The organism is Thalassospira alkalitolerans (genome assembly GCF_002115745.1).
Classification (GTDB): domain Bacteria; phylum Pseudomonadota; class Alphaproteobacteria; order Rhodospirillales; family Thalassospiraceae; genus Thalassospira; species Thalassospira alkalitolerans.
Genome location: NZ_JFKB01000004.1, coordinates 1 through 230,686, shown reverse-complemented (window position 1 = coordinate 230,686; position 230,686 = coordinate 1). Strand labels below are relative to the sequence as shown.

The following is a 230,686-nucleotide window of genomic DNA, read 5'->3' as shown; positions in this document are numbered from 1 at the left end:
GATGAAGTGACCTTTATCACCGGCAAGGACGATCTTGAGGCCGGTGTTCGGGAATTATGGTGCGATCACTGGAAACTGATGATCGTAACGTCCGGCCCAAAAGGCAGCCGTTTCTTTACCCCGGATTTCGAAGGGTCAGCCAAACCGTTCAAGGTTACAGCGGTTGATGCAACCGGGGCAGGGGATGGCTTTACCGCCGGCTTCCTGTCACGCTTACTCAAAGACCCGGAATTGCTGAAATCGGCGAAAAAGGTTGAGGCTGCCTGTCGCTTTGCCAATGCGGTCGGCGCGATGACAGCCACCAAACGCGGTGCGATTGCTGCCCTTCCGACCGAGGCAGAGGTTGCACAATTCCTGTCAGTGAACTGATTGTCCGGTTACAATTCATTTGATGGCAGTTTCAGCCCCCGGAATTGCCATCAAAATGCCCCACAAACCGTCCCACAAATGGTCGTATCGGCGTGTTAGTGTTCTGACATAACGTCGGTATTATTTGCTATCTGTTTGAAGCCGAGGGTGGAATGTCCACAGAAAATATGACGACCTGTTGGGATAAGCTTGATCAATTGGGGGCGGAAGTTTCCAAAAACCTGAACTTGCGCAAGGCCTTTGCCGATGATCCGGCGCGGTTTGACCGTTTTCAGGTCGCGCTTGATGATCTGTTTGTCGATTATTCGAAAAACCTGATCACCGATGATGTGATGGCAGCCCTTCGTGAATTGGCCAAGGCCGCACAGGTTGAAAGCTGGCGCGATCGTATGTTTGCCGGTGACCGGATCAATGTCACCGAAAACCGTGCTGTTTTGCACACGGCGCTTCGCAATCTGGATGGTGATCCGGTGATGGTCGATGGCCACGATATCATGCCCGATATCAAGGACGTGCTGGCACGCATGAAGGCTTTTGCCGCGCGTATCCATACCGGCGATTGGAAAGGCCATACTGGCAAGGCAATTACCGATGTGGTCAATATCGGGATTGGCGGATCGGATCTTGGCCCTGTCATGGTTAACGAGGCCCTTCGTCCGTATCATATCGATGGTATTCGCTGTCACTTCGTGTCGAATGTTGATGGCGCGCATATTGTTGATACGCTTAAAGACCTTGATGCGGAAACGACACTTTTCATCATTGCATCAAAGACCTTTACCACCGATGAAACCCTGACCAATGCCTATTCAGCGCGGGACTGGCTGATTGGGCTGCTAAAGGACGAGGCCGCGGTTGCCAAGCATTTCGTGGCCGTGTCGACCGCCCTTGATAAGGTCGCCGCCTTTGGCATTGATACTGATAATGCGTTTGGTTTTTGGGATTGGGTCGGGGGCCGTTACAGCCTTTGGTCGGCCATTGGATTGCCGATCATTCTAGCCGTTGGTTATGACAAGTTTGAAGAATTGCTGCGCGGTGCGCAGGCAATGGATAACCATTTCCAAACCGCCCCGATTGATCAAAACATTCCGGTGACTCTGGCGCTGATTGGTGTTTGGTATCGCAATATTCTGGGGGCATCCAGTCAGGCAATCCTGCCCTATGATCAACATCTGTCGCGCCTGCCAGCCTATTTGCAGCAGGCGGATATGGAAAGCAACGGCAAGTCGGTTACCCGCGATGGCAAGCCGATCTTTTACGAAACCGGCCCGATCATCTGGGGCGAGCCCGGAACCAATGGCCAGCATGCGTTTTATCAGCTGATCCATCAGGGGACTGAACTGATTCCGGTTGATTTCATTGTGGCGGCCAATGCGTTGCATCCACTGGCAAACCATCATGACAAGCTGGTGGCGAATTGCTTTGCCCAGGCCGAGGCCCTGATGCGTGGCAAGACCGAGGCCGAAGTCCGCGATGAACTTTCGGGTACCAACTTAACCCCGGCCGAGATTGATGTTCTGGCCCCGCAAAAGGTTTTTGCCGGGAATAAGCCGAGCAATATGATCCTGTATAAACAACTTGATCCCTTCACCTTGGGACGTTTGGTTGCGATGTATGAACATAAAATCTTTGTTCAGGGCATCATTTGGAACGTCAATTCCTATGACCAATGGGGGGTGGAACTGGGCAAACAATTGGCCAAGGAATTGTTGCCGATGGTGCAGGCCACGCAAAGTGGCGATGCCCGTGATGCATCCACGGCCGGTTTGATCAAGCAGTTGCAGGCATTGCGTGGTTAATCACCACACGTGATGCAGACGTCAATCATTTGGGGGCGGTGGCGGCTATCGCCTGGCACCGTCTTTATCTTTGTTTACGCATTCTTTTTTGCCATGGGGATCAACTGGTCAGAGTTTCGATCATGGCATGTGCCGCGCATTTTCCGCTGCGCCATGCGGCTTCGACCCGTGCGCCAAGGCACCAGTCACCTGCGGCAATTATTCGACCCTTCATCCCGGTTAAATGGCTTTGGCCAAGCGGTGTTTCCGTTCGGGCATATCGCCAGCGATGGGCGTCGATTGATATGATTTCGGGAAGTCGGCTGCCACATATATCGCGAAATTTTTCCAGTAAGCGCGATGCGACACGTTCGTTGTCGTCTTCCAGATTGTCACGGGACCATTCTGTGGTGGCGTGCAAAACCCAAAGATCCGGTGATGGTCTGTGGGGCAGATTATTATTATTGTCGCTTCGCGCGGCCCAACTGATGGCAGGGTCAGGATGGACCATGGCGTCAAATACCGTGGGTAAAGGGTTGGCAAATGCGATCATTGCTGACCAGCAGGGAGCAATTTTAACGTTATTGATGACATCAAACCGCGGGCTTAAGGGCTGTAACAGTTCGGCGGCTTGAAGGGCCGGTGCAGTTGCGATTACACCGTCAAAAGGACCAAATTCCTGACCAAGATTATTATGCAGGACAAATTCACGGGGGCCACGTGGTTCAATGCTATTGATGTGGTGACGGGTGCGAATTTCAAATGAGGTCAGAAGGGGCGTGACCAGCTTGTTCATTTGTGGCGCGCCCTGATACCAAATGTCGGCGGCGGTGTTGCCATCCGCAATCGGGCGTGGCGTCTGTTGTCTTTGGGCTTGCTGGCCGTGATACAGGTTGGGCCGCCAGTCGCGCGCTGAATTTTGGCTTACGGCATGGCGCAGGAAGGCACGGAATGCCGGATCACGTGCCGTCACATATTGGGCGCCATGGTTGAAATTGCCAAATTCGGTTCGTCGGGTCGCAAGCCGCCCGCCTGTGCCGCGGCTTTTTTCAAAGACCGTCACATTGATGCCAATGCCATGCAGGGTCGATGCTGCCTTAAGGCCAGCCATGCCCGCACCGATCACGGCGATATTGATCGTGGCCATTCTTGCTGTTTCCAACTGATTTTCGTGAACGGTTATTGCTTTAGGTTGATTGTGGCTGTTCAGAGCATAGCGGGGTTCAGGAAATTTATGAAACTGTCACGGCGTCGTCATCAAACTGTTACGGCTTGTTTGCAGGTTGTCAGCCACGGTTAATTCAGTTTTCAGGGGGAACTATGCGTTATTCATTAATGGCGACTGTTGCGATGTCTGTGCTTCTTGGGGCTTGTGGGACAGCGGCGACGTCAAAGAACGTTGCGATGGGGCTTGATACGGCAACACCGGCGGCCAAACCGCTTTCGATCCTTTCAATGGGCGAATATCGCACCGGCGTGTTTGATGAAAGTGCGGCTGAAATTCCGGCATTTGATCCGGTGACCAAGCGTATTTTTGTTGTGAATGGTGGGGATAAGGCCATCGACATTCTTGATCTGTCGAACCCCAATGAAATCACCAAAACCGGTTCGCTTGATCTGTCGAACTGGGGCAAAGCCGCCAACAGCGTTGCCGTTCATGATGGCGTTGTGGCTGTTGCTGTTGAAAACAACGACAAACAGGCCGTTGGCAAGGCCGTGTTCTTCACGACCGATGGTGATTTCATCGCGGCGGTTACGGTGGGCGCCTTGCCTGATATGATCAAATTTACCCCGGATGGTAAATATGTTTTGGTTGCCAATGAAGGCGAACCAAATGATGCCTTTGACAATGATCCGGAAGGCAGCGTTTCGATCATTCCGGTATCGGGTGATGTGGCCAAGTTAACGGATGCGGATGTTCGTAACGTTGATTTCGCCTTTTTGAATGATGCGACGCTTCCATACGGCATGCGGGTATCGAACCCGGGCACGTCAAGTGTTGCACAGGATGTTGAGCCGGAATATATCGCCGTCTCGAAAGACAGTAAAACGGCCTATGTGTCGCTTCAGGAAAATAACGCTGTTGCGATCCTTGATATTGCAACCGCCAGCGTGATCCGTGTTGCCGGTCTTGGGTTCAAGGACCATTCGGTCAATGCGTTTGATGCCAGCGACAAGGACGGCAAGATCAATATCCGCACCTGGCCGGTGATGGGGATGTATATGCCCGACACCATTGATACGATTGAAATCGATGGCAAAACCTGGGTGCTGATCGCGAACGAAGGCGATTCCCGCGATTATGATGGCTATAGCGAGGAAACCCGCGTCGGCAAGTTGACCCTTGATCCGGTAGCATTCCCGAATGCGGCAAGCTTGCAAAAGGATGAAAACCTGGGCCGCCTTAAAACCACCAAGGCACAGGGCGACATTGACGGCGATGGCGATTTCGATGTGATTTATAGCTATGGCGCGCGGTCGTTCTCGGTTCTCGATGCGGGTGCCAAGATGGTCTATGACAGCGGCGATCAATTCGAACAGTATATGGCCGCCAATTATGGCAATGTTTTCAATGCCTCGAACACTGAAAACTATAGCCGCGATAACCGTTCGGATGACAAGGGGCCGGAACCCGAAGGTCTTGCATCGGGTTACGTCAATGGAACGCCTTATGCCTTTATCGGTTTGGAACGTCAGGGCGGCTTTATGGTCTATGATTTGACCAATCCGGTTAATCCGCAATTCGTGACATATCATTCTGATCGTCGATATTCCGGAAGCCCGGAAGCCGACACCGCGGGTGAACTTGCCCCGGAAGGGATGCTGTTTGTTGATGCCAAAAACAGCCCGACGGGCAATGCAATGTTGATCGTCGCATCCGAAGTATCGGGAAGCACCAAGGTTTATGACCTGAAATAGGTCACCTAACACGTTGGGGAAGAAGATTTTCTTTAGGAAAGCCGGGGGTTTTAACCCCGGCTTTTTCATTTATCCCCGGCATTGGGTAAAATAGTTCAAACCCGGGACAATATGCACTAAACTCCGCGCGACAGTCCGGTCACGGACCTGTCGGATCCAAGGGAGGCGGAGACTGAGTACGCGGCGTGAACCCCATATTCTGGTTGTCGATGACGATCAGGAAATCCAGAAGCTCCTTAAAAAATTCCTGCTGCAGCACGGGTTTCGTATCACCACCGTTTCTGACGGCGGCGAGATGCATCGTGCCTTGCGCGATTGGAATATTGATCTGGTCATCCTTGATATCATGTTGCCCGGCGAGGACGGTTTTGCGCTGTGCCGTGACGTGCGGCGCAATTCCAAGGTGCCGATTGTAATGCTGACAGCGGTTGGCGAGGATACAGACCGTATTCTTGGCCTTGAACTTGGCGCCGATGATTATTTGACCAAGCCGTTCAACCCGCGTGAATTGCTGGCGCGTATTCGCGCCGTATTCCGCCGGTTTGAAACCGGGACGGTCACACAAGTCCATCATGAAGAAGTGACCAGCCAGAAGATCCTGTTTGCCGACTGGACACTGGATATCGGATCACGCGAACTGCGTGATCTTGATAATGTCGCGGTGCATCTGTCGACCGGGGAATTTTCGCTTTTGCTTGCATTGGTCAAGCATAACAAGCGTCCCTTATCCCGTGAACAGCTTGTCGATATCGTGCGGGGTCAAAGTTCAATCCCGTTTGATCGCAGTATCGATATTCAGATCAGCCGTTTGCGCCGCAAGATCGAAAAAGATGTCAAAAATCCCAAGTTAATCAAGACCGTGCGTGGCATTGGTTATCAGTTCTGTGCTGATACAAGGACGGTTTAGATACCGGGATCCGATCCATGACAGATCATAATGGTGCGTTTTTCGAATATATGCGGCGGTTTAAACCCCGGACGCTGGGCGGGCGCATTTTCATGATCATGATGGTCGGCGGATTAATCATCGCCGGTATCAGTTCTATAGCATCGAGTTACATTATCGAACGCAGCGAACGGATCAGCCGGGCCTATACGCTGGGTTTTACCATTCGCGAACTTATCCTGATTGCCGAAAACCCGGATTTGCATGGCAACGTCATCGATATTGCCGCACGCGATGGATTGACGGTGCGTATGCTGCCGCAAGACGATATCGGCACCATCCTTTTATTCTCGCGACCGGCCCAGCATATCGCCATGCCGGCACGTTTGGCCGATACCGGCTGGCCGACATCGGTAAAGGTGCATTTCCGCCGCGGGCGACTTGGCGCAGAGCAGCGTGATCTGATTGAAACGGCGGAAAACCCCAGTTTGTTCTTTGCCGGATTATCGCGTGAAATCGCACGTCAGGGGTTGGAAGCCCGGGTTGAAATCATGTTGCCGTCCGGCATGCGCATGTTGTTATCCCATCCTGTTCTATGGTCGGATTATTCATCGCCATCGATGGTTTTTGTGATGTTTATGGTCGGGGTGATTGCTGTTTTGGCGGTGTTCGCAGCCTTGGCCGATCTTTTGGCTGGTCCATTCAAGAATTTGGCTGAAATCATCATGCGCCAGGGTGACGAAGTTGACGGTCCCCCGGTCGAAGAACGCGGCCCGACCGAGGCCCGTTCCATGGCGGCGGCCTATAACGGGCTTCGTGAACGGATTTCAAGCATGCTGGGCGACCGGACCCGCATGTTGGCCGCGATTTCGCATGATTTGCGCACCCCAAGCACGCGCCTGCGGTTACGCGCGGAATTCATCGAGAATGACGAGTTACGTGAAACCGTGCTGCGCGATCTTGATGAAATGGACGGGTTGTTAAACGATGCGCTGGATTTCCTTGGGGACTGGATTCACAAGGAAGATGAACAGACGGTTGATTTTACATCGGTCCTTGAAGCCATCTGTGATGATTATGCCGATCTTGGCCGACCGGTTAGTTTCGAAGGGCCACAGCCGCTGCGTTTCAGTTCGGTTCATACGGTTTTCGGCGGCGGGGACGAAGCCCATTCCTTTGGCGACAAGCGTAGTATCCGATTGACGTGTCGCCCCGGAACACTCAAACGGGCCTTTACCAATCTGATCGAGAACTCCCTGAAATATGGTTATCGCGCCTTTGTCAGTCTTGATGCGACGGCCGATACGGTTCTGATCTCGGTCCGGGACGAGGGGCCGGGCATTGCCGAGGAATATCAGGAAAGTGTCTTTTTGCCATTTTTCCGGGTTGAGGGATCGCGCGCGCGCAGCACCGGGGGCAGTGGCCTTGGTCTGTCGATTGTGAAAACTGTGATTGATGCGCATGACGGAACCATACGGCTGCGTAATTTGCCGCGGCGTGGTTTGGAAGTTACCATTTCCTTGCCACGGCGGGTTAGCCGCAATTAAAAAACGATCCGGAATTAATTCCGGACCGTTTTATTCTGTTTTAGATCGTCTGATTACCGACGGAAACAGGCGGGGCAGGGCAAAAAACCGTACCCCAGATAGAAGAACGGCGGGTGGCCCCCAGAACCACCCGCCGATCAGATCAGATCCGCAGTTCCGTTGCCGGATCAAACAGACTGATCTGAGACATATCGGCCGAGAATGTCATTACCTCGCCCGGATGCGGTGCCCGGTCCGGGCGGACACGGGCAACAATTTCCTTACCGCCGATTTCAACAACCGTCATGGTGTCGGCACCGGTTGGTTCGATGACTTCGACCTTGCAATCGAAATTGACATATTGGCTGTCAGGCGCATCTGAACCGGTGCGTTTATGCGTCAGACCTTCGGGGCGGATGCCGAAAACGACGTCCTTGCCGATATAGGCCTGATAGCTTTCCGGTGCATCTTTCAGCGGCAGAACGATTGGATCGTTGTCACGCTTGATCGATACGGCCAGACGGCCATTGTCATTGATCAGGGTCGCATTGATGAAGTTCATTGACGGCGAACCGATGAAGCCGGCAACAAAGATGTTGTTCGGGCGTTCATAGATGTTCTGCGGCGTATCAAACTGCTGCAGGATGCCGTCTTTCATAACCGCAATGCGCGATGCAAGGGTCATGGCTTCGATCTGGTCATGGGTCACGTAAACGATGGTCGAACCCAGACGCTGATGCAGTTTCTTGATCTCGGTGCGCATGTCGACACGCAGCTTGGCATCAAGGTTTGACAGCGGTTCGTCAAACAGGAAGATATCCGGATCACGAACCAGCGCGCGGCCCATGGCAACACGCTGGCGCTGACCACCCGAAAGCTGGGATGGCTTGCGATCCAGCAGGGGTTCGATCTGAAGCAGTTTGGCAACATCGGCAACAGCCTTGTCGCGGTCTTCATTCGAAACACCACGGATTTCCAGGCCAAAGGTGATGTTCTTGCGCACCGTCATATTCGGATAGAGCGCATAGGACTGGAACACCATGGCGATGTTACGGTCTTTGGGGTGGACATCGTTGATCACGCGATCACCGATGCGGATTTCCCCGCCGCTGGAACCTTCCAGGCCTGCAATCAGGTTCAGAAGGGTAGATTTGCCGCAACCCGACGGACCGACCAGAACAAGGAACTCGCCGTCTTCAATAGCAATATTGATTTCTTTGAGAACCTCGACGGGGCCGTAGGCCTTACGAACTTTATCAAGGGTGAGTGATGCCATTTGCTTATCCCTTCACCGAACCGGCGGTCAGGCCGCGGACGAAGTATTTGCCGGCAAGAACATAAACAAGCAGGGTCGGCAGGCCGGTCAGCAGGGCTGTGGCCATATCAACGTTGTACTGTTTTACGCCGGTAGTTGTGTTGACGATATTGTTGAGTGCGACAGTCATCGGTGCGTTGTCGCCAGAAGCGAACGATGCGCCAAACAGGAAGTCGTTCCATATCTGGGTAAACTGCCAGATGACCGACACCACGATGATCGGGGTCGAAATCGGCAGGATGATGCGCCAGAAAATGGTAAAGAAACCGGCTCCGTCGATGGTGGCGGCCTTAACCAGTTCATCCGGGATCGACACATAATAGTTCCGGAAAAACAAAGTGGTAAAGCATAGGCCGTAAACCACATGGACAAGGACCAGACCCGAAGTCGAACTGGCAAGGCCAAGTTTCCCAAGGACCATTGACATCGGCAGCAGCACGACCTGGAACGGAATGAAGCAACCAAACAGCAGCAGGGCGAATACGATATTGGCACCCTTGAAACGCCATTTGGTCAAAGCATAACCATTGATCGCGCCAAGGAAGGTCGAAATCAGGACCGCCGGAACTGCCATTTTGACAGAATTCCAGAAATAGATCTTGATCCCCGAACATTCCACGCCAACACAGGCTTCATTCCAGGCATAGGTCCATGCATCGAATGTAATGACGCGCGGCAGGGAAATCAGCGAGCCTTCCCGGATTTCGCTAAGCGATTTCAAAGAGGTCGAAATCATAACGAAAAGTGGGAAAAGATAGTAAATCGCGAACAGGGTCAGAACGAGATAGAGCAACCCGCGCAGAATGGTGTTTTTCCAACCTGTGTCGTGGCTGTAATGCTGAATATCAGCCATTTTTCTTGCCTCCGCGCAGTTCGGAATACAGATACGGCACAATGATAGCCATCACGGTCGCCAGCATCATCATGGCACTTGCGGCCCCAATACCCAGCTGATTGCGCTGGAAGGCCATCGTGTACATGAAGGTTGCCGGAAGATCGGATGAATACCCCGGGCCACCGCCGGTCAGCGCAATAACAAGGTCGAAACTTTTAACGGCCAGATGGGCCAGAACGACGATTGCACTTAGGAAAACCGGGCGGATTGACGGGATGATAATGCCGAAATAGATGCGGGGCAGGCTGGCGCCATCCATATAGGCTGCGCGAATGATGTCTTGATCGACGCCGCGCAATGCCGCAAGGAACATTGCCATGATAAAGCCCGATGCCTGCCAGACGGCAGCGATCACCACGGTATAGATCGCCATGTCTGAATTGACCAGCCAGTCGAATTTAAAGCTGGCCCAGCCAAGATCGTGCATCATGCTTTCCAGGCCAAGGCCCGGATTAAGAAGCCATTTCCAGACAGTCCCGGTCACAATGAAGGACAGAGCCATCGGATACAGGAAAATAGTACGAAGTGCGCCTTCGGCGCGAATACGCTGATCCAAAAGAACCGCCAGAAGGCAGCCGATGATCAGGCAGGTAACGATGAACAATCCGCCGAAGATCAGAAGGTTCTCGATGGCAACATGCCAGCGTTCCATTTGCCACAGTCGTTCATATTGACGCAGACCGGCCCAATCCCAGACCGGAAGCATGCGTGATTTTGAAAACGACATATAGCCCGTCCACAGAATGAACCCGTAGACGAAAAACAGGGACGCAGCAAAGGACGGTGCAACAACGATCTTGGACAGATGACGTTGGATGCTGGCCGTCAGGTTGCTTACGGTGCTTGAAGAAGCCCCCATACCCTTTGCCTCAAAATTTAAAGTAGCTGGAATCCGGCCCCGGAAACTTCCGGGGCCGGTGCGTAAGTCAGTCTATGTGACTGTACAGATCAGAGAAGATCAGTCTTTGGCCAATTCAATGGCTTCGACCAGACGTTCGACAGCTTCGTCGGACGACATGTCGGAGTTGAAATGTGCCGTGACAACGTCAACGATGGCCCCGGAAAGGTGGCCACGCAACGCCATGCCATGTGCCATGGACGGAAGGAACCCACCCACATCCTGGGCTGCTTTAAGGTCAGCTTCGGATTTAACAGCGCATTCGTCAAACTTGTCCATCGGGACGCCCAGACGTGCCGGGATCGACCCTTTAAGCAGGTTGAAGGTTTCCTGGAATTTCTCACCAACGATCAGCTCGGCCAGAAGTTTCTGACCTTCGATCTTGTCATCACCGGAAACTTTGAACATTGCAAAGCTGTCGGTGTTGAACAGGTAACCATGCTCGGACGGGGTCGGGGCGCAAAGGAAGTCTTTGCCCGGAACTTTGCCAGCAGCAAGGAATTCGCCCTTGGCCCAGTCACCCATGATCTGCATGGCGGCGTCGCCATTCATGATCATTGCGGTTGCAAGGTTCCAGTCACGACCCGAGAAGTCAGGATCGACATAACCACGAATTTTACGCATCTGGTCAAAGACGGCTTTCATGGTGTCGGACTTCAATGCGTCTTCGTCCAGATCAACCAGTGCTTTCTGGAAGAATTCCGGGCCACCAACGCCAAGGACAACGGTTTCGAAGATGGTTGCGTCCTGCCAGGGCTGACCACCATGGGCGACCGGGGTAATACCGGCAGCTTTAAGTTTGTCAGCAAGGGTGTTGAATTCGTCCCAAGTGGTCGGGACAGCCGTTGCGCCGACTTTCGCCAGCAGTTCCGGGTTTGCCCAGATCCAGTCGACACGGTGAATGTTGACCGGAACAGCGACATAATCGCCTTCATATTTCATGACGGCCTGAATTGCCGGCGGAAGGACTTTGTCCCAGCCTTCTTTTTCAGCAACGTCATTAAGATCGGCAAGCGCACCCTGTTCGGCCCAATCCTGGATCGCCGGGCCTTTAAGCTGAACCGCGGCCGGGGCATCGCCCGACAGAACACGCGAACGCAGCACGGTCATGGCAGCGTCACCGCCGCCACCGGCAACCGGGCTATCAACCCATTTGCCGCCATGTGCTTCGAAATCTTCTTTAAGGGCTGCAACAGCTTTGGCTTCACCGCCCGATGTCCACCAATGCAGGACTTCGGCAGTCGGTTCGGCATGTGCAAAGCTTGCAGTCGCAAGAGCTGAGATCGCCACACTTGTGGCGAGGATGGTTTTGCGCAGATTCATTTAGGTTTCCTCCCTGGCTTTAAACCAATTGCAGCGACAACATGCTGCGTGAGAGGACCCTTTGCACTTACAAAACTGTAACAAGGCGTTTCCAGATCGCGAACTGAAACAAACGGTTACAAAAATAGCATCCTATTTGTAATTATATTGCAGGGCAGCAAAAATAATTAGCGCGTTTATGTGCAAGACAGTTGTTCCATCTGTGCATAATTCGTCGAATTGTTGTCCTATTTGCAACCATCGGGCAAAGATGGTGCGGAGCGTAATTGCAGTAAGGCAAGATATAGGGCAATCGTCATATCTTAAAATTGGCCCGTTTTAGTCTTGTTTCAAAGGATATAAAACGGGCCGAAATGATGATTTTAGTCGCGCGCAAGTTCAATGTTTTCAAGCAGCTTGCTGACGGCGTCGTCCGACGACATATCGGAATTGAAATGCGATGTGACGGTATCGACAATTGCCCCGGTCAATGCCCCAGGCAAAGCCATATCCACCCCTACCGACGGCAGGAAGCCGTCAGACCCTTGGGATGCTTGCATGTCTTTTTCCGATTGCAGGGCGCATTCGTCAAATTTGTCCATCGGGACGCCCAGACGTGCCGGGATCGACCCTTTAAGCAGGTTGAAGGTTTCCTGAAATTTTTCACCCACGATCAGTTCGGCCAGAAGTTTCTGGCCGGCGACTTTGTCGTCCCCTGAAACTTCAAACATGGCAAAGCTGTCTGTGTTGAACAGATATCCGTCCTTTGACGGGGTGGACACACAAAGAAAGTCTTTGCCCGGAACTTTACCCGCCGCAAGGAATTCGCCTTTGGCCCAGTCCCCCATGATCTGCATCGCAGCTTTGCCATTCATGACCATTGCCGTTGTCAGATTCCAGTCACGGCCGGAAAAATCGGCGTCGACGAAGCCGCGCAGAATACGCATTTCATCGAACACTTTTTTCATCGTGTCAGATTTCAGGGCTTCTTCATCCAGATCGATCAGTGCCTTTTGATAGAATTCAGTGCCGCCAATCCCCAGAACCACGTTTTCAAAAAGAATGACTTCCTGCCATGGTTGACCACCAAGTGCCAGTGGGATGACACCCTTGGCCTGAAGTTTTTCGGCGAGTGTGTTGAATTCATCCCAGGATTTTGGCACATCGCCAGCGCCAACACTGGCAAGTAGTTCCGGGTTGGCCCAGATCATATCCGTCCGGTGAATGTTCACCGGAACGGCAACATAATGCCCATCATATTGCATCAGGGTTTGTAATCGTTTGGGCAGGATATCGTTCCAATGTTCCTTTGTTGCGACATCGTCAAGGTTCGCCAATGCGCCCTGTTCGGCCCATTCGAGGATTGCCGGGCTTTTAAGCTGTACTGCCGTTGGGGCATCCCCCGAAAGAACCCGTGAACGCAGGACCGTCATCGCGGCTGATCCGCCGCCACCTGCGACGGGGCTGTCGATCCATTTGCCGCCGTGACCTTCGAAATCTTTCTTAAGCGCGGATGCGGCCTTGGCTTCGCCGCCGGATGTCCAATAATGCAAAACTTCGACTGTTGGCTCGGCCCGGGCATTGGGCATGGTCAATGCAAAGACAGGCAGGCAGATCGCGGCCAGCATGGTCCCGCGGCTGAGAATATTGTGTGTGAGTTTCATTTCTTCCTCCCGGAGTTTTTAATTTTTACCGCAACACCTTGCGACCTGACCGTGAAGATTGCATCGGGCTTACTGTAACGAATTGTGTCTATTTGGCGTATTGAAACAAATTGTTACCATAAATGTTAGCGCTAACATAATTGGACGAAGAATTGTTTCTTTGGCAAATTGCCGCAGACCTGATGATGCAGGGGGTAATCGATTTTCGTCACATATTGACAACGCGGCACTTGGCATTGTTAATTATCGGCATGAAAACCGTTATTTGCCTGTTTGCTGATTTCTATTACGGCCCTGCCACATAAGGCGGGGACGTTTTCTATGTTCAACCGCTGCGTCGTCGGCGGTTGAAATATAAAACAGGCACCGGCATCGCAGCTCTGCGGAGACAGACGATGCCTTCTTTATTTCCATTTTCTTCATGCCCGTCGGTCGGGATTTTCGGGTTCGGTGCTTTTGGGCAGTTGATCGCCCGTCATCTTGCCCCATATTTTTCACTGCTTGTCCATGATCGCAATGCAGATGTTTCGGCATCCGCCGGGCAAGGTAATGTCCGGTGTGCTGATCTTGTGGCAACCGCGGCCTGTGATATTGTTATTCTGGCGGTGCCGGTTTCACAAATGGCGTCGGTTATCAGTGATATCTCATCGCATTTGCGGCCCGGTGCCATTGTGCTTGACGTTGGGTCAGTCAAAATTGAACCGGCGCGCCTTATGCGGGCGGGGCTTCCGGATCATGTCGATATCATCGGAACCCATCCGCTATTTGGACCACAAAGTGCACGAGCGGGGATTGCCGGGCTGAAAATCGCCATTTGTCCTGTTCGGGGGCAGCGATTTCGCCGGGTCGCGGCCTTCCTGCGCCGGACTCTTGGCCTGAATGTGTTTGTGGTTACCCCCGAAGAACATGACCGTGAAGCCGCCATTGTTCAGGGGGTTACACATTTGATCGCCAAGGTTCTTGTGCGGATGGATCCGCTGCCAACCCGCATGACGACGGCCAGTTTCGATCTGTTGGTGGGGGCGACTGAAATGGTGCGCCATGATGCACCCGGTGTCTTTTGGGCCATCGAGAACGCCAATCCACATGCAGGTGCTGTTCGGGAACAATTTTTTGCCTTGGCGATGGAAGTTCGCGATCAGCTTCGCGCGGATCAAAGCGAACTTATGCCTTTGGCTGCGGTCTGATGACACATATGTGGCGTATGGGGCAGGGGTATGTTGCGCTGCCGTATATGCAGGAAAACGCCGAAATATATGATTCTGTTTAATTTTTAGTCTGTTTATGGCCATAGGTGATGGAATTGAACCCATTCAACTGTGACGTAATGGAATAGATGATATGCAATCTTTGGCATTGAGAGTTTTCCGGAGTGCGATCATATTGCATTGCAGAAAGTGAAGTGATGAACGCGCCAACCAAAGCGGAGACCCCGCAGGCAAGCGTTCTGTTTTTTTAAAACCCAAGGAGGTTCAACATGTTCCTGTCCAGTATTCTCGTTGCTGTTCGCCGTTGGGCCTATGCACGCTCTGTCGCGAATGAACTCTACAATCTTGACAAGCGTGACCTGGATGATGTCGGAATTTCGCATTGGCAGATCAAAGATGTTGCTCGTAAAGCAGCGCGCGACGCGATCGCCTAAGCCAGACCAAATTTCGACAGCGCCAGTTTATAGGCAGCTGTGTAAGCAGAAGCCGGACATTTTGTCCGGCTTTTTGTTTTTTGGCCTAATGTTGAGTTTTCATTTGAATATTGCGTGATGCAGAAATTGAGGCATCACAGAACCCCGCCGTATGATGAATGGCGTTCGGGGCCTGCAGATGATCGACAAGAACCAGATTGATGGTCCGCTATATCGTTTTGTTCGAGTATGAACGCGATTCGCAACCACAGCTATTTCAAGTGTTTGGAAAGATCTCCTAAATAATTGCAACGATAAGCATTCGCATAGATTTGTCTGCGAATGATTTTTACTTGATGCGTAACTTTAGGAAGTTTACGAAAAAACGCGTAATTTATTGATAATGGTAATCAAAATCGCATTTTTCACTTGAAAAGAGGTTGGGCCGATCCCACTATTTGATCAGACCAATCATCAGGAGTACCCCCATGAAAGGTGATCCCAAGATCATCGGATACCTTAATCGCATTCTGACCAATCAGTTGACCGCGATTAACCAGTACTTCCTGCACGCCCGCATGCTTCGTGACTGGGGTGTCGAAGAAATGGGCGAGTATGAGTACAAGCTTTCAATCAAGGAAATGAAACGCGCCGATGAGAGCATCGAGCGCATTCTGTTCCTTGAGGGGCTGCCTAACCTTCAGAACCTTAACAAGCTTATGATCGGCGAGAATGTCGAGGAAATCGTTTCCTGTGACATGAAGTTCGAGTTGGCAAGCCTTCCGGTATTGCGCGAGGCGATTACCGCCTGCGAACAGGCCGAGGATTTTGTCACCCGTGATCTTTTGGTTAAATTCCTCGAAGATCAGGAAGAACACGTCGATTGGCTTGAGACCGAGCAGTGGCAACTCGAAAATGTCGGGATGCAGAATTACATTCAAAGCCGTTCTGGCGACGGCGACTAACAATTTGGGAGCTTATGCGCCATGAAGGGTAGCAAGAAAGTTATCGACGCACTGAACAAGCAGCTTACGGCTGAATTGTCGGCGGCCGATCAGTACAATACCCATGCTGAGATGTATCTCGATTGGGGACTGCATGCGCTTTACACCCGCATGCATCATGAAAAGGACGAAGAACTCGAACATGCGAAACGTTTGATCGAGCGTATTCTGTTCCTTGAAGGTGTGCCCGATACCGCATCGCGCAGTCCGATCAATATCGGTAAAACCGTGCCCGAGATGATGAAAAATGATCTTGTACACGAATATCATGTGATCGATCTTTTGAAAAAGGCGATCAAGATCGCCGAGAAGGAAGACGATTTTCAGACCCGGAACATGTTGACGGTTCTGCTTGATGACAGCGAAGAAGATCATGCTTACTGGCTGGAACAGCAGATCCGTTTGATCGATATGATGGGCCTGCCGAACTATATTCAGTTCCGCGCTGTGGGCGAACCCAATCCGCACGGTTAAGACTGTAAACGTATAAGGCTGCAAGACCTCAATCAAAGCCCCGACATTGTTCGGGGCTTTTTTGTGTCTGATCAACACATAGAATAATTTGGTCGGTTTGAATTGCAGGGGTAAAAATTTGCCTTGACCTTCCAGTTGCTGGAACCTCTATGGTCGTCCATATAAGAGTTATCGATCCTCAAATGGTGATTAATATGGACAGGCAATCAGACCCCAATGCGCATGATGCCGGCAATGGTGCGCCTAATGTGCCACCCGCAGCAGATAGCGCGGCGCAACATGATATAACGCTTCAGGTTGGCGGGATGAGTTGTGCATCCTGTGTCGGTCGCGTTGAAAAGGCACTTGCCAAGCTGCCGGGCGTGAATGCGGATGTTAATCTTGCCCTGAACTCGGTCCATATCCGATACGATTCTGCGCGCCATTCGGTTGGGGATCTTGCCGGTGCAATCCGCAATGCCGGATATGTCGTCGAAGATGAAAGCATGTCTTTCGATATTGACGGCATGACCTGTGCAAATTGTGCGCTGCGTGTCGAAAAGGTATTGGGCAAGCTGCCCGGCGTGACCGAGGTCAGTGTGAATTTTGCCATGGAACGTGCCGATCTGCACACTGTTGCAGGGCAGGTTGACGATGCGCAAGTCATCGCAGCCGTTGAAAAGGCCGGATATCATGCTGTATCACGTAACAAATCGGACGCGTCCGTCGATGCAGGGGGCGCCGACGCCAAGAATACCGGTATCGACAAATCCCTTTTATGGCTGGGTGCTGCAATCATCCTGACCGCACCACTTGTGGCGCAGATGATCTGGATGTATCTGGGCGTTGATCTGCATCTTGCCCCCTGGGTCGAGTTGGCATTGGCGACGCCGGTCCAGTTTATCATTGGCTGGCGGTTCTATCGCGGGGCGTGGATGGCGCTGCGCAATGCCAGTGCGAATATGGATGTGCTGGTCGCGCTTGGTACGTCGGCGGCATATTTCCTGAGCCTTTATAACATGCTTGCCGCGGGCGAAAGCGGGCAAACACATCTGTATTTCGAGGCATCTGCCGCCATCGTTACCTTGATTTTGGCGGGCAAGATCATGGAAGAACGTGCCAAGCGCGGGGCATCGGCGGCCATTCGTGAATTGATGGCGTTGCGGCCGCGCCGCGCGCGCAAGTTTGATGCGGTCAATGGCGAGGTCGAAGTTGATATCGCCGAGCTTTCGATTGGCGATATCGTTCGGGTTTTGCCGGGCGAACGTATTCCGGTTGATGGCAAGGTATCGGCGGGCGAAAGTGAATTGGATGAAAGCCTGATTACCGGCGAAACGCGGCCCGTCGCGCGTGTGTCGGGCGATCATGTGGTTGGCGGTGCGGTTAACGGTACCGGGCGTCTGGATATCGAAGTGACGGCGATTGGCGAAGACACCACGCTATCGCGTATCATTCGACTGGTCGAACAGGCGCAAACGGGTAAGGCACCGGTCCAAAAAATGGTCGACAAGGTATCGGGCATCTTTGTTCCGGCGGTCATTGTGATTGCATTGATCACCCTTGGCGGGTGGATGGTATTCGGTGCGACATTTGAAACGTCGATTGTTGCGGCGGTTTCGGTTTTGGTAATTGCCTGCCCATGTGCCTTGGGATTGGCGACGCCAACAGCATTGGTTGCCGGGACGGGGGCTGCGGCCAAAAATGGTATTTTAATTCGTAATTTTGATGCGCTTGAACAGGCGCATAATGTCGATACCGTGGTGTTTGATAAAACCGGAACCCTGACCGAGGGCAGACCTACGGTACGTGATATCAAACCGGTCAAGGATGTAGATCGATCCGATCTGTTGCGCATGGCAGCCGCCGTGCAGGCCGCAAGCGAGCATCCGTTGGCCCGTGCGGTTGTTGATGCGGCGCGTGATCAGGGTGTCAAAATCCCCGATATTACTGATTTCAGCAGCAAGACCGGTGCCGGAGTCATGGCAAAGGTTGAAGGCCGTAAGGTCGTGATTGGTAGCGAAGCCATGTTGGTTGACCTTGGTATTGCATTGCCGGAGGATGATTTTATCAATCAGGTTTCCGAATATGAAAGCCGGGGGCAGACCGTCATTCTGGTGGCCCTGAACGGCAAGTTTTCAGGCTTTATTACGTTGGAAGATCGGATACGGGCATCGGCAAAACAGGCGATTGCGGATCTGAAGGCGCGTGGCATCAATAGCATCATGTTATCGGGCGATGGCGAAGACGTTGCTGCTTATGTTGCGGCCGAGCTTGGGCTTGAAGAGGGACGGGGGCGTATTCGCCCGCAAGATAAGGCACGTGAAGTCGAAAAACTGCGTAAAGCCGGGCGTCATGTGGCGATGGTCGGGGATGGTATTAATGATGCGCCCGCACTGGCCGCGGCTGATGTCGGCATTGCCATGGGCGGTGGAACAGATGTTGCGATGGAAACCGCCGGAATTACCCTGATGCGGTCTGATCCGGCATTGGTGGCGGGCGCGATTGACGTGTCGATCGCCACCCGGCGTAAAATTGCGCAAAATCTGTTCTGGGCCTTTGGCTATAACGTTATCGGTGTGCCACTGGCAGCATTTGGCATTCTAAGCCCGGCAATTGCCGGGGCGGCGATGGCGCTAAGTTCGGTTTCTGTTGTGAGCAACTCGTTGATGCTGCGAGGGTGGAAATCACGGGGGGATAAATCATGAATATTTCCGACGCATCACGCGATAGCGGCCTTCCGGCAAAAACCATCCGCTATTATGAGGATATCGGGCTGGTGAAGCCCGGGCGTCTTGGCAATGGGTATCGTGATTATAACGATGACGACCTGCACAAGTTGCGCTTTTTACAACGGTCGCGAGGGCTTGGATTCTCGGTCGAGGATTGCCGTGGTTTGCTATCGCTTTATGAAGACCGTAACCGGGCTTCGGCCGATGTAAAGGAAATCGCCAAATCACATCTGGCCGAGATCGAACGTAAGATTTCGGAATTGCAAAGCCTGCAAAAGACCCTGTCGCATCTGGTTGACGCCTGTCATGGCGATCACCGTCCGCATTGTCCCATTATCAACGATCTGGCGAGATAGCCATTAATCCCGAAAAGGAAGAAGTTCGGTGAAAAAGAAATTGATTTTTGCCATTGGCGGAGCTGTGTCTGCAATCATCGTGGGAGCTGCCATTTTCTATGGCACAGGCAAGAATGATGATGTTGCACAAATTCGCCTGCAATCTGATGATCTGCAACTGGTTGCAATGGGCAAGAAGGTTTATGACGCCAATTGTGCGTCCTGCCATGGCCGCGACTTTAAGGGCGAAGCCAATTGGCGTAAACGCGGCAAAGACGGCTTGATGCCGGCACCTCCCCATGATGAAACGGGTCATACATGGCATCATCCCGATGGGCTTTTGTTTGCCCTGACCAAATACGGTCCGGCAAAGGTGATTGGTGATGGCTATCAGTCGTCAATGCCGGGGTTTGAAGGTGTCCTGACGGATGATGAAATCATCGGCGCGCTTTCCTATATCAAAAGTCGCTGGCCCGGGGAAATCCGCATGCGCCATGATCAAATGAACCAATCGGCCATGCAATAAGCCGTCAATCAGGCAAGAGGCCCGGCTCTTTATTCGTCGGGCCTTTGTTCTTTCAGTGTTCTTCGCGCTACAGGGGCTAGATACGGGGTAGGGCAATGCGAACAGTTGTCCCCTTGCCGAGGTCGCTTTCGATGCTTAGTCGCCCGCCATGTAGCTCGATTAGAAGCTTTGCCAGTGGCAGACCAAGACCGGTACCGGCACTTTCCTTGACCCCGGTGGGGTGAAGCTGTGAGAATCGGGCAAGGGCACGCGGAATGTCATTGGGACTCATACCCACGCCATTATCCTGAACGGCAAAGCTGATTTCATCATCATGTGCTTTCAGCGAGATCGAAATTTTACCGTGGTCGGGGGTAAATTTTGCAGCATTGCTGAGGATGTTGATCAGGATTTGTTTAAGTTTTAGCCGATCACATTGCATCACTAATGGTTTGCTCGGAAGATCAAGGGTGAGCTTGTGATGGCGTTTTTTGATGTCATCGCGGACAAGCTTTGCGGCTTCCTGTGTGACGGAAACAACGTCTTCTTCGGACAGTTGCAATGCCATGGAACCGTTGGAAAGTTTGGAAACATCCAGAACATTGTTGACCAGTTCCAACAAATGAGTCCCGGCTTCGTGAACATCGCGCCCGCAATCGCGATATCCGTCGGGTAAATCACCCAACACGCCATGTGCAATCAGTTCGGAATTGCCAATGATTGCGTTAAGCGGAGTGCGCAATTCATGGCCCATATTAGCAATGAAGTCTGATTTTGATGCGTTCGAATCGGATCGTTCGCGGTTTTGTTCCATCAATGTCCGCTCGGCCTGTTGTTGCCGATCATTTTCAAGCAAGGTCATCAGAACAGCGGTTCGTGTTTCGGTACCGCCGAAATATTCAAGCGGTGCGATGGACAGGTCACAAACATGGCTGTCATCGTTGGCATTGACCAGAACGATATCCCCGCGCCATGTCCGGCCAGATGCAAAGACGTCATCAATGTCATTGAGAAGGCCTGCGGACAAAAAACCGGCCTTGCGCCCGATCATTTTGTCACGCGCAACCCCGATCAGTTGGGCCATGGCTTCGTTGCATTGCAAAACCTTGCCGCCCCTGTCGCAAATAACCGCAGCATAGGGCAGGGCATCAAGCACAACCTGATCTGCCAATGGTGCGGTTTCGGTGCCAACCGGGTTGTCGTTGATTAAATTTGCCCCTGGTCCCATGGTCATCCAGTCAAACGTTTAAAAACGGTCGATGCCCAGCCCGAGAAGCGAAATATCAGGCGTACGGCCGTCGATTAAATCAGCAACGGCCTTGCCGGACCCACAACTCATGGTCCAGCCCAATGTCCCGTGCCCCGTGTTTAAATACAGATTATCATATTTGGTATCACTAATGACAGGGGCAGAATCAGGTGTTACCGGCCGAAGTCCCGACCAATGTTCGATTGTTGACCGGTCACCGGAATTTGGAAACAGTTCGAATGCCTTATCCATGATCATGCGTTGGCGCCGTTCCGACATTCGAAGGTCATAACCGTCCAGTTCGGCCGTTCCCGCTACCCGCAACCGGTTCCCAAGGCGTGAATAGACCATTTTGACACTGTCATCGATCAGGGCAACTTGCGGTGCACCGTTATATCCGGTGGTGTCGATGCTGATCGAATATCCCTTGCAGGGGTAAACCGGCAAATGAATGCCAAGCGGCTTTAACAAAAGCGGGCTGTAACTACCCAGACACATCAAATAGCAATCGCCCGTGACATCGCCTTGATCGGTGCCGATGGCGGTAATCCGGCCTTGATCACGTTTTATGGCTGTGATGGTGGTGTCGAGCTTGAAGGTCGCACCCTGTTCGACGCAGCGTTTTGCCAAGGATTCGGTAAATTTTCGGGCGTCGCCGCTTTCATCATCGGGGGTAAAGCTGCCGCCGATGATTTTGGCATTGCTGTCACGAAGGGCCGGTTCGATTTCAAGGCATTCTTGCGCGCTGACCATATGGCGGCGAAGCCCGAATTCCTGCATTTGACGGGTTGTTTTCTCGACAGATGCCAGTTCGTCCTCGGTCCGGCAAACATGCAGAATGCCGTGTTCAAGGTGATCATATTCAAGACCAAGTGTCTGGCGCAGATTTTTCAGGCAATCACGGCTGTAAGTTGCAACCCGAAGGGATTTTTCAAGGTTTTCACGTGCGCGTGCTTCGGTGCAATTGCGTAAAAACCGCAAGCCCCATGAAAAAAGCTGCGGATCCCAGCGCATCCGAAATAAAAGTGGTGCCTCTTCGCGGCCCAGCCATTTCAGGATTTGCCCCGGTGTATGTTCATTAGCCCAAGGGGTTGCATGGCACGCGGAAATCTGGCCGCCATTGGCAAAGCTTGTTTCCTGCGCGCTTGCGTGCTGTCGGTCAATAACTGTTACCTGATGACCGTTTTGCAAAAGATACCAGGCCGCTGTCGTCCCGATGACGCCAGCGCCCATCACGACAACATGCATGCCGGAAAAGCCTCGTACGGATAGTTGACTGCGCGTTAGGGGCCGAACACATTTAATTAATGGGTCCTGTTCCTAATCTCTGACTCGCGATTGGGTTTGCAATATACTGATCGTGAAAACAAATAGCTACCGGTGTCTGTTTGATTTCCGGGCAAATTCGGCCATGTGCCAAAACAGCGTTTCTGACAGGTTAATATGCTTGAAATCTTGACCACCGAACAGATGTATGACGCCGACCGCAAAACCATCGAAGCCGGAACCCCCGGTGATGTTTTGATGGAAAATGCCGGGACGGCCGTGGTCGATGAGATCACATCACGTTGGTCGCCGCGATCCGCCACGGTTTTATGTGGTCCGGGGAATAACGGCGGGGACGGCTTTGTCATTGCACGTCTGTTGCGCAATGCTGGATGGTCGGTTCGCCTTGGCTTGTTATGCGATGTCGATAAACTGACGGGGGATGCGGCACTTAATGCCAAACGCTGGGACGGGGCCGTTGAACGCCTTTCGCCAGCGTTGTTGGTCGGGGCCGAATTAATTGTTGATTGCCTGTTTGGGGCAGGACTGGCCCGGGTGATAGACGGTGAAATTGCCGATCTGGTGCACACCGTTAACGCAGGCAATGTGCCGTTGATTGCCGTTGATGTTCCAACCGGGGTCGATGGCAATACTGGCGAGATCCGTGGTGTTGCGATCAAGGCAAATCTGACGGTTACATTCTGTCGGGCAAAACCCGGGCATTATTTGTTGCCGGGGCGTGTTTTGTGCGGTGAATTGGTTATTCGTGATATCGGAATTGCCGATCAAACTGTTCGCGATATCCGTCCGACATTAATGCGCAATGACCCGGCATGTTGGCGCGCAGGCATTCATTGGCCCGATTTGGACGGCCATAAATATCATCGCGGGCATTTGCTGGCGGTTGGCGGGGCGACCATGACCGGCGCGACGCGGCTTGTGGCGCGTGCCGCACGTCGGGTAGGGGCGGGACTTTTGACAGTCGTCGCCGAACCGGCAGCTCTGCCTGTTTATGCATCCGATAGTCCCGGCATCATGACCGCCCCAATCGCAAATCTTGACGAGCTTTTGAAAGATTGTCGCCACAATGCCGTGGTCATTGGGCCGGGGTTCGGAATTGGTGATGAAACGCGGAGCCGGATTATCCAGCTTTTGCATTATTGTCGCTGTACTGTGCTTGATGCTGATGCGCTAACCAGTTTTTCGGAACAACCAAGCACATTATTTTTTGCAATTCAGGGGCCGACAGTCCTGACCCCGCACGAGGGGGAATTTGCCCGCCTGTTCCCCGATATCGAAGGCGACAAGCTAACGCGTGCCCGCGCCGCGGCAAAGCGAAGTGGTGCAACTGTCCTGATTAAAGGTGCAGATACTGTAATTGCTGCACCTGACGGACGTGCCGCAATCAGCGTGATCAATGCACCCTGGTTGGCAACAGCGGGGTCGGGGGATGTTCTGTCGGGGATTATCGGCGGGTTAATGGCGCAGGGTATGGATATGTTTGATGCTGCTTGCATGGCTGTTTGGTTGCATGCACGCGCTGGCGCCGATATTGGACCGGGATTGATTGCCGAAGATATTCCAAAGCATTTGCCCGTTCTGTTGGGGGAGCTTTGGCGATCCTTGCCCAAATAATTTAACAGATCGAACGCAAATGGATTGCGGTCCCGTCATTCGGGGCAAGTCATTCAAGTGACCATAATTGTTGCCCTTTGGATTCTCGTGATTTGGACGGGGTCTTTTGTCACAAAATATTGAAAGATAAATATCTTTCGACGACTTTGGTCTGTGCATCTGTACAAATCAGGGCGGCCAGGACGGTTGTTTGGACCCTGGGGCGACATTTTTCGCACCTGCAGGCAATATTGAAGAATAAAGAAATTCAGCCGGTTTGGATATAAATGTCAGACGGAATGCATTTGGCTAAAAGGCGATGCTTGCATGAGGCAAGCGAAGTTTGTATTAAGGCGCACCCACACCGGTACTGTCGGTGTGTTTTGGTATGCTTATGTGCGGGCGTGGCGGAATTGGTAGACGCGCCAGGTTTAGGTCCTGGTGAAGCAATTCGTGGGGGTTCGAGTCCCTTCGCCCGTACCATAAGCGGACCATAAATTAAGACCATGATGCATATTCGTTTAGTCATATTGACTTTCTGACGTCCGGACTGCGTCGCGTAACGGACATTATTCGAACCAAGCAAAAGAGTTATCTATGCAGGTTACTGAAACCAAAAATGAAGGCCTGGCGCGCGAGTTTAAAGTCGTTGTGCCCGCCGCTCAGATTGAAGAAAAAGTCGTCGCCAAGCTCGACGAGATCAAAGACCAGGTTCGCCTCCCGGGTTTCCGTCCGGGCAAAATTCCGGCGAAACTGCTGCGCCAGCGCTATGGCCAGACTGTCATGGGCGAAGTTCTTGAAACCGCTGTGAACGAAAACACCGGTAAAGTTCTTAACGACAATGACCTGCGCCCGGCTGTTCAGCCGAAAATCGAAGTTACTTCGTTTGAAGAAGGCAAGGATCTTGAATTCGAAATCGTAATCGAAATCATTCCGGCCATCGAACCAATGGACTTCAAAAAGCTGACGCTGACCCGCGAAGTTGTTGAGCTTGATGACGAAAAAGTCAACGAAACGCTTGATCGTATCGCAAAAGCACAGGGCACGACCGAGCCGCTTGCACGCAAGCGCAAGTCGAAAAAAGATGACGTTGTTGTCATCGATTTCCTTGGTAAAATTGGCGGCGAAGCATTCGAGGGCGGCAAAGCCGAAGATTACGAACTCGAACTTGGTTCGAATTCCTTCATCGAAGGTTTCGAAGACCAGTTGACTGGTGTTAACGCCGGTGACGAACTGGTTGTTAAGGTTAAATTCCCTGAAGAATACGGTTCCGCAGAGCTGGCAGGTAAAGATGCCGAGTTCGACGTTACCGTTAAGGAAATCAAGGAAAAGAAACCCGCTGCTCTTGACGATGAACTCGCCAAGAAACTCGGCCAGGAAAGCTTTGATTCGCTTAAAGACGCAATCCGCAAGGATTACGGCCGTGAGTACGAATCGGTTGCCCGTCAGAAAATGAAACGTCAGCTTCTTGATGCTTTGGCTGAAAACCACAGCTTCGAACTGCCGACCAGCTTGGTCGACAACGAACTGGAAGGTATTATCGGCCAGATCAAACAGGCACGTGAAGCCGGTCAGGAAGATGACGAAACCAAAGGCAAGTCTGAAGAAGAATTGACCGCTGAATTCCGCGAAATCGCAGAACGCCGCGTTCTTCTGGGCCTGTTGCTGGCGGAAGTCGGTCGCAAGAACGACATCCAGGTTACCCAGGAAGATGTGAATAAAGTCCTTGTTGCCGAAGCCCAGAAATATCCGGGTCAGGAACAGCAGGTTATTGAATTCTATAAAAATAACCCGCAGGCCTTGCAGGGGCTTCAAGGCCCTGTATATGAAGACAAGGTCGTTGATTACATCGTCGAACTCGCCAAGGTGGAAGAAAAGACCGTTTCGGTTGAAGACCTTCTGAAGCCTGAAGAGGAAGACGAAGCTCCGAAGAAATCGGCTGCCAAGAAGGCACCGGCGAAAAAAGCTGCAGACAAAGAGGCTCCGGCCAAGAAAGCTGCTGCGAAAAAGCCGGCCGCCAAGAAAAAAGCCGACAAATCGGAAGAAAAGTAATCCGTCCGACATACCGGTTTAGGATGCAGCAAGGAGATTGCAGTCGATGATTGAAGCACAGATGAACACGCTCGTGCCGATGGTGGTTGAACAAACCAGCCGTGGTGAACGGGCTTATGACATCTTTTCCCGACTTCTTAAGGAGCGGATTGTCTTCATCAACGGCCAGGTTCATGACGGCATGTCGTCACTGATCTGCGCGCAGTTGCTGCATCTCGAATCGGAAAATCCGGATAAGGATATTTCGATCTATATCAACTCCCCGGGTGGGGTGGTGACGTCGGGATTGGCGATCTATGACACCATGCAATACATCCGTTGTGATGTATCAACGGTGTGCATGGGGCAGGCGGCCTCTATGGGCTCGCTGTTGCTGATGGCGGGTGCAAAGGGCAAGCGTTATAGCCTGCCTAATGCGCGTGTTATGATCCACCAACCATCCGGCGGGTTCCAGGGGCAGGCATCGGATATCGAAATCCATGCTCGCGAAATTCTGGCACTGCGTCAGCGTCTTAATGAGATTTATGTCGAACATACCGGCCGTGATCTTAAGACCATTGAAGACGCGATGGAGCGTGATAACTTCCTGACCCCGGATCAGGCCAAGGAATTTGGCTTGATCGACGAGGTGGTTACCTCGCGTCCGAAACAAGAAACGGACGCGAAAAAAGATTGATCGTTTCATAACGATCCTGTGAAAACGCCCCGGTGTTTGGCCGGGGCGTTTTTTTATGTCTTGCACCGCTTCCGGTTTAAGTCATAGACACAAGGTACTAAGTAGGTTCTGTGACAATGTTTGGAACATGCGCAAACCCATAACGTTCAGGTGATATTGAATGGGGGTTTCGCATCCTTGGGTGAGATCCCATATCAAACATGTGGCCATATGGCCGATAAGTGCAGATTAAACGTTGAGATCGGTATCGTTTACCGGCTAACATAGCGATAAAAGATAACGTCAAACGTAATTGGGGTTTGTATGAGCAAATCGAATAGCGGGGACTCCAAGAACACTCTGTATTGTTCTTTCTGTGGAAAGAGCCAGCACGAGGTTCGCAAGCTCATCGCCGGTCCAACCGTATTCATCTGTGATGAATGCGTAGAGCTTTGCATGGACATCATCCGCGAAGAGCACAAAACCCATCTCGTCAAATCGGCAGACGGGGTGCCTTCTCCGCAAGAGATTTGCAAGGTTCTTGATGATTATGTCATCGGTCAAGGCCATGCGAAGAAAGTTCTCTCTGTCGCGGTTCACAACCATTACAAACGTCTGAATCACGCCAGCAAGAACGAAGATATTGAACTGGCAAAGTCGAACATCATGCTGGTTGGTCCGACCGGTTGCGGTAAAACGCTTCTGGCACAGACCTTGGCACGCATCCTTGATGTGCCGTTCACTATGGCAGATGCAACGACCCTTACCGAAGCGGGTTATGTCGGTGAGGATGTCGAGAATATCATTCTGAAGCTGCTTCAGTCAGCGGATTACAATGTTGAACGTGCGCAGCGCGGCATCGTCTATATCGACGAAGTCGACAAGATTTCGCGCAAGTCTGACAATCCGTCGATCACGCGCGATGTATCGGGCGAGGGTGTGCAGCAGGCTCTTCTGAAGATCATGGAAGGCACGGTTGCTTCGGTTCCACCGCAGGGCGGGCGTAAACATCCGCAGCAGGAATTCCTGCAGGTTGATACGACCAATATCCTGTTCATCGTCGGCGGCGCGTTCGCTGGTCTGGATAAGGTGATTTCGCAACGTGGCAAAGGCAGTGCAATTGGTTTTGGTGCCGATGTCAGAGGCCCGGAAGAACGTCGTACGGGCGATGTCCTGCGCGAAGTCGAACCGGAAGATCTTTTGAAATTCGGTCTTATTCCTGAATTCATTGGTCGTTTGCCGGTTCTGGCCACGCTTGAAGACCTTGATGATGATGCGCTGGTCAAAATCCTGACTGAACCGAAAAACGCACTGATCAAGCAGTATCAACGTCTGTTCGATATGGAAGACGTGAAACTGAGCTTCCAGCCCGAGGCACTTAAGGCGATTGCCGAAAAAGCAATCGATCGCAAGACCGGGGCGCGTGGCCTGCGGTCGATCATGGAAGGCATTTTGCTCGATACCATGTTCGAACTGCCGACCATGGATAGTGTCGAGGAAATTGTGATCAACCGTGACGTCGTTGAAGGAAAGGCAAAGCCATTGCTGATCCATGCTGAACGACGTGAAGGTGTCGAACACAGTGCCTGATTTCTGATCCCGCACCGGCATCCTATTGCGGTGCGGGCATTTCAGATTATCTTTTGAATGTTCGCGTTGCTGGTGGGGCCTATTGCAGGACCCCAGCAACGTTTTGGCTCAGATTAGGGAATAGAACATAATGGTTGATTTGGCGCGTGGCGAAATATATCCGGTTCTGCCGTTGCGCGACATCGTGGTGTTTCCGCACATGATCGTTCCGCTGTTTGTCGGACGTGAAAAATCTGTGCGGGCACTTGAAGATGTTATGCGCGAAGACAAGCAGATCATGCTTGTTACCCAAAAGGATGCGGGTCTTGATGATCCGTCTGTTGGTGATCTGTACGAAGTTGGTACCGTCGCAACCGTTTTGCAGCTGCTTAAGCTGCCGGACGGGACGGTCAAGGTGCTTGTCGAAGGTGGCAAACGTGCCGAGATTTCCGGATTTGTCGATAATCCTGATTTTTTCCAGGCTTATGCCACTATTCGTGACGAAGCGGACGAGGACGATAGCGAGATGGAAGCTCTTGCACGTTCTGTCGTTGGCCAGTTTGAACAGTACATCAAGCTGAATAAGAAAATTCCGCCAGAAGTTCTGGTTTCGGTCAATCAGATCGAAGAACCGGCAAAGCTTGCCGATACGGTGGCATCCCACCTGTCGCTTAAGATTTCCGAAAAACAGGAACTTTTGGAAACCGCCCTTGTTGGTGATCGTCTGGAACGCATTTTCGGTTTCATGGAATCGGAAATCGGTGTCTTGCAGGTCGAAAAGAAGATCCGCAATCGCGTCAAGCGGCAGATGGAGAAAACCCAGCGCGAGTATTATCTGAATGAACAGCTTAAAGCCATTCAGAAGGAACTCGGCGAGGGCGAAGATGGCAAGGATGAAGCTTCTGAAATCGAAGAGAAGCTAAACAAGGCCAAAATGCCCAAAGAGGCCAAGGAAAAAGCCCAGGCCGAACTCAAGAAATTGCGCAATATGAGCCCGATGTCGGCCGAGGCCACCGTGGTGCGTAACTATCTTGACTGGATGGTGTCTCTTCCGTGGAACAAGCGGTCGCGTGTTTCGCTTGATTTGAAAAAGGCCAAAAAGGTTCTCGACAAAGAGCATTACGGTCTTGAGAAGGTCAAAGAACACATTCTTGAATATTTAGCCGTTCAGGCGCGCGTTAAAAAAGTCAAAGGCCCTATCCTTTGCCTTGTCGGTCCTCCGGGCGTTGGTAAAACATCGCTGGGTAAATCGATGGCCAATGCGACCGGGCGCGCGTTTGTGCGCATGTCGCTTGGCGGGGTTCGGGACGAATCCGAAATTCGTGGTCATCGCCGGACTTATATCGGTTCCATGCCGGGCAAGATTGTTCAGGGCATGAAAAAGGCGAAATATTCTAACCCGCTGTTCCTTCTCGATGAGATTGAAAAAATGGGTTCGGATTTCCGCGGCGATCCGGCTTCTGCCTTGTTGGAAGTTCTCGATCCGGAACAGAATTCGACCTTTAACGATCACTATCTGGAGGTCGATTATGATCTTTCGGATGTGATGTTTGTGACCACGGCCAACAGCCTGCGTATGCAGCAGCCGTTGCTTGACCGTATGGAAATCATTCGTATCTCGGGTTACACCGAGGATGAAAAGGTCGAAATTGCCAAGCGCCATCTGATCCCGAAACAGGTCAAGGATAGCGGCCTGAGAAAAGACGAGTGGAGCATTTCCGACGACGCTGTTCGCGATTTGATTCGTTATTACACCCGCGAAGCCGGTGTGCGTAGCTTGGAACGTGAACTTGCAAGGCTTACCCGCAAGGCGACCAAGCGGATCATGCTTGAAAGCATCACCTCGGTGCGTGTGACACCGCGCACTCTTGGAAAATATGCCGGTATTCGCAAATTCCGTTACGGCGAAACCGAAGGCGAAGATCAGGTCGGTGTTGTTACCGGTCTGGCTTATACCGAATTTGGCGGCGATTTGTTGCAGATTGAATCGGTCACTGTACCGGGCAAGGGCAACATGAAAACCACCGGTAAACTCGGTGAAGTCATGACAGAATCGATCCAGGCGGCGACCTCGTTTGTGCGTTCGCGTGCGACTCAGTTCGGGATTAAGCCGACCCTGTTCCAGAAACGCGACATTCACGTTCACGTTCCCGAAGGCGCGATCCCGAAAGATGGTCCGTCGGCTGGTGTTGGTATGGTGACGTCGGTTGTTTCGGTTCTGACCGGAAACCCGGTGCGCAAGGACGTCGCGATGACAGGGGAAGTAACCCTGCGTGGCCGTGTGCTTGCGATTGGCGGTTTGAAAGAAAAACTTCTGGCGGCTTTGCGCGGCGGTGTGAAAATCGTCCTGATCCCGCAGGAAAATGAAAAAGATCTGGAAGAGATTCCGGACAACGTTAAACGTGGCATGAAAATCATTCCTGTTTCCCATGTTGACGAGGTTCTTCGTCATGCATTGGTCAATCCTTTGGTCCCGATTGAGTGGGAAGAAGAGGTGGACGATGTTGCTGTTAAATCCAAAGACGGCGAAGAATCGGAAATCGGTGGTGTGACTACGCACTGATTGACGTTAAAAACGTTCAAATTCCGGGGGAGATGGCTATGTCATCTCCCCTTTTCTGTGGATAACTTTGACCAAGAATCGACACAGGTGCAGACTGGTGTGGCTGTAAAGCCGAAAAAAATCAAAAAAACGCTCAAAACCGCAGAAAACTGCGTCTCTCGCATTGACGTGATGTTTGCGACCTGCTTACACTGCCCATGCAACAGGTTTGGGGCAAACCAAATTTCCTTATAACTCCGAACGTCCAACAAGGGGGCCAGGAAGTGAATAAAAACGATCTTATTGGAAGTGTAGCTGCTAAAGCTGATCTGTCCAAAGCCGACGCTGGTAAAGCCGTTGACGCTGTTTTCGATTCCATTACCGAATCACTCAAAGGCGGTGACGAAGTTCGTCTCGTCGGTTTCGGTACCTTCGCTGTCGCTGCTCGCGCGGCTTCAAAAGGTCGCAACCCGCGCACCGGTGAAGAAATCGATATTCCGGCATCGAAACAGCCTAAATTCAAGGCTGGCAAGGGTCTTAAGGACGCAGTCAACTAAGCTTGACGATGTTCTGAAAAAAAATGCCGGTGACAAGCGTCACCGGCATTGCTTTTTCAAAATAGCATGTTATGTTCCGCCCGCTTCCGCAAAACGGGGCAACAAATTAAGGGTGATTAGCTCAGCTGGTTAGAGCATCTCGTTTACACCGAGAGGGTCGGGAGTTCGAATCTCTCATCACCCACCATTCTTGCAAAAGTCGGCCTTTGGCCGGCTTTTTGCGTTTTGGGGCATATTGTTTGTTTTGCGAATCCAGCATTTGTTTTTGGGCTGGCCTCGTATCACCAGCGGGGCGGTGATTAATCCCGGCGGTTGACGTGTTGCTGTGCGACAGGCAATCTTTTGCAAAATAATGCAGTCAGGAAACCGCCAACAATGACGATATCCTCTGAAACGCCTTTCAGCACGTTTGTGGCCACGGTCAGGGTTTTGGTTGCCGCAGCGCGGCATTTCACCCAAAGAGGGCTCTTGGTGGCGATAATCGCCCCCCTGATGCTGGTTGGCTGTTATCTGCCTGATGCATTCACCATTGATCTTAATGTCGATCAGAACGGCGATTACCGCCTTAGTTATCGTGGGCACTTGGTGCAGCCGACGATAACCGAGGGCTTGATGAATGGCTCGATCGATGAGGATGATGAGAAAAAGCGGGTTGAAATCGTGCTGGCGGATCTCAAACGCGATTCCGGTGTCAAACAGCTGACCTATCAGGGCAATGGTATTTTCAATATTGTCTATGAGCGACGCAGCAATATTATCCGCGATAAAAGCTATGTTTTTGTGCGCCGCAATTCACGAATCCTCGAAATGTTCTTTCGGGCAGAATCGAATACCGTTGAAATTCGCGGCGGTTTTGTCCCTGATCAGTATGAGGAGCGCCTGAACGCGCTTGGCTATCAGATGACCGGCAAGATCGAAATTCGGACAACGGCCGGCGTGCGCAGTCATAATGCGGCTGAGTTCCTGAATACGGGCGGTCAGAATCGATTGCGCTGGGAAATCAAATCAATCACCGACCCGGTTCCGAATGTCATCATCGGATAACCCCGGTGGTACGGTCGGGCAGGGGCCTTGTCCCTATGTCGCCAAATATAACATCTGAACAAAAAAGGGACAGCAAGTTGCTGTCCCGTAATGGTTTTTGATGTTTGTGGGGTGATATCGTTAAAACACCATTTCGTCCTCGCCCCCGCCTTCGGAGATGACGATCTGTCCCTGTGCAGCCAGTTCCTTGGCCAGTTGGACAATCATCATTTGCGATTCTTCAACATCGGACAGGCGCACCGGACCTAACGCATCCATATCTTCGCGCATCATTTTGCCAGCGCGTTCGGACATGTTCTTGAAGAACAGTTCGCGCATCGCGTCGGTCGATCCCTTGAGAGCCAATGCAAGCTTGTCTTTCTCGACCTGACGCAGCAGCGTTTGAACGCCGTTGTTGTCGAGGCGAGCAAGGTCTTCGAAGGTGAACATAAGAGCCTTGATCTTTTCCGCAGAGTCGCGGTTGCGTTCCTCGAGTGCGGTAAGGAACCGATCCTGGCTTTGCCGGTCAAGGCTGTTGAAGATATCGGCCATAAGTTCGTGGTTGTCGCCACGTGACCCGCGCGCAAGGTTCGACATGAACTCGGTACGAAGTGTTTTTTCGATGTTGTCGAGTACTTCTTTCTGCACAGCCTCCATGCGCAACATACGCATGATAACCTCCATCGAGAAGTTTTCCGGCAACAGGGAAAGCACTGCGGCCGAGTGCCCGGGTTTCAGCTTTGAAAGCACCACGCCCACGGTTTGCGGGTATTCGTTTTTCAAATAGTTGGCGAGAACGGCTTCGTTCACGTTGTTGAGCTTGTCCCACATGGTGCGACCCGCGGGACCGCGAATCTCTTCCATGATGCCGTTTACGCGGTCCTCGTTGAGGACTTTGGACAACAATCGTTCGGTTGTATCGAACGAGCCAACGAGCGAACCAGTTGATGATAGCTGATCTGCAAATTCGACAAACAGGCGTTCGACGACATTGGATCCGATGGTACCAAGGCTCGACATCGTCTGGGAAATCTCTTTGATTTCCTCGTCATCCATCATGCTGAACATTTTGGTGGCGTGTTCTTCACCAAGTGCCAACATCAGAATCGCGGCTTTTTCCGGGCCTGCCAGCGATCTGTATTCCTCTTTTACGCGCCCCACTGGTGATCTTCTCCGTCACTTGCGTTTATTCGCTTGCGCAAAACTGTCTGTTCGATTGCGCCAGAGAATATAATCTATTTATCAACAATTCTATAAAAGCCGACACGATGATGCAAAGGTAACCGGCGAATCCTATGTCGGAAGTTGTTGGAAACAAGATATTTGTCCGAAACTTGGGGGCTGTGATGCACTTCACTGGGCGAGGAACGCGCGCCCAATTGACGAGAAGGTTGAAAACGCTTGTATCAGCTTGACTTGCCATAGGTGCTGGTCTAACAAAGGCGCGCTAAATGCTGGTCATTTGGGGGCGTAGCTCAGTTGGTTAGAGCGCCGGCCTGTCACGCCGGAGGTCGCGGGTTCAAGTCCCGTCGCTCCCGCCATGATCATGCAGTCTGTTGTCTTACTTTGGACGTTTCGCCCTTTCCGCGATCATTTTTTCATGTGTTGCTGGTTTGCTTCGCAAGAAAAGGCCTTGATCATGGGCTGCTGCGCCCCGATATCGGACAACAGGGATTGGCAAAAAGATTAGGAAGTTTCCGGCCTTAGGCGGTGTTAAAACGGCTTGCGGGGCTGGAACTTGTGCGGTGCATACGTTATGGTGCGCCGTTATGGACCAGGTGGGGACCTGGTCGGGTCAAAAGAGGCCTGTTCTTGAGAGGTCAGTAGAGATGCAAGAGCTTCTTTCGGAATATCTTCCGATCCTGATTTTCATTGGGATCGCCGTCGGACTCTCGGCGGTAATCGTCATCGCGTCGCTGGTTTTGGCCAAGCAGGCCCCTGATGTTGAAAAACTGTCCGCATACGAATGCGGTTTTGCGCCGTTCGAGGATGCGCGCATCAAGTTCGACGTCCGGTTCTATTTGGTCGCAATCTTGTTCATCATTTTCGATCTGGAAGTTGCGTTCCTGTTTCCATGGGCTGTGACCCTTGGTGACATTGGCCACTTCGGGTTCTTCTCTATGGTGATTTTCCTGGCTGTGCTGACGGTCGGATTTGTCTACGAATGGAAGAAGGGAGCTTTGGAATGGGAGTGAGCACCAATACAGGCGCCCCCCTGGTGCCCGGTCAGGATCAGGATGTTCTGCTTAAGGGTGTGTTTGACGAGATGAATGACAAGGGCTTTGTCCTTGCCAATCTCGATAAACTCGCAAGCTGGGCGAGCACCGGTTCTTTGTGGCCGATGACGTTTGGTCTGGCCTGTTGTGCTGTGGAAATGATGCATGCTGCGGCGTCGCGCTATGACCTGGACCGTTACGGTTTGGTGTTCCGGCCGAGTCCGCGTCAGTCTGACGTGATGATTGTTGCCGGTACGCTGACCAACAAGATGGCGCCGGCGCTGCGCAAGGTCTACGACCAGATGGCCGAACCCCGCTGGGTGATCTCTATGGGGTCCTGCGCAAATGGCGGCGGCTACTATCATTATTCCTATTCGGTGGTGCGCGGTTGTGATCGCGTTGTTCCGGTGGATATATATGTTCCGGGGTGCCCGCCGACAGCCGAAGCGCTGATCTACGGTATTTTGCAGTTGCAAAAGAAAATCCGCCGTACCGGTGTCCTGACACGCTGATCCTTAATAGGGGGCTTGCATGAGCGAAGTGCTCAGCGATAACGGCGCCGCGCTAAAAGATCTTAAAGATCTTGTGGTGTCCCAGTTTTCCGATAACGTTCTGGAAACCCAGTATCGTTATGGTGAACTGTCCATCGTGGTTAAACGCGATTCTATTCTTAAAGTTCTGACTTTCCTCCGCGATGATGCGGGCTGCTTGTTCAAGCAGCTTATCGATATTTGCGGTGTTGATTATCCCGAACGCGCCGAGCGTTTTGACGTCGTTTACCATCTGCTCTCGCTCAAGCATAATCTGCGTGTGCGTGTAAAGGTTCACACCGACGAAGATACCCCGGTGCCAAGTACCGTTTCCCTCTTCAGCGCCGCCAATTGGTTTGAGCGCGAGGCATGGGATCTTTACGGCATTTTCTTTGATAATCATCCCGATCCACGCCGTATCCTGACGGACTATGGTTTTGAAGGACATCCGCTTCGCAAGGATTTCCCGCTGACCGGTTATGTCGAGGTTCGCTATGATGACGAGCAAAAGCGCGTTGTCTATGAACCGGTGAAGCTGGTGCAGGATTTCCGTAACTTTGATTTCGAAAGCCCATGGGAAGGCATCCAGCATGTCTTGCCGGGTGACGAAAAGGCGGAGGACAAAGTCTGATGTCCGAGCAAAAAATCAAAAACATGACCATGAACTTCGGCCCGCAGCACCCTGCGGCGCACGGTGTTTTGCGTCTGGTTCTTGAAATGGATGGCGAAGTTATTGAACGCGCCGATCCGCATATTGGTCTGCTGCACCGTGGTACGGAAAAGCTGATCGAATATAAAAACTATATTCAGGCGACCCCGTATTTCGACCGCCTCGACTATGTCGCACCAATGAACCAGGAACATGCTTATTGCCTGGCCATTGAAAAGCTGATGGGTGTCGAAGTGCCGAAACGTGCCCAATATATCCGCGTTCTGTATGCGGAAATGGGTCGTATTCTGAACCATCTTCTTAACCTGACGGCATTTGCACTCGACGTTGGTGCGATGACCCCGCTTTTGTGGGGCTTCGAGGAACGCGAAAAGCTCATGGAATTCTATGAGCGTGCATGTGGTGCGCGTCTTCATGCCAATTATTTCCGTCCGGGGGGCGTTGCTGCCGATCTTCCGGCGGGGCTTTTGGCTGATATTGATGCCTGGTGTGATCAGTTTCCGAAATTCGTCAATGATTTCGACCGTGTTCTGACCGGCAACCGTATCTTCAAACAGCGAACCGTTGATATCGGAACCGTTTCGGCCGAAGAAGCCCTTGATTGGGGCTTTACCGGTCCGAACATCCGGGCATCGGGTATGGCATGGGATCTGCGTAAGTCGCAGCCTTACGACTCCTACGAAGAATTCGATTTCGACATTCCAATTGGCAAGAATGGCGACTGCTATGATCGCTTCCTGGTGCGTTTCGAAGAAATGAACCAGTCGCTTAAGATCATGAAGCAGGCGATCAAGGAAATGCCGGATGGTGCCGTGATCGTTGAAAACAACAAGGTGGCTCCGCCGTCGCGTTCCGATATGAAACGCTCGATGGAAGCCCTGATCCATCACTTCAAACTCTTTACCGAAGGTTTCCACGTTCCGGCAGGTGAATGCTATGCTGCGGTCGAGGCACCAAAGGGTGAGTTTGGCGTGTATCTCGTTTCGGATGGCTCGAACCGTCCGTATCGCTGCAAAATTCGCGCACCCGGGTTCCCGCACCTTCAGGGCCTCGACTTCATGTCCAAAGGTCACATGCTGGCCGATGTCGTTGCCAATATCGGGTCGCTTGATATCGTTTTCGGTGAGATTGACCGATGAGCCATTTAAGAAGACCAGCTCCGAGAGAGCTTCAGCCTATCAGCTTCGCGTTTTCCCCGGAAAACATGGAGAAGGCGAAAAAAATTATCGCCAAGTATCCGGAAGGCCGCCAGCAAAGTGCGGTCATGCCGCTGCTTGATCTGGCACAGCGTCAGACCGAAGGTAACTGGGTTCCGACCGTCGCAATGGATTACATTGCCGATATGCTCGAAATGCCAGCCATTCGTGTCTATGAGGTGGCGACCTTCTATACGATGTATAATCTTGCCCCCGTGGGTAAGAACTTCATCCAGGTCTGCACCACGACGCCGTGCTGGCTTCGCGGTTCGGCCGATGTCGTCAAGACCTGCAAGCAGGAACTTGGCATTGATATTGGTGAAACCACGGAAGACGGCAAGTTCACTTTGATCGAAGTTGAATGCCTTGGGGCGTGCGTTAACGCACCAATGATGCAAGTCAACGACGATTTTTATGAAGACTTGAACGCCGATACCACCAAATCGATCCTTGAAGCCCTGAAAAAGGGTGAAAAGCCAAAAGCCGGTCCGCAGATCGGCCGTAAAGGCTGTGAGCCGATTGAGGGTCCCAAGGTTCTGAAAGCATTTTGTGGCTGTGGCGCTGCCGACCAGTCTGCTGATGCAAGCGAAGGGGAAGCCTGAGATGCTGCAGGACAAGGATCGTATCTTTACCAACCTGTATGGTTTTCAGGACTTCGGTCTTAAAGCTGCACAGGCACGTGGCAACTGGGACGGCACCAAGGCCCTGATCGACAAAGGGCGCGACTGGATCATCAGCGAGATGAAATCATCCGGTCTGCGTGGTCGCGGGGGCGCAGGTTTCCCGACGGGCTTGAAATGGTCGTTCATGCCCAAGGAATCTGATGGTCGTCCGAGCTACCTTGTGGTGAATGCTGACGAGGGCGAGCCGGGCACCTGTAAAGACCGCGAGATCATGCGTAATGATCCGCATACTCTGATTGAAGGGTGTCTTCTGGCTGCTTTCGCGATGAATGCTCATGCCGGGTATATTTATATCCGCGGTGAATTTTATCACGAAGCATCAAACCTGCAGCTTGCAATTGATCAGGCCTACGAAGCCGGTCTTCTTGGCAAGAATGCCTGTGGTTCGGGCTGGGACTTTGATCTTTACGTGCATCTTGGTGCCGGTGCTTACATCTGTGGCGAAGAAACCGCCCTGATCGAAAGCCTTGAAGGTAAAAAAGGTCAGCCGCGTCTTAAGCCGCCATTTCCGGCGAATGCCGGTCTGTATGGTTGCCCGACGACGGTGAACAACGTCGAATCGATTGCTGTGGTGCCGGAAATCCTGCGTCGCGGCGGGGCATGGTTCACCGGTTTTGGCCGTGAAAATAACCATGGCACCAAACTGTTTGCGATTTCGGGTCATGTTAATCAGCCTTGCACCGTGGAAGAATCCATGAGCATCCCGCTGCGTGAACTGATCGAAAAGCATTGCGGCGGCGTTCGTGGCGGCTGGGACAACCTTTTGGCTGTGATTCCCGGCGGTTCTTCGGTTCCGTTGATAACCAAAGATATTTGCGACGACGTGCTGATGGATTTCGATGCTCTGCGTGCAGTGGGATCGGGGCTTGGCACGGCGGCTGTGATCGTGATGGATAAATCCACTGATATTGTCTATGCGATTGCGCGTTTGTCTGAATTCTACAAACATGAAAGCTGTGGTCAGTGCACGCCGTGCCGTGAAGGTACTGGTTGGATGGCGCGTATTATGTCGCGTATGGTCCGCGGCGAGGCTACGCTTGATGAAATTGATCTGTTGTGGGATGTGACCAAGCAGGTTGAAGGCCACACCATTTGTGCGCTTGGCGATGCTGCTGCATGGCCAATCCAGGGTTTGATCCGTCACTTCCGTCCCGAAATGGAACGTCGGATCAAAGAATATCGCGCACGGATTGCGGCCTGAGAGAGACCTGTTGAGAGGGATTGAGACATGCCGAAACTGACAGTTGACGGTATAGAAGTTGAAGTAGAAGCCGGGGCGACAGTCCTTCAGGCCTGTGAAGAGGCGGGGAAAGAAATCCCGCGTTTCTGCTATCACGAACGCCTGTCAATCGCTGGCAACTGCCGTATGTGTCTGGTTGAAATGGAACGCGCACCGAAACCGGTCGCATCCTGTGCCATGCCTGCGGCAGATGGAATGGTGATCAAGACGGATTCTGATCTGGTCAAGAAAGCACGTACTGGCGTGATGGAATTCTTGTTGATCAACCATCCGCTGGATTGCCCGATCTGTGACCAGGGTGGTGAATGTGACCTTCAGGACCAGGCGATGGCCTATGGTTGTGGTTCATCGCGTTACGCCGAGAAAAAGCGTGCGGTTAAAGACAAAGAACTTGGCCCGATCGTGAAAACGATCATGACGCGTTGCATTCACTGTACGCGCTGCGTTCGTTTCTCCGAGGAAGTCGCCGGTGTCGGCACCATGGGGGCTGTTTACCGTGGCGAAGACACCGAGGTTGGACCCTATATCGAAGCATCGATCAATTCCGAACTATCCGGTAACCTGATCGATCTTTGCCCGGTTGGCGCCCTGACGTCCAAGCCCTATGCGTTTACCGCCCGTCCTTGGGAACTGAAAAAGACCGACAGCATTGATGTGATGGATGCGGTTGGTTCGAATATCCGTGTCGATTCACGTGGTTCCGAAGTTCTGCGCGTTCTGCCGCGCACCAATGACGACGTAAACGAAGAATGGATTTCGGACAAAACCCGTTATGCCATTGATGGCCTGAAACGCCAGCGTCTTGACCGCCCGTATGTCCGTGTTAATGGCAAGCTTCAGGCTGTCAGTTGGGACGAGGCATTTGCGGCGATCAAGGCAAAGGTTTCCGGTCTTGACGGTAAAAAGATTGCTGCGATTGCCGGTGATACGGTCGATTGTGAATCAATGACTGCACTTAAGGATCTGATGGGCAAGCTTGGCTCGCCGAACCTTGATTGTCGTCAGGACGGTTCGAAAATCGGTGGTCCGCGTGCATCCTATATCTTTAACTCGACGATTTCAGGGATCGACGAAGCCGATGCCTGCTTGATCGTTGGGGCGAATATTCGTGCCGAAGCACCAATCATCAATTCGCGTTTGCGCAAACGCTGGCGTTCGACCACCGGTGATTTCAAGGTCGGCATCATTGGCGAAAGCTGGGATACGACATTCAAGCACGACTATCTTGGTGCCGGTGCCGAAACGCTTTCTGCCGTTCTTGATGGCAAAAGCGAGTTTGCCAAGGTTCTTGAAGCTGCCGAAAAGCCGATGATCATCATTGGCATGGGCGCATTGAACCGTGACGACCGTGATGCTGTTCTGGCAACCGCGCGTGCGATTGCTGACAAGTTCGGCATGGTTACGGGTGAATGGAACGGCTTTAACGTTCTGCATACTGCCGCATCGCGTGTTGGCGGTTTGGATCTGGGCTTTGTCCCGGGTGAGGGCGGTTTGGCAACCAATGACATTCTTGATGCTGCGGCAAAGGGCGATGTTGAAGTTGTCTATCTTCTTGGTGCCGATGAAATCGACATGTCGAAACTTGATAAGGCCTTTGTGGTTTATCAGGGGGCGATGGGTGATGCCGGGGCACAAGCTGCCGATGTAATCCTGCCGGGTGCGGCATACACCGAAAAGAACGGGACGTATGTCAATACCGAAGGCCGCGCACAGCAAGGCTGGCGCGCTGTTTTCCCGGTTGGCGAAGCCAAGGAAGACTGGGCCATTGTTCGTGCGCTTTCGGGGGCACTTGGTCAGGTACTTCCTTATGACAGTCTTGATGCCGTGCGTTCGCGCATGGTTGAACTCAGCCCGGTTTTTGCCTCGCTGAATGCTGTTACCAAGGCCGAGTGGGCCGATTTCGGCAAGGCAGGCGACATGAAGCCGGAAGGCTTCGCAACGCCGGTTCGCAATTTCTATATGACCGACCCGATCAGCCGTGCATCGGTGACGATGGCCAAATGTACTGAGGCCTTTGTCAAAGATGCGGCTGCCGAGAAGGTTGCCTGAGTAAGGGGGGCGGCGATGTCATCGTCGCCCGTCCCGCAAGGGGGTGTCCCAATTCAGGGACGAAACGCAAAAGATACGGTTTGACCGATGGAACTTCTTTGGGACGGATATATTGAACCGGTAGTTTGGATCGTCGCCAAAATTTTGGCGATTGTTGTCCCGCTGCTGGTTGCTGTCGCCTATCTGACCTATGCCGAGCGCAAGGTTATCGGTGCGATGCAGTTGCGCAAAGGCCCGAACGTTGTAGGGCCCTTTGGCCTTTTGCAACCGCTTGCTGATGGTCTGAAACTGTTTCTGAAAGAAACAATTATTCCGACCAGCGCGAACAAGGGCGTGTTTATCATTGCCCCGATGCTGACGTTCATTCTGGCGATCATTGCCTGGGCGGTTATCCCGTTCGACGAAGGCATGGTTCTGGCAGATTTGAATGTTGGTATTCTGTACCTGTTTGCGATTTCATCGCTTGGTGTCTATGGCATCGTGATGGCTGGTTGGGCATCGAACTCTAAATACGCTTTCCTTGGTGCGCTGCGTTCCGGTGCCCAGATGGTGTCCTACGAGATTTCGATTGGCCTGATCATCATTTCCGTACTTCTGACCACCGGCTCGCTGAACCTTAGCGATATCGTGCGTGGTCAGGTTGGCGGTATCTGGGAATGGAACTTCGTCTATCACCTGCCGATGTTTGTCGTCTTTATCGTGTCGATCCTGGCCGAAACCAACCGCGCACCGTTTGACCTTCCTGAAGCGGAAGCTGAACTGGTATCGGGTTATAACGTCGATTATTCGGCAATGACCTTTGCGCTGTTCTTCCTGGGTGAATACGCGAATATGATCCTGATGAGCGGCCTTTGTGTCGTTTTGTTCCTGGGCGGTTGGACCGCACCGCTACCGGTGCTTGAATTCATCCCGGGGGCGATCTGGTTCTTTCTGAAGATTTGCTCTGTTCTATTCATTTTCCTCTGGGTACGTGCGACTTTCCCGCGCTACCGCTATGACCAGCTGATGCGTTTGGGGTGGAAAGTCTTCCTGCCGCTGTCATTTGCCTGGGTCATGCTGGTTGCTACGTTCCTGGTTGTTTTCGACAAGGTCCCGGCCTGATCGCCGCGCATCGGAAAGAGAGAGGTAAACGATGTCATTTATAGATCGGACGGCCCGGAGCTTCCTGCTGGTGGAACTCGTTTCCGGTATGGCGCTCACCTTGAAATATATGTTCAAGCCAAAGGTGACGCTGAACTACCCGTATGAAAAGGGGCCGCTTAGCCCGCGTTTCCGTGGCGAACATGCGTTGCGTCGTTATCCCAACGGGGAAGAGCGTTGCATTGCGTGTAAACTCTGCGAAGCAATCTGCCCGGCGCAGGCCATCACCATCGAGGTGGAGCCGCGCACCGACGGTTCGCGTCGCACGACCCGCTACGACATTGATATGACGAAATGCATCTATTGTGGTTTCTGCGAAGAAGCCTGCCCGGTGGATGCCATCGTCGAAGGTCCGAACTTTGAGTTCGCAACCGAAAACCGCGAGGAGCTTCTCTATGATAAGGACAAGCTTCTGGCAAACGGCGAGCGTTGGGAAGCCGAGCTTGCTGCACGATTGGAGGCAGACGCACCTTATCGGTAAGTGTCGCGTCTGATCGCTAAAGAGAGAGAGTTCATGGGTCGTTTTCGCCAAGGGGGTGGAAACGGCGCGCCAAGGGGGTACCTTATGGTCGTACAGGCTTTGGCTTTTTACCTGTTTGCTACTGTCGCGGTTATTGCCGCGACTGCGGTTGTGACCGTTCGCAACCCGGTGCATTCGGTACTGCTGCTGATTTTGACATTTTTTAACGCAGCCGGGCTTTTTGTCCTGCTGGGTGCTGAGTTTCTCGCCATGCTGCTTGTCGTCGTTTATGTCGGCGCGGTTGCGGTTCTGTTCCTGTTCGTCGTCATGATGCTCGACATTAACTTTGTCGAGATGCGTCAGGGTTTCCTGAACTACCTGCCGATCGGGGTTCTGATCGCGTTGGTTCTGTTTGTGGAACTTGCCTTTGTTGGCGCAACTTGGGCATTGACCGATGACAAGATCGCGGTTCTGGCGCATCCGACGCCAGCCGGACTGACCAATGTCGAGGCACTCGGCCAACTGATCTATACCGATTACGCATACATCTTCCAGGCATCCGGTTTGGTGTTGCTTGTGGCGATGATTGGCGCAATCGTCCTGACGTTGCGTACCCGTGAGGGTGTTCGCCGTCAGAAAATCTCCGAGCAGGTCAAACGCCAACGCGCTGACACGCTTGAAATTAAAAAAGTTCCGGTCGGCAGGGGGATCTGATGGAAATCGGTCTTGCACATTATTTGACCGTCGCGGCGATCCTTTTCACGCTCGGGATCTTCGGCATCTTTATGAACCGTAAGAACGTCATCATCATTATGATGTCGATCGAGCTGATGCTGCTGGCAGTTAATATCAATCTGGTCACGTTCTCGTCGTTCCTTGGCGACCTCGTCGGACAGGTTTTCACCATCTTCGTTCTGACCGTTGCTGCCGCCGAGGCCGCAATTGGATTGGCGATCCTGGTGGTCTATTTCCGTAACCGCGGCACGATTGCGGTTGAAGACATCAACATGATGAAGGGGTAAGGCAGATATGTATCCTCTTATTGTTTTCCTGCCCCTGATCGCGGCCACGATTGCAGGCATCATCACGCTGGCTGGCGCTATGTCGACCGCGTCCGGTGCTCCGCATGACGGCCACGGTCATCATCACCACGGTGTTTCAACAGCCGATCGTGTTTCCCAACTGATTACGGTTGGCGGTGTTGTTGTGGCTTTCGTGATTTCGATCTTTGCTTTTGTCGATATTGCTCTTGGCGGCAACCCGGTTACGCTGTCGCTGTTTACCTGGATTTCGTCGGGTAACTTCGTCGCTCCATGGGCGCTGCGCTTTGATACGCTGACCTGTGTCATGCTGATCGTTGTGACCGGTGTTTCCTCGATGGTTCATATCTATTCCATCGGGTACATGTCGCACGATCCAGACAAGCCGCGTTTCATGGCGTATCTGTCGCTGTTTACCTTTGCCATGCTGATGCTGATCACAGCAGATAACCTGATCCAGCTGTTCTTCGGCTGGGAAGGGGTGGGGCTTGCTTCCTATCTTCTGATTGGTTTCTGGTATTCCAAACCGTCGGCATCGGCGGCTGCGATCAAGGCATTCGTCGTTAACCGCGTTGGGGACTTTGGTTTCGCACTGGGTATCTTTGCGATTTATGTCCTGTTTGACAGCGTTCAGTTCGACGTAATCTTTGGCAATGCCGAAGAAGTCGCCGGAGCAACGCTTGTCTTCCTTGGGCATGAATTCTCGGCGCTTGAAATCACCTGTTTCCTGCTGTTTATCGGTGCCATGGGGAAATCGGCTCAGCTTGGTCTGCATACCTGGCTGCCCGATGCGATGGAAGGCCCGACACCGGTTTCCGCGCTTATTCACGCGGCAACCATGGTGACGGCCGGTGTGTTCATGATTGCGCGCCTGTCGCCGATTTTTGAATATGCTGAAACCACCCTTGCGATTATCACAGTAGTTGGTGCGTCAACGGCATTCTTTGCCGCGACCATCGGCTGTGTTCAGAACGACATCAAACGCGTGATTGCCTATTCGACCTGTTCGCAACTGGGCTATATGTTCTTTGCCTGTGGCGTGTCGGCCTATTCGGCGGGTGTGTTCCATCTGATGACGCATGGTTTCTTCAAGGCACTTCTGTTCCTTGGGGCGGGTTCCGTGATCCATGCAATGTCGGACGAGCAGGACATGCGCAAGATGGGCGGCATTTATAAAATGGTGCCGTTGACCTTTGCCGTGATGATGATTGGTACCCTTGCGATTACCGGTTTCCCGGGGCTTGCAGGCTTCTATTCCAAGGATCTGGTGATCGAAAGTGCCTTTGCCGCCCATTCCGCGGTTGGGACCTATGCTTTTTGGGCCGGTATCCTTGCGGCACTTATGACCTCGTTCTATAGCTGGCGTCTGATCTTTATGACCTTCTTTGGCACGTCGCGTGCTGATGAACGGACCATGGCCCATGTTCATGAAAGCCCGGCTATCATGACAATGCCGCTTTTGTTTTTGGCCATCGGTGCGATCTTTGCCGGTTGGTTTGCCAAAGACTGGTTCGGTGGTGGTGACTATGAAGAAATGCTGGCTTTCTGGAATGGTGCGATCTTTATGGCCGAAGGTCATCTTGCACTTGAGCATTCGCACCACGTTCCGGGCTGGGTCAAATTGGCACCGTTTGTTGCCATGGTTTCGGGCTTTGTCATTGCCGTTGTGATGTACAAACTGGTCCCGTCGCTGCCGCGTCAGTTGGCCAACAGCTTCAACGGCCTGTACCGCTTTGTGTTGAATAAATGGTACTTCGACGAACTTTACGACAAGATTTTCGTCAAGCCGGCTTTCTATCTTGGCTACAACTTCTGGAAATCGGGCGATGGTGCATTGATCGACGGTGTCGGTCCGGATGGTGTTGCCGCTGCGTGCCGTAATATTGCACGCCGGTTTAGCGCCCTTCAGACCGGTTTTGTCTATCACTATGCGTTTGCGATGCTGATCGGTATTGCCGCCTTGGTATCTTACACAATTTGGAAGATGGGTTAACGGGCGATGAGCGATTATCCAATTCTTTCGATCGTCACCTTTTTGCCGCTGGTCGGGGCACTGTTTGTGTTGCTGATCCGTGGGGATGAGGCGAATGTCGCCCGCAACTCTCGCTGGGTTGCTCTTTGGACATCGGGTTTTACCTTTGCCGCATCCCTGATGCTATGGGTGAATTTCGATACCACCACAGCTGATTTCCAGTTCGTTGAACAAGCGGACTGGATGCCGAACCTGAATATTTCCTATCACATGGGCGTGGATGGCATTTCGATGCTGTTCGTGGTCCTGGCAACCTTCCTGACACCGATCTGCATTTTGTCGGCGTGGGAAGCAATCCAGAAACGTGTGAAGGAATACATGATCGCGTTCCTGATTTTGGAAACGATGATGATTGGTATGTTCAGCTCGCTTGACGGTTTGCTGTTCTACCTGTTCTTCGAAGGCGTTCTGATCCCGATGTTCATCATCATCGGCGTCTGGGGCGGTCCGCGCCGTGTTTACGCAGCCTTCAAGCTGTTCCTTTATACACTGCTCGGTTCTGTCCTGATGCTGGTGGCGCTGCTGGCGATGTATTTCGACGCAGGCACCACCGATATTCCGACACTGATGGCGCATGGTTTCAGCTATGAGATGCAGCTTTGGTTATGGCTGGCATTCTTTGCCTCCTTTGCGGTCAAGGTTCCGATGTGGCCGGTTCACACATGGCTTCCCGATGCCCACGTTGAGGCACCGACAGCTGGTTCTGTGATCCTGGCAGGCGTGCTTTTGAAAATGGGGGGCTATGGCTTCCTGCGGTTCTCGTTGCCGATGATGCCCTTGGCATCTGAAACCTTCGCACCGCTGATCTTCACCCTGTCGATCATTGCAATCATCTATACCTCGCTGGTCGCACTTGCCCAGCAGGATATGAAAAAGCTGATTGCTTATTCATCGGTTGCCCATATGGGGATCGTCACGATTGGCGCATTCACCTTCAACCAGCACGGCATCGAAGGCTCGATCTTCCAGATGCTGAGCCACGGTTTGGTTGCCAGTGCACTCTTTCTGTGTGTCGGTGTGGTCTATGACCGTATGCATACCCGCGAAATCGATGCCTATGGTGGTCTTGTTCACCGTATGCCGGGTTACGCAGTGATCTTTATGTTCTTTACGATGGCGTCTGTCGGTCTTCCGGGGACGGGTGGTTTCGTTGGCGAAGTCCTGGCCTTGCTGGGGGCGTTCGAAGCCAATACCTGGGTGGCATTCTTTGCCGCGACCGGTTTGATCCTTGGTGCTGCATATGCACTGTTTCTCTATCGCCGCATCGTGTTCGGGGCGCTTACCAAGGAAAACCTTAAAGGCATCCTTGATATGAGCCCGCGTGAATGGTTGATCTTCGCACCATTGGTGATCATCGTTCTGTGGATGGGGATCTATCCGGTCTCCTTCCTCGACATCATGCATGTTTCGGTTGAACACCTTGTCAACCAGGTCGAAACGGCGCAGGCTGCCGCAGCTCAGGCTGCCCAGCTGGCGGCGAATTAGGGGGAATGAACATGGGAGTTTCTATGCTCAACCTCGGGGCGGCACTGCCCGAAATGTTTTTGGCTGTTTCAGCATTGGCCCTGTTGATGCTGGGTGTCTTTACCGGCAAGGATAAGGCATTCCGCACTGTTTCATGGCTTGCTGTTCTTGCCCAGATTGTCACACTCGTGCTTGTCGTTATGGGCGATGGCGGGGTGGCGTTCTATGGTCAGTTCACGGCTGATGCCTTTGCCAAATTCGCCAAGGTACTGATCCTGATCGGATCGTCACTTGGCATCGTTATGGCAATGAACTTTGCTGAACGTGAAAACATGTCGCGGTTTGAATTCCCGATCCTGATCACGCTGGCAACGGTCGGCATGATGGCGATGGTTTCGGCAACCGATATGCTGTCGCTGTATCTTGGCCTCGAACTTCAGTCGCTTGCGCTTTACGTTATTGCGGCCATTCGCCGCGATACGGTGCGTGCAACGGAAGCAGGCCTTAAATACTTTGTTCTGGGTTCAATTGCCTCGGGCATGTTGCTGTATGGCATGTCGATGGTTTATGGCTTTACCGGCACGACTAACTTTGTCGTCCTTGGTGATATCATGACTGGTGGTGATATTTCGGTTGGAACGCTTGTTGGCTTGGCCTTTATGTTTGCCGGTCTGTGCTTCAAGGTTTCTGCGGTTCCGTTCCATATGTGGACCCCGGACGTCTATGAAGGCGCACCGACCCCGGTTACAGCGTTCTTTGCCGTTGCCCCGAAAATTGCCGGTCTGGCATTGTTCGTTCGCGTCGCGGTAGGCCCGTTTGCCGGTGTCGTTGCCGATTGGCAGCAGATCATCGTTATGGTTTCGGTCCTGTCGATGGTCTGGGGCTCGTTCGCAGCGCTCCGTCAGGATAATATCAAACGTCTGATGGCCTATTCTTCGATTGGTCATGTTGGTTTCGCATTGGTCGGCCTTGCGGCTGGTACCGCCGAAGGCGTGCAGGGGGTTCTGGTTTATCTGGGCATTTACCTTGTCATGAACCTCGGTACCTTTGCGGTTATCCTGTCGATGCGTCGTAATGATCGCATGGTCGAGGAAATCACCGATCTGGCCGGTCTTGCCAAGACCAAGCCACTGATGGCTGCTGTTGCCGCCATTTTGATGTTCTCGATGGCCGGTATTCCGCCGCTCGCCGGGTTCTTTGGCAAGTTCTATGTCTTTAAGGCTGCCGTTGATGCCGGTCTTGTGACGCTTGCTGTGATTGGTCTCGTGACCTCGGTCGTTAGTGCCTATTACTATCTGCGGGTCATCAAGGTGATGTATTTCGACGAACCGGTCGAAGCGTTTGACAAAAACGGCACCGAGATGAACGTGATCATGGCTGTTGCCACGATTGTCATGCTGGTTTTCGTGTTCTTCCCGAACCCGCTGATGGATAGTGCAGGCGCTGCTGCGTCGGCTTTGTTCGGACAATAGGATGACCAAGCCGACGATCCGGCTTCCGGAAGGTTTTTATCTTCACGAACTCGACGTGATCGACAGTACAAATGATGAGGCGAAACGCCTTGCTGATAAGGGCGCCCAAAGTGGCGCCCTTATTTGGGCCCGGCAACAGACAACGGGCAGGGGGCGCCGTGGTCGGGCATGGTCTTCACCGGTTGGTAATCTGTATTCCTCGCTTTTACTGCGTCCTGATTGTCCGTTATTCGAAGCCGCCAAACTGACATTCCTGATCGCGGTTGCCATGGCCGAAGCCATCGAAATGGTCAGCGGCAATCAAATTCGACCTGATTGTAAATGGCCTAATGATTTGATGGTCAATGGGCGCAAGATTTCCGGTATTCTTTTGGAAAGTGCATCCAATGACGGGACGCAAACCGATTATCTGGTGATTGGTGCCGGGGTCAATGTGGCGTTCTATCCCGATGATGCTGAACGCCCGGCAACATCACTTGCCGCTCTTGGCGCGCCGACATCGGTCAAGGATGTGTTGCAGACTTATGTGGCCCGCATCGCCCATTGGCTGCCAATTTGGGAAGCACAAGGTTTCGCACCAATCCGCGAAGCTTGGCTAACCCGGGCATATGGTGTTGGTGAACCGGTCATTGCACGCTTGACCCAGCGTACGCTGGAGGGAACCTTTGTCGGGCTTGATGATGACGGGGCACTTGTTCTAAGAGAAACAGACGGCACCGAGCATCGTATCGGGGCTGGCGAAGTGTTTTTCAAAACTTAAATTAACAAGATCCCGCCTCGGGACGACAACGGGGAGGCACCGAAACATCATGTTACTGGCGATTGATGCCGGGAATACCAACATCGTTTTCGCTGTGTTTGACGGTGATAAGATCAAAGGGCAGTGGCGCTGTTCGACGACGGTGGAACGCACGGCCGATGAACTTGGCGTGTGGCTGCACCACCTGTTTACGTTAACCGATGTGCCGGCAGACGCGATCACAGGGGCGATTATCGCAACCGTCGTGCCGGCCGCGGAATTTAGTCTTAAGACCCTGTGTCGGCGTTATTTCAATGTCGAACCAATGGTCGTCGGTGATCCTGAAGTTGATCTGGACATGAAGATCATCATGGATCGGCCAAGCGAAGTCGGGGCTGACCGATTGGTAAATGCGGTTGCCGCGCATAAGATTTTTGGCGGTCCGCTTGTGGTGCTTGATTTCGGGACGGCGACAACATTCGATGTTATCGATGGCGAGGGTAATTACCTTGGTGGTGTGATTGCGCCGGGGGTTAATTTGTCGATCAAGGCGCTGCATATGGCGGCGGCTCAGTTGCCAATGGTGGCGATCGAGGCACCGCGCAGTGTTGTTGGCAAAAACACCGTTGAAGCCATGCAGTCCGGGGTTTATTGGGGCTATGTTGCGATGATCGAAGGGCTTCTGGCCCGTATTCGCAAGGATCAGGGCGTCGATAACATGAAAATCGTTGCCACCGGCGGGTTGGCACCACTATTTGCCAAGGTCATGGACGAGATCGAACATCTGCATAGCGATCTGACGATGCTGGGGCTTTTGATGATTTATCGTCGCAACAGCAACAAAACAAATTAGACTGTGCTGTAACATATACCATTTCGTTGACGCGGGCCTGGCCCGCGATAGTGTTTCTCATCGCTGAAAGACAAGGGTGACCATCCGTGGATTTGTATTTGCCGAAAGACGAGTTGCTGTTCGTGCCGCTAGGGGGATCTGGCGAAATTGGCATGAACCTCAATTTGTACGGATATGACGATCAGTGGTTGATGGTCGATATGGGCGTTTCCTTTGGCGAGGAAGGTTTGCCCGGTGTTGATGTTGTCATGCCTGATCCGTCTTTTATCGAAGATCGCAAAGACAAACTTCTTGGCCTGGTCCTGACACATGCACACGAAGATCACCTTGGTGCCGTACCGTATCTATGGCCGCGGTTGAAATGCCCGATTTATGCAACGCCGTTTGCGGCTGAATTTCTGAAAGCCAAACTGGCCGAAACCGATTTTGCAGATCAGGTGCCGATCCATGTGATCGAGCTTGGCGGCCGGTTTAAAAAAGGCCCGTTTGATATCGAATTTGTCACCATGACCCATTCGATCCTTGAACCGAATGCCTTGGCGATCAGGACCCCCAAGGGACTTGTCGTTCATACCGGTGACTGGAAATTCGATCCCGATCCCCAGATTGGCGATGCATCGGATGTCAAAAAGCTCGAAGCCTTGGGCGACGAGGGCGTCATGGCGTTGATTTGTGACTCAACCAACGTCTTTTCCGAAGGCCAAACCGGTTCAGAAGCGCAAGTTGCTAAAAATCTTTCAGCACTTTTTGCCAAGATACCGCAGGGTCGTATCGCGATCGCCTGTTTTGCGACCAATGTTGCCCGTCTGCAATCGATCATAGAAGCCGCCCATGAAAACAATCGTTGTGTTGGTTTGGCCGGGCGTTCCCTTAACCGTGTGACCGAGGTGGCGCGAACCGTTGGTTATTTGACATCCTACCCCAATCTTTTGACCGATGAAGACGCGATGGAGGTTCCCAAGGATCAGGTGTTGATGATTTGCACCGGGTCGCAGGGGGAACCACGCGCGGCGATGTCTCGTATTGCCAAAGGGGATCATCCGACGGTTCAGCTTGACTCCGGCGATACCGTAATTTTTTCAGCCCGTGAAATTCCGGGGAATGAAAAATCCATTGGTTATATCCAAAACCTTTTGATACGACGCGGCATTCGGGTGATTACGGCCCGTGACGAGCCTATCCATGTTTCCGGCCATCCGGGGCGTCAGGACTTGGCGCGGATGTATCAACTGACCCGTCCGAAAATCCTTGTGCCGGTTCACGGTGAAACCCGCCATTTGTGCGAACAAGCGGCCCTTGGTGCCGAATGTCAGATCCCCGAACAGGTGATCCCGCATGATGGCACGGTTATTCGTCTGTCGCCAGGTAGTGCGCATGTCATCGGTGTCGCCGAAAGTGGCGTATTGTGCCTTGATGGTGGCCGCCTGCTTAAACGTGATGCCGATACCATCCGCAATCGCAATCGCATTGTCTGGAACGGTGTGATGTTTGTGACCGTAGTGCTCAATCAGTTTGGTGAAACGGTCGGTGATCCGATGATTACCGCCCCCAGCCTGTTTGACGAACCGGGTGACGATATCCGGCTTGATCACTTTGCTGCCGAGATTGGCAACCGTGTTGATCAGTTAAATGATGACGAAGTTCTCGATGATGCTGCTGTCACTCTTGCCATTCGTCAGGCCCTTCGTCGTCCAGTCCGCCAGAAACTTGGCAAACGTCCGCTGATCGAAGTTCACATTGCTCGCGTAAATGAAAAAAGCTAGCCGCCCAGACCTTTGATGGTTTGATGGCTGATACCTTTGTTTAACCAAATACGCGGTTGTCTTTGCCATTGCTTGCATCCTAGATTGTCGGTGATCGGGCAGATCACATTGCAGGAGTAGAACATGATTGGACAGCTGAACCATGTGGCGATTGCGGTTCCGGACCTAGAAGAAGGCATCCGGCTTTATCGGGATGTTCTGGGCGCAAAGGTAACCGCCCCGCAGGACGAGCCCGATCACGGGGTAACTGTCGTATTTGTTGAATTGCCCAATACCAAAATCGAACTTCTTTATCCGCTTGGTGATGATTCACCAATCAAGGGGTTCCTCGACAAGAATACATCGGGTGGCATTCATCATGTTTGTTATGAGGTTGAAGACATTTTGGCCGCACGCGATCAGTTGATACAAAATGGCGCCCGCATTCTTGGCAATGGCGAACCGAAAATTGGCGCCCACGGCAAACCCGTGTTGTTCCTGCATCCCAAGGATTTTAACGGAACGCTTGTTGAACTTGAACAGGTCTGAATTTTACAGTTTGATTTTTGCGCCCGGTGTTGCGTTTCGTGCCGGGCGTTATGACTGTCAGCCATCCAACGTTGAACACGCTTTCCCGTAACCAAGAAAAGAGTGCCCCATGAACTGGTTTTCCGCGATCCTTGTCTATGTCGTGATTTGGTGGCTGGTGCTTTTTATGGTGTTGCCTGTCGGCGTGAAGCGCGAAGACAATGTACAGCCCGGCCATGACAGCGGTGCGCCGCAAAAACCACATATGTGGAAAAAGGTTCTGGCGACCAGCTTAATCTCGGCAATTCTGTGGGCTGTGGCCTATTTTGTGATTACCAGTGGCATGATAGAAGTCCGTCCGCCGCAATAAGGTTTTCGGGGCCGCCCTGAAATAAATAAACCCCGCAAAATGCTGCGGGGTTTTTTGTTTACGTAATGCACAAAAATGCGGGGCAGGGAGCCGTAGCCAAAAAAAAAGCAAGATCACAAGGATCTTGCTAAGATGCTATTTTAATAGCTGTTTTCCCGTAATCTTTTTTTACTTCCTCCTAGACCTGGGCTCGAAGCACAGGTTTTATTTCGATGTCGCGCCTGCTTCTTGTATGCTTATTGGCAACAAAGCCTCCCGCAATTTTATGAGCGGCTGCGGACATCTCCCGCAACGATCTTACGTCGTTGGCGGAAAGCCAAAAAGCCACATATTTCATTTTTATGCAAGATGTTTTGACTAAAATTCACAAATGATTCGATGCTGCACCGCACATATATAGGAAGAACCTGCACGATGAAGAGTTTTATACCAATGTACTCTATAAAAACCGGCGATTGTGCGATGCGTTTTGCCATTCGGACGTGTCTGGCAGTATCGATTTGCACATTTTCAACGGCAGTTTTGGCACAGGGCGAATCCCCGCTTCCTGAGCCTGATGATGTTCAAAAATCATCCGATGCTGAGGCGTTAGACAAGGACGAACCCGCAAAGCCGACCATCACGATATCGCGGTCAGCTTGCAAAGCATTGGTAAGTTACGTTCCCGATGATGAGGTTGTCTATAAGCCCGGCGTGGATGTGCATGGAAACAAGGTGGCACCGGCTGATCTGGATGGCGGCAGCCAGATTTTAAATGCCCTGCCCAAAGAAATCGAGTTTCCGGTGACCATCGATTTCTTTAAATTTTCCGGAATTTCTGTGCCGGATGGTGTCAGTGGCGAGTCTAGTATTGGCAAGATTACCTATCGCAACGGGCGGGTTTATTTCAATGATACCCCGCTTGGCAACGAGGCCGGGCAGGATGAATTGATCGCGGCATGCCGTGCCGCGGGCTTCCGATAACAGCAGGCCTGAAAATGCCAGTATGTTTTCCCAACTCCGCCATGATTGGGCGCTAGATCGGGTGATCCTGCGATCTTGGCAAGTTCCGGCTTGCGTTTCGGGCTGTGCTGTCGCATTTTCCGGGCAAGGTTTCTTATATACCTGACATTTTCAGCTTGATCATCACGAGGCATTGATGCGTCTTTCCCAGTTCTTTCTGCCGACCCTCAAAGAAACGCCGGCAGAAGCACAGATCGCTTCCCATCGACTGATGTTGCGCGCCGGTATGGTGCGTCAGCTTTCCGCAGGGATCTATTCCTGGCTGCCACTTGGCTACCGCGTTCTTAAAAAGATCGAACAGATCGTACGCGAAGAACAGGATGCGATTGGCTGCAATGAATTGCTGATGCCAACGATCCAGCCAGCCGAACTTTGGCAAGAAAGTGGTCGCTACGAAGATTATGGTCAGGAAATGCTGCGCATTACCGACCGTCATGATCGTAAAATGCTGTTTGGCCCGACCAACGAGGAAGTCATCACCGACATCTTCCGCAAGGATGTCCGGTCATACAAGCAACTGCCGCAGTTGATGTATCATATTCAGTGGAAATTCCGTGACGAGATCCGCCCGCGCTTTGGCGTAATGCGGGGACGTGAATTCTTGATGAAGGATGCGTATTCGTTCGATATTGATTACGAAAGCTCGCGTCACGCCTACAACAAGATGTTTCTGGCCTATTGCCGGACCTTTACCCGTCTTGGTGTGAAGGCCATTCCGATGGTGGCTGATACCGGTCCGATTGGCGGCGACCTTAGCCATGAATTCATCATTTTGGCAGAGACCGGCGAAAGCGAAGTCTTCTGTGACCAGAAATGGCTGAATAAAGATCTGTCAGGCCAGGGGGTTGATCTCAATGATCGTACCGGTCTTGAAAACTGGGTCCAGACGGTTCTTGAAGACTATGCTGCTACCGAAGAGAAGCATGACCCGGCCAATACACCGGTTGCCGGTGACGATTTAATCGCGACCCGCGGTATTGAAGTTGGTCATATCTTCCACTTTGGTGCAAAATATTCCGAACCGATGAATGCCATGGTTCTTGGCCCGGATGGCAAGGAAGTCCCGGTAATGATGGGGTCCTACGGTATTGGTGTCTCGCGTCTGGTTGGTGCCTTGATCGAGGCATCCCATGACGAAAATGGCATCATCTGGCCCGAAGCCGTTGCACCATACAAGGTTGGTTTGATCAATCTGCGTACCGGCGACGATGCCTGTGATGCGGCTTGTGAGGACGTCTATGGCAAGCTGCAAAATGCCAAGATCGATGTTTTGTATGATGACCGCGATATCCGTGCTGGTGGCAAATTTGCCGATATGGACCTGATAGGTTTGCCTTGGCAGATCGTGATCGGCCCCAAAGGCCTCAAAGCCGGTATTGTCGAACTTAAAAACCGTAAATCCGGCGAGCGGACAGAAGTCACGCTCGAAGCTGCGCTGAAACAGGTCGGCGCGTAACGGCGATCTTTGAAACGGGGCAGCCCCGGGCTGCCCCGTCCTGATTTATGGGCGTTTCTGCGTTCCGTATTTATCCCACTTCCACAAGGATCATTTGCGCATGTTCAGTCCGTTCGAACGTTTGGTGGCCTTTCGCTACCTGCGTCCCCGTCGGCAAGAAGGCTTTGTTTCCGTCATTGCCATCTTCTCGTTACTTGGCATCATGCTGGGCGTTGCAACCCTGATCATCGTCATGTCGGTCATGAATGGTTTTCGGGCCGAATTGCTGGGACGTATTCTGGGGTTGAACGGACATATTTCGGTTTACGCGCAAAATCCGGACGGCTTGCCCGATTACGATGCGATTGAAAAGAAAATTGCAGAAACCGGTAACGTATTGATCGTTACCCCGGTTGTCGAAGGCCAAGTGATGGCATCGAAAAACGGCCGGGCCAGTGGTGCCATTGTGCGCGGTGTCCGCCCGGAAGATATCGCCAAGCGTGATACCATCGCGAGCAATATCGTATTTGGTTCGCTTGATGACTTTAAAGGCGATGACAGCATTATCATGGGGGCGCGCCTTGCGATGAAGCTTGGTGTTGGGGTTGGTGACGATGTCAATCTGATCTCGCCAAAAGGCAATGTGACCGCGTTTGGGTCTGTGCCGCGTGTCCGGGCCTATAAGGTGGTCGGGCTGTTTGATATTGGTATGTATGAATATGACAGCGGTTTTATCTTTATGCCGCTTGGTGCAGCCCAGACCTATTTCCGAATGCCGGAAAAGATTTCGCATTTTGAAGTGATGCTGAATGATCCGTCTTATTTATCATCAAGCATGAATGATCTTTTATCTAATCTGTCGGGTGAAAGATTGCGATTGGTGAATTGGCAGCAATCAAATTCCGGATTTTTCAATGCGTTACAGGTCGAACGTAATGTGATGTTCCTGATCTTGACGCTGATTATCCTGGTGGCGGCGTTTAACATCATTTCCGGCATGGTCATGCTGGTCAAAGATAAGGGCCGCGACATTGCGATCCTTCGAACGATGGGGGCGACGCGGTCGTCGATCATGCGGATATTCTTTTTGGCCGGGGCGTCTATTGGCATTCTTGGAACGCTAAGCGGGTTGCTTCTTGGTGTTCTGTTCTGTCTGAATATTGAAAATATCCGTCAGTTCATTCAGACCCTGACCGGTACGGACCTGTTCAATGCCGAAATTTATTTCCTGTCACAGCTTCCGGCCGATATGGATGTTGGCGAGGTGGTTCTGGTTTGCGTGATGTCGCTGACCCTGTCTTTCCTGGCGACCATTTATCCGGCATGGCGGGCGTCGCGCCTCGATCCGGTGGAGGCCCTTCGTTATGAATGATCAAGTCAAGAAAACGGTCGGTGAACGGTCGAAAAAAGTCGTGTTACGGCTAGAAAAAATTGACCGGATTTTTAATCAGGGCCCGGATCAACTTGAAATCCTGAAATCTGTCGATCTGGAAATCCATCAGGGCGAGATTGTTGCTTTGGTCGGGCCGTCGGGGGCGGGTAAATCGACCTTGCTTCAGATTGCCGGTTTGTTGGAAAAGCCTGATCGTGGGCTGGTTTCCATCGGCGGCAAACGCAGCACCGACCTTTCCGATCTGGCGCGTACCGAGATGCGGCGCAAGCATATCGGTTTCGTTTATCAGTATCATCATTTGCTGCCGGAATTCTCGGCGATTGAAAATGTCGTCATACCGCAGATGATCAATGGTCTGAAACGTTCGGAAGCTACCGAGCGCGGGTTGGAGCTTTTGCGGTGCCTTGGTCTTGAAAATCGTTCGGAGCATCGTCCGGCACGGTTGTCAGGCGGCGAGCAACAGCGTGTAGCGATTGCACGTGCACTGGCCAATGTACCTGATGTGTTGTTTGCAGATGAACCGACGGGAAATCTTGATCCGCATACGGCTGCTACGGTTTTTGGGATGTTGATGACGTTGGTGCGTGAAACGGGGTTGGCATCGTTGATTGCGACCCATAACCCGGAACTGGCACGCCAAATGGATCGGGTTGTTACGTTGCGCGACGGTCATCTTGTCGAACTTGATCCTGATAGCCTTTCGTAATTGATCCAAATTCTTTAAGCTGTCGAAATGGCGCGCCCTGAATGTTCCAGGGCGGCGGCATTTCTGTCTTTGCCAATTATTTTCCGGGGTTTTACTGCGATGGAAAACGGTTTCGTCCATCTTCGTGTTCACACCAACTATTCGCTTGCCGAAGGTGCCATCACGACGAAAGAACTGGCGAAACTGTGCGGTGAGGATGGCCAGCCTGCCGTTGCCATGACCGATACCAACAATATGTTTGGCGCACTCGATTTTTCGGGGGTTGTCAGTGGTGCGGGTGTGCAACCGATTTTGGGGGTCCAGATCGGTGTCGAGCGGTTTGGTGATACACCTGTTGTCGGGAAAATCGCCCGCGAACCAGACCCGGACAATCTGGTTCTAATTGCGCAGAACGATGCTGGGTATTTCAACCTTTTGAAAATCGTGTCGCGTGCGCATATGACCAGCGAAGCTGGCAGTGACCCCAAGGCACTTTACGAACATATCGAAAAATACAGTGGCAATATCATCTGCCTTACAGGTGGTCCAACCGGGCCATTGGCGCGCCTATTGGCCGAAGAGCAGATGGATAAGGCCGAAGCCTGCCTGAAAAAGCTTTCGGGTATATTTGGCAATCGCCTTTATATCGAATTACAGCGCCACGGCGAATTGATCGAGGAACAGGTGGAACCTGGCCTGATCAAGCTGGCTTATGATCATAACATCCCGCTGGTTGCGACCAATGATTGCTTTTTCCCAAAGGTCGATATGTATGAAGCGCACGACGTTTTCATCTGTATCGGGCAGGGCGCGGTCGTTGGACAGGATGATCGATGGAAGCTGACCCCGGATCATCGTTTTAAGACGGCGTCGGAAATGCGCGCCCTTTTTGCCGATATTCCCGAGGCCTGTGACAACACATTGGCAATCGCCAAGCGGTGTTCATGGCATGTTGAAAAAATCGATCCGATCTTGCCGCCCTTTGACTGCGGTGAAGGTCGAACCGAGGTCGATGAATTGCGGCATAATTCCTTTGAAGGTTTGAACGGGCGGCTTGAAAAATATATCTATACTCCGGAAATGTCCGAGGAAGAAAAACAGAAAATCAAAAAACCCTATGTCGAGCGACTGGAATACGAGCTTGGCATTATCAATCAAATGGGGTTCCCGGGTTACTTCCTGATCGTTGCCGACTTTATCCAGTGGGCCAAGGAACATGGAATTCCGGTGGGTCCGGGGCGTGGTTCCGGGGCGGGGTCGCTTGTGGCGTATTCCTTGCTGATTACCGATCTTGATCCGTTGCGGTTTTCGCTGCTGTTCGAACGCTTTCTGAACCCGGAACGTGTTTCCATGCCTGACTTTGACGTTGATTTTTGTCAGGATCGGCGCGGTGAAGTGATCGAATACGTGCAGGACAAATACGGTCATGACCGGGTCGCTCAGATCATCACGTTTGGTAAGCTGCAGGCCAAGGCCGCCGTGCGTGACGTTGGCCGCGTCCTGAGCATTCCATACGGTTATGTCGACAAAATTTGTAAGATGATTCCGGGCGATCCAGCCAAGCCAATCCCACTTAAAGAAGCCATCGGGATGGAACCGGATTTGCGCCGGATTGCGCGTGAAGACCCTGATATTGGTCGTCTTTTAGATATCGCAATGCAGATCGAAGGGCTTTATCGCAACTCGTCGACGCATGCGGCCGGTGTGGTGATCGGTGACCGAGACTTAGATGAGCTTGTGCCGCTTTATCGCGATCCGCGTTCGGATATGCCGGTGACGCAGTTCAACATGAAGTATGTTGAAAATGCCGGTTTGGTGAAGTTCGACTTTTTGGGACTTAAGACACTGACGGTGATTGTCGAAGCCATCAAGTTGATGCTTCAACGAAAAGACGTCCCGCAAGACTTTGATATCAGTGCGATTCCACTTGATGACAGGCCGTCGTTCAAGCTGTTATCTGCGGCCGAGACAGTTGGTGTCTTCCAGCTTGAATCTCAGGGGATGCAAGATGTCCTGCGCGGTCTGAAGCCTGATACGCTTGAAGATATTATCGCTGTGGTGGCGCTGTATCGTCCGGGGCCTATGGATAATATTCCATATTACATTGCGCGTAAGCATGGTTTGGAAAAACCTGATTACATGCATCCGATGTTGCAGCCGATCCTTGAAGAAACCTATGGCATCATGATCTATCAGGAACAGGTCATGCAGCTTGCCCAGACAATGTCTGGTTATTCGCTTGGCGGTGCAGATTTGCTGCGTCGTGCCATGGGTAAGAAGATCGCCGAGGAGATGGAAAAGCAACGGTCGCTTTTCGTTGGCGGGGCGGAAAAGAACGGGGTGCCCCGCAGTCAGGCGTCTGACATCTTTGATCAGGTCGCAAAATTTGCGTCCTATGGCTTTAACAAATCGCATGCGGCGGCCTATGCGCTGGTCGCGTATCAGACGGCATATCTAAAGGCGAACTATCCGGTCGAATTCATGGCCGCGCTGATGACCCTTGACATGCATAACACCGAGAAGCTGGCGATCTTCAAGCAGGAGATCGAGCGTCTTGAGATTGAAATCCTGCCGCCCTGCATCAATCATTCGCAAGTCGCGTTTTCGGTTGAAAGTTATGATGGTGTTCGCAAGATACGTTATGCATTGGCGGCGGTGCGAAATGTTGGTGATGCCGCGATGGAAAGTCTGGTTTCCGAACGCGAAGCAAATGGCCCGTTCAAGGATCTGACCGATTTAGCATCCCGTATCGACAGTCGCGCGCTGAACAAGCGTTTGCTTGAAAATCTGGTGCGGGCAGGGGCGCTTGATTGCCTGAGCGACAATCGCCGCATTATGTTTGAGAATATTGACAAGATTTTGGCCGTATCCCAGCGCGAGATGCAAGCCCGAAATGACGATCAGATCAGCATGTTTGGTGACAATAGCGGATTTGGTAAAGACACCATTAAATTGCCGGAAGGGCGCGATTGGGTGCCAATGGAAAAACTGACCGAGGAATTCTCGGCCATTGGGTTTTATCTGTCCGCCCATCCACTTGATACCTTTGGCAAAAGCATCCAGCGGATCGGTATTGCCCCGATCAAGGAATTGCCCGCGCGTATGCGTGCGCAAAACAAAGGGTCAATCAAGCTTGCCGGTACATTGATCAATGCGCGTGAAATGATTTCGAAAAAAAATGGATCGAAATTTGCGTTTGTCATGTTTTCGGACCCGACCGGTAGCTTTGAGGTCGCGTTTTGGGCGGAAGCATGGGCTGCGTATAAAGAGGTCATCAATGCTGGACGACCGGTGTTGTTGATTGTTGCGACCGAAATGCGCGAAGGACAGCTTCGCATTCAGGGGCAGCGCGTTGAAGATCTTGAACAGGCGGTTTCCGGGGCTGCAGAAGGCATTCGTATTCGTCTGAACCGACCCGACCCGGTTCCTGAAATACGTGAATTGCTGGAACAGGCCGGAAAAGGACGTGGTTTGGTTAGTTTGACATCTGTTTGTTCTGATGGGCGCATTGCCGAGCTTGAACTTGAAGAAACCTATAAGGTGGGGCCATCCCTTATTGGTGCTGTTGGGGCGATCCCGGGTGTCGAGTTTGCCGAAGAAATCTGATTGGGGGCGTCCGCGGTGAATTGTGATCGTCTCGTGGGTTCACTTTACCTGTGTTTGCGCGTACTTTAAGGCTTGCATTCTGTGCAGGAGAGGGCTAAAACCCGCCCCGAACATCGCACGCGGGAGCGTGGCGAATGTTGCTCTATGCAGCTATTCGTCCATCCGGTGTTTCATGCATTCGGCATGAAATTCCCTTCCGCGGAGGTATTAACCGGAAAACGGTAGGAATTTATCATGGCTTTGCCAACTTTTACTATGCGTCAGCTGATGGAAGCTGGTGTCCACTTTGGTCACCACACACGCCGTTGGAACCCGAAGATGAAACAGTACATCTTTGGTGCCCGTAACGACATTCATATCCTGAACCTTCAGGAAACCGTTCCGATGCTGCATCGTGCGATGCAGGCAGTTCGCGATGTAACCGCAGCAGGCGGTCGTGTTCTGTTCGTCGGCACCAAGCGTCAGGCTTCGCCGGTCATCGCAGAAGCTGCAAAGCGTTGCGGTCAGTACTATGTGAACCATCGCTGGCTTGGCGGTATGCTGACCAACTGGAACACTGTTTCCAATTCGATCAAACGCCTGAAAGAACAGGACGAAATCCTGACGAATGGCGCAGAAGGTCTGACCAAAAAAGAAATTCTGAACCTGACCCGTTCGCGCGACAAGCTTGAACGCGCACTGGGCGGTATCAAAGATATGGGTGGTCTGCCGGACATCATTGTCGTGGTTGACACCAACAAGGAAGCGCTTGCTGTTCACGAAGCCAAGAACCTGAACATTCCGGTTGTTGCTATTCTGGATACGAACTCGGATCCGGCAAATGTTGCATACCCGATTCCGGGTAACGACGATGCGATCCGTGCGATTCAGCTTTACAGCGATCTGTTCGTTGGCGCCGTTCTTGACGGTATTCAGCAGGAAATGACTGCTTCTGGTGCGGATCTCGGCGAAGCCGAAGACGTTCCGGCTGAAGCCGTTGCTGCTGTTGAAGCCGCGCAGGAAACTGCTTCCGCATAAGTTTCATTTTGTGCCTGATGAAACGGCGGCTAGCATGCCGCCGTTTCTTTAGGTGTTTACTGATCGCGTAATAGGGGCTTTAAAAATGGCTATTACCGCTGCTCTCGTAAAAGAGCTTCGTGAAACCACCGGCGCTGGCATGATGGATTGCAAAAAGGCGCTGTCTGAAACCGATGGTAACATCGACGCCGCTGTTGACTGGCTTCGTACCAAAGGTCTTGCTGCTGCGGCCAAAAAAGCCGGTCGTATTGCTGCCGAAGGTCTGGTTGCTGTCGCCGTTAACGGTACTGCCGGTGCCGTTGCCGAGCTGAACTCGGAAACTGACTTCGTTTCGCGCAATGAAGACTTCCAGAAATTCGTCGCCGAGATCGCCAACCTTGCTGTTGGTGTCAACGGTGATATCGATGCGCTGAAAGCGACCGCATTCCCGGATACTTCGCGTAATGTCGAAGAACAGGTTACACATATGATCGCCAAGATTGGCGAAAACATGAACCTGCGTCGTTCTGCTGGTATTTCGGTCGAGAAGGGCCTTGTTGCTTCTTACATCCACTCCGCTATTGCGCCGAACCTCGGTAAAATTGGTGTTTTGGTTGCGCTAGAATCCGAAGCTGATGCTGCGGTTCTCGAAGGTCTGGGCAAACAGATCGCGATGCACATTGCGGCAACCAACCCGGCTTCGGCAACGGTTGATGATCTGGATCCGGAACTGGTCGAACGCGAGAAAGCCGTTCTGACCGAGCAGGCCAAAGAATCTGGCCGTCCGGCAGAAATCATCGAAAAGATGATCGAAGGTCGTATCCGTAAATATTACGAGCAGGTCGTTCTGGTTGAGCAGACCTTCGTGATTGACGGCGAAAGCAAAGTCAAAGCCGTGATTGAAGCTGCTGCAAAAGATGCAGGCAAGCCGATTACCCTGAAGGGCTTTATTCGCTTCGAACTCGGTGAAGGCATCGAGAAAGAAGAAAAAGACTTTGCTGCAGAAGTTGCCGAGCAGCTTAAGAAATAAACATCTTTATCGAAATGGTGCGTCACGTATCATTTCGTGTATGATCCAGACCGGCGAGGTCGGCAGCGCATATTCGCCCTGTTACTCGCCGGTCTTTTTATATCTGAATTTTGCTGAACCGGGTTTTTCGGGCAGTATGAAATATCGGCATTAAGAGGCAATCCGACATGGCAGAAAACGGCCAAATGAAATTTCGTCGCGTCCTTTTGAAGCTTTCCGGCGAGGGGCTTCTCGGTAAACAGCAATACGGGATTGATCCCGAGACCGTTGACCGGATTGCCAGCGAAATCAAAACCGTTCATGACATGGGTGCCGAAGTTTGCATGGTGATTGGTGGCGGGAACATCTTCCGTGGGGTCAAAGGGGCCTCACAGGGGATGGAACGTGCAACAGCCGACTATATGGGCATGCTTGCAACCATCATGAATGCGCTTGCCGTTCAGAACGCGCTTGAGCGCCACGGGGTTCAAACCCGCGTGCAATCCGCCATTCCGATGTCTTCGGTATGTGAACCCTATATCCGCCGTCGTGCCGTTCGCCATATGGAAAAGGGACGGGTGGTGATCTTTGCGGCCGGGACCGGCAACCCGTTCTTTACCACGGATACAGCCGCCGCCTTGCGTGCGGTTGAAATGGGGTGCGATGCGTTGCTTAAGGGCACACAGGTGGACGGTGTCTATACTGCCGATCCGAAAACCGATCCGACAGCAGAGCGTTACGACGCACTGACTTATTTGGAAGTTCTGTCCAAAGATTTGCGTGTTATGGATGCATCGGCTATTTCTTTGGCACGTGAAAATGATATTCCCGTTATCGTATTTTCTTTGCATAATCCCGGTGCGTTTGCCGATGTGGTTTGTGCAAAAGGTAAGTTTACGATTATTTCGAATGGAGACTAATGGTGTCTGACGTTGCTGGCCTAAAAAAAGACCTTGCCCGCCGTATGGATGGGGCTGTTGAAGTATTGCACAAGGAATTCACCGGGCTGCGCACCGGGCGCGCCAGTGCAAGCCTTCTTGAGCCGGTCATGGTTGAAGCCTACGGCGTGCCGACCCCGCTTAATCAGGTTGCGTCTGTAAGTGTTCCCGAATCACGTATGCTTTCAGTCCAGGTTTGGGACAAGACGATGGTGAAGTCGGTTGAGAAAGCAATTCGTGATGCAGGCCTTGGCTTGAATCCGGCTGCCGATGGTACCTTGGTTCGTGTGCCGATCCCGGCCCTGAATGAGGAACGTCGCACTGAGTTGTCCAAAGTTGCCGGTAAATATTCCGAACAGGCCCGCATTTCGGTTCGTAACGTACGCCGTGATGGGATGGATCAACTTAAAAAATGGGAAAAGGACAGCGTGATCTCGAAAGATGACCTCCATAACGAGGAAAAAGAGATTCAGAAGCTGACCGACAAGGTCATCGCCGATATCGATGAAGCGCTTGCCCATAAAGAACAGGAAATCATGCAAGTCTGATCATGACTGTGCTGGCATCCCAACCCCAACTTTCCGATTTGCAGGCTGTGCCGCGTCATGTTGCCATCATTATGGATGGCAACGGGCGCTGGGCGCAGCAGCGTGGGAAAATCCGTACGATGGGACATCGTGCGGGGGTTGATGCCGTGCGCCGCACGGTTGAGGCCGCTGCCGATCTTGGGATCGAGTACCTGACTCTTTATGGGTTCTCGACCGAGAATTGGAAACGTCCGGAAAGTGAAGTCAGTGATCTTATGGGATTGTTGCGTCTGTTCATTAAACGTGAATTGGCAACATTGCATAAAAATGGCGTCCGCATCCGGATTATTGGTGATCGTAGCCGGTTCGACGATGATATTTGTGTATTATTAGATAATTCTGAAGAACGGACGCAGGATAATACGCGACTTAACCTGACCATAGCGCTGAGTTATGGGGCACGTGCTGAAATTACAGATGCTGTGCGTCAGATTGCCCAACGCGTTGCCAAGGGTGAAATCCAGCCAAATGCCATTGACGAAAAAATGGTCGAGGCGCATCTGGAAACTGCGGGGACACCTGATCCGGATTTGCTGATTAGAACCAGTGGTGAACAGCGCATAAGTAATTTTTTGCTATGGCAATCAGCTTATACTGAATTCGTCTTTGATCAGGTCCTATGGCCGGATTTCGGGCGAGAACACCTTGAAAAAGCAATTGAAAAATTTTCCGAACGGGAGCGGCGGTTTGGTGCAATCATCTGAAGCCTTACGCCAGGAAGATACAAATTCCGGACTGAAAAAACGTATAATCTCGGCATCCGTTATGACACCGGTTGCCGTTGCTGCAGTCTGGTTTGGTTCTCCATATTTCGAGCTGCTGATTTTCGTGTTTTCCGTTGGGATGATGTGGGAATGGACGCGTATGTGCGTTCCAAACCATGTTCAATCAATTTCGGTGGTTTGTGCCGTTGCCCTTGGCGTTTCGATGCTGCTATTGGCGACAGGTGAGTATCGCTTTGTTGCCTTGTCGATTGTGGTCGCGGCGATAACGGCGGCTCTGAGGCCCGGAAAAAACCGCATTCTTGCGGCCTTTGGAATTGTTTATATTTCGGTGGCTGCTATTGCCGCGCAGTGGTTGCGTGTAACGCATGACGACGGCTTGTTGATGATTATGTGGCTGTTCTTTCTTGTTTGGGCCACAGATACCGGCGCATATGTGTTTGGAAAAGTAATTGGCGGCCCCAAACTTGCGCCACGTTTCAGTCCTAAAAAAACATGGGCGGGGTTGGTCGGGGGCATGTTGTGTGCTGCGCTGATAGGTGGATTGATCACCTATTTCAGTGGCGATGCCATTCTGGTCTCTATTGTTTTGGCAAGTGCCGCGTTGGCCGTTATCGCGCAGATTGGTGATCTTGGTGAGTCGGCGCTTAAACGCCACTTCAAGGTCAAGGATAGCAGTAACCTTATTCCGGGGCATGGTGGTTTGCTTGATCGAGCCGACGGGATGTTGTCGGTTTTTCCGGTTGCCTTTGCTATTGTGTATTTCATCGGATTGTCGTTGCGCTAGGGCAGGGTCCCAAGGCGTAGAAATCCCGAAGCTGGTGTTTGATGACAATTAAGAAATCAGTCTGTGTGCTGGGAGTTACCGGGTCGGTGGGCAGCAGCACAGTAGATATCCTGAAATCGCACTCAGACAAATATTTTGTAGACGCGGTAACCGCGCATCGCAATGTTGCGGCATTGGCTGCAACAGCCATTGATCTTGGCGCGGCCGTGGCGGTTATTGCCGATGAAAGCCTTTATGAAGACCTTAAATCGGCACTTGCCGGTTCAGGTGTTGAAGCCACCGCTGGCGAGGCTGCATTGGTTGATGCCGCGTCGCGGCCATCAGATATCGTTATTGCCGCCATTATCGGTGCTGCGGGGCTAAAGGCTACATTGGCGGCCATTCGGCGCGGTGCGCGGGTTGGGCTGGCCAATAAAGAAACTTTGGTCTGTGCCGGTGATTTAATGATGGCCGAGGTTGTAAAATACGGCGCGACACTTATCCCGGTTGATTCTGAACATAGTGCGATCTTTCAGGTTCTTGAACAGAAGTCCGCCGACAATGTGGACCGCATTTTACTTACGGCATCGGGTGGACCATTCCGTGAATGGTCGATGGCCGATATGATGGCGGTTACCCCGAAACAGGCGCTGGCGCATCCCAACTGGGATATGGGGGCCAAGATTTCGATTGATTCGGCCACCATGATGAACAAGGGGTTGGAACTTATTGAAGCTTGCCGGCTGTTTCCGGTGCCTGAAGACCGCATCGAAGTGGTCGTGCATCCTCAGTCCATTGTGCATAGTATGGTTGAATATTCTGATGGCTCTGTCTTGGCGCAGTTGGGGTCGCCGGATATGAGAACGCCGATTGCCTATGCACTGTCATGGCCTGAACGCATTCGGATTAATGTTCCTCGTCTTGATTTTGCCACGATCGGGCAGTTGAACTTTACCTCGCCGGACCTGATCAGGTTCCCGGCTCTTCGTTTGGCTCGTGAGGCGTTGCGTGCAGGCGGAACCGTTCCGACGGTTCTGAATGCAGCAAACGAGATTGCCGTTGGGGCATTTCTGAGCGGAAAGGTGACTTTCCTTCAGATTGCCGAGACGGTGGAGCGTATGATGAACAAGATTACGGCGGCACCCTTGTGTGATCTTGATCAGATGTTTGATCTTGATGATATGGTCCGTCGTGAAACACTGGGTTTGATCGATACCGGTCGCTGATAGCTGAAACTGCCGGGATAGCCCGGAAAGAGGAACGTCTTTTATGGAAACCCTTCTTGCCTTTTTGTTTGTCCTTTCGGTCTTGGTCTTTGTTCATGAATATGGACATTACTGGGTCGCGATTCGCAATGGCGTAAAGGTTGAAGCGTTTTCAATCGGCTTCGGACCAGAACTTTTTGGTTGGTACGATAAAAAAGGAACGCGTTGGAAAATTAGCCTCCTGCCACTGGGGGGGTACGTTAAAATGTTTGGCGATATGAACCCGGCCAGTGCAGGCCAGCGTGATGACTTGAATGAAGACGAACGTCAGCACGCCTTTCATCACAAGGGATTGCGTGCACGTGCGGCCATCGTATTTGCTGGTCCGGCTGCAAATTTCCTGTTTGCGATTATCGTATTCATTGTGTTGTTTGCCGCGGTCGGTCAGCAACGTGCCCTGCCGGTAGTTGGCGAAACCGTTGATGGTAGCCCGGCGGCGGCGGCGGGATTGTTGCCGCAGGACCAGATCGAAGCTGTAAATGGTCAAAGCATTGACTGGTTTAGCGAATTATCCGATGTGATTCGCGCCAATGCCGGTTCGCAGGTCGCATTATCTATTTTGCGTGACGGGCAGGTGGTTGATATCGCCGTGACGCCAGAACCTGTGACCACCGGCGAAGGGGATAATCAGCAAACATTTGGCCGCCTTGGTGTCACAGCTGGCGCGTTCGAGACTCAGCGTGACGGTATTGTCGACGCGACGGGAAGGGCGTTTAGTGCGACCTATGGCTTGGTTGCTCAAACTCTTTCTGCCTTGGGCGAGATGATCGCCGGTGAACGTGACAGTTCGGAATTAGGCGGGCCTATTCGGATTGCACAAATGTCGGGTGAAGTTGCCGAAGGGGGGCTTGGCCCATTATTGTTCTTTATGGCTTATCTCTCGATTAGCCTTGGGTTGATTAACTTGATGCCTGTGCCTGTTCTGGATGGGGGACATTTGGTGTTTTATGCGATTGAAGCCATTCGCGGTAAGCCGTTGGGCGCAAAAGCACAAGAATATGGTTTCCGTCTTGGCGCGGGTTTGGTATTCAGCTTAATCATCTTTGCAACTTGGAACGACCTATCGCAATTGGGCGTCTGGGATTTCTTCAAAGGCCTGGTAGGCTGATGATCGACGGCATCAGGGGGTTGAATTTGCTGCGTAATGTAAAAGCGGCTGCATTGGCAGCAGTCTTGCTTGGTGGAATCGCACCAACCGTAATACCGATGGTTGCCTATGCTCAGGGAAGCACGGTCATCCGTGAAATCCAGGTGGATGGGAACAATCGTATCGAAAGTGCGACGGTTAACGCATATCTGTCGGTTCGTGAAGGCGATTCCTATGACCCTCAAAAAGTCAACGAATCGCTCAAAGCCTTGTTTTCAACAGGGCTTTTTGCCGATGTCTCCATCGGTTTTGATCGTGGCGTTCTAAAAGTAAATGTTGTTGAAAATCCAATCATCAACCGTATTGCGTTTGAAGGTAATGCACGTCTGAAAGACGATGCCCTGGGCACCGAACTTCAGTTGCGTCCGCGTGTTGTCTATACCCGGACGAAGGTTCAGGCCGATGTTCAGCGTATTTTGGAACTTTATCGCCGTTCTGGTCGTTTCGCGGCGACCGTCGAACCAAAGGTGATCCAGCTTGAACAGAACCGTGTGGACCTTGTCTTTGAAATTGACGAAGGCGAGGCGACCGGTGTTCGCAAGATTAACTTCGTTGGTAACAAAGCCTTTGACGATGCGGATTTGTCCGAAGTTATCCGGACTACCGAAAGCGCGTGGTGGAAAATTCTTACCGCGGATGACAATTATGACCCGGACCGCGTAACGTTTGATCGTGAATTGTTGCGTCGTTTCTATCTCTCTGCCGGGTATGCTGATTTTCAGGTGTTGTCATCGGTCGCCGAACTGACTCCGGATCGCTCGGACTTCTTTATCACCTATACCGTCAGCGAAGGTCAGCGATACAAATTTGGCGATATCAATATCATATCCCAGATTGACAAGGTCGATCCCGAAACGCTGTCGCCGTTGATCGAAATTGCAAAAGGTGAATGGTACAACGCCGATCTTGTTGATGATGCCATTGATGTCCTGACGGACAGCATTGGCGATCAGGGATATGCGTTTATTGATATTCGACCAAATGTGCAGCGTGATCGCGAAACCGGTGTCATCAACCTTACCTTTACAATCGCCGAAGGCCCGAAGGTTTATGTTGAACGCATTGATGTTGTCGGCAACGTACGGACGCTGGACGAGGTTGTTCGACGTGAATTCCGTCTTGTAGAAGGCGATGCATTTAGCAGTTCGAAAATGAAACGGTCCCGCCAGCGCGTGGAAAACCTCAACTTCTTTAAATCTGTTGACGTTAAAACGCTTCCGGGTAGTTCGCCGGATCAAACGGTTCTTGAAGTTGATGTCGAGGAAAAGTCGACGGGCGAGTTTTCGATCGGTGCTGGTTATGGCACAGATGATGGCGCGTTCGGTCAGGCTGGTATTCGCGAACGAAACTTGTTGGGTAAAGGCCAGGATTTGCGCCTTGGCTTTACCCTCGGATCATCCAGCCAACAGGTTGATTTGTCGTTTACGGAACCATATTTCCTGGATCGTGATGTCAGTGCAGGTTTTGATATCTACCGTCGTGAAGAAGATAATCAGGACGAGAGCTCGTATGATGAAAAGCAAACGGGCATAGGGTTAAGATCTGGCTTCCGTTATTCAGAGGCGCTGTCCCAATCCGTACGCTATGGGTTCGAGCTAAACGAATATTCTGACGTTGATAGTGATGCATCGCGGTTGCTCCAGGCAGAAGACCCGGAATTCTCAGAGTCTTCTATAGGCCATACATTGACGTATGATCAACGCGACAGCACGCTTTCGCCAAGCGATGGCTATTTTGCCCAGTTGTCTAACGACTTTGCCGGTCTTGGTGGTTCAGAAACTTATATTCGCACACGGATTAATGGTGGGTATTACTACCCGCTGGATCGCGAACATGAATGGGTTCTGTCGACCAAGGGGTCAACCGGTTATATCTTTGGTATCGGCGAGGATACGCGAATTTCGCAGCGCTTCTTCACCGGTGGTGCAAATCTTCGCGGGTTTGAATCTGCTGGCGTTGGTCCGCGCGATATTGCCACGGACGATTCCGTTGGTGGCAAGTTCTTCTATACTGGTACAGTCCAGTTGGATTTCCCGCTTGGTTTGCCGTCTGAGTTTGCCTTGACCGGTCGCATCTTTAGTGATTTTGGTTCATCGCAGGGGGTCGATGGTGCGCTTCCAGGGGAAATTTATGATACGGGTTCGCTGAGGGGATCTGTTGGTATTGGGGTAGGCTGGGAATCGCCGTTTGGCCCGATTGGTGTTGACCTTTCGCAGGCCGTTCTCAAAGAAGACTTCGACAAAGAGGAAGTGTTCCGATTGAACTTCGGGACCAGATTCTGATGAAAATGATGAAAACGATCCAGACCGCCGCAATTGCAATGGCAATCGCGTTTTCTGCTGCCAGTGTAACCACACCGGTCGCGGCCCAGGATGCTGATAAACAGCAAGTGGCCGCTGTGGTGATGATTGTCGACTTTGACGGGATCATGCGTGAAGCATCTGCGATGCAGGACATGGCCAAGCAGATCAAAAAGCGCCAGGAAGGCTATCAGCAGGAAATCGAGAAACGTCAGCAGGCCTTGCGCCAGGAAGAGCAACAGATTGCTCAGCAGCGTACCTTGCTGTCCGCCGATGTTATTCAGCAAAAACAGAAAGAATTTCAGCAGAAAGTTGCCGATTTTCAAAAGTTTGCCCAAGGTCGCAATCGCATCCTTGATCAGGCGTTGAATGAATCGCGGGTGAAATTCCAAAAAACACTGATCGAAGTGATTGCCGACGTCGCTGAGAAGCGCAAGGCAACGCTTGTTTTGCATAAGAGTCAGGTGATCTTGCATGCCAATGCGATGGATGCGTCTAAGGATGTATTTGATGGCGTTAACAAGGCAATGCCGACCCTGAAAGTAGAGTTTAAGGAAGCGTCCTGATGGCGGATTCCCGTTTCTTCAAGCGTAAGGGACCATTTAGCGTTCAGGACATTGCCGACTTGACTGGTGCAGGACTTGTTAACGCACCGGACCCAAAGCGTGTCTTTGACGACGTGGCCCCGCTACAAAACGCAGATGCCAGCATTCTGAGCTTTTTTGACAATCGAAAATATCTGGATGCCTTTGCGCAAAGTGCTGCAGGCGGATGTTTTGTTCGTCCGGAATTTGCTGATCGTGCACCCGATAGTATGGTTCTGTTCACCACAAGCGACCCATATCGTGCCTATGCCAAGGCGGCGACAGCATTCTATCCGTTTGACGAAGCAAATGGTGTTATCTCGGATAATGCCGTTGTGGATGCGTCTGCCAAACTTGGCAAAGGTGTTCAAGTTGATGCCGGTGCCGTTATTGGTGCCAATTGTGACATCGGTGATGGTACAATCATTGCCAGCAATGCTGTGATCGGCGAAGGCGTTGTGATCGGTGCGGGCTGTAAAATTGGTGCAGGTTCGACTATTACCCATAGTTTGATTGGCAATCTGTGCCTTATTTATCCGGGGGCACGCATCGGCCAGGATGGATTTGGTTTTGCCATGGGCCCGCAAGGGCATCTTAAGGTTCCGCAGCTTGGCCGGGTTGTTATCGGTAACGATGTCGAAGTCGGGGCGAATTCAACAATTGATCGCGGGGCTGGCCCCGATACGGTTATTGGTAACGGTTGTCGTATCGATAACCTTGTGCAGATTGGCCATAACGTCGAACTTGGCATGGGCTGTGTGGTTGTTGCGCAGGTTGGGATTTCAGGATCAACCAAGTTAGGTAATTTTGTCGTTGCCGCCGGGCAGGCCGGGATTACGGGTCATCTTGAAATTGGTGACGGCGCAAAGATTGCAGCGCAGTCTGGCGTCATGAGAAATATCGGACCGGGTGAAACGGTTGGCGGAAGTCCTGCTGTCCCGGTTATGGAATATCATAAACAGACCGTGGCCTTGTCGCGGTTAATACGAAAAAAGAAGTAAAGGCAGCACCTATGACCGAATTGGTAAGTGTTGATATTCAGCGCATTCTGGAAATGATCCCACATCGTTATCCATTCCTGCTGATCGACAAGGTCGTTGATATTGCTATCGGAGAATCCGCTGTTGGTATCAAAAATGTGACGATGAACGAACCACAGTTCACCGGTCATTTTCCGGGGCAGCCGATTATGCCGGGCGTTTTGATCATCGAAAGTATGGCTCAAACAGCCGCTATTCTGGTCGTACAGACTCTTGGTGAAGACGCAGAAGGCAAGCTTGTTTATTTCATGAGCATTGATAATGCGCGTTTCCGTAAACCGGTTGTGCCGGGCGATGTTATGCATATCCATGTGAAGAAAAAACAGCGCCGAGGCCCGGTCTGGAAGTTCGAAAGCGAAGTTCGGGTAAATGATCAGGTCGTTGCCGAAGCTACCATCGCCGCGATGATTCGGGGCAGCTGATAATGTCAAAAGTACATCCAACCGCCATTGTTGAGGACGGCGCCCAGATTGGCCAGGATGTAGAAATCGGGCCCTATAGCGTTGTCGGTCCGCAGGCGGTTCTGGGGGACCGCGTCAAGCTGCATAGCCATGTCGTGATTGCCGGAATTACATCTATTGGTGAAGACAGCACAATTTTCCCCTTTGCGTCGGTAGGGCATGCGCCTCAAGACCTGAAATTCAAGGGTGAGCCGTCGCGTCTGATCGTTGGCAAGCGAAACAAGATCCGTGAAGGGGTAACCCTTAATCCCGGAACCGAGGGTGGTGGTATGGAAACCACAATCGGTGATGACTGTCTGTTTATGACCGGTGCTCATGTTGGGCATGATTGCCATGTTGGCAATCACTGCATTCTGGTCAATAACGGTACACTTGCGGGCCATGTTTTGGTCGAAGACTTTGCCATTGTTGGTGGTCTGTCGGCCGTGCATCAATTTGTGCGTATTGGTAAGCACGCGATGATCGGTGGCATGACCGGGGTCGAAAGCGATATCATTCCCTATGGTTCTGTAATTGGTAATCGTGCCTATCTTTCCGGACTTAACCTTGTCGGATTAAAGCGCCGTGGCTTTGACCGTGAAACCATTCATTTACTTCGCAAGGCATACCGTCTTTTATTTGCGCAGGAAGGTACATTGGCTGAACGGGTGGCTGAAGTCTCGAAGGATTTCGAAGATGTCGGTCCGGTGATGGAAATCATTAGCTTCCTTAAAGCGGAAAGCATGCGTTCCGTATGTACGCCAAAATATGACAGTTCGGCAGGATAATTCCGCGACAAAACTTGGCATTATTGCCGGTGGTGGTGCGCTTCCAGCCCGCTTGGCTGCTGCTGCAACGGCAGCGGGGCGGGATGTTTTTATTATAAAACTTGATGCGCATGCAGATGATCCGCAACTTGACAGTTTTCCAAATATTGCACTTCGTATCGGTGCCGCAGCCAAGATCCTTGACCGGTTGAAATCCGAGCGGTGCAGCGATGTTGTCCTTGCTGGAAAAGTGGCACGGCCATCATTTGCTTCAATCCGTCCAGACTGGCGCGCGGCCAAACTTCTGATGAAGGTTGGCATGAAGTCGCTTGGCGATGATGGGTTGTTGCGTTTGGTGGCCATTGAACTTGAGCGCGAAGGTTTCCGGTTGGTTGGTGCCCATGAAGTGCTGGGCGACCTAGCTGTGGAAGAAGGTATACTTGGCAACGTCAAACCCGATGATCAGGCCATAACGGATGCAATGCATGGCCTGAACGTTGCCCAGATACTCGGCGCGGCGGATGTTGGGCAGGGATGCGTGGTTCAGCAAGGTCTGGTTCTTGCGCTTGAAGCCATCGAAGGCACAGACGAAATGGTTCGTCGTTCGGCGGGGTATCGCCGAGAGGGCGTTGGCGGTGTTTTGGTGAAATCATCCAAGCCACAGCAGGATAAACGTCTGGATTTACCCGCGATAGGCGTTACGACGGTCGAGGAAGCCCATCGGGCCGGTCTTCGTGGAATTGCGCTTTTGGCAGGTGGGACGATGATCATTGACCGCGAACTAACGGTTTGTCGCGCAGACGAGCTTGGCCTGTTTCTTATGGGGCTTTCAGTACCGGAAACGGTGCAAGATGACTGAACCATTGATGACGGCCCCGAAAATAATGCTGGTTGCGGGCGAAGCATCCGGTGATCAGCTTGGTGGTCGTCTGATGGCGGCGATAAAGGGACGTCTGCCCCAAGCAGAGTTCATCGGTGTTGGCGGACCACGTATGGTCGGGGAAGGGCTTGATAGCCTGTTTCCGATGGATGAAATGTCGGTTATGGGCTTGGCCGAAATCCTGCCTCATATCCCGCATTTGTTAAAACGTATTCGTCAGACGGCTGAATTTGCGCTCGCGCAGAAACCAGATGTGGTTATTACCATTGATGCCCCTGATTTCAGTTTCCGCGTTGGCAAGAAGCTGAAAGGCAAAGGCATTCCGCTGGTTCATTATGTCGCACCATCGGTTTGGGCCTGGCGCCCCGGGCGTGCAAAAAAGATTGCAGCTTTTCTGGATCATTTATTGGCGCTGTTGCCGTTTGAACCGCCATATTTCGAGCGCGAAGGTCTTGCCACGACATTCATCGGACATTCGGCCGTTGAAGAACGTCATGGTGGGGATGCTACCCGGTTTAGACAAGTTCACCAGATCGCCCCTGAGACAAAGATATTGACGATACTGCCCGGAAGCCGCAATTCCGAGGTAACACGTCTTTTGCCCGTATTCAGGTTGGTGTGCGAGCGTCTGGCCGTTGATTTCCCCAATATACGTGTCGTTGTGCCAACGGTTAGCAAGGTCGCAACGATTGTTCGAAATGAAGTTGGGGATTGGCCGCTAAACCCTATTGTCCTGACGGATGATCAGGGGCGCCGGGATGCATTTGCCGCATCACACGCCGCATTGGCAGCATCGGGTACCGTATCACTTGAATTGGCAATTTCCGGCGTGCCGCATGTGATCGGATACAAGCTTAGCCCGATTACGGCATGGATTGCGCGGCGTTTGCTGAGGATTGACACGGTAACCATTGTCAATCTGGTTCTGGGGAAAAAACTGATTCCAGAGTTTCTACAACAAGATTGTGAAGCAAATCGTATTGTCCCGGTATTGCAATCCCTGATAGGCGATAGCACTTTGCGTCATACGCAGCTTGCCGGGTTTGAAACGGCAACGACCTTGCTTGGTTTTGGGGATCGTCCACCAAGTGAGAAGGCGGCTGACGTGATCCTTGAAATCATAGAGAAAAATTCATCGCCAGGCACTGGCAATACGGCGCAATAACGCATAGTTTGCTGTCATTGATCCCTTAAAATGATGGAGGCAATTCATGCGTTATTTGCACACCATGGTACGTGTCGAGGATATCGACGCATCAATGCGGTTTTATTGCGATTTGCTTGGTATGAGCGAAACCCGACGTATTGACAGCGAGAAGGGGCGTTTCACCCTGATTTATCTTGCCCCGCCAGCGGATGAAGCAAGTGCGAAAGCCAATAAGGCGCCAGAACTTGAACTGACCCATAACTGGGACCCGGAAAGCTATTCCGGTGGACGCAATTTCGGTCATCTTGCCTATGAGGTCGATGATATTTATGCGACGTGTCAGAAATTGATGGATGCTGGTGTTACTATCAATCGTCCGCCACGGGACGGTCGGATGGCGTTTGTCCGATCACCCGATGGAATATCGATTGAATTCCTGCAAAAGGGCGAAAGCCTTGCCCCAGCAGAGCCATGGGTCAGCATGGAAAACACCGGTTCCTGGTAATCGGATTTGACGTTTTTCAAAAGGAAAGGCCCGGAATTTTCCGGGCCTTTCCTGTATCTGCGTAAAAGCTGATTAGCGTTTGTTGACCGGAACGAACGGGCGTTCGACAACGCCGGTGAACAGTTGACGCGGACGACCAATCTTCTGCGACGGATCTTCGATCATTTCTTTCCACTGGGCGATCCAGCCAACAGTACGAGCAACTGCGAACAGCACGGTAAACATGCTTTCCGGGATACCCATGGCTTTGAAGATGATGCCCGAATAGAAGTCGACATTCGGATAGAGTTTCTTCTCGATGAAGTACTCGTCCTCGCGTGCGATACGTTCGAGTTCCTGTGCAACGTCAAGCAACGGATCGGAAACGTTCAGTTCTTTGAGAACTTCATGGCAGGTTTCCTGCATGACTTTGGCGCGCGGATCGTAGTTTTTGTAAACGCGATGACCAAAGCCCATCAGACGGAACGGATCGTTCTTGTCTTTTGCTTTTGCAACAAACTCAGGAATGTTTTTCACATCGCCGATTTCATTGAGCATTTTCAGAACGGCTTCGTTCGCGCCACCATGTGCCGGTCCCCAAAGGGATGCAATGCCCGCTGCAATACATGCGAACGGATTGGCACCCGACGAACCAGCCAAACGAACGGTCGATGTTGACGCATTCTGTTCGTGGTCAGCATGCAGGATCAAGATACGATCCATGGCGCGCGCCAGAACAGGATTGACGACGTAATCCTCGCAAGGAACACCAAACATCATCTGCAGGAAGTTTTCTGCGTAACCGAGTTTGTTGTTCGGATAGCGGAATGGCTGACCGATAGAATATTTATATGCCATCGCAGCAATGGTCGGCATTTTTGCAATCAGGCGATACGCCGAGACCAAACGCTGGTTCGGGTCATTGATGTCGGTGCTGTCATGATAGAAAGCAGACATCGCGCCAATCACACCACACATGATAGCCATTGGATGGGCATCACGGCGGAAGCCGTTATACATATTGCGCATTTGCTCATGCACCATGGTGTGCATGGTGATGTCATTTTCGAATTGCGATTTTTCGGCTGCTTCTGGCAGGTTGCCATAAATCAACAGATAGCAGACTTCAAGGAAGTCAGACTGTTCTGCAAGTTCGTCAATGGCGTAGCCACGATGACGCAAAATGCCGATGTCGCCATCAATATAGGTCAATTCAGACTGGCAACTGCCGGTCGAAGTGAAGCCGGGGTCATAGGTGAAGTATCCGGTATCGGCATAGAGCTTCCGGATGTCGATTACAGACGGACCAACAGTACCCTCAAGCACCGGCAACTCAACCGTCTTGCCAGTGGCATTATCGGTGAGTGTCACGGTGTGGGAAGTCTTGGAATTCTGAGCCATGACTTTTTCTTCCTTCCCTGTTTAAACGAACACGGTTTCAAGTTGTGAGCAGCATAGTGCTGCGGTGCACAAAGCGCAAATTCAGTGTTTAAGTTTTTTGTTCTGCGCTGTTATTGGGCATCGAATTTGCGGATGCGTTTCAGCGTTTGCGATTTGCCAAGCACAATCATCACGTCGAAAATGCCTGGGGAAGAGTTAGAACCGGTGAGCACGGCCCGCAAGGGCTGCGCGACTTTGCCAAGCTTCAGGTCGAGTTTTTCGGCAATGTTGCGAACGCTTGCGTCAACGTTTTCTTCGGTCCAAATTTCAAGCGTATCCAGTTCTTTTGCCAGTTCGGCAAACAGACCTTCTGGTGCGCCATCAATAAGGGACTGAGCTTTCTCGTTAAACGACGTTACGCCGTCTGTCACATAGAAGACCGAAGATTCGGCGAGCTCGATGAGTGTCTTGGCTCTTTCTTTAAGCCCTGACATGCCTTTGATCAAGATTTCTTTTTGCGCTGCATCAATTGCATCGACGCCAATTTGTTTTGCAATCCGCGGCGCAATGTCATTTGCCAAGCGTTCGTCATCTGCCTGACGCAGGTAAACGCCATTCAGGTTGGTCAGCTTGGCAAAGTCAAAGCGTGATGCGCCTTTGCCAACATCTTTGACGTCAAACCATTCGATGGCTTGTTCCTGTGAAATGATTTCTTCGTCACCATGGCCCCAACCAAGACGCAGCAGGTAGTTGTTCACGGCTTCGGGCAGGAAACCCATTTCATCGCGATAGGCTTCAACACCAAGCGCACCGTGGCGTTTGGATAATTTCGCACCATCAGGGCCGTGGATAAGTGGAATATGGGCAAATGTCGGAACAACCCAACCCATGGCGTCATAAAGAGCCTTTTGACGGAATGCGTTGGTCAGGTGATCGTCACCACGAATAACATGAGTGATGCCCATATCGTGATCGTCAACGACAACCGAAAGCATATAGGTTGGTGTGCCATCGCCACGCAGGATGACATAATCGTCAAGTTGATCATTGGCAACGCGAACATCCCCCTGAACCTGATCCGAGATCACAGCATCGCCATCCTGCGGTGCCTTCAGGCGGACCACAGGCTTTACGCCTTGCGGTGCATCTGAAGGGTCGCGGTCACGCCATGTACCGTTATATTTCATTGGCTGACCTTCGGAACGTGCTTTTTCGCGCATTTCCTGAAGTTCTTCCGGCGAGCAATAGCAATAATAGGCTTTGCCGGCCTTGATCAGTTCCAAGGCGACTTCGGCATGGCGGTCGCGACGGGCGAACTGGAATGTCGGCTCCTCGTCTGCGGTCAGGCCAAGCCAGTTGAGCCCGTCAAAAATGGCTTCGACGGCTTCGGGCGTCGAACGTTCCCGATCAGTGTCTTCAATACGCAGCAGGAATTTGCCGCCAGTGTGTTTGGCATATAGCCAATTATAAAGGGCGGTGCGTGCGCCGCCGATATGCAGAAACCCGGTCGGAGACGGGGCAAAACGGGTAACAACCGTCATTCACTCTAATCCGTTATTTGGATGTTGTTGCTTGTCGTCGTGACTTTTGGCGTGCAGGCTATAACACATATGCGGCGGTGTTGCACCACAGCCGATGATAGATAGAAACTGTGAGCCGGGCGGGCTATTGTACATTCGTCGAATAAATCACAATATAAATGTTAAAAATCAATATATTGCGAAGTTTTTCTCGCAATTAGGATTGCTTTTGGCCGACGGCAGAAATTACTGGATTTTATGTTCGGTTGTCTTCTTTGGGTTGGGCTGTGCGGCGTATTTTTCCCTTTCTGGGCGTTTGATGGTTGAACAATCTGGTTTGGCGATGATTCTTTCGCTTTGCGGATTATGGATATCGCGGCGCTGGATTACGGCATTTTTCACATGCTTGCTACTCAGCAGTTTTTGTTTCGGTGTTCTTGTTGCATCCATTCACGTTGAAATGGCGCCATCCGGTCTTTTGACCAAAACGCTTTATATGACAGAGGTCGAGGGGGACATCACCCTTCTTGAACCACAGGGCGGACGCACACGTATAACAATTGTGCCAATTCGAATTGACGGATTGGAACAACAGGAATTTGATTGGAAGGTTCGCATGAGCCTTCCGGGCGGTGAAAACCTTACCGTTGGTGATCGGATTGTTGCCAGCGCCCGCCTTTTTCCCTTGCGTGCCCAATCAACCCCGGGGGATCCGGATTTTTCCCGCAAGCTGTATCTTGACGGGATCGGGGCAACCGGATTTGTGTTTGGGCACAAATACCGCGTGACCAAGGCCGCCGATCCCGGTGTTCTTCAACCGTTATCGCAATCTATTGAATATATTCGCCATGTGATCATGCAACGGGTGGATACGGTGCTTTCCTGGCCTGAATCGGGAATTGCCAAGGCATTGATTGTTGGCGAACGTGGTGATGTCGGGGCGAAGACAGCGGAAGATTTGCGAAAGTCCGGTCTGGCGCATCTGTTGGCGATTTCCGGTTTGCATATGGGCTTGCTGAGCGGGACGGTGTTTTTTGTCCTGCGATTTGTATTTGCCGCTGTTCCGGCAATCGGTTTGCAGTTTCCGATCAAGAAATGGGCCGCTGTGGCCGCAATGTTGTCGGGGATTATCTATCTTGGTTTGTCGGGTGCCAGTGTCCCGACGCAGCGGGCGTTCGTGACCTTGATAATTGTTTGGCTGGCATTGTTGCTAGATCGACGCGCCATATCGCTGCGACTGGTGGCGGTTGCAGCCTTTGTCATTTTAATGATCCGCCCTGATGCGGTGCTTGGCCCCAGTTTTCAATTATCCTTTGCCGCTGTTTCGGTGCTGGTCGCTTTTTATGATGGACCGGGACGACAATGGTTTGACCGGACGGGGGAACGATCCTGGTTGTTCCGTGTCGGGATATTTTTCATCGGATTGATTGTTACCGGGATTCTAATTACCGCGGTGACAGCACCAATCATCGGGTTTCATTTTGGCCGAATTTCAATGATCGGCATTTTGTCTAACCTGATAGCCATTCCGGTTATGGCTTTTTGGGTGATGCCATTGATTGTCGCGACACTTGTGTTGATGCCGTTTGGGGCAGGGGCTTTACCATTATGGTTAATGAAGCCGGGATTGACCCTGTTGATGCAAACTGCGGCGATTGCGGCACAGCAGGAATGGGGGCTTTGGTATGTGTCGCAATTTAGTGGAATATTTGCGACAGGGGCGATGATCGCCGTGGCATGGGGCTTGATCTGGCGACGCAACATGGTTGGGTGGTTTGCCGTCATTCCCATGTGTATCGCGATTGCGGGGCAAGTCATGTATCGCCCGGCGGATATGCTTGTTGCCGGGGATCAGAAATCCTGGGCTATTTTTGATCAATCAAAGGATCAACTTATCCTGCCCACAGGTATTTCGGATTTTCAGCAGTCGGTTTGGATGGCAAGATTTGGTATTTCCGATGATCGGAAGGATCAGGTGATACGTGAATGTGACGCTCCGGTTTGTTCCGCCGTCATTGCTGATAAACGGATTGTCGTTGCACGTGAACTGGTCAATCCGTTCTATGCCTGCCGCCATGCCGATATTATTGTAAATTTGGCGCATGATATACCGCGTGATATTTGCCCCGGAAAGGTGATGGCCATTGACGATGACCAGTTGTGGTGGCAGGGCGGTGTTGCGGTTTATGGTTTGAATACCGATACACCATCATTTGAAACGGTACGTAAAACAGCCGGTGACTGGCCATGGATCATCATTGGGGGCCGAAGTCCGAAATAAAAAACGCCGCCAATTGAAAATGGCGGCGTTGATACTGGATTGTCTGAATAAGTGATCAATACTGGCGCAGAAGTCCGACAAGACGGCCCTGAATGCGAACCCGATCAGGTGACAGCGAACGGGTTTCATATCGCGCGTTGGCTGGTTCCAATAGGACTTCACCCCGGCCACTTTTCAGGCGTTTAAGGGTTGCTTCGTTGTCATCAACCAATGCAACAACAATCGTGCCGTCATGGGCCTGCTCGCAGCGTTGTATCAGGACCGTATCACCATCAAGGATACCGGCATCGATCATGGAATCACCTGAAACTTCAAGTGCATAGTGATCCCCCGTGCCCAAAAGCGATGCCGGGACCTGTACCATGGTGCTTTGATCACGCAAGGCTTCGATTGGTGTACCCGCCGCGATTCGGCCAAACAGCGGTAATGCGACAGACTCGCCAGCATCCGAAAATGCCGACGGAACAGTTGCCGGTCGATGGGGCGCCTTGCGGGCATTGGTGATCGAGGTCACGTTTGGCGGGGTTTCCGGGGCGTCATTGTCATTATTATCGGGAAGACGCAGAACTTCAAGCGCACGGGCGCGATGGGCGAGGCGGCGAATAAATCCGCGTTCCTCAAGCCCGGTAATCAGGCGGTGAATGCCGGATTTCGATTTCAGGCTCAGGGCTTCCTTCATCTCGTCAAAAGAAGGCGAGATACCGTGATCGCGAAGATAGTTGTCGATATAGACCAGCAATTCATATTGCTTGCGCGTCAGCATGATATTTCCTGAACCAGTAATAAGAACAAACCGAATACATAGATGTTCTACTTTAGTTCTTATGTGTGGTCAAGCATGCCGCCCGAAGAATCACCATTTAACGGCATTCTTTCGACCAAGAAATGAATTTTCTGCATGATCAGAGCTTAGTCAGCGGTGAACAGACCCGATTTTCCGCCTTCTTTGTACACAACGCGGATATCGGTAATCTGCATGGTCTTGTCGACGGCTTTGCACATGTCAAATACGGTCAGGGCGGTGATGGAAACGGCTGTCAGTGCCTCCATCTCAACCCCGGTTTTACCCGTCGTCTTGCAGGTGGCAATAATATCGACGGCGTCAATATCGCTTGCAAGTTCCAGCGTAACTTCAACCGATGTCAGGGGCAGGGGGTGACAAAGCGGGATCAGATCAGGGGTTTTCTTGGCCCCCATAATCCCGGCAAGCTGAGCAATGCCAAGAACATCCCCTTTTTTATGGCCGCGTTCGGCAATCAATTTAGCCGTTTCGGTGGCCATCAGGACCCGGCCTTTGGCGATGGCGACCCGGGTGGTGTCGGCCTTCGTCGAAATATCGACCATGACGGCGTTTCCCGATGCGTCGATATGCGAAAGTGTATCTGCCATGCCCGTTATCCGATCCGGTATCAGGCCGCAAGGCCAAGAAGGTTGCGGGTTGCCGTTGTAACGTCATCCTGACGCATCAGGCTTTCGCCAATCAGGAAGCATTGCGCGCCGACTTTGGCCATGCGCGAAAGATCATCTGGCGTAAATAATCCGCTTTCGGCAACCAGCATACGATCTGCATCGACCATACTTGCCAATTCCTCGGTCGTTGTCAGCGAAACTTCCAAAGTCTTTAGATTTCGGTTGTTTACACCGATAAGTTTGGATTTCAGTTTCAGTGCGCGTTCAAGTTCCGGTGCATTGTGGACTTCGATCAGAACATCCATGCCTAGTGCATGTGCCGCATTTTCAAGCTCTGCTGCCTGATTATCTTCGAGGGCTGCCATGATCAGCAAAATGCAATCAGCACCAAGTGCTCGTGCCTCGGTCACCTGATAGGGATCAAGCATAAAATCCTTGCGTAGAACCGGTAGGTCAACCGCAGAACGGGCGGCAACCAGATAGCTGTCATCCCCCTGAAAATAGGGAATATCGGTTAGAACCGAAAGGCAACTTGCCCCGCCCGCTTTATAGGCCTGTGCCAAGACTGGCGGATTGAAGTCCGAGCGGATAAGCCCCTTGGACGGGGATGCTTTCTTGATTTCGGCAATCAGGCCATAGCGACCATCGGCAACCGATGTTTCAAGTGCCTTGATAAAACCGCGCGGGGTGGATTGCGCCTTTGCGGCGTTTTCTAGGTCGGCAAGTGATTTTCGAGTCTTGCAGGCGGCAACATGGTCACGTTTATCGTTGCAGATGCGGTCAAGTACGTCGCTCACGATGTTGTCCCCTGATTGGATATGGTCACGAGCGCCTGCAGGGTTTCTGCGGCTTTGCCAGAATCAATTGCGGCCTTGGCTTTTTCGATGCCATCGGCAAGGTTGCGGGCAATATCGGTTACGACAAGGGCGGCAGCGGCATTCAAAACAACGATATCGCGATAGGCACTTTGTTTGCCGACAAGCAAATCCAAAATGGCTTTGGCGTTTGTATCGGCGTCGCCACCTTTAAGTGCGTCAAGCGTTACGGTTTCAAAACCGTAATCGGCCGGGTCGATATCAAACGTTGTGACTTTGCCATTTTTGACTTCGGCAACAAAGGTCGGCCCGGTGGTTGAAATTTCATCAAGGCCGCTATGGCCATGGACAACCCATGCATGTTCGGAACCAAGGCGGTTCAGTACATTTGCAATCGGTTCGACCCATTCCCTGGCAAAAACCCCCATGACCTGACGTTTGGTTTTTGCCGGGTTGGCAAGCGGGCCAAGCAAATTGAAAATTGTCCGTGTTCCCATTTCAACCCGGGTTGGCATCACATGGCGTACGGCCGAATGATGGCGGGGGGCCATCATGAAGCACAGATTGATTTCGTTCAGTGCCTTTTCAAGAAGCGGCATTTCTGCATCAAGATTGACGCCAAGCGCCATCAGGACATCAGCTGACCCTGATTTTGAAGAAGCCGCACGGTTACCATGCTTGGCGACAATTGCACCACATGCCGCAGCAACAATCGCCGCACCCGTTGAAATATTGAAAGTACCACTTCCATCGCCACCGGTGCCGCAGGTGTCGACCGCATTGGGCGGTGCGATAATACCGGTTGCTTTGGACCGCATAACGCGTGCTGCGCCGGTGATTTCGTCAATCGTTTCGCCCCGCAGGCGCAACGCCATCAGGAAAGCGCCCATCTGTGATGGCGTTGCCTGACCGGACATCAGAACATCGAAGGCCTGTTCGGCCTGTTCTTCGTTCAGTTTTTCACCATTTGCGACTTTGGCCAGGACTGGCTTCAGGTCATATTCTGTCGACATGCGGGTTTCCTCGATTAACGGTCCGGTCCGGTGCGGTTGTTATGCACCGGGGAAGTCGATGAAATTTTTTAAAAGAGCGTGGCCATGTTCGGATGCTATACTTTCCGGATGGAATTGAACGCCATGGATTTGATGCTGTTTATGGCGCAACCCCATGATCAGACCATCCTTGTTTTCAGCCGTGATTTCAAGGCTGTCGGGCAGGGTGGCGCGATCAACGACCAGTGAGTGGTAGCGTGTTGCGTCAAACGGGCTTGGCAGGCATTTAAAAACGCTTTGCCCATGATGGGTCATCGTATCGGTTTTGCCATGCATGCATTCAGGTGCACGAACAACATTTCCGCCAAATGCCTGACCAATGGATTGATGGCCAAGGCATACGCCAAGCAATTTGACCTTTCCCGCCGATGCCTTGATCAAATCAAGGCAGATGCCGGCACGATCCGGATCGCAAGGGCCTGGCGAAATGACAATGCCTTCGGGCTTTAAAGCCAGTGCTTCATCGACCGAGATTTCGTCATTGCGGCGCACTTCGACCTCTGGGCCAAGTTCGCGCAGATAGTGCCACAAATTGAATGTGAAGCTGTCGTAATTATCGATGAGGAGATACATCGTGGCGCCGGTCTATTAATGTCAGATCGCGCAGAGAATAAACGGCATTGCCGCTACGTCAAGCGATTGCAAAAAACCATTTTCCTGCCTTTGTTTGCGACTTTAACAGGGTGCTAACCTGATCGGGTGTAAAAAGCTTCCAAATACAAGCCGACATTCCCGGCATATAATGACTATATGGGTAACACGACCCAGCAAACGAGACTGGAGACGATCGCTGTGGCACGCCGGGCACAACCCGCAAAAAAGAAGAAAGCGGCACCACAAAAACGAAGCCGAGGCAAAACTGCACCGAAAAAAAAATCGGGTGGTATCGGACGTTTGATGCTGGGTGGAGCAATTGTTGCGGGAACCATTTCTGCAATAATTGCCGTGGGTAGCATGTTGGAACTTGATCGCGCATCGCGTGATTTTGGCGAACAGGCCGCAAATTCCCAGCCGGAATATGAACCTGAACCTGCCCCCGTTCCAAAAAGTAAAAATTACGATTTCAGCGAAAGCAACGGAAACCGTGACCGCACCGGTTATATGGTTGGTCAGCGCGATGAAACCGACGAACTGCCTGTTCCGCATTCCGCACCAGCAGACAAGAAACCCGACCCGGTGGCAGCAAAAACACCAGCGCCATCCGTTCATCAGGGACTTGATGGTGGCGCGCAGGATGACGCTATGCCGCCCTGGCAAAAGTTTGCTGCATTAACGCCAGAAACCGGATCGGCACCTGTTATTGCGATTATTATCGACGATGCCGGCCTTGATCAGCCACGGACGGCGCGCGCGGTTAAGCTTCCTGGTCCGGTTACAATTTCCTATTTACCCTATGCTCGCGATCTTCAGCATCAAGTGAATGACGCCCGGGCACATGGCCATGAAATCATGCTTCATATGCCGATGGAGCCATCATCCTCGACTATCGATCCGGGGCCACATGCCTTGCGCACCAGCTTTGACCGAGATGCTATTCTTGCGGAAATGCTGTGGATGCTGGATCGGTTTGATGGGTATGTTGGTGTAAATAATCATATGGGTAGCAAGTTCACTTCTGACCCGGAACGCATGAAGGTTGTCATGGAAGTCATGAAATCCCGTGGTCTTTTGTTCCTTGATTCAAAAACCAGTGCGCAATCGGTCGGATATTCGCTGGCGCGGAAATATGATGTTCCGGCTCTGGAACGTGATGTGTTTATCGACGATGCCGACGATGCAACCAAAATTGCCAATATGCTGGCGCGAATTGAAAAGGTTGCGACCCATCAAGGATTCGCGATTGCCATTGGTCATCCCCGGGATTTAACGCTGGAAGCGTTGCAAAAATGGATTCCAGCGGTTCAGGCCAAGGGGTTTGTGCTGGTGCCAGCAACCGATATTTTGAGACGTACAAATCCCAGTGCTACAGGCTAATCCCCTTAATCGGTACAGATAAAACAAAGGCCCGCCAAATGATGCGGGCCTTTATCATTTCAGGGGGGCAGGGACTGGGTCAGGCGAACCGATGGGCTTCGCGGGCGGCGGCCATTAATGCGCCGGCCTTGTTTTTGCATTCCTTGTGTTCAAGTTCCGGCTTGCTATCGACAACGATACCAGCACCGGCCTGAATATGGATTTGTTCATCTTTGATGACGGCTGTGCGCAGGGCAATGCAGGTATCCATTGATCCATCGGCCGAGATATAGCCGATGCAACCGCCGTAAATGCCGCGGCGTACCGATTCCAATTCATCAATGATTTCCATGGCGCGGACTTTGGGGGCGCCCGAAACCGTTCCGGCCGGGAACCCTGCCTTTAAGGCGTCCATTGTGTCATATTTTTCGTCGATCTGTCCGACCACGTTCGAAACGATATGCATCACATGCGAATAATATTCGATGGTTTCACGGTCGGTGACACGCACTGTGCCGGGCTTGGATACGCGACCAACATCGTTACGCCCAAGGTCAAGCAACATCAGATGTTCTGACCGCTCCTTGGGATCATCCAACAGGTCCTGTGCCATGACCTTGTCGTCCTCGGGCGTATGGCCACGGCGGCGTGTACCGGCAATCGGGCGGATTGTGACTTCGCCATCGCGTAGCCGAACAAGGATTTCGGGACTGGCTCCGACAACCTGAAACCCGCCAATATCAAGATAGAACATGAAGGGCGATGGGTTGATCCGGCGAAGTGCGCGGTAAAAGGCGAAAGGCGGTAAGTGATAGGGCAGCGAATATCGCTGTGACAGGACCACCTGAAAGATATCGCCCGCCCGAATATATTCCTTGGCCTGATCGACCATCTTGTAAAAACCGGCTTCATCGACACTGACTTTTGGGTCGGGCAGGGTGTCTGGTATGGGTTTGGACCGACGATCCAGGAAAAGATTGCGCTGGAATTGCTGAACCACATCGTTCAATCGTGCGCAGGCCAGATCATATGCTGCATCCGCACTGATCCCGGTTTCCGGGCGCACCGGCGTTACGACGGTGACGGTGTCTTCGATGGTATCAAAACTGGCGGTAACTGTCGGGCGAATGAAAATGCCATCAGGAACGCCAAGCTCGTCGGTGTTGGTATCAGGAAGCTTTTCCATCAGACGTACGGTGTCATAGCCCATATAACCGACCAGCCCGGCGCTCATGGGGGGCAGATTGTCGGGCAGGGCGATGTGACTTTCGGCAATTAGTTTTTTCAGGCTTTCAAGTGGCGCATTGGTTTCAGGTTTGAATGCGTCTGCATCGGCAAGGGCACGGCGATTAAGTTCGGCTTTTTGGCCAAAGCAACGCCAAATCAGATCAGGCCGTAGTCCCAGAAACGAGTAACGCCCCCGAACGGTGCCGCCTTCGACAGATTCAAGCAGATAGGTGTTGGGCATGCCTTCGGCGATTTTAAGGAATGCGGATACCGGCGTATCAAGGTCCGCTGTCAGCGAGGTCCAAAGAACCTGCGAAATGCCGATATTGTAATTCTGCTTGAAACTGTTGAAATCCGGTTTGATTTCCATGTTCTGTCCAACTTGGTCTGGTCGATTGGTTTGGCCACGGGTAGGCGAGGCGAGGTGGAACAAGAAAGGGCGGCCTGTTGAAAGGCCGCCCTTTGAAAATGGTATGGTTTAGTTTGCCGCAGTTTGCGGATACAGCGCATTAATCGCACTGTTATTGACACTGACGGAAATTTCGTTCTGCAAATAGTCAAGATATTGCGCCAGAATATCCTGATTAAGTGCTTGTTTCAGTTCAGAAATAACCGGATCAGCATCGCCTTCTGCAATGTCGGCAGCCTTGATTTCATCAAGCTTCAGAACCAGAACACTGTCCCCGGACTGAATGGCTTTTGCCTTGCCTTCTTCAAGGGTGAAGAGGGTTGCGGCAACTGCCGGGCTGACATTGCTGGCAAGACCTTCGCCGGTGCGTTTGGCTAGGCCGCTTTTGATCAGTTCGGCATTATCACTGGTCGCAAGCGTTGCAATATCAGCACTCTGATCGTTGATCGAAGCTGCAAGCTGATCTGCTTTTTCAATCATCTGACGGCTGCGTTCATCTTCTTTCCAGGCGGCGATTACATCGTCACGAACATCTTCGAACGGGCGAAGCGCTGACGGGGTGACGTCGTCAATACGAACGACATACCGAACACCGGTTGAGGTTTCTTCAAGCAGGCTTTCCTCGCCTTTGCCCAGCTCGAAAATCTTGGCGTTGATTTCGCGACCATCTGCGATATCCGCACCGAGGTCTTCACCGCGGACAACATCATTTAGTTTGACGGTCTTTGCGCCAGCGGCATTTGCCGCTTCTTCAAGCGGGGTACCAGCACCAAGTTCGTCATCAAGTTTGGCAGCAAGATCATAGATCGCGTCTTCTGCCTTGAACCGTTTCACACCCGATACGACATCAGTGCGAACCTGATCAAGCGTTTCGATACGTTCTGCGGTGATGGCGGGGACACGAATGATATGCCAGCCCAGTGCTGTTTCAACCGGTTCGGAAAACGCGCCTTCATCAAGGGCAAAAGTCACATCGCGCAGGTCCGGCAGAATGTTGTCTGCGGTGAATTCGCCAAGCTTGACGATTGACGGGTCCATTCCGGCATCTTCCGCTGCTACCGTCATGAAGTCAGCGCCACCCTGAAGGGCTTTGTATGCCTCTTGCGCGCTTTCTTTTTCATTTGGTGCAAACAGGATTTGCTCGACAACGCGTTTTTCCGGTGTCTGGAATTCCGGCAGGCGATGGTTGTAAGCTTCGAGGATTTCGTCCTCGGTCACATCCATGGTTTCAACCAGATCAGCCGCACTCAGCGTCGCAAGCGTTACGTTGCGGCTTTCAGGGGCGGTGAACTGTGCTGCGTTGTCTTCGTGATATTGACGAAGTTTTGTATCATCCGGGGTTTCGATGTTTTCGAATTCGGATGCGTTTAAAGCAAAGAAACTACCGCTGCGCTGTTCGTTACGATAGGCCGCAATCTGCTGTGCCATAATGTTCGGGGCGGTGATTGCACCGGCAAGGCTGCCAACAATCTGCTGTCCCATCATGTCACCGCGCACGCCTTCGACGAATTCCGGCTCGCTATATCCGCTGGAATATAGCGCTTGAAGGAAACGTTCACGGTCAAACTGGCCCGTGGTTTCATTCTGGAAGCCCGGCGATGCAAAGATCGTTCCACGGACTTTTTCGTTGCTGATACCGATGCCCATATCCTTGGCGTTTTCACGCAGGATCTTTTGGGAGACCAGGCTTTGAACGGTGTTGTTCAAAAGGCCCATCTGGATGGCCTGCTGCCGGTCAAAGTTCGGTCCGAACACACTGCGCATATTCTGGACGCTACGCTGAAATGCGCGATCCAGTTCGACCGGACTGATCGATTGGCTGCCAATTTCGGCAACTTCGCGCGATGTACCAAGGTTCAGCATCGATGCGTTCAGACCCCACGCGACGAAGCTGATTGCAATCACGCTAAAGATGATCTTGGCAAAGATTGATTTCGAAAAAGAGCGAATGCCAGCAAGCATATGATAAGCCTAACAATTCGTGGTTTGGTGCCGACGACGGGGCATCGACAGTGTTTCTTTTATCCGCGCGGGCGTATGGAAAACCCGTTGCAATTGCCGCGCATCTTAATGGCGAGACGTAAGGGCGGCAACATCCGATTGCATTGACCTTGCCCGAAGTTCGGTTGACAGTGTTTTCCGGGGCTTGGCCGGGGGAATATCGCGTGTTAAAACCCGCATCTTATCGTGTTTTGCAACAATATGTATCGGATCGGTGATTGCATGGCCATCTTGTTGGTTGATCCGCAACACCGTCGCAGCAAGAGGTAGATAGATATATGTCACAGCGCCGTTCCTTGATCGCCGGAAACTGGAAAATGAATTGTCTGCGTGCTGATGGCTTGGCCATTGCGCGGGGGCTGGCCGAACGTGCCAAGACCAAAGGCGAACTGGCATGTGACATTCTGGTCTGTCCGCCTGCGACCCTGGTTTCGGATGTCGCGGGTGTAACCACTGGCAGCGCTGTCAACGTTGGTGGTCAGGATTGCCATGTTGCTGTTAATGGTGCGCATACCGGTGATATTGCCGCCCCTATGCTGGCTGATATCGGCGCCACATATGTTCTTGTCGGGCATTCCGAACGCCGGGCCGACCACGGGGAAAGTTCGACCGTGATCCGCCAAAAGGCGATGGCGGCACATGACGCGGGTCTTATTGCGGTTGTCTGTGTTGGCGAGACCGAGCAGGAGCGTGATCTGGACGCGACGCTTGCCGTGGTTAACGGCCAGATTGCGGTATCCATTCCCGAAGGGGCGAGCGCGGTGAATACAGTTGTTGCCTATGAGCCGGTCTGGGCGATTGGCACCGGGCGGACAGCAAGTGTCGCCGAAGTTGCTGAAGTTCATGCTGCAATTCGTGCAGAGCTGACAGCACGATTTGATGATGGTGATGGATTTAGAATTCTGTATGGTGGCTCGGTCAAGCCGTCCAATGCGGCGGAATTGCTGGCTGTACCTAATGTTGATGGTGCACTGGTTGGCGGGGCGAGCCTTAAGGTTGACGATTTTTGGCAGATTATTGAAAGTTGCGCCTAGCCAACCGTCATAAAACACGCTAAATACGCATCAAATTTTTGCCCGATCCGGTCACAATATAATGCCCGGTTCGGAAGTTTTAGGACAAGAGTTTCGAGACCATGCAAACTGTCATTCTGGTAATTCATCTTCTTCTTGCGCTTGGCATGATTGCCGTCATTCTCGTACAGCGCAGTGAGGGCGGTGGGCTTGGTATCGGCGGCGGCGGCGGCGGTAACTTCGGCGTTATGAGCTCGCGCAGCGCGGCTAACCTTCTTACACGTACGACGGCAATTCTGGCCGGGGCATTTATGGTGACGAGCCTTGCCCTTGCGTTGCTGTCCAATACGCATACCCAGTCAACATCCATATTGGACCAGGCTCCGGTCCCGGCGGCTGAACAGCCCGTCGAGGATACCGGACCGGCGGCTCCGACCCGCTAAAAAAATTAACCAACGACCCGAGGCGGCAAACTTGCCGCCTCAATTTTTGATTGTTGTATTCCCCGGTTCATGATGCACTGAGCTGCATCGAGCCGTGGCGTTTTGCTTTGAAATGAGGCAAAGAGATGACCCGTTATATCTTTATCACCGGTGGCGTTGTTTCATCGCTGGGCAAAGGCTTGGCCTCTGCTGCTTTGGGAGCCTCGCTTCAGGCGCGTGGATTTACCGTCCGCCTGCGCAAGCTTGATCCATATATCAACGTTGATCCGGGCACGATGAGCCCGTATCAGCATGGTGAATGCTATGTGACCGAAGACGGTGCAGAAACCGATCTTGACCTTGGGCACTATGAACGTTTCACCGGCGTTTCGTCGCGTCGTTCCGACAACGTGACGACCGGCCGCATTTATTCCAACGTGATTGCACGTGAACGCCGTGGTGATTATCTGGGTGGGACCGTTCAGGTCATTCCCCACATCACCGACGCGATCAAGGAATTTGTCCAGTCTGATGCAACCGAGGACTTTGTTCTTGTTGAAATCGGCGGGACTGTTGGCGATATCGAAAGCCTGCCGTTCCTTGAAGCAATCCGTCAGATGGGCAACGATCTTGGCGATGGCCGTACCCTGTTCATGCATTTGACGCTGGTGCCGTATATTTCGTCTGCGGGCGAATTGAAAACCAAACCGACTCAGCATTCCGTCAAGGAATTGCAAAGTGTTGGTATTCAGCCTGATATCCTGCTGTGCCGTTGTGATCGTGAAATTCCGATCAATGAACGCCGCAAGATTGCGCGTTTCTGTAACGTCCGCGAAGCGGCTGTTATCCCGGCCTATGATGTTGACAACATCTATCAGGTGCCGATCAGCTATCACAAATACGGTCTGGATAACGAAGTGCTTCATCACTTCGGCTTGCAGGCGCAGGACCCGGACCTTGGTCCATGGGAAGAAATCTGCAGCACCATTCGCAATCCCGAAGGCGAGGTTACGATTGGTATTGTTGGCAAATATATCCAGTTGCCTGATGCTTATAAATCTCTGACTGAAGCTCTGACCCATGGCGGCATTGCCAATAAGGTTCGGGTGAAATTGCAGTGGATTGCATCTGACGAGCTTGAAAAAGAGGGCAATGTCAGCGAGACCCTGTCGAAACTTGATGCCATTATGGTTCCAGGTGGTTTTGGCGAACGTGGTACCGAAGGCAAGATTGCCGCGGCCCGTTATGCACGTGAACACAAGGTTCCGTATTTCGGCATTTGCTTTGGCATGCAGATGGCTGTTCTTGAAGCAGCGCGAAATCTTGCGGGGCTTAAAGATGCATCATCGTCCGAATTCGGCCCGACAAAAACTCCGTTGGTCGGTCTGATGACTGAATGGGCGAAAGATGGCGGATCGGTGGAACGTCGTAGCGGCGAAGACGATATGGGGGGCACCATGCGTCTTGGCAATTACGAGTGCAAGTTGGTTGATGGGACGCGTGCGCGTGACATTTATGACAGCGAGACCGTTTTAGAACGTCACCGTCACCGTTATGAAGTTAACATTAACTTCATGCCACAGCTTGAGAAAACAGGTCTTAAGTTCTCGGGGCTGTCACCTGATGGGCGGTTGCCGGAAATCGTCGAATATCCGGATCATCCGTGGTTTATCGGTGTTCAGTTCCACCCGGAACTGCGTTCGCGTCCGCTTGATCCGCATCCGCTGTTTGTTTCCTATATCAAGGCAGCCAAGGAACGTAGCCGCCTAGTTTGACAGACTGCCTGAAAGAAAGACGGTAATATGACGGAAATCAAAACTGTCAAAGTCGGTAATATCGAATTTGCCAATGATAAGCCTTTTGCCGTTTTGGCGGGGCCATGTGCAATCGAGAGTCGTAGCCACGCATTGGAAATGGCCTTTGCGCTCAAAGAGCTGTTTGAAGGACTTGGACTTGGGCTTGTTTACAAAAGCTCGTTTGACAAGGCCAACCGTACCAGCGCCAATTCCAAACGTGGTGTCGGCCTTGTCGAAGGGCTTGATATACTGGCCGAGGTCAAGGAAAAGACTGGTCTTCCAATTGTCACTGATGTGCACTTGCCGGATCAGTGCGCGCCAGTGGCCGAAGTTGCCGATATCCTGCAAATCCCGGCTTTCCTGTGCCGTCAGGGCGATCTTCTTCAGGCGGCAGGAAATACCGGTCGTGCTGTCAATGTCAAAAAGGGTCAGTTCCTGGCACCTTGGGATATGGCAAATGTTGCCAATAACATCGCTGCCACCGGTAATGAAAATATCATGCTTTGCGATCGGGGCACCAGCTTTGGCTATAACACGCTGGTAACCGATTTCCGCGGACTTCCCACCATGGCGCGTCAAGGCTATCCGGTTGTATTTGATGCGACCCATTCTGTTCAGCAACCAGGTGGGCAGGGCACAACAAGCGGCGGTCAGCGCGAATTTGCGCCGGTATTGGCGCGTGCAGCTGTTTCTGTTGGTATCGCTGCCCTGTTTATCGAAACTCACGATAACCCGGATGCGGCCATCAGCGATGGTCCAAATCAAATTCCATTGAACAAACTTTCCGAGGTCTTATCGGTTTTGATCGAACTTGATAAAGTGGCAAAAGCCAATCCGGTTCGACTGGATATGTTCAACGATTGAAATATGAATGCCGCCATGTCTTGATGGCGGCATTTCTTTTAGGCTGTAACCAATGTGCCCTTTTGGGGCGCAGATAATCTCAGTGAGGAGACTGTTTCCGTTATGACCGCTATTATTGACATCCGTGGCCGTGAAATCCTCGATAGTCGTGGTAACCCGACTGTCGAAGTTGATGTAACTCTGGAAAGTGGCGCCTTTGGTCGTGCAGCCGTTCCATCAGGTGCGTCAACCGGTGCGCATGAAGCTGTCGAGCTGCGTGACAAGGAAGACCGTTATCTGGGCAAAGGGGTCACCAAGGCCATTGCAGCGGTTAATGGTGAAATCTTTGAAGCTCTTGCCGGTATGGATGCCGAAGATCAGGTCGATGTTGACTCTGTTATGATCGAACTGGACGGCACCCCGAACAAGGCCCGTCTTGGCGCCAACGCCATTCTTGGTGTGTCGCTTGCCGTTGCCAAGGCAGCTGCCGAAGAATCCGGTTTGCCACTTTATCGTTACATTGGCGGCGCGTTTGCACGCACGCTTCCGGTTCCGATGATGAATATCATCAATGGTGGCGAACATGCCGATAATGCCATTGATGTTCAGGAATTTATGGTGATGCCGGTTTCGGCTGAAACAGGCTCCGACGCCATCCGCATGGGAGCGGAAATCTTCCATAACCTGAAAAAGGCATTGTCGGCGGATGGGCTGAGCACCTCTGTTGGTGATGAAGGTGGTTTTGCACCGAATATCGCCTCAAGCGAAGCGGCCATCAGCTATATCATGAAATCGATTGAGGCCGCAGGCTATCGCCCGGAAGAAGACGTTGTTCTGGCGCTTGATGCGGCCTCGACCGAATTTTACAAGGGTGGCAAATACGTTCTGGCCGGCGAGGGCAAGACCCTTGATGCGGATGGCATGGTTAAATACTGGGCCGATCTGGTTAGCAAGTATCCTATTTTCTCGATTGAAGACGGCATGTCTGAAGACGATTGGGATGGGTGGGCAGCCCTGACATCGGAAATCGGTGCCAAGACCCAGCTGGTCGGGGACGATTTGTTTGTAACCAACCCGAAACGTCTTTCAGACGGTATCAAGAAGGGCGTTGCCAACTCGATCCTTGTTAAGGTTAACCAGATTGGTTCTTTGACCGAGACTCTTGAAGCCGTCGAAATGGCGCATCGTGCCGGGTATACCGCCGTCATGTCGCACCGTTCGGGCGAAACCGAAGACGCAACCATTGCTGATCTTGCGGTCGCAACCAATTGCGGTCAGATCAAAACCGGTTCGCTGTCGCGTTCCGACCGTCTGGCTAAATACAATCAGCTGATCCGCATCGAAGAGATGCTTGGTGCCGGTGCATATTTCCCGGGACGTTCGATCCTGAAATAATCACCGCCCAATGAGACGAAACGAAAAAAACCGTCCCGGTATTCCGGGGCGGTTTTTTATTCGTCAGGGTTAGCTGATTGACCGTAATCATCGTGCAATAGCACATGTGCTTTAAGCTTATTTTTACCCTGTTGTGATCAACTATCTGGGTATCATGGCAAGCATTGTGACTGTTGAGACACTGATGTCTTTGAGTTCAAAGGCAAATAACGCATGCAGTTTTTCCATTTCGATATCGGAATGGCGATGATTTTGGTATGTCTTCGCGTAAAGGCAAAGGGCAGGGGTAAATGTCGTCAACATCACCGGTCATTCGCCGATTGGGCCAGGCCGTCGCGCCGGTAATCGCATTTACAATCATGGTCTATTTCATCTTCCACAGTGTGGAAGGCAACCGTGGTGTATTGGCCTATTGGTCGATGCAGGACCGTGTTTCTGAAATAGCAAAGGTGCGGGATGAAATTATCGCTAAACGCAATCATCTTGAAGAACGGGTAATTGCGATGCGGTCAAACCATCTTGATCCGGACCTGCTTGATGAACGTGCCCGTGCGATGTTGAATGCGGCCCATCCCGATGACCTGATCATTTTCCATCATAATGGCTATCTTGACGATGATCCGATTGCTGCCAAGCAGTAACAAATCTATCGGGTCCTGATCGGATAAGAATCCGGCACCACTTTTGGTGGATTATTTACTTTTGTAAAATTTCCTTCTAGTTGCTTTGTGGCCGAAATCTATTTCTACCGCACGACAACCGAATTTTGATCAATTATGCAGTCGATGTTATCGTGTTGTTTCAACTGACTTTTAGTTGATCATCACCTTCTGGTAGCGTGCGTTTGCTGCTGTGTTCTGTCCTGTGTCTTCTGGCAGTTGCGAAATAAACCTGTTTGATCTGTGATATTGGTTTCACTAAAGCATAGCATTTGTGACCTAATGGAATGAGCGAGAATGAAGCTGTTTCCTCAAGTTGCTGAAAACGCTGAAATTATGCATATTCATAAAACATCACAAATTAACCGATATGTGGTTCATTTGTGATTGTGCGTTGCAAAACAACACTTTACGGTCAGTTAGATTGCTTGCCTCAGCACGTGGTTTTAGGTAGTCATTTCGGTGGTCCAGTACCGAATTAAGCACTCATTACATGATGCTTAAGCGATAGCCATCCACCGGGAGGAAACATGGCGACCACACCAAAACGCAAACGCGTCACGACGCGCGCCGATAATCTGGCGAGCAGTGATGATCTCCTCAAATATTACCGTGAAATGCTTCTGATCCGTCGCTTTGAAGAAAAAGCCGGTCAGTTGTACGGCATGGGCCTTATTGGTGGCTTCTGTCATCTGTATATCGGGCAGGAAGCCGTCGTTGTCGGCATGCAGGCTGCTATTACCGGCGATGACGGTGTCATCACCAGTTACCGCGATCACGGCCATATGCTGGCCTGTGGCATGGATCCTGCCGGTGTCATGGCAGAGCTGACCGGACGAGAAGGCGGGTATTCCCGCGGTAAAGGCGGCTCGATGCATATGTTCTCCAAGGAAAAGAATTTCTTTGGCGGCCATGGAATCGTTGGCGGTCAGGTTCCGCTCGGTACCGGTATTGCCTTCAATTACAAATATCGTGGCCAGAACCGTGTTTGCCTAACCTATCTTGGGGACGGTGCTGTCAATCAGGGGCAGGTCTACGAAGCGTTCAACATGGCCGCTTTGTGGAAGCTTCCGGTGATCTATTGCATCGAGAATAACCAGTACGCCATGGGCACATCTGCACAGCGCCATTCGGCGAGCCCTGATTTGTATCAGCGCGGTGCAGCCTATGGTATTCCGGGTGAACAGGTTGACGGTATGGACGTTCTTGCGGTTAAGGCCGCTGGTGAACGTGCTGTTGCGCATTGCCGTGAAGGCAATGGTCCGTATATTCTTGAGCTCAAGACCTATCGCTATCGCGGGCATTCGATGTCTGATCCGGCAAAATACCGGACCAAGGAAGAGCTCGATAAAATGCGCAAAGAGCACGACCCGATCGATATGGTCAAAAAGCTTTTGATTGATGGCAATATCATCGACGAAGCTGGCCTTAAAGATATCGACAAGGAAGTGAAATCTGAAGTCGCCAAAGCGGCCGAGTTCGCCCAGAATAGCCCGGAACCGGATGTCTCTGAACTGTTCACCGATATTTTGATCGATGCGTGATCGCGAACTTCGCGAACCGCTTTTGACCGATATTTCCCGGGAGAGAGGGAACAATGCCGATTGAAGTTTTGATGCCGGCCCTATCGCCGACCATGACAGAAGGCACTCTTGCCAAATGGACCGTCAAGGAAGGCGACAAGATCGCCTCTGGTGACGTAATCGCAGAAATCGAGACCGATAAAGCCACGATGGAAGTTGAGGCCGTTGACGAAGGCACCATTGGCAAGATTGTTATTGCTGAAGGGGCCGAGAACGTCGCGGTAAACGCGGTCATCGCCTATATCCTCGAAGAAGACGAAGATGCTTCTGCGCTGGATAATATTTCAGCTACGGGTTCTGCGCCCAAGGCCGAAGTCGCACCTGCGCCTGCTGCAGAAACGGTATCGGCCTCGGCCAGTATTCCGGCACAGCCAGCAGCCGTTTCGGCCAGTGGCGCGTTTGAGCGGGCATCGGGTGATCCACGCGCCATGAGCGAAGTGAACGCGACCCAGGACGAGAAAACCTATACCTCGTTCAAAACTCAGACTGTTCGCGAGGCCCTTCGTGATGCGATGGCCGAAGAAATGCGTTCGGATGAAAACGTTTATGTCATGGGCGAAGAAGTCGCGCAGTATCAGGGGGCCTATAAGGTTACCCAGGGGCTGCTTGACGAATTCGGTGACAAACGTGTCGTGGATACCCCAATTACCGAATACGGTTTCACCGGAATGGCAACGGGTGCAGCCTTTATGGGGCTGAAGCCGATTGTTGAATTCATGACGTTCAACTTCGCCATGCAGGCCATTGACCATATCATTAACTCGGCTGCGAAGACGCTTTACATGTCCGGTGGCCAGCTTGGTTGCCCGATTGTCTTCCGTGGTCCGAACGGTGTCGCATCGCGCGTTGGTGCCCAGCATTCCCAGTGCTATGCATCATGGTATGCGCATTGCCCGGGCCTTAAGGTGGTTTCGCCGTGGTCGGCTGCGGATGCAAAAGGCCTTTTGAAGGCTGCCATTCGGGATCCGAACCCGGTTGTCTTCCTTGAAAACGAACTTCTTTACGGCACCAGTTTTGAAGTGCCTGATGACGAAGATTTCGTTCTTCCAATCGGTCAGGCCAAGATTGAACGTGAAGGCACCGATGTGACCATCGTTGCGTTCTCGATCATGGTTGGCAAGGCGCTTAAGGCTGCTGAACAACTGGCCGAGCAGGGGATCTCTGCTGAGGTGATCAACCTGCGCAGCATTCGTCCGCTTGACGTGAACACCATCGTTCGTTCGGTGATGAAAACCAATCGTCTGGTGACATGTGAAGAAGGTTGGCATTTTGCCGGTATCGGTGCCGAAATTGCATCGACCATCATGGAACATGCCTTTGACTATCTTGATGCGCCGGTGGCGCGTGTCACGGGTGAAGACGTTCCGATGCCGTATGCAGCAAATCTTGAAGTGCTGGCAGTTCCGCAAGAGAAGCACATTGTCGATGCGGCCAAGGCCGTTTGCTATCGCTAACAAAAACGGACAGGGGCAGGGCGCTGAGACATCGCGCCGCCCCGCTACCGGGAGATTGCATTCATGCCCACGAAAATATTAATGCCGGCTTTGTCGCCGACCATGACCGAAGGCACTTTGGCAAAATGGCTCGTCAAGGAAGGCGATACCGTTGAATCGGGTGACGTCATTGCCGAGATCGAAACCGACAAAGCGACGATGGAAGTTGAAGCCGTCGATGAAGGAAAAATCGGCAAAATCCTTGTTGCCGAAGGCAGCGAAGGTGTTGCCGTCAACGAAGTCATTGCTCTTTTGCTTGAAGAAGGCGAAGACGAAAGCGCACTTGATGGTGCTGATACGTCGGCTGCCAGTGTTGGTGGTGACGCTGCCCCGGCACCGAAGCAGGAAGCCGTACCGGCTGCATCGGCTTCGAGTCCGGCACCGGCCGCACCGGTTTCCGGTGGTGATCGTATCACAGCCAGCCCGCTTGCACGTCGCATTGCGGCGAATGAAGGTGTTGATCTGGCGAAAATTTCTGGTTCAGGCCCGCGTGGCCGTGTTGTGAAACGTGACGTTGAAGCCGCCATGTCAGCCAAACCTGCTGCGGCTCCCGCTGCTGCGGTGGCAACGGCTGGTGAAAAACCGGTTCCTGCTACGGCACCGGCTGCTTCCGGCTGGAATCCGGACCTGACCGGGCTTCCGGAATACGAAGAAATTCCGAACACATCGATGCGCAAGGTTATTGCACGTCGTCTGACACAGTCCAAACAGCAGGTTCCTCATTTTTACCTGACGGTTGATTGCGAACTCGACAATCTGCTTTCAACACGCAAGCAGCTTAACGAGAAAGCAGGCGAGGGCGTTAAAGTCTCGGTCAATGATTTCGTCATCCGGGCGGCGTCCATTGCGCTTAAGCGTGTACCGGCGGCAAACGCTGTCTGGACCGATGCCGCAATCTTGCAGTGTAAGCAGCAAGATATTTCGGTTGCCGTTGCCATTGAGGGTGGCTTGATCACGCCAGTCATTCGAAATGCCGGTGGTAAAGGTCTTGCTGAAATCTCGACCGAAATGAAGGCACTGGCTGGCAAGGCACGTGAAGGCAAGTTGAAACCGGAAGAATTCCAGGGTGGGACGTTCTCTGTCTCGAATCTTGGCATGTTCGGGATCAAAGAGTTTTCGGCCATTATCAATCCGCCGCAGGGCTGTATTCTGGCCGTCGGTGCGGGCGAGCAGCGCGCCGTTGTAAAAGACGGTGCACTGGCAATCGCCACAGTCATGAGCTGCACATTGTCAGTTGATCATCGCGTGGTCGATGGTGCGGTTGGTGCGGCATTTATGGCTGAGTTCAAAAAGCTGATCGAAGATCCGCTGAGCATGTTGCTCTGAGGTTCCGAAATTGCGCGGGGACTTTAAATAGTCCCCGCAAGCATTTGAATTTCAAGACCTGTAACCGGTGACGGGCAGGCGAAGGAGATCTTACGATGGCAGATAGCAATTTCGACATAATCGTGATTGGTGCGGGTCCCGGTGGCTATGTCGCGGCCATTCGTGCAGCCCAGCTGGGGCTGAAAACGGCCGTTGTTGAACGTGAACATCTTGGTGGTATTTGCCTGAACTGGGGCTGTATTCCGACCAAGGCGCTGCTGCGTTCGGCAGAAGTCTATCGCAATATGCACCATGCCAAGGAATACGGTCTTTCATGTGAAAAACCGTCCTTTGATCTTGATGCGGTTATCCAACGTTCGCGCGGTGTATCCAAGCAGCTTGCGGGCGGCGTTGGCCATTTGCTTAAAAAGAACAAGGTTACCGTGATCAATGGCGAGGCCAAATTCGACGGTCCGAAAAAGATCAATGTCGAAGGCAAGGACAAAGGTACCTATATCGCGAAACATTACATCATCGCGACAGGTGCCCGTGCACGCTCATTGCCCGGCCTTGAAGCCGACGGCAAAGTTGTCTGGGATTATAAAAAGGCGATGACGCCTGACAAAATGCCCAAAAGCATTGTTGTTGTTGGTTCCGGTGCGATTGGCATTGAATTCGCCAGCTTCTATCACACCATGGGTGCGGATGTGACGGTGGTGGAAATCATGTCGCAGATCATGCCGGTTGAAGACAAAGATGTTGCGACTCTTGCGCAGAAGATGATGACCAAGGACGGGATGAAAATCCTGACCGAAGCCAAGGTCGCCAATCTGAAACGTAATGCAGATAACGTTGTTGTGACGATTGAAACCAAAGACGGCAAGAAGCAGGAACTTACCGTTGATCGCGTGATTTCGGCTGTTGGGGTTATCGGTAACACCGAGGGTCTTGGTCTTGAAACCACCAAGGTCAAGGTTGATCGCAATGTGATCGGCACGGATGAATATTCGCGCACCGACGAGCCGGGCATCTATGCCATTGGTGATGTTGCTGGTCCGCCGATGCTGGCCCACAAGGCCGAACATGAAGGCGTGATTTGTGTTGAAAAGATCGCCGATGTTAAAAATGTGCATCCGCTTGATCCGCGCAAGATCCCGGGGTGTACCTATTGCCATCCGCAGGTCGCCAGTGTCGGCCTGACCGAAGCCAAAGCCAAAGAGGCCGGCTACGACATCAAGGTCGGCAAGTTTTCGTTTATCGGCAACGGCAAAGCCGTTGCACTGGGCGAGGCTGAAGGGCTGGTTAAGACCGTATTTGATACCAAAACAGGCGAACTGCTTGGCGCGCATATGGTTGGCACCGAAGTGACCGAGCTTATTCAAGGCTTTGTCGTGGCGATGGGCCTGGAAACGACCGAAGAAGACTTGATGCATACGGTGTTCCCGCATCCGACCCTGTCGGAAATGATGCATGAATCGGTCCTTGACGCTTATGGTCGGGCAATCCACTTCTAGGAAATACAGGGTCATATCAGGCAAACATGTCCGGTATGACCGTTTTGATCGAATGTCGGTTTGACAAATACGTGGCGTGGCGGCACATTGCCGCCCGTCCAATCTTTCGGAGGTAACTCTATGTCGACGGCGCAAAGCGAAGCCAAAGCACTTCGTCACCCGGAAAAACAGAAGAACCCGGATCGTCCATCAGGGCGCAAGCCGGCATGGATCCGTGTGAAAGCGCCTACGTCAAAGGGCTATCAGGAAACACGTGAACTTGCGCGCGGCCTGAACCTTCATACCGTTTGCGAAGAGGCCTCGTGCCCGAATATTGGCGAATGCTGGCAGCAAAAGCATGCTTCGTTCATGATTATGGGCGATACCTGCACACGTGCCTGTTCGTTCTGCAACGTAAAAACCGGTATGCCGAACGCGCTTGATCAGTTCGAGCCGCAAAACCTTGCGATGGCGGTTGCCGACATGCAGTTGAAGCATGTTGTGATCACCTCGGTTGACCGTGATGATCTTGCGGATGGCGGGGCTGCCCATTTTGCCCGGGTGATCGAAGCCATTCGTTATAAATCACCTGAAACGACGATCGAAATTCTAACACCTGATTTTCGTGATAAACCGGGTGCCGTTGAAATCGTCGCCAGAGCCCGCCCGGATGTGTTCAACCATAACCTTGAAACCGTGCCACGGCTTTACACCTCGATTCGTCCCGGCGCGCGCTATTATCAGTCACTGCGCATTCTTGATCGTGTAAAACAGATTGATCCAACCATTTTCACCAAGTCGGGCCTGATGGTTGGATTTGGCGAAGAACGTCAAGAACTGGCACAGGTTATGGATGATTTGCGTGTTGCCGATGTCGATTTCCTGACAATCGGGCAATATCTGCAGCCGACTCTGAAACATGCCCCGGTCGAACGGTTCGTCACGCCTGATGAATTCAAGGATTATGCGTCGATGGCGCGTGGCAAGGGCTTCCTGATGGTGTCGGCAACGCCGCTGACGCGGTCAAGCTATCACGCGGACCGTGACTTCGAAGAACTTCGACTGGCTCGTGAGAAAAAGCTGGCTGCTGCGGCGACCGTCAAAGCCAAAGCAATGGTTGGCGTACAGTAGAAATTTCAAAGACATAAACGAGACGACAAAGGAGATCACGGGTGCCGACGCATGCGGAGCGCAGGAAACTGCCCTATACGCCGGAACAGATGTTTGACCTTGTCGCGGATATCGATTCCTATTCCAAGTTTCTTCCATGGTGTGTCGCTTCGCGGGTCCGCAGGCGCAATGGCGATGTTTTGCATGCCGATCTGGTGATTGGTTTCAAAATGTTTCGTGAAAAATACACATCAAAAGTTACCCTGCAGCCTCATGACCGTATTGATGTCGAATATCTGCAAGGGCCGTTCAAATATTTGAACAATCACTGGGTGTTTGAACCGACGGAAGACGGGGGGACGTTTCTTGATTTTTTTGTCGATTTCGAGTTCCGCTCTGCTTTGCTGCAAAAAATGATCGGTGTCGTGTTTAACGAAGCCGTCAAATTGATGGTCGGCGCCTTTGAAACGCGCGCCCATGAGGTTTACGGCGAACCGGTTGCCGCAGCGGACAGCAAACAACCCAACGGGTAATTAAACCGGTTTTTTGTCAGTCATTTCAGCCAACATATTAAATGCTTCAATGATGGTCGCCTTGCGCACAGCATGACGATCCCCGTCATATACCCGACGACGATGCAGGGTCGGGCGATTGTTGCCTGCACACGCAAGATGAACAAGTCCCACCGGTTTTTGTTCTGACCCGCCACCCGGCCCGGCGATCCCAGTAACTGCGACACTTAAGGTCGCCAGCGGTGCCCGGGAAAGGGCCCCTTCGGCCATGGCGATTGCCACGGGTTTGGAAACGGCCCCATGAATTACCAGCATATCTTCTGACACACCGATCAGGCCCTGCTTGGCTTCGTTGGAATAGGTAACAAAGCCACAATCAACAACCGATGAGCTGCCATCGACTGCTGTAAGACTGCCGGTGATCAGGCCGCCGGTACAGGATTCGGCTGTTGTGATCATTTCACCGTTTGTTTTGCAAAGCGCGATCAGTTCAGCCGCCGCAATCAGGATATCTGGTGCGATATTCATGGAAATCAAACTCCTGCAAAGTGACGCGCCGTGAACAAGACGATCATTCCGAAAAGACCGGCAAGAATATCATCAAGCATGATCCCGAAACCGCCAGTGATCTGGCGGTCAATCCAACGGATCGGCCATGGCTTTAGAATATCGAATATCCGGAATATCACGAATGCCGCCAGCAGCCAGCCAAGATCGGCTATGCCGTTGCCCAACGGCACAACAAGGAGGCACATCCATTGTCCGGCGACTTCGTCAATAACGATTTCACCGGCATCATGGACGCCGATCATCTCGCTGTATTTATGGGAAATCGGAATGCCAACCATAAAGACAACGGCAATGCCAATAAGTAGCGCCGAATTTCCAAGCAAGATGGCAATAGCCCAGCCAAGCGGGATTGCCGCAAGCGAGCCCATGGTGCCAGGAGCTTTGGATATCCGGCCGCTATAGAACCAGGTTGCTGAACAGGTTAGTAAAAATTGAGATATACGCATTTTTTAAACATTGTTGATTTAGAAAAGAGTTCATTGAGTAACACACAGATCTACCTTCATGACAAACTTTTGGCATTAAGGATGTGTTAACGTGCTTGCCTGTTGTCGCGCTAACAGTTAGCGTAAAGAAAAGTCGTCTTGCAGGCGGGGTCTAAAAAAAGCAAATCGTGTGGCGATTTCTTTATCGCAAGCACAATTACGGGCAAATAGGGGTTAGACACTGAATATGTCGGCGTTCGAACGTGGTCGTCGTTTTGTGGAAAAATGGTTTCCGGATCGGCAAGTTCTTGTCCGTTCTAACGATTCCGTTTCCCAGCTTCGTCTCGGAAAATACGCTCAGTTGACACTGGCATTGATCGGTATTTTGTCGATCACTTGGTCGGTCGGGGTTACCGGATATTCCTGGTATCTTGACCAGCGTCTTACTGCGCGCGAAGAACAGCTTTTCCGCAGTGAACTGTCCTATAACCAGCTCATTGCGAGGGTTACCGAAAGCCAGCGGCGGTTTGGAGAAATTACGTCGCAGATGGAAGGTACCCACCGCAACCTGCTTTCGATGGCTGAAAAGAACCTGCAACTTCAGGCGCGGGTACAAGATTACACATCGAAGCTAGCGGTTAGTGAACAAGAAAAGGTCCGGATTTTTGCATTGCGCACATCAATGGATAACCAGATGAATGCGCTGCAAACCCAGATTGACGGGATCACCAACCGCAATCTTGCTTTGCGCGATGAGCTGGAAACCGTTGAAACCGTCATGTCACGTGTGATGCGTGAACGTGATCAGGCCATGCAACGATCAAAGAAATTGCAATCCGAGCTGGGCGAGGTACGGCAACGTATTGCTGACCTGCATACCGTTCAAAAGCAAGCGATGCAGCGGGTTGCCGAAACGGCAGACACCACCATTTTGGAACTGGAATCGGTTCTGGAAATGACGGGTTTGCAGATTGGGGACATTATCACACCACCTATGAAGCCGGAGATCCCCGGTGTTGGTGGTCCGTTCGTGGCGTTTGAGCCCGAACATCCTGAAGACGAACAGTTCTTGAATGTCGCGCTTGCAGTTGGGGATCGTATGAACCAACTGGTCAGTTTGCACGACAGGATCAAAAGAACCCCATTGGGGGAGCCAGCGGCATCCTATTACGTTTCCAGTTTATTCGGGAAACGCAAGGATCCGATTAACGGAAAGTGGGCGTTTCATTCCGGTGTTGATCTTGCCGGGCCCATGAAGACTCCGATTCAAGCGACAGCACCAGGTAAAGTGGTGTTTGCCGGATGGAGCGGAAAATACGGGAAGATGATCGAAATTGATCATGGTGACGGTCTTCGAACCCGTTTTGGACATCTCTATAAGGTCCTCGTAAAGAAGGGCGACGAAGTGAACTACCAAAGCAAAATCGCATTGATGGGAAGTACCGGCCGCAGTACGGGCAGCCATGTTCACTATGAGGTTTTGGTACACGATAAGCAGGTAGACCCCATCAAGTTCATTGAGGCGGGACATTATGTTTTCAAAAACGAGCAAGAAGCAGACGGGAGCAACTAACTCCCATAATTCGGCCACCGAGAAAAAAGGTGGTCTGTCGATTATCAATTCCGACCTTCGGGTTACCGGTGATCTGGTATCGGACTCCGATGTTCAGGTTGACGGATTTGTAAATGGTGACATTCGTACACGTAATCTGACCATTGGCCAAAATGGTGAAGTGCGTGGCGAGATCGTTGCCGAAAAGATCCGCATTTGTGGTTCTGTGACGGGTCAGGTTCGGGCACGTGATGTGTCGCTTTCCGATACGGCACGTATGTTGGGCGACATTCTTCATGAAAGTCTGTCGATCGAACCCGGCGCATATATCGAAGGTCATTGCCGACGCATCGAAGGTGCGATTGAAGAGGGCGGTCTTACCGTTATTCAGGCAGGACAAATCGTTGCTGCAAATGTGAAGAAAGAACATAAATAGGCATGATCATCTGATCACGCGAGCCAGGTTTGGTTCGTAGGTACTATTTAACAGAAAACGGGCAAGCGATGATCGCTTGCCCGTTTTTGGTGACGTATGTGTTATGCGCCTTATGCTTTTTCAGGCAGGGCTACCAACGGCAATAATTCATCCAACCCTTGCAAAACCACATCCGCAGTATGTGACAGTCGTTCCATTGGCAGATGAGAACGGTTGATCCAGGCTGTCCGGAAACCGAAATGTCCGGCTCCGGCAATGTCCCAGCCATTCGAAGATTGAAACGAAATTTCGGCTGGCGACAGTTCAAGTTGATCGACAGCAAGCTGATAAACATCCGGATGGGGTTTATAGGTTTTCAGATCGTCAACACAGATGATTTGATCAAACAGCGTCAAAATACCCGATGATTTGGCCGCCGAGATCAGCATATGCTTTGCCCCGTTCGACAGGATAGCAAGCTTGTGCCCCTGCGCTTTTAGGGATTTCAGGGTCTCGACAACTTCGGGGAAAGTATCAAGCGACAGATAAGTTTCCATAAGCTTGGCACGAAGGGCCGGGTCTTTTTTGCCTATGGCTGCCATCGCATAATCCAAGGCATCGCCCGTGACGCTCCAGAAATCGGTAAAGTCCCCCATCAGGCTGCGCAGCCATGTATATTCAAGCTGTTTTTGCCGCCAAAGCGATGAAAGCTTGTCAGATTCGTCTCCGATTGATCCTTTGAACCGATCAACCGCCGATCCAACGTCGAAAAGGGTGCCGTAGGCATCAAAAACAAATGCGCGGCAGGAACTAAATACATTATCGGACATTTTTGTGGCCTCATCTGTCGGACAGGTTCGCTCAAATATGGTTCTTTATCCCATTAACCGCAAATATTCAGTCGGATTTGCGTTTAATGCGGATGCCGTAAACCTCTTATTGCGTTCCGTGTACAAGATTGTCGTCTTGTCCCATGGCAATTTCGTCACGCGCAAAGCGACGACGATAGACATAGGTACCTTCCATGACACGCTGAACATAGTTTCGGGTTTCGCTATAGGGGATCATTTCGATCCAATCGACCGGGTCAACATCGGCATCGCGTGGGTCACCATATTCGGCAATCCACTGACGAACACGACTTGGACCGGCATTATAACTTGCGATGGTCAGGATTTCTTCGCCGTCCCAACGATCAAGCAGGCGTGAAAGATATTGCCGCCCAATAGCTATGTTAAAACCCGGATCACTTGTCAGACGTGATGTTTCATATTTCAGATCAAGATCCTTTGCCATGCGTTCGGCCGTTGCAGGCATCAATTGCATTAACCCCCGCGCACCGGCCGAAGAAACGGCTTCGGGGTTGAACAGGCTTTCCTGACGCATGATCGCATGGATAAGGGCAGGGTCTGGATTGTGCCCAAGAGGAACCTGTTCATGAACAGGGTAGGCCGCATCGAGATAACCGCTACCTGTTCGAATACTGCGTTTGGCCGCAATAATCCCAAGGTCGGCCCGTCCATATTCGCGGGCAAGATCGGTTGCCATTGCCAGATATTCAGGTTCGTCATGCTCATATACTAGTGCCATGATGAATGGCCTGACAATGTTACCAAGCCCCATTTCACCAAGCTTGCGTGTAACCTGTGTCAGTTCCTGGGATTCAAAATCGGCACGTTGCTGTTCTGTCGGGACGGGCTGTTCTACCGAATAGGTCGGTTTGACGCCAAGCGCATCAATGGCCAGTTGACCATAGAAAGTATGCGCATGCTCCGCAGCAAGCTTGTACCAGTCGCGTGCACGGTCCTTGTCGCCGATAGCAGCACTTGCACGTCCGGCCCAATAGGCCCCGCGCGCCTGACTGATTGGATATTGAACCACATCATACAAGTTCTGGAAATGTGTCAGGGCAATTTCGGCATCACCCAGAAATTCAAGTGCAATCCAGCCCGCATACCATTCGGCTTCGGCAATATCACCGGCATCGGTTTGACCGTGATTGGCGACCAGACGATAAGCATCTGTGATATGGCCTTTTTGCAATGCCCGGCGTGCAAGGATTGCTTTTTCAATCCACCAGTAACGCGGCCGGATCGAGATATAGGCAAGGTCATTGGCCTGCGATAAAAGAAGATCACGGGCTTCCTGATCGCGGTCCTTTACCCGGCGCCAGCGGACACGTTCGTAAATCAGGCCAGGATCTTTTTGGTATTTCTTGGGGACGCGATTGATGGCAGCGTCAACACCGCCATCAAGGGACCGAAGGGCCGCGCGTGCCTTTGCCAGCAAAAGATAATCGTTGCTGACATATTTCATGGTGCGCTTTGCAGGGCCAAGACGACCTTCCCACAAAAGCCGATCAAGTCGCTGTTGATGGGTTTCCTGATCGATATATTCGCCGTAACGGTCGAGGAAACGTTTTTCCTGTCCGGTACCGAAATTTTCGTTCACCCAACTGTTGCGAATTAAGGTTGTTGCCGCGGCGGTTTCACCAGCCGACAAAAGAGCCTTGATCTGGCGGGTTGCGCCATCGGCGGTGACAGGGGCAGATCGTTTGAACCATGCCAGAATATCCGCATCGGGAACGGCATCGGTCATGGATTCTTCTGCGCGCTGACGCAACAATGATTGACTTGGCCATTTGGGATTGGCGTCAATGAAGGTTGTGATTTGTTCAAAACTGTGCCCGGAATTTGGGCTGATCAACCACATCCATTCGCTGGCTTTTTGAAGCAGCGGATCGTTGAAATTCGGCAGCAGTTTTTCAAATGCCGATGTATGCCCGCTTTCCAGCGCATCCAAAAAGGCATTCAGCCGCGCACGGCTGACCGATGAAAAAGCCGGTGACGGTGGCAGTTCCACAAGGACGCTTTCATCCTGATCTGCGGCCAGTGCCATGTTGCCAACCGGTGCAAAAAACGTGATCACGCCCAGTGCCAATGCGCAGATCGAAACACCGCGGAAAGACGCATGCGCCATTTAATTTTCCCCTCATGCCTTGCGGCAGGTAACGCGCTCTAGACGTTCTTATTATGGCAGTGAAACAGCTAAATGCCAATCAGTCGTGACAGGAAAGAGTAACCTAGATCAAACAAGACGCGCTTTATTGTATACAGACGCTTGCGGGATGCCTTAACAGCCGCTATTTTCGCGTCGCTTTCAATCCACGATAAGATTTGGAGATATCGATGTTTAAGGGTTCGATTACCGCTTTGATTACACCGTTCACGCAGGATGGTGCAATCGATGAGAAAGCGTTCCAGTCGTTTGTGGATTGGCAACTTAAACAGGGCACGACCGGTGTTGTGCCGGTCGGAACCACGGGTGAGTCGCCGACTTTGAGCCACGCGGAACACCATCGCGTTGTTGAATTAGCCCTTGAAGTTGCCAAGGGGCGCGGTCCGGTGATTGCCGGTACAGGTTCCAATTCAACCGCCGAAGCCATTTCGCTGACCCGTCATGCCCAGAATGCTGGCGCTGATGCTGCGCTTGTTGTGACCCCGTATTACAACAAACCAAATCAGCGTGGCCTGTATGCACATTACAAGGCAATCCACGACGCAACCGATATTCCGATTGTGATCTACAACATTCCCGGGCGTTCGGTCGTGGATATGTCTGTCGATACCATGGCACAATTGGCAAAATTGCCGCGTATTGTTGGCGTTAAAGATGCGACCAGCGATCTGGAACGTCCGGCGTTGACACGATTGGCCGCCGGTGCGGATTTCTGCCAGTTGTCGGGTGAAGATGGTACAATCGTACCGTTCCTGGCCCAGGGTGGTCAGGGATGCATTTCTGTGACGTCAAACATCGCACCGAAATTATGTGCCCAGCTACATTCTGCATGGGTTGATGGGAACCTGACCAAGGTTCAGGAGTTGAATTATCGACTGCTGCCGGTTCACAAGGCAATGTTCTGTGAAACCAGCCCAGGCCCGGTGAAATATGCAGCTGAGCTTCTTGGTCTGTGCGAGCGTCACATGCGCCTGCCGATGGTCGAGATCACCGAAGAATCCAAGCAGCGCGTTGAAGCCGCGTTGCGCACTGCCGGAATTCTGTCCTAAGGACATAAGAATGGCTTACAAGTTGTTGTAATGGCACCAAAAAAAGAAGACCCTAACAGTAAGATTGTCGCGCAAAACAGGCGTGCCCGGTTCGATTTTTTCCTGACGGAAACATTTGAAGCTGGCATTGCCTTGCGTGGGACCGAGGTCAAGTCACTTCGTGACGGCAAGGGAAATATTCAGGAATCCTATGCCGAGGCAAAGAATGGCGAGGTCTGGCTGATCAATGCCTATATCCCGGAATATCAAAGCAAGATGCCGTTCGGCCATGAAGAACGCCGGCCGCGCAAATTGCTGCTGCATAAACGCGAAATCACGAAAATGAGCGATGCCATGAACAAGAAAGGTTTCACCCTTGTTCCGATAAAGCTTTATTTCAATGAGCGTGGCATTGCCAAACTTGAGCTGGCAATCGCAGAAGGCAAGAAAAAGGGTGACAAGCGCGAAGCCGTCAAGGCACGTGACTGGCAACGTGACAAGGCACGGATCTTGCGCGATTTCGGTTAAAAATGATGCTATACAAGTATGTATATTGCTTGCCAATATCGAAAAAATGCATAAATGGTGCAGACATGATCAACATGACTGCGCCATTTTTTTCATTCGGCGCATGCAGGGGGATTTCCGAAATGGCGGATGATTTTTCCGGCAAGATCAAAGAAAAACTGATCAAGGCAAAACAGCAATGGGCGGAAAATGGTCGTTTGCTGACCGGCCGTACTGATTCTTTGCATGAAAATCGACTGCCCCCGGGCCAGCGAGAGGTCAAAGACTGGCCGGTCCTTGATATTGGGATTACCCCGCATGTCAGTGCCACTGATTTTCGACTTATCATCGATGGCGAAGTCGAAAATCCGATAACCCTTGATTTCGAACAGCTTCTTGATTTGCCTGCGTTTATGACCAAAAGCGACATTCACTGCGTTACCAGCTGGTCGAGGTATGAAAACCATTGGCAAGGCATTTCCGCGCTATCGCTTGCTGAATTGGTAAAGCCAATGGCAGATGCCCGGTATGTCCTGTTTACCGCACATGATGGTTACACCACCAATGTCCGGATTGAGCAATTCCTAGATGAGGACGTGCTGCTGGCCCATCACTGGGAGGATGTCCCGATTACCGAAGAACATGGCGGCCCTGTTCGTGTGGTCATCCCGAAGTTGTATTTTTGGAAAAGCGCCAAATGGGTACGGCAAATAACGTTTTCCAAAACAGATAAACCCGGATTCTGGGAAGTGCGCGGCTATCACAACAACGCCGACCCATGGACGGAAGAGCGCTACAGCGAATAATCAGCCAAAAATAAAATAGTATGAGGATATATTTCCAGCGCTATTTACTTGGGTTTATTCGTCTGATGATTAGGAGCAGGCTGGTATTGGTGACATTGTAGCCGTTAGCGACGGCCGTCCATCACATCAAGAAATACCAGACCATACAGATCCAGTTTCTTGGCACCAATGCCATTGATCGACGCCATGTCTTCTAACGTTCTGGGTTTGAAGCGGACCATTTCCCAAAGTGTTCTGTCACTGAAAATGACATAGGGCGGGACATTTTGGCTGGTTGCAAGTTCACGGCGTTGGCTGCGCAGGCGTTCCCAAAGATCGCGGTCTTCTTCGTCTTCAAAATTGGTATCGAAATCGCGCAAACGTTTGGTCGTTGTGCGCTTGTTTTCACCAGGGTCTTTACGCATTTCGACGACTTTTTCACCGCGTAGGACAGGACGCGATTCCTCGGTCAGGTAAATGCCGCCATGGCCTTCGACATCGACCTGAAGATACCCCATGGCAAGTAATTGACGGAAAATCGAACGCCATTGTGGCTGCGGGATGTCCTTGCCAATGCCATAGACCGACAATGAATCATGATTGTTCTGACGGATCTTTTCTGTTTTGCGGCCCATCAGAACTTCGATGATATGCGCCGGGCCAAATCGTTGCCCTGTACGATAGACGCCCGAAAGAGCTTTGCGCGATGCTTCGGTCGCATCCCATGTTTCTACGGGTTCAAGACAGGTGTCACAGTTACCACAGGGTTTGATGTCTTCTTCGCCAAAATAGGAAAGAATGACCTGGCGGCGGCATTTTGTCGTCTCGGCCAGACCAACCAGAGCATCAAGTTTGCGGCTTTCAATGCGTTTCTGGCTGTCCGGTGCGTCCGAGGATGCCAGCATTGACCGGATCGATACAATGTCAGAAAGATCGTAATTCATCCAGGCATTGGCCGGAAGGCCATCACGCCCGGCGCGCCCGGTTTCCTGATAATAGGCTTCCATGCTTTTGGGCAGGTTCAAATGCGCTACAAAGCGGACATTTGGCTTGTCAATGCCCATGCCAAAGGCAACCGTCGCACAGATGATCAATCCTTCTTCGCGCAAGAATCGGTCCTGATGAAGCTGGCGCGTTTCCTGTGGAAGGCCTGCGTGATAAGGCAATGCCGGCCGGCCATTATCACTTAGCCATTGCGCGACATCTTCTGTCTTGCGACGCGACAGGCAATAGACGATCCCGGCATCTTCGATATGCTCACGGTTCAGAAATGACAAAAGGCGCTGCTTCGAATTTCCCTTGGTCTCGATGCGATAGGTGATATTGGGGCGATCAAACCCGGTCAGAAAACATTGGGCATTGGTTAAATGCAAGTTTTCGGCAATGTCCTTGCGGGTCGGGGCATCTGCCGTCGCCGTCAGAGCGATGCGCGGCACATGTGCGAACCGCGTTGGCAGCAAGTCAAGCCTGCGATATTCGGGGCGAAAATCGTGTCCCCATTGCGATACGCAATGGGCTTCGTCAATCGCAAACAGGGAAATGCTAATCCGGTCAAGCAAGTTTAGAAAACGATCTGTCGCAAACCGTTCTGGTGCGACATAAAGCAGGTCAATATCGCCATCAATAACTCGGGCCTCAATTTCACGTGCAGCATCAAGGCTTAACGTTGAATTTATAAAGGCGGCCTTAACGCCAAGCTGACTTAACGCATCGACCTGATCCTTCATCAATGCAATCAGCGGGGATACAACAATGGCAGTACCCGGCAGGCACAGGGCAGGGACCTGATAGCACAGCGATTTACCACCACCCGTTGGCATCAGCACAAGTGCATCATTGCCTGCAATGACGTGGTCAATGACTTCGGCCTGTTGCCCGCGGAAGCTGTCATAGCCAAAGACTTCGCGCAGAACGTCAATCGGCAGACGTCGGGCTGGTCGGTCGAGCAGGTCAGTCGTGGGGGATGTATCGGGCAATTTAATGGTCCAGATGTGCGCGGATATCGGCAAAGACGTTTTCAAACATCTCAGGCGTCAGGCGATAGGTCTGAGTGTTGTAGCGTGAACAGTGATAGCTATCAAACAATGTGATGCCGTTTTCCATTTTATGTGATGCGCCATGCCCAAATTTAAGCGATGAAAGTTTGAGCCCAAAGGTGCGCAACATAGCCTGATGTGCGACCAGTCCAAGACATAAAATGGCCGACAGGTTTTTCATTGCCCCAAATTCACTGATCAGAAATGGGCGGCAGGTGTTGGCCTCTGGGCCGGTTGGCTTGTTTTCCGGGGGAACACATTTAACGGCGTTGGTGATACGGCAGTCGATCAGCTCCAATCCGTCATCGGGGCGCTTGTCATATGTTCCTTTGGCGAAATTGAATTTTTTAAGCGTGTCATATAAAAGGTCACCAGCATAATCGCCGGTAAACGGCCGCCCCGTTGCGTTTGCCCCCTTAAGTCCCGGCGCAAGCCCGACAACAAGAAGTCGGGCATCAGACGGTCCAAACGGGCGAACAGGGCCATTATAGAAATCGGGAAATTTTGCCTGATTGGCGCGACGAAATTCAACGAGGCGCGGGCAAAGCTGGCAATCTCGGTCCGGTTGCTGATAGGTGGTCATGGCGTGTCTGACAGTTTGCCGGGCGCGGTGCAGGCCGCACCCGGTCATTTGGTCAAAATGGGCGGTTAGTCAAAATCGATTTCAGTAAGATCGGGATGTACAGGATGATCATCGTAATCGGGGTGGTCATCTTCGCGGCGTTGCTGAACCTTGCGGGCAATAGTGCCTTCAAGTTCGGTCAACTCAATAAAGTTATCGGCCTGACGGCGCAGTTCATCGGCAACCATCGGCGGGTTCGATTTGACAGTGGAAACCACGGTTACCCGAACACCTTTACGCTGAACGGCATCAACAAGGCGGCGAAAATCGCCATCGCCTGAGAAAATCACAACGTGATCAAGATGTTGCGCCATTTCCATGACATCGATCGCAAGCTCGATATCCATATTGCCCTTGATCTTGCGACGGCCGGCGGAATCAGTGAATTCCTTGGTCGGTTTGGTGACCATGGTGTAGCCGTTGTAATCAAGCCAGTCGACCAATGGGCGAATTGGTGAATATTCTTGGTCTTCGATCAGGGCAGTATAATAAAAGGCCCGGATCAATTGACCTTTTTGCGCAAAAAGATCGAGCAAGCGTTTGTAATCTATATCAAAACCCAAGGCCCTTGCCGCGGCATAAAGGTTCGAGCCATCAATAAACAGCCCGATGCGTTCCTGCGGGTAAAAAATCATCTGAAAATTCCTCAAACATAGCTTTTAAATATCGTCATTTTCAAAAATCTGAAAACGCTAACTTTTCTACCGTGCAACAGCACACAAAGAAAGGACGAAAATATCATGGACAGGACAGGATCGCTTCCGTAGTTATGCTGAACTTTCCCACCCATAACGAACCAAAGCCAGTTTCGTGAGCAAACCGACCATGAACGATGACGCAGCCCGCACAGACGGTGTGATCCTGATTGCCTTTGGTGCTAATCTTCCTACCGTCGAATATGGGGCACCTGCAAAGACATTGAAAGCGGCTCTTAAGCGATTGACCGCAGATGGCGACATTTCTGTGGCGGCGGTTTCCCCGTTTTATGAAACAGCACCGGTACCGATTTCCGATCAGCCTTGGTACGTTAATGGGGTCGCCCGCATTGAAACCCGTCTGCATGCCCGTGATTTGCTGGATCGTCTTCATATTGTCGAGGCCGAATTCGGGCGTGTACGTCATGCACGGAACGAAGCGCGGGCGATTGATCTGGATCTGATTGCCTATGGCGATGAATTGCTGGTGGAGCAGGAGGGGATTCAGGTTCCGCATCCGCGGATGCACTTACGTGCGTTTGTTTTGCTTCCACTGCGTGATATTGTTCCGGACTGGCAGCATCCACAGCTATTTCAATCCGTTGATGATCTGATTTCAGGGCTTCCAGCGGATCAGGAAATTCGCAGACAGCCTTGAATTGCGTAAAAACCACTCAAACAGACCGCTTCGCTGTTGCAACAATGATAGGGCAGGGCTATAAAGCTCGGTCTGGACACCCCAAAAGTATTTCTGGAGACATTTATGGCGCGCGTTACCGTCGAAGATTGCGTTGACAAGATTCCAAACCGCTTCGAGCTCGTGATGCTGGCAGCTCAGCGTGCACGTAACATCTCGTCAGGTGCAGAACTGACCATTGATCGTGACAATGATAAAAATCCGGTCGTTGCGCTGCGTGAAATCGCGGAACAGACTGTTGATTATGACGATCTGCGTAATGGCATGGTTTCTGGCCTGCAGCGACATGTCGAAGCAGACGAGCCGGAAGAATCAGAAGATGATTTCGGTCCAAAACTGATGGCAGAAGCAATTGAAGATGCATCGGTTGGTGTTACCATCCCGGCATCCGGCGAAGACGAATAAGGTTTAGCAAAGCTTTGTTCTGATACAAAATTCAAAAGAAAAGCCACGGTGATTATCTTCCGTGGCTTTTTTTTATCCAAATCGTACTATCTTATGAAAGGGTAAGAATTTTGCCCTGTCATATGAACATGGAGACGCCCCTGAATGATGCGCCAATACGAACTTGTGGAACGGGTAAAGGCCTATGATCCGGATGCGTGTGAAACAGCGCTGAACCGGGCATATGTTTATGCCACCCAAAAACACGGTTCGCAAAAGCGCGCCAATGGTGATCCGTATTTTTCACATCCGATTGAAGTCGCGGGCATCCTGACGAATTACAAGCTTGATTGTGATACGATCATTACGGCATTGCTGCACGACACAATCGAAGATACCGACGCCACGCCGCAAGAAATCACCAAGCTTTTTGGTCCCAATATCATGAAGCTGGTCGATGGTGTGACCAAGCTGACGCAAATTGAACTAAAATCAGCAGATTCCAAACAAGCCGAAAATTTCCGCAAGTTGTTGCTTGCGATGTCCGAGGATATCCGGGTTCTTTTGGTCAAGCTTGCTGACCGACTGCACAATATGCGGACCCTTCATTATATTTCGAAGCCTGAAAAACGGGTGCGAATTGCGGCTGAGACGCTTGAAATTTATGCACCGCTGGCCGAGCGCATCGGTATGCATGATATCAAGGAAGAGCTTGAAGATCTTGCCTTCCAGCATATCAATCCTGAAGCACGCGATTCAATCAGGTCGCGTCTCGAATTCCTGCGTGAAAAAGACGATAATGTCGTCAGCCGTATCGTTGACGAGCTGAAAGACCTGATTAGCCGTCAGGGCTTATCTGTCGACATTTATGGGCGCGAAAAACGGCCTTATTCGATCTGGCAGAAGATGCAGCGCAAGAACATCACGTTTGGCGAGCTGTCTGACATCATGGCTTTCCGTGTTTTGGTCGAAGACATGCCGCAATGCTACGAGGTTCTTGGCTATCTTCATGCCAATTACAAAGTCATTCCGGGGCGTTTCAAGGATTACATATCAACGCCCAAGCCCAACGGTTATCGTTCCATTCATACAACTGTTCTTGGCCCGGAAAACCATCGTATCGAAGTGCAAATCCGTACCCGCAAGATGCATGAGGTCAATGAGAACGGTGTGGCAGCGCATTGGGCCTATAAGCAAGGCAGTGGCGAGACCAAGGAAGGCGTTCAGTATCGCTGGCTTCGTGATCTTTTGGATATTTTGGACCACGCATCCGAGCCCGAAGAATTTTTGGAACACACCAAGCTGGCGATGTTCCAGGATCAGGTGTTCTGTTTCAGTCCAAAAGGCGATGTTATTGCATTGCCCGCTGGCGCGACCCCGGTTGATTTCGCTTATATGATCCACACCCATATCGGCGACACCTGCGTCGGGGCAAAAGTTAATGGCGCGATGGTACCGCTGCGCACGACGCTAAATAATGGCGATCAGGTCGAGGTGGTAACCTCGAAGGCGCAAACGCCGAATCCGACTTGGGAACGGTTTGTTGTGACGGGCAAGGCGCGCGCCCGTATCCGCCGTTTCATCCGTCAGCAACAGGAAGAACAATACAAGGACCTTGGCAAGGCGATTCTACAAAAGGCCTTCCGTCAGGAAGGCTATGATTATTCAGATAAGGCCATCGACGGTGTTCTTAAGATATTCAAACTGCCAAGTGTCGATTCTTTGCAGGCATCGGTCGGGGCAGGGCATCATACCGGCCGCGAAGTCGTCCATGCGGTGTTCCCGGGATCCAAGGATGTTGAGACTGCCCGCAAGGTTGTGCCGCTTGAACGTGCCCGCAATCGTAAACATGATCATGCCATTCCGCTTAAGGGCCTAATTCCAGGCATGGCTGTACACTATGCCGGGTGCTGTCACCCGTTGCCGGGGGATCGGATTGTTGGCATCGTGACCACAGGCAAAGGCGTTACGATCCACACCATCGATTGCGATACGCTTGAAACCTTTAACGAACAGCCAGAACGCTGGCTTGATGTTGGTTGGGACAATGACGGGGAACCGGAAAATTTCATTGGTCGGCTTGGTCTTACTGTCGGACATGAGCAGGGGGCGCTTAGCTCTATCACCAGTGTAATTGCCAAAAACCACGGCAACATCACCAATCTTCGCTTTACCAACCGCACGCAGGATTTCTTTGAAATGCTGATTGATATTGATGTTGTCGACGTTAAACACCTTACCAATATCATTGCGGCGTTGCGGGCAACACCCGTGGTCAATACCGTTGAGCGTTCGCGGGGATGAGGCAGGGGTGTGAAGAAGTTTGTGATTTTGGGGGTTTTGGCGCAAAACCCTTGCCATTCCGTCGGCGAGCACTTAGGCATATGCCACACTTATTTTATGCTTGTCCCGTTTGGCCTATGAATTGATCCTGCATGTTCCGGCGCCGCATCAAACCGACATCTTTTGAACGCATTCGTAATGTGCTTTGGCCACGAGGGGGCTGGCGCAGGTCATCGCGCTATTTTGCCCATCGTGTTGCCCGGTTGCCAGGATCGCCATACAGCATTGCTTCGGGCTTTGCGATTGGTGCTGCTATCTCATTTACCCCTTTCATCGGGTTCCATTTTGTTTTGTCGGCACTTTTAAGTCTGCTGACACGCAGCAACTTGATGGCCTCGTTGCTTGGGACGATTATTGGTAATCCCTGGACGTTTCCGTTTATCTGGTTGTGGCTATATACCTGTGGAAACTGGATTCTTGGTACGGACCTTGCGACCGATACGGTTCATTTCAACATGGCTGTGCTTTGGGATTTTGTGGTTCTCGGGCTTAGCTATGTCGGTGGCGGATTGATCTTTGGTCACTGGGAAGTTGCGGATCAGGCGGCTTTGGGCCAGCTTTGGGCCAGCATTGTTGATATTATCTGGCCGATGATGGTTGGGTGTGTTCCCACTTCACTTGTTGTCTGGATGCTGATTTACTTTCCGGTACGCCGTGCAGTTGTCATTTATCGCCACAATCGCATTTTACGCCGGATGAAGACATCCGAACGTCATGGGCTTGGACCGATGCTTGAAAGCGCGAAAAAGAAAATCGGTACGGCCGCTGCCAGCGCCACCAGAAAGCAGGACGAAACACAATGAGTGCGAAACTTAGACTGGGTGTGAATATCGATCACGTCGCCACGATCCGTAATGCCCGTGGTGGTCAACATCCTGATCCGGTACGTGCAGCTGTATTAGCTGCCAAGGCCGGTGCCGATGGCATTACGGCGCATCTGCGCGAAGATCGGCGCCATATCTCCGATAGTGATATCAAACGTTTGCGGGCTGAAATTGATCTTCCTTTGAATTTCGAAATGGCCGCTACCGACGAAATGCTGGCGATTGCAATGGCAGCAAAGCCCCATGCGGCTTGCATCGTTCCGGAAAAACGTGAAGAACGCACAACCGAAGGCGGTTTGGACGCGGCGGGTGGTCACAACCATTTGCACAAATATGTTTCCGAACTGGGCGCTGCCGATATTCGTGTCTCGCTGTTTATCGAGGCATCAAAAACCCAACTTGATGCGGCCAAACATCTGGGCGCACCGGTTGTTGAAATTCATACCGGTGCCTATTGCGATGCCGTTGGTGATGCCCGTTACCGTGAACTGGAACGTATTCGCGACGCGGTGCGTTATGGTGCAAGTATTGGCCTTGAAGTTCATGCCGGTCATGGACTTAGCTTTGATACAGTGTCACCGGTCGCGAAAATGACGGAAATTGCCGAACTTAATATTGGACATTTTCTGATCGGCGAGGCGGTGTTTATCGGCCTTGAGAACAGCATTGTTGAAATGCGCCGTCTGATGGACGAGGCACGATCAGCGCATGGCGATGCATAATGATTATTGGCATTGGCACCGATCTGTGTGATATCCGGCGGATTGAAACGGCGCTGGAACGTCATGGCGAACGTTTCATGAAGCGTGTATTTACCGAGATCGAGATCGGGCGTGCTGTGCGCAAACCGCATCGGACAGCGTCTTCGCTGGCGATGGCGTTTGCTGCCAAGGAAGCCTGTTCAAAGGCATTGGGCACCGGATTTCGCCGCGGCGTGTATCACAACACCATGGGCGTTGTGCATCAGCCCAGCGGAAAACCCGACATGGTACTGATTGATGGTGCGCTAAAAAGACTTGAAGAATTGACGCCAACGGGGAAAGTTGCATCAGTTTATGTGACGCTGACCGATGAATATCCGCTGGCAAATGCGGTCGTGGTTATTTCGGCCGACTGAATTGATAAAAAGTGATTGGTTTAGATACTGAATGGAAAAGCTAGTGCAAAAGAAGAAAACGGGTGGACTTTTGGACACCTTGAAAACCGTTTTCTGGGCCATTGTGATCGCGCTTTTGGTTCGGACATTCGCATTCGAACCGTTTAATATTCCATCCGGTTCGATGATCCCGACCTTGCTGGTTGGCGACTATCTGTTTGTGTCGAAATTCTCGTATGGGTATTCAAAACACAGCCTGCCATTCAGTTTGCCACTGATCCCGGGGCGCGTTTTGTCATCCGAACCTGATCGTGGTGATGTGGTTGTCTTTAAACTGCCGTCCGATACGAGCCAGGATTACATCAAGCGTGTTATTGGTCTGCCCGGTGATACCGTTCAGGTGATTAATGGCCGCCTGCATATCAATGGCGACATGGTTGATCGTGACCGCATCGAGGATTACATACTGACCGATGGCAGCGGACAGGCGATTGCCGTTCCACAATATATCGAAACCCTTCCAAATGGTAAGGTCCACCGTATCCTTGAAATATTTGGGGACCAGGGGCCAAGCGACAATACCGAGCCGTTTACCGTTCCTGAAGGTCATTTCTTCATGATGGGGGATAATCGCGATAATTCGGCCGATAGCCGTGCCTTCCCGTCGCGTTTCCGTTTCGTCCCGATAGAAAACCTCGTGGGTCGCGCAGAGTTCCTGTTCTATTCAAAAGACAGCTCACAACCGATCTATGACTTTGGCAGCATCCGGTTCGATCGGTTGTTCCAGGGGGTCAACTGATGGCCGACCCTGCGCCATTGATTGCTGAAATTAACCATGAGTTCGCGCAACCCGATTTGCTTCGGGTTGCGTTGACGCATCGCAGTGCTGCCAAGGGCAAGGATGCGCTTAGCGGCGGTAATGAACGTCTGGAATTTTTGGGCGATCGTGTACTTGGTCTGGTCATTGCCGAAATACTGTACACGCGGTTCGGGCGAGAACGCGAAGGTGCTATGGCAAAACGTTTTGTGGCGCTGGTACGTCGTGAAACGCTTGCGCGTCTGGCACAGCAAATCAGGCTTGGCGAATACATTCAGATGGCAAAGGGCGAACGCGCCGCCGGTGCTGATGCTAATCCGGCTATTTTATCTGATTGCATGGAAGCGGTGATTGCCGCACTCTATCTTGATGGTGGTTTAGAGCCCGCACGGATTTTTATCGAGCGCCTTTGGATGCCGCTTCTTGAGGAAGAACCCAAGCCGCCGCAAGATGCTAAAACCCGCCTGCAGGAACTGTTGCAGGGACGTGGAAAGCCATTGCCGAAATATGAAATGGTTGGGCGTCAAGGCCCGGCACATTCGCCTGTATTTACCATCGAACTAACCACCGGAGACGGCGAAAGTGTTAGGGCAGAGGGCAAATCGAAACGTGAGGCGGAACAACAGGCCGCCCAATTGATGTTGGATACACTGAACTATGAATGAGGTTCCCACGCCGGTGAACGAAAACAGATTACCTTATCAGCAACGTTGCGGGTTTGTGGCCCTTGTCGGCGCACCAAATGCCGGTAAATCAACCTTGCTGAACCAGATTGTCGGGACCAAAGTCTCGATCGTTTCGCCCAAGGTCCAGACAACCCGGACCCGCGTGCGCGGCATTGTCATGACCGATGATGCACAACTTGTTTTTGTCGACACACCGGGTATTTTTGCACCCAAGCGGCGTCTGGATCGTGCGATGGTCAAGGCCGCATGGAATGGCGCAAACGATGCTGATCTGGTCGTTTTGGTGATTGATGCGGGGGCAGGGATCACCGAAGAAGTTCGTGCGATCGTTGATCAACTGAAAAATCAGAGCAGCAAAGCCATTCTGGCGCTGAACAAGGTCGACAAGGTTGCGGATAAAGAAAAGCTTTTGCGCCTGTCACAGGATCTGTTTGCCGAGGAAGTCTTTACCGATGTCTTTATGATTTCGGCAAAGAAGGGACAGGGCACGCAGGATCTGGTGAACTTCCTTGCTGACAAAATGCCTGATGGTCCGTGGATGTTCCCGGAAGACGATGTGTCGGATATGCCGTTGCGTTTGTTGGCAGCTGAAATTACGCGTGAAAAACTGTATTATCAGCTGCAGCAGGAACTTCCGTATTCGGCAACTGTTGAAACCGAATTGTGGGAAGAACGCAAGGACGGCTCGGTCAAGCTTGAACAGACCATTTTTGTTGAGCGCGAAGGCCAGAAAGCCATTATCCTTGGCAAAGGCGGCAAACGCATCAAGGCACTTGGCAGTGATGCCCGTAAGGAACTTGAGGCAATTTTTGAACGCCGTGTTCATTTGTTCTTGTTCGTCAAGGTCCGCGAAAATTGGGGCGACGATCCCAATCGTTTTGCGATGTGGGGCCTTGATCCCAACGCCTGATCATTTGTGATGTTTGCGGATTTTTGCAGGATGGGACATGGATAGCGGTTCTTTATGGGGTATTGTGATGATCGTTGTCGGCGCTGTTGCCGCAATGATCGTTGCACGTGTTGCCCGCCGCCCATTCCGTTATCGCCATGACGGCAAACGCTTGGAACGTGAAAAATCGTTCCTGTCACGTCCGGTCAATTTTCTGGCGCTGCTTGCGGCCGTGGTGACGTTTGTTCTTGGCTTGGTGTGGCGCATGACTGGAACCGGACCATTACAATGACCCCGCACCAAAATGATCCTATCGATAGGGCAATCGAAGAAGTTCAAGGTAATAGCATGCTAAAGCGTGTTGTCTTTTTCGTCGCACTTATCTGTCTTGTTTCCAGTCTGGTAGGTCTTTTCTTTCTGGTGACCCGATTGATCTTGCCGCGCGGTTTCTAGGGGGCTTGGATGGATTGGCGTGATGATGCGATCGTCCTGTCCACGCGCAAACTTGGCGAAAACTCTGTCCGATTATCGGTTTTAACCCGTGACTATGGCCGCTATGCAGGGATGGTTCGCGGGGCGACCAGTAAATCCATGCGTGGTACGCTTGAACCCGGGAATGAAGTCCGGGTGGGGTGGTCAGCCCGTTTGGCTGAACATTTAGGGCAGTTTCGCTGTGAATTAACCGGTGCACATGTCGCTGATATCCTATTGTCACCGGGACCGTTGATGGCATTAAGTTCAGCCTGTGCAATGCTTGAAGTTACCTTGCCTGAACGCGAAGCACATTCATCGCTTTATCACGGAACCGTAGCGCTTTTATCCGCACTTAAATCCGATCAGTGGCTTGCTGCCTATATCCGGTGGGAGGTGGGGTTGCTGGACGCGCTTGGATATGCGTTGCAATTTGATCGTTGTGCCGCCACCGATGCGACAGAAGACCTTTGTTTTGTATCCCCGAAAAGTGGCCGGGCTGTATCCGAAGCAGCCGGGGCTGCTTATCGTGATCGTCTGTTATTGCTGCCAGCCTTTCTGGCCGGTCAACGGGCCACTCAAAGCAACCGGGAAACTGATTTGTATGACCAATGCCGTCAGGGTCTGAAATTGACTGGTTTCTTCATTCATCGCGATATTTTTGAAGTCAAAGGCGTTAAACCAGTTGCAGCGCGTGACCGATTGGTCAGTCATGTTTGGCGTTTGCATGATATGGTTGAAAAATAAATCCGCAATCGCGATGCGGACTTGTGTTGACCAGAACCATCCCCGCCGTAGTATGTTTGCAAATGGCACCGAGATGTGGCTCTGCCAGATCGACGGCCAAAATAGATCAACCCTGCCAAGCAACAAGAAAAACCGTTCATGAGCACCAAGACTTCCGATCCGACCAATGCCGGCCAAATCCGGGAAACCCGCCTTGCTGATGCATTAAGCGAACGTTATCTCGCCTATGCCATGTCAACGATCATGTCGCGCTCTCTTCCTGATGTGCGCGATGGTCTGAAACCGGTGCATCGGCGTTTGCTGTATGCAATGCGTCAGCTGAAACTTAATCCCGAACATGGCTTTAAAAAATGTGCCCGTGTTGTCGGTGACGTGATCGGTAAATATCACCCGCATGGTGATCAGTCGGTCTATGACGCACTTGTACGATTGGCACAGGATTTTGCCGTCCGATATCCGTTGGTCGACGGGCAGGGTAACTTTGGCAATATCGATGGCGATAACGCGGCTGCGATGCGTTATACCGAGGCCCGCATGACAGCCGTTGCCGCGGCGCTTATGGATGGCCTTGACGAAGATTCAGTTGATTTCCGCCCGACTTATGACGGCGAGGACCATGAACCGATCGTCATGCCCGCAGCGTTTCCGAACCTGCTGGCCAATGGCGCCTCGGGCATTGCGGTTGGTATGGCAACCAACATTCCGCCGCATAATGCGGACGAACTCTGTGCGGGTCTGATCAAGCTGATCGACAATCCTGATACCTCGATTGCCGACCTTGTTCGTTGTGTTCCAGGGCCAGATTTCCCGACAGGCGGTGTTCTGGTCGAACCAAGCGAAAACATTCTGGAAGCCTATGCCACAGGACGTGGATCATTCCGCCTGCGCGCGAAATGGGAAGTTGAAAAGCTTAGCCACGGTCTGTTTCAGATCGTCGTGACCGAAGTTCCCTATCAGGTGCAAAAAGCCAAACTGGTTGAGCGTATTGCCGACCTTATGGTTTTAAAGAAACTTCCTCTTCTGGCAGATGTTCGTGATGAATCGACCGATCTGATCCGTCTGGTGTTTGAGCCGCGAACCCGCGCGGTTGAACCAGAACATCTGATGGAAATGTTGTTCAAGAATACCGAACTGGAAATCCGGTTTGGTTTGAACATGAATGTTCTTGATGGTGACAATACGCCGCGCGTGATGAATTTGCGCGAAGTATTGCGTGCCTTTTTGGCCCACCGACAGGACGTTTTGATCCGTCGTTCCAATCATCGTCTGGCAAAGATTAACCATCGCCTTGAAGTTCTTGATGGTTATCTGGTGGCGTATCTTAATCTTGATGAAATCATCCGCATCATCCGATTTGAGGACGAACCAAAAGTCTGTTTGATGAAGACCTTTGGCTTAAGCGAGGTTCAGGCCGACGCGATCCTGAATATGCGTTTGCGGTCGTTGCGCAAGCTCGAAGAGATGGAAATCAAGAATGAGCACTCAAAACTGACCGAAGAGAAAGAAGGGCTTGAAGCTCTTCTGGCCAGCGAGAGCATGCGCTGGACGAAAATCCGCGATGAAGTCGTCGAAATGCGCGAAAAGTTTGGTGCAAAAACGGTTCTTGGGAAACGTCGTACCGTCATTGGTGACACACCCGAAGAAATCGAAGTGCCGCTTGAGGCCCTGATCGAACGTGAACCAATTATGGTGATCTGTTCGAAAATGGGTTGGATCCGGGCCCTTAAGGGGCATACGGCGGATATCGGCGACCTGAAGTTCAAGGACGGTGACGAAAGTCGTTTTGCGCTTAAGGCCTTTACGACAGACAAGATTCTGATCATGAGCACCGAGGGGCGTTGTTATACGATGCCCTGTGACAAGCTTCCGGGCGGGCGCGGGCATGGTGAACCGATCCGGCTGACAATTGATTTGCCGCAGGAACATGACATTGTTGCAATGGTTGTTCATAAGCCAGGCCGCAATTTGCTTGTCGCAAGTTCGGCCGGGCGCGGTTTCCAGGTTGCAGAAGCCGATGTGATTGCGCAAACCAAAAACGGTAAGCAAATCCTTAACCTCGGCAAAGATGAAGAGGCCAGAATTTTCCTTCCTGTTGATATGGACCATGTTGCCGTATTGGGGGATAACCGCAAGCTGTTGATTTATCCGATTGCCGAAGTACCGGAAATGACGCGTGGTCGTGGTGTTATCCTGCAGAAATACCGTCAGGGCGGTATGGCTGACCTTATATTGTTCAACCTTGAAGAAGGCCTGAGTTGGACAATGGGGGGCAGCGAAGGCCGCACTCGTACCGTTACAGACCTTTCTGAATGGTTGGGCAAGCGTGCCGGTGCCGGGCGGCAGCCGCCAACCGGGTTCCCGCGATCCAATAAATTTGAATAGATTATCTTTTCCAAAGAGATAGCTGGAATTTCGAAGGGATAATGACTTAACGGTCATTGTCCCTTTTTGCCGTTTATCAGGTAGATATCAGAATGAATTCCCCTCGGACTTTTCCGAAATTCTGATTGTTTTTATTCCAGACGACGTATTGGCCTGTAAACAGGCAAAATATATGGCGTTTTGACCCGTAAATATGTAACTTCGCAACCTGATAAACAAGGAGCCCGCAAATTTCCTGTGAGTTTCAAAAAGGGCGTGGGAGTGAAAACGTGAATTTTCTAGGGAGTTTCGTCCGTTTTATCGACGGTCTAAATGACTGGATCGGACGTGGCGTTGCCTGGCTTGTGATCCCTATGGTGGTAATCACATTCCTTGTGGCGACATTGCGATACGGCTTTTCCATCGGCTGGGTGTCGATGCAGGAAAGTTACATGTGGCTGCATGGCATCGTATTCATGGTGGGTGCTGGCTATACGCTGTTGCATGGAGGTCATGTTCGGGTGGACGTTTTTTATCGTCCCGCGTCGGCGCGCTATAAGGCATGGGTCGATCTTTTCGGTTCGCTTTTCCTGCTTCTGCCAGTGATCGCCATGGTCTACATCTATAGTTACCCCTATGTGATGACCAGTTGGAGCCGCCTTGAAGGCTCGCACGAAACCGGCGGTCTGCAAGGTTTGTTTCTTTATAAATCTGTTATTCTGATTTTCTGTGCTCTGATTGGCTTGCAGGGCCTTTCCCTTGCCGCACGCAGCATCCTTGTGTTGGCGGGACATCGAGAATTTGAAATCAAAGAAGAAGAGCACGAGGGCATTTAATGACGGGGGAAATTCTTAGCCTTGTAATGTTCGCAGTTGCCTGCGGCGTTCTTCTTCTCGGTTTTCCGGTGGCGTTTTCGCTGGCGGGGACCGGTCTTGCATTTGCGCTTATCGGCAATTCGATGGGGACGTTTGACCTGCCGCTTTTGGGATCGCTGCCATCACGCTATTTTGGGGTGATGACCAACGAGCTATATGTCGCCATTCCGCTTTTCGTCTTTATGGGCGTGATGCTGGAACGTGCACGTATCGCGGAAAAGCTTCTGACGACCATGGGGCTGCTGTTTGGCACCATGCGTGCCGGTCTTGGTATTTCCGTGGTGATTGTTGGTATGCTGTTGGCGGCGTCCACCGGTATTGTCGGTGCAACGGTTGTAACCATGGGATTGCTTAGCCTGCCGGCAATGCAAAAGGCGGGGTATAGCCCGCGTTTGTCGACCGGTATTATCTGTGCATCAGGTACACTTGGTCAGATCATTCCGCCGTCAATCGTGCTGGTTCTTTTGGGGGATATTCTTCAAGGGGCTTATGCCGAAGCACAACGTTCGCTTGGTAACTGGGCGCCGGAACCTGTATCGGTTATCGACTTGTTTGCCGGTGCCTTTATTCCGGGACTGCTGCTGGTTGGGCTTTATATTTGCTGGATTCTCATCCAGGCGTTTCTCGATCCCACATCCGCACCATCATTGGTAAAGGATAAACGTCCCGATGGGCTTTGGGGTGAAGTACTCCGTGCGCTTATGCCTCCGGGGCTTTTGATTATTGCGGTGCTTGGATCAATCCTGACGGGGATTGCAACGCCGACAGAATCTGCTGCTTTTGGTGGTGTCGGTGCCATTATTCTTGCTGCGTTTTATAAACGCCTGTCATGGGATGTATTGCGTCACGTGACCCGTCAGACGGTTCAGATCAGTGCAATGGTCTTTGTCATATTGCTCGGGGCATCTGTGTTCTCGCTGGTGTTCCGTGGTCTGGGTGGTGATCGTCTGGTCGAAGAGCTTCTGAACAATCTTCCGGGCGGCGTCTTCAGTGCGATGCTTGTCGTTATGCTACTGATGTTTGTGATGGGCTTCTTCCTGGATTTCATTGAAATCGTGTTTGTGGTTGTTCCGATTGTTGGGCCGATCCTGCTAAAAATGGATATCAATCCAGTTTGGTTGGGCGTGATGATTGCAATCAACCTGCAAACCAGCTTCCTGACACCGCCATTCGGGTTTGCATTGTTCTATCTGCGTGGTGTTGCACCACCCTCAATCCGGACAATGGATATTTACCGCGGTATTGTTCCGTTCGTCCTGATTCAGGTCGTGGGACTTGGTCTTGTTGCTGCGTTCCCTGCACTGGCCACGTGGCTGCCGAGTATTTTGTTCAGGTAACATCGGGGCGACCCAAATGTTTTGAAAAGGCGCCTTTTGGGGCGCCTTTTCTGCGTTAAAGCACATTCACAAGATCTTGAAATCGAAAAAGGGCCGGCAAATGCCGACCCTTTCGGTTTTGTTAGTTGGGATGCTTAGTATTTGAACGGCAGGATACGTGCCTGTGCAAATGCGGCTTCCGAGAACTTAGACCAGCCGATTGCTTGCGAACGGAAGCTGATCAGGCTTTCAAAGACTTCCTGGGACAGCGGGTTCGACGCAACGAGGTCACGCAGAACTTTGCCTGAAAGGGCACCAAGATTGGTTAGGATGTCGTCAGAAAACGGGCGAACATCAACATTGTGCTTATCGCGCAAGGTCTGTAGGGCCTGATTGTTCCGCGCGGTGAATTCCGACAGAACCATCTGGTTTACGGCACGATTTGCTTGCTCGACAATGGCCTTAATGTCGTCCGAAAGATCATTCCAGGCATCAAGGTTGATGAAGTTGTCAAGAACTGTCGCCGGTTCGTGCCAGCCCGGATAGTAGTAGAATTTCGCCGATTTATAGAGGCCGAATGCCAAATCGTTATAAGGGCCAACCCATTCAGTCGCATCAATTGCGCCAGACTGAAGTGCCGGCGGAATTTCGCCCCCTGGAAGGTTAACGACGTTACCACCAGCAGCCTTGACAACTTCACCACCAAGACCCGGAATACGCATTTTCAGACCTTTATAGTCGTCAATGGTATTCATTTCCTTGTTGAACCAGCCCCCCATCTGAGTGCCGGTATTGCCCGACGGGAAGAACTTACAGTTCAGTTCAGAGTAAACTTTGTCGGCAAGTTCCTGACCGCCGCCCCACTGGAACCAAGCGTTCTGTTCCTGCGCATTCAGGCCGAACGGCATCGCAGCAATATACTGGGTGGCGTCGACTTTACCTTTCCAGTAATACGGTGCGCCGTGCCCCATTTCCACGGTGCCATTGCCAACAGCATCAATTGCTTCGAATGCCGGAACAATTTCCCCGGCACCGTAAACCGTAATTTTCAAACGGCCGTCAGAGGCCTTGTTGATGTATTCAGCAAGAAGGTTGGCCCCGGTTCCCAGACCCGGAAAATTTTTAGGCCAGGTGGTGACCATACGCCATTCGCGTACGTCCTGAGCAAGGGCCGGTTTTGAAAAAGTGGACGCGACAGCAGCAGTCGCACCGGCAACCGCTGCGCCGGAAAGAAATTGGCGACGTTTCATTGATATAGCCTCCCAAAGATGCAAGCTCATGATTTATTTATTCAAAGTCGTCATGCGACTTTGTCATAAACCTTATATCCGTCCAGAGAGGGAGGCAACCTAGGATCGATAAGGACGGCTATACTTTAGTCTATTGATGTAAATGAGGCCGGTTTCGTGTCATGAGGTTCACCTAAAGCGCCCTTACCATCATCCATGCGTGCCCATTCACCTGCTTTGAATCCTTCAAGAGGCTGAAAGCGCATTTTGTAGGACATCTTGCGACATTCATCGATCCAGTACCCAAGGTAAACATGTGGAATTTCAAAAGACTGGGCCTCTTTTATCATATCAAGAATGATAAAAGTGCCAAGGCCACGACGTTGTTCCTTCGGGTCAAAGAAGCTGTAAACAGCAGAAAGTCCGTCTGATAAATTATCCACGAGGGCGACCGCAATCAGGCTACCGTCAGGACGGCGATATTCAAAGATCGATGTATCAACAGTGCTGTCCTCGATCATGGCTCGATAATCACGGGCATCCATGCGCGCCATGTCGCCGTTGCCGTGTCGGGCATCCTGATATTGGCTGAAAAGCTGAAACTGTTCCTGAGTTGCGGATGGTGGAAGGACATTCCGTATCAGGTCATTGTTTCTGGCCGAGATACGGCGAAAAGATTTCGATGGTTTGAAATCCTGACAACGTACCCGAACCGGAACACAGGCATCGCATTCACTACAGGCAGGAAGATAGGCAATGGAATGACTACGGCGGAAACCGGCACGTGACAGAAGGTCATGAACGTTATTGGCTTCTGGGCCTCGTAATTCGGTCACCAGCTTACGTTCAAACCTACCAGCCAGATAGGGGCAGGGCATTGGCGCTGTCATAAAGTAATGTTGCGTCAGCCGTCTTTGATTGACTGTCATGTCGCGTACTTGCCCCAGTTTCGGACGATTATTTCTTAATATAAGATTAGGTACAAATCATGACAGTTTAAAGGGCGACATGATGCAATATCCGAAATAGCCTGAATATGGATTAGCGGTCGGATGGAACTGCGAAGCTTGGTCGGCGAGTGGTTGGTTGGCCCGACGACAAAGGTTCTGATTGTGTTCCCGTCTCAGAGACATCACCATTCTTAGTCACTGGTGTACCATTGCCATTTGGTTGTTCGCCCTCAAGTGCCGGGCGATGACCTGTACCCCGCAAAAGTGTAATGCTAATACGACGATTACGTTCATTTTCAGGGGCCTCTGGCATTAAGGGGTCGGTATCGGCCAGTCCGGCCACTTTGGCAAAGCGTTTTGCCGTAAGACCAAGAGTTTCGAGTTCACGCCGCGTGGCCAATGCACGGTCCGATGATAGTTCCCAGTTGCTGTAACCGGTTATCGTTGTGAACGGAATTGCATCGGTATGTCCCTCAATCGCGATGTTTTGCGGCATGCTTTCGATAGCTTCAGCCACTTTGGATAACAAAAGTTTGGTGTGTTCTGCCATTTGTGCGCTACCACTGGGGAACATTGCGGTACCATCTTCGTCCAGAATTTGAATGCGCAGCCCTTCATCCGTTTCTTCAATCCGGATATTCTTGGCCAGTTCCTGCAGATCGGGCGAGTTTTCAATTGCCTTACGCAGTTCTTCCTCAGCCTCTTTGAATTCCTTGTCTTCCTGCTGTGCGCGTTGCAGTTCGGCAATTTCTTCGGGGGTTTTCACCGGCGGAATATCCATACTGACCGTGGGATTCCCAGCTTCGGATCGAAGTGATCCCTCCTTCGCAAGGCTGGTGCCTCCCAAAATTCCGCCTGATCCGGACTCATTTTGTGAAATTGTTTCCGGGGTGAAGTAGTTTGAAACCCCCTGAAGCTGCTCCTCGGTCGCACTGCTTAGCAGCCAAAGTAATAAAAAGAATGCCATCATAGCCGTGACAAAATCAGCGTAGGCGACTTTCCACGACCCGCCGTGATGGCCGCCATGGCCACCTTTCTTGATCTTCTTTATGACGATGTCAGGCATTCTTTACGCAGGTCCCGATTAAATGTACGGCAAAGTATTTTTTGAAATTGTTAAGCTGTCGGAGCGTTCTGTAACGCTTCGTCAAGTTCCTTAAAGCTCGGCCGGATGTCGCTTGGTAAGGTTTTTCGGGCAAATTCGACGGAAACCTGCGGGGCGTAGCCCTGCATATGTCCAATCAGGGCCGCCTTGATGCAGCTGAAATATTTTGCGTCCTGATCCAATGTTTTCTTGATGATTTCCGATGTCGGGCTGACAAAGCCATATGACGCCAGAATCCCTAAAAACGTTCCAACCAGTGCTGCTGCGATCAATCCGCCAAGGATTTCGGGCGGTTCGGTCACCGATCCCATGGTCACAATTATACCGAGAACCGCGGCAACAATGCCAAGCCCTGGCAAGGCATCCCCAACTGTCTGGATGGCGGCTGGAACCATATGGTCTTCTTCATGATGGGCTTCCAACTCCTGATCTATCACGGCCTCAAGCTCATAGGCATTGGTCGTGCCCAGTGTCAGAAGACGCAAATAGTCACACAGGAATTCAAGTGCGTGATGGTCATGCATAACGCCCGGAAAATTGCCAAACAGGCTTGATCCTTCAGGGTTTTCAACATGGCTTTCAAGCGCAAGGTCACCTTTGGACTTGGCAAGGCGGAAAATCGCATAAAGACAAATCAGGAGTTCAAGATATGCCGCTTTTTTCTTTGGCCCCTTAAGGGCACGGATCGTATAGGCGATGGCTTTTTTTAGAAGACTTATCGGATTTGCAATCAGAAATGTCCCGAATGCAGCCCCGAAAATAATCAGAACTTCAAGTGGCTGTATGAGAATGCCGATATCACCATGCGGCATATAACCGCCCAAAACGGCACCGATCACAACGATGTACCCAATGATCAGAAACATTATTTCTTCCCTACTGCCCCCAAAACCCGCAACGTTGTCATCTCATCTATCCGGTCCCCTTAGTCGGTCCAATGGCTGAAATGGTTACGATGCGCGTATCTATATGATCCATATTAACTTTTAATCTTATTAACATAGCGTTTAAAACGCGGATTTACTTAGGTTTGACAGCGCAAGATTTTGGCGCCATTTTCCCTGAGCCTTTATGAAAGGCATACCCAATAGATTTAGTCAGCAAGAGCATTCTTCAATATGTCATTCTCTCCGCGCGATTTCCGAGATTGTTTGGGCCAGTTTGCAACAGGCGTTGCCGTCGTCACCGCACGGGCGAATAACGGCACAAAAGCAGGCATTACAATTAATTCGTTTGCATCCGTGTCACTTGAACCTGCACTGGTCCTGTTTTCAGTTGACCGTCGCGCAGCAACACACGAACTGTTTGCCGGTGATTGTAACCGTTTTTGCATCAACATCCTGACTCAGGGCCAGCAGCCCCTGTCCGAACTGTTTTCATCACCAGTGCAAGATCGATGGGAAGATGTTCTTTTTGAAGATGACGGCCATGGTGTGCCTAAATTGGTTGGCAGTCTGGCAACATTTTCGTGCAAACGTCACGCCATTCATGATGGCGGAGACCACAGCATCATCGTCGGGCAGGTGAAGGATATCGGACTTGGAAAGACCGGTGATCCGCTTTTGTATTATGGTGGTCGGTATCATTCGATTGAGGATATCCCATCCGGAAATTCTTAGCCATTTCCGGAATGCAAGAATGTCAGAAACTTGGAAGACCAAGAGGTCTTTCCCGCAAGTCACGTGCACGTTCGATCATGACGATGGTTTTGTCCCAAAGGTGATAATTGGCGAGGTCATCTTGTGAAACCCATCTGGCGTCTGCCGCATCACCACCAGCAGATAAAACCGTTTCCGAAGCTTCGGCCAGAAAATCGATCAGTGTATAGTGATATTGAACCCGTCCGGTGATATCGCGGGTAATCAGATCGACAGTATCGATCAGGACCGGTTCAGATATGGTGATGCCGGTTTCTTCAAAAACTTCGCGTCGCACAGCATCATGAAGGGTTTCACCCAGATCCTGTGCACCGCCGGGAAGGCTCCATTGGCCTTTGTTTGGGGATTTTCCGCGCCGGATCAGCAATACGTCATTGCCATGCCAGACAACAGCGCCGACGCCAATAATCGGTCGCGACAGATAGTCACGTTTATCTGGTCCCGTCGCCGTGGAATCAGGCATCGTTGTTGTCTTCGAGGTCATCGTCGGGGTCATCGACTTCGTTGACAACCTGTCCGCTCATTTGCCGGGCGCGAATGGTTGGCCGCCCGAGAAACTGATCTTCGGATTCTGGATGCAGTGACATGACAAAATCCTTTGCCGGTGCATCGCCAAGGGCGAATTGCCGCGCGGTTTCATAATCCGGTGCGTTGACCTTGGCGGTTCGAATGCCGACAGAGCCACCATCATCATAAATGTATTCAACGATCCAAACCTGCAAAACAACTCCTTTGTGATGGCGGTTACATGCCGCTGGGTTTGTTTGGTTGCGCCGCAAACTTGATTGCTGCTATCACTCTAGGAACGGGGAGTTCCCCGATCAATAGTCGTAGCATTGCCATATTCATACTGACAAATGGTGAATGCAAACACGTATTGCAGCCTAATATGATGAAATGCGACCTATCTTCACAGGTGATCAATGAACGCCAAGCGTGACGACCATAATGATACGGAAAATACAAGTTCCGATCATACCCTGCCTTCTCCCGGGCCTTTTGCTCGTATTCGCGCCTATTTTCTGACCGGCGTTCTTGTCAGTGCCCCGCTTGCCATTACCTTTGGTCTGGCATGGTGGTTTATTGAATTTGTCGACAGCAAGGTCATGCCGTTGATACCGGTGCATTACAATCCGGTCTATTATCTGCCGCAAGGGTACCAGGATTATGGTATTCCGGGGCTTGGGCTCGTGGTTATTGTGCTGGTGATTACGGTGGTGGGGTGGTTTACCACCAATTTTGCTGGTCGCGCACTGATCAAGCTTTACGAGCGTATTCTTGCCCGTATTCCTGCGGTTCGTAGTATTTACGGCGCGATCAAGCAGATCCTTGAAACCGTGCTAGCCAATCAGTCGAATGCATTTCGTCAGGCGGTATTGCTTGAATATCCGCGGCGTGGCATGTGGGCGATCGGTTTTATTACCGGCGAGACCAAGGGTGAAGTCCAGCACCTGACCGAAGATACCGTGATTAATATCTTTCTGCCGACAACGCCAAATCCGACATCGGGTTTTCTTCTGTTTCTGCCGCGTCAGGACATTGTGATCCTTGATATGACAGTCGAGGAAGCCATCAAGATGGTGATGTCGGGCGGGATTGTTACACCGCCAGATCGCCGTTCGTCGGATTTGCAGGCGCAGCCGCGTGTTTCATCCAAGACATATGAAGATCTTGATGTCCTGCGCGAGAAAGAAAATATCCCTATTCTGGTGCCACGGAAACACGAAACAGTTCGTGAAAAAAGTGACGATAAAAGCCACGAAGACGCGTAGTTCCGGCAATATCAGATTATAAAAGAAGGGCGCTGCCATATGGCATGCGCCCTTTGTTTTGTGTGGGATGGTCGTTAGCCCGATCGGAAATACCGAACAGCTTCGTCGCGTTCAAACAGATAAAGCAACAGCCGCAAAGCATCCCCGCGCGGTTTTTGAAGGTCAGGATCAAGTTCGACAATCAGACGCGCATCATCGCGTGCAATAGCCAAAAGATCGCCATGTAATTCCAGATTGGCAAGGCGATAGGCCTGCAGGCCGCTTTGGCGGGTTCCCAGAACTTCACCCGCACCACGAAGACGCAAGTCTTCCTCGGCGATCACAAAGCCATCTTCGGTCTCGCGCATGATCTTGAGGCGTGCTTTGGATATTTCCCCCAGCGGTGAACCATATAACAGCAGACAGGTCGATGCAGCGTCACCACGGCCGATCCGACCGCGCAACTGATGTAACTGTGCAAGACCGAACCGTTCGGCATGTTCGATCACCATGATGGTTGCCTCGGGCACGTTCACACCGACCTCAATCACGGTGGTCGCGACAAGAACAGACAGGTCACCATGGGCAAAGCGTTCCATTACGGCGTCTTTTTCCTTGGCTTTCATCTTGCCATGGATAAGGCCGACATGTGCCTCGCCAAATAGATCGACCAAAATGCGATGGCGTTCCTCGGCGGCCTGAAGATCAAGAATTTCGGAATCTTCGACCAGCGGGCAGACCCAATAGATTTTTGTGCCGGTTCGCATGGCGCGCCCGATGCCTGATATGACTTCATCAACCTTGTCGGCGGGCAAAACACGGGTATCCACCGGTTTACGTCCGGGTGGTTTTTCATCTAGTTTTGACACTTCCATATCGCCAAAGGCGGTCAGGGTCAGGGTGCGCGGGATCGGTGTTGCGGTCATCACCAGAACATCGACAGCCTGTCCTTTGCCCGCCAGCATCAGGCGTTGATGCACGCCAAACCGGTGCTGTTCATCGACAACAGCAAAGGCAAGGTCACGAAACTGCACGTCTTCCTGAAACAGAGCATGGGTTCCAACTGCGATTTGGAATTCACCACTGGCAAAGCCTTCAAGGGTTGCTTTGCGGTTTTTTCCTTTATCTCGACCGGTCAGAACGGCGCATGTGACACCGATCTTTTCCAGAAGCGGGGAAATAGTTTCAAAATGTTGCCGGGCAAGGATTTCGGTTGGCGCCATAAGGGCGGCCTGACGCCCTGTTTCAATGGCGTTTAACATTGCCATAAGGGCAACCAGGGTCTTGCCTGAACCGACATCGCCCTGTAATAGGCGCAACATTCGACCGTTGCTGCCCATATCGGCATAGATATCGTTCAGTGCGCGTTGTTGTGCACCCGTCATGGCAAAGGGCAGCTGGGCTTCAAGTGCCTTGCGCAGCCGACCGTCGCCTTGTGTGACACGCCCGCCCAAGGTACGCATCTTGGCACGGATCAGGGCCAAGGCCAGTTGATTGGCAAGCAGTTCGTCATAGGCCAGTCTTTTACGTGCCGGATGGTCGGGCGATAAATCCGCATCGCTTTCCGGGTTATGTGCCTGATGCAAGGCTGTTTTAAGGTCGGGCCATTTATGACGGGCCTGCAAGGCCGGGTCATGCCATTCCGGTAAATCTGGTACAGTGGCAAGGGCTGCACGGGTTGCTTTGGTCAGCGTTTTGCCGGTGACCCCGGCTGACATTGGGTAAACCGGTTCGACGGTTTGAATTTCGTCGCGTTCGGCCTCTGTCCCGATGCGGTCAGGATGGGTGATTTGATATTCACCACGGTAATGATCGATCTTGCCCGATACGATACGTTTTTCCCCAATTGGTAAAACTTCGTTCAGATATTTGCCGCGTGCATTGAAAAAGGCCAAAACCAATGGACCGCTTTGGGTTTTGCAGATCACACGATAGGGACGGCGCCGGTTTGGCGGCGCGTCATGGCGTTCGACCCAGACATCAAGCGTGACGATTGATCCATCAATCGTTTCATCCAGAGGCGGCGAAAATCGCCGGTCAATCAATCCGGACGGCAAATGCCATAACAGATCGACAATATGTTCCCCCCCAAGCAGGCGCGCCAGCAATGGCTTCAGGCGCGGGCCAATGCCAGGCAAACTGTCGATTTCGGCAAAAAGAGGGAATAATATTTCCGGGCGCATGACAGTTTTCGTTGTGTTTTTACGTGAGAACGTTAATAGAACAAATCGGTTTACGTGTCGGGTATACAACAAAAATATCGTGCGGTAACCGACAAGTCACGGTCGAATGTAAATTGAACCGACGATGGCATGGACCAATTGAACAATTTACCGTACAAATCATGGCAGAAAAGACAAACCGTCCTGCGCATTTTTTGTGGGATGCGACGAGAAAAGACAGGAGATCGAACGTGAGTGACAATAGCCCCGAGCTTGAACTGCGACGCAAGAAGTTGCTGTTTCGCGGCGGCCATCGTGGGACCAAAGAGAACGATATCCTGGTCGGTCGTTTCATGGACGCGCATCTTGCGACATTGAGCGAAGAGCAACTCGAACGTTTCGAAATACTGATGAATGATGTTCCCGATGCCGATTTTTTTAAATGGGCAACCGGCAAGGCAGCCGCACCGGCTAAATATGACACGGATGTGCTTCATATGATCCAAGAACTCAGCAACGCCTGAGAAAGCATTGAATAAATTAAAAGAAATCATTTCGACAAAAGGCCGGAAACGGCTGTGTGGCGTGCCCGAGGGTTCGGATGCGTTGCTGTTGCGCGAGTTGCTGGATGCGGTTTCCGATAACCGTACCATTTTGCATATCGCACGCGATGAGAAACGGATGGTGCAACTTGGCGAGGCATTGGCATTCTTTGCCGGCGAGGTCCAGGTGCTTGCGCTTCCGGCGTGGGATTGCCTGCCATATGACCGGGTATCGCCGATTGCGGAAGTAACGGCACGTCGGATCGAAACGCTAACAACGCTTGCGGAAAATGCCAAACCGACTGGCGGGCAGGGACGTATTGTGTTGGCGACGGCGGCTGCGATTATGCAGCGTGTGCCGTGTCTTGATGTGATGCGGAATGGCAAATTGTCGTTCAAAGCAGGTCAGGAACATTCGCGGGCCGATCTGACCGGTTATTTTGACCGGATGGGCTATAACCGTGCTGAACAGGTGATGGAACCCGGTGATTATGCCGTGCGTGGCGATATTGTTGATATCTATGCGCCAGGCATGAAAGAGCCGGTGCGCCTTGACTTCTTTGGTGATGAAATCGAAAGCATTCGGCGTTTTGACGTCGAAACCCAGAGGACAGTCGGGCGCCTGAACGAGATTTCACTTTTGCCGGTTGGTGAAATATTTCTGGACCCGGAAAGCATTTCCCGGTTCCGCAGCGGTTATCGCGAGCTTTTTGGCATCGTGTCGCAAACTGACCCGCTTTACGAGTCCATCAGCAATGGTTTGAAATACGGCGGTATGGAACATTGGTTGCCATTGTTCCATGACGGTATGGATACCGTTTTTGCCTATCTTCCCGATGTGATGGTCAGTCTTGATCATCAATGTGGTGACGTGATCGAAAATCGCCTTGAAATGATTGATGATTATTATCAGGCACGCCTGAACATCAAGGGCGGCGGTCTTTCTGGCGACAATGTTTATAAACCGGTGCCTCCGGAACGGCTTTATCTTGACCAGGCCGAGTTTGACCGGATGTTAAACGATCGCGTTGTTTTGGAACTTTCGCCCTATTACGAAGAAGAAAATACCGAACGTGGTGTTTTTGATATGGGGGCTCGTCCGGGGCGCGATTTTGGCGATGTCAGGGCACGTGCCGACACCAATTTGTACGACGAATTACGTGATTTTATCGTTACTCAGCGCGGTAAGAACCAGCAAGTCGTGATTGCGGCCTATTCCGATGGTTCGCGCGACCGAATGATTTCGGTTCTGCGTGAACATGGTGTGGCCAAAGTCGTTACGGCTGAATGTTGGGAAGATATCACCGACGACCTGACGCCAGAACAACTGGCCGTGGTTATCCTTGATCTTGAACACGGGTTCCGGCGTGACGGGCTTTGGATTTTGTCCGAACAGGATATCCTTGGCGACCGCATGAGCCGCCCGGGTGGGCGACGGCGCAAGGCCGAAAACTTCCTGCGGGAAGCGTCCGAAATTTCAGAAGGCGATCTTGTCGTCCATCTGGATCATGGGATTGGACGATATCTGGGACTTCGAACCGTGACAGCCGGTGGGGCGCCCCATGATTGTCTGGAACTGGAATATGACGGTGGGGACAAGCTTTTCGTCCCGGTCGAAAATATCGAGGTTTTGTCGCGCTATGGCTCGGACGAGGGTCAATCGATCCTTGATAAATTGGGTGGTGTTGCCTGGCAGGCGCGCAAAGCGAAACTGCGTGAACGCATTCGCGATATGGCAGGCAAGTTGATCAAGGTTGCCGCGGAACGTCATCTGCGCAAAGGGGCGGCATTGACCGCGCCGGATGGCAGCTATGACGAGTTTTGTGCCAGTTTCCCGTTTGCCGAGACCGAAGATCAGGCACGCGCCATTCGCGATACGCTTGACGATTTGGCCGCGGGCAAGCCAATGGACCGCCTTGTGTGCGGTGATGTCGGCTTTGGCAAGACCGAGGTCGCATTGCGTGCGGCCTTTGCCGCCGTGATGTCGGGCAAACAGGTTGCGATTGTTGCACCGACGACATTGCTTTGCCGTCAGCATTACCTGACCTTTAAACAGCGTTTCGATAGCCTTCCTGTAAGGGTTGAACAGCTTTCACGTCTTGTGACTGGCAAGAATGCCAAGCTGGTCAAAGATAACCTTGAAAGCGGACATGTTGATATTGTGTGCGGCACCCATGCGCTTTTGGGCAATGGGGTCAAGTTCAAGGATCTGGGACTTCTGGTCGTTGACGAAGAGCAACATTTTGGCGTGAAGCATAAGGAACGCTTAAAAGAGCTTAAGACCGATGTTCATGTCCTGACCCTGACGGCAACACCGATCCCGCGTACCTTGCAGCTTGCGCTGACCGGGGTTAAGGAACTATCGATCATTGCCACGCCGCCGGTTGATCGCCTTGCTGTGCGGACCTATATCACGCCCTATGACCCGGTGGTCGTGCGTGAAGCTATTTTGCGTGAACGCCATCGTGGCGGGCAGATTTTCTATGTTTGTCCGCGGGTGAATGAACTTGGCCGGGTGGCCAAGGAACTTCAAACGCTGGTGCCAGAAATCAAGTTTGATATAGCACATGGCCAGATGGGCGCACGTGATCTTGAACAGGTGATGACCGATTTCACGGATCGTAAATTCGATCTGTTACTGGCGACCAATATCATTGAATCGGGGATCGACGTTCCAAACGCCAATACGATGATCATTCATCGTGCTGATATGTTTGGCTTGGCCCAGCTTTATCAGCTTCGCGGGCGTATTGGTCGGTCCAAGCAGCGTGCCTATGCCTATTTAACCTTGCCAAATGGCAAGAAACTGACCGCAACGGCACTTAAGCGGCTTGAGGTCATGCAGACCCTTGATAGCCTTGGCGCCGGGTTTAACCTTGCCAGTCATGATCTTGATATTCGTGGGGCAGGGAACCTGCTTGGTGAAGAACAATCAGGGCATATCAAAGAAGTCGGGATCGAACTTTATCAGCAGATGATCGAAGAAGCCGTGGCCGAAGCCAAGGGCGAGATCGAAGCCGATGATGCTGCTTCCTTTGTGCCGCAGATCAATGTGGGTATGCCGGTTCTGATCCCGGATCGCTATGTGCCGGATCTTGGTGTGCGTCTTGGCCTGTATCGCCGTCTTTCGGAATTGCGGTCCCGCGAAGAAGTCGATCAGTTCGCAGCCGAGATGATTGACCGGTTTGGAAAGCTGCCCAAGGAAGTTGATAACCTTTTGGATGTTGTCACCATCAAACAATGGTGCCGGGCTTCGAATATCGAGAAACTTGATGCGGGGCCAAAAGGGGCGTTGATTACATTGCGTAATAACGAATTCCCGAACCCGGCCGGTTTGATTGGCTTTATCCAGCAGCAGGTTGGTGTTGCGCGTCTGCGCCCGGATCACAAGATTGTCTATGCCGCAGGCTGGGATGGTCCAACCGACCGTCTTGAAGGGGTAAAACGATTGATGCGCCGTTTGGCCGATATCGCGGCAAGAGCATAAGAAAAAGGCAGGTCCGGTAACGGTTCCTGCCTTTTTCTTATGTCTTCATTCACCAGGCAATTAGACTAGGCCGGGGTTTCTTCCTGACGCGCCAGTCTGATCATGCGTTGCAGGATATCAGGTTCCTGAGCACCTGAAAGCGCATGGCGGCTGTTAAACAGGAAGCAAGGAACACCTGTTACCCCCATTTGATGGGCCACACGATTTTCCTGCGATACGAAATCGCGGTCCATGTCTCCGCTCAGATAATCAATAATCTCGGTACGGTCTTCACCATGGGTAACGGCGATTTCGGTCAGAACTTCGTGATCACCGATATCCCGGCCATCCAGGAAATAGGCGGTGAACAGATCTTCGACCAGATCATTGCCTGCTGCCGGGCGTTCGGCGCAGACCTTGTAGATCAGACGATGGGAATCTGTTGAGTCCGGTGTCAGGCGAATGGCATCGAAATCAAAGTTAATGCCAACGGCCGCCCCGGCCGCCTCAATTGCCTTGTAAACACGGATTGCACTTTCTGCGCCGCCAAATTTGCTGGACAGGTACAGTTTTCGATCAATGCCGCCACTTGGCATATCGGGATTTAACAGAAACGGGCGCCAAGTGATTGGCATTTGGTCAAGCCGTTCACGCGCCAGTGCCTTTTCAAGGCGTTTCTTGCCAATATAACACCACGGACAAACCGTATCGATGATTGCTTCGATACGGATCGGTGCCATCGATGTTTTTGCATGTCCTGGTTGCCAGTTCATAGCTTATCCGTTCAAGAACGAGGTGCCGACCGCAAGCGGCGTCATGCCAAGATGGTCGGCAATCGTTTGTCCAATATCGGCAAAGCTGTCGCGTATACCAATCGGGCCGGGTTGAATGGCCGGACCAAAGGCCAATATCGGCACAAATTCACGGGTATGATCATTACCCCGCCATGTTGGGTCGCAGCCATGATCGGCGGTTATGATAACCAGGTCACCGGGTTTCAAGGCAGCACGCAGTTCCGGAATACGGGCATCGAATTCTTCCAATGCGTTGGCATAGCCCGGAACATCGCGACGATGACCGAATTCCATATCGAAATCCACCAAGTTAGTGAACACAATGCTGTTATCCGGTGCTTGGTCAATTTCGGTCATCATGGCATCGAAAAGGGCCATATTGCCTGATGCCTTGACCTTTTTGGAAATCCCGCGATGGGCATAGATATCGGCAATTTTGCCGACAGAAATAACCTTGCCACCGGTATCGCTAAATTTATCAAGCAATGTTGGTTTATGCGGCGGAATGGCAATGTCACGGCGGTTCGGCGTGCGTTTGAAATCAGCCGGGCTGCTGCCGAGAAACGGGCGGGCAATAACGCGACCGATATTATACGGTTTGACCAGCTTGAAGGCGATTTCACAAACTTCGTAAAGCCGATCAAGGCCGAAATGTTCTTCGTGGGCAGCAATTTGAAAGACACTATCGGCCGAGGTATAGCAAATTGGCATGCCGGTTTTGATGTGTTCTTCACCCAGTTCGGCAATGATTGTTGTACCTGATGCATGGCAGTTACCGATAATTCCGGGCAATTTGGCCTGCTTGATCAACGCATCGGTCAATTCTTTGGGGAACGTCGGCACTTCAAATGGGAAATATCCCCAGTCGAAATCAACGGGTACACCGGCAATTTCCCAATGGCCGCTTGGTGTATCCTTGCCACGTGATAATTCCTTGGCATGGCCAAAGGCACCAATAATTGCCCCGCCATGTTCAAGCCCGGGGGGGACGCGGCCCGTTGCATCCTTGGCGGCTTCGCCAAGGCCAAGGGCTGTCATATTGGGGATGTTCAGCGATCCTTTGCGGATGTCATTGTCGGCCAGTCCCTTGGCACAGTTTTCAGCGATATGGCCCAGTGTATCCGAGCCCTGATCGCCGAATTTAGCGGCATCAGGCGCTGCACCAATGCCAAAACTGTCTGCAACAATGATAATGGCGCGTGCCATTGCGTCTTCCTTTAGCTGTGTCTGCCATTCATGGTGATTGGCAGATAGTCATTATTCTTAGTAGGTGCCAGTTGTGTTGGCTGTATCTGACTGTGCCATCCCACAGGTTTTGAGCAAGTCAGTCAATACGCCGCTGGCGCCAAAACGAAATGTATCGGGGGCTGCCCAGCCTTCACCCATGATTTCATCGGCAATTGCAAGAAACAGAGCCGCATCAGCCGTGGTTTTCACACCACCTGATGCCTTGAAACCACAGGCAAGACCATCTTCCTCTCGGGCGTCACGAATGGCAGTGATCATCGTCGCAGCGGCTTCGGGCGTTGCACCGACCGGGACCTTGCCGGTTGAAGTTTTGATGAAATTGGCACCATGTTTGATTGCCAGTCTGGCAGCATCATAAACCTTTGAAAGGTCGTCAAATGCGCCGCTTTCAAGGATGACTTTAAGTGTGGTCAAAGGACCACAGGCGGTTCGGGTGGCCTCAATTACATCGGTTGCGGCCTGAATATCACCATCAAGAAATGCCTTGTAAGGCAGGACAAGATCGACTTCGTCTGTACCCTTGGCAACGGCATCGGCGGTTTCATCGCCGACACGTTGCGCGTTGGTTCCTCCGGCTGGAAAATTAACCACGGTTGCGGTTTTAATCCCGCTTTGCCCAAGGGCACGCCATGCGGTTTCAATAAACGGCGCATAAACACAAACAGCGGCCGTATTGCCCGCAGGGCTTTGGGCGCGTTCACATAGTGCCTCAATCGTTTCGACCGTATCATCATCATTGAGGCTGGTCAGATCGAGAAAGGAAATGGCCAAGCGTGCGGTATCCGCATCGCTTTTCGTCGCCGCCTTGGCAGCATCAATGATTTCTGAAATGGAATTCGGATCGAACATTTAGGTATCCTTAAAACGCACGGGACGCGAGGTGTTAAGATCGACATTCAGTATAGCGAACTCTTGCTATCGCGTCCCGCAAAGAAGATCAACGGGCGGTCAAAAGAAGACCTTCACGACCTGGCAAAACATCAGCCCCGGCGACAGAACATAACAGACCACCTGGCACGACAAGGCGCCCACCAACACGGGCATACATGAAGCCGTCTGTACGGCTGGCAAATGGCGTTTTTTCACCGGTTTCGCAATCAAGAACGTAACCGAGTTCCTGACCCGCTTTTACATGCTGACCGGCATCAACGGAAAACACGATCATGCCGCCATGGGTTGCGGTGACGCGATCAACACCTGCAAGCGGGGTTGCGGTGCATTTTGCCTCGGGCAGGGGGCCGGGATCACCGGCAATGACGTCGCGACGTTGCAGGAAGGCAAAAAGGTTCTTGGCATCCTGACTTGCCAGGTGATCGTACACATCCTGTTCACCACGCAATTCGATGGTGGTCGAAAGTGTTGCCATCGGGATTGGGAATTTATCGCCGTAGACACGACGCAGCTCAACCCATGGACGGCTGAACGTTTCATCAAACGGGTTGGCGCCGCTTTCCTCGGCGATCAGGCAGGCTTCTGCACCAATCTGTGCCGAAAGATCCTGGACATCCGGCCAGCTGGAATCGCTGGTGTAAATATGTAAGGCAGCTTGCCAGTCGCAATGTAGATCAAGAACATAATCAGCATCAATTGCCAGTCCAGCCAGTGTCAGGCGTAAATCATCCAGATCGGTTAGCGGACCGGCATTGGCGCGATGTTCCTTGATCAGACGTCGCAGTTCGACACGTGCAATTTCAACATTGGCATCGCCATCCTGACCCAGCTTGCCATCAACGGACGCGATCAGTTCCTTGCAAAGGTCAGGATAGTGACGATTGAAGTTCTGGCCCGTGCGCATATCAAACCGGCCAAGCGGCTTCATATCAACATATTGCGTAAAGCCAATCGGGTTGGCAAAGGGAACGATGACAATCTCGCCTTTGATGTCACCGTTCTCTTCGGCAACTTTCAAAAGCTTTTCAAGATGATGCAGGGCAATGACACCGGGCAGTTCATCAGCATGAAGGGCCGCCTGCAAATAGGCTTTGGGGCCGGTACCGGATTTGCCATAACGACGAACAGTAAGGGTACGGGCTGTCCCCATCTGCGGGCGAATAAGTTCAATGCGTTCTTGTTGCATGATATTCCTGTGTTGGTGGGTAGACGTTATTGGTGGCGGTATTGTGTGGTGACTGGATCGACTAGATTGTTTCGGAAGTATCCGACGGGATCCCCGCTTCCGAAAACAAAGCTATTAATGGCTGTTTTAGGTTCAGACCCTCGTCAATGCATTGCCCAACATTGTAACCAATAACCGCCGATGCGCGTTTGGGGATGCATCGGCGGTTTATTTGCAAGGTCAGAGAATCAGACGGTACCGCCTGCTTTTGCAGGGCCTGATTTTTGTCCTTCCCGACGTTCATTGCGGCGCAGATATTTCTCAATACCCTTAAAGCCAAAAGTCAGGAAATAGACGATGATCAAATAGATCACACCAGCCGATATAAAGGCTTCGTAAGGCAGCGCTGTGCGCGCGACGATCTTGCGGGCGGCCCCGGTCAATTCCATCATTGTGACGGTCGATGCCAATGACGTGGCTTTTAGGGTAAAGATCACATCATTGGTGTAGGCTGGCCAGATAATCTGCCACATGCGTGGGAAAATGATCCGACGATAAGTCGTGAAAGGCGTCATGCCACAGGCACGAGCGGCTTCGATTTCGCCATTCGGGACGTTCTGTATGCCCCCGCGCATGATTTCTGCCATATAGGCCGCAGTGTTTAGAACGAAGGTTAACAGGCAATACCAATAGGGATCACGCAAATAAGTCCATGTCCAATGATCCTGAATGCCGTCGATATTGGAAATCAATTGACCGCAGCCATAATACATCATGAACAACTGGGCAATCAGTGGCGTGCCGCGGAAGACATAGATGAAGGCAAACGGAACAGCCTGAACCCAGACAAGTTTGGAAACACGGGCAATCGCCAGCGGGATCGCCAGAATGGAACCAAAAACGACAGAAACAGCCAACAGCTGGATGGTCAGGAGAAATCCTTGCCAAAGCCAGCTATCGTATTTGGTCAGGACGTATATCAGGTCTTCAAACATTGATCACGCCCTTGCAATACCGCGGGAGGCCCGCTTTTCAAGCCGGTTAAACACAAATAGCGAGACGGTGGTAAAAGCAAGAAACATCAACATTGCCACCAGATAGAAGGTGAACGGTGCCTTTTCTGTGCCCGCGCCAACGGCAGCCTTGCGTAGGATTTCTTCGACACCAACGACAGATATCAGAGCCGTATCCTTGATCAAAACCTGAAACAGGTTATTCAGACCGGGCAGGGCGAAACGCCAGAGTTGTGGCAGTTTGATGCGAATAAAAATTTGGGGCGGTGTCATGCCACAGGCGGTTGCTGCTTCGATCTGACCAATTGGAATGGCTTGCATCGCGGCACGAAAAACTTCGGATGCAAATGCGCCCTGAACCAGTGCCAATGCCGCAACGCCGGACCAAAAGGCAGGGATATCGACACGAACTTCTTCGCCACCAATTAATTCGGCAATTTTCTGGACGGCAATGGTGCCGCCAAAATAGATCAATAAAATAACCAAGAGTTCGGGAATGCCGCGAATAAGAACGGTATAGCTTTCCCCTATGATCCGCAGGGCCTTGTAGCGCGAAAGTTTCGCTGACGCACCAAGCAGGCCAAACAGTATCATGAATGGCAGCACGGTCAGGCAAAGCTGAACTGTAACCAGTCCCCCTTCAAGCATCTGCCAACCACGGCCGTATAAATCAAACATGGATTCTCCCGCAAACCTTGATGTTGGTCTTGTTGTTTAATGCCCTTGGCCAACAATAAGGGAAGGGCGGCACAATCTGTGCCGCCCTGACTGCTTGCCGATCAATTCGGGTGCAGATTGATTTCTTTGAAGTATTTTTTGTTGATTGTCTGATACGAGCCATTGGCAAGCATTTCAGCCAAAGCCTTATTGAGGATTTCCTTCAGGTCCTGATCTTCCTTACGGATGCCCATACCGGTACCTTCGCCAAAGAATTCTTTCGGCGCAAAGGTGTCCGAAATAAACGCATATCCCTTGCCTGCGTCGGATTTAACCCATTCGACCAGAACACCGGAATCTGCCAATGTTGCGTCGATACGGCCAGCGGTCAGATCCAGCAACGCATTGTCCTGAGTATCGTACATGCGAATTTCTGCATTCGGGAAGTTATCTTCCAGGAAAGCGGAATGTGTGGTCGAACGCTGTACGCCGATCACCTTGCCGTCAAGTGCACCTTCAACAATTGCACCATCTTTCCATGCGGTAAGCGACATGCCTTCTTTGCCAACGAACACAGCCGGGGTGACGCTGTAGTAGTTGGAGAAGTCGATTGACCGTTTGCGTTCTTCGGTGATGGACATCTGGGCGATGATCGCATCATATTTTTTGGCCAGAAGGCCCGGAATGATACCGTCCCAGTCCTGTGCAACGATTTCGCATTCGATCTTTGCCGTTTCACAAAGCTTCTTGGCGAAATCGACGTCAAACCCCTGCAGGTTGCCATCTTTGTCGACATAGTTAAACGGGGGATAGGCGCCTTCGGTGGCGATAACGACTTTTTCCCAAGCCGCACTTGCTGCTGAAGCGCTTAGTGCCACACCCACGGCTGCTGCGGTCGCAACCTTGATCCAATTTTTCATTCGTAGTCTCCCTTGTTGTTGAGAACAGGCCGCGACGATGGACGCTGTTCTTTTGGCGGATACCTTATTGTCAGGTATCCGGCCGTCCCAGATCAGAAATCGCGTTGAAGGAACTGTTTCATGCGTTCTGATTTTGGATTCTCGAATATTTCTTTCGGGTCACCAAATTCTTCGACCAGCCCCTGATGCAGGAACATAACTTGGTTTGATACGCCTTTGGCAAAGCTCATTTCATGGGTCACGACCAGCATGGTGCGACCTTCTTCTGCTAGATCGGTCATGACGCGCAGAACTTCGCCGACAAGTTCCGGATCAAGGGCAGATGTCGGTTCGTCAAACAACAGAACTTCGGGTTCTATTGCCAAGGCGCGTGCAATGGCCGCACGTTGCTGTTGTCCACCAGAAATGTGGCCCGGATAATAATCGCGGCGTTCAAACATTCCAACTTTCTGAAGCAGCGCATCGGCACGTTCTATTGCCTCTTTTCTGGAAACGCCAAGGACATGTATAGGTGCCTCGATCACATTTTCCAGAATGGTAAGATGGCTCCAAAGGTTGAAGCTTTGAAACACCATGGCAAGTTTGGTGCGCATACGTTGGAGCTGTTTTTTATCCGCTGCTTCCTGACTGCCATCTTTCAGGCTGCGCATCTTGATCAGTTCACCGTGAAGATGCACAGCACCTGCATTCGGTGTTTCAAGAAGATTGATGCAACGCAAAAAGGTACTTTTGCCGGAACCGGAAGAGCCGATGATCGAAATCACGTCGCCGGTATTTGCAGTCAGATCAATACCTTTGAGGACTTCGTGCTCCCCAAAGCTTTTGAACATCCCTTCGATCTGTAGCGCGGGTATGTTTGTGCTCATATCGAGAATAAAAGTCCCCTGTTGAAAGTTCTTGTCGTTTCAGACCTGTCCGATCCGCATCAAATTAATGCATCACCCCTTTGGATAGTCCGAATCACATTCTTACCTTGAATAATTGCCTGCACGGGCACCGTAATTCTACTGATTTTTTGCAGTTTTATGAAGGAAACGACCGTTCCCGCATTATATTTGGCCGGGGTTTGAAAACCTCAGCAAATATACTGCTGTCCTAAGCGTTTTTACGCAATAAAAAACCCGAACCATACTGGGAATATGAATCCTTTGATCGGATTCTGCAAAATTCGCATTTTAGGATGATATTTTTGAGGCCAACTGTTTTTACAGCCGAAAACGAACGTAATGCCGAGATAAAACAACAGCACCACCTCAATTGACAGGGGTTCCAAGCGGCGCATCTCGTCTATAGCGCGATTTTGCCAAAGGCATTCACATGCAGGGAGTTAGTTATTTTCTGGGGAAGGTGGCGGAGAGACAGGGATTCGAACCCTGGGTACCCGTTAAGGCACGCCGGTTTTCAAGACCGGTGCATTCAACCACTCTGCCATCTCTCCGCATTGTGGTGGCGATTGTCGCCTGCGCGCTCTCAATAAATTGCCGGGGTTAGGCTGTCAATATATCTATGTCAGCTTTATCAAAATTCTCTGGTACCCAAACGTTAACGGCTATATTTCCCGGCAGCTTTGAAATCGGGGCGGGATTTTAATGTTTTTTATTGTTTCCAAGATTGTCGGGGGGCGCTCCATGAAGCTTGGTGAACCGTTGGAACTTTTCGCAAGGCGGGCTGGAATATCGCCCCCTGACCTGTAGATTCCTCGACAGCAACGGGCATCCATTTAGCAAGTCTTAACGTGTCGGGCGGTATCAGCAGTATGAGCCGTGCATTAAAGGAGTGGGTCGGTTTAACCGCTTATTACTGGACCGGCCGCACAGATGAATGGTTTCCGGCACAAAACTGAACCGGGGACTCGAAACTCAATCGGGACGAGGCGAGCAAAATGAATTTTAGGACCATCGGCACTGTAGCGTCAATTATCGGCATGCTTGTAACGGTCTCTCCGGCTGTGGCTCAAACCGACACCGATGCATTGCCTGCATTTACAACCGAGGGCTTTGACGTTTGGCTGGCTGATTTTAAGAAGGATGCGGCATCAAAAGGCATTTCCCAGCCAACACTGGATGTTGCCTTTGCCAAAACCCAGCCGATCCCGAAGGTGATTGAATATGACCGTAGTCAACCGGAATTCAAACTGACTTTTGAGCAGTATCTTCAGCGTGTTGTCCCTCAGTCGCGGATTGATGAGGGACGCCGAAAATATGTTGAAAACCGCAGTATCATTGATGCTGCAGCCAAAAAATATGGTGTTCCCGGACATTACCTGACTGCATTCTGGGGAATCGAAACCGGTTTTGGACGCCACACAGGCGGTTATTCGGTTATTGATTCGCTGGCAACCCTTGCCTTTGAAGGTCGGCGTGCCGAATATTTCCGTAAAGAACTGATCAACGCGCTTAAAATCCTTGATGCCGGTCATATTGCGCCTGAGAAAATGATCGGTTCGTGGGCCGGTGCGATGGGGCAGGCTCAGTTCATGCCATCCACGTTCCTTAGCTATGCCAAGGATGGCAATGATGACGGTAAAATTGATCTTTGGGGCGCCAAGGAAGATGTCTTTGCATCAGCGGCCAATTATCTTTCGACCGTGGGCTGGAAAGCGGATGAACGCTGGGGGCGAAAGATCAGCATTCCAGCTGACCTTGATAAATCTATAACCGGCCGTGAAATTCGTAAACCGATTGCGGAATGGCAAAAGCTTGGTGTTCGCATGCCGAATGGGGCGAATCTTCCGGTTGCGGATATGGATGCGTCTGTTGTCATCGTAAATGACGGTGCCGGACCTGCATATATGGTTTATAACAATTTCCACACCATCATGCATTGGAACCGGTCAACCTATTTTGCGATTGCTGTCGGCACACTTGCCGATGCGATTGCGGGTCGCTAATTGAATTGCTTTGACATTATCCAAATGGGGACAGCGGAATGCGGAAAAATGTGCGCAGGGCGCTAGCGCAAGTATGCCACAGGGGGCGTTGGGCTGCCGGTGCACTTGCCATGGCCGTTCTATTGGCTGGTTGTGCCGAAACACAGCTGGCTGTCCATAGCGTCAAACGCATTGGCGGTGTTCAATCCCAGCCTGCACAGGTAGGAAACTATAAGATCGGCAATCCGTATGAGATTTCCGGTCAATGGTATTATCCGGCGGCTGACTATGAATACAAGGAAACTGGGATTGCATCCTGGTACGGCCCTAAATTTCACGGCAAGCAAACAGCCAATGGTGAAATTTTTGATCAATACGAAGTATCGGCGGCACATCGTACCTTGCCGTTGCCCAGTGTTGTTCGTGTAACCAATCTTGAAAACGGTCGTTCGCTTAAAGTTCGTATCAATGATCGCGGGCCGTTTGCCCATAGTCGCATTATTGATATGTCGCGCCGTGCAGCACAACTCCTTGGTTTCGAAAAGAAAGGAACCGCAAAGGTTCTGGTCGAGGTGATCGAGGATGAAAGCAGACAGATGGCCGCAATTGCCCAGGGCAAGGCCGCACCGGAAGTAACACAGGCAGAACAACAAACCGTTTCAGCCGCGCCGCGCGATACCGTTGAAACCGTGCGTCTTGATGACGGTCCGATCACAGATAGCGGTGAGCCAACCAAATCGACCATTCGCCTGACGCCGCCGTCAAACAATGCCCCGATATCTCAGTCGGCTGAGCTGACGCCGCTGGACGGTACGGCCGAAGATAATGTTGCCGTTCGGGTTGAACCGGTTTCCCCGTCGTCAATCTTTGTGCAGGCAGGTGCCTTTTCGGTCTATGACAATGCCCTTAATCTGCGAAATCGTCTTTATGACATGGCACCAACCAAGATCGAGCCCGTGGATGTCAAGGGAACGACATTTTACCGTGTCCGTCTTGGTCCGTTAAATACAGTTCCCGAAGCCGACATTCTGCTTGAACGGGTGATCGCAACCGGTCAAAACGGTGCAAAGGTTGTTGTCGAGTGCGCAGACGGTGCGCCGCAAAGCAGCGTTTCGGGGTGCTAAGGTTTGTTCATTCCGATCATTCGGAATTTGCAGGATAATTGAACCGGTTGCACAATTTCGCCGGATTTGCGACATAAAGACCAAACTTCATCAGCTCGAAAATCGGGCGAGACGATAATATTATACAACAAGGTTAGGACGTTATGAGTTTGATGCCGCCAATTCCGTTCAAGAGTAAACTGAACCGGGTAGTGGTCGGGGCCGCGATACTTGGTTCTGTCATGACGATGTCCCTGACCAGCGCGCAGGCAATCGAAACCATCGCGCGCGAAGCTTATCTGATGGATTTTGATACCGGTACAGTTCTGCTGAACAAAAATGGCGATACACTTACCGAACCGGCATCAATGACAAAAATGATGACGGTGCATCTGCTGTTTAAGCGTATCAAAGATGGCAGTGTGTCACTTGAAAACACGTTCCATGTCAGTGAGAAAGCCTGGCGCAAGGGCGGATCGAAAATGTTTGTCGAGGTGAACTCCGACGTTTCGGTCAATGATCTTCTACATGGCATAATTGTTCAGTCAGGTAACGACGCTGCGATTGTTGTTGCCGAAGGACTGGCAGGGACTGAAGAAGCCTTTGCCGAGGAAATGACTGCCGAAGCCCGCAAAATCGGCATGACCAAATCCGTTTTTAAGAACGCAACAGGCTGGCCCGATGAAGAACATCTGGTGACAGTTCATGACCTTGCAATCCTTGCAAGCGATACCATCCGAAATTACCCGGAGCTTTATAAGCTCTATTCCGTCAAGGAATTTACCTATAACGGTATCCGCCAGCCGAACCGCAATCCGCTTTTGGGGACCAGTGCCGGTGTTGATGGCATGAAAACCGGCCATACCGAAACGGCGGGCTATGGCCTGACCGCGACGGCAGATCGCAATGGCCGCCGCCTGATCCTTGTGGTCAATGGCCTGGGATCAGTACGTGAACGGCGTACGGAATCGCAGAAACTTCTGGATTGGGGCTTCCGCGAATTTGATAATTACGATCTGTTTGATCGTGGAGAAGTCGTAAGTGCGGCCAATGTCTGGCTTGGATCAGAACCCAAAGTCGATTTGGTCGCCAATCAGGATATCCTTCTGACCTTACCGCGTACAAACCGTGACAACCTGAAAGTGTCGATTGTCTACGAAGGGCCGATACCGGCACCGATCAGCGCCGGTCAGCAAATCGCGACGCTTAAGGTCGAACTTCCCAACAGTGAACCGCGTGAATTCCCGCTTTATGCCGCAACGGAAGTTGGTCGCCTTGGCTTTATCGGACGCATTGGTGCCGCGATCAAATATCTTCTGTGGGGAGCGAACGGTTGAGCCCGATGCCCGGTTTGTTCATCAGCTTTGAAGGCGGTGAAGGCAGCGGCAAAACCACCCAGATACGCCGACTTGAAGAATGGTTCCATCGTCATAATCGCGACGTTGTCGTGACTCGCGAACCGGGCGGATCGCCCGGTGCCGAGGAAATTCGAAATCTTTTGCTGACCGGTGATCCTGGGCGCTGGGACGCCGTAACCGAAGCGCTTTTGATGTTCGCGTCACGCCGTGATCACGTTGAACGCACCATTCGCCCGGCACTTGCCGGTGGCAAGGTTGTTTTAAGTGATCGTTTCGCCGATTCATCCGTCGCGTATCAAGGGTTTGGACACGGCCTTGGCGCGGATTACATCCAAAACCTTTGGCATATTGCGATTGGCGATTTCAAACCTGATCTGACTCTGATCTTTGATTTGCCGGTCGATATTGGGTTGGAACGGGCAGGGGCAAGGTTTGCCAATGTCAGTGCCGCCGAAGACCGGTTTGAACGTATGGGAACAGCTTTCCATCAACGGCTTCGCGATGGGTTTCTTGAAATTGCCCGGGAAGATTCGAAACGCTGCAAGATTATAGATGCCAATGGCGATATTAATCAGGTGACGGAACGTATGATCGCAACCGTATCTGCACATATACCGGCACCGGGGGCCTAGGTTAATGGCCGTCAAGGATTTAGAACAGGAAGGTGGCGTTCCCACTCCGCGTCTTAACGATCACTTTATTGGCCACGCAGATGCCGAAAAAACCGTTTTGGACGCATGGAACAGCAAACGCATGCATCATGCGTGGTTGCTGTGCGGGCCGCGTGGTGTTGGCAAGGCGACACTTGCCTATCGTATGGCGCGATTTGTCCTGTCGGGCGGCGGAGAAGGGGGCTTGGGCCTGTTTGGTGATGCGCCTGACGGCCTTCATGTCGATCCCGAGGACCCGGTTTTTCGTCGTATCGCTGGCGGCGGTCACGGTGACCTGAAAGTTATCGAACGCCAATATGACGAAAAGAAAAAGCGCCTACAGGGTGAAATCACCGTTGATAGCGTGCGTACAGTTGGCAATTTCATGTCAAAAACGGCGGCCGAAGGCGGTTGGAGAATTGTGATCGTCGATGCGGCGGATGAATTGAACCGCAATGCGGCCAACGCCATTTTGAAGGTATTGGAAGAACCGCCGGCCAACGCGATGATGATCCTGGTTGCACATCAACCGGGGAAATTGTTGCCAACCATTCGGTCGCGCTGTCGCAGGTTGAACCTTGGGGCACTTGAAGATCATCAGGTGGTTGAGCTTTTGGGTCGTTATTGCCCGGATCTTGATCTTGGCGAACGTGATGCGCTTTCCGGTCTTGCCGAAGGCAGTATTGGTCGTGCCCTTCAATTGCATGATGTCGGCGGGCTTGAGCTTTATACCGAACTGGTTCAGTTGATAGCATCACTCCCCAATGCTGACGTTTTGGCACTGCATAAATTTGCGGAACGGTTTTCACCCGCGGATCGCGACGCGGCCTTTGCGACCATTACACAGTTGTTGCATTGGTGGCTGGGGCGGTTGATCCGTTTTGGTGCAACCGGGCAGGCACCCCGCGAAGTTGTTGACGGCGAATTGGCAGCAATGCAGCGCATGGCTGCTGCGCAACCGCTTGATCAATGGATTGAGGTGTGGGAAAAGATCAGCGAATTGATGAGTGCCACGCGTGGCTTGCATCTTGATCGCAAACAGGCTTTGCTCAATGCGTTCTTCATGCTTGAAGAAACCATGCGAAACTAAAAAAGCACCAATCAACCGGAATTATGACCATAACGGCCCGCTTGGAACACTGAGTTTCGGGCCGTTTTGTTTCACGACTTGCGCGAAGGATTTGCGACCATGACCGGGCACAAACAGCCCTATTACATCACCACACCGATCTATTACGTCAATGACAAGCCCCACATAGGCCATGCCTATACGACGCTTGCCTGTGACGTATTGGCCCGCTTCAAGCGCCTGGACGGTTTTGACGTGATGTTCCTGACCGGGACCGATGAACATGGTCAGAAAGTGGATGCATCTGCGGCTGCCAAGGGTATCGATCCGCAATTATTCACCGACCAGGTGTCGCAGAATTTCCGCGATCTGGCCGTGCATATGAACTATTCCAACGATGATTTCATCCGCACGACCGAAGAACGCCACAAAAAGGCCTGTCAGGCATTGTGGAAGACGCTGGTCGAGAAGGGCGAGATTTATCTTGGCTCCTACGACGGCTGGTATTCAGTACGTGACGAGGCTTTCTATGGCGAGAAAGAACTGATCGAAAAAGACGGTCAGAAGCTTGCACCGACCGGCGCACCGGTTGAATGGGTTTCCGAGCCGAGCTATTTCTTCAAGTTGTCGGAATGGGGCGATCGTCTGCTGAAGTTTTATGACGACAATCCTGATTTTATTGCTCCTCAATCACGCCGTAACGAAGTTCTCAGCTTTGTTAAAGGCGGTATGCATGATCTTTCGGTGTCGCGCACCAGCTTTAAATGGGGTGTTCCGGTTCCGGGTAACGAAGATCATGTGATGTATGTCTGGGTTGATGCCCTGACAAACTATCTGACCGCAGTTGGTTATCCTGATGTCGATCCGGACAAGCTTGCCAAATATTGGCCAGCTGACCTTCATATGGTGGGCAAGGATATCGCACGTTTCCATGCGGTTTACTGGCCAGCGTTACTGATGGCGGCTGGTATCGCACCACCCAAACGCGTCTTTGCACATGGTTGGTGGACCAATGAAGGCCAAAAGATTTCGAAATCAACTGGCAACGTTATTGATCCCTATGATCTGACGGTTAAATACGGTCTGGATCAGACGCGATATTTCCTGTTGCGCGAAGTGCCATTTGGCAATGACGGTGATTTTTCCCATCGCTCAATGGTCAACCGCATGAACAGCGAGCTTGCCAATGATCTTGGCAATATGTGTCAGCGCGTTCTGTCGATGATCCATAAGAACTGTAATGCGATGGTGCCAAATCCGGGTGCGTTTATCGACGCTGATCAGGTCATTCTGAGTAAAGCCTATGGCATGCTTGATGTTGTGCGTCCGCTTTTCGATACCCAAGCCTTCAATAAGGGGATCGAGGCAATTTGGGAACTGGTGGGCGACGCCAATCGTTATGTCGATGAAATGGCCCCTTGGGGACTGAAGAAAACCGATCCGGCACGTATGGAAACCGTCCTTTATGTGCTGGCAGAGGTTATCCGACATGTCGGGATCATGGTTCAGCCGTTGATGCCGCAATCGGCTACAAAAATCCTTGATCAACTGGTCTTGCCAGAAAATCAGCGCGGGTTTGAACATCTCGGCCCGGATCATGCCCTAACGGCAGGAACTGAAATTCCGAAGCCAGAAGGCGTTTTCCCGCGTTATGTCGAGACCGAAGACGACGGAGAGAAAGCATGAATGTCGCCCTCGTCGACAGCCATTGCCATCTGGATTATCCGCAGTTTTCCGAAGACTTTGCCGGAACTGTTGCGCGTGCGCGTAATGCTGGTGTCGGCATGATGGTTAGCATTGGTGTGAAACTTTCAACGTTTGAAAATGTTCGTGCCGTTGCCGCCAAGGCTGATCATATCTATTGCACTGTCGGGGTTCATCCGCATGAGGCGGGCGAGGAGGGACTATCTAACCCCAACACCTTGATTGAGATGGCATCCGATCTAAAAATCATCGGGATCGGTGAAAGTGGTCTGGATTACTATTACGATCATGCCCCGCGTGATGCCCAGCGACAAAGTTTCCGCGCGCATATCGCGGCCTGTCGTGAAACCGGTCTACCCTTAATCGTGCATACGCGCGATGCCGATGATGACACCATGGATATCCTTGAAGAAGAATATGCCAAGGGCCCGTTCACCGGTGTCATTCATTGTTTTTCAAGTTCGGCCATGCTGGCGCAGCGCGCATTGAAGATCGGGTTTTACATCTCGTGTTCTGGGATTATTACCTTTAATTCCGCCAAGGAGATTCAGGCTGCGGTTGCCGATGTGCCGCTTGAGCGATTGTTGGTGGAAACCGATGCGCCATATCTGGCGCCGGTACCCAAGCGTGGTAAGCCAAACGAACCCAGCTATGTCGCCCATACGGCGGCAAAACTGGCAGAAATAAAAGGTGTAAGTGTTGAAGATATCGCACGTGCGACCACGGATAATTTCTTTGCACTATTTACCAAGGCTGATCGCAAGCACCTGCTGACGCTGGAGGCTGATGCGCAGTGACGAAAATTACCATCCTTGGCTGCGGATCCTCGAACGGAGTCCCATCAGTTGGCTTGGGATGGGGAAAGTGTAATCCGAAAAACCCGAAAAACCGGCGGCTTAGAAGCTCGATCCTGATCGAGCAGGCGGGAAAGAAGATTCTTGTCGATGTAACGCCGGATTTTCGCGAACAGGCGTTACAGCACGATATCAATCATATTGATGCTGTACTGTTCACCCATGCACATGCCGATCATGTTCATGGCATTGACGAGCTTCGATGGATCAATGTCGCGATGCATCGACCGATTGATGTTTACGCATCATCAACTACGATAGCTGAAATCGATCATCGGTTTGGTTATGTGTTTGAGCCTTTGGCTGAGGGCGTAGATTTTTACTATAAGCCGGTTTTGATCCCGCATGTTATTTCCGGACCGCTGGCGCCAGCAGGGGTTCCGATAACGGCGTTTAGCCAGAGCCACGGTTACGGCGAAACGCTGGGTTTCCGGGTTGGCAACTTTGCCTATTCAACCGATGTGGTGGATTTCCCCGAAGAATCACGCGAACATCTTTATGGGCTGGATGTCTGGGTTGTGGATTGTCTGCGCCACAAGCCGCATGCAACACACGCGCATCTTGAAAAGGCGCTGGAATGGGTTGCCGAATTTAAACCTAAACAGACATACTTTACCCATATGAGCATCCTGTTGGATTACGATCAGGCAATGGCAGATACACCGGAAAATGTTGCGCCAGCTTACGACGGGCTTGTTATCACCGTTGATTAATCTGTCTGCGTGCCGATACAGAGGCATATATTCAGGGCGCCGAGAAGTTCTATAATATATATTATGACAATTTTTTATGTGAATAAATTCAATACCTTACTGGTGTATCTGTATTATCTTGGGCTTATGACCTGCCTAATTGCAGCAGGATTTCTCTCACCCCGCACCAATGAGCATCATCATCAGTGCAGAGTTGACTGCTGGGTGTGCTGGTGGTCGGAATGTCGATCAATGTGTCGAACGAGATGGATCACTGCTCTTTTCGACAATCACCTCGTGGTCGAGCAATGGTGCCGCGTCATAGTCACTGGCATCCATCATCCCTGATACGCGCTGCAAAGCCGCAATAAGGAAGCTTTGCTCCCATTCTTCCAGTGCCTTGAAGTTATCAGAAAAGCGATCATGAAGCGCCATTGGCGCACGATCTAGAACTGTGCGGCCATAATCTGTCAGGCGGACAAATACCTTGCGTTTATCGGCGTCACCACGCACGCGCAGGACGATGTTCATTGCCTGAAGCTTATCCACCAATGCAGTTGCGGATGCCTGGGCAAGATTAACCTTATTCGCGATTTCCCCGACTGTCATTTCCCCGAATTCCTCGAGAGACTGAAGAACAAGAAGTTGCGATGTTTTCAGCCCGGTTACCTTGCCCAGCTTTTTCGCATGGATATCGCTGGCCCGCAGGATCCGTCGAATTGAAATGAGTGCTTCGTGCAACTTGTCCATGCGGTGATTCCACGGTTTGTTGTTTTAATTTCCCAAAGTAATAACCGCCGAACCGTCGCTCTGCAACGCTTTCCCGCCATTACACTTCGTTCATCGAAGTGTTTATCTATCGAAATATGTTGAAATATATGGGCGATATAATTTAATTTTCCGAATAATCAGCAAAGTTGATTTATTCAACCATCATATTGATTTAAAATGATTTTTATATATTTCATCATATCGTCACGACCGCTGTGTTGACCTTTTTACATCGATCATCTATATATCTGACGCGACAGGAAAGATCGTGTATCGAAATAACGAGGCAGATAGACAGATGAAAATTGCCACCAAAAGCGGCAATACCGGCCACAACGCCAATCTAACGATCCGGAAACCCAAGGCAACCGACGGTGCCGCAGTCAATGAAATGATTGCGCAATGCAAACCGTTGGATGAAAACTCTGTTTACTGCAACCTGTTGCAGTGCTCGCATTTCGCAGATACCTGCGTGATTGCCGAGCTTGATGGCCAGACAGTTGGTTTTGTGTCTGGCTATATTGTTCCGGCGCATCCGGAACGGCTATTTATCTGGCAGGTTGCCGTGTCACCCAAAGCACGTGGCCTTAAACTGGCAAAGTCCATGATCCTTGAGATTCTGGAACGCCAGATTTGTCACAATGTGACCGAGCTGCAGACGACGATCACATCGTCCAATGCGCCGTCACAAGGCGTTTTTCGTTCCGTGGCACGCGAATTGGAAACCGAGGTCAAGCGCAAGGTCCAGTTCGAACGCGAAACCCATTTCGATGGGGCTGCTGCCAGTGAAATTCTGTGGCAGATCGGGCCGTTCGCACGCGCCGATGTTGTGCGCGTCGCGGCCTGACCCAATACCGCACTGATTTTAGAAATCCTGACACCGCTTAACTGGAACAACCGGCCTGTCCGGACGTTTGGCATGACAGGATCATTCTTTATTTTCCCAATCATAAAGAGGGAATTATGACTGTATTTGATCGCCTTGAATCGGAAGTCCAGAGCTATGCACGCTCCTTCCCCGTTACTTTTGAAAAAGCCGAAGGTGCCTGGTTGACAGATACCGATGGCAAACGCTATCTCGATTTTCTTGCCGGTGCCGGTAGCCTGAATTATGGCCATAATCATCCCGTGCTGCAGAAAAAGCTGATCGATTACATTATATCGAACGGCATCACCCACGGCCTGGACATGCATACCAAAGCCAAGGAAGCTTTCCTTGAAGCCATGGAAAGCAAAGTCCTTAAGCCGAGGAATATGGATTATAAAATCCAGTTTACCGGCCCGACCGGCACCAATGCGGTTGAGGCAGCCCTTAAACTGGCGCGCCGCGTCAAGGGTCGTGAAACTGTTATATCGTTCACAAACGGTTTCCACGGTGTCACGCTTGGTGCGTTGGCGATTACGGGTAACGAACACCATCGTGGTGCTGCTGGTGTATCGCTCGATAATGCGGTTGCCGTACCGTTTGACGGCTATATGGGGGACGGTGCAGATACCACCGAATATCTGGATCGTGTCCTTGGCGACAATTCCAGTGGCATCGCCCTGCCCGCGGCTGTCATTGTTGAAACCGTTCAAGGTGAAGGCGGTTTAAATGCTGCTGACTTTGGGTGGTTGAAAAAACTGGAACAGGTTTGCCGCAAGCATGACATTCTTCTGATCGTTGACGACATTCAGGCTGGCTGTGGCCGTACCGGCACGTTCTTTAGCTTTGAACCCGCCGGTATCAAACCTGATATGGTAACCCTGTCAAAGTCGCTTTCGGCATATGGCTTGCCATTGGCAATCGTTCTGATCAAACCGGAATTCGATGTTTGGCATCCGGGCGAACACAACGGCACATTCCGTGGAAATAATCATGCCTTTGTAACGGCGACCGCCGCACTTGATCATTTTTGGTCAGATGACAAATTCCAAAATGATATCCGTGACAAGGCAGCATTTCTTGGCGCACGTCTTGAAGAAATTGCGAAACGGTATGGCGATGGCAAAATCTATCGCAAGGGTCGTGGCTTGATGCAGGGTATCTGCTTTGAAAGTGGCGATGTTGCATCGAAAGTCACCAAGGAATGCTTTGCCCATAATCTGGTGATTGAAACCAGTGGCCCGGAAGACGAGGTTGTAAAATGCCTTGTTCCGCTGATCATTTCAAAGGACGATCTGGCCCATGGCCTCGACATTCTGGAAATGGCGACGGCCAAGGCAATGGGTAAAGATGTTACCCCGGTGAAAGCCGCTGCCGAGTAATTCGGTTTGGTGATGTTTGATGCATCGCCCTGCCCCACAACTTAAATTGAATCAAAGAGTTAAGTATGATTGTTCGCACATTGAAAGAATGTGAAGCCTCTGGTCGTCGTGTTGTTTCTGACAATTGGGAAAGCACGCGGTTGTCACTTGCCGATGATGGCATGGGTTTTTCGTTCCACATCACCACGATCTATGCCGGAACCGAGACCGAGATTTGCTACGCAAACCATTTCGAGACCGTTTATTGCATTTCAGGCAATGGCGAAGTCGAAACCATTGCGGATGGCAAGAAATACAAGATTGAACCCGGCACGGTTTACATCCTTAACAAGCATGATCGCCATTACTTGCGCGGCGGCACAGAGGACATGGTTGTTGCCTGTGCATTCAATCCGCCACTTAACGGTCGTGAAACACACGATAAGAACGGCGTTTATCCGCTCGACGGTGATGCGCTGGCAAGCTAGGCCCTTCATTTGGGGCGGCTTAATGACCGCCCCAAAAAATCACGAACAGACCATTTCAAGGAAACGCCCCCAAAGGAGGCCGCATGCTTTCAGCCCATAAAAAAATGGACAAAAAAACGGACGTTGGGCATAGCGTTCACAAGATTGGCGGAACGTCGATGTCGCAGGTTAATGCGGTCATGGATAACATTCTGGTTGGCGATCGCAGCGAAGACGAGCTTTACAATCGTGTATTTGTTGTTTCAGCTTATGGCGGGTTTACGGACCTGCTGCTGGAAAACAAAAAAACCGGTGAGGCTGGCGTCTATCAGCTTTATGCCGGATCGGAAACCGACTGGGCCTGGGGGGATACCCTGACCAAGGTTGCCGATAAGATGTGCGCTATCAACGAGGAAATCTTTGGCGACGCGCCGGAACTGAAATTGGCTAATGCCTTTGTTCAGGAACGGGTTGAAGGTACGCGAAGCTGTTTGATGGATTTGCATCGCCTTTGCAGCTTTGGGCATTTCAAGCTTGAAAAACATCTGCTGACTGTTCGTGAAATGCTAAGTGCAATTGGGGAATCCCACAGTGCGCATAACACCATGTTGTTATTGCGCGCCAAAGGCGTGAACGCGGTTTTTGCCGATCTGTCAGGCTGGCGTGAACCGGAAGCCTCGACCCTTGATGGCCGGATCGAAAAGGTTTTTGCCGATATCGATCTTAAAAGTCAGCTTGCCATTGCCACCGGCTATGCCCAGTGCAGCGAAGGTTTGATGAGCATCTATGGCAGAGGTTATAGCGAAGTGACGTTTTCGCGCATTGCTTGCCTGACCCAGGCGCGCGAAGCGATCATTCACAAGGAATTCCACCTTAGCAGCGCTGACCCGCGCATTGTTGGCGAGGATGCCGTGCGTCCGATTGGCCGCACCAGTTATGACGTTGCCGATCAGTTGTCGAATATGGGCATGGAAGCCATTCATCCGCGTGCAGCCAAAGGGCTACGTCAGAATGACATCCCGCTCCGCATTGCCAATACCTTTGAGCCGGAACATCCGGGCACGGTTATTGACGATCACTGGGACCCTGATGATAGCCGTGTTGAAATTGTTACCGGTGTTCCAACTGCATTCGAGATCGAGGTCTTTAATCAAGACATGGTTGGTGTTGCCGGAGGTGAGGAAACCATCCTTAGCGTGTTGAAGCGTTTTAAGGTTCCGACGGTGACCAAAAACCTGAATGCCAATACGATCACGCATTATGTTTCAACGTCGCTGAAGCAAGTCCGTCGCTGTGTTGACGAGATCGAAGCCAAACAGCCCGAAGCAACGGTTAAGACCCGCAAGGTCGCGATTGTGTCGGTTATCGGTGCAAATATTAATGAGCCGGGATTGTTTGCCCGTGCGGTTGGCATCCTTGATGCCAGTGGCATTGAACTGGTGGCCAGCCACTATCCAAGCCGCCGCGTTGATCTTCAGTTCGTTGTTGCAGAAGGCGACTTTAACAAGGCGATCAAGGCATTACATCGTGGCCTGATCGAAGGTAAATCAGCTAACGCCGCAGGCATCGGTGAAAACAAGCGTGCGACACTTGCTGCCGCCTGATCAAAATCGGCAAAAGTTCAAATGAATAAAACCCGTCAATATTGAATTGGCGGGTTTTATTTTGTCGTATTCCATATCTTGTCACACAGGCTGCATCACGTTACGACAGAAGAACCGGCAATCATCCCCGATATCACGCCCAACGCAGGAAAACGTTACCATGACCAAACATAACAGCAAGGCAATCAATGCATTACTGGATGTCATGGCAAAATTGCGCGATCCGGATGGTGGTTGCCCATGGGATCTGGAGCAAAACTTTGCCACCATTGCCCCCTACACCATCGAAGAAGCTTATGAAGTTGCCGATGCAATTGCCCAAGGTGACATGAACGAGCTACGTGAAGAGCTTGGCGACTTGTTGCTACAGGTTGTTTTTCATTCCCAGATGGCTACCGAGGACGGACATTTCACCTTTGAAGATGTTGCCAATAGCATTGTTTCCAAGATGATTGAACGCCATCCGCATGTTTTTGGCGATGGAGAGGCTAAAACCACGGATGGTGTCAATCAGACATGGGAAAAGATCAAGGCCTCTGAGCGTGCGCAAAAGGCCGAAATCAAGGGGCATGAACGCCACAGTGCGCTCGATGGTGTGGCCAGCGCCCTGCCCGCCCTTATGCGTGCCGAAAAATTGACGAAACGTGCGGCACGTGTCGGGTTTGACTGGCCAAGTACCGACGAAGTCTTTGACAAATTGCATGAAGAAATTGGCGAGTTACAGGCCGAGTTGACGGAAACCCCCGATCAGGACCGGGTTGAGGACGAACTGGGTGATATGTTGTTTGTGATGGCAAATTTATCGCGCAAGCTGGGGGTTGATCCCGAGGTTGCCTTGCGTCGGGCCAATCTGAAATTTACCCGACGGTTCCATTTTATAGAAAACGAATTAGCCCGGGATGGTCGCAATGCGGGCCAATCCGATCTTCAGGAAATGGATGGGCTTTGGAATGAAGCCAAAAAGGCAGAACGCCGCAGAAGCAATTGACTTGTTAGAATTTGCGTACGCTTTTACGATCCGAAAAGTGGCAATAAAAGTTCGTTCATTTCGGCCCAAAGTTCAGGCGATGATGCACATAGCAAACCCGGAGCATCACCATCTGCATGATACTCATCTGTTCCGGAACGGGTGATATATCTGGCAATTCCGCCTGCTTCACGCACAAGAAGTGTTCCTGGCGCGTGATCCCACGGTTTCAGGTTGCGATAGGCACAGAAATCAAACAGTCCCTGCGCAATTTCCTGATACTCCGCCCCACAGCAGGAATAATGTGCAATACCATCAAAGAAATCGAGATGGCCGTAGTACTTGCGGATGCGATCACGTGCAAAGGAAATCAGGAAACCCTTGGCATCCTTTGCAGTTTGAATATTTGATCTAACTCTGACCGGGACGCTGTTATGGAACGTTCCGGCCCCTTTTTCAGCGACAGTTGCAAATCCTTCGATCGGATCTATAATCCAGGCCGCAACGGTTTCGCCGCCATGATAAAGCGCGACCATGCAGCGAAATGGCTGACGGTGGTGGGCAAAGTTTTTGGTGCCGTCGACCGGATCAATGATCCAGATTGGGGCATCCCCAGCAAATACGCGGCCCGCCAGTTCAGGATTGGCATGGGCGGCTTCTTCGCCAAGGGCGACACTGCCTGGCAAAAGGTCTGTCAGGCGCAGGGTCAGAACGCGTTCAGCCTCGGTATCGGCAATGGTTACCAGATCCATGGCATGGGTCTTGGTATCAATATCGTCTTTTCCTAGCTGGCCAAAACGTGGAGCAATTTCCTCGGCCGATACTTCACGGATAATCCCGGTGACTTTATCCATATCGACACTAATCACGCTTTGTTCCTTTCAGCTCTTAGTTTCAGAAGGGTTCGATCCTACAAAAGGTGAGGATTGAACCCTGATTTTGCGCACCAGTCTTCAAACCGGCCGACACGGCTTTCATCAATGCGAACCTGAACCAAAATCCCGTCTTCTCCGTCAAGACGTTTAAGGACTTCACCTTGTTCGTAAAGCCGGGCAAGCGCCTTGCCATCCGCATAGGGAACGCGAACCTCGAAAACGGGCATATCTTGTGTCAGGCGACCTTCGATCAAAGCCAGCAGGCCATCGCAATTCGTGCCTTTGATTGCTGAAATCGCAACAGTGTTGGGATGGCGTGCCGAATATTCCTGCAGCGCTGTCAGGCCTTCATCATCAAGCTGATCACATTTATTAAGGGCTTCGACCAGCTCTTCGCCATCAATTGCTTTTTGCAGGCCGAGTTCCTTTAGGACCTCAAGCACGTCAAGCTTCTGGGCTTCGGTTTCATGAGACGATGCATCGCGAACATGAATGATCAGATCCGCCTCTAGAACCTCTTCCAGGGTCGCCCGGAAAGCCGCGACAAGGTCATGTGGCAGATCGGAAACGAAACCAACCGTATCAGACAGGATCACCTTGCGACCACTGGGCAGTACAAGCCCACGCATGGTCGGGTCAAGGGTTGCAAACAGCATGTCCTCGGCAAAGACATCGGAGACTGTCAATTGGTTGAACAGTGTTGATTTCCCGGCGTTGGTATAGCCCACCAGTGCAACAATCGGATATGGCACACGGCGGCGTGCCTCGCGGTGAAGTTCGCGGGTCCGTTTGACTTCTTCAAGTTCACGCCGCAGTTTGGCCAGCTTGTCACCGATCAAACGACGGTCGATTTCGATCTGACGTTCACCCGGTCCGGCAAGGAATCCACGGCCACCACGTTGACGCTCAAGGTGCGTCCATGTGCGAACCAAACGGGATTTCTGATAACTTAATAACGCCAGTTGAACTTGCAGACGCCCTTCACGGGTGCGCGCACGATCCGCGAAAATTTCAAGAATAAGACCGGTACGGTCGATGACCTTGCATTTCCACTCGCGCTCCAGATTACGTTGCTGGATCGGGGAAAGCTTGCCATTAACCATAACAATGTCGGCTTCTTCGGCTTTGATCTGAGTGCCAAGTCGCTCGACCACGCCGGTACCAAACAAGGTTCCCGGGCGTGTTTTAGCGATGGGCACGATTTCTGCGCCCACCACTTCGAAATCCAGTGCGCCGGTCAGGCTGACGGCTTCTTCCAGTCGCGACGATGAGTCGCGCCAAGATCCAGCTTGATCCGCACGTTTCAGTTCCGGATGGAAAACCAGGACCCGGGGGCTGTCGTCTTCGCCGTTAGCCCCCGTAGTCAGAGATTCATCAGCTATTTTCTTCGTCCGTCGCTGGCTGGCTCGGATCAAACAATTTAATCGGTGTCGTCGGCATTACCGTCGAAATCGCATGTTTGTAAACGAGTTGGGTGTGAGCATCGCGCCGCAGCAAAACAGAGAAATTATCAAACCAGGTAATGATTCCCTGCAATTTGACTCCGTTGACCAGAAACACGGTAACCGGCGTTTTGTTTTTACGGCAATAATTCAGGAATACGTCCTGAACATTTTGTGATTTTTCCGCCATTGGTTAGACCTAGCCTTCTTTTATGAGCGTTTTTTTCGTTTCGGGTGGCCAAGGTAAGTGCAGAACCGATGACTTTTTTGTCTGTTACGGTTCCGGCCCCAATTTTTTATGACCTGAATGAACTATAAGACCTTCGCAAAGCTTTTTACAAGCCTAACAAGCGCTTCACAATCGGGGAAATGCCAATCAGGGCTAAGATTCGCGGAATTCGTGGCATCCCCGTGGCCGGTTATTTCTTCACCGATCAGGATCGCTGTTGCGCCGACATTGCGCGCACATTGAATATCAACCACACTATCACCAACAAACCAAAGATTCTCGTATTGCGTCGCAGCAGAGTCGCCCATTGCAAGATGGACTGGATCGGCCGCAGGTTTGTCATTTTCCGCGTCGGTTGCCCCGATAACACCACCAAAGAAATGTCCCCAGTCAAGATGGGCAACTTCTGATCGCAAGAAATCACCGTTCTTGTTGCTAACCACCCCAAGATAGACGCCGCCATCACGCAAGGCACACAGCAAATCATGTGCACCGGCCAATGGCGTCAGAGTTTCAAGATGAATGGCCTGAAAATGAGCATAGAACCGATCCTTGGCTTCTTCCCAGCGGTCTTCACCGAACAGAGCTGGAAAGCTGTCACGCAATGATCGCGCAACCCGCGTTTTGGTTTCGATCAGGTCCCAACGTTCCTTGCCAAAATCATCAAAGGTCAGGTTAAGGGCGGCCTGAATGGTTTCCCAACTGTCGACAAGCGTGTTGTCCCAGTCAAAGATCACGGCATTTGGTCGCGCAGGTGATTTTTCAATCATATATTTATTTCCAGCCAGTTAGTCGTCAAATATCATGCGAAGCATCAGAAGTATTCAAGCCGAACCGCAAACATTTTTTCGACTTTCTTGATCTGTTCGGACCCGGCAAAGACCACAATACGGTCATTAGCCTCGATCACGGTATTGGCGCGCGGCATGACGACCTCGCCGTTCCGCAAGATCGCACCAAACACCACACCGGCCGGCATGGAGATATCCTTGATCGCCTTACCAACAATGGGGGCGGTTTCAAGTGCCTCTGCCTCAAGAACCTCGCCAAAGCCTTCGGATAGGCTATGAACCGCCCGGATACGGCCCCGGCGCACATGATGCAGAATGGTCGATACCGTCGTCATGCGCGGGCTAATAACCACATCGATACCCAGTTCGGACACAAGCGAGGTATAGGTGCTTTTGTTGATCAGCGTCAGGGCGCGCGGGCAGCCATAGCGTTTGGCCAAAAGCGACGATAGAATATTGGTTTCGTCATCATTGGTCAGGGCGACAACGGCTTCGGCATTGCCAACATTGGCTTCTTCAAGCAATTCGGGATCAAGAACGTCACCGAGCAAAACGACACTTTTCTTCGGCAGTTTCTGCGCGACATAGCGTGCCCGTTCCGGGTCTGATTCGATCAGCCGCGTGGTAACACCGGGGAAGTTTTTGTTGATTTCTTCAGCCAAGAACAATGCGATGTTGCCACCACCAAAAATAACAATGCGGCGGGCCTCGGGGTCTTCATGTCCAAAGGCCGACATCGCCCGATCCACCTGGTCGCTTGATACAGCCAGATAGACAAGATCCCCCGCCAGCATCTGATCCTCGCCCTTTGGATAAACCGGCTTGTCATTGCGGATCATGCCAAGGATCGAGATATTCAGATCCGGGAACAACTGATGGAGCTGGCGCAGCGGTGTATTGATTACCGGGCAATCTTCGTTGCAGCGTAAACCTAGGATTTTAACCTTATCATCGGCAAACGGGATCATGTCGAACGCGCCCGGCGCCTGAAGACGGCGCGCCACGGCACGGGCAACTTCCATCTCGGGTGAAATAACCACGTCGATGGGCAGCTTTTCACGGCCAAACAGGCTGGCCCATTCCGGCTGTAAATAGGTTTGGCTACGAATACGGGCGATTTTGGTTGGCACATTAAATAATGAATGGGCAACCTGACAGGCCGTCATATTGACTTCATCGGCAAAGGTCACCGCGATCAACATGTCAGCTTCATCTGCACCGGCCTGTTGCAGGACATCAGGATGAGAACCAAACCCGATGATGCCCTTGACTTCCAGCGTATCAGAAATCTTGCGAACAAGTTCTTCCGACTGATCGATAACCGTTACATCATTGTTTTCGGCAGCAAGGTATTTGGCAATGTGAAACCCCACCTGCCCGGCGCCGCAAATGATGACCTTCATTATTTCGTCTCCCGTTCAAAAGATTCTGGACCATTTCGGGGCGGGTTAATCCGCACGTTCCCCGTTTACGCCCAGGCTTTTGAGTTTCCGATGCAAAGCCGAACGTTCCATGCCTACAAAGCTTGCAGTTTTGGAAATGTTCCCGCCGAAGCGCTCCACCTGTGTTTGCAGATATTCCTTTTCGAACATCTCGCGGGCTTCGCGCAGAGGCAATGCCATGATTTCGCTGGTCTTGTCAAAGTTCAAAGCGACCGGCACATCAGCAAACAGTTCGGATGGCAACATTTTGCCGCTGATGATATCCGTACTGTCATCAGGCGCCATAATCATCAAGCGTTCGATCACATTGCGTAACTGACGAACATTGCCAGGCCAGTCATAGGAATGCAGGGCAGCCATGGCCTCGCCTGACAGCTTGCGCCTTGGCAAACCTGTGGCTTCGGCATAACGGACCAGAAAACATTCCGCCAAATCCGGAATATCGTCGCGGCGTTGCTGCAACGATGGAACCTGCAAAGGGACAACATTCAGACGGTAATACAGGTCCTGTCGGAACCGTTGGGCTGCAATCCGTTCTTCCAGATCGCGTGCCGTTGTTGCAATCACACGAACATCGACGCTGACCGGAATGGACCCGCCAACACGTTCGAATGTTTGCTCCTGCAGGACCCGAACAATCTTACCTTGTGTTTCAAGCGGCATATCGGCCACTTCGTCAAGTAACAGCGTCCCGCCATGGGCAAGTTCGAGCACGCCGGTGCGGGCTTCCCGATTGGCTGCGGCAACAGCACCAAACAGGGATTCTTCCATCGTTTCCGGTGAAATATTTGCACAATTCAGCACCACAAATGGCGCTTCGGCGCGGGCAGAGTTTTTGTGTATCAGGCGTGCGACGACTTCTTTGCCAGAACCGGCAGGTCCGGAAATGAGAATACGGCTGCCGGTGCGTGCGACACGATCAATTGCCTGACGAAGGCTGTTAATCACCGATGATCCGCCGATAAGTTCAGTGTCGCCCCCTGCCCGCAAAGTCAGTTCGCGGTTTTCACGACGCAGACGGGCATCATCAATTGCCCGCTCGACAACCAGCAACAGTCGATCCGTATTGAACGGTTTTTCAATGAAATCATACGCACCGCTGCGTGATGCTTCGAGCGCGGTTTCAATATTGCCGTGGCCGGAAATCATCACGACCGGCACTTCACTATGCTCACGCTTGATAAACTTTAAGGTCTCAATACCGTCGTGATCGCTTTCATCCATCCAGATATCAAGGACAACAAGGCTTGGCCTACGTGCAGCCACCTCGGACAGGGCCTCCTGGCTGGAGCCCGCCTGTCGGGTCTTATAGCCCTCGTCTTCCAAGATTCCGGCGATCAGAGACCGGATGTCTTCTTCATCATCGACGATCAGAATATCGTGCGCCATGTCGTGACCAATATGCCCGTATTAGTATTGCTGATGAAACAACCAGATCAGTTGTTCGAAGAATTGCTTTCTGCCATTTCTTCCGCAGTTACGTTTTTACTGACGGTCGGAAACGCAAGTGTAACCGTTGCACCACTTTTAATACCGTCGGCGAGTATAAGCTCTCCGCCGTGGTCTTCCATGATTTTCTTGACGATCGCAAGCCCAAGGCCAGTGCCTTTTGAACGTGTGGTCATATATGGTTCGGTCAGTCTTTCACGATTTTCAATCGGAAGACCTTTGCCATTATCCGCAACAGTAATGTAGACGCGTTGATGTTCATCAGAGCGCGTTACAGAAATTTCGATATGCCCCGGTGACAATTCCACGCCTTCACTGTCTCTTCCCTCAATGGCTTCGGCAGCGTTTTTAAGCGTATTGGTTAGACATTGACTAACCTGACGGGAATCACATGAAATTTCAATTTCCCGACCAGCTTTACCGTCGAAATCATAGGTGATTTTTGTGTTGGCTTGTTTTTGCAGGAAAACCGCACTTTTCACCAGATCAACGATTTTTTCCGACCGCATTTTGGGGGTTGGCATTCGGGCAAAGCTTGAAAACTCATCGACCATTCGCCCAATATCACCGACCTGACGGATAATGGTGTCGGTACAGGTTTTAAAGACCTCTGTATCGGTTTTAATTTCCTTAAGATATTTACGTTTAAGGCGTTCAGCTGAAAGCTGGATCGGGGTTAATGGGTTTTTGATTTCGTGGGCAATGCGCCGCGCAACATCGGCCCATGCGGCCATACGCTGTGCCGTTTGAAGTTCGGTCACGTCATCAAATGTCACGACATAACCAAAAATAGATTTATCTTCGGCGCGCTCCACCGTTACACGCGCAAGCAGCATCAGGTTAAGCCCGTCACGCCGAATTTCGATCTGACGCGATTTGCTGCGATCACCTTCCTTATGAAGATCTTCGAAAAGTTCGGAAAATTCGGGAATAACTTCACAGATGGATCGCCCGATACAGCTATCAAGATCAATCCCCATCAGGTCCGACGCACTGCGGTTCGGAAGATTGATATGGGTTTGTGCATCCAGGCCAATCACCCCCGCCGTCACGCCCCCCAAAATGGCTTCGGTAAAGCGGCGGCGTTCATCATTTAACCTATTGGCGGCAACAAGTTCTGTGCGCTGGGTATCAAGCTGGGCAGTCATCCTGTTGAAGGCACGGCTTAACGCTTCCAGTTCGTCACCTTGCCCGTCCAAAGGAACTCTGAACGTCAGATCACCATCACGGACCTTTTCAGCCCCTTGAATTAGTTGCGAGATCGGTTCGACTAACCGTGTCGCAACCATTAATCCCAGTGTCACAGCAGCCAAAAGCAAAACCACGGCAATCAGGACGAAAATCATGACAAAGGTAATAACGATCCCGGATCGTTCACCTTCAAGGTTTTCATAGGCCGTAACAGCCTTGCGCGCCTTGTCGATGCGTTCAAGAACATTGGGGTCAACGAAACGGCCGACCAAAAGATATCCGTCGATAAAGCTATCAAGATGTGTCATCGCCCGAATGCGGTTATCCGCACTGCCAATCAGCAATACAACATCGTCACTTCTTGCGCGTTCAAAAACTTCAGGCGGGATCGGGGATAAAATGGGATCATAGGAAAAACTGTAATCGGACTGGGCCAGAACTTCGCCGGTACCATCAATGATAACTGCTTCGGGCAAGCCGCGCGCACCGGCTTGTGCGGTTAATATCCTCTCTACACGTTCACGGTCGGTTGCAAATGTCACCCCCAAACGTTGTAGGTCATTAGCCGTTGCAAGAACGTCTGCACGGATTAGTTCCTGATGCTCTTTTAGGTAAGCATCGGCAATGACCATGCTTTCTTCGACGGCGGTACGAATACGATCACTAAACCAGCCCTGAATGCCAAAATGAAGAAACAGGGCGGAAAACACGGATACGATGATTGCCGGCGTAATGGCAACAAGCGAGAACAGCAAAACCATGCGGGTATGCAGCTTTGCCCCCGCCGCACCACGTTTGCGTTCCACCCATATCTGAACAAGTTTGCGCGCAACCAGGGTCGCAAGCGCCAAAACAAGAATCAGATCAATATTTAACAACAAAAGGATCAGGCGTGGCTCTGGGCGCAGTGGTGCCGTCCCGGTCATCGCAAGATAGGTCGCAAGAACAGAAATCAGCGCCGCCGCAACCAAGCTAATTGCGAATTTGCGCGATTGGCTAAGCCGACCCAGCAATCTGACGAACCGTGAACGCATCAGACGACTGGTGAGAGGTCGTCCGACCTTGTTCATTTTGCGCCCCTGACAACTTCCAGTCCAAGATCACGGATTTTCTTGCGAAGCGTATTGCGGTTAAGACCCAAAACTTCGGCGGCCTTAACCTGATTACCGCGTGTTGCCTCAAGTGTCACAGTCAGAAGCGGGCGTTCCATCTCGCGCAGGATACGGTCATAAAGGCCGCTTGACGGCAGATCGTCATCATGTGCGTCGTAATATTCGCGAACATGCCGTTCGATAGATTCCGCCAAAGACTGCGGTTCGCCAACTGGTGCGGCCTCGCTGAGATTGTTTTCCGAAAACTCGGTCTCGATCACATCAACGCCGATAACGTCATGCGAATAAAGCGCCGTCAGGCGACGAACCATGTTTTCAAGTTCACGAATATTGCCCGGCCAGCGATGCGCCTTCAAACGTGCCATTGCTTCAGACGAAAGAGTCTTGCGCGGCAGGCCCTCTTCGCTGGCCTGCATCAGGAAATGGTTGACCAGTTCAGGAATGTCTTCAAGGCGCTCTCGTAGGCTTGGCAGACGGATTGGCACGACATTTAGACGATAGAATAAATCTTCGCGGAAAGTGCCCTCGCGGATCAGTTTGCGCAAATCACGATGGGTTGCCGCAACAATGCGAACATTGACCCGGATCGGTGTCCGACCGCCAACACGCGTATATTCACCTTCCTGCAAAACACGTAACAAACGGGTTTGTGCTTCAAGCGGCATATCCCCTATTTCGTCAAGAAACAGGGTTCCGCCCTCGGCTTGCTCGAACCGGCCAACCTTGCGCTCATTCGCACCGGTAAAGGCGCCCTTCTCGTGACCGAACAGTTCACTTTCGATCAATTCGCGCGGGATGGCTGCCATATTGATCGCAACAAAGGGGCCGTGCCGGCGACCACCATATTCGTGCAAGGCGCGCGCAACCAGTTCTTTACCGGTACCACTTTCGCCCGTCACCATGACAGTCAGATCGGTGTTCATCAGACGTGCCAATGCACGATAGATTTCCTGCATTGCCGCCGAACGACCGATCAAAGGTAAACGATCATCGCCTTCGTCATTCAGAGTTTTAGCGCTCTCGTCTGCTTGCGGCGTTTCAAGTGCACGATCAACAATGCTGATTAACTCATTGAGGTCAAAAGGTTTTGGGAGATACTCAAAAGCACCGCGTTGCGCGGCCTTAACGGCTGTCAGCAGCGTGTTCTGAGCACTCATAACAATCACGCGAAGGTCCGGGCGCAATTTGCGAATACGCGGCACCATATCGAGCCCGTTCTCGTCGGGCATCATGACGTCGGTAATCACCAGATCACCGTCCCCATCGGCAATCCAGTCCCACAAGGTCCGTCCATGACCGGTGCTGCGCACCTCATGGCCCTGACGCGATAATGCTTGCGTTAGAACCGTGCGGATTGCACGGTCGTCATCAGCAACAAGAATTCGGGCCGGGCTCGGGCTCATACGGTTTCTTCCTTGTTCTTCATTACGTTACCCGCACCGATGTCTTCGGCCAGTGTGCGGTTATAGATTGGCAACATGATTTGAAACTCTGCACCGCCCCCCGGTGCATCTTTCACTTCGATCACGCCACCATGGTCATTGATGATTTTAGCCACCAGTGCCAGGCCAAGACCAGAACCAGTTGATTTAGTCGTCACGAATGGATCAAACAGGCTTTCGCGCATATCAGGTGCAATACCCGGTCCATTATCACGAACCGATACAACAAGTGGTAAGTGAACGCGGGCATCGCCTCCCGCGACGGCAAGGCGGATACCGTGTTGATAGCGCGTTGAAATCACAATGTGACCGGTGTCATGATCAATTGCCTCACCAGCATTTTTAAGCAGATTCAGAAAAACCTGTATCAACTGATCCCGGTTACCAAATACCGGAGGCAAAGACGGATCGTAGATTTCCTCGAACGTCAGATGTTTACCAAACCCGTTTTCTGCCAGGCGACGAACATGTTCGAGAACCGTATGGATGTTAACCGCACCACGTTCCAGCGGCTTGTCGGAAAAGATTTCCATCCGATCAACCAGATTGACAATGCGGTCTGCCTCGTCACAGATCAACCGTGTAAGCACACGGTCATCTTCATTCGAAGTTTGTTCAAGCAATTGGGCGGCACCGCGAATACCTGAAAGCGGGTTCTTGATTTCATGGGCCAGGATCGCTGCCATGGCGCTTACTGAACGTGCAGAACTGCGGCTAAGCAGTTGATTATCGATCTTTTGTGCGATTGATCGCGGTTCGAAGGTTAAAACTGCACAATCGGGGTCATCGGGCATCGCCCCGACCGTCAGATTGACAGTGTGTTTGCCGATTTTTGGGCTTTCAATCAGCAGGTTATGATCGGCCACCAGGGTCGCTTCGTCTATGGCTTGGTTAATTAAAGAGAAAACCGGACTATCGCCGGGAATGAAATCTTTGAGATTACTACGGCATAGCACGGCGGCGCTGGCGTTAAATAGCTGTTCCGTCGCCTGATTGACAAAGCGGATTTTGCCGTCACGTGTGGATACGACGACCGCACTGGCAATTGCATTAAGCACGCCAGTTGGATCAACGCCGTTTCCCTTGCCAAATCCAAGTCTCATTCAAAGTTTCCCCGATAATTTGTCAAACTGATTATTGTTGTTTATCAGGCAGCAGCTTGTTCAGATGCGCCTTTGATTAGTGGTTCATAGAACGATCTGATCTGACCTTTAACCTCAGCCGGATCGCTTAACACATTGACGACACGACGGAACTCCGTCGCATTTCGCAAGCCGTTGCAATACCAAGCTAAATGCTTTCTGGCGATCCGCACTCCTTGCGGACCGTGATGTTTCATCATCGCGTCATAGTGACGTAAAATGGTTTCCATCTGCGTTTCAAGTGACGGCGCGGCCATTTTTTTTCCGGTTTTCAGATAATGTGAAACCTGTGCCAGAAACCATGGCCGCCCCTGCGCACCGCGCCCAACCATGACACCATCGGCCCCCGATCGTTTCAGCATCTCTGCTGCATCTTCCTCGCGATTGATGTCGCCATTGCCGATGACAGGTATCGATACAGCTTGCTTAACCAGTGCAATTGCATCCCAGTCAGCATCGCCTTTATAGAATTGACACCGCGTGCGTCCATGAATGGTCAGCATCGCGATGCCAAGGTCTTCGGCAATTTTCGCAAGCTGTGGCGCATTGCGGTTATCATCATCCCATCCCAAACGCATCTTAAGCGTTACGGGGACGGAAACTGCTTTTACGGTTGCTTCAATAATATCGGCAGCAAGCTTTTCATCGCGCATCAAAGCTGACCCGGCATACCCCTTGGTCACTTTTTTGGCCGGGCAGCCCATATTGATGTCGATGATCATTGCGCCGCGATCTTCGTTCATCTTTGCCGCAAGTGCCATTTCATCAGGCTCGGTTCCTGCCAATTGTACGGAAAGCGGGCTTTCGGCTGCACAATCACCGTGCATCTTGCGCACTTCCTTCTGGTGGCGCTGGATACGGATCATGGCATCAGACGCAATCATTTCGGACACGACAAGATGGCCGCCAAACTGGCGGACCTGTTGCCGGAAAGGAAGGTCAGTCACACCTGACATAGGTGCCAGAATGACGTTCTCTGGCACTTCTACAGAACCGATCTGCAAAGACATGAAGGAAATCCGATTGCCTAAAACTTGGGCAGATTAATGAAACTGGCGCGGCGTTGCAACAACTCTAAGCGAATTGTCGAATATAGCCTGCTTTACAAGAAAAGTGGTTAGGTGCCTTGACCGGGCAATCAGCCGATTAAATAAGCCGAAACAAAACGGACGCCCGGAAACGCCAAGGTCAGAAGTAACCATGCCCCAAGAACAAACCGCACCGCCATGCGACCGCGCAGGGTCGACTTTTCGTGAATAAGGATCAGGGTGCTGATGACTGCGAATCCCAGAAGAGTTAGCAACATCTTGTGATCAATATAGAAAAGAGACTGACCTTCGACCTGACGTAAGGCAAAACCGGTAAAGATACCAACGATCAGCACCCAGGCTGACCATTTCAGGAACCCTACCAGCATATATTCACTATCACGCAACGGCGGCAGGCGGCGGCTCCAGCGGGTCGGGCGCCGGTTTTTCAGTGCATCTTCCTGCACGACATAAGCCATGGCTGCAATTGCCGCCAATGTCACAAGTGCGTAGGTTACAAGAGATGTTCCGATATGTACCCAAAGCCAACCGGAATACAAAACAGGTTCTGTAACGGTCCCCGACGAAAACGGTTCAAACATATTAAAGACGGCCGCGACCCCACCAAACAAAACCAAATAGGCGCCAATATAGCCGGCAAGACGCCAAATTTGTTTGGGGCCCTTACACATTGCAAGGCCGCCGAAAATAAGGATTACAGACAGTTCCGACCAATGCAACGCTGCTGTAAAGCCGCGTGATTGAAGTTCCTCACCGCTTAGGCCCAGCACAATGACAGTCCCGACAGCCGCAATACAAACGGATGCAAACAACCAGATGTCACGTTGTGGGTCACGGCGCATGATTTGCACGGTCAATGGCAACAGACACAAAATATGTATGGCAGCAGCAAGCATGTCGGATCCAGCCTGAGGGCGTTTACATCATAAGAACGGATAAATGGCGACTTGGCAAAGTCACTCCAGAAAGATAGCCTGCGGCGCAATTCAGACAAGTCACGGCATCACATTTATGACCAAAAAAATCGCAGTTGTCATCGTTGCAGCAGGCAGCGGTAACAGATTTGGTGACCCAATACCAAAACAATATCATTTGCTTGGTGGAAAGCCACTGTTGCGTCACTGCATCGACAGTTTTATACGCCACATGCCGATTGAATTGATCCGGGTCGTCTATAACCCCGATCATCAGGATTGGTACAATACGGCAGTTTCGGGAATGTCGTTACCAAATCCGGTGGTTGGCGGTGCAACGCGACAACAATCTGTTCTAAATGGTTTAAAATCGCTGGAAAGTGAAAATCCGGATTATGTCCTGATCCATGATGCGGCTCGTCCTGGCATTTCAGACGACGTCATCACCCGTGTTGTTGCCGCGCTTGCAAACCATCACGGCGCAATCCCGACCCTGCCTGTTCTGGATACCATCAAACAGACTGACAATAACGGTGTGATTGATCGCACCGTTTCGCGTGAACAGCTACATCGGGCCCAAACACCACAAGGATTTCGTTATGAAACAATCCTTGATGCCCATCGACAATTTGAAGGTCGTGAATTTACCGATGATGCGGCCCTGCTTGAGCAATTGCACCTTGATGTGGTTTGCGTCGAAGGGGCCGTGACAAATGACAAAATCACGCGACGTGATGACATCGGACGTGCCCGTGACTGGCTTAAAAATGATCCAGAAACAAAGGAAGACACGAATATGATCCGTGAAGAGTTTCGGACCGGCACAGGGTTTGACGTCCATCGCTTTGCACCGGGGGATCATTGCATTCTATGTGGCGTCAACGTTCCGCATTCAGCACGACTGGATGGCCATTCCGATGCGGATGTTGGTTTGCACACCCTGACTGACGCCTTGCTTGGTGCAATCGGTGCCGGTGATATCGGACAACATTTTCCACCATCAGATATGAAGTGGAAAGGTGCGGCATCAGATCAATTCGTTCATCACGCGGTCAATCTGATCCGGGAACGTGGCGGAAGGATTGTCAATGTGGATATCACGCTGATTTGTGAACGCCCCAAGATCGGGCCGCACACCTCAGCGATGCGTGCAAAGGTTGCCGAAATTCTTGGGATTGATGTTGAACGGGTCAATGTCAAAGCCACCACGACAGAGCGACTTGGATTTACCGGACGCGCGGAAGGTATTGCAGCGCAAGCTGCTGTCAGTGTTGCCCTGCCGATGACATAGAGGACCGTAAAATAACAAGACATGCAGAATTGTGCCTGGCTTTGACATAATTGTCTTCTTGGAGTGACAACGTATTTCAGGACGTGGCACAAAATTTAAAAAGGGCAGGATTGAAATCCTGCCCTTCGGTTTTTGCGATAATCAGGCGGCCGTTGAACCGCCCTCTTCTTCTGGCAGCTGATGCTTCATCAGGATTGGCACCTGTGCCATGCCAAACAACATGGTTAGGGGCATGATCCCCCATACTTTGAAGGCAACCCAAGTATCGGTCGAAAAATTGCGCCAGACAATTTCATTGACCACGGCAAGCACGACGAAAAAAAGGCTCCAGCGCCATGTCAGTATGCGCCATCCCTCGTCCGTCGCCTTGAACGCACTTTCCAGTACCAGCTTTAAGAAAAGTTTACCCGCCAACAACCCGCCAAACAGGATCGATGCAAACAGCAGATTAACAATTGTTGGCTTGATCTTGATGAAAAGATCATTGTCCAGATAAAGGGTCAGTCCGCCGAAAACGATCACAAAAGCACCGCCAATTAACGGCATGACCGGAATGGTACGGGCAATCACGAAAGAAACCACAAGGGCGACAACTGTTGCCGCCACAAAGGTGGCCGTTGCCGTCATCAGATTGTTAGTTGTGGCATTTATAGTGAAAAAAAGGATCAAGGGCCCCATTTCCAGGGCAAGTTTTGTAAACTGGTTCATTGGTCTCTTCGTGAAATGGAAAATTTTGTTCATCCTAGGGACCAAGTGCGGTTGATGCAATCAATTCACAGCAGGGTCAGTCCGAACCTGCCCCTGTAACCATTCGACATAGGGGCCATTACCCCTGCCCAATGGAACTTCAAGGATACAGGGAACATCATAGGGATGGTGATCACTAACCCATCCAGCAAGTTCGGCGGCCTTGGTCGGAGCGGTTTTCAAGATAACAACGAATTCGTCTTCTTCTTCGACGTCACCGTTCCATTCATAAATCGCCGTCATCTGCGGAAGAATATTTGCACATGCTGCCAGTCTTTCACGCACGGCACCACCACCGATCAGACGCGCAACTTCCATATCGGGCACCGTCACGTAAAGAAAGACCATGTCACTTTGGTCAAAAGCCTTTGCCGTCATGGTGATTGCTCCGAGGTTGATTATCCGTCACACTTGGCTGCAATATATAGCTCATCATCATATCGCGCCATGATGGACCTCAATTAACCAGTCCGCAGAGCGCCATGACGGGGGAAAAAGGTGAAACCGACACAGGTTCAACAAGATTGGCTGCGTCGCGGCCTGAGCCAGCCAGGTGGAAAGTTGCCACTATTTGATACCAATGGCAAACAAATCAGCGACAAGACAGTCCGAAGCTGCATTGATCGCGGATGGGCTGCTCCATGGTTTGAGAACCCGATAAAACCTGATTGGCTGATCTGTAGATTGACCGATGAAGGTCGACGCGTGATTAACACGACAAACGACAATTAAATCGCACATCCGCAGGGAAATTGCGACCAAAGGTCAGATCGTTGATAAATGATGGGAAGATTTAAATGGTCGGAGCGAGAGGATTCGAACCTCCGACCCCCTGCACCCCATGCAGGTGCGCTACCAGGCTGCGCCACGCTCCGACCGTAAGAATGCGCCGTTTGGCGCGGCTCGATAAATAGCCGCGCAAGTCCAAAGACGCAAATGGTTTTTACGGATTTTTTTTGATGTCTTGAAGGGTCAACTTTAGGATGCCTTGCAGGCTTTCCAATTCACCCAAAAGGTTCGTCAGCATCAATTTGTCTGTTTTGAACGAAGCATTGGCTGCAACACCAGTATTCGGGCTATCCGCTGACGACGCATTGGCCGTCTCTGCAAGCGAAGTAACCGCAATCTCGGATGGCAGTTTGCCTTTGTGCTGATCAAGTAACTTTTGGACACCCTTGATGGTGTAGCCCTGATCATGAAGCAAAGTGCGGATATCAGCCAAAAGAATCAGATCTTCCGGGCGGTAATAACGGCGTCCGCCCGCACGCTTCATAGGCTTTATCTGGGGGAACTTGGATTCCCAAAAACGCAGGACATGCTGCTGCAGGCCCAGTTCCTTTGCTGCCTCGCTAATTGTACGAAACGCAGAGTCAGATTTTGCTGTGCGGCGGTTTTCCGCCACAGCCCCCAAGTTATTTTTCATGAGTTCAGTTCTTAAGCGTTAATGTGCCCTTTAAGGACCTGTGACGGCCGGAACACAAGTACTTTGCGCGGAAGGATTGGCACTTCCTCGCCCGTCTTGGGATTACGCCCGATGCGCTGCCCTTTCTGGCGAACGGAAAAACTGCCAAACGAAGAGATCTTGACGACTTCGTCTTTGATCAATGCAGAAGAAATTTCGTCGAGTACCGTTTCCAGTAACTGGGCGGACTCATTTCGGGACAGGCCAACTTCCTGATAAACGGCTTCGGCGAGATCCGCACGGGTAATCGTAGCTTCCGACATAACAGGCCGCCTCCTTAAAACGGGAATCTATACACAAGGCTATATCTGGTAGCGAAATCAGTCAATATCAACAGGATACACTGCTTTACGGCAGAATGTTGTGTTTTTTAAGCAAAAGCATTGTTTTTGACTGATGTTGCTGCCCCAAAAATGCCTTACCAACGAATCAAGGAAGCACCCCATGTGAACCCGCCACCCATTGCTTCTAAAATGACAATGTCGCCACGCTTGATCCGGCCGTCATGTACAGCTTCGGTCAAGGCCAATGGAATCGATGCTGCCGATGTATTGGCGTGGCGGTCAACGGTGATCACAACCTTATCTTCGGAAATCCCGAATTTTCTGGCAGTGCTGTCAAGAATACGGCGATTGGCCTGATGTGGCACAAGCCAGTCAATATCAGCCGGTTCCAGTCCTGTATCGGCAAGAACTTCGCGAATAACACCGGCAAGATTCGTCACGGCATGACGGAAGACTTCCTTGCCTTCCATCTGCAGGTGGCCGACGGTTTGGGTCGATGATGGCCCCCCGTCGACATAAAGCAGGTTGTATTTCCCACCATCCGAATGCAGGCGGCTGGCAAGGATCCCCTGATCCTCAATAGTGCCCTGCCCTTCGACAGCTTGAACAACAACCGCACCAGCCCCGTCACCAAACAGAACGCAGGTCCGGCGATCTTGCCAGTCAAGAATGCGCGAAAATGTTTCGGCACCGATGATCAGCACTGTTTTGACCTGACCGTTACGAATATACATGTCCGCGGTCGTCAGCGCATAAACAAAGCCAGAGCAAACAGCCTGAATGTCGAAGGCAAAGCCAACAACACCCAGACGGTTCTGTACCTTGGTTGCGGTTGCTGGAAAAGTATTATCCGGCGTTGCCGTTGCAACAATGATCATATCGATATCAGCCGCCGTAACGCCGGCATGTTCCATCGCCTGTGTCGCTGCTGCCACAGCGAGGTCGCTTGTCATTTCACCGTCGGCGGCAATATGACGCTGGCGGATCCCGGTCCGGGTAACAATCCATTCATCCGACGTATCAACACGTTTAGCCAATTCTTCATTGGTTAAAACATTCGACGGAAGGTAGGAGCCGCAACCAATGATGCGAGAACGAACAGTCATGATTCAAGAACCGCCAGTTTTAAGGGGAATAGTGGGACAGTGTCAGTCAGATTGGCCTGCTGCGATTGCAACGACCTCTTCGTTGATCGGGGCCTTTGACATGGCTTGTTCAAATGCTGTCAATTCTGCCTTGATCGTCTCGTTAAGCCGATTGGCTATCAGATCGTGGCAAACACCAATGGCATTAGAAAACCCAAGCGCATCGGTACCACCGTGGCTTTTGACCGCGATACCATTCAGGCCCAGCAACATCGCCCCGTTATAGCGACGAGGATCCATACGTTCACGGAAACGCTGCAAAGAACGACGCGCAAGAAGATAGCCGATCTTTGCCCAGAACGAACTTTTAAAGGTCTCACGCAGGAAATGAACCAGCAGTCGCGCTGTACCTTCAGCAGTCTTAAGCGCAACGTTACCGGTAAAGCCATCGGTAACGATCACGTCAACCGTCCCCTTGGCAAGATCGTCTCCTTCGACGAAACCTTCAAAACGGATTGGGAGATCAATTTCACGAAGGATTGCAGCAGCCTTTTTGACAGACTCGTTGCCCTTTAATTCCTCGATCCCGACATTAAGCAAACCGACAGACGGTTTTTCAATACCAAACAAGATGCGTGCAAACACCTCGCCCATCAAAGCAAACTGTACCAGGTTATTTTCGTCGCATTCGATATTGGCGCCAAGATCAAGCATTACCGTTTCGCCGCGCTGGGTCGGCATATAGGTGGCAATGGCAGGACGATCGATACCGCGAACCGTTTTAAGGACGAATTTCGCCATAGCCATTAGCGCACCGGTATTCCCGGCTGAAATTACGCCTTGAGCATCGCCTTCTTTCACAGCATTGATAGCAAGTCGCATGCTGGAATCGCGGCGTTGGCGAAGGGCGACGGATGGTTTGTCATCCATCGTTACTTCCTGCGAGGCATGACGGATTTCACTGACAGCTTCGAGCCCTGGATATTTGGCGAGTAGCGGCTTTAGGCGCGCTTCATCCCCAAACATCAAAAATTTAAGATGAGGCAACCGTTTCAGGGCTATTTCAGCACCCGCTACGACCATCTCGGGCGCGTGGTCTCCTCCCATCGCGTCAAGTGATATGCAGACCTGTTCAGGCAATGTATTCTCTTATGGTTGTTCTAAAATATCTGAACCGGGATTTACCGGCAGGCTTGCCAATCGGCGAAACTTGTCTTCGGCATGCCAGAACGCCCGTAATTACCGGAATTCTCAGCCCGACACAAGGTAAAGCCGATGTGCAATCCAAAGCCATCCCCGTCCGGCTTATGGTCGGCATTTTCAGTCAAAATCGTAAAATGCCAGTAAAGACCGGCTCTTTCGCGATATATTACATGACGAAACACGCAACCAAAATGGCTATCTAGTTTTTCTTCTCAAGTTGTTCCTTGAGACCGGCGAGTTTGGCAAAGGGATTTGGACGTTCTTCAACCTCGTCTTTGGCACCTGCTTCGTCGGGCATTTCAGCCCCATCCGTACGGGGATAAGGGTTCATTGCGACTGCCAGATATTGCGAAACAACTTCGCCAACATCAATCTTGCCATCGACAAGCGGTTCGGGCTGATCCAGCAATGCCATCAGTTCTTCTTCAGACAGGTCATCCAGATCATCAGGATTAGACGGCAGATCCTCTTCTGAAATATGCGGCGAGAACAGGACCTCGACTTCGTCATCAACAAGTTCCGGAACCGGTTCGAGGGTCGTAACACAACGCTGAACGATATCAGCATGCAATGGCCCACGAAGTGTAACTTCGCCATTCCCGGCAGTCGTAATGGTCAGCTCTGCCGTCAGGCTATTGATGGCAACCAGTTCAAAACGTTCGGCAAGCGCTACGCGCTCTTTTTCGTTTGCTTCGATACTGATCTTGTTCTTTTTTGCTACTTGCTCGTCAGTTTTGACGATGCGGGAAAATTCTGGGGTAATTTGTTTAGGCATTTTGGCGTCTTTCTATTCTGCTTTGGCTACGATGAATTCCGAAACGTCCGGAAAGTAAACAACACCACTGTGCAAATTCTGTGAATTCTGTTTGTCGAGCTCAGAAAGCGCATCATTGATATAGCCAACCATGGCCATCAGCTGCGCATCCGTGACCTCGGTATCTGCGTAAAGATTTCGTTTTAGTGCGGCGGCCAGTTCAATTGCGCCTGATTGAGCGCCCTCTTCATAAGCAACAATACGGCCATGATACGATTCTGACATCTTCCGGATCCGTTTAAGAATCCCGACATCACCAATTCCCATTTCTCGCATATTTTGATCAAGATCAGCAAACATGACGTCAAAAATCACCTGTGCCAATTCGCGACTGTTTTCATCTTTTTTTAAACGACGAAACAGTATGAAGGCATGCACCAGAATCAGGTCGAAACGGCCTTCCATTGTATCGGCAACGCCAAGGCGCGTATAGAATGCGGGCTGACGCGCCTGACTTACCAATGCAGAATAAAGCGCAAAGGCAGCACTTTGTTTGCGGTCTTTTTTCTTTAGCCAGCCGAACAACAGCAACACTCCTTCGTTGACTTTCCTGCCATGGCACGCAGAATGCCGTAAATTTCCCGGGGCGGTTCCGCCCCACCATTGCCCGGCAATATCATGCGCCCTGCGCTGAAACTCAAGGCAATTCCTTATTGACTTCAACTAGCGGATCGCTCTGGTGAGTTCCATGTATACAAGAACAACACGCATTTCCCTTCTTATGCTGGCCGGATTGGCTCTGATCGCGGTTTCTGCCTGCAGCCCGCGTATTGCGACACGGGGCAACGCACCCGAGCCGGAGGCACTTGAACAAATCGTCATCGGGGAATCGACCAAGGGGGATGTTACCGATCTGCTGGGGTCGCCTTCAAGCATTGCAGCATTTGACGAAAATGTTTGGCTTTACATTTCGCGCCGGACCGAAACGATTGCCTTTTTAAAGCCCGAAGTTGTTGAACAGAAGGTTGTCCTAATCAGTTTCGATGCTGGCAACCGGGTCGATATCGTCGGTGAATACAATTTGGAAGACGGGAAACCGGTCATTCCGACTAATCGCATCACCCCAACAGCTGGCAAGGAAATCACGATCCTTCAACAGCTGTTTGGCAACTTGGGTCGCTTCAGCGAAACAAAATAAACCAACATTTTTCAACGTTTAAAATCCAAAATGGTCGAATCCGCCCTTGGCGAGTTCGGCCATTTTGTTATCTGCGTCACGAAGATAAACCTGCCCTGATTGGTCTGTAACTTCGCCGATGATCGTAACATCTAGACCAAGAGCATCAATATCGGCACGTTTGGCGCAAATCAGAAGTTCATAATCATCCCCGCCGCCTAGAACTGATTCCCAGAGTACCGGATTGTCACGCACGGCATTTGCGGTGGCATCAGACAGCGGGATCGATTCCCGATCAAACACCATGCCGACATCCGATGCCGTGCAAATTTTGCGACAATCACCAGTCAAACCATCTGAAACATCCATGGCGGCATAGCGGGCGTTGCCGGCAGCACATTTCATACCAACGTCCATGCGTGGTTGAGGCACCAAGTACCGCGATGACAGGAAGGCTTTGTCAGCCTCATTCAGGTCGGTTAGACCGCCCTGCAAAACCTTCAAACCAAGTGCGGCATCCCCCAACGTCCCGGTTACCGCGATCACATCGCCTGATTTCGCAGCATCTCGTCGCATCGCCCTGCCCGTTGGTACAGCTCCAAAGGCCGTCAGGCTAAAGAATGTCGGGCCGGGGGTTGCCACAGTGTCACCGCCAAGCAACGGCGCATTAAAAGCGTCGCAATCCTGCCCCAGTCCCCGCGCAAAGGCGGCAATCCAGTCTTCTGAAAGGTTACGGTTATAGCCGGCTGTCAGAACCACACCCAACGGTCGCGCGCCCATGGCTGCAAGGTCAGACAGGTTGACGCGTAGAACCTTGCGCGCAATATCGGTCGGATCGTCCTGATTGCGAAAATGAACGTCAGCAACAAGTGCATCTACAGTTATGACAATTTCGTGCCCAGCAGGCGGAGTCAAAAGCGCCGCATCATCCAAAAGGGATAATGCGGCTTTTGACTTTTGCGCAATCGGCGCAAAGTGGCGGGCGATCAGATCGAATTCTCCTGATCGCGCCGTCATATCATTTCTGTCCGATTTCACCGGCACGAAGCGTTTTGCCGATCCGGTCAAGGACGGCGTTTACAAGCTTCGGTTCGTTCTCGTCAAAGAACGAATGGGCTGCATCAACATATTCCGTGATGACAACGCGCATCGGCACATCTTCGCGCATCATAAGCTCGTAGGTACCCGCGCGCAGAATACTGCGAAGAACAGTTTCAAGACGTTTGCTCGTCCAGTCTTTTTCCAGCGCAGAATTGATCAGGCCATCAAGATCAACAACACGTGTCGTCACGCCCTGTACCAGATCAGCAAAGAAACCGCGATCCGGATCAATCAGGTTATCATTCGGTTCATCGAGATCGCGAATACCTTCGCCATCAAGGCGAAAATCGGAAAACTCACGCACAATGTCATCGGCAGGAAGCTGTGACAATTCGGCCTGATAAAGCGCCTGAATAGCGGCAAAACGGGCGGCACTGCGCCGCTGGGCGGCGGATGACTTGGGTTTATCGGTCATTACTTGTGATGGATTCCAAAATGGTTTTGAACTTGGATCATACGCAGAACAGCACGGGCTGCCTCGCCCCCTTTGTTCTTCTGATCTGCCTTGGCGCGTGCAAGCGCTTGGGCTTCATTTTCAACGGTCAGAATGCCATTGCCGATCGCCAAACGGTAATCAAGGCAAAGCTGCATCAGTGCACGGTTTGCTTCTTCGCAAATATGATCGTAATGGGTGGTTTCCCCGCGAATGACACACCCCAGCGCCAGATAACCATCATAACGCGGACCTGTCGCCAAATCAGCCATAGACTGAACAGCATAGCGGATCGCCACCGGAACCTCGAAAGCACCCGAAACAGAAATCCGGCTCCAGGTTGCACCACCGGCTTCCAGAGTCGATGCAGCCCCTTTTACCAGATCTTCGACAATATGGGTGTAGTAAGGCGCATCAACTATCAGAATGTGCGGACCGTTACTCATGTTTTTATTCCTCCGAGACGACAAGCGGACGCTGATCAACCAGATTTAGACCGAACCCGTCAAGTCCTACGATGTGTCGTTTGGTATTTGAAAGCAAAATCATGTCGCGAATACCCAGATCATGCAATATCTGCGCCCCAACACCATAGTCGCGCAAATCAGAGTCGCCTGTCGATTTCGCAATTTCCTGACGCAAGGCTTCGCCGTCTCCGCCATTAAGCTCGATCAATTTCGCAATCGAGGACGAAAGCGTATTGGGTCTGGGTTCGCGGATCAGAACAATAACACCGCGCCCTTCTTCACCAATCTGACGCATTGCGGCATGGAGTTCACCGCCATGACTGCCCTGCCGATCTCCAAGCACGTCTTCAAGGACGTTAAGTGCGTGAACACGCGTCAAAACCGGTGCGTCGCTTGAAATGTCACCCTTCACCAACGCAATGTGTTCTGCATAGGTGACGTTGTTGACATACAAATTCAACTCGAATTCGCCACCATAGACGGAATTGATTTTGGTTGTTGCCTTGCGCTGGACAACCTTTTCATGTTTCCGGCGATAACGGATCAGATCTGCAATCTGGGCAATCTTCAGATTGTGTTTTTTGGCAAACTCGACGAGTTCGGGCAAGCGGGCCATTTCGCCGCTTTCGCTCATGATTTCACAAATCACACCAGACGGGTTAAGCCCGGCCAATCGCGAAATATCTACCGATGCCTCGGTGTGACCGGCGCGCACCAAAACCCCGCCTGGTCGTGCCCGCAACGGGAAGACATGCCCCGGGGTCACGATGTCGTCAGATGTCGTTTTGGGATCTATCGCCACAGAAATGGTTCGCGCGCGGTCCGGTGCAGAAATACCGGTCGTGACACCGGTTGCAGCCTCAATTGAAACCGTAAAGGCCGTTTCGTGTCGGGTCCCGTTACGGGCGCTCATCAACGGCAGGCCAAGATGATCGCAACGCTCAGATTCAAGCGTCAGGCAAATAAGTCCGCGTCCATGGGTCGCCATAAAGTTCACGGCATCAGGGGGTGCCATCTGAGCCGGAATGACCAGATCGCCTTCATTTTCACGGTCTTCGTCATCAACAAGGATAAACATTCGGCCGTTACGAGCTTCTTCGATGACGTCTTCGATTGGTGACAGATAATGATGCGGCACGGTTGTTCAATCCTTCCCCAGCATGCGCGCGACATATCGCGCCAGCATATCAATCTCGAAATTGATCCGGTCGCCCGGCTGTTTCGCCCCCAGTGTTGTATGCGTCTGGGTATGGGGTATCAGATTGATACCAAATGTGTTTCCGTCAACCTCGTTAACCGTCAAAGATACACCTTCAAGCGTCACTGACCCCTTGGATGCAATGTATTTGGCAAAGTTTTCTGGCACTTCAAATGTCAAACGAAGTGAATCACCTTCTGGAACGCGCTTGGTCAGCGTGGCGACACCGTCAACATGGCCCGACACGATATGCCCGCCAAGCTCATCTCCGACACGGGTTGCCTGTTCAAGGTTGATGCGCGAGCCAACTTTTAAATCGCCAAGTGTGGTGCGGTCCAGGCTTTCAGCAGATGCTTCGATGGCGAACCAATCGGCACCGGTTTCGATTACCGTCATACAGGCGCCATTGCATGCAATAGATGCCCCCAATACGATATCCGAGGTATCAAAGGCCGTTGTGAACTCAAAACGTGTGTCGCCGCGTTTTTCAACGGCGCGGACCGTGCCGATATCGGTGATAATGCCTGTGAACATGCAATTAATCCGTTATTTTTTCGTAAGTTGCCTCAATATCCTCACCTACCGCACGAATAGACGTGCGACGAAAATGTGGTATATGAGACAGGCGCTCAAACCCTAACTCTGCAATCATAGCCTTGCCATCTGCCCCCATCAGGGATGGCGCCGTAAAATGAACAATCCGGTCAATCAGATTTTCCTTGATCAAGCTGGCGGCCAATAGCCCCCCGCTTTCAACCAGAACCCGGGTTAGGCCGTGTTCGCCAAGTTGTTTCAACACGTCATTTAGGTCGAAATGGCTGTCTGCGCATCTGGCAGAGATCACTTTTACGCCAGATTTGGCAAACTTTTCAGAAACTTCATCCAACAACGGTTCAGTTGTTATCAACCAGGTTGGAACAGAATTTGATGTTAGCGCGAGTTTTGCGGATGGCGGAACCTTGCCTTTACGATCCAGAATAACGCGCAGCGGCGATTGATCTATCCGCCCGGGAAGCCGACAGGTTAATGTCGGATCATCTGCCAATACCGTGTTCGCCCCGACCAGAATGGCATCGTGATTAGCCCGCAAAAGATGCCCGTTCTCTCTGGCCCTGGCCCCTGTGATCCACTGGCTTTCGCCAGAATTAGAGGCCGATCGGCCATCCATTGTCGCGGCAAGCTTTAGTGTGACCAAAGGACGCCCGCGCATGACACGTGACAAGAAACCCGCATTGATGCGGCTTGCTTCATTGTTATAAAGCCCAACATCGACAGTAACCCCGGCATCGTGCAGCATGCCATGCCCCCGCCCGGAAACACGACCATCTGGATCTTCAAGCGCACTGACAACGCGCGAAACACCGGCATCAATCAGACCAGAGGCACACGGGGGGGATTTGCCGAAATGGCTGCAAGGTTCAAGGGTAACATAGGCTGTTGCACCCCGAGAATTTTCCCCGGCTTCATCCAAGGCAACGCGTTCCGCATGGGGACGACCGCCGGGTTTTGTAAAACCACGGCCAATAATCATTCCCTGCGAAGAAACCAGAACGCACCCAACCGATGGGTTGGGCCAAACATTGCCCAAACCGCGTTTTGACAGGCTTAACGCAACCCGCATAAAATGCCGGTCATCATCCGAAAACGCGGGGGTTGCCATTATTCAGTGTCCGCCTCTTCTTCCCCATCATGCATGTTTTCCACGAATTGTTCAAAATCGCGGGCTTCACGGAAGTTTTTATAAACAGAAGCATAGCGGACATAGGCAACCTGATCGAGAGCGATCAATGCCTCCATGACCATTTCACCAACTGTATCGGTTGAAATGTCGCTTTCACCACTGCTTTCAAGACGACGTTGAATGCCATTCAGCGCCTTTTCAACGCGCTCATCTTCAATCGGTCGCTTTCGGCAAGCCAAAAAGATCGACCGCGCCAATTTGTCGCGGTCGAACAATTCGCGTTGTCCGTCCTTCTTGACCACAGTCAGTTCACGCAATTGAACACGTTCAAATGTCGTGAAACGCGATCCGCAGGCCGGACAAAACCGACGGCGGCGAATGGCGTGATGTTCTTCGGTCGGGCGGGAATCCTTCACCTGAGTGTCGGTATGGCCGCAGAACGGACAACGCATAGTCTTTTACTCGCTTCTAATGGCGATCAGGAATAGATCGGGAAGCGTTTGCAAAGGTCTTCGACCTTGGCACGAACAGCGGCCTCGACCTCGGCATTGCCTTCCGGATGATCGACCATGGCGTCAAGAACGTCACCGATCAGTTCACCAATCTGCTTGAATTCTTCAACGCCGAAACCACGGGTCGTACCGGCAGGTGTCCCCAAACGGATGCCCGATGTGATGGTCGGTTTTTCGGTATCAAATGGAATACCATTTTTGTTGCAGGTAATCCCTGCACGTTCCAAGGCAACCTCGGCGATATTCCCCTTAAGGCCTTTTGGACGCAGATCAACCAGCATCAGATGCGTGTCTGTGCCACCGGTTACGATATCAAAACCACGCGTGACAAGAACTTCGGCCAAGGCCTTGGCATTGTCGACAACCTGTTTGGCATAGGTTTTGAATTCCGGACGTAATGCTTCACCAAAAGCAACGGCCTTGGCAGCGATCACATGCATTAGCGGACCACCCTGCAGCCCCGGGAAGACCGCAGAATTGATCTTTTTACCAATATCAAGGTTGTTTGAAAGGATCATGCCGCCACGCGGACCGCGAAGCGTCTTATGCGTGGTGGTCGTCACCACATCGGCATAAGGAAGCGGGCTCGGATGAACGCCACCGGCAACAAGACCGGCAAAATGCGCCATATCCACCATCAGAAGCGCACCGACTTTATCGGCGATCTCACGGAACCGCTTGAAATCGATCTGACGCGGAATGGCGGAACCACCGGCAATGATCAGTTTCGGTTTGTGCTCAACAGCAAGTGCTTCGACCTGATCGTAATCAAGGGTCAGATCGTCTTCACGTACACCATACTGAATGGCATTGAACCATTTGCCTGAAAGTGCCGGACGCGCACCATGGGTCAGGTGACCACCAGCATCCAGCGACATACCAAGAATGGTGTCACCCGGCTTGCAAAGTGCAAGCATGACGGCACCATTTGCCTGTGCGCCAGAATGGGGCTGAACGTTAACATATTCGCAACCGAACAGTTCCTTCGCGCGGTTGATCGCCAATTCCTCGGCAACGTCGACGAATTCGCAACCACCGTAATAACGGCGCGCCGGATAACCCTCGGCGTATTTGTTGGTCAGAACAGTACCCTGGGCTTCGATCACGGCTTTGGAAACGATATTTTCCGAAGCAATCATTTCGATCTGGTTCTGCTGACGATCAAGTTCATCTGTGACCGACTTGAACAGCACCGGATCTGATTCTGACAAGCTGGTAGAGAAAAAGCCTTTAAACGACATTTTGGGGCCTCTCGGTGCGATATGGCGGGACCGAACGCAACATAGTTCGAAACCCGTCCCGGGTTATTGCCAGGTGGCGAAACAGATTAATCGGTAACAGAAGACAGTTTTTCAACACGGCGTTCGTGTCGTCCACCTTCAAATTCCGTTGTAACGAATGCATTAACGCAATCAAGGGCCGTCGCGTCACCCAAAAGGCGCGCGCCAAGGCACAAAACATTGGCGTTGTTATGTTGGCGACACAATTCGGTTGAAAGACGGTCATGAACCAATGCAGCCCGAATTTGCGGAAAACGATTGGCCGCGATGCTCATGCCAATACCGGAACCGCAAACAAGAATACCACGTTCCGCCTGACCATTAATGATCGACTTGGCAACAGCCTTCGCAAAATCCGGATAATCGACAGATACCGATCCATCAGTGCCAAGATCAAGCACTTCCCAGCCACTATCGGCAAGTGATTTGATGATTTCGGATTTTAGTTCAACACCACCGTGGTCGGCGGCGATGGCAATGGTCTTGGCTGTCATTTTCGAGCCCTTGATAAATACGTCAAACAGTAATTTGGTGCGCCTTTTAGCACATAGCATCGAAACTGCCAACGCACAGCAGTCCGTGTTTTTCAAGTTTTAACCGGACAACTTTAAAGTGTTCAGGTCGATCACTTCCTACACTTAAGAAATCATATTCACGCTTATTGCGTTAGAAATACACAAAGTAAATACCAGTAACAGATTATATACATTGATATGTGTCAGGAAATATCGCGTACGGATAACTATATCTGACCTTGTTGTTCGATCCAGATATATATCAAATGTAAAAACTGACCTTTGATATCAGATGCATCGGTATAATTTTGATGTTATCGTATGTTTTCAACTTGAATGTTTAAATAAAATAGACACATTGAATAACTGTCTTGTTTGACTATATCTGTAAAACAGTGCAAATATCATTGTCTATTCGTAATGACGAAGGAAATATTTTAAAATGACCGATGCTGAAATCAGCGTTCTGGACCGCGACGAACTGCTGCAGATGACTGTCGATATTGTTTCTGCTTATGTCAGCAATAATGCGATTGCATCCGCCCAGATTCCCGAATTGATTTCGACCATCTTCAACTCGCTTGACGATATCCGTGCAGTTGAAACAGTACCGGAAGAAGAGCCTCAGAAACCGGCAGTTTCAATTCGCAAGTCAATTGGTGATGATTTCATCATCTGCCTTGAAGATGGCAAAAAACTTAAAATGCTCAAGCGCCATCTGCGCACGACCTATAACCTGACCCCGGAAGAATACCGGGCAAAATGGGGTCTGCCGTCAGATTACCCAATGGTTGCGCCGAACTATGCAAGACAGCGTTCGCAGTTTGCCAAGAAAATCGGCCTGGGTCGTAAGGCGAAGTAATCCGCCCTACTCCCAACACAGCGACGAAAAAACGCCTTCAGTTGTTCTGAGGGCGTTTTTCTTTTGGTAATGGGTAACAAAAAAGCCCGGCATTTCTGCCGGGCTTCCCGCTGATCGAAAGATCAAATTATTTAGCGTAGTCGTAACCGCCGTTTTCCCATTCGTAGAAAACATAACCCGGTGCTGCGACATCGCCTTTTGCATCGAACGAAATCGAACCGAGAACGGTGTTGAAGGCATCACCGCTATGCAGCGCTTTGATAACGGCTTCGGAATCGGTGGTACCAGCTTTGGCAACAGCCTGTGCCCAAGCCTGAACCGCGCCATAGGTGTAAAGGGTGTAGCCTTCTGGTTTGTAACCCTTTTCTTCAAAGTACTTCACCAGATCTGCGTTGCTCGGATCTTTTTCAAGCGCCGGACCGGCGGTGAAAAGCGTACCTTTGCCAGCATCGCCAGTGATCGACCAATATTCGAGCGAGTTCAGCGCATCACCGGAAATAGCGATCGTATCCAAACCCTGGCTGCGCATCTGACGAACAATCAGGCCCAGCTCGGTGTGATAGCCACCGTAATACAGAACGTCGATACCTTCAGATTTCAGCTTGGTCACCAAAGCCGAGTAATCTTTTTCACCCGGGGTAATTGCCTCGTACATCGCTTCGGTTACACCGGCCGCATTCAGGTTTTTCTTGGTCTCGTCAGCAAGACCTTTGGAATAAGCCTGTTTGTCATGAACGATGGCGATTTTCTTGCCACCATAGTTCGCAGCCAAGTATTTACCTGCAACTTCACCCTGCTGGTCATCACGACCGCAAACACGGAACACATTGTCCATGTCGCGTTCGGTCAGCTGCGGATTGGTCGATGCCGGTGAAATCTGAACAATGCCTTCTTCGAAATAAACTTCCGAAGCCGGGATAGAGGAACCCGAGCAGAAGTGACCTGCAACAAGAGCAACACCTTTGCTAACCAGCTGGTTAGCAACAGCAACAGCCTGTTTCGGATCGCAAGCATCATCCCCGATTTCAAGAACGACTTTTTCGCCGTTAACGCCACCGGCAGCATTGAGGTCTGCAACCGCTTTTTCGGCGCCCTGTGTCATCTGTTCGCCAAAGGCGGCGTACGGGCCGGTCATCGGACCAACGGTCGCGATAACGATGTCTGCTTTTGCTGCCCCCATCGAGAGGACAAGCGCGGAAGCAGTTGCCAGAAGGCCGAGCTTGGTTTTCGACATAAGAGAAGTCTCCCTGTTCCAAAGGTTGGTTCCATCACCATGACAGAACCATCTTTTCGGACCCTGAACCGGCTCGTTTTTTTTGCCGATTACCAGTTTAGGATCCTCGTACTTTAGCACCCCAGAATTGGTGTGCAATAGTACTAAGTACTGCACTGCCAATAATTTAGCAGTACGGCGGCGATGCATTATCATCACCACCAAAAGATCAGACGTCCGCCCCTTCCCGTGCGCGGAAACCAAACGGTCCGACACGTTCATAGAGCCACGGATACTGCGACAGCATCTTGTTAACCCGCGTAACGCGGAACGCTGCAATCAGAACTGCAAACAGGATCGCCGTATCGAAGATGTAGCCGGAAAGCGAAAGAAGCTCGCCCTCAAATAATGCATAGATCATGAACCGGTCAGTCGCTCCCAGCAGCAATGCATAGGGATACACCTGACTTAGCGGGCGCCAAGTATTGGCGATCGCCTGTCCTGTCATGAACGCACAAAACCCCATCAGGATGACGGTCATTCCGATCGTGACACCAAGGCTGGTACCTGTAATCGCTTCCATTTCCGTCCTCCTAGTGGCCACCTTCGAGATAGGCTGCACGAACTTCTGGATTGGCCAGAAGTTCGGCACCCGTTCCCGACAGGGTTATATTTCCGTTAACCATGACATACCCGCGATGAGCAAGCTTGAGCGCGTGAAACGCGTTCTGCTCGACCAGAAATACAGTGACTTTCTTTTCGCGGTTAATTTGCTTGATGGTTTCAAATATCTGCTTGACAACAAGTGGTGCGATGCCAAGTGATGGCTCGTCCAGAAGCAATAGACGTGGACGTCCCATAAGGGCACGGCCAATGGCCAGCATTTGCTGTTCACCGCCAGACATTGTACCAGCGCGCTGGGTAATACGTTCCTTCAGGCGCGGGAACAGATCAAACACCATTTCCAGATCCTGATCGAAATATTTCGGATCCTGGGTGCTCGCCCCCATCTGCAGGTTTTCGTAAACGGACATGCGCGGGAAGATGCGGCGCCCCTCTGGCGACTGCTGAATACCAAGATGGCAAATCTCATGCGTTGGCATGCGACTGATATCCTGACCTTCAAACAGAATGCGCCCCTTTGAGGCCTGCGGTGCCCCGCAACATGTCATCAGCAAGGTCGTCTTGCCAGCGCCATTGGCACCGATCAACGTAACGATCTCACCTTCATTAACTTCCATATCAATGCCCCTGAGGGCTTCGATATTGCCATAGAAGGTATGAACACCTTCAATTTTCAGCATGGACATATCGGTCTACTCCCTCACTACGCGTTCGGATCGAGATGAAGGTCGGCAAGGATTTCCGGCGGCAGTTCATCGTCTTCTTCCTCACCGAGGTAGGCACGAATAACTGCCGGATCTTTCTTGACGGATTCCGGATCGCCATCGGCGATCTTTTTGCCGTAATCAAGCACGATCACATGATCGGAAATCTTCATGACGACGCTCATGTCATGTTCAATCAGCAAAAGCCCGATCCCCTGATCGTCACGGATACTCTGCAACAGAACGTTGAGTTCTGCCGACTCGCGGGGATTAAGGCCAGCTGCTGGTTCATCCAGACACAACAGTGACGGATTGACACACATGGCACGCGCGATCTCAAGACGACGTTGCGAGCCATATGGCAAATTGCCGGCATTCCAGTCGGCCTGCTCATAAAGGCCAACCTTGTTCAGCCAGAACTTGGCTGTTTCAAGGGCCTCCTGTTCGGCCTTGGCATAACGGCGAAGATTGAACAGCCCCGCCAGCGAGAAAGCCGAAGCTTCCATCAGGCGGTTATGCTGGGCAACAACCAGATTTTCCAAAACAGTCATCCCGGTAAACAGGCGAATGTTCTGGAATGTACGGGCCACACCGTTATTGCGCGGAATGCGGAAACCTTCGGTGCGCTCCAAAAGGCGCGGACCATCATTAGCATAAAGCGTCAGACGTCCTTCTGTCGGAACATAAAACCCGGTCAGGCAGTTAAAAACCGTGGTTTTCCCTGCGCCGTTCGGACCGATAATTGCCGTAATCTCGCCCTTTCTGGCGGTAAAGGACAGATTGTCAATGGCAACCAGACCACCAAACCGCATGGTCAGATGTTCGACTTCAAGCTGTACGTTGTCGGTCATTTGACTTCTCCGGCAACTTTATCTTTCGTGCTCATATTCAGCAGAATGGTCGGGTCACGGAAGGACAGAAGACCGCGTGGACGCCACAACATGATGGCAACCATACCTGCCCCGAAGATCAGCATGCGATACTCGGCCAGTTCACGGAACATTTCCGGGAAACCGATCATCACAATTGCGGCAAGAACCACCCCGATTTGACTGCCCATCCCGCCAAGAACAACGATGGCAAGGATCACGGCAGATTCAAGGAAGGTGAAACTTTCCGGGCTGATAAACCCCTGACGGGTTGCAAAGAATGCACCAGCAAAGCCGCCAAACATGGCACCGATGGCAAAAGCTGAAAGCTTGGTGTTCGTTGGGTTGATCCCCAATGAACGACATGCGATTTCGTCTTCTCGCAATGCTTCCCAGGCACGTCCGATCGGCAATTTGCGCAAACGCGTCGTAACAAAGCTGGTCACAAGCGCAAGAACAAGGATCAGATAGTACAGGAAGATCAGACGGTGCATCGACGAGTATTCAAGACCGAACAGCTCGTTGAAACCAATATTGCCCTCAGGCACACGCCGACTGAAATCAGCAAAACCAAAGAAACTGGGACGCTCAATTGATGAAATCCCATCCGGGCCACCAGTCAAATCATACCAGTTAATCAGAATAACACGGATGATCTCACCAAAGCCCAGCGTCACGATTGCAAGATAATCCCCGCGCAGTCGCAGAACCGGGAAGCCAAGGATAATACCAAAGCTTGCAGCGAAAATGCCGGCGAGCGGAAGGCATAACCAGAAGCTGAGATCGAAGTTCTGTGACAGCAACGCATAGGAATATGCCCCGACGGCGTAGAACGCTACATAACCAAGATCGAGAAGACCAGCCAACCCGACCACGATATTAAGCCCCCACCCCAACATGATGTAAATCATCACCAGAGTTGCAAGGTCGATCGCAGAACGGTTTTCACCAAACAAAAACGGGAAGATCACAAAGAAGGCAATTCCCAGAGCTCCGATTTTCTTGGTGTTGGAGCGATAGGCAAGCTGGATCTTTGCTCCAAGCTTTGGCGCTGTGTCAGCTTCAGCCACCGCAGTTTTCTTGCTGAAATAGGCAATGGTGAAAATGATGCCAATGAATGCCAGTGCGACAATCACACTGGTAATGCTACTTGAAGCCATATCGAGAATGACCGGATGAGCCCAACGGTCATCAAGTTCGCGGAAACGAACAAACATCTCGAACACTGCGATGGCTGCAAGTGTGATCAGGACAGCCTGACCGATACGCGACATGTTTTCGCGACGCATAATCAGCGCCAGTCGGCCAATCATAGTCGACACGATGGCAGTAAGGACAAGATCCCAGCGAACGGCCAGTTCAAGTCCTGTCGGACGGTCAACCGTCTCGACACCGAGAATCATGACCGACATCATCAGTGCGATAACGGCAAAGAACGCTAGTTCCTTGGCGATTTCAGCACCGGAAATTCGTGAAGATGTAAGGAAAGCGGACATCAGACTTTCTCGACCTCCGGCTTGCCAAGCAGACCCCACGGGCGGAAAATCAACACGAGAACAAGAATACCAAACGTCGCAACGTCCTTATATTCAATCGTGAGATACCCCGACCAGAATGCTTCGATTAGACCGATCAAAAGGCCACCAAGCATTGCACCTGGAAGCGATCCAATTCCCCCGAGAACCGCAGCGGTGAACGCCTTAACACCGGCAAGGAAGCCGATATAGAAGTCAATCACGCCGTAATACAGGGTAACCATCATGCCTGCGACGGCCGCCAGGGCAGCCCCCATTACAAAGGTCGTGGAAATAGTACGGTCAACGTTGACGCCCAGAAGCCCCGCCATGGTGCGATCCTGTTCACAGGCGCGCTGCGCACGACCCAGTGACGTTTTCGCAATCAATGTCGAAAACACAACCATCAGCACAAAGGTCAAAACAATAATGATCATCTGCATATAGCTGAGCAAAACGTCGAAATTCGCGCTTTCCATCAGGACGATACCGCCCTCGATCAGCGGCTGCATCGGCTTTACACGAGCCCCCTGCGCAATTTGCACGAAGTTCTGCAGGAAGATCGACATGCCAATGGCCGAAATCAATGCTGCGAGACGGAATGATCCGCGCAGCGGTCGATATGCAATCCGTTCCACGCCCCAGCCATAGACCGAGGTCAGAACCATTGAAACGACCAGCATTAAAAGAAGTGTAAGCGGCAAAATACCGCTAATCCCTGCGGCCTGACAAATCAGGAACGTAATCAGAGAATGGAACGCGCCCAGCATATAGATTTCGCCATGCGCGAAGTTGATCATACCGATGATGCCATAGACCATCGTGTAACCGATCGCGATCAAACCGTAGATAGCTCCCAGCGTCAGACCGTTGATCAATTGTTGTAAAAAATAAGCCCAATCCATTGCACAACCTTAGATTTGGCACAGACAAACGAGGTCTTCGTCCGATTGGCTGAAGGCGCAAAACAAGATACAGATGTATTGATTGGATGAGACAAAGTCCCCCAATTGCCCCCGCGCAAACCTCCGAAGCCTCCGTCTTATTGTTATCGGGTTTTTCCCGGTTCTAGCCTTTGGACACGGCCATTCTTATTGTAGCTCTTTATCCAAATGCGCGATTAGAGCACAAACCTTAGACACATGAGGTCGAAGGCTGCAAGTGGCTTTGATAAATTGGTCAAAAACACCAAATCATATTTCATTCTCAGAATAAAACACCAACACCATCAAACGCATGGCTCTATATATTGTATATTTTATCCCTTATTAAGAACGTATTCAAGTTTTTGAACTGCAACGCGCTTTAGTTGTTCCGGATTCCTCGATACTGGTCCTGCGACAGTCACCTCGACTCCCGTTTTTCCATCAATCGCCGTACAGCGCAGGTAAGTCCCTACCTGTCGCAATTCAAAATATATCTCGCGCGGGACAGTGTTTCTTGTTGTCATTCTTCATTCCGGGAATTTCTGTTCGGTGCCTTCACCGAGCACCTCATTAAATCTACCACTAATGTGCATATCGGTATTCATAAAAAAAGCCCGGCAATCGCCGGGCCTTCACATTTGGTTTCTGCGTTTGCAGAAGTATTATTTCTCACCATCAAGCATTTTGACAATAGCAGAAAAGTCCATACCGCCATTCCCACCATTGGAATAAAGCGCATAAAGGCTTTCGGCGAGCGCCCCCATCGGGGTCGTCGCCCCGGACGATGCGGCAGCCTGTTGGGCAAGCTTCAGATCTTTAAGCATCATATCAACGGCAAAACCGGCTTGATAATCACGGTTTGCCGGCGAGCTTGGAACAGGCCCCGGGACGGGGCAGTAAGTTGTCAGCGACCAGCACTGTCCTGAAGCCTTGGACGAAATATCAAACAATTTTTGCGCATCAAGGCCAAGACGTTTGGCCAACATAAATGCCTCGGATACGGCGATCATACTGACGCCTAACACCATATTATTACATATTTTCGCTGCCTGCCCGGCGCCGCTGGTGCCAGCATGAATGATGTTGCTACCCATTCCATCCAAAATCGGTTCAGTGCGGGCGAAATCATCATCCGAACCACCAACCATAAAGGTTAATGTTCCTGCTGTGGCCCCTGTTACACCGCCGGAAATCGGCGCGTCAACGGCGCCAAGTCCATTGGCCTTCGCCAATTCTGCAGCTTTGCGAGCGGCATCAACCTCGATGGTTGAGCTATCGATCAAAACGGTTCCGGCCGCAGCATTAGCAACAACACCGTCTGGCCCTTCGTAGACTGACAGCACATGCTTTCCAGCAGGCAAAACCGTCACGACAAACGCCACATCCTTTGCCGCTTCAGCAATAGTTGCCGCCCTTGATGCCCCTGCATCAACTGCTTTGGCAACGGATTCTTCTGATAAATCAAAGACCTTAAGATCATGGCCAGCCTTGATCAGGTTCGCCGCCATCGGCCCGCCCATATTTCCCAGACCAATGAAACCAATTTTCGCCATTTGGACTCTCCTCTGAATTTTGGATATTAATATTTTGTTTGATTTTAAAAAGTTACAGGAAGAGAGGCACCTATAACTTCAATTCTTTTTCAGTAGGTAACGGATCAAAATATTCGGCAACCTCGCGTGGGTCGACTTGCCCGACATCGGCATGCTGCCATTGAGGGCTATGATCCTTATCCACAATCACCGCCCGCACGCCTTCGAACAGATCAGGTTTACATACCGTGCGCTGTGCAAGCCGGAACTCCATCACCAGAACCTGTTCCAGCGTCATATCACGCCCCTGACGGATTTGTTCATAGGCAAGGCATACTGCGATAGGTGATTTGGTGCGAAGAATCTTCGCCGTTTCCATGGCAAACGTCGAAGTGGAAGAACTCATACCTGCAAAAATATCGATGACCGATTTCTTGCCAAATAATTCGTCAATTTCCCCGCGTACCGATTCGAGCATACCGTCATGAAACTCGGAATTATGCGTATCCAATATTTTCTGAACGACAGCAAAGGCGTTATCTCCGCGGTCCATATTCACAAGATCAGCCTTCAATGACGCAATCTGATCTGCCTTTACGCCATGCGTTGCCAATCCGGTATAAAGGCAATCTTCTGCCTTGATCCTTGCGCCTGTCAGGCCTAGATACATGCCAATTTCACCCGGGCATCGCGGCAGAAAATAACCGCCTCCAACATCAGGGAAAAAACCAATTCCGGTTTCCGGCATCGCAAACAGGGTGCGTTCCGTCACGACACGGAAACGACCATGGATCGAAACGCCGACGCCCCCGCCCATCGTGATGCCATCCATTAACGCGACATAAGGTTTGGGATAGGCCGCGATATAATTATTCAGGCAATACTCCCGACGATAGAACGCATCAAGAAGCGCATCATCGCCACGTTTGCGTGCGTCATAAAGACCGCGGATGTCGCCCCCGGCGCAAAATGCCTTTTCTCCGGCCCCTTCGATAACAACCACAGCAACCGAGCTATCATTTTCCCAAACACGCAACTGCGCAGCCATTGCATCGACCATTGAAAGATCAAGTGCATTAAGTGCTTTCGGCCGATTAAGCATAATATGCCCGATTGCACCGGTTCGGGAAAACACCACAGATTGTTCTGTACCTTCCGAGGCGGAGGTAACGTTATCGCTACTCATAACTTAATCCTTTAGCGCGGCACGTGAAATGATCAGGCGCATGATTTCATTTGTTCCTTCAAGGATTTGATGGACCCGCAAATCACGCAAAAGCCTTTCAATCGGGTATTCACGAATATAGCCATACCCACCGTGAAGCTGCAGGGCTTCATTACAGACCTGGAACCCGATATCGGTGCCAAAACGTTTGGCCATCGCGCAGAACTGTGTCGCGTCGGGGGTTTTATTGTCCAGCTTCCATGCTGCTTTGTGCAGCAGCAACCTTGCGGCTTCAAGTTCGGTGACCATGTCGGCATATTTGAATTGCAATGCCTGAAATTGATCAAGTGTTTTGCCAAATTGTTTGCGCACTTTGATATGGCCCCGGGCGTGTTCCATTGCGGCACGTGCACCACCAATCGAACACGCTGAAATGTTAAGTCGGCCACCATCAAGTCCCATCATGGCAAACTTAAATCCGTCGCCCTCTTTGCCCAGACGATTTTCAATCGGGACTTTGCAATTGGTGAAAATCACGGACGAGGTCGGCTGGCTGTTCCAGCCCATCTTTTCTTCAAGTTTACCAAATGAAAGCCCTTCGGCGTCCTTGGGAATGATAAAGGTCGAAATACCTTTTGGGCTATCATCACCGGTACGCGCCATAACGATATAAATGTCGCTGCGCGAACCACCAGATATGAATGCCTTTTCACCATTCAGGATATAATGATCGCCCTCACGTGTGGCACGTGTCCGAAGCGATCCGGCATCTGACCCTGCGCCAGGTTCAGTCAGGCAATAACTGGCGAAATGGTCCATGGTTACGAGGCTAGGCAGATATTTTTGGCGCTGATCTTCGCTACCAAAACAATCAATCATCCAGCACGCCATATTGTGGATCGAAATATAAGCAGCCGTGGATGGGCATGCGGCCGCTAATTCTTCGAATATGACAGCCGCGTCCAGACGCCCAAGCCCCGAACCACCAACATCCTCACGAGTATAAATCGCAGCAAAACCAAGCTCCGCAGCCTTGCGCAAGGTTTCCTCGGGGAAAATGTGCTTTGCATCCCATTCCCCGGCATTCGGAGCCATTTCGTTGCTTGCAAAATCGCGGGCTGCCTCGGCAAATGCCAATTGATCTTCTGACAGGTTAAATTCCATTGGATCGCCGCCTCTGAATATTTTGATATTTTCCCTTTACGTAAACGTGAATAAGGCTCTTTGTCAATTCATTCGGTATAACAGTACCGATTTATGCAAATAATTATTACGCTGCGATTTCGGGCTATTCTGAAAGGAATTTTTGATCCAGCTTCTTGTCGACAAAGCATGAATATGCGTTACTTCGACAAAATCAATACAACCTATAATCAGGGGAAACGAAATGACAGGCTCTTCGAAACCAGAAACCATCGTCTTGCACGCGGGATATCGCGCCGACCCGACCACCGGTTCGGTTGCAGTTCCGCTTTACCAAACCACCAGCTATCAGTTCCGCGATACACAGCATGCTGCTGATCTTTTTGCGCTTAAGGAACTTGGGAATATCTATACCCGCCTCATGAATCCGACCAATGACGTGCTTGAACAGCGCGTGGCGGCTCTTGATGGTGGCGTTGCCGCCGTTGCTGTCGGCTCGGGCCAGGCGGCCACGACCTTTTCTATTCTCAATATTGCGCAGGCTGGTGATAACATTGTCAGCTCCACCGATCTTTACGGCGGAACATGGAACTTGTTTGCCAATACTTTCAAACAGATGGGTATCGAAGTTCGCTTTGCAGATCCGACAGACCCGGAAAACTTCCGCCGCCTGACCGATGACAAAACACGCGCCTATTACGCCGAAACTCTGCCAAATCCCAAGCTTCAAGTTTTCCCGATCCGCGAGGTCGCAAATATCGGTGATGAGTTTGGCATTCCATTGATTATTGACAACACCGCCGCCCCCGTCCTGTGCCGCCCGATTGATCACGGAGCCAGCATCGTTATGTATTCGACCACGAAATTCATTGCCGGTCATGGCACATCGGTTGGCGGCATCGTTATTGATTCTGGCAAGTTTGATTGGGAAAAACACGCGAAGCGATTCCCGCTTTTGAATGAACCAGACCCCAGCTATCACGGTGCCGTCTGGACACAAGCCGTCAAGCCAATTGGCCCGGTTGCCTATGCGATCAAACTACGCTGCACAATGTTGCGCGATCTTGGTGCCGCTGCCTCTCCGTTTAATTCATTCCAAACCATTCAGGGCATGGAAACATTGCCGCTTCGGATGGAACGTCATTGCGAAAACGCCAACACGGTGGCCGAATTCCTGTCAACACATCCAAAAGTCACCAAGGTCATCCACCCCAGCATGCAGGATGGTGAAAGCCGTCGCCGGGCTGATACCTATCTTAAGGGCGGCTATGGATCGCTGATGGGCTTTGAACTTTCTGGCGGCAAGTCAGCGGGTGAAACCTTTATCAACAGCCTTGAGATGTTCTATCATGTCGCCAATATCGGCGACACCAGATCGCTTGCCATTCATCCTGCGACAACCACCCATAGTCAGTTGTCCGAAAAAGATCGCCTATCATCTGGCGTGACGGATGGCTATGTCCGCCTGTCCATTGGGATTGAGCATATTGACGATATTCTTGCCGATCTGAAACAGGCATTGGATAAAGCGTAATTAAATCTGCTTTATCTACCTTGATCAGATGGATTGAGATAAACCGGCGCTGTTCATTCAGAGCCGGTTTTTTATTGACCAACGGACACAACGAGCGTAAACGCGCATTATCGTCAAAACATGCAAAACGTGCAATTTGGATATCAAGATGTCGAGCGTCACTTCACGCCAGCACGAAATCGAAAAACTGCTCCATGATCAGGGCACGGTTCACATCCACGATCTGGCAGCATTGTTTCATGCATCCCTTGATACCATTCGTCGCGACCTGCGACAGATGGAAGAAAACGGTACGTTACGCCGGATTCATGGTGGCGCCACCCTGCCCAGTACGGCCCGCGAAGGGTTTTATGATCGCGCACAGGAATTAAAACCAGAACGGGCGGAAATTGCCCGAAAAGTGGCGCAAGATCTTATACCGGATCAAGCCGTGATATTTTTCGACAGCGGCACAACGATTTTTGAAGTTGCACGTAATCTTAAGCCATCATTTTGTGGCACTGTGATTACCGTCAATCCGCTGATTGCGGTTGAATTGACCAATCATCCGAATGCCAACATCATTATGATTGGCGGAACCGTTCTGAAACGCGATATGGCGGTTTGTGGCCCGACGGCCATTGACGAAATCCGTAATTACAATGCGGACTTTGTATTGCTAGGTACCTGCGCCCTGCATCCGGACTTAGGCCTCACCACCAGCACCGTCGAAGAACGCGCAACCAAGGCCGCAATGCTTGCGCAATCGGCTGAGGCCATTGCCGTTACGACAGCCGACAAACTCGAAACAAGTCTGCCGTTCCGGATCTGCGATCTTGATGCGATTTCACATTTGGTAACGGGCCGGAAACTTTCAACCGGATATCTAAGCAACTATACCGAACGCGGGATCAATGTGATTCTTGCCTGACGGATGCGGAGCCCCAAATGCCTTTGTCCAATCAGATTGCCCATAACCGGATTCGCGCCATCTTCTTTCTGCATGGCGCCGCTTTTTCAAGTTGGGTTCCCCATATCCCGTTGGTGCAGGAACGCCTTGGCTTTGGCCATGACGATCTTGGGGCGATTCTTTTGGCCGCTGCAATCGGCGTTTTAACCGTTATGCCGGTTGCCGGTCGCCTGTCAGACAAGTTCGGCAGTGAGCGGGTCGCGCGATATTCCGGGATCGCCTATTTCATTTCGGTGGGCATTCCGGTTTACATGCCAAGCTTCATGTCGATGGCCATCGCAATGTTTGCAATGGGATTCTTTGGCGCATTTCTTGATATTTCCATGAATGCTAATGGGCTGAACGTTGAACGAACAAAAAAACGCAGCGTAATGTCAGGTTTGCATGGCTGTTGGAGCTTGGGCGGGTTTGCCGGTGCCGGAACGACTGCGGCATGGTTCGCGCTGCCCCTTCCTATCAGTTGGCATTTACCGGTCATGTTAAGCATCTTTTTGGTCCTGCATCTTATCTTGCAACGCCAATTGATGCCTGATTGCGCCGTTCAGCACGACGAACCTGAAAAAGATGGTCTTTCGTCAAGGCAGCAATTGATGTTTCTAACCCTGCTGCCGTTTGGTGCCTGTGCGTTTATTGGTCAGTTTGGCGAAGGTGTCATTACCGATTGGGCGACGGTTCTGATGACAACCGAACTTCAATCCGGACCAACATTAGCCGCCGTCGGGTTTGCCTGCTATTCGGCAACGATGGCGATTACCCGTCTTTCGGGCGATTGGCTTGTGACCAAATTTGGACGTGCGCAAATCCTGTTGGCAAGTTCAGCTTGTGCATCCTTTGGTCTGTTCGTACTGGCACTGTCCCCCCATTATCTGATCGCCTGGGTCGGCTGTGCCGTTGCCGGGGTCGGACTTGCAACAATCTTGCCGCTTTTGATTTCCGCAGCGGCACAGGCAACGGGTAAAGGCGGCGGCGCCGTGGTTTCAACCATTGCGGCCACTGGATATACCGCATTGATGGCGGGACCACCGATTGTGGGTGCCATTGGCGAAAAATTCGGACTGGTCAGTGCATTTGTTCTAACCGCAAGTTTCCTTGCCCTGATCATCCCTGTTTATATGTTGACCATGCGGGGACGACTGCGCGTTACCGGCAATAGTTGATCCCGCGTGATTTCTGCCCCATAAATTGGTCACTGATTTCCGAACCCGGAAATACCGCCCCACTGATAAGAGAACAGATCATGGCTAAAACAGGCACCTATGGCACTTTCCCGCGCACCCGTTTGCGCCGCCCCCGTATGAGCGACTGGTCCCGTCGCATGGTGGCTGAGACCCGATTAACGTCCCATGATCTGATCCTACCCGTATTTGTCATCGACGGTAAGAACGAACGTATGCCAATCCCATCCATGCCCGGCGTTGAACGCCAAAGTATTGATGTGTTGGTTGAAACAGCAAAACATGCTCAAAAGCTTGGAATTCCAGCACTTGCGCTGTTCCCTTATATTGATGCCAGCCTCAAGACCAAGGATGCCCGCGAAGCCTATAATCCAGACAATATCGTGTGCCGCGCGACCAAGGCGATCAAAGACGCCTGCCCCAATCTTGGGGTCATTACAGACGTTGCCCTTGACCCGTTTAATGCAGACGGTCAGGACGGTATCGTTGTCGATGGTGAAATCTTAAATGACGAAACCACCGAGGCCCTTGTGCGTCAGGCACTGGTACAGGCGCAGGCCGGTTGTGATGTTGTTGCCCCATCTGACATGATGGATGGGCGTATTGGCGCCATTCGCGATACCCTTGAATCCGAAGGACTCAAGAAAGTCCAGATCATGGCCTATGCCGCAAAATATGCGTCCTCATTTTATGGTCCGTTCCGGGATGCTATCGGTTCGGCCAGCGCACTTGGCAAGGCAGACAAGAAAACCTATCAGCTTGACCCTGCTAATAGCAGCGAAGCCATGCGCGAAGTTGCCTATGATCTGGAAGAAGGCGCTGACTCGGTTATTGTTAAACCGGGCTTGCCATATCTTGATGTTCTGTATCGCGTACGTGAAGAATTCGGTGTTCCGGTCTTTGCTTATCAGGTCTCGGGCGAATACGCGATGCTCCGCGCGGCCGGCCAGAATGGCTGGCTTGACTATCTGGGATGCGCCATCGAGACTTTGTCCTGTTTCAAGCGTGCCGGTGCATCGGGAATCCTGACCTATAGCGCCATTGAAGTTGCCGAGGCCATCTAAACTATTCGCCAAATCGACCTATAGAAAAAGGGGCCACAATAGGCCCCTTTTTGGTTTCTCTCTGGCGTCTCTTATTGTCAGGCAAAAACGGCATTCTTATCTTCTGGTGCCGCTTTTGCTTCAGCAATCCCGTACCCGATGGCAGGCGCACAGAAATGCGGGCGCAGCCCTGATTTCACGAATAGTCCTTCGATATCATCCTGACCATCCAAAAAACCACCCTGACGCACCAAAAGCGTTTTGATACCAGATGCCAGCCCACCCAACACATCGGTATGAATTGTATCGCCAACCATCAGGATGCGGTCACGCGCGATATCGGGATGGCGTCGCAGGACCTCGTCAAAAACATGCCCAAACGGCTTGCCAACACAATCAGGTGTAATACCGCAACGATCGGCGGCCTTATGGGCGAAATAACCTGACTCAACGGATAAAAACGCCCCCATCGGTGCACAGATGTCTGGATTTCCCACTAAAATGGGGCGCGGCTTTGCTGCCAGGCTTTCTTCCAGATGGTTCTGCTGGATATCCGACCAGCTTTCAGAATCAATAAGTACAACCCCGTCAACTGCATCATAAAGTGCCCGATCTTTACCCAGCGGGCTGACCTTGCCGGGCAAGATATCAAACGGCCAATGCAGCGGCGCCATTACCCCCCAATGCTTCAGATCGGTATAGGATTCCATCATTGGTGCTACAAATTGTTGGCTGCTGATCAGGTTGTTTGTATTGAAATCAAAACCACGCCCACGATGGCGCGCCAAAATGGCTTCGGCGGAACTCGACGCGTCATTGGTCACAACGGCAAGTTTTTTACCCGATTTCTGAAGTCCGGCGACCGTTTCCACGGCCCCGGGGATTGCCTGCGCCCCGCTGTTAAGAACACCGAACGCATCAAAAATAATCAGGTCAAACTCATCGGCGATCACCATAAGGTTTTCGACATATTGCGTCTGCGCAGGAACGGACTTTGGATCAACCTGTGGCAATCGCGGTGCATATTTCAAATAAGCTGCGATTGCCTGCTCAAAGCTAAGCTTCGGCCGATTGATACTCATCTGATGATCTCCTGTCCGCGAAGCATTTTGGTCCATAGCACGACCAAGGTGCCATGCCGGATATGTTTGCATGGATGTTATGATCGATCTTGTAATGGTTCAGCATTCAATTGGAAAGCGAATGGTAATTTAATTAGCCATGCGCTAAGCACATAGCAATAAACAACACCACATCCCCGTATTATGACGTTATTTGAGCGTTTTCATTGCAAAAACATGACTTTGTGCGCTTTCCTAGTCACAGCCATGCAAAAAATGCATTGGATTACACAATCAACCGGGCGTAGTTTGCCTTCACGAAATGAAGACGATGTATCGACTGGTAAATGCCCCACAATGCAGATGATCATTCGATACATTATTAACAGACCGACACGTCAAACCAGTTAACTATTCCTTCTTGGAATATCTTCGGTGAGAACATGCCGGTTATCTGAAAGACAGCGCCAATATGAATTGGCCGGTTTGAAATAGGTGATGAAATGATTGTAACCAAGATTTTTGCTTTCCTGCGCGCCCTTCGTGTTCAGTACCAGACCCAAATTGCGCTCCGTAAACTTGATTCGCGTGAGCTGGCAGATATCGGTCTGAACCGTGACATGATTGATGACGTTGCACACCGTGTTGCTTTCGGCCACTAAGCCGAAAATACAGCCACCATTGAAAAGCCCCGGCATTGCCGGGGCTTTTCTTGTTTTGGTCAAGGTTTGGTTTCCATGCCAGTAAATTCTAATTGGAAAATATGGTCTTATAATCCTCGCGCAGGATATTCTTCTGAACCTTGCCCATCGCATTACGCGGCAATTCGGACAAGAAGAACACGCGCTTTGGCACCTTGAAATTCGCAAGCTGCCCTTTTATCGCCCCGATAACATCATCTTCAGACAGGCTATCATCGTTTCGAACAATCACGGCAACGACAGCTTCGCCGAAATCTGGATGCGCAACACCGATTACAGCACTTTCAATGACACCATCCATCTCGTCGATTACGGTCTCGATTTCTTTGGGATAGACATTAAAGCCCCCTGAAATTACCAGATCCTTTGCCCGCCCGACAATATGGACATAGCCCTTTTCGTCGATTTTTGCGATGTCACCAGTAATAAAGAACCCATCATCCCGAAACTCTTCGGCGGTTTTTTCCGGCATTTGCCAGTATCCTGCAAACACATTTGGTCCCCGCGCCTCAAGAACGCCGATCTCGTTTGTGCCAAGTACATCACCGTTTTCATCACAAACGCGGATATCGACATCGGGCAATGCAGGTCCGACTGTATGGACAATGCGCTCTGCGTTCAACGGGTTCGAGGTCGCCATACCCATCTCGGTCATGCCATAGCGTTCCAGTAACGCCTTGCCGGTTCGCTCTTTGAAGGCAACAAATGTTTCCGGCAGCAATGGTGCTGAACCGGAAATAAACAGCCGCATATTCGATGTCACATTCGTATCAAAGTCATCCTCTGATAACAGGCGGACATAGAATGTCGGGACGCCCATCATAACGGTACTGCGCGGCAACAGCGCCATAACCTGTTCACGATCAAACTTCGGCAGAAAGAACATCTTTGCCCCCGACAACATCACGCAATGGCAGGCAATGAACAGCCCGTGCGTATGAAAGATCGGAAGCGCATGCAAAAGAACGTCCTCGGAATTAAATCCCCACAGTTTTTCAAGCGTCGCGGCATTTGACCACAGATTGGTCTGGGTCATCATCGCACCTTTGGGCTTGCCCGTGGTCCCCGATGTATAAAGGATGGCCGCAAGATCATCATCTGCACAAGCAACAGGCGCAAAATCATTTGGAAATGCTATGGCCTGATCGATCAGGGTACCCTCACCCGTCGTTCCCAAAGTCAGGACTTTTGCAACACCCTGTGCTTTGGCAATAGCCGATACTTCAGGTTCACGGTGCGGCTGACACACAAAAATAATCGGTGCCGCATTCCCCATGAAATAGGCAAGTTCACCAGCCTGATATGCGGTATTAAGCGGCAGATAAACCAGTCCGGCCCGAATGCAGCCCAGATAAAGGAAAAGCGCTTCGGGGGATTTATCGACCTGAACGGCAACGCGGTCACCTTTTCGGGCACCAAGAGCGGTCAATAAACCTGCGATCCGGGCGGATGCATTATCCGCATCGCCATAGCTATAGGTTTCTCCCGAGGCGGTTTCGATCAGCACCTTGGATAAATCAGCAGGAAACCGGCTTTGAATCCGCATAAAAAGGCTATTGGTCACGGCGTATTTTCCCTGTTTTCAATTCTTTTGCCGGGTACTCATGCCACCCGGTTAATACCGGGCAGCATAGTGCACACAGGGATAACCGCAAACAAGTACTGTTTTACGTCTATTGACGGTTTTGATTAGCCAACCTGAGGAAATTCACCGTCAATGAATGGGAATGTTTCACCAACAGTCACCAGCAATTCTGGATAGAAACCATTGAAATGGGTTGCCAATGCGTTGCTATAAGCACCGATATGGCCAAACTCGATCCAATCGCCTTCGCGAATGTCTGCCGGTAGCGTAACTGTCGCCGGCAAAACATCCATATTGTCGCAGGTCGGACCATAAATGGTAAAATCAAGCGTTTCGTCTTCGTTGAAGTCACCCTCTATTCGCATCGGACGCACCGGGAAACGCAACTGCCCGGTAACGGCTTCGGAAAGGCTCCCATAAATCCCATCATTGATGAACAGTTGATCTTCCTTACGCAGATGAATTTGCGTGATCAATGACACACCACTGGAAACAAGCGCACGGCCCGGTTCACACATAAATGTGGTATCAGGCAATCCGAGCCAGCGAATGCAGTCTTTGATCTCATCCATAAAAACTTCAAGCCCGGGGGCGCGCTGGTTCATATATTGCCCTGGGAACCCGCCACCAACATCAAGATAACGGACTTTGACGCCGGAAAAATCGATGACCTGCCGGATAAGTTCGACCGCAATGCGGTATCCATTCGGTGTTGTGCATTGCGATCCAACATGAAAGCAAAGCCCGGCACTATAGCCATAGGCATCGACTTTCTTAAGCAGTTCAGATGCCGTCATAGGGCGTGCCCCAAATTTCGCCGATAGATTATAAGCCGCCCCCGCCGGTGGGGTCGCCAGGCGCACATGAATAACCAGATCGGTTTCACCGTCCGTTTCGGCCCGAATTTTCTCAAGCTCGTCTTCGGTATCGATCACGTAATGCTTAATACCGAACACGCGATGCGCGCTGCGAATGGCATCACGGCTTTTGACCGGGTGCATGAAATAGGCATTCATGCCAGGAAACTGCCGCCGGACGAGTGCAATTTCTTCGGGGGATGCGGTATCAAAATGGCGGACACCACCTTCATGCAAATACCGCATGATTTCTGGATGCGGGTTACATTTCACTGCATAGAGGACGTTGCCGGGAAACATATCGATAAACCGCTTGGCCGTATCGCGCAGAATATCAGGGCGAAGGCAATATACCGGATAGGATGGTTTGAGCTCACGAACAACATCAAATGTCGTATCGAAATGGCGCGGCATGGGGATCCCCTTATCCTAGCGGAAAAGAACCTGCGATGCAGTCCGATCCCGGAATGCACCCACGTTTTAATTAACCTACCAATCCTACCCCGTGCTGTCATGTGCAACGTGGTGAAAGGACCTTGCCTTTACGGTGCCGGGTCGATAAATTGGTAAACCAATACCGAATAACCACTTATTGCGTAACGTCAGCGAATTAGCGGGCGCGCAGCTATATTACAGGGAGCCTGAAATGTCTATCGAACCCGTACTTGATCCCCACAAATTGGTCAAAGAACTCGATGGCCGCCACTTGATCAACGGGGAGCTTGTGCCGGCAAAAAACGGCAAAAACTTCGATGTCCTCAACCCGGCGACCGGTAAAGTAATTGCTCAGGCTGCTGAAGGCGATGCCGATGATGTCGATGTGGCAGTGTCTATTGCAAAAAAAGCCCAGAAAGACTGGGCAAACCGCCCAGCGCGTGAGCGTGGAAAATTGGTCGCAGAATGTGGCCGTATCCTGACCCAGCATGTCGAAGAGCTCGGCCGTCTTGTCGCGCTTGAATCCGGTAAGGCCCTTCGAACTGAAAGCCGGGTCGAAGCATCGGTTCTGGCCGACATGTTCGTCTTTTTTGGTGGTCTCGCATCCGAGCTCAAGGGCGAAACCATTCCGTTCAATCCAAACATGATGACCTTGACCACCCGCGAACCGATTGGTGTTGTCGGTGCTATCATTCCTTGGAACGTTCCGTTGCTTTTGATGGCGATTAAAGTTGCCCCCGCACTTGTCGCAGGCAACACAGTTGTCGTTAAATCGGCCGAAGACACCCCGTTCACCGTCCTTCGTGTGTGCCAAATCATGCAGCAAGTCCTTCCAAAGGGCGTTCTGAACATTCTGTCTGGCTTTGGTCCTGGTTGTGGTGGCCCTTTGGTCGCCCATAAGGATGTCAAAAAAGTATCCTTCACCGGATCGGTCGAAACCGGGCGCACGGTTTATCGCGCTGCCGCCGAAAAATTGATCCCGGTTACGCTGGAACTTGGTGGAAAATCACCAATGATCGTGATGGATGATGCGGATCTGGACAAAGCCATTGCCGGGGCCGTTGGTGGCATGCGCTTCACCCGACAGGGCCAAAGCTGCACGGCATCGTCACGCATTCTGGTTCATGAAAAACTGCATGATGAATTCGTCAGCCGCCTGCTTGCCAAGGTTAATACCTTGAAAATGGGTGATCCGTTGGACGAAGAAACCGATATCGGCACCATCATCAATCGCAAGCAACGCGACAAGGTCTGTGGCTATATCGAAATCGGCGCACAGGAAGGAGCCACCAAGAACGAATTAAGCGCCCTGCCCTCGGATCCAAAACTTGCCGATGGTATGTTTGTCCGCCCGGTAGTGTTCACCGATGTCAAACCGGATGCCCGTATCGCCCGTGAAGAAATCTTTGGTCCGGTTGCCTGCGTCTTTAAATTCAAAACCTTTGACGAGGCGATCGAACTTGCCAATGACAGTGACTTTGGCCTTGCCGCAACGGTCTGGACCAAAGACCTTAAAACTGCACTGACGGCGACCAAACGCCTTGAAGCAGGCTTTGTTCAGGTCAACCAGAACCTTGTCGTGCAGCCGAACCTGTCATATGGCGGGGTCAAGCTTTCAGGACTTGGCAAGGAAGCCTCGCTTGAAAGCATGCTGGAACATTTCACGCACAAGAAAACCATCATCCTGAATATGGAATAGCCGGGCTGCATTTCGAAACCGGGCCGGGTTGCAAATATTGCAACCCGGCCTTTTTCTTTGGAAACTTGACCTTGGGCGCCTAATCCGCAAAGCTGCACGCGATTAAAGATCAATAACCCAGAAAGAACATGGTTATGTCTGCTTGTCTTGACATCCGCGCATCGCAATACCGTCCGACGCTTCGTGCCGGTGCGATGGCCATGATTATGGGGATTTCCGACCCGCGAATGTGATCCCTGTCATTCAAGGATGACAGGTTTGGTTGAATACCCGAATTTTACCCACACATGAAAAATGCCAGGCACGTCATCAATGGCGACTGGTCGCAGGAGTCTGGAAATGACTGTTTCCTATCACGATATTGTACGCGCATCCGGCTTGCTCGAAGGCATCGTCAGCAAGACACCGCTGGTGAAATCACAAACGCTTTCAATTATTTGCCAAGCCGAAGTTCATCTGAAGCTTGAAAACCTGCAATATACGGCTTCATTCAAGGAACGCGGTGCCTATATCAAACTGGCTAGCCTGACACCCGAAGAACGCGCCAAAGGCGTCATTGCAGTCTCAGCAGGCAACCATGCACAAGGTGTGGCCTATAACGCCAAACGTCTTGGTATTCCGGCAACCATCGTGATGCCAAAAAATACGCCCTACACCAAGGTTCGACATACCCGATCGCACGGGGCAGAAGTCGTGCTTGAAGGCAATGTTTTTGCAGAAAGCCTTGAGGCCGCATCAAAAATCCAAAAAGAGCGTGGCCTGACCTTCGTCCATCCGTTTGACGATCCCCATATCATTGCCGGTCAGGGAACTGTCGGGCTTGAAATCCTTAATGACGGTGCAGATATCGATACTATTCTGGTGCCAATTGGCGGTGGCGGCCTTGCGGCAGGCATTGCCACGGCAATCAAAGCACGCCGCCCGGATATCGAAATCATTGGCGTTGAAACCAAGCTATATCCCAGCATGTATGAAGGCATCCATGATCTGCCCCTATCTGGCGGCGGCGTCACCATTGCCGAAGGCATCGCAGTTAAGCAACCGGGCGGCCTGACACTTGAAATCTGCAAGGAAAAGCTCGACGATATTTTACTGGTCGAGGAAAGCTCGATCGAGCGTGCCATCCAGATGTTGATCGAGATCGAAAAAACCGTGGTCGAGGGCGCGGGAGCAGCCCCCCTTGCCGCCCTGCTTGATCATCATGACCGCTTCAAGGGCAAAAAGGTTTGCATGATTGTCAGCGGTGGCAATATCGATACCCGCTTACTGGCCCAGGTCCTGATGCGCGGCATGGCACGCGAAGGCCGCCTGGCAAGGGTGCGTATCGAAATTCCCGACGTTCCTGGCGCATTGGCGACCATCAGTTCACTGATTGGTGACGCCGAGGCCAACATCATCGAAGTCTATCATCAACGCCACTTCTATGACGTCCCAGCCAAACAGACCGATGTCGATATGGTCCTGGAAGTGCGTGATACCGCACATGCAAAACAGGTGATCACAAAACTGACCGGCGCCGGATTTGGCAGCCGCCTTCTTGGCAATACGTCACTGGATTAAAACACCAAAGGCCAGCGAACAAAACACTAGCCTTTTTTGGTTATGCTCTGACGATACAAACATGCAAATACAACAAAAAGCCAGTGGCATTACACCACTGGCTTTTTGAGAATCTGTAGACCGAACGTGGGACGGCACATTACGCCGAAATTCGGTTATGCTGTCGCATGTTGCGTCAGAACAGATTCCTGAATTTTCTTGAACGCCCGGGCTTCAAGCTGACGGACACGTTCACGGCTAACGCCAAAGCGTTCACCAAGTTTTTCCAGCGTGATCGGATCATCGCTCAGGAAACGGGCCTGAATGATTTCACGCTCGCGATCTGGCAGCTCACCCATGGCGTTTTTCAGCATATCATTATGCAGAACACGCTCTTCGGCATCGGCAACAAGGCTTTCCGGGCTTGGCGCATCAGACGACAATGTGTCGAGATATTCCATGCCTTCGTCTTTTGGCATCGGCGTGTTAAGCGAGAAATCACGCGCCGCAAGGCGACGGTTCATTTCAAGCGCTTCCTTGCCAGTCACACCAAGTCTCTCGGCAACGGCATTCGCCTGCTCGGGCGACAGCTCGCCATTATCATAGATATTAAGCTGCTTTTTGGCTTTGCGCAGGCTAAAGAACAGCTTTTTCTGTGCTGCCATGGTGCCAAGTTTCACCATCGACCAGCTATGCAGGATATATTCGGTTACAGCCGCCCTGATCCACCACATCGCGTATGTAGACAGGCGAAAACCACGTTCCGGATCAAACTTCTGAACAGCCCGCATCAGGCCGGTATTGCCCTCTGCCACCAGATCCGCCATCGGCAGACCATAACCGCGATAGCCAAAGGCAATTTTCGCGACAAGACGCAAGTGACTCGTGACCAGCTTATGAGCTGCATCTGTGTCATCATGCTCATGATAGCGGCGTGCCAGCATATATTCTTCATCTACGCTGAGCATCGGAAACTTCCAGACCTGTCTCAGGTAACCGGAGAAACCGTCATCCTGCGGTACAGCAGGTAATTTAATAGCGCTCATTTCATGTCCTCCAGAGAGGTTTACGCAACAGAGCCTGAATTTCCTTAGAATTCAAACAGACTTCAGATGACGCGCAAACACTATCATTTGTGAATTCAACCACGTGGACGACCGACAGTCATTTGGAAAAATAGATCCGTCCGGTCGCAATTTCATCCCATAGGTCCTATGGGAGAGGACAGCAGACGCAAGGATACTTAATTCTCATGGTGTCTCTTCCTTCCTTGAAGCAAATCGACAATTTACATGTCCGCCATTAGGCCGGAACATTATCCGGCGGTGCCATTGGGCCCCCACCCGCAAAAGTTAATATATCTAAACCCGACTAATTTCGTCAAGATAAACCTGACCGGATTTCAGCTATATTTCACTTACAATATCAGCATTTTACATAAATTACCCGATAAATGCAGTCGGATATTATCAATGCTGATTTACTCACGCTAAGATCGATATGCGGCAAAAAAAAGGCATATTGAATGGAATTGATAGTCGCTACCGCTGACATGTAACGCCAAAAATCCGGTCGACCAATCCCGATGCAGGATCAAAAAACTTTTGGTATAAGATGGTCCCGACATATTCCGCCGAATCACCATCAATCACTTATATGACCAAGCGCCAGTTAAGGAGCTCAAATGCCCACCCTAAAAACCACAGCACCCTGCCCGTGCGGAATCCCATCAACATTTGGTGATTGCTGTGGCCCTATCCTGGATGGTCGCCGCAAAGTCGCAACCGCCGAGCAATTGATGCGCACACGCTATAGCGCCTTTGTTTGTAAAAACGCCGATTATCTTCTGGCCACGCTGGCACCGGAAAATGCGGCAGGCTTTAATGCTGATCAGGTTAGAACAGATCAATGCGAATGGCAGGGACTTGAAATAATCGCAACGGCCAAAGGCGGCCTTCTGGATCAAACCGGAACGGTTGAGTTCATCGCACGCTTTCGCGATAGCGACGGCACCCACGCTCTGCATGAATGCTCACGCTTTGAACGGCGCAACGGTAACTGGCTTTATATCGATGGTCAGTTTCCGAGCACGACTGATGCACCTGCCAGAGCAACACACTCCCCCACGGCCACACAGCACATCGGACGCAACGATCCCTGCCCGTGCGGATCAGGCAAAAAATTCAAAAAATGCTGTGGTTAATATTAATGCGGGGCTGAAGCAACTACCGAGGCCGAACAGAAGCTAATATTGCGACCTGAATGGCTGACCGACTTCAAGCGCCCAGCGATGGAATGGGCGGATCAATTTCTGATGTGCATCTTCATAGGGCAACCAGATCAATTCATGGTCCAGCTCAAGCGGTGGCCCCAGACACTCCCCGAAGTCACATAAAAAGAAAACACCCCGCTTAAGGCGAAAACGTCCCTTTGAGAAATTGTTCACATATTGTGATGCAAAACCCAAGCGGCTGCGGATTTCAATCCGATAACCCGATTCTTCATAAGCCTCACGATGAAGGGCATCACGCTCACTTTCGCCACGCTCGACCCCGCCGCCAATCAGCACAATCCCCTTTGGCGTTCGTGCAACAGCAACCTCGCCCGCATCATTTAAAATGACGGCATAGACGCAGTCCTGAACGGCATAACTTCTGCCCATATCCGGGTTACCAAAGATCGGTCCGACCAATTTTCTATTCCTGGATTTCGCCTGCGCTAAATGTCCGAATGAACCAATTAAATGTTTGAAGTAGCGACAATTTCAAATTGCTTGTGCCTGATCAAGCAACAATTGACAGCGTACAGCATCCAGACGCAATTCGCTTTGGCGCGCGATCTCGAAATACCGTTTAATGTCATTATTTGACAGCGCTGCTTCAAGAACACCAAACTTTTTTGTCAATTGATCCACATACCGATCGGGTAAGATGCGATCCTGAAACGCTCCCTTGATCAGGAACTTTTCTGCCAGCGCAAAATCGAACTGCATATTCCGATACAGGATCGTTTGATAATTGGCATGCAGTTGCAGTTCGCCCTCGGCTGATACAAAGAAAACCGGAAACATCACCGCAAGTTCAGGCAAAATCCGGTTCGGGTAGACCTTCCCGTTCCAGTATTTCTCGGCCAGATTGGCATAAATGTCATAATCCGTGATCGGAAAGAATCGGGCCTTGCCCAAGGGCAAAATCTCGACCTTTGGTTTGGTAATTGTTACCGTGTCATTGGAGACATCGACATAAAGATCGCCAAACTGGAATGCATTCTGAAAATACTGATGCCGCAGGTTACCCCAGACACGCTTAGCGATACCACCGTGAAGGCAAAAATCCCTTAGTGCGACAAGCCCGACTGTCTTCGGGGACTGAAGCTCTCGCTCCAGCAGGGTTTTAACACCTTTTGTTATCTCGTAGCAGCACCCCTTTGGATAGGCGTCCTTTTTCGGATGATCCGTTAAGTAAAACTCCTGATCGTATTGGCGGCGCAACCGCAACATATCATCATGAAGATCCTTTACGCGCGGCAACAGGAATTTTTTCGTCAGTTTGACCTGTTTGAAGTTGGTCGGGATGATCTGCTCTTCCTCAGCCTGACCTTTGATAAAATCAAGGCTCAATACAGCATTTTGTGTCATTTAATACCAACTCTTGCCACATCACAGGCCAAATGAGGATGAGGATAAAGACGTACTCCTGTCCCGGAAAAAGGATCCTTCTTCCGGCCACGATGCGCAGCATCTTTGAAACAAAAATGCCCCCGGACCAAAATCATGTTCGGAGGCATAGATGAAGCTTGTAATAAGATGGCGCTTAGAACGGGATCTCGTCGTCAAGATCCGGTGCGCCTGCCGGTGCAGAACCGCCGCCGCTGCTGCTGCCACCCGATGCGCCGCCGTTACCCCAACCGGAATCTGATCCGCCACCGTAACCGCCACCATTATCCGAACCGCCGCCATAACCGCCGCCCGAGCTGGAGCTTGAACCACCACCAGAACCGCCACCTTCGCCGCGGTTATCAAGCATGGTCAGGTTCGAGTTAAAGCCTTCAAGTACGATTTCAGTGGTGTAATTGTCCTTGCCGTCCTGGCCCTGCCATTTTCGGGTGCGAAGTACACCTTCGATATAAAGCTTGCTGCCTTTTTTCACAAAGCGCTCGACAACATCGGCCAAACCTTCGTTGAACACAACGATACGATGCCATTCGGTGCGCTCGCGGCGCTCGCCCGACTGACGATCCTTCCAGCTTTCCGAGGTGGCAATGCTGAAATTGGCAATCTTTTTGCCCGCCTGTGTGAAACGAATTTCAGGATCGCGGCCGAGGTTCCCGACGAGAATGACTTTATTGACACTGCCAGCCATGGGTTAATCTTCCAAAGTTTGTGTTGTCCGCCGTTCCGTATCTACGGAACTGGTGAGTTATCATTACGCAAAAATGCGCTGCATTAAAGTTTCAAGTGCGACGCGATCAGTCTCGTCGAACGAACCGGTTTCGACACTATCGACGTCGAGCACAGCAATCAACCGTCCATCACAATCAAAAACAGGCACAACGATTTCTGAATTCGAACGACTGTCGCAGGCAATATGTCCCGGAAAGGCATGAACATCATCAACCATCTGGGTCTTGCCCGTCGCCGCAGCCGTACCACAAACACCACGGCCAAACGGAATGCGCAAACAGCCCAAAGACCCCTGATACGGCCCAACGACAAGTTCATTTTCCTTTTCTGGATCAACGATATAGAAGCCGGTCCAGAAATAATAGTCGAACTTTTGCGCCAGAATACAGCTTACAGTCGACATCAATGCGGTAATATTGCTTTCGCCCTCGGTGATGCTGATCAGTTCTTTTTCGGCTTCCTCATAAAGGGCCTTTTTCTGTTCTGCGTTCACGTCGTGCTCCTGCGTTGTAAGGGCCTAGGAGTTACCCGCTTGGCCGCGTCGAGACAAGGACAAAATAGCCTGCCCGCAAAGCCAGGTGGTCCGTTTGTGATTAGTATAAAACAACCCCGGCACGATGAACATGCCGGGGTCGCTGCAGACCGCCTTGCGACGGACCAGAAATCGTTTGGGGTCAGAGGCGCTTACCACTGTCCTTGTCAAACAGATGAACCAGATCGGCACTGGTCGAAAGTGCAAGTTCCTGTCCCTTGGTGAACTGATGTGTCCCCTGCATGCGCAGCGTCACATTTTCACCCTTGTCACCGAATTCAAGATAAACAAGCGTTTCGGCGCCAAGGGATTCGATCATCCGAACCCGTGCCCTTTGCGCCCCACTGCCATCTGCGATCAAGGTGAAATGTTCGGGACGAACGCCAACTACAAGCTCACGCCCGCCATCGATTTTGTGATCAAGATCAATCTTGCTGCCATCACCAAGGACCACATGACTTTTGTCATCCGAAACCTTGCCATCAAGAAAGTTCATCGATGGTGAACCGATAAAGCTGGCAACAAAGAGACTGGCCGGCTTTTCATAGATTTCAATCGGGCTGCCGATTTGTTCTGCAATACCAGCATTCATCACGATCAAGCGGTCGGCTAATGTCATGGCCTCGACCTGATCATGCGTCACATAAACCGATGTAATGCCAAGGCGTTGCTGAAGGTTCTTGATTTCAAGTCGCATATCAACACGCAGCTTGGCGTCAAGGTTCGACAGCGGTTCATCAAACAGGAAAACTTTCGGTTCACGCACAATCGCACGGCCCATTGCCACACGCTGGCGCTGTCCCCCCGAAAGTTGCTGTGGCTTGCGGTCCAGATGGTCATCAAGCTGCAAGATGCTTGCGGCGTGGCGCACCTTGGTATCGATTTCGGCCTTGCTATAGCCGCGATTTTTAAGGCCATAGGCCATATTACCGTAGTTGGTCATATGCGGATAAAGCGCATAGTTCTGGAAAACCATCGCAATATCGCGATCTGCCGGGGCAACATTATTGACGACGCGATCATCAATTTTAATCTCGCCACCCGAAATGCTTTCAAGACCGGCAATCATACGTAAAAGCGTCGATTTCCCACAGCCCGACGGGCCCACCAAAACGGTGAATTCCCCGTCACCAATTTCAAGATCGATGCCATGCAGGGCTTTGAACCCGTTGGGATAGGTTTTTTCAGCCTGGTTAAGCGTAACAGTTGCCATTTTCGTATCCTGTATGCGGATCTGTGTATCTTTAAATCACTGATATCAAACGATCGACCGGGGGTTATTTTTCGGTCTCGACCAACCCTTTGACAAACATGCGCTGGAAGATCACCACCACCAGTACCGGTGGGATCGTTGCCATGATTGTCAGTGCGAATGCCTTGGGGAATTGCGGAATCTGACCACCTTCATAAAGCGAGTTATAAACCTGCTTGATCCCGATCACGATGGTGTAAAGCTGATCATCGGTGGTCATCAGAAGCGGCCAAAGATACTGGTTCCAGCCGACCACAAACATGATGATAAAGATCGCCGCGATCATGGTGACCGAAAGCGGCACCAGAATATCGATAAAGAACCGCAACGGCCCTGCCCCGTCCAAACGTGCAGCCTCAAGCAACTCGTCGGGAACCGACCGGAAAAACTGCCGGAAGAAAAACGTCCCCGTGGCCGATGCAATCAGCGGCAGGATCAACCCGGTATAGGTATTCAGCAGGCCAAGCTTGGCAACCACCTCGTAGGACGGCACGATACGCACCTCAAGCGGCAGCAACAGGGTTGCAAAAATCATCCAGAACAGTGGCACGGCCAGCTTGAAGCGGAAATAGACAATCGCATAGGCCGCCATCATCGAAATAATGACTTTGCCAATGGCAAATCCAAGGCCAAGAACCATGCTGTTAAACAGCATTTCAAGGGCTGTCACCCGCCCCTTGGTCGCCGAAGAATCAAACAGGATCGCCCCGTAATTCTCAAGAAAATGTCCCCCGAACCAGAACTGAAGACCGTTCTGGAACAGAAATTCACGTGTATGGGTTGATGACACCAACGCGATCCAGACCGGTGCTATCATGAACAGCGAACCAAGAATAAGGATCAGATGATTGGTGATTGAACGCCATTTTGACTGATACATGACGCGGCCCCTAATAATGCACTTTGCGTTCGATAAATCGGAACTGGAACACCGTCAGCACACTGACCATGATCATCAGCAAAACCGACTGCGCGGAACTGCCGCCCAAATCTGCCCCAAGGAACCCGTCGACATAAACCTTATAGACAAGCGTCGCGGTCGAACCGCCCGGCGATCCTTTGGTCGAAACGTCGATGATGCCGAATGTTTCGAAAAAGGCATATGTCAGGTTGATCACCATCAGGAAGAAGGTGGTTGGCGCCAAAAGCGGGAATGTGATGGTCCAAAAACGCCGTTCGGCACTTTTGCAATCGAGTGTCGCGGCCTCGGTCACCGATTTTGGAATGCCCTGCAAGCCCGACAGGAAGAAGATAAAATTGACACTGACCTGTTTCCAAACGGCAATAAGCGTCACAACAAAGGTCGCATCATTGGCATTCTCGATATGGTTGAATTCAAAACCAAGGCTATTCAAAAGAATATAAAGATCGCCCATCAACGGATTGAATAACATCGTACCTAGCAAGCCCGCCACCGGCGGTGCAATGGCATATCCCCACATCAAAAGCGTCTTATAGGACTTTGCCCCGCGAACAACCTCGTCGGCACGTACGGCCAGGAAAAGCGAAATCGCAATCGAAAGGAACGCAACAAGAAATGAAAATACGGCCGTAAAGATCGCTGATTGCAGCCAACTGCCGCTTGACAGGACATCTTTGAAATTACGGAACCAAACGAATTGCGAGGACATCCCGAAAGCGTCCTCAAGCAAGAAAGATTGATAAACCGCCTGGGCTGCAGGCCACAGGAAAAATATCGCAATGATCAGAATTTGTGGTGCCACAAATAAATAAGGCACCGGGCTATGCCCGAATTGTACGCGTTTCATAATTTACGCAAGGCCCCAAGACGACAAGTCACAAATGGAAACAGGGCGGTCATGAAAACCGCCCTGTCTGATAAAGATGATTAGTTGTAGGTATCGTGGAAGCGTTTCAGAAGGCCGTTACCTTCTTCTTCGATCGTGGCGAATGCCTCGTCGATGGTGGCTTCACCATTCATCATTTTGTCGACTTCGCGATAGATAACTTCACGAATCTGGACATAGAAACCAAGGCGATAACCTTTGGTCCACTCGCCGCCTTCTTCGGAAAGCTGCTGGATACCAACTTCGGCGTCCGGGCTTTCTTTATAGTAGCCGTCTTTCTTGGCCAGCTCATAGGCAGCGTTGGTGATCGGAACATAACCGGTTTCTTTGTGCCAGTAGTACTGGGTTTCCGGTTTGGTCAGGAATTGGAAGAATTCAGCAACACCGGCATCTTGTTCGGCGCTATGACCAGAAAATGCGAACAGTGCTGCACCACCGATAAAGGTCGATTTCGGGGCATCGCCCACACCTTTCCAATACGGAAGGGTCGAGGTCCCAAATTCAAACTGTGCGGATTTCTTCAGACCACCAAAGGACCCTGACGAACCGATCCACATAGCAGATTTCTGCTGTAGGAAGGCATCCTGGTTCGCACCCCATGCACGACCATAGTAACCGTAATACCCGGCATCTTTCCAAGCTTTGACGTGCTTCCAGTGATCTTTCAGCGCATCATTGTTGTAAAGAATTTTCACGTCCGTACTGTCGTAACCGTTATTGGCAGTTGCCATCTGCAGGTTGTGACGCGACATAAAGTTCTCAAAGAAGATCCACGGGCTGTGGGACTGTGCAAGACCTTCGTAACCGGCATCTTTCAATTTCGGTGCGATATCTTCAAAGTCCTGCCAGGTTTTCGGTGCTTCCACACCCGCTTTGGCAAGCGCATCTTTGTTGAAATACAGAAGCGGGGTCGAGCTGTTGAACGGCAAGCCGATCATTTTACCCTCGGAATCCGCATAGAAATAGCGAACGCCCGGAATGTAATCATTGATATCAAAGCTGCCACCGTCGGCTTCCATGATATCCTGAACCGGTTTCACAGCGCCCTTGGCATTGATGATCGTCGCAGCACCGGCATCAAAGATCTGGATGATGTTCGGCTGGTTTTTCGCGCGGAAAGCAGCGATACCGGCAGTCATCGTGTCTTCGTAGCCGCCCTTGTTGACTGCTACCAGATGGTATTCATCCTGGCTTGCGTTGAAGTCAGCGGTAATCTGATCAACGACTTCACCAAGGCGGCCATCCATAGCATGCCACCAGGTGATTTCGGTCGCAGCGTTTGCCGTGCTGCCAAATGCAAGCACAGCGGCCGCTGCCATCAGGGTTTTACGAAACATGATCTTCTATCTCCCAAATAAAAACTTGTTCGCGCCAACCGCCTGTTGTTCGGTCGACACAACGCATTCGTTTTCATTCGAGGGGGACGTTTCCTCAAGTGACAGTTTTCGGAAATTTACTTTTGATGCGCGAAATAACCTTTAAAACTGCCGTTTTTTATATTTTAGTGTGCATTCGACCCCTTCAAATGTTCGTATGAACATCGCATAAATCGAACTACTTGCAAAGGTTTTCAATCCTGATGATTGACTTTGTTCGGTGTCGATTCTGCCAATCCAACATTTCGCTTGGATTTCCACCATTGTCACTATTATTGCGTCGTCATGCATATGCAACATTGCAGTGCAGTCGTTTCATTTGCACATGCAAAATGGGCGACCGCTGACCACCCATTTAATGTTCATTCGTGAACATACATTTGAGCATGTTAATCCGGCAATCTCAGTCGGGATTTTTATCGCGCTGAACAAAGACCGATAAAAGGGCTAACCCGCCAGAAACCACCATCAGCAACAACGACAGAGCATTCAATACCGGTGTGGATCCCTGTTTAAGGCGATCAAACATTGCGATTGTCAATGGAGCATCAGATCCCACCAGCATCAGGGTCGTATTGAAATTCTCAAACGACATCAGGAATGCAACGATCCCTGCCCCGACCAACGCCGGTTTTAGAAACGGAATGGTTACAGTCCACAACGCAGCACGACGCGTGGCGCCAAGATTAAGGGCGGCTTCTTCCAGGCTAACATCGAATTTTCGCAATCTGGCCGAAATCACCAATGTCGTGATCGTGGTAACAAAGGCAAATTGCCCAAGAATCACAAGAAACAAACCGGGCCGCAAGAATTCAAGGTCCCAGCCAATCGTGTCTTCAATACCGTTTGCAATCGCATTCGAAAACACAAGGATCGAAATCCCCAAAATGACGCCTGGTATCACCAATGGCGACAATGCAACAACATAAAGAAGGTTCTTTCCCGGGAACTGCGCCCTTTCAAACAGGAACGCATTACACGTGCCTACAGTCACCGACAGCAAAGTCACCCAAAACGCGACGAAGGCTGAAACCCCGACGCTTCCAAGCAGCTTGCTGTCATTGAAAATTCCGATATAGGGCGCTTCATTGCCAAAGAACCATGCCAATGTTCCACCTTCCCACGGCATGGATGGAAACAGACTGTCATTAAAAGCAAAGACACCAACAACAATCAATGGCGCGCTGAGATAGATGAAAAACAGCGTGATATAGCCAGCATAGACACCTTTGTGGAAACGCGACTGGGGTATACTTGGGATCATGGTTGCGTCCTCCCTCAGCCCACTGTTTCTGAAAGTGTCTGACGGCTTATCTTTAAACCGAACCAGACAATCAGCGATGACAATACCAGCAACAAGAAACCGAATGCCGATCCGGATTCCCAATTAAATCGGGTAATGAACTGGGTATAGATTTGTTCGGTAAACCACAGGCTATCCTTGCCCCCCAAAAGGTTCGGCGTCAGATAGTTGCCCAATGTCAGCATGAAGACGACGATGCACCCCGATGCAATGCCGGGCATGGCATGCGGAATGACAATATCACGCGTTACCGTAAAAGCATTCCCGCCAAGATCATATCCCGCCTCGATCAGGCTGTCATCCAGACTGTCCAGAACCGACACCAGTGGCACAACCATAAACAGCATCGATGTATAAACCAGACCAACCATGATTGTGGCATCGTTATACAGCATTTCGACCGGGCCATCGGCAATCCCGGCCCATTGCAGGAAATTGCTAATCACACCACTTTCGCGTAACAGGATCATCCATCCGAATGTCCGCACCAGCTCCGATACCCAGAACGGAATCAGGCACAACAGAAACAGAATACTCTTGCCTTTGCCGCGCATCATTTTGGCGATGTAATAAGATACCGGAAAACCAATCACCAGCGTCAGGACCGTCGCCATGATCGACATCACGGCAGTCCTGACATAGGTGTTCCAGTAAAGTGGCTCGACAAAGAACTCGATATAATTGATCAGGCTAAATTCATATTTACCATATGAAATCCGTTCATGCAGCGATACCAGCAGCAAATCGATATGCGGCAGGATCACCAGCAAAAAAAGCCAAAGCACCAAAGGCATTGCAAGCAACACAGCACCAAACCGTATCGTACCGCTGGTCTTGCCCCCTTTTGTTACAGGCGCCGGATTTGTCATGCCACCGCCCCTTGCGTTGTCACGCCTTGCTTCACCGTGCGGACAAAACACCGCGTCTGATCTGCCCCCCAAGTCAGGTTAACCACGTCACCCGCCCTCAGATTGGCAAATGCACCGGTTTGTGGCAAAGCAACAGTCATTTCATGACCTGTTTGGGCATCGCGGACCTGAACGCTACTGGCCGCACCATTAAACAGGACGTTCTCGACTTTGGCCTGAATGCCGTTATCGGTCTTGCCCTGTCCATCAATTGCAATCGCTTCGGGCCGGACAAAGACGTCAACCGATTGACCTTCTGCCAGATCAGGATGAACGCTGCGTGATGCCAGAACCATCCCGCCAGTCGGCAGATTAATGGCAATATTATCTTCCTGCATCGCGCCAACAATCCCTTGCCAGCGATTACTTTCGCCGACGAAACCGGCAACAAAGGCCGTTTGCGGATTGTAATAAAGGTCCTGTGGTGCGCCGACCTGCTCAAACCGGCCCGCATTCATCACGGCCACCTGATCGGACATTACAAGAGCTTCGGACTGATCATGGGTGATGTAAACAAAGGTCGTGCCGATTTCGTTCTGCAACTGTTTAAGTTCGACCTTCATATGTTCGCGCAGTTTAAGGTCAAGCGCGCCCAAAGGTTCGTCCAGCAACAAAACAGCGGGCTCCAGCACCAAACACCGCGCAATCGCAATGCGCTGTTTTTGCCCCCCTGAAAGCTGGTTGATCTGTTTCGGGCCAGAATCCGGCAGACCAACACGCGCCAGCGTATCATTAACCTTGTGCTCGATTGTCGCACGGTCAACACCCCGGCGTTTCAATCCATAAGCAACGTTTTCCGCGACATTCATCATCGGGAAAAGTGCTAGATGCTGAAACACCATATTCACCGGGCGGCGGTTCGGCGGAACCCCCAAAACCGATGATCCCTTAATCAGGATATCCCCCGATGACGGGGCCTGAAAACCGGCCAACATGCGCAACAATGTGGTTTTGCCGCAACCGCTTGGTCCAAGAATGGAAAAAAAGGATCCTTTGGGAATGGTCAGTGAAATAGTGTCTACCGCGGTAAAAGCATCAAAGTTTTTGACCACGTCACGACATTCAAGGTCAAATTGATCTGCCATAGGATCCTGCTGCATGAAATGAATTATCGATGCCGTTTTAACAACGATCATCGCAGAAATGAAAAAATGCAATGTCCCCGGCTGTAATCGCCGGGGACAAAATCATCCGATAAGGATCGGATCACAAGACATAGATTAGTTCGACTGTGCAGCTTTCACACGGTCAAGCGTCTTGCCTTCAAGGGTTTCCAAACCTGCGGGAACCGTCGGATACCATTTAATGTTATCAAGGGCTTCTGCAGGGAAGCTACCTTGGAACTGCGCTTTAAGTTTGTCCTCAGCAAAGGCGTCGGCACCTTTGGATGCGGTGAAGTTCCCGGCACTTGCGGTGATTTTGGCTGCGATTTCCGGCTGCATCACAAAATTGATCCACTTATAGGCAGCATCTTCGTTTTTGGTCTTCCGCGGCAGGACAAAGGTATCGATCCAGCCAAGCGCACCCGATTTCGGCGCAACAAAGGTGATATCGGCATTGTCGTTATTGAGCTTCCAGCCACCGGTATCCCATGCCATTGCCGCAACGACTTCACCCGAACGTACCAGATTCAGCAACGCATCGCCGCCTTCCCAATAGGTTTTAACGTTCGGCTTACACTCAACCAGTTTCTTTTCAACCGCATCAAGTATTTCCTGATACTTGGCTTCGTCACCATAGGCTGCAAACGGGTCCATCCCCATTGCAAAAGCAAAACCAATCAGGGTCGGACGCTTCAGACGGTACGAAACCTTGCCTGCAACGTCGGCATTACAAAGATCGGTGTAATCCTGAACGCCAACTGCCTTGGTGGTGTCAACGATCAGTCCGCTGGTGCCCCAAACATGCGGAACGCCATACACTTTGCCATCAAGGGTGGTGTTGGATTTAGTTGCTTCCAACATCGACGGGATGAATTTTGCAGTGTCAAGTTTCGAAAGATCGATCGGCTTATAGATGCCGTATTCAAGCTGCGCACCGGAAATACGATCCTGAGACGGCTGGGCAAGGTCAAAGCCGCCACCGCCTGTTGCGCGAAGCTTGGAAATCATGTCTTCATTGTTCGAAAGCGTAACTTCAACCTCAATGCCGGTTTCTTTTTCAAACATCTCAACGACGTCATCAGGGGCATAACCGCCCCAGGTCAGCAAGCGAAGCTCATCAGCCTGTGCGTTCGCGCCAAGCATCATCATTCCGGCAAGGGCCGTAAGCCCGAGCAAAGAACCATGCAGTGCGCCATGCTTCTTAGACATTTAATTTTCCTCTCTGTTGACGGATCGGCACTTCCCCTGTCCGACGTCAATGCATTCTGTGGCATTGCTGACGTTCCAGGACGGCACCAGTATCGCAAAAAACTTTGTTGAAACGAAAGCAAAAACGATCATTTTGCGTTCTTTTGAACAATTCGTTTCAATTTTCACCGCGAACACTGATTTTCCGCAAGTTAAACTTCTGCAACAATTTTTTAGATCAAGACGCCCAATATGGCCTGATCCGAACATGAAAAAAGGGGCCGTCGCCATGACCGCCCCTTTGCATTCAAATATTCACCCCTAAAACCCTAGGCGGTGTTTACATTCAGGATTCCC

The 230,686-nt window shown here is 51.5% G+C and carries 217 protein-coding genes and 5 tRNA genes (1 of these 222 cut by a window edge); 123 read left to right on the top strand and 99 right to left on the bottom strand.

Annotation, left to right across the window (positions count from 1 at the left end; translation table 11 throughout):
* Together TALK_RS07760 and pgi are read left to right on the top strand one after the other, a co-directional pair.
* Nucleotides 1–369, top strand: partial view of a PfkB family carbohydrate kinase gene (locus TALK_RS07760; protein ID WP_085617555.1) — the 3' end only. The gene continues 591 nt to the left of window position 1, outside the view; the window shows 369 of its 960 coding nt (coding positions 592–960); its start codon lies off the left edge, out of view; the stop codon is at nucleotides 367–369.
* 167 nt (nucleotides 370–536) lie between these two features.
* Entirely contained in the window at nucleotides 537–2,168 is a 1,632-nt protein-coding gene (gene pgi, locus TALK_RS07755) for a glucose-6-phosphate isomerase (RefSeq protein WP_211274784.1), read from the top strand.
* Between the two features lie 100 nt (nucleotides 2,169–2,268).
* Here the strand turns inward: pgi and TALK_RS07750 are convergent, their stop codons facing one another.
* The gene (locus tag TALK_RS07750; protein ID WP_085617552.1) at nucleotides 2,269–3,294 is read right to left on the bottom strand and encodes an NAD(P)/FAD-dependent oxidoreductase; all 1,026 of its coding nucleotides are present in this window, start codon (nucleotides 3,292–3,294) and stop codon (nucleotides 2,269–2,271) included.
* A gap of 173 nt (nucleotides 3,295–3,467) precedes the next feature.
* On the opposite strand from TALK_RS07750, the gene TALK_RS07745 reads away from it, so the two are divergent.
* Nucleotides 3,468–5,066, top strand: a complete 1,599-nt coding sequence (locus TALK_RS07745) for a choice-of-anchor I family protein (RefSeq protein ID WP_169714973.1) — start codon at nucleotides 3,468–3,470, stop codon at nucleotides 5,064–5,066.
* Nucleotides 5,067–5,205: 139 nt separating this feature from the next.
* Here the strand turns inward: TALK_RS07745 and TALK_RS22255 are convergent, their stop codons facing one another.
* On the bottom strand, nucleotides 5,206–5,367 hold the full coding sequence (locus tag TALK_RS22255; protein WP_245829767.1) for a hypothetical protein: 162 nt from the start codon (nucleotides 5,365–5,367) through the stop codon (nucleotides 5,206–5,208).
* Between TALK_RS22255 and TALK_RS07740 the strand changes: the two genes are divergently transcribed.
* Nucleotides 5,290–5,973 (top strand): response regulator, encoded by a 684-nt coding sequence (locus TALK_RS07740; protein WP_245829775.1) that lies wholly within the window; start codon nucleotides 5,290–5,292, stop codon nucleotides 5,971–5,973. The two genes, TALK_RS22255 and TALK_RS07740, sit on opposite strands and share 78 nt — an antisense overlap.
* A 17-nt stretch (nucleotides 5,974–5,990) precedes the next feature.
* The gene (locus TALK_RS07735) at nucleotides 5,991–7,499 is read left to right on the top strand and encodes an ATP-binding protein (protein ID WP_085617548.1); all 1,509 of its coding nucleotides are present in this window, start codon (nucleotides 5,991–5,993) and stop codon (nucleotides 7,497–7,499) included.
* Nucleotides 7,500–7,641: 142 nt separating this feature from the next.
* On the opposite strand, the gene TALK_RS07730 is transcribed toward TALK_RS07735, so the two are convergent.
* From TALK_RS07730 to TALK_RS07710, 5 genes are all read right to left on the bottom strand, one after another.
* Entirely contained in the window at nucleotides 7,642–8,754 is a 1,113-nt protein-coding gene (locus TALK_RS07730) for an ABC transporter ATP-binding protein (RefSeq protein ID WP_085617546.1), read from the bottom strand.
* A gap of 4 nt (nucleotides 8,755–8,758) precedes the next feature.
* Complete coding sequence (locus tag TALK_RS07725; RefSeq protein WP_085617544.1) at nucleotides 8,759–9,646, bottom strand: carbohydrate ABC transporter permease; 888 nt, start codon at nucleotides 9,644–9,646, stop codon at nucleotides 8,759–8,761.
* A complete protein-coding gene (locus TALK_RS07720; protein ID WP_085617542.1) occupies nucleotides 9,639–10,547 on the bottom strand; it encodes a carbohydrate ABC transporter permease in 909 nt (302 codons plus the stop codon). The genes TALK_RS07725 and TALK_RS07720 overlap by 8 nt, the downstream gene beginning before the upstream one ends.
* A gap of 99 nt (nucleotides 10,548–10,646) precedes the next feature.
* Nucleotides 10,647–11,909 (bottom strand): ABC transporter substrate-binding protein, encoded by a 1,263-nt coding sequence (locus TALK_RS07715; RefSeq protein WP_085617540.1) that lies wholly within the window; start codon nucleotides 11,907–11,909, stop codon nucleotides 10,647–10,649.
* 362 nt (nucleotides 11,910–12,271) lie between these two features.
* Nucleotides 12,272–13,552, bottom strand: coding sequence for an ABC transporter substrate-binding protein (locus TALK_RS07710; RefSeq protein ID WP_085617538.1), 1,281 nt, complete (start codon nucleotides 13,550–13,552; stop codon nucleotides 12,272–12,274).
* Nucleotides 13,553–13,947: 395 nt separating this feature from the next.
* Between TALK_RS07710 and TALK_RS07705 the strand changes: the two genes are divergently transcribed.
* From TALK_RS07705 to TALK_RS07675, 7 genes are all read left to right on the top strand, one after another.
* Nucleotides 13,948–14,739, top strand: a complete 792-nt coding sequence (locus TALK_RS07705) for a prephenate dehydrogenase (RefSeq protein ID WP_085617536.1) — start codon at nucleotides 13,948–13,950, stop codon at nucleotides 14,737–14,739.
* A gap of 290 nt (nucleotides 14,740–15,029) precedes the next feature.
* Entirely contained in the window at nucleotides 15,030–15,194 is a 165-nt protein-coding gene (locus TALK_RS07700; RefSeq protein WP_007089389.1) for a DUF1127 domain-containing protein, read from the top strand.
* A 467-nt stretch (nucleotides 15,195–15,661) separates the two neighbouring features.
* Nucleotides 15,662–16,138, top strand: a complete 477-nt coding sequence (gene bfr, locus TALK_RS07695) for a bacterioferritin (protein ID WP_085617534.1) — start codon at nucleotides 15,662–15,664, stop codon at nucleotides 16,136–16,138.
* 21 nt (nucleotides 16,139–16,159) lie between these two features.
* Complete coding sequence (gene bfr / locus TALK_RS07690; RefSeq protein ID WP_085617532.1) at nucleotides 16,160–16,651, top strand: bacterioferritin; 492 nt, start codon at nucleotides 16,160–16,162, stop codon at nucleotides 16,649–16,651.
* A 194-nt stretch (nucleotides 16,652–16,845) separates the two neighbouring features.
* Nucleotides 16,846–19,335, top strand: coding sequence for a heavy metal translocating P-type ATPase (locus TALK_RS07685; protein WP_085617731.1), 2,490 nt, complete (start codon nucleotides 16,846–16,848; stop codon nucleotides 19,333–19,335).
* Nucleotides 19,332–19,715 carry a Cu(I)-responsive transcriptional regulator gene (cueR, locus tag TALK_RS07680; RefSeq protein WP_085617530.1) on the top strand — a complete coding sequence of 128 codons (384 nt, stop codon included), beginning with the start codon at nucleotides 19,332–19,334 and terminating at the stop codon, nucleotides 19,713–19,715. Before TALK_RS07685 ends, cueR begins: the two co-directional genes overlap by 4 nt.
* A gap of 28 nt (nucleotides 19,716–19,743) precedes the next feature.
* Nucleotides 19,744–20,220, top strand: a complete 477-nt coding sequence (locus TALK_RS07675; RefSeq protein ID WP_085617528.1) for a c-type cytochrome — start codon at nucleotides 19,744–19,746, stop codon at nucleotides 20,218–20,220.
* Between the two features lie 76 nt (nucleotides 20,221–20,296).
* On the opposite strand, the gene TALK_RS07670 is transcribed toward TALK_RS07675, so the two are convergent.
* Both TALK_RS07670 and TALK_RS07665 read right to left on the bottom strand, forming a co-directional pair.
* Entirely contained in the window at nucleotides 20,297–21,433 is a 1,137-nt protein-coding gene (locus TALK_RS07670) for a PAS domain-containing sensor histidine kinase (RefSeq protein ID WP_245829765.1), read from the bottom strand.
* A 12-nt stretch (nucleotides 21,434–21,445) separates the two neighbouring features.
* Nucleotides 21,446–22,753 carry a D-amino acid dehydrogenase gene (locus TALK_RS07665; RefSeq protein ID WP_281251285.1) on the bottom strand — a complete coding sequence of 436 codons (1,308 nt, stop codon included), beginning with the start codon at nucleotides 22,751–22,753 and terminating at the stop codon, nucleotides 21,446–21,448.
* A 138-nt stretch (nucleotides 22,754–22,891) separates the two neighbouring features.
* Here TALK_RS07665 and TALK_RS07660 point away from each other — a divergent pair, with 138 nt between their 5' ends.
* The 9 genes from TALK_RS07660 to TALK_RS07620 all read left to right on the top strand — a co-directional run bounded on the left by TALK_RS07660 (nucleotide 22,892) and on the right by TALK_RS07620 (nucleotide 32,747).
* Nucleotides 22,892–24,349 carry an NAD(P)H-hydrate dehydratase gene (locus TALK_RS07660; RefSeq protein ID WP_169714972.1) on the top strand — a complete coding sequence of 486 codons (1,458 nt, stop codon included), beginning with the start codon at nucleotides 22,892–22,894 and terminating at the stop codon, nucleotides 24,347–24,349.
* Between the two features lie 377 nt (nucleotides 24,350–24,726).
* Nucleotides 24,727–24,811: transfer RNA gene (locus TALK_RS07655), tRNA-Leu, on the top strand.
* 114 nt (nucleotides 24,812–24,925) lie between these two features.
* Complete coding sequence (tig, locus tag TALK_RS07650; protein WP_085617522.1) at nucleotides 24,926–26,380, top strand: trigger factor; 1,455 nt, start codon at nucleotides 24,926–24,928, stop codon at nucleotides 26,378–26,380.
* 46 nt (nucleotides 26,381–26,426) lie between these two features.
* The gene (clpP, locus tag TALK_RS07645; protein ID WP_085617520.1) at nucleotides 26,427–27,056 is read left to right on the top strand and encodes an ATP-dependent Clp endopeptidase proteolytic subunit ClpP; all 630 of its coding nucleotides are present in this window, start codon (nucleotides 26,427–26,429) and stop codon (nucleotides 27,054–27,056) included.
* Nucleotides 27,057–27,359: 303 nt separating this feature from the next.
* A complete protein-coding gene (gene clpX, locus TALK_RS07640; protein ID WP_085617519.1) occupies nucleotides 27,360–28,625 on the top strand; it encodes an ATP-dependent Clp protease ATP-binding subunit ClpX in 1,266 nt (421 codons plus the stop codon).
* Nucleotides 28,626–28,755: 130 nt separating this feature from the next.
* A complete protein-coding gene (gene lon / locus TALK_RS07635) occupies nucleotides 28,756–31,167 on the top strand; it encodes an endopeptidase La (RefSeq protein WP_085617517.1) in 2,412 nt (803 codons plus the stop codon).
* Between the two features lie 263 nt (nucleotides 31,168–31,430).
* Complete coding sequence (locus TALK_RS07630) at nucleotides 31,431–31,703, top strand: HU family DNA-binding protein (RefSeq protein WP_085617515.1); 273 nt, start codon at nucleotides 31,431–31,433, stop codon at nucleotides 31,701–31,703.
* A gap of 110 nt (nucleotides 31,704–31,813) precedes the next feature.
* A tRNA-Val gene (locus TALK_RS07625) sits at nucleotides 31,814–31,890 on the top strand.
* A gap of 284 nt (nucleotides 31,891–32,174) precedes the next feature.
* On the top strand, nucleotides 32,175–32,747 hold the full coding sequence (locus TALK_RS07620) for a hypothetical protein (protein ID WP_245829763.1): 573 nt from the start codon (nucleotides 32,175–32,177) through the stop codon (nucleotides 32,745–32,747).
* 120 nt (nucleotides 32,748–32,867) lie between these two features.
* Here TALK_RS07620 and fliG read toward each other — a convergent pair whose 3' ends face one another.
* Nucleotides 32,868–33,887 (bottom strand): flagellar motor switch protein FliG, encoded by a 1,020-nt coding sequence (gene fliG / locus TALK_RS07615; protein ID WP_085617511.1) that lies wholly within the window; start codon nucleotides 33,885–33,887, stop codon nucleotides 32,868–32,870.
* A gap of 303 nt (nucleotides 33,888–34,190) precedes the next feature.
* Here fliG and TALK_RS07610 point away from each other — a divergent pair.
* The 41 genes from TALK_RS07610 to TALK_RS07410 all read left to right on the top strand — a co-directional run bounded on the left by TALK_RS07610 (nucleotide 34,191) and on the right by TALK_RS07410 (nucleotide 76,364).
* Nucleotides 34,191–34,267 (top strand) — tRNA-Asp (locus TALK_RS07610).
* A 288-nt stretch (nucleotides 34,268–34,555) separates the two neighbouring features.
* Entirely contained in the window at nucleotides 34,556–34,921 is a 366-nt protein-coding gene (locus TALK_RS07605; RefSeq protein WP_085617509.1) for an NADH-quinone oxidoreductase subunit A, read from the top strand.
* The gene (locus tag TALK_RS07600; RefSeq protein ID WP_085617507.1) at nucleotides 34,912–35,454 is read left to right on the top strand and encodes a NuoB/complex I 20 kDa subunit family protein; all 543 of its coding nucleotides are present in this window, start codon (nucleotides 34,912–34,914) and stop codon (nucleotides 35,452–35,454) included. Before TALK_RS07605 ends, TALK_RS07600 begins: the two co-directional genes overlap by 10 nt.
* A 19-nt stretch (nucleotides 35,455–35,473) precedes the next feature.
* Nucleotides 35,474–36,103: an NADH-quinone oxidoreductase subunit C gene (locus TALK_RS07595; RefSeq protein ID WP_085617505.1), complete on the top strand. Its 630-nt coding sequence runs from the start codon at nucleotides 35,474–35,476 to the stop codon at nucleotides 36,101–36,103.
* Entirely contained in the window at nucleotides 36,103–37,281 is a 1,179-nt protein-coding gene (locus TALK_RS07590) for an NADH-quinone oxidoreductase subunit D (protein WP_085617503.1), read from the top strand. Before TALK_RS07595 ends, TALK_RS07590 begins: the two co-directional genes overlap by 1 nt.
* Nucleotides 37,278–37,940, top strand: coding sequence for an NADH-quinone oxidoreductase subunit NuoE (gene nuoE / locus TALK_RS07585; protein WP_085617501.1), 663 nt, complete (start codon nucleotides 37,278–37,280; stop codon nucleotides 37,938–37,940). Before TALK_RS07590 ends, nuoE begins: the two co-directional genes overlap by 4 nt.
* 1 nt (nucleotide 37,941) lies before the next feature.
* Nucleotides 37,942–39,222, top strand: a complete 1,281-nt coding sequence (gene nuoF, locus TALK_RS07580) for an NADH-quinone oxidoreductase subunit NuoF (protein ID WP_085617499.1) — start codon at nucleotides 37,942–37,944, stop codon at nucleotides 39,220–39,222.
* A gap of 27 nt (nucleotides 39,223–39,249) precedes the next feature.
* Nucleotides 39,250–41,310 (top strand): NADH-quinone oxidoreductase subunit NuoG, encoded by a 2,061-nt coding sequence (gene nuoG, locus TALK_RS07575; RefSeq protein WP_085617497.1) that lies wholly within the window; start codon nucleotides 39,250–39,252, stop codon nucleotides 41,308–41,310.
* Nucleotides 41,311–41,397: 87 nt separating this feature from the next.
* A complete protein-coding gene (gene nuoH / locus TALK_RS07570) occupies nucleotides 41,398–42,411 on the top strand; it encodes an NADH-quinone oxidoreductase subunit NuoH (RefSeq protein WP_085617495.1) in 1,014 nt (337 codons plus the stop codon).
* Between the two features lie 31 nt (nucleotides 42,412–42,442).
* Complete coding sequence (gene nuoI, locus TALK_RS07565) at nucleotides 42,443–42,931, top strand: NADH-quinone oxidoreductase subunit NuoI (RefSeq protein ID WP_085617493.1); 489 nt, start codon at nucleotides 42,443–42,445, stop codon at nucleotides 42,929–42,931.
* Between the two features lie 84 nt (nucleotides 42,932–43,015).
* The gene (locus TALK_RS07560; RefSeq protein ID WP_085617491.1) at nucleotides 43,016–43,624 is read left to right on the top strand and encodes an NADH-quinone oxidoreductase subunit J; all 609 of its coding nucleotides are present in this window, start codon (nucleotides 43,016–43,018) and stop codon (nucleotides 43,622–43,624) included.
* Nucleotides 43,624–43,932, top strand: a complete 309-nt coding sequence (nuoK, locus tag TALK_RS07555) for an NADH-quinone oxidoreductase subunit NuoK (protein ID WP_085617489.1) — start codon at nucleotides 43,624–43,626, stop codon at nucleotides 43,930–43,932. Before TALK_RS07560 ends, nuoK begins: the two co-directional genes overlap by 1 nt.
* Nucleotides 43,933–43,939: 7 nt before the next feature.
* Nucleotides 43,940–45,943, top strand: coding sequence for an NADH-quinone oxidoreductase subunit L (gene nuoL, locus TALK_RS07550; RefSeq protein WP_085617487.1), 2,004 nt, complete (start codon nucleotides 43,940–43,942; stop codon nucleotides 45,941–45,943).
* A gap of 6 nt (nucleotides 45,944–45,949) precedes the next feature.
* Nucleotides 45,950–47,467 carry an NADH-quinone oxidoreductase subunit M gene (locus TALK_RS07545; protein WP_085617485.1) on the top strand — a complete coding sequence of 506 codons (1,518 nt, stop codon included), beginning with the start codon at nucleotides 45,950–45,952 and terminating at the stop codon, nucleotides 47,465–47,467.
* Between the two features lie 11 nt (nucleotides 47,468–47,478).
* The gene (nuoN, locus tag TALK_RS07540) at nucleotides 47,479–48,918 is read left to right on the top strand and encodes an NADH-quinone oxidoreductase subunit NuoN (RefSeq protein ID WP_425444021.1); all 1,440 of its coding nucleotides are present in this window, start codon (nucleotides 47,479–47,481) and stop codon (nucleotides 48,916–48,918) included.
* Between the two features lies 1 nt (nucleotide 48,919).
* Nucleotides 48,920–49,678: a biotin--[acetyl-CoA-carboxylase] ligase gene (locus tag TALK_RS07535; RefSeq protein ID WP_085617481.1), complete on the top strand. Its 759-nt coding sequence runs from the start codon at nucleotides 48,920–48,922 to the stop codon at nucleotides 49,676–49,678.
* Nucleotides 49,679–49,727: 49 nt separating this feature from the next.
* Nucleotides 49,728–50,510, top strand: coding sequence for a type III pantothenate kinase (locus TALK_RS07530; RefSeq protein ID WP_085617479.1), 783 nt, complete (start codon nucleotides 49,728–49,730; stop codon nucleotides 50,508–50,510).
* A gap of 86 nt (nucleotides 50,511–50,596) precedes the next feature.
* Nucleotides 50,597–52,273: a ribonuclease J gene (locus TALK_RS07525; protein ID WP_211274780.1), complete on the top strand. Its 1,677-nt coding sequence runs from the start codon at nucleotides 50,597–50,599 to the stop codon at nucleotides 52,271–52,273.
* A gap of 123 nt (nucleotides 52,274–52,396) precedes the next feature.
* Entirely contained in the window at nucleotides 52,397–52,801 is a 405-nt protein-coding gene (mce, locus tag TALK_RS07520; RefSeq protein ID WP_085617477.1) for a methylmalonyl-CoA epimerase, read from the top strand.
* Nucleotides 52,802–52,910: 109 nt separating this feature from the next.
* On the top strand, nucleotides 52,911–53,150 hold the full coding sequence (locus tag TALK_RS07515) for a DUF1467 family protein (protein WP_085617475.1): 240 nt from the start codon (nucleotides 52,911–52,913) through the stop codon (nucleotides 53,148–53,150).
* Between the two features lie 432 nt (nucleotides 53,151–53,582).
* Complete coding sequence (locus TALK_RS07510; protein ID WP_245829760.1) at nucleotides 53,583–54,113, top strand: hypothetical protein; 531 nt, start codon at nucleotides 53,583–53,585, stop codon at nucleotides 54,111–54,113.
* A gap of 175 nt (nucleotides 54,114–54,288) precedes the next feature.
* A complete protein-coding gene (proS, locus tag TALK_RS07505; protein ID WP_085617473.1) occupies nucleotides 54,289–55,608 on the top strand; it encodes a proline--tRNA ligase in 1,320 nt (439 codons plus the stop codon).
* A gap of 100 nt (nucleotides 55,609–55,708) precedes the next feature.
* Nucleotides 55,709–56,959, top strand: coding sequence for a lipoprotein-releasing ABC transporter permease subunit (locus TALK_RS07500; RefSeq protein ID WP_085617471.1), 1,251 nt, complete (start codon nucleotides 55,709–55,711; stop codon nucleotides 56,957–56,959).
* Nucleotides 56,952–57,686 carry an ABC transporter ATP-binding protein gene (locus TALK_RS07495; protein ID WP_085617469.1) on the top strand — a complete coding sequence of 245 codons (735 nt, stop codon included), beginning with the start codon at nucleotides 56,952–56,954 and terminating at the stop codon, nucleotides 57,684–57,686. Before TALK_RS07500 ends, TALK_RS07495 begins: the two co-directional genes overlap by 8 nt.
* 99 nt (nucleotides 57,687–57,785) lie before the next feature.
* Nucleotides 57,786–61,271 (top strand): DNA polymerase III subunit alpha, encoded by a 3,486-nt coding sequence (gene dnaE, locus TALK_RS07490; protein ID WP_085617467.1) that lies wholly within the window; start codon nucleotides 57,786–57,788, stop codon nucleotides 61,269–61,271.
* A 234-nt stretch (nucleotides 61,272–61,505) separates the two neighbouring features.
* Nucleotides 61,506–62,288 (top strand): 30S ribosomal protein S2, encoded by a 783-nt coding sequence (gene rpsB / locus TALK_RS07485; RefSeq protein ID WP_085617466.1) that lies wholly within the window; start codon nucleotides 61,506–61,508, stop codon nucleotides 62,286–62,288.
* An 85-nt stretch (nucleotides 62,289–62,373) separates the two neighbouring features.
* The gene (tsf, locus tag TALK_RS07480; protein WP_085617464.1) at nucleotides 62,374–63,297 is read left to right on the top strand and encodes a translation elongation factor Ts; all 924 of its coding nucleotides are present in this window, start codon (nucleotides 62,374–62,376) and stop codon (nucleotides 63,295–63,297) included.
* Nucleotides 63,298–63,464: 167 nt separating this feature from the next.
* Complete coding sequence (pyrH, locus tag TALK_RS07475) at nucleotides 63,465–64,196, top strand: UMP kinase (protein WP_085617462.1); 732 nt, start codon at nucleotides 63,465–63,467, stop codon at nucleotides 64,194–64,196.
* Nucleotides 64,197–64,198: 2 nt separating this feature from the next.
* Nucleotides 64,199–64,762 (top strand): ribosome recycling factor, encoded by a 564-nt coding sequence (frr, locus tag TALK_RS07470; protein WP_085617725.1) that lies wholly within the window; start codon nucleotides 64,199–64,201, stop codon nucleotides 64,760–64,762.
* A 2-nt stretch (nucleotides 64,763–64,764) separates the two neighbouring features.
* Nucleotides 64,765–65,505, top strand: a complete 741-nt coding sequence (locus TALK_RS07465) for an isoprenyl transferase (RefSeq protein ID WP_085617460.1) — start codon at nucleotides 64,765–64,767, stop codon at nucleotides 65,503–65,505.
* Nucleotides 65,492–66,310 (top strand): phosphatidate cytidylyltransferase, encoded by an 819-nt coding sequence (locus TALK_RS07460; protein WP_281251282.1) that lies wholly within the window; start codon nucleotides 65,492–65,494, stop codon nucleotides 66,308–66,310. The genes TALK_RS07465 and TALK_RS07460 overlap by 14 nt, the downstream gene beginning before the upstream one ends.
* Nucleotides 66,311–66,351: 41 nt before the next feature.
* On the top strand, nucleotides 66,352–67,515 hold the full coding sequence (locus TALK_RS07455) for a 1-deoxy-D-xylulose-5-phosphate reductoisomerase (RefSeq protein WP_085617456.1): 1,164 nt from the start codon (nucleotides 66,352–66,354) through the stop codon (nucleotides 67,513–67,515).
* Between the two features lie 43 nt (nucleotides 67,516–67,558).
* Complete coding sequence (gene rseP / locus TALK_RS07450) at nucleotides 67,559–68,662, top strand: RIP metalloprotease RseP (RefSeq protein WP_085617454.1); 1,104 nt, start codon at nucleotides 67,559–67,561, stop codon at nucleotides 68,660–68,662.
* Between the two features lie 26 nt (nucleotides 68,663–68,688).
* Nucleotides 68,689–70,983 (top strand): outer membrane protein assembly factor BamA, encoded by a 2,295-nt coding sequence (bamA, locus tag TALK_RS07445; RefSeq protein ID WP_339857815.1) that lies wholly within the window; start codon nucleotides 68,689–68,691, stop codon nucleotides 70,981–70,983.
* Entirely contained in the window at nucleotides 70,983–71,567 is a 585-nt protein-coding gene (locus tag TALK_RS07440) for an OmpH/Skp family outer membrane protein (protein ID WP_085617452.1), read from the top strand. Before bamA ends, TALK_RS07440 begins: the two co-directional genes overlap by 1 nt.
* A complete protein-coding gene (lpxD, locus tag TALK_RS07435; RefSeq protein WP_085617450.1) occupies nucleotides 71,567–72,586 on the top strand; it encodes a UDP-3-O-(3-hydroxymyristoyl)glucosamine N-acyltransferase in 1,020 nt (339 codons plus the stop codon). The genes TALK_RS07440 and lpxD overlap by 1 nt, the downstream gene beginning before the upstream one ends.
* Before the next feature lie 11 nt (nucleotides 72,587–72,597).
* Nucleotides 72,598–73,047 (top strand): 3-hydroxyacyl-ACP dehydratase FabZ, encoded by a 450-nt coding sequence (gene fabZ / locus TALK_RS07430; protein ID WP_085617448.1) that lies wholly within the window; start codon nucleotides 72,598–72,600, stop codon nucleotides 73,045–73,047.
* Nucleotides 73,048–73,049: 2 nt separating this feature from the next.
* Nucleotides 73,050–73,853, top strand: a complete 804-nt coding sequence (lpxA, locus tag TALK_RS07425; RefSeq protein WP_085617446.1) for an acyl-ACP--UDP-N-acetylglucosamine O-acyltransferase — start codon at nucleotides 73,050–73,052, stop codon at nucleotides 73,851–73,853.
* Complete coding sequence (locus TALK_RS07420) at nucleotides 73,834–74,691, top strand: LpxI family protein (RefSeq protein ID WP_085617444.1); 858 nt, start codon at nucleotides 73,834–73,836, stop codon at nucleotides 74,689–74,691. The genes lpxA and TALK_RS07420 overlap by 20 nt, the downstream gene beginning before the upstream one ends.
* Nucleotides 74,684–75,877, top strand: a complete 1,194-nt coding sequence (lpxB, locus tag TALK_RS07415; RefSeq protein WP_085617442.1) for a lipid-A-disaccharide synthase — start codon at nucleotides 74,684–74,686, stop codon at nucleotides 75,875–75,877. The genes TALK_RS07420 and lpxB overlap by 8 nt, the downstream gene beginning before the upstream one ends.
* Before the next feature lie 46 nt (nucleotides 75,878–75,923).
* Entirely contained in the window at nucleotides 75,924–76,364 is a 441-nt protein-coding gene (locus TALK_RS07410; RefSeq protein ID WP_085617440.1) for a VOC family protein, read from the top strand.
* A 72-nt stretch (nucleotides 76,365–76,436) separates the two neighbouring features.
* Here the strand turns inward: TALK_RS07410 and TALK_RS07405 are convergent, their stop codons facing one another.
* Both TALK_RS07405 and gltX read right to left on the bottom strand, forming a co-directional pair.
* On the bottom strand, nucleotides 76,437–77,744 hold the full coding sequence (locus TALK_RS07405; protein ID WP_085617438.1) for a citrate synthase: 1,308 nt from the start codon (nucleotides 77,742–77,744) through the stop codon (nucleotides 76,437–76,439).
* Nucleotides 77,745–77,854: 110 nt separating this feature from the next.
* Complete coding sequence (gltX, locus tag TALK_RS07400) at nucleotides 77,855–79,264, bottom strand: glutamate--tRNA ligase (RefSeq protein WP_085617436.1); 1,410 nt, start codon at nucleotides 79,262–79,264, stop codon at nucleotides 77,855–77,857.
* Nucleotides 79,265–79,472: 208 nt separating this feature from the next.
* Here gltX and TALK_RS07395 point away from each other — a divergent pair, with 208 nt between their 5' ends.
* On the top strand, nucleotides 79,473–81,524 hold the full coding sequence (locus tag TALK_RS07395) for a ComEC/Rec2 family competence protein (protein WP_085617434.1): 2,052 nt from the start codon (nucleotides 79,473–79,475) through the stop codon (nucleotides 81,522–81,524).
* Nucleotides 81,525–81,579: 55 nt separating this feature from the next.
* Here the strand turns inward: TALK_RS07395 and lexA are convergent, their stop codons facing one another.
* The 5 genes from lexA to TALK_RS07370 all read right to left on the bottom strand — a co-directional run bounded on the left by lexA (nucleotide 81,580) and on the right by TALK_RS07370 (nucleotide 85,374).
* Nucleotides 81,580–82,287, bottom strand: a complete 708-nt coding sequence (gene lexA / locus TALK_RS07390) for a transcriptional repressor LexA (protein WP_085617432.1) — start codon at nucleotides 82,285–82,287, stop codon at nucleotides 81,580–81,582.
* 146 nt (nucleotides 82,288–82,433) lie between these two features.
* Nucleotides 82,434–82,913 (bottom strand): cyclic pyranopterin monophosphate synthase MoaC, encoded by a 480-nt coding sequence (gene moaC / locus TALK_RS07385; protein ID WP_085617430.1) that lies wholly within the window; start codon nucleotides 82,911–82,913, stop codon nucleotides 82,434–82,436.
* A 20-nt stretch (nucleotides 82,914–82,933) separates the two neighbouring features.
* Entirely contained in the window at nucleotides 82,934–83,731 is a 798-nt protein-coding gene (gene trpC, locus TALK_RS07380) for an indole-3-glycerol phosphate synthase TrpC (protein ID WP_085617428.1), read from the bottom strand.
* Nucleotides 83,728–84,762 (bottom strand): anthranilate phosphoribosyltransferase, encoded by a 1,035-nt coding sequence (gene trpD, locus TALK_RS07375; protein WP_085617426.1) that lies wholly within the window; start codon nucleotides 84,760–84,762, stop codon nucleotides 83,728–83,730. The genes trpC and trpD overlap by 4 nt, the downstream gene beginning before the upstream one ends.
* A gap of 39 nt (nucleotides 84,763–84,801) precedes the next feature.
* Entirely contained in the window at nucleotides 84,802–85,374 is a 573-nt protein-coding gene (locus tag TALK_RS07370; protein WP_085617424.1) for an anthranilate synthase component II, read from the bottom strand.
* A gap of 324 nt (nucleotides 85,375–85,698) precedes the next feature.
* Here TALK_RS07370 and TALK_RS07365 point away from each other — a divergent pair, with 324 nt between their 5' ends.
* The gene (locus TALK_RS07365; protein ID WP_245829756.1) at nucleotides 85,699–86,775 is read left to right on the top strand and encodes a divergent polysaccharide deacetylase family protein; all 1,077 of its coding nucleotides are present in this window, start codon (nucleotides 85,699–85,701) and stop codon (nucleotides 86,773–86,775) included.
* A 79-nt stretch (nucleotides 86,776–86,854) separates the two neighbouring features.
* Here TALK_RS07365 and trpE read toward each other — a convergent pair whose 3' ends face one another.
* Both trpE and TALK_RS07355 read right to left on the bottom strand, forming a co-directional pair.
* Nucleotides 86,855–88,351, bottom strand: coding sequence for an anthranilate synthase component I (trpE, locus tag TALK_RS07360; protein ID WP_085617420.1), 1,497 nt, complete (start codon nucleotides 88,349–88,351; stop codon nucleotides 86,855–86,857).
* Nucleotides 88,352–88,459: 108 nt separating this feature from the next.
* The gene (locus tag TALK_RS07355) at nucleotides 88,460–90,352 is read right to left on the bottom strand and encodes a SurA N-terminal domain-containing protein (protein ID WP_085617418.1); all 1,893 of its coding nucleotides are present in this window, start codon (nucleotides 90,350–90,352) and stop codon (nucleotides 88,460–88,462) included.
* A gap of 317 nt (nucleotides 90,353–90,669) precedes the next feature.
* Between TALK_RS07355 and tpiA the strand changes: the two genes are divergently transcribed.
* The 12 genes from tpiA (at nucleotide 90,670) to TALK_RS07290 (ending at nucleotide 104,036) form a co-directional block, all read left to right on the top strand.
* Complete coding sequence (gene tpiA / locus TALK_RS07345; protein ID WP_085617414.1) at nucleotides 90,670–91,425, top strand: triose-phosphate isomerase; 756 nt, start codon at nucleotides 90,670–90,672, stop codon at nucleotides 91,423–91,425.
* Nucleotides 91,426–91,526: 101 nt separating this feature from the next.
* The gene (gene secG, locus TALK_RS07340; protein ID WP_085617412.1) at nucleotides 91,527–91,847 is read left to right on the top strand and encodes a preprotein translocase subunit SecG; all 321 of its coding nucleotides are present in this window, start codon (nucleotides 91,527–91,529) and stop codon (nucleotides 91,845–91,847) included.
* A 125-nt stretch (nucleotides 91,848–91,972) separates the two neighbouring features.
* The gene (locus TALK_RS07335) at nucleotides 91,973–93,601 is read left to right on the top strand and encodes a CTP synthase (protein WP_085617410.1); all 1,629 of its coding nucleotides are present in this window, start codon (nucleotides 91,973–91,975) and stop codon (nucleotides 93,599–93,601) included.
* A gap of 27 nt (nucleotides 93,602–93,628) precedes the next feature.
* Entirely contained in the window at nucleotides 93,629–94,486 is an 858-nt protein-coding gene (gene kdsA, locus TALK_RS07330; RefSeq protein ID WP_085617408.1) for a 3-deoxy-8-phosphooctulonate synthase, read from the top strand.
* A 102-nt stretch (nucleotides 94,487–94,588) separates the two neighbouring features.
* Nucleotides 94,589–95,860 (top strand): phosphopyruvate hydratase, encoded by a 1,272-nt coding sequence (eno, locus tag TALK_RS07325; RefSeq protein WP_085617406.1) that lies wholly within the window; start codon nucleotides 94,589–94,591, stop codon nucleotides 95,858–95,860.
* A 290-nt stretch (nucleotides 95,861–96,150) separates the two neighbouring features.
* Nucleotides 96,151–96,501, top strand: coding sequence for an FtsB family cell division protein (locus tag TALK_RS07320; protein ID WP_169714970.1), 351 nt, complete (start codon nucleotides 96,151–96,153; stop codon nucleotides 96,499–96,501).
* Nucleotides 96,502–97,049: 548 nt separating this feature from the next.
* Complete coding sequence (pdhA, locus tag TALK_RS07315) at nucleotides 97,050–98,063, top strand: pyruvate dehydrogenase (acetyl-transferring) E1 component subunit alpha (protein ID WP_085617404.1); 1,014 nt, start codon at nucleotides 97,050–97,052, stop codon at nucleotides 98,061–98,063.
* 53 nt (nucleotides 98,064–98,116) lie between these two features.
* Nucleotides 98,117–99,556, top strand: a complete 1,440-nt coding sequence (locus tag TALK_RS07310) for a pyruvate dehydrogenase complex E1 component subunit beta (protein WP_085617402.1) — start codon at nucleotides 98,117–98,119, stop codon at nucleotides 99,554–99,556.
* A 63-nt stretch (nucleotides 99,557–99,619) separates the two neighbouring features.
* On the top strand, nucleotides 99,620–100,921 hold the full coding sequence (locus TALK_RS07305; protein WP_085617400.1) for a pyruvate dehydrogenase complex dihydrolipoamide acetyltransferase: 1,302 nt from the start codon (nucleotides 99,620–99,622) through the stop codon (nucleotides 100,919–100,921).
* 95 nt (nucleotides 100,922–101,016) lie between these two features.
* Nucleotides 101,017–102,414: a dihydrolipoyl dehydrogenase gene (gene lpdA / locus TALK_RS07300; protein WP_085617398.1), complete on the top strand. Its 1,398-nt coding sequence runs from the start codon at nucleotides 101,017–101,019 to the stop codon at nucleotides 102,412–102,414.
* Between the two features lie 120 nt (nucleotides 102,415–102,534).
* Nucleotides 102,535–103,524: a lipoyl synthase gene (lipA, locus tag TALK_RS07295; protein ID WP_085617397.1), complete on the top strand. Its 990-nt coding sequence runs from the start codon at nucleotides 102,535–102,537 to the stop codon at nucleotides 103,522–103,524.
* A 41-nt stretch (nucleotides 103,525–103,565) separates the two neighbouring features.
* Nucleotides 103,566–104,036, top strand: coding sequence for a type II toxin-antitoxin system RatA family toxin (locus TALK_RS07290; RefSeq protein ID WP_085617395.1), 471 nt, complete (start codon nucleotides 103,566–103,568; stop codon nucleotides 104,034–104,036).
* Here the strand turns inward: TALK_RS07290 and TALK_RS07285 are convergent, their stop codons facing one another.
* Together TALK_RS07285 and TALK_RS07280 are read right to left on the bottom strand one after the other, a co-directional pair.
* Entirely contained in the window at nucleotides 104,037–104,543 is a 507-nt protein-coding gene (locus TALK_RS07285) for a CinA family protein (RefSeq protein ID WP_085617393.1), read from the bottom strand. It abuts the gene before it with no gap.
* A gap of 5 nt (nucleotides 104,544–104,548) precedes the next feature.
* A complete protein-coding gene (locus TALK_RS07280) occupies nucleotides 104,549–105,031 on the bottom strand; it encodes a phosphatidylglycerophosphatase A family protein (protein WP_085617391.1) in 483 nt (160 codons plus the stop codon).
* Nucleotides 105,032–105,257: 226 nt separating this feature from the next.
* On the opposite strand from TALK_RS07280, the gene TALK_RS07275 reads away from it, so the two are divergent.
* Nucleotides 105,258–106,583: a M23 family metallopeptidase gene (locus TALK_RS07275; protein WP_085617389.1), complete on the top strand. Its 1,326-nt coding sequence runs from the start codon at nucleotides 105,258–105,260 to the stop codon at nucleotides 106,581–106,583.
* On the top strand, nucleotides 106,543–106,998 hold the full coding sequence (locus TALK_RS07270) for a bactofilin family protein (RefSeq protein WP_085617387.1): 456 nt from the start codon (nucleotides 106,543–106,545) through the stop codon (nucleotides 106,996–106,998). The genes TALK_RS07275 and TALK_RS07270 overlap by 41 nt, the downstream gene beginning before the upstream one ends.
* A gap of 110 nt (nucleotides 106,999–107,108) precedes the next feature.
* Here the strand turns inward: TALK_RS07270 and TALK_RS07265 are convergent, their stop codons facing one another.
* Nucleotides 107,109–107,807, bottom strand: a complete 699-nt coding sequence (locus tag TALK_RS07265) for a haloacid dehalogenase type II (protein ID WP_085617385.1) — start codon at nucleotides 107,805–107,807, stop codon at nucleotides 107,109–107,111.
* Nucleotides 107,808–107,913: 106 nt separating this feature from the next.
* Nucleotides 107,914–109,956 carry a lytic transglycosylase domain-containing protein gene (locus TALK_RS07260; protein WP_085617384.1) on the bottom strand — a complete coding sequence of 681 codons (2,043 nt, stop codon included), beginning with the start codon at nucleotides 109,954–109,956 and terminating at the stop codon, nucleotides 107,914–107,916.
* Between the two features lie 209 nt (nucleotides 109,957–110,165).
* Here TALK_RS07260 and dapA point away from each other — a divergent pair, with 209 nt between their 5' ends.
* From dapA to TALK_RS07245, 3 genes are all read left to right on the top strand, one after another.
* Nucleotides 110,166–111,044 (top strand): 4-hydroxy-tetrahydrodipicolinate synthase, encoded by an 879-nt coding sequence (gene dapA / locus TALK_RS07255; RefSeq protein ID WP_085617382.1) that lies wholly within the window; start codon nucleotides 110,166–110,168, stop codon nucleotides 111,042–111,044.
* Between the two features lie 30 nt (nucleotides 111,045–111,074).
* Nucleotides 111,075–111,551: an SsrA-binding protein SmpB gene (smpB, locus tag TALK_RS07250; protein WP_085617380.1), complete on the top strand. Its 477-nt coding sequence runs from the start codon at nucleotides 111,075–111,077 to the stop codon at nucleotides 111,549–111,551.
* Nucleotides 111,552–111,673: 122 nt separating this feature from the next.
* Nucleotides 111,674–112,336, top strand: coding sequence for a sulfite oxidase-like oxidoreductase (locus TALK_RS07245; protein ID WP_085617719.1), 663 nt, complete (start codon nucleotides 111,674–111,676; stop codon nucleotides 112,334–112,336).
* Nucleotides 112,337–112,440: 104 nt separating this feature from the next.
* On the opposite strand, the gene recQ is transcribed toward TALK_RS07245, so the two are convergent.
* From recQ to TALK_RS07230, 3 genes are all read right to left on the bottom strand, one after another.
* Nucleotides 112,441–114,291 (bottom strand): DNA helicase RecQ, encoded by a 1,851-nt coding sequence (gene recQ / locus TALK_RS07240; protein ID WP_085617378.1) that lies wholly within the window; start codon nucleotides 114,289–114,291, stop codon nucleotides 112,441–112,443.
* Between the two features lies 1 nt (nucleotide 114,292).
* Entirely contained in the window at nucleotides 114,293–114,934 is a 642-nt protein-coding gene (locus TALK_RS07235) for a uracil-DNA glycosylase (RefSeq protein ID WP_085617377.1), read from the bottom strand.
* A gap of 65 nt (nucleotides 114,935–114,999) precedes the next feature.
* Complete coding sequence (locus tag TALK_RS07230; protein ID WP_085617375.1) at nucleotides 115,000–115,608, bottom strand: LabA-like NYN domain-containing protein; 609 nt, start codon at nucleotides 115,606–115,608, stop codon at nucleotides 115,000–115,002.
* Nucleotides 115,609–115,798: 190 nt separating this feature from the next.
* Between TALK_RS07230 and folK the strand changes: the two genes are divergently transcribed.
* The 14 genes from folK (at nucleotide 115,799) to TALK_RS07160 (ending at nucleotide 129,195) form a co-directional block, all read left to right on the top strand.
* Entirely contained in the window at nucleotides 115,799–116,326 is a 528-nt protein-coding gene (folK, locus tag TALK_RS07225; RefSeq protein ID WP_085617373.1) for a 2-amino-4-hydroxy-6-hydroxymethyldihydropteridine diphosphokinase, read from the top strand.
* Nucleotides 116,327–116,431: 105 nt separating this feature from the next.
* The gene (gene rpoZ, locus TALK_RS07220) at nucleotides 116,432–116,770 is read left to right on the top strand and encodes a DNA-directed RNA polymerase subunit omega (RefSeq protein ID WP_085617372.1); all 339 of its coding nucleotides are present in this window, start codon (nucleotides 116,432–116,434) and stop codon (nucleotides 116,768–116,770) included.
* Nucleotides 116,771–116,914: 144 nt separating this feature from the next.
* On the top strand, nucleotides 116,915–119,053 hold the full coding sequence (locus TALK_RS07215; RefSeq protein ID WP_085617370.1) for a RelA/SpoT family protein: 2,139 nt from the start codon (nucleotides 116,915–116,917) through the stop codon (nucleotides 119,051–119,053).
* A 131-nt stretch (nucleotides 119,054–119,184) separates the two neighbouring features.
* A complete protein-coding gene (locus TALK_RS07210; RefSeq protein ID WP_085617368.1) occupies nucleotides 119,185–119,895 on the top strand; it encodes a DUF2062 domain-containing protein in 711 nt (236 codons plus the stop codon).
* Nucleotides 119,892–120,638, top strand: coding sequence for a pyridoxine 5'-phosphate synthase (locus tag TALK_RS07205; protein WP_085617367.1), 747 nt, complete (start codon nucleotides 119,892–119,894; stop codon nucleotides 120,636–120,638). The genes TALK_RS07210 and TALK_RS07205 overlap by 4 nt, the downstream gene beginning before the upstream one ends.
* Entirely contained in the window at nucleotides 120,638–121,033 is a 396-nt protein-coding gene (gene acpS / locus TALK_RS07200; protein ID WP_085617365.1) for a holo-ACP synthase, read from the top strand. Before TALK_RS07205 ends, acpS begins: the two co-directional genes overlap by 1 nt.
* 31 nt (nucleotides 121,034–121,064) lie before the next feature.
* Nucleotides 121,065–121,811, top strand: coding sequence for a signal peptidase I (gene lepB / locus TALK_RS07195; protein ID WP_085617364.1), 747 nt, complete (start codon nucleotides 121,065–121,067; stop codon nucleotides 121,809–121,811).
* On the top strand, nucleotides 121,811–122,494 hold the full coding sequence (gene rnc, locus TALK_RS07190; RefSeq protein WP_085617362.1) for a ribonuclease III: 684 nt from the start codon (nucleotides 121,811–121,813) through the stop codon (nucleotides 122,492–122,494). The genes lepB and rnc overlap by 1 nt, the downstream gene beginning before the upstream one ends.
* Complete coding sequence (era, locus tag TALK_RS07185; RefSeq protein WP_085617360.1) at nucleotides 122,487–123,425, top strand: GTPase Era; 939 nt, start codon at nucleotides 122,487–122,489, stop codon at nucleotides 123,423–123,425. Before rnc ends, era begins: the two co-directional genes overlap by 8 nt.
* A gap of 37 nt (nucleotides 123,426–123,462) precedes the next feature.
* Nucleotides 123,463–123,696 (top strand): hypothetical protein, encoded by a 234-nt coding sequence (locus TALK_RS07180; protein WP_245829754.1) that lies wholly within the window; start codon nucleotides 123,463–123,465, stop codon nucleotides 123,694–123,696.
* A 170-nt stretch (nucleotides 123,697–123,866) separates the two neighbouring features.
* Nucleotides 123,867–124,622: a DNA repair protein RecO gene (gene recO / locus TALK_RS07175; protein WP_085617358.1), complete on the top strand. Its 756-nt coding sequence runs from the start codon at nucleotides 123,867–123,869 to the stop codon at nucleotides 124,620–124,622.
* A 138-nt stretch (nucleotides 124,623–124,760) separates the two neighbouring features.
* Nucleotides 124,761–127,004, top strand: coding sequence for a DNA topoisomerase IV subunit A (gene parC / locus TALK_RS07170; RefSeq protein WP_085617356.1), 2,244 nt, complete (start codon nucleotides 124,761–124,763; stop codon nucleotides 127,002–127,004).
* A gap of 269 nt (nucleotides 127,005–127,273) precedes the next feature.
* On the top strand, nucleotides 127,274–127,819 hold the full coding sequence (locus TALK_RS07165) for a TRAP transporter small permease subunit (RefSeq protein ID WP_085617354.1): 546 nt from the start codon (nucleotides 127,274–127,276) through the stop codon (nucleotides 127,817–127,819).
* A complete protein-coding gene (locus TALK_RS07160; RefSeq protein ID WP_085617353.1) occupies nucleotides 127,819–129,195 on the top strand; it encodes a TRAP transporter large permease in 1,377 nt (458 codons plus the stop codon). Before TALK_RS07165 ends, TALK_RS07160 begins: the two co-directional genes overlap by 1 nt.
* 134 nt (nucleotides 129,196–129,329) lie before the next feature.
* On the opposite strand, the gene TALK_RS07155 is transcribed toward TALK_RS07160, so the two are convergent.
* From TALK_RS07155 to motA, 4 genes are all read right to left on the bottom strand, one after another.
* A complete protein-coding gene (locus TALK_RS07155) occupies nucleotides 129,330–130,424 on the bottom strand; it encodes a TRAP transporter substrate-binding protein (protein ID WP_085617351.1) in 1,095 nt (364 codons plus the stop codon).
* A 125-nt stretch (nucleotides 130,425–130,549) separates the two neighbouring features.
* On the bottom strand, nucleotides 130,550–131,332 hold the full coding sequence (locus TALK_RS07150; RefSeq protein WP_085617350.1) for an arginyltransferase: 783 nt from the start codon (nucleotides 131,330–131,332) through the stop codon (nucleotides 130,550–130,552).
* A gap of 112 nt (nucleotides 131,333–131,444) precedes the next feature.
* The gene (locus TALK_RS07145; protein WP_085617348.1) at nucleotides 131,445–132,419 is read right to left on the bottom strand and encodes a flagellar motor protein MotB; all 975 of its coding nucleotides are present in this window, start codon (nucleotides 132,417–132,419) and stop codon (nucleotides 131,445–131,447) included.
* Nucleotides 132,420–132,469: 50 nt separating this feature from the next.
* Nucleotides 132,470–133,324, bottom strand: coding sequence for a flagellar motor stator protein MotA (motA, locus tag TALK_RS07140; protein ID WP_085617346.1), 855 nt, complete (start codon nucleotides 133,322–133,324; stop codon nucleotides 132,470–132,472).
* A gap of 252 nt (nucleotides 133,325–133,576) precedes the next feature.
* Between motA and TALK_RS07135 the strand changes: the two genes are divergently transcribed.
* Nucleotides 133,577–134,077 (top strand): flavin reductase family protein, encoded by a 501-nt coding sequence (locus TALK_RS07135; RefSeq protein WP_085617344.1) that lies wholly within the window; start codon nucleotides 133,577–133,579, stop codon nucleotides 134,075–134,077.
* A gap of 22 nt (nucleotides 134,078–134,099) precedes the next feature.
* Here TALK_RS07135 and TALK_RS07130 read toward each other — a convergent pair whose 3' ends face one another.
* Nucleotides 134,100–134,579: an NUDIX hydrolase gene (locus TALK_RS07130; RefSeq protein WP_085617342.1), complete on the bottom strand. Its 480-nt coding sequence runs from the start codon at nucleotides 134,577–134,579 to the stop codon at nucleotides 134,100–134,102.
* On the bottom strand, nucleotides 134,572–134,838 hold the full coding sequence (locus tag TALK_RS07125) for a hypothetical protein (protein ID WP_085617340.1): 267 nt from the start codon (nucleotides 134,836–134,838) through the stop codon (nucleotides 134,572–134,574). Before TALK_RS07125 ends, TALK_RS07130 begins: the two co-directional genes overlap by 8 nt.
* A 201-nt stretch (nucleotides 134,839–135,039) precedes the next feature.
* On the opposite strand from TALK_RS07125, the gene TALK_RS07120 reads away from it, so the two are divergent.
* Nucleotides 135,040–135,888, top strand: a complete 849-nt coding sequence (locus tag TALK_RS07120; RefSeq protein WP_085617338.1) for a DUF502 domain-containing protein — start codon at nucleotides 135,040–135,042, stop codon at nucleotides 135,886–135,888.
* Nucleotides 135,889–135,962: 74 nt separating this feature from the next.
* On the opposite strand, the gene recG is transcribed toward TALK_RS07120, so the two are convergent.
* Nucleotides 135,963–138,050: an ATP-dependent DNA helicase RecG gene (recG, locus tag TALK_RS07115; RefSeq protein WP_085617336.1), complete on the bottom strand. Its 2,088-nt coding sequence runs from the start codon at nucleotides 138,048–138,050 to the stop codon at nucleotides 135,963–135,965.
* 230 nt (nucleotides 138,051–138,280) lie between these two features.
* On the opposite strand from recG, the gene TALK_RS07110 reads away from it, so the two are divergent.
* Both TALK_RS07110 and mfd read left to right on the top strand, forming a co-directional pair.
* Nucleotides 138,281–138,553 (top strand): FAD assembly factor SdhE, encoded by a 273-nt coding sequence (locus TALK_RS07110; RefSeq protein ID WP_085617334.1) that lies wholly within the window; start codon nucleotides 138,281–138,283, stop codon nucleotides 138,551–138,553.
* A gap of 7 nt (nucleotides 138,554–138,560) precedes the next feature.
* Entirely contained in the window at nucleotides 138,561–142,058 is a 3,498-nt protein-coding gene (gene mfd / locus TALK_RS07105; RefSeq protein WP_085617332.1) for a transcription-repair coupling factor, read from the top strand.
* Nucleotides 142,059–142,123: 65 nt separating this feature from the next.
* Here the strand turns inward: mfd and TALK_RS07100 are convergent, their stop codons facing one another.
* The 9 genes from TALK_RS07100 to TALK_RS07060 form a co-directional block, all read right to left on the bottom strand.
* Nucleotides 142,124–142,810, bottom strand: coding sequence for a DsbA family oxidoreductase (locus TALK_RS07100; RefSeq protein ID WP_085617330.1), 687 nt, complete (start codon nucleotides 142,808–142,810; stop codon nucleotides 142,124–142,126).
* 3 nt (nucleotides 142,811–142,813) lie between these two features.
* Nucleotides 142,814–144,037, bottom strand: a complete 1,224-nt coding sequence (locus TALK_RS07095) for a phosphopentomutase (protein ID WP_085617328.1) — start codon at nucleotides 144,035–144,037, stop codon at nucleotides 142,814–142,816.
* Nucleotides 144,038–144,094: 57 nt separating this feature from the next.
* Entirely contained in the window at nucleotides 144,095–144,928 is an 834-nt protein-coding gene (gene deoC / locus TALK_RS07090) for a deoxyribose-phosphate aldolase (protein WP_085617326.1), read from the bottom strand.
* Between the two features lie 88 nt (nucleotides 144,929–145,016).
* Entirely contained in the window at nucleotides 145,017–146,156 is a 1,140-nt protein-coding gene (locus TALK_RS07085; protein ID WP_085617324.1) for a succinylglutamate desuccinylase/aspartoacylase family protein, read from the bottom strand.
* Nucleotides 146,157–146,383: 227 nt separating this feature from the next.
* Nucleotides 146,384–147,130, bottom strand: coding sequence for an ABC transporter permease (locus TALK_RS07080; RefSeq protein ID WP_085617322.1), 747 nt, complete (start codon nucleotides 147,128–147,130; stop codon nucleotides 146,384–146,386).
* Nucleotides 147,131–147,133: 3 nt separating this feature from the next.
* Nucleotides 147,134–147,826, bottom strand: a complete 693-nt coding sequence (locus TALK_RS07075; RefSeq protein ID WP_085617320.1) for an ABC transporter permease — start codon at nucleotides 147,824–147,826, stop codon at nucleotides 147,134–147,136.
* Nucleotides 147,827–147,927: 101 nt separating this feature from the next.
* Complete coding sequence (locus tag TALK_RS07070) at nucleotides 147,928–148,725, bottom strand: lysine/arginine/ornithine ABC transporter substrate-binding protein (protein WP_085617318.1); 798 nt, start codon at nucleotides 148,723–148,725, stop codon at nucleotides 147,928–147,930.
* Nucleotides 148,726–148,817: 92 nt separating this feature from the next.
* Nucleotides 148,818–149,591 carry an ABC transporter ATP-binding protein gene (locus tag TALK_RS07065; RefSeq protein WP_085617316.1) on the bottom strand — a complete coding sequence of 258 codons (774 nt, stop codon included), beginning with the start codon at nucleotides 149,589–149,591 and terminating at the stop codon, nucleotides 148,818–148,820.
* A 482-nt stretch (nucleotides 149,592–150,073) separates the two neighbouring features.
* Nucleotides 150,074–150,163: transfer RNA gene (locus tag TALK_RS07060), tRNA-Ser, on the bottom strand.
* A gap of 444 nt (nucleotides 150,164–150,607) precedes the next feature.
* Between TALK_RS07060 and TALK_RS07055 the strand changes: the two genes are divergently transcribed.
* The 8 genes from TALK_RS07055 (at nucleotide 150,608) to TALK_RS07020 (ending at nucleotide 159,045) form a co-directional block, all read left to right on the top strand.
* Nucleotides 150,608–151,615: a lytic murein transglycosylase gene (locus TALK_RS07055; RefSeq protein ID WP_085617314.1), complete on the top strand. Its 1,008-nt coding sequence runs from the start codon at nucleotides 150,608–150,610 to the stop codon at nucleotides 151,613–151,615.
* A 110-nt stretch (nucleotides 151,616–151,725) separates the two neighbouring features.
* A complete protein-coding gene (locus TALK_RS07050; RefSeq protein ID WP_245829752.1) occupies nucleotides 151,726–152,718 on the top strand; it encodes a septal ring lytic transglycosylase RlpA family protein in 993 nt (330 codons plus the stop codon).
* A 143-nt stretch (nucleotides 152,719–152,861) separates the two neighbouring features.
* Nucleotides 152,862–154,034: a D-alanyl-D-alanine carboxypeptidase family protein gene (locus TALK_RS07045; RefSeq protein ID WP_085617310.1), complete on the top strand. Its 1,173-nt coding sequence runs from the start codon at nucleotides 152,862–152,864 to the stop codon at nucleotides 154,032–154,034.
* Nucleotides 154,031–154,687 carry a dTMP kinase gene (gene tmk / locus TALK_RS07040; protein WP_139833754.1) on the top strand — a complete coding sequence of 219 codons (657 nt, stop codon included), beginning with the start codon at nucleotides 154,031–154,033 and terminating at the stop codon, nucleotides 154,685–154,687. The genes TALK_RS07045 and tmk overlap by 4 nt, the downstream gene beginning before the upstream one ends.
* Before the next feature lie 4 nt (nucleotides 154,688–154,691).
* A complete protein-coding gene (locus TALK_RS07035; RefSeq protein ID WP_085617306.1) occupies nucleotides 154,692–155,795 on the top strand; it encodes a DNA polymerase III subunit delta' in 1,104 nt (367 codons plus the stop codon).
* Nucleotides 155,796–155,894: 99 nt separating this feature from the next.
* Complete coding sequence (gene metG, locus TALK_RS07030) at nucleotides 155,895–157,460, top strand: methionine--tRNA ligase (protein ID WP_085617305.1); 1,566 nt, start codon at nucleotides 155,895–155,897, stop codon at nucleotides 157,458–157,460.
* A complete protein-coding gene (locus tag TALK_RS07025) occupies nucleotides 157,457–158,275 on the top strand; it encodes a TatD family hydrolase (RefSeq protein WP_085617303.1) in 819 nt (272 codons plus the stop codon). Before metG ends, TALK_RS07025 begins: the two co-directional genes overlap by 4 nt.
* Entirely contained in the window at nucleotides 158,272–159,045 is a 774-nt protein-coding gene (locus tag TALK_RS07020) for an MBL fold metallo-hydrolase (RefSeq protein ID WP_085617301.1), read from the top strand. The genes TALK_RS07025 and TALK_RS07020 overlap by 4 nt, the downstream gene beginning before the upstream one ends.
* 228 nt (nucleotides 159,046–159,273) lie before the next feature.
* Here TALK_RS07020 and TALK_RS07015 read toward each other — a convergent pair whose 3' ends face one another.
* Nucleotides 159,274–159,774, bottom strand: a complete 501-nt coding sequence (locus tag TALK_RS07015; protein ID WP_085617299.1) for a MarR family winged helix-turn-helix transcriptional regulator — start codon at nucleotides 159,772–159,774, stop codon at nucleotides 159,274–159,276.
* A 319-nt stretch (nucleotides 159,775–160,093) separates the two neighbouring features.
* Between TALK_RS07015 and ectA the strand changes: the two genes are divergently transcribed.
* The 5 genes from ectA to mazG all read left to right on the top strand — a co-directional run bounded on the left by ectA (nucleotide 160,094) and on the right by mazG (nucleotide 165,080).
* Nucleotides 160,094–160,642 (top strand): diaminobutyrate acetyltransferase, encoded by a 549-nt coding sequence (gene ectA / locus TALK_RS07010; RefSeq protein ID WP_085617297.1) that lies wholly within the window; start codon nucleotides 160,094–160,096, stop codon nucleotides 160,640–160,642.
* A 116-nt stretch (nucleotides 160,643–160,758) separates the two neighbouring features.
* A complete protein-coding gene (gene ectB, locus TALK_RS07005; protein WP_085617295.1) occupies nucleotides 160,759–162,042 on the top strand; it encodes a diaminobutyrate--2-oxoglutarate transaminase in 1,284 nt (427 codons plus the stop codon).
* Nucleotides 162,043–162,107: 65 nt separating this feature from the next.
* Complete coding sequence (locus tag TALK_RS07000) at nucleotides 162,108–162,509, top strand: ectoine synthase (RefSeq protein ID WP_085617293.1); 402 nt, start codon at nucleotides 162,108–162,110, stop codon at nucleotides 162,507–162,509.
* 83 nt (nucleotides 162,510–162,592) lie between these two features.
* Entirely contained in the window at nucleotides 162,593–164,092 is a 1,500-nt protein-coding gene (locus TALK_RS06995) for an aspartate kinase (protein WP_085617291.1), read from the top strand.
* Between the two features lie 160 nt (nucleotides 164,093–164,252).
* Nucleotides 164,253–165,080 (top strand): nucleoside triphosphate pyrophosphohydrolase, encoded by an 828-nt coding sequence (gene mazG / locus TALK_RS06990; protein ID WP_085617290.1) that lies wholly within the window; start codon nucleotides 164,253–164,255, stop codon nucleotides 165,078–165,080.
* A 23-nt stretch (nucleotides 165,081–165,103) separates the two neighbouring features.
* Here the strand turns inward: mazG and TALK_RS06985 are convergent, their stop codons facing one another.
* From TALK_RS06985 to ccsA, 11 genes are all read right to left on the bottom strand, one after another.
* Nucleotides 165,104–165,928 carry an inositol monophosphatase family protein gene (locus TALK_RS06985; protein ID WP_245829750.1) on the bottom strand — a complete coding sequence of 275 codons (825 nt, stop codon included), beginning with the start codon at nucleotides 165,926–165,928 and terminating at the stop codon, nucleotides 165,104–165,106.
* A 41-nt stretch (nucleotides 165,929–165,969) separates the two neighbouring features.
* Nucleotides 165,970–167,349 carry a GTPase HflX gene (hflX, locus tag TALK_RS06980; RefSeq protein WP_139833753.1) on the bottom strand — a complete coding sequence of 460 codons (1,380 nt, stop codon included), beginning with the start codon at nucleotides 167,347–167,349 and terminating at the stop codon, nucleotides 165,970–165,972.
* On the bottom strand, nucleotides 167,309–167,566 hold the full coding sequence (gene hfq, locus TALK_RS06975) for an RNA chaperone Hfq (protein WP_007089557.1): 258 nt from the start codon (nucleotides 167,564–167,566) through the stop codon (nucleotides 167,309–167,311). The genes hflX and hfq overlap by 41 nt, the downstream gene beginning before the upstream one ends.
* A 122-nt stretch (nucleotides 167,567–167,688) precedes the next feature.
* A complete protein-coding gene (locus tag TALK_RS06970) occupies nucleotides 167,689–168,375 on the bottom strand; it encodes an HAD family hydrolase (protein WP_085617286.1) in 687 nt (228 codons plus the stop codon).
* A gap of 44 nt (nucleotides 168,376–168,419) precedes the next feature.
* On the bottom strand, nucleotides 168,420–169,799 hold the full coding sequence (trkA, locus tag TALK_RS06965) for a Trk system potassium transporter TrkA (RefSeq protein ID WP_085617284.1): 1,380 nt from the start codon (nucleotides 169,797–169,799) through the stop codon (nucleotides 168,420–168,422).
* 45 nt (nucleotides 169,800–169,844) lie between these two features.
* A complete protein-coding gene (ntrX, locus tag TALK_RS06960; protein WP_085617282.1) occupies nucleotides 169,845–171,227 on the bottom strand; it encodes a nitrogen assimilation response regulator NtrX in 1,383 nt (460 codons plus the stop codon).
* A 47-nt stretch (nucleotides 171,228–171,274) separates the two neighbouring features.
* Nucleotides 171,275–173,548, bottom strand: coding sequence for a sensor histidine kinase NtrY-like (locus TALK_RS06955; RefSeq protein WP_085617280.1), 2,274 nt, complete (start codon nucleotides 173,546–173,548; stop codon nucleotides 171,275–171,277).
* Nucleotides 173,545–174,993: a nitrogen regulation protein NR(I) gene (gene ntrC / locus TALK_RS06950; RefSeq protein ID WP_085617278.1), complete on the bottom strand. Its 1,449-nt coding sequence runs from the start codon at nucleotides 174,991–174,993 to the stop codon at nucleotides 173,545–173,547. Before ntrC ends, TALK_RS06955 begins: the two co-directional genes overlap by 4 nt.
* The gene (locus TALK_RS06945) at nucleotides 174,990–176,135 is read right to left on the bottom strand and encodes a two-component system sensor histidine kinase NtrB (protein WP_085617276.1); all 1,146 of its coding nucleotides are present in this window, start codon (nucleotides 176,133–176,135) and stop codon (nucleotides 174,990–174,992) included. The genes ntrC and TALK_RS06945 overlap by 4 nt, the downstream gene beginning before the upstream one ends.
* 44 nt (nucleotides 176,136–176,179) lie before the next feature.
* A complete protein-coding gene (dusB, locus tag TALK_RS06940; protein WP_085617274.1) occupies nucleotides 176,180–177,184 on the bottom strand; it encodes a tRNA dihydrouridine synthase DusB in 1,005 nt (334 codons plus the stop codon).
* Nucleotides 177,185–177,312: 128 nt separating this feature from the next.
* Nucleotides 177,313–178,119 carry a cytochrome c biogenesis protein CcsA gene (gene ccsA / locus TALK_RS06935; protein WP_085617272.1) on the bottom strand — a complete coding sequence of 269 codons (807 nt, stop codon included), beginning with the start codon at nucleotides 178,117–178,119 and terminating at the stop codon, nucleotides 177,313–177,315.
* 115 nt (nucleotides 178,120–178,234) lie between these two features.
* Between ccsA and TALK_RS06930 the strand changes: the two genes are divergently transcribed.
* Nucleotides 178,235–179,428 (top strand): bifunctional 2-C-methyl-D-erythritol 4-phosphate cytidylyltransferase/2-C-methyl-D-erythritol 2,4-cyclodiphosphate synthase, encoded by a 1,194-nt coding sequence (locus TALK_RS06930; protein ID WP_085617270.1) that lies wholly within the window; start codon nucleotides 178,235–178,237, stop codon nucleotides 179,426–179,428.
* A gap of 141 nt (nucleotides 179,429–179,569) precedes the next feature.
* Here the strand turns inward: TALK_RS06930 and TALK_RS06925 are convergent, their stop codons facing one another.
* Both TALK_RS06925 and cutA read right to left on the bottom strand, forming a co-directional pair.
* A complete protein-coding gene (locus tag TALK_RS06925) occupies nucleotides 179,570–180,136 on the bottom strand; it encodes a septation protein A (protein WP_085617268.1) in 567 nt (188 codons plus the stop codon).
* Nucleotides 180,137–180,196: 60 nt separating this feature from the next.
* Nucleotides 180,197–180,553 (bottom strand): divalent-cation tolerance protein CutA, encoded by a 357-nt coding sequence (gene cutA, locus TALK_RS06920; RefSeq protein ID WP_085617266.1) that lies wholly within the window; start codon nucleotides 180,551–180,553, stop codon nucleotides 180,197–180,199.
* 120 nt (nucleotides 180,554–180,673) lie between these two features.
* Here cutA and TALK_RS06915 point away from each other — a divergent pair, with 120 nt between their 5' ends.
* Nucleotides 180,674–180,907: a hypothetical protein gene (locus TALK_RS06915; protein ID WP_085617264.1), complete on the top strand. Its 234-nt coding sequence runs from the start codon at nucleotides 180,674–180,676 to the stop codon at nucleotides 180,905–180,907.
* A gap of 66 nt (nucleotides 180,908–180,973) precedes the next feature.
* Here the strand turns inward: TALK_RS06915 and TALK_RS06910 are convergent.
* From TALK_RS06910 to TALK_RS06875, 7 genes are all read right to left on the bottom strand, one after another.
* Nucleotides 180,974–181,050 (bottom strand) — tRNA-Pro (locus tag TALK_RS06910).
* A gap of 68 nt (nucleotides 181,051–181,118) precedes the next feature.
* The gene (locus tag TALK_RS06905; protein WP_425444020.1) at nucleotides 181,119–181,577 is read right to left on the bottom strand and encodes a MerR family transcriptional regulator; all 459 of its coding nucleotides are present in this window, start codon (nucleotides 181,575–181,577) and stop codon (nucleotides 181,119–181,121) included.
* Nucleotides 181,578–181,609: 32 nt separating this feature from the next.
* The gene (locus TALK_RS06900; RefSeq protein ID WP_085617260.1) at nucleotides 181,610–181,900 is read right to left on the bottom strand and encodes an integration host factor subunit alpha; all 291 of its coding nucleotides are present in this window, start codon (nucleotides 181,898–181,900) and stop codon (nucleotides 181,610–181,612) included.
* A 155-nt stretch (nucleotides 181,901–182,055) separates the two neighbouring features.
* The gene (locus TALK_RS06895) at nucleotides 182,056–183,027 is read right to left on the bottom strand and encodes a beta-ketoacyl-ACP synthase III (protein ID WP_085617258.1); all 972 of its coding nucleotides are present in this window, start codon (nucleotides 183,025–183,027) and stop codon (nucleotides 182,056–182,058) included.
* Between the two features lie 42 nt (nucleotides 183,028–183,069).
* Nucleotides 183,070–184,146 carry a phosphate acyltransferase PlsX gene (plsX, locus tag TALK_RS06890; RefSeq protein WP_085617256.1) on the bottom strand — a complete coding sequence of 359 codons (1,077 nt, stop codon included), beginning with the start codon at nucleotides 184,144–184,146 and terminating at the stop codon, nucleotides 183,070–183,072.
* A gap of 262 nt (nucleotides 184,147–184,408) precedes the next feature.
* Nucleotides 184,409–184,984 (bottom strand): YceD family protein, encoded by a 576-nt coding sequence (locus TALK_RS06880; RefSeq protein WP_085617252.1) that lies wholly within the window; start codon nucleotides 184,982–184,984, stop codon nucleotides 184,409–184,411.
* Nucleotides 184,985–184,996: 12 nt separating this feature from the next.
* Nucleotides 184,997–185,557 (bottom strand): ubiquinol-cytochrome C chaperone family protein, encoded by a 561-nt coding sequence (locus tag TALK_RS06875; protein WP_245829748.1) that lies wholly within the window; start codon nucleotides 185,555–185,557, stop codon nucleotides 184,997–184,999.
* Nucleotides 185,558–185,711: 154 nt separating this feature from the next.
* Between TALK_RS06875 and TALK_RS06870 the strand changes: the two genes are divergently transcribed.
* Nucleotides 185,712–186,161 (top strand): outer membrane protein assembly factor BamE, encoded by a 450-nt coding sequence (locus tag TALK_RS06870; RefSeq protein ID WP_085617250.1) that lies wholly within the window; start codon nucleotides 185,712–185,714, stop codon nucleotides 186,159–186,161.
* 18 nt (nucleotides 186,162–186,179) lie between these two features.
* Here the strand turns inward: TALK_RS06870 and thiL are convergent, their stop codons facing one another.
* From thiL to rpiB, 9 genes are all read right to left on the bottom strand, one after another.
* Nucleotides 186,180–187,157 (bottom strand): thiamine-phosphate kinase, encoded by a 978-nt coding sequence (gene thiL / locus TALK_RS06865; protein ID WP_085617248.1) that lies wholly within the window; start codon nucleotides 187,155–187,157, stop codon nucleotides 186,180–186,182.
* Nucleotide 187,158: 1 nt separating this feature from the next.
* The gene (gene nusB, locus TALK_RS06860) at nucleotides 187,159–187,656 is read right to left on the bottom strand and encodes a transcription antitermination factor NusB (protein ID WP_085617246.1); all 498 of its coding nucleotides are present in this window, start codon (nucleotides 187,654–187,656) and stop codon (nucleotides 187,159–187,161) included.
* Nucleotides 187,656–188,120, bottom strand: a complete 465-nt coding sequence (ribH, locus tag TALK_RS06855; protein WP_085617244.1) for a 6,7-dimethyl-8-ribityllumazine synthase — start codon at nucleotides 188,118–188,120, stop codon at nucleotides 187,656–187,658. The genes nusB and ribH overlap by 1 nt, the downstream gene beginning before the upstream one ends.
* Before the next feature lie 4 nt (nucleotides 188,121–188,124).
* Complete coding sequence (gene ribB / locus TALK_RS06850; protein ID WP_085617243.1) at nucleotides 188,125–189,279, bottom strand: 3,4-dihydroxy-2-butanone-4-phosphate synthase; 1,155 nt, start codon at nucleotides 189,277–189,279, stop codon at nucleotides 188,125–188,127.
* Between the two features lie 6 nt (nucleotides 189,280–189,285).
* Nucleotides 189,286–189,873: a riboflavin synthase gene (locus TALK_RS06845; protein ID WP_085617241.1), complete on the bottom strand. Its 588-nt coding sequence runs from the start codon at nucleotides 189,871–189,873 to the stop codon at nucleotides 189,286–189,288.
* Nucleotides 189,874–189,877: 4 nt separating this feature from the next.
* Nucleotides 189,878–190,999, bottom strand: coding sequence for a bifunctional diaminohydroxyphosphoribosylaminopyrimidine deaminase/5-amino-6-(5-phosphoribosylamino)uracil reductase RibD (ribD, locus tag TALK_RS06840; RefSeq protein WP_085617239.1), 1,122 nt, complete (start codon nucleotides 190,997–190,999; stop codon nucleotides 189,878–189,880).
* Nucleotides 190,999–191,472 (bottom strand): transcriptional regulator NrdR, encoded by a 474-nt coding sequence (gene nrdR / locus TALK_RS06835; protein WP_085617237.1) that lies wholly within the window; start codon nucleotides 191,470–191,472, stop codon nucleotides 190,999–191,001. The genes ribD and nrdR overlap by 1 nt, the downstream gene beginning before the upstream one ends.
* A gap of 26 nt (nucleotides 191,473–191,498) precedes the next feature.
* Nucleotides 191,499–192,773, bottom strand: coding sequence for a serine hydroxymethyltransferase (gene glyA, locus TALK_RS06830; RefSeq protein ID WP_085617235.1), 1,275 nt, complete (start codon nucleotides 192,771–192,773; stop codon nucleotides 191,499–191,501).
* An 86-nt stretch (nucleotides 192,774–192,859) separates the two neighbouring features.
* Nucleotides 192,860–193,306, bottom strand: a complete 447-nt coding sequence (gene rpiB, locus TALK_RS06825) for a ribose 5-phosphate isomerase B (RefSeq protein WP_085617233.1) — start codon at nucleotides 193,304–193,306, stop codon at nucleotides 192,860–192,862.
* 463 nt (nucleotides 193,307–193,769) lie between these two features.
* On the opposite strand from rpiB, the gene TALK_RS06820 reads away from it, so the two are divergent.
* Nucleotides 193,770–194,189, top strand: coding sequence for a Ros/MucR family transcriptional regulator (locus TALK_RS06820; protein WP_085617231.1), 420 nt, complete (start codon nucleotides 193,770–193,772; stop codon nucleotides 194,187–194,189).
* 127 nt (nucleotides 194,190–194,316) lie between these two features.
* Here TALK_RS06820 and TALK_RS06815 read toward each other — a convergent pair whose 3' ends face one another.
* The 10 genes from TALK_RS06815 to TALK_RS06770 form a co-directional block, all read right to left on the bottom strand.
* A complete protein-coding gene (locus tag TALK_RS06815; protein WP_085617229.1) occupies nucleotides 194,317–195,423 on the bottom strand; it encodes a branched-chain amino acid ABC transporter substrate-binding protein in 1,107 nt (368 codons plus the stop codon).
* Between the two features lie 208 nt (nucleotides 195,424–195,631).
* Nucleotides 195,632–195,985, bottom strand: coding sequence for a DUF6867 family protein (locus tag TALK_RS06810; protein ID WP_085617227.1), 354 nt, complete (start codon nucleotides 195,983–195,985; stop codon nucleotides 195,632–195,634).
* Between the two features lie 10 nt (nucleotides 195,986–195,995).
* Nucleotides 195,996–196,706, bottom strand: coding sequence for an ABC transporter ATP-binding protein (locus tag TALK_RS06805; protein WP_085617712.1), 711 nt, complete (start codon nucleotides 196,704–196,706; stop codon nucleotides 195,996–195,998).
* 23 nt (nucleotides 196,707–196,729) lie between these two features.
* Nucleotides 196,730–197,581: an ABC transporter ATP-binding protein gene (locus tag TALK_RS06800; RefSeq protein WP_085617225.1), complete on the bottom strand. Its 852-nt coding sequence runs from the start codon at nucleotides 197,579–197,581 to the stop codon at nucleotides 196,730–196,732.
* Nucleotides 197,578–199,095 carry a high-affinity branched-chain amino acid ABC transporter permease LivM gene (livM, locus tag TALK_RS06795; protein WP_245829747.1) on the bottom strand — a complete coding sequence of 506 codons (1,518 nt, stop codon included), beginning with the start codon at nucleotides 199,093–199,095 and terminating at the stop codon, nucleotides 197,578–197,580. The genes TALK_RS06800 and livM overlap by 4 nt, the downstream gene beginning before the upstream one ends.
* On the bottom strand, nucleotides 199,095–200,018 hold the full coding sequence (locus TALK_RS06790; protein WP_085617223.1) for an ABC transporter permease subunit: 924 nt from the start codon (nucleotides 200,016–200,018) through the stop codon (nucleotides 199,095–199,097). The genes livM and TALK_RS06790 overlap by 1 nt, the downstream gene beginning before the upstream one ends.
* A gap of 353 nt (nucleotides 200,019–200,371) precedes the next feature.
* Nucleotides 200,372–200,563 carry a DUF6898 family protein gene (locus tag TALK_RS22435; protein ID WP_085617221.1) on the bottom strand — a complete coding sequence of 64 codons (192 nt, stop codon included), beginning with the start codon at nucleotides 200,561–200,563 and terminating at the stop codon, nucleotides 200,372–200,374.
* 138 nt (nucleotides 200,564–200,701) lie between these two features.
* A complete protein-coding gene (mmsB, locus tag TALK_RS06780) occupies nucleotides 200,702–201,592 on the bottom strand; it encodes a 3-hydroxyisobutyrate dehydrogenase (protein WP_085617219.1) in 891 nt (296 codons plus the stop codon).
* 70 nt (nucleotides 201,593–201,662) lie between these two features.
* Nucleotides 201,663–202,757: an enoyl-CoA hydratase/isomerase family protein gene (locus tag TALK_RS06775; protein ID WP_085617217.1), complete on the bottom strand. Its 1,095-nt coding sequence runs from the start codon at nucleotides 202,755–202,757 to the stop codon at nucleotides 201,663–201,665.
* 3 nt (nucleotides 202,758–202,760) lie between these two features.
* The gene (locus TALK_RS06770; RefSeq protein WP_085617215.1) at nucleotides 202,761–203,900 is read right to left on the bottom strand and encodes an isobutyryl-CoA dehydrogenase; all 1,140 of its coding nucleotides are present in this window, start codon (nucleotides 203,898–203,900) and stop codon (nucleotides 202,761–202,763) included.
* Nucleotides 203,901–204,123: 223 nt separating this feature from the next.
* Here TALK_RS06770 and TALK_RS06765 point away from each other — a divergent pair, with 223 nt between their 5' ends.
* From TALK_RS06765 to hemB, 4 genes are all read left to right on the top strand, one after another.
* Nucleotides 204,124–205,413 (top strand): O-acetylhomoserine aminocarboxypropyltransferase/cysteine synthase family protein, encoded by a 1,290-nt coding sequence (locus TALK_RS06765; RefSeq protein WP_085617213.1) that lies wholly within the window; start codon nucleotides 204,124–204,126, stop codon nucleotides 205,411–205,413.
* Between the two features lie 148 nt (nucleotides 205,414–205,561).
* Nucleotides 205,562–206,323 (top strand): DeoR/GlpR family DNA-binding transcription regulator, encoded by a 762-nt coding sequence (locus tag TALK_RS06760; RefSeq protein ID WP_085617212.1) that lies wholly within the window; start codon nucleotides 205,562–205,564, stop codon nucleotides 206,321–206,323.
* Nucleotides 206,324–206,340: 17 nt separating this feature from the next.
* Nucleotides 206,341–207,519 (top strand): MFS transporter, encoded by a 1,179-nt coding sequence (locus TALK_RS06755; protein ID WP_085617210.1) that lies wholly within the window; start codon nucleotides 206,341–206,343, stop codon nucleotides 207,517–207,519.
* A gap of 80 nt (nucleotides 207,520–207,599) precedes the next feature.
* Complete coding sequence (hemB, locus tag TALK_RS06750; RefSeq protein WP_085617208.1) at nucleotides 207,600–208,601, top strand: porphobilinogen synthase; 1,002 nt, start codon at nucleotides 207,600–207,602, stop codon at nucleotides 208,599–208,601.
* A gap of 77 nt (nucleotides 208,602–208,678) precedes the next feature.
* Here hemB and TALK_RS06745 read toward each other — a convergent pair whose 3' ends face one another.
* From TALK_RS06745 to TALK_RS06730, 4 genes are all read right to left on the bottom strand, one after another.
* Nucleotides 208,679–209,662 (bottom strand): HAD-IIA family hydrolase, encoded by a 984-nt coding sequence (locus TALK_RS06745; RefSeq protein ID WP_085617206.1) that lies wholly within the window; start codon nucleotides 209,660–209,662, stop codon nucleotides 208,679–208,681.
* Nucleotides 209,663–210,048: 386 nt separating this feature from the next.
* Complete coding sequence (locus tag TALK_RS22250) at nucleotides 210,049–210,366, bottom strand: hypothetical protein (RefSeq protein WP_245829745.1); 318 nt, start codon at nucleotides 210,364–210,366, stop codon at nucleotides 210,049–210,051.
* Between the two features lie 25 nt (nucleotides 210,367–210,391).
* Nucleotides 210,392–211,906: a malonate--CoA ligase gene (locus tag TALK_RS06735; protein WP_085617202.1), complete on the bottom strand. Its 1,515-nt coding sequence runs from the start codon at nucleotides 211,904–211,906 to the stop codon at nucleotides 210,392–210,394.
* A gap of 125 nt (nucleotides 211,907–212,031) precedes the next feature.
* Nucleotides 212,032–213,198 carry a type III PLP-dependent enzyme gene (locus TALK_RS06730; RefSeq protein ID WP_085617200.1) on the bottom strand — a complete coding sequence of 389 codons (1,167 nt, stop codon included), beginning with the start codon at nucleotides 213,196–213,198 and terminating at the stop codon, nucleotides 212,032–212,034.
* 232 nt (nucleotides 213,199–213,430) lie between these two features.
* On the opposite strand from TALK_RS06730, the gene TALK_RS06725 reads away from it, so the two are divergent.
* Nucleotides 213,431–214,918 carry an aldehyde dehydrogenase family protein gene (locus tag TALK_RS06725; protein WP_085617199.1) on the top strand — a complete coding sequence of 496 codons (1,488 nt, stop codon included), beginning with the start codon at nucleotides 213,431–213,433 and terminating at the stop codon, nucleotides 214,916–214,918.
* Between the two features lie 339 nt (nucleotides 214,919–215,257).
* The gene (locus TALK_RS06720; RefSeq protein ID WP_085617197.1) at nucleotides 215,258–216,478 is read left to right on the top strand and encodes a threonine ammonia-lyase; all 1,221 of its coding nucleotides are present in this window, start codon (nucleotides 215,258–215,260) and stop codon (nucleotides 216,476–216,478) included.
* A 155-nt stretch (nucleotides 216,479–216,633) separates the two neighbouring features.
* On the opposite strand, the gene rpoH is transcribed toward TALK_RS06720, so the two are convergent.
* A complete protein-coding gene (gene rpoH / locus TALK_RS06715; RefSeq protein WP_085617195.1) occupies nucleotides 216,634–217,503 on the bottom strand; it encodes an RNA polymerase sigma factor RpoH in 870 nt (289 codons plus the stop codon).
* Between the two features lie 638 nt (nucleotides 217,504–218,141).
* Between rpoH and TALK_RS06710 the strand changes: the two genes are divergently transcribed.
* Complete coding sequence (locus TALK_RS06710) at nucleotides 218,142–218,660, top strand: YchJ family protein (protein WP_085617193.1); 519 nt, start codon at nucleotides 218,142–218,144, stop codon at nucleotides 218,658–218,660.
* Nucleotides 218,661–218,702: 42 nt separating this feature from the next.
* Here the strand turns inward: TALK_RS06710 and TALK_RS06705 are convergent, their stop codons facing one another.
* From TALK_RS06705 to TALK_RS06650, 12 genes are all read right to left on the bottom strand, one after another.
* On the bottom strand, nucleotides 218,703–219,149 hold the full coding sequence (locus TALK_RS06705; protein WP_085617192.1) for an NUDIX domain-containing protein: 447 nt from the start codon (nucleotides 219,147–219,149) through the stop codon (nucleotides 218,703–218,705).
* A gap of 72 nt (nucleotides 219,150–219,221) precedes the next feature.
* Nucleotides 219,222–220,094, bottom strand: coding sequence for a hypothetical protein (locus TALK_RS06700; RefSeq protein WP_085617190.1), 873 nt, complete (start codon nucleotides 220,092–220,094; stop codon nucleotides 219,222–219,224).
* 175 nt (nucleotides 220,095–220,269) lie between these two features.
* Complete coding sequence (gene ssb / locus TALK_RS06695; protein WP_085617188.1) at nucleotides 220,270–220,818, bottom strand: single-stranded DNA-binding protein; 549 nt, start codon at nucleotides 220,816–220,818, stop codon at nucleotides 220,270–220,272.
* Between the two features lie 63 nt (nucleotides 220,819–220,881).
* The gene (locus TALK_RS06690; RefSeq protein ID WP_085617186.1) at nucleotides 220,882–221,352 is read right to left on the bottom strand and encodes a GAF domain-containing protein; all 471 of its coding nucleotides are present in this window, start codon (nucleotides 221,350–221,352) and stop codon (nucleotides 220,882–220,884) included.
* A 181-nt stretch (nucleotides 221,353–221,533) separates the two neighbouring features.
* Entirely contained in the window at nucleotides 221,534–222,604 is a 1,071-nt protein-coding gene (locus TALK_RS06685; RefSeq protein ID WP_085617184.1) for a sn-glycerol-3-phosphate import ATP-binding protein UgpC, read from the bottom strand.
* 64 nt (nucleotides 222,605–222,668) lie between these two features.
* Nucleotides 222,669–223,523, bottom strand: a complete 855-nt coding sequence (gene ugpE, locus TALK_RS06680; protein ID WP_085617182.1) for a sn-glycerol-3-phosphate ABC transporter permease UgpE — start codon at nucleotides 223,521–223,523, stop codon at nucleotides 222,669–222,671.
* A gap of 10 nt (nucleotides 223,524–223,533) precedes the next feature.
* Complete coding sequence (locus TALK_RS06675; RefSeq protein ID WP_085617180.1) at nucleotides 223,534–224,412, bottom strand: ABC transporter permease subunit; 879 nt, start codon at nucleotides 224,410–224,412, stop codon at nucleotides 223,534–223,536.
* Between the two features lie 80 nt (nucleotides 224,413–224,492).
* Entirely contained in the window at nucleotides 224,493–225,788 is a 1,296-nt protein-coding gene (locus tag TALK_RS06670) for an extracellular solute-binding protein (RefSeq protein WP_085617178.1), read from the bottom strand.
* Between the two features lie 442 nt (nucleotides 225,789–226,230).
* The gene (locus tag TALK_RS06665; protein WP_085617176.1) at nucleotides 226,231–227,091 is read right to left on the bottom strand and encodes an ABC transporter permease; all 861 of its coding nucleotides are present in this window, start codon (nucleotides 227,089–227,091) and stop codon (nucleotides 226,231–226,233) included.
* Between the two features lie 14 nt (nucleotides 227,092–227,105).
* Nucleotides 227,106–227,999 carry an ABC transporter permease gene (locus TALK_RS06660; RefSeq protein ID WP_085617174.1) on the bottom strand — a complete coding sequence of 298 codons (894 nt, stop codon included), beginning with the start codon at nucleotides 227,997–227,999 and terminating at the stop codon, nucleotides 227,106–227,108.
* The gene (locus TALK_RS06655; protein ID WP_245829743.1) at nucleotides 227,996–229,123 is read right to left on the bottom strand and encodes an ABC transporter ATP-binding protein; all 1,128 of its coding nucleotides are present in this window, start codon (nucleotides 229,121–229,123) and stop codon (nucleotides 227,996–227,998) included. Before TALK_RS06655 ends, TALK_RS06660 begins: the two co-directional genes overlap by 4 nt.
* A 135-nt stretch (nucleotides 229,124–229,258) precedes the next feature.
* The gene (locus TALK_RS06650) at nucleotides 229,259–230,350 is read right to left on the bottom strand and encodes an extracellular solute-binding protein (RefSeq protein ID WP_085617170.1); all 1,092 of its coding nucleotides are present in this window, start codon (nucleotides 230,348–230,350) and stop codon (nucleotides 229,259–229,261) included.
* Nucleotides 230,351–230,686: the final 336 nt, after the last annotated feature.

Bases quoted from the DNA above. Each gene is read 5' to 3' on its own strand.
- gltX (WP_085617436.1), bottom strand. From the start codon at position 79,264: ATGACGGTTGTTACCCGTTTTGCCCCGTCTCCGACCGGGTTTCTGCAT.
- bfr (WP_085617534.1), top strand. From the start codon at position 15,662: ATGAAAGGTGATCCCAAGATCATCGGATACCTTAATCGCATTCTGACC.
- TALK_RS07605 (WP_085617509.1), top strand. From the start codon at position 34,556: ATGCAAGAGCTTCTTTCGGAATATCTTCCGATCCTGATTTTCATTGGG.
- TALK_RS07335 (WP_085617410.1), top strand. From the start codon at position 91,973: ATGACCCGTTATATCTTTATCACCGGTGGCGTTGTTTCATCGCTGGGC.
- lexA (WP_085617432.1), bottom strand. From the start codon at position 82,287: ATGCTGACGCGCAAGCAATATGAATTGCTGGTCTATATCGACAACTAT.
- TALK_RS07120 (WP_085617338.1), top strand. From the start codon at position 135,040: ATGAACGCCAAGCGTGACGACCATAATGATACGGAAAATACAAGTTCC.
- TALK_RS22255 (WP_245829767.1), bottom strand. From the start codon at position 5,367: ATGCATCTCGCCGCCGTCAGAAACGGTGGTGATACGAAACCCGTGCTG.
- TALK_RS07500 (WP_085617471.1), top strand. From the start codon at position 55,709: ATGTTCAGTCCGTTCGAACGTTTGGTGGCCTTTCGCTACCTGCGTCCC.
- TALK_RS07705 (WP_085617536.1), top strand. From the start codon at position 13,948: ATGCCTTCTTTATTTCCATTTTCTTCATGCCCGTCGGTCGGGATTTTC.
- TALK_RS06700 (WP_085617190.1), bottom strand. From the start codon at position 220,094: ATGACACAAAATGCTGTATTGAGCCTTGATTTTATCAAAGGTCAGGCT.
- TALK_RS06745 (WP_085617206.1), bottom strand. From the start codon at position 209,662: ATGAGTATCAATCGGCCGAAGCTTAGCTTTGAGCAGGCAATCGCAGCT.
- TALK_RS07025 (WP_085617303.1), top strand. From the start codon at position 157,457: ATGAATGTCGCCCTCGTCGACAGCCATTGCCATCTGGATTATCCGCAG.
- livM (WP_245829747.1), bottom strand. From the start codon at position 199,095: ATGTCCGCTTTCCTTACATCTTCACGAATTTCCGGTGCTGAAATCGCC.
- nuoG (WP_085617497.1), top strand. From the start codon at position 39,250: ATGCCGAAACTGACAGTTGACGGTATAGAAGTTGAAGTAGAAGCCGGG.
- lpdA (WP_085617398.1), top strand. From the start codon at position 101,017: ATGGCAGATAGCAATTTCGACATAATCGTGATTGGTGCGGGTCCCGGT.
- rpoZ (WP_085617372.1), top strand. From the start codon at position 116,432: ATGGCGCGCGTTACCGTCGAAGATTGCGTTGACAAGATTCCAAACCGC.
- motA (WP_085617346.1), bottom strand. From the start codon at position 133,324: ATGTTTCTGATCATTGGGTACATCGTTGTGATCGGTGCCGTTTTGGGC.
- TALK_RS07270 (WP_085617387.1), top strand. From the start codon at position 106,543: ATGTTTTCAAAAACGAGCAAGAAGCAGACGGGAGCAACTAACTCCCAT.
- TALK_RS07495 (WP_085617469.1), top strand. From the start codon at position 56,952: ATGAATGATCAAGTCAAGAAAACGGTCGGTGAACGGTCGAAAAAAGTC.
- TALK_RS07055 (WP_085617314.1), top strand. From the start codon at position 150,608: ATGAATTTTAGGACCATCGGCACTGTAGCGTCAATTATCGGCATGCTT.
- TALK_RS07210 (WP_085617368.1), top strand. From the start codon at position 119,185: ATGTTCCGGCGCCGCATCAAACCGACATCTTTTGAACGCATTCGTAAT.
- TALK_RS06895 (WP_085617258.1), bottom strand. From the start codon at position 183,027: ATGACTGTTCGTTCTCGCATCATTGGTTGCGGCTCCTACCTTCCGTCG.
- deoC (WP_085617326.1), bottom strand. From the start codon at position 144,928: ATGTTCGATCCGAATTCCATTTCAGAAATCATTGATGCTGCCAAGGCG.
- TALK_RS07710 (WP_085617538.1), bottom strand. From the start codon at position 13,552: ATGAAACTCACACACAATATTCTCAGCCGCGGGACCATGCTGGCCGCG.
- trkA (WP_085617284.1), bottom strand. From the start codon at position 169,799: ATGAAGGTCATCATTTGCGGCGCCGGGCAGGTGGGGTTTCACATTGCC.
- folK (WP_085617373.1), top strand. From the start codon at position 115,799: ATGAACGATGACGCAGCCCGCACAGACGGTGTGATCCTGATTGCCTTT.
- nuoE (WP_085617501.1), top strand. From the start codon at position 37,278: ATGAGCCATTTAAGAAGACCAGCTCCGAGAGAGCTTCAGCCTATCAGC.
- recO (WP_085617358.1), top strand. From the start codon at position 123,867: ATGGATTGGCGTGATGATGCGATCGTCCTGTCCACGCGCAAACTTGGC.
- TALK_RS06765 (WP_085617213.1), top strand. From the start codon at position 204,124: ATGACAGGCTCTTCGAAACCAGAAACCATCGTCTTGCACGCGGGATAT.
- TALK_RS07535 (WP_085617481.1), top strand. From the start codon at position 48,920: ATGACCAAGCCGACGATCCGGCTTCCGGAAGGTTTTTATCTTCACGAA.
- TALK_RS07045 (WP_085617310.1), top strand. From the start codon at position 152,862: ATGAGTTTGATGCCGCCAATTCCGTTCAAGAGTAAACTGAACCGGGTA.
- tpiA (WP_085617414.1), top strand. From the start codon at position 90,670: ATGTCACAGCGCCGTTCCTTGATCGCCGGAAACTGGAAAATGAATTGT.
- moaC (WP_085617430.1), bottom strand. From the start codon at position 82,913: ATGGCAGATACACTTTCGCATATCGACGCATCGGGAAACGCCGTCATG.
- TALK_RS06675 (WP_085617180.1), bottom strand. From the start codon at position 224,412: ATGAAACGCGTACAATTCGGGCATAGCCCGGTGCCTTATTTATTTGTG.
- TALK_RS07355 (WP_085617418.1), bottom strand. From the start codon at position 90,352: ATGCTTGCTGGCATTCGCTCTTTTTCGAAATCAATCTTTGCCAAGATC.
- TALK_RS06815 (WP_085617229.1), bottom strand. From the start codon at position 195,423: ATGTCGAAAACCAAGCTCGGCCTTCTGGCAACTGCTTCCGCGCTTGTC.
- TALK_RS06845 (WP_085617241.1), bottom strand. From the start codon at position 189,873: ATGTTCACAGGCATTATCACCGATATCGGCACGGTCCGCGCCGTTGAA.
- TALK_RS06900 (WP_085617260.1), bottom strand. From the start codon at position 181,900: ATGTCGGAAGCTACGATTACCCGTGCGGATCTCGCCGAAGCCGTTTAT.
- era (WP_085617360.1), top strand. From the start codon at position 122,487: ATGAATGAGGTTCCCACGCCGGTGAACGAAAACAGATTACCTTATCAG.
- TALK_RS07035 (WP_085617306.1), top strand. From the start codon at position 154,692: ATGGCCGTCAAGGATTTAGAACAGGAAGGTGGCGTTCCCACTCCGCGT.
- TALK_RS07265 (WP_085617385.1), bottom strand. From the start codon at position 107,807: ATGTCCGATAATGTATTTAGTTCCTGCCGCGCATTTGTTTTTGATGCC.
- kdsA (WP_085617408.1), top strand. From the start codon at position 93,629: ATGACGGAAATCAAAACTGTCAAAGTCGGTAATATCGAATTTGCCAAT.
- pdhA (WP_085617404.1), top strand. From the start codon at position 97,050: ATGGCGACCACACCAAAACGCAAACGCGTCACGACGCGCGCCGATAAT.
- TALK_RS07720 (WP_085617542.1), bottom strand. From the start codon at position 10,547: ATGGGGGCTTCTTCAAGCACCGTAAGCAACCTGACGGCCAGCATCCAA.
- TALK_RS06930 (WP_085617270.1), top strand. From the start codon at position 178,235: ATGACCAAAAAAATCGCAGTTGTCATCGTTGCAGCAGGCAGCGGTAAC.
- tig (WP_085617522.1), top strand. From the start codon at position 24,926: ATGCAGGTTACTGAAACCAAAAATGAAGGCCTGGCGCGCGAGTTTAAA.
- TALK_RS07515 (WP_085617475.1), top strand. From the start codon at position 52,911: ATGAACTGGTTTTCCGCGATCCTTGTCTATGTCGTGATTTGGTGGCTG.
- TALK_RS07365 (WP_245829756.1), top strand. From the start codon at position 85,699: ATGCTGGGTGGAGCAATTGTTGCGGGAACCATTTCTGCAATAATTGCC.
- TALK_RS07135 (WP_085617344.1), top strand. From the start codon at position 133,577: ATGTCATTCTCTCCGCGCGATTTCCGAGATTGTTTGGGCCAGTTTGCA.
- TALK_RS06755 (WP_085617210.1), top strand. From the start codon at position 206,341: ATGCCTTTGTCCAATCAGATTGCCCATAACCGGATTCGCGCCATCTTC.
- TALK_RS07280 (WP_085617391.1), bottom strand. From the start codon at position 105,031: ATGCGTATATCTCAATTTTTACTAACCTGTTCAGCAACCTGGTTCTAT.
- TALK_RS07735 (WP_085617548.1), top strand. From the start codon at position 5,991: ATGACAGATCATAATGGTGCGTTTTTCGAATATATGCGGCGGTTTAAA.
- trpE (WP_085617420.1), bottom strand. From the start codon at position 88,351: ATGGAAATCAAACCGGATTTCAACAGTTTCAAGCAGAATTACAATATC.
- TALK_RS07670 (WP_245829765.1), bottom strand. From the start codon at position 21,433: ATGACCATGGGACCAGGGGCAAATTTAATCAACGACAACCCGGTTGGC.
- TALK_RS06870 (WP_085617250.1), top strand. From the start codon at position 185,712: ATGTATACAAGAACAACACGCATTTCCCTTCTTATGCTGGCCGGATTG.
- TALK_RS07275 (WP_085617389.1), top strand. From the start codon at position 105,258: ATGTCGGCGTTCGAACGTGGTCGTCGTTTTGTGGAAAAATGGTTTCCG.
- TALK_RS07130 (WP_085617342.1), bottom strand. From the start codon at position 134,579: ATGCCTGATTCCACGGCGACGGGACCAGATAAACGTGACTATCTGTCG.
- TALK_RS07085 (WP_085617324.1), bottom strand. From the start codon at position 146,156: ATGCAACAAGAACGCATTGAACTTATTCGCCCGCAGATGGGGACAGCC.
- mmsB (WP_085617219.1), bottom strand. From the start codon at position 201,592: ATGGCGAAAATTGGTTTCATTGGTCTGGGAAATATGGGCGGGCCGATG.
- mazG (WP_085617290.1), top strand. From the start codon at position 164,253: ATGACCAAACATAACAGCAAGGCAATCAATGCATTACTGGATGTCATG.
- TALK_RS07000 (WP_085617293.1), top strand. From the start codon at position 162,108: ATGATTGTTCGCACATTGAAAGAATGTGAAGCCTCTGGTCGTCGTGTT.
- ectA (WP_085617297.1), top strand. From the start codon at position 160,094: ATGAAAATTGCCACCAAAAGCGGCAATACCGGCCACAACGCCAATCTA.
- TALK_RS07100 (WP_085617330.1), bottom strand. From the start codon at position 142,810: ATGAACTGGCAACCAGGACATGCAAAAACATCGATGGCACCGATCCGT.
- TALK_RS07180 (WP_245829754.1), top strand. From the start codon at position 123,463: ATGGATAGCGGTTCTTTATGGGGTATTGTGATGATCGTTGTCGGCGCT.
- proS (WP_085617473.1), top strand. From the start codon at position 54,289: ATGCGTCTTTCCCAGTTCTTTCTGCCGACCCTCAAAGAAACGCCGGCA.
- TALK_RS06660 (WP_085617174.1), bottom strand. From the start codon at position 227,999: ATGACAAATCCGGCGCCTGTAACAAAAGGGGGCAAGACCAGCGGTACG.
- pgi (WP_211274784.1), top strand. From the start codon at position 537: ATGACGACCTGTTGGGATAAGCTTGATCAATTGGGGGCGGAAGTTTCC.
- dnaE (WP_085617467.1), top strand. From the start codon at position 57,786: ATGGAAAACGGTTTCGTCCATCTTCGTGTTCACACCAACTATTCGCTT.
- TALK_RS22435 (WP_085617221.1), bottom strand. From the start codon at position 200,563: ATGACAACAAGAAACACTGTCCCGCGCGAGATATATTTTGAATTGCGA.
- TALK_RS06760 (WP_085617212.1), top strand. From the start codon at position 205,562: ATGTCGAGCGTCACTTCACGCCAGCACGAAATCGAAAAACTGCTCCAT.
- TALK_RS06995 (WP_085617291.1), top strand. From the start codon at position 162,593: ATGCTTTCAGCCCATAAAAAAATGGACAAAAAAACGGACGTTGGGCAT.
- nuoF (WP_085617499.1), top strand. From the start codon at position 37,942: ATGCTGCAGGACAAGGATCGTATCTTTACCAACCTGTATGGTTTTCAG.
- TALK_RS06805 (WP_085617712.1), bottom strand. From the start codon at position 196,706: ATGCTGAAAATTGAAGGTGTTCATACCTTCTATGGCAATATCGAAGCC.
- glyA (WP_085617235.1), bottom strand. From the start codon at position 192,773: ATGTCGTTTAAAGGCTTTTTCTCTACCAGCTTGTCAGAATCAGATCCG.
- hfq (WP_007089557.1), bottom strand. From the start codon at position 167,566: ATGGCGGAAAAATCACAAAATGTTCAGGACGTATTCCTGAATTATTGC.
- hemB (WP_085617208.1), top strand. From the start codon at position 207,600: ATGGCTAAAACAGGCACCTATGGCACTTTCCCGCGCACCCGTTTGCGC.
- TALK_RS06730 (WP_085617200.1), bottom strand. From the start codon at position 213,198: ATGCCGCGCCATTTCGATACGACATTTGATGTTGTTCGTGAGCTCAAA.
- TALK_RS07420 (WP_085617444.1), top strand. From the start codon at position 73,834: ATGACAGTTCGGCAGGATAATTCCGCGACAAAACTTGGCATTATTGCC.
- cutA (WP_085617266.1), bottom strand. From the start codon at position 180,553: ATGACGGCAAAGGCTTTTGACCAAAGTGACATGGTCTTTCTTTACGTG.
- pyrH (WP_085617462.1), top strand. From the start codon at position 63,465: ATGGCAGAAAACGGCCAAATGAAATTTCGTCGCGTCCTTTTGAAGCTT.
- TALK_RS06665 (WP_085617176.1), bottom strand. From the start codon at position 227,091: ATGATCCCAAGTATACCCCAGTCGCGTTTCCACAAAGGTGTCTATGCT.
- TALK_RS07150 (WP_085617350.1), bottom strand. From the start codon at position 131,332: ATGACAGTCAATCAAAGACGGCTGACGCAACATTACTTTATGACAGCG.
- TALK_RS07235 (WP_085617377.1), bottom strand. From the start codon at position 114,934: ATGACCACCTATCAGCAACCGGACCGAGATTGCCAGCTTTGCCCGCGC.
- ribD (WP_085617239.1), bottom strand. From the start codon at position 190,999: ATGGCAACCCCCGCGTTTTCGGATGATGACCGGCATTTTATGCGGGTT.
- ntrX (WP_085617282.1), bottom strand. From the start codon at position 171,227: ATGGCGCACGATATTCTGATCGTCGATGATGAAGAAGACATCCGGTCT.
- TALK_RS07230 (WP_085617375.1), bottom strand. From the start codon at position 115,608: ATGATTTTTTACCCGCAGGAACGCATCGGGCTGTTTATTGATGGCTCG.
- TALK_RS07305 (WP_085617400.1), top strand. From the start codon at position 99,620: ATGCCCACGAAAATATTAATGCCGGCTTTGTCGCCGACCATGACCGAA.
- nuoI (WP_085617493.1), top strand. From the start codon at position 42,443: ATGTCATTTATAGATCGGACGGCCCGGAGCTTCCTGCTGGTGGAACTC.
- TALK_RS07590 (WP_085617503.1), top strand. From the start codon at position 36,103: ATGTCCGAGCAAAAAATCAAAAACATGACCATGAACTTCGGCCCGCAG.
- TALK_RS06770 (WP_085617215.1), bottom strand. From the start codon at position 203,900: ATGGAATTTAACCTGTCAGAAGATCAATTGGCATTTGCCGAGGCAGCC.
- TALK_RS07310 (WP_085617402.1), top strand. From the start codon at position 98,117: ATGCCGATTGAAGTTTTGATGCCGGCCCTATCGCCGACCATGACAGAA.
- TALK_RS07155 (WP_085617351.1), bottom strand. From the start codon at position 130,424: ATGAAACGTCGCCAATTTCTTTCCGGCGCAGCGGTTGCCGGTGCGACT.
- TALK_RS07530 (WP_085617479.1), top strand. From the start codon at position 49,728: ATGTTACTGGCGATTGATGCCGGGAATACCAACATCGTTTTCGCTGTG.
- TALK_RS07465 (WP_085617460.1), top strand. From the start codon at position 64,765: ATGACTGTGCTGGCATCCCAACCCCAACTTTCCGATTTGCAGGCTGTG.
- ccsA (WP_085617272.1), bottom strand. From the start codon at position 178,119: ATGCTTGCTGCTGCCATACATATTTTGTGTCTGTTGCCATTGACCGTG.
- TALK_RS07700 (WP_007089389.1), top strand. From the start codon at position 15,030: ATGTTCCTGTCCAGTATTCTCGTTGCTGTTCGCCGTTGGGCCTATGCA.
- eno (WP_085617406.1), top strand. From the start codon at position 94,589: ATGACCGCTATTATTGACATCCGTGGCCGTGAAATCCTCGATAGTCGT.
- TALK_RS06810 (WP_085617227.1), bottom strand. From the start codon at position 195,985: ATGGAAGCGATTACAGGTACCAGCCTTGGTGTCACGATCGGAATGACC.
- TALK_RS07660 (WP_169714972.1), top strand. From the start codon at position 22,892: ATGCTTGAAATCTTGACCACCGAACAGATGTATGACGCCGACCGCAAA.
- nuoL (WP_085617487.1), top strand. From the start codon at position 43,940: ATGTATCCTCTTATTGTTTTCCTGCCCCTGATCGCGGCCACGATTGCA.
- TALK_RS07050 (WP_245829752.1), top strand. From the start codon at position 151,726: ATGGCCGTTCTATTGGCTGGTTGTGCCGAAACACAGCTGGCTGTCCAT.
- TALK_RS07405 (WP_085617438.1), bottom strand. From the start codon at position 77,744: ATGGCTCAGAATTCCAAGACTTCCCACACCGTGACACTCACCGATAAT.
- nuoK (WP_085617489.1), top strand. From the start codon at position 43,624: ATGGAAATCGGTCTTGCACATTATTTGACCGTCGCGGCGATCCTTTTC.
- TALK_RS07600 (WP_085617507.1), top strand. From the start codon at position 34,912: ATGGGAGTGAGCACCAATACAGGCGCCCCCCTGGTGCCCGGTCAGGAT.
- TALK_RS07065 (WP_085617316.1), bottom strand. From the start codon at position 149,591: ATGAGCACAAACATACCCGCGCTACAGATCGAAGGGATGTTCAAAAGC.
- rpoH (WP_085617195.1), bottom strand. From the start codon at position 217,503: ATGAGCGCTATTAAATTACCTGCTGTACCGCAGGATGACGGTTTCTCC.
- TALK_RS07070 (WP_085617318.1), bottom strand. From the start codon at position 148,725: ATGAAAAATTGGATCAAGGTTGCGACCGCAGCAGCCGTGGGTGTGGCA.
- lpxA (WP_085617446.1), top strand. From the start codon at position 73,050: ATGTCAAAAGTACATCCAACCGCCATTGTTGAGGACGGCGCCCAGATT.
- ectB (WP_085617295.1), top strand. From the start codon at position 160,759: ATGACTGTATTTGATCGCCTTGAATCGGAAGTCCAGAGCTATGCACGC.
- rnc (WP_085617362.1), top strand. From the start codon at position 121,811: ATGGCCGACCCTGCGCCATTGATTGCTGAAATTAACCATGAGTTCGCG.
- metG (WP_085617305.1), top strand. From the start codon at position 155,895: ATGACCGGGCACAAACAGCCCTATTACATCACCACACCGATCTATTAC.
- TALK_RS06685 (WP_085617184.1), bottom strand. From the start codon at position 222,604: ATGGCAACTGTTACGCTTAACCAGGCTGAAAAAACCTATCCCAACGGG.
- mce (WP_085617477.1), top strand. From the start codon at position 52,397: ATGATTGGACAGCTGAACCATGTGGCGATTGCGGTTCCGGACCTAGAA.
- clpX (WP_085617519.1), top strand. From the start codon at position 27,360: ATGAGCAAATCGAATAGCGGGGACTCCAAGAACACTCTGTATTGTTCT.
- TALK_RS07370 (WP_085617424.1), bottom strand. From the start codon at position 85,374: ATGTATCTCCTCATCGATAATTACGACAGCTTCACATTCAATTTGTGG.
- tsf (WP_085617464.1), top strand. From the start codon at position 62,374: ATGGCTATTACCGCTGCTCTCGTAAAAGAGCTTCGTGAAACCACCGGC.
- TALK_RS07545 (WP_085617485.1), top strand. From the start codon at position 45,950: ATGAGCGATTATCCAATTCTTTCGATCGTCACCTTTTTGCCGCTGGTC.
- clpP (WP_085617520.1), top strand. From the start codon at position 26,427: ATGATTGAAGCACAGATGAACACGCTCGTGCCGATGGTGGTTGAACAA.
- TALK_RS06650 (WP_085617170.1), bottom strand. From the start codon at position 230,350: ATGTCTAAGAAGCATGGCGCACTGCATGGTTCTTTGCTCGGGCTTACG.
- TALK_RS07725 (WP_085617544.1), bottom strand. From the start codon at position 9,646: ATGGCTGATATTCAGCATTACAGCCACGACACAGGTTGGAAAAACACC.
- TALK_RS07745 (WP_169714973.1), top strand. From the start codon at position 3,468: ATGCGTTATTCATTAATGGCGACTGTTGCGATGTCTGTGCTTCTTGGG.
- nuoN (WP_425444021.1), top strand. From the start codon at position 47,479: ATGGGAGTTTCTATGCTCAACCTCGGGGCGGCACTGCCCGAAATGTTT.
- secG (WP_085617412.1), top strand. From the start codon at position 91,527: ATGCAAACTGTCATTCTGGTAATTCATCTTCTTCTTGCGCTTGGCATG.
- TALK_RS07205 (WP_085617367.1), top strand. From the start codon at position 119,892: ATGAGTGCGAAACTTAGACTGGGTGTGAATATCGATCACGTCGCCACG.
- TALK_RS06710 (WP_085617193.1), top strand. From the start codon at position 218,142: ATGCCCACCCTAAAAACCACAGCACCCTGCCCGTGCGGAATCCCATCA.
- TALK_RS07075 (WP_085617320.1), bottom strand. From the start codon at position 147,826: ATGTTTGATTTATACGGCCGTGGTTGGCAGATGCTTGAAGGGGGACTG.
- recG (WP_085617336.1), bottom strand. From the start codon at position 138,050: ATGCGCCCGGAAATATTATTCCCTCTTTTTGCCGAAATCGACAGTTTG.
- TALK_RS07730 (WP_085617546.1), bottom strand. From the start codon at position 8,754: ATGGCATCACTCACCCTTGATAAAGTTCGTAAGGCCTACGGCCCCGTC.
- ntrC (WP_085617278.1), bottom strand. From the start codon at position 174,993: ATGAGCCCGAGCCCGGCCCGAATTCTTGTTGCTGATGACGACCGTGCA.
- TALK_RS07285 (WP_085617393.1), bottom strand. From the start codon at position 104,543: ATGAATATCGCACCAGATATCCTGATTGCGGCGGCTGAACTGATCGCG.
- TALK_RS07685 (WP_085617731.1), top strand. From the start codon at position 16,846: ATGGACAGGCAATCAGACCCCAATGCGCATGATGCCGGCAATGGTGCG.
- nrdR (WP_085617237.1), bottom strand. From the start codon at position 191,472: ATGCGTTGTCCGTTCTGCGGCCATACCGACACTCAGGTGAAGGATTCC.
- ribH (WP_085617244.1), bottom strand. From the start codon at position 188,120: ATGAGTAACGGTCCGCACATTCTGATAGTTGATGCGCCTTACTACACC.
- dapA (WP_085617382.1), top strand. From the start codon at position 110,166: ATGTTTAAGGGTTCGATTACCGCTTTGATTACACCGTTCACGCAGGAT.
- TALK_RS07410 (WP_085617440.1), top strand. From the start codon at position 75,924: ATGCGTTATTTGCACACCATGGTACGTGTCGAGGATATCGACGCATCA.
- TALK_RS06790 (WP_085617223.1), bottom strand. From the start codon at position 200,018: ATGGATTGGGCTTATTTTTTACAACAATTGATCAACGGTCTGACGCTG.
- cueR (WP_085617530.1), top strand. From the start codon at position 19,332: ATGAATATTTCCGACGCATCACGCGATAGCGGCCTTCCGGCAAAAACC.
- lon (WP_085617517.1), top strand. From the start codon at position 28,756: ATGGTTGATTTGGCGCGTGGCGAAATATATCCGGTTCTGCCGTTGCGC.
- rpiB (WP_085617233.1), bottom strand. From the start codon at position 193,306: ATGACAGCCAAGACCATTGCCATCGCCGCCGACCACGGTGGTGTTGAA.
- lpxD (WP_085617450.1), top strand. From the start codon at position 71,567: ATGGCGGATTCCCGTTTCTTCAAGCGTAAGGGACCATTTAGCGTTCAG.
- smpB (WP_085617380.1), top strand. From the start codon at position 111,075: ATGGCACCAAAAAAAGAAGACCCTAACAGTAAGATTGTCGCGCAAAAC.
- ugpE (WP_085617182.1), bottom strand. From the start codon at position 223,523: ATGTATCAGTCAAAATGGCGTTCAATCACCAATCATCTGATCCTTATT.
- TALK_RS06955 (WP_085617280.1), bottom strand. From the start codon at position 173,548: ATGAACAAGGTCGGACGACCTCTCACCAGTCGTCTGATGCGTTCACGG.
- rpsB (WP_085617466.1), top strand. From the start codon at position 61,506: ATGGCTTTGCCAACTTTTACTATGCGTCAGCTGATGGAAGCTGGTGTC.
- TALK_RS06880 (WP_085617252.1), bottom strand. From the start codon at position 184,984: ATGCCTAAACAAATTACCCCAGAATTTTCCCGCATCGTCAAAACTGAC.
- fabZ (WP_085617448.1), top strand. From the start codon at position 72,598: ATGACCGAATTGGTAAGTGTTGATATTCAGCGCATTCTGGAAATGATC.
- TALK_RS07145 (WP_085617348.1), bottom strand. From the start codon at position 132,419: ATGCCTGACATCGTCATAAAGAAGATCAAGAAAGGTGGCCATGGCGGC.
- TALK_RS06725 (WP_085617199.1), top strand. From the start codon at position 213,431: ATGTCTATCGAACCCGTACTTGATCCCCACAAATTGGTCAAAGAACTC.
- TALK_RS07080 (WP_085617322.1), bottom strand. From the start codon at position 147,130: ATGTTTGAAGACCTGATATACGTCCTGACCAAATACGATAGCTGGCTT.
- TALK_RS07260 (WP_085617384.1), bottom strand. From the start codon at position 109,956: ATGGCGCATGCGTCTTTCCGCGGTGTTTCGATCTGCGCATTGGCACTG.
- TALK_RS06800 (WP_085617225.1), bottom strand. From the start codon at position 197,581: ATGACCGACAACGTACAGCTTGAAGTCGAACATCTGACCATGCGGTTT.
- trpD (WP_085617426.1), bottom strand. From the start codon at position 84,762: ATGTCGACAGAATATGACCTGAAGCCAGTCCTGGCCAAAGTCGCAAAT.
- dusB (WP_085617274.1), bottom strand. From the start codon at position 177,184: ATGTCTTTGCAGATCGGTTCTGTAGAAGTGCCAGAGAACGTCATTCTG.
- TALK_RS07245 (WP_085617719.1), top strand. From the start codon at position 111,674: ATGGCGGATGATTTTTCCGGCAAGATCAAAGAAAAACTGATCAAGGCA.
- TALK_RS07510 (WP_245829760.1), top strand. From the start codon at position 53,583: ATGTACTCTATAAAAACCGGCGATTGTGCGATGCGTTTTGCCATTCGG.
- nuoH (WP_085617495.1), top strand. From the start codon at position 41,398: ATGGAACTTCTTTGGGACGGATATATTGAACCGGTAGTTTGGATCGTC.
- lpxB (WP_085617442.1), top strand. From the start codon at position 74,684: ATGACTGAACCATTGATGACGGCCCCGAAAATAATGCTGGTTGCGGGC.
- nusB (WP_085617246.1), bottom strand. From the start codon at position 187,656: ATGACCGATAAACCCAAGTCATCCGCCGCCCAGCGGCGCAGTGCCGCC.
- rseP (WP_085617454.1), top strand. From the start codon at position 67,559: ATGGAAACCCTTCTTGCCTTTTTGTTTGTCCTTTCGGTCTTGGTCTTT.
- TALK_RS06775 (WP_085617217.1), bottom strand. From the start codon at position 202,757: ATGAGTAGCGATAACGTTACCTCCGCCTCGGAAGGTACAGAACAATCT.
- TALK_RS07560 (WP_085617491.1), top strand. From the start codon at position 43,016: ATGGTCGTACAGGCTTTGGCTTTTTACCTGTTTGCTACTGTCGCGGTT.
- lepB (WP_085617364.1), top strand. From the start codon at position 121,065: ATGGAAAAGCTAGTGCAAAAGAAGAAAACGGGTGGACTTTTGGACACC.
- TALK_RS06945 (WP_085617276.1), bottom strand. From the start codon at position 176,135: ATGAGACTTGGATTTGGCAAGGGAAACGGCGTTGATCCAACTGGCGTG.
- parC (WP_085617356.1), top strand. From the start codon at position 124,761: ATGAGCACCAAGACTTCCGATCCGACCAATGCCGGCCAAATCCGGGAA.
- TALK_RS06820 (WP_085617231.1), top strand. From the start codon at position 193,770: ATGACCGATGCTGAAATCAGCGTTCTGGACCGCGACGAACTGCTGCAG.
- TALK_RS07015 (WP_085617299.1), bottom strand. From the start codon at position 159,774: ATGGACAAGTTGCACGAAGCACTCATTTCAATTCGACGGATCCTGCGG.
- bfr (WP_085617532.1), top strand. From the start codon at position 16,160: ATGAAGGGTAGCAAGAAAGTTATCGACGCACTGAACAAGCAGCTTACG.
- TALK_RS06655 (WP_245829743.1), bottom strand. From the start codon at position 229,123: ATGGCAGATCAATTTGACCTTGAATGTCGTGACGTGGTCAAAAACTTT.
- TALK_RS07715 (WP_085617540.1), bottom strand. From the start codon at position 11,909: ATGAATCTGCGCAAAACCATCCTCGCCACAAGTGTGGCGATCTCAGCT.
- TALK_RS06970 (WP_085617286.1), bottom strand. From the start codon at position 168,375: ATGATTGAAAAATCACCTGCGCGACCAAATGCCGTGATCTTTGACTGG.
- TALK_RS07440 (WP_085617452.1), top strand. From the start codon at position 70,983: ATGAAAATGATGAAAACGATCCAGACCGCCGCAATTGCAATGGCAATC.
- TALK_RS07215 (WP_085617370.1), top strand. From the start codon at position 116,915: ATGATGCGCCAATACGAACTTGTGGAACGGGTAAAGGCCTATGATCCG.
- TALK_RS07455 (WP_085617456.1), top strand. From the start codon at position 66,352: ATGACAATTAAGAAATCAGTCTGTGTGCTGGGAGTTACCGGGTCGGTG.
- TALK_RS07160 (WP_085617353.1), top strand. From the start codon at position 127,819: ATGACGGGGGAAATTCTTAGCCTTGTAATGTTCGCAGTTGCCTGCGGC.
- TALK_RS06720 (WP_085617197.1), top strand. From the start codon at position 215,258: ATGACTGTTTCCTATCACGATATTGTACGCGCATCCGGCTTGCTCGAA.
- TALK_RS07750 (WP_085617552.1), bottom strand. From the start codon at position 3,294: ATGGCCACGATCAATATCGCCGTGATCGGTGCGGGCATGGCTGGCCTT.
- TALK_RS07595 (WP_085617505.1), top strand. From the start codon at position 35,474: ATGAGCGAAGTGCTCAGCGATAACGGCGCCGCGCTAAAAGATCTTAAA.
- TALK_RS07095 (WP_085617328.1), bottom strand. From the start codon at position 144,037: ATGGCACGCGCCATTATCATTGTTGCAGACAGTTTTGGCATTGGTGCA.
- TALK_RS07320 (WP_169714970.1), top strand. From the start codon at position 96,151: ATGTCGTCAACATCACCGGTCATTCGCCGATTGGGCCAGGCCGTCGCG.
- ssb (WP_085617188.1), bottom strand. From the start codon at position 220,818: ATGGCTGGCAGTGTCAATAAAGTCATTCTCGTCGGGAACCTCGGCCGC.
- TALK_RS06670 (WP_085617178.1), bottom strand. From the start codon at position 225,788: ATGTTTCGTAAAACCCTGATGGCAGCGGCCGCTGTGCTTGCATTTGGC.
- lipA (WP_085617397.1), top strand. From the start codon at position 102,535: ATGTCGACGGCGCAAAGCGAAGCCAAAGCACTTCGTCACCCGGAAAAA.
- TALK_RS06925 (WP_085617268.1), bottom strand. From the start codon at position 180,136: ATGAACCAGTTTACAAAACTTGCCCTGGAAATGGGGCCCTTGATCCTT.
- acpS (WP_085617365.1), top strand. From the start codon at position 120,638: ATGATTATTGGCATTGGCACCGATCTGTGTGATATCCGGCGGATTGAA.
- thiL (WP_085617248.1), bottom strand. From the start codon at position 187,157: ATGACGGCGCGATCAGGAGAATTCGATCTGATCGCCCGCCACTTTGCG.